At 59.7% G+C, this 230,686-nt stretch carries 187 protein-coding genes, 2 tRNA genes, 6 pseudogenes and 1 riboswitch (2 of these 196 cut by a window edge); of the genes and pseudogenes, 83 read left to right on the forward strand and 112 right to left on the reverse strand.

What is annotated here, in order from left to right; all coding sequences use genetic code 11:
* A protein-coding gene (locus ICA16_RS17695) for an NEL-type E3 ubiquitin ligase domain-containing protein (RefSeq protein WP_228734197.1) crosses the window boundary here: on the forward strand, window positions 1–14 show its end. 4,483 nt of this gene lie to the left of the window's left edge; only the last 14 of its 4,497 coding nucleotides appear in the window; its start codon lies off the left edge, out of view; its stop codon occupies window positions 12–14.
* A 44-nt stretch (window positions 15–58) separates the two neighbouring features.
* On the opposite strand, the gene dnaB is transcribed toward ICA16_RS17695, so the two are convergent.
* The 7 genes from dnaB to rnr form a co-directional block, all read right to left on the reverse strand.
* Window positions 59–1,456, reverse strand: a complete 1,398-nt coding sequence (gene dnaB / locus ICA16_RS17700; protein WP_042557399.1) for a replicative DNA helicase — start codon at window positions 1,454–1,456, stop codon at window positions 59–61.
* 121 nt (window positions 1,457–1,577) lie between these two features.
* Entirely contained in the window at window positions 1,578–2,024 is a 447-nt protein-coding gene (gene rplI, locus ICA16_RS17705; protein ID WP_042557398.1) for a 50S ribosomal protein L9, read from the reverse strand.
* Window positions 2,025–2,042: 18 nt separating this feature from the next.
* Window positions 2,043–2,936 carry a hypothetical protein gene (locus ICA16_RS17710; protein ID WP_150594047.1) on the reverse strand — a complete coding sequence of 298 codons (894 nt, stop codon included), beginning with the start codon at window positions 2,934–2,936 and terminating at the stop codon, window positions 2,043–2,045.
* Between the two features lie 36 nt (window positions 2,937–2,972).
* Complete coding sequence (gene rpsR, locus ICA16_RS17715; RefSeq protein WP_003171373.1) at window positions 2,973–3,203, reverse strand: 30S ribosomal protein S18; 231 nt, start codon at window positions 3,201–3,203, stop codon at window positions 2,973–2,975.
* Window positions 3,204–3,231: 28 nt separating this feature from the next.
* Complete coding sequence (rpsF, locus tag ICA16_RS17720; RefSeq protein ID WP_003236224.1) at window positions 3,232–3,654, reverse strand: 30S ribosomal protein S6; 423 nt, start codon at window positions 3,652–3,654, stop codon at window positions 3,232–3,234.
* A gap of 294 nt (window positions 3,655–3,948) precedes the next feature.
* Window positions 3,949–4,713: a 23S rRNA (guanosine(2251)-2'-O)-methyltransferase RlmB gene (rlmB, locus tag ICA16_RS17725; protein WP_150602625.1), complete on the reverse strand. Its 765-nt coding sequence runs from the start codon at window positions 4,711–4,713 to the stop codon at window positions 3,949–3,951.
* A complete protein-coding gene (rnr, locus tag ICA16_RS17730) occupies window positions 4,710–7,340 on the reverse strand; it encodes a ribonuclease R (protein WP_150617998.1) in 2,631 nt (876 codons plus the stop codon). Before rnr ends, rlmB begins: the two co-directional genes overlap by 4 nt.
* A gap of 225 nt (window positions 7,341–7,565) precedes the next feature.
* On the opposite strand from rnr, the gene ICA16_RS17735 reads away from it, so the two are divergent.
* The 4 genes from ICA16_RS17735 to ICA16_RS17750 all read left to right on the forward strand — a co-directional run bounded on the left by ICA16_RS17735 (window position 7,566) and on the right by ICA16_RS17750 (window position 10,813).
* Window positions 7,566–7,652 (forward strand) — tRNA-Leu (locus tag ICA16_RS17735).
* 181 nt (window positions 7,653–7,833) lie between these two features.
* Window positions 7,834–7,920, forward strand: a tRNA-Leu gene (locus tag ICA16_RS17740).
* A gap of 317 nt (window positions 7,921–8,237) precedes the next feature.
* Window positions 8,238–9,248 (forward strand): extracellular solute-binding protein, encoded by a 1,011-nt coding sequence (locus tag ICA16_RS17745; protein ID WP_150602627.1) that lies wholly within the window; start codon window positions 8,238–8,240, stop codon window positions 9,246–9,248.
* Entirely contained in the window at window positions 9,248–10,813 is a 1,566-nt protein-coding gene (locus ICA16_RS17750; protein ID WP_210701158.1) for an ABC transporter permease, read from the forward strand. The genes ICA16_RS17745 and ICA16_RS17750 overlap by 1 nt, the downstream gene beginning before the upstream one ends.
* Before the next feature lie 90 nt (window positions 10,814–10,903).
* On the opposite strand, the gene ICA16_RS17755 is transcribed toward ICA16_RS17750, so the two are convergent.
* The 12 genes from ICA16_RS17755 to ICA16_RS17810 form a co-directional block, all read right to left on the reverse strand.
* Window positions 10,904–12,838 carry a methyl-accepting chemotaxis protein gene (locus tag ICA16_RS17755; protein WP_150602629.1) on the reverse strand — a complete coding sequence of 645 codons (1,935 nt, stop codon included), beginning with the start codon at window positions 12,836–12,838 and terminating at the stop codon, window positions 10,904–10,906.
* Window positions 12,839–12,977: 139 nt separating this feature from the next.
* The gene (locus ICA16_RS17760; protein WP_042557391.1) at window positions 12,978–14,267 is read right to left on the reverse strand and encodes an adenylosuccinate synthase; all 1,290 of its coding nucleotides are present in this window, start codon (window positions 14,265–14,267) and stop codon (window positions 12,978–12,980) included.
* Between the two features lie 54 nt (window positions 14,268–14,321).
* A complete protein-coding gene (locus tag ICA16_RS17765; protein WP_150602631.1) occupies window positions 14,322–15,509 on the reverse strand; it encodes an ATP phosphoribosyltransferase regulatory subunit in 1,188 nt (395 codons plus the stop codon).
* Window positions 15,510–15,822: 313 nt separating this feature from the next.
* On the reverse strand, window positions 15,823–16,692 hold the full coding sequence (gene hflC, locus ICA16_RS17770; RefSeq protein ID WP_042557389.1) for a protease modulator HflC: 870 nt from the start codon (window positions 16,690–16,692) through the stop codon (window positions 15,823–15,825).
* Complete coding sequence (gene hflK / locus ICA16_RS17775) at window positions 16,692–17,864, reverse strand: FtsH protease activity modulator HflK (protein ID WP_150602632.1); 1,173 nt, start codon at window positions 17,862–17,864, stop codon at window positions 16,692–16,694. Before hflK ends, hflC begins: the two co-directional genes overlap by 1 nt.
* A gap of 96 nt (window positions 17,865–17,960) precedes the next feature.
* Complete coding sequence (gene hflX / locus ICA16_RS17780; protein WP_042557387.1) at window positions 17,961–19,262, reverse strand: ribosome rescue GTPase HflX; 1,302 nt, start codon at window positions 19,260–19,262, stop codon at window positions 17,961–17,963.
* Between the two features lie 12 nt (window positions 19,263–19,274).
* Entirely contained in the window at window positions 19,275–19,535 is a 261-nt protein-coding gene (gene hfq, locus ICA16_RS17785; RefSeq protein WP_007902656.1) for an RNA chaperone Hfq, read from the reverse strand.
* 94 nt (window positions 19,536–19,629) lie between these two features.
* Window positions 19,630–20,601 (reverse strand): tRNA (adenosine(37)-N6)-dimethylallyltransferase MiaA, encoded by a 972-nt coding sequence (gene miaA / locus ICA16_RS17790; RefSeq protein WP_150602633.1) that lies wholly within the window; start codon window positions 20,599–20,601, stop codon window positions 19,630–19,632.
* A complete protein-coding gene (gene mutL, locus ICA16_RS17795; protein ID WP_150602634.1) occupies window positions 20,601–22,511 on the reverse strand; it encodes a DNA mismatch repair endonuclease MutL in 1,911 nt (636 codons plus the stop codon). Before mutL ends, miaA begins: the two co-directional genes overlap by 1 nt.
* Window positions 22,508–23,938: an N-acetylmuramoyl-L-alanine amidase gene (locus ICA16_RS17800; RefSeq protein ID WP_150618002.1), complete on the reverse strand. Its 1,431-nt coding sequence runs from the start codon at window positions 23,936–23,938 to the stop codon at window positions 22,508–22,510. The genes mutL and ICA16_RS17800 overlap by 4 nt, the downstream gene beginning before the upstream one ends.
* Complete coding sequence (gene tsaE, locus ICA16_RS17805) at window positions 23,939–24,409, reverse strand: tRNA (adenosine(37)-N6)-threonylcarbamoyltransferase complex ATPase subunit type 1 TsaE (RefSeq protein ID WP_210701159.1); 471 nt, start codon at window positions 24,407–24,409, stop codon at window positions 23,939–23,941. It abuts the gene before it with no gap.
* Entirely contained in the window at window positions 24,397–25,896 is a 1,500-nt protein-coding gene (locus ICA16_RS17810) for an NAD(P)H-hydrate dehydratase (RefSeq protein WP_210701160.1), read from the reverse strand. Before ICA16_RS17810 ends, tsaE begins: the two co-directional genes overlap by 13 nt.
* A 63-nt stretch (window positions 25,897–25,959) precedes the next feature.
* On the opposite strand from ICA16_RS17810, the gene queG reads away from it, so the two are divergent.
* Window positions 25,960–27,033 (forward strand): tRNA epoxyqueuosine(34) reductase QueG, encoded by a 1,074-nt coding sequence (gene queG, locus ICA16_RS17815; protein WP_210554258.1) that lies wholly within the window; start codon window positions 25,960–25,962, stop codon window positions 27,031–27,033.
* Between the two features lie 16 nt (window positions 27,034–27,049).
* Here the strand turns inward: queG and ICA16_RS17820 are convergent, their stop codons facing one another.
* The 7 genes and pseudogenes from ICA16_RS17820 to orn all read right to left on the reverse strand — a co-directional run bounded on the left by ICA16_RS17820 (window position 27,050) and on the right by orn (window position 39,289).
* A complete protein-coding gene (locus ICA16_RS17820; protein WP_210701161.1) occupies window positions 27,050–31,834 on the reverse strand; it encodes an RHS repeat domain-containing protein in 4,785 nt (1,594 codons plus the stop codon).
* 80 nt (window positions 31,835–31,914) lie between these two features.
* Window positions 31,915–32,910: a hypothetical protein gene (locus ICA16_RS17825; protein ID WP_210701162.1), complete on the reverse strand. Its 996-nt coding sequence runs from the start codon at window positions 32,908–32,910 to the stop codon at window positions 31,915–31,917.
* Window positions 32,911–33,249: 339 nt separating this feature from the next.
* The gene (locus ICA16_RS17830; protein WP_210701163.1) at window positions 33,250–35,703 is read right to left on the reverse strand and encodes a leucine-rich repeat domain-containing protein; all 2,454 of its coding nucleotides are present in this window, start codon (window positions 35,701–35,703) and stop codon (window positions 33,250–33,252) included.
* A gap of 808 nt (window positions 35,704–36,511) precedes the next feature.
* A pseudogene (locus ICA16_RS28215) lies at window positions 36,512–36,659 on the reverse strand (trimeric intracellular cation channel family protein); the annotation flags it as partial.
* Window positions 36,660–36,840: 181 nt separating this feature from the next.
* Window positions 36,841–37,872, reverse strand: coding sequence for an alkaline phosphatase family protein (locus tag ICA16_RS17835; protein ID WP_210554262.1), 1,032 nt, complete (start codon window positions 37,870–37,872; stop codon window positions 36,841–36,843).
* 180 nt (window positions 37,873–38,052) lie between these two features.
* Window positions 38,053–38,664, reverse strand: coding sequence for a trimeric intracellular cation channel family protein (locus tag ICA16_RS17840; RefSeq protein WP_150602643.1), 612 nt, complete (start codon window positions 38,662–38,664; stop codon window positions 38,053–38,055).
* Between the two features lie 82 nt (window positions 38,665–38,746).
* On the reverse strand, window positions 38,747–39,289 hold the full coding sequence (gene orn, locus ICA16_RS17845) for an oligoribonuclease (RefSeq protein ID WP_150618010.1): 543 nt from the start codon (window positions 39,287–39,289) through the stop codon (window positions 38,747–38,749).
* Between the two features lie 107 nt (window positions 39,290–39,396).
* On the opposite strand from orn, the gene rsgA reads away from it, so the two are divergent.
* The 4 genes from rsgA to ICA16_RS17865 all read left to right on the forward strand — a co-directional run bounded on the left by rsgA (window position 39,397) and on the right by ICA16_RS17865 (window position 42,231).
* Entirely contained in the window at window positions 39,397–40,428 is a 1,032-nt protein-coding gene (rsgA, locus tag ICA16_RS17850) for a small ribosomal subunit biogenesis GTPase RsgA (RefSeq protein ID WP_150602645.1), read from the forward strand.
* Window positions 40,429–40,640: 212 nt separating this feature from the next.
* The gene (locus tag ICA16_RS17855) at window positions 40,641–40,784 is read left to right on the forward strand and encodes a hypothetical protein (protein ID WP_191626423.1); all 144 of its coding nucleotides are present in this window, start codon (window positions 40,641–40,643) and stop codon (window positions 40,782–40,784) included.
* Between the two features lie 2 nt (window positions 40,785–40,786).
* Window positions 40,787–41,746: a caspase family protein gene (locus ICA16_RS17860; protein ID WP_210701164.1), complete on the forward strand. Its 960-nt coding sequence runs from the start codon at window positions 40,787–40,789 to the stop codon at window positions 41,744–41,746.
* Window positions 41,746–42,231, forward strand: coding sequence for a toll/interleukin-1 receptor domain-containing protein (locus ICA16_RS17865; RefSeq protein ID WP_150618012.1), 486 nt, complete (start codon window positions 41,746–41,748; stop codon window positions 42,229–42,231). The genes ICA16_RS17860 and ICA16_RS17865 overlap by 1 nt, the downstream gene beginning before the upstream one ends.
* 258 nt (window positions 42,232–42,489) lie before the next feature.
* Here the strand turns inward: ICA16_RS17865 and motB are convergent, their stop codons facing one another.
* Window positions 42,490–43,566, reverse strand: coding sequence for a flagellar motor protein MotB (gene motB / locus ICA16_RS17870; RefSeq protein WP_210701165.1), 1,077 nt, complete (start codon window positions 43,564–43,566; stop codon window positions 42,490–42,492).
* Window positions 43,567–43,569: 3 nt separating this feature from the next.
* The gene (gene motA, locus ICA16_RS17875; protein WP_150594024.1) at window positions 43,570–44,421 is read right to left on the reverse strand and encodes a flagellar motor stator protein MotA; all 852 of its coding nucleotides are present in this window, start codon (window positions 44,419–44,421) and stop codon (window positions 43,570–43,572) included.
* Window positions 44,422–44,587: 166 nt separating this feature from the next.
* Here motA and ICA16_RS17880 point away from each other — a divergent pair, with 166 nt between their 5' ends.
* The 4 genes from ICA16_RS17880 to ICA16_RS17895 all read left to right on the forward strand — a co-directional run bounded on the left by ICA16_RS17880 (window position 44,588) and on the right by ICA16_RS17895 (window position 49,774).
* Window positions 44,588–46,126 (forward strand): HDOD domain-containing protein, encoded by a 1,539-nt coding sequence (locus tag ICA16_RS17880; protein WP_210701166.1) that lies wholly within the window; start codon window positions 44,588–44,590, stop codon window positions 46,124–46,126.
* Between the two features lie 42 nt (window positions 46,127–46,168).
* Entirely contained in the window at window positions 46,169–46,984 is an 816-nt protein-coding gene (gene rhdA, locus ICA16_RS17885; protein ID WP_150618015.1) for a thiosulfate sulfurtransferase, read from the forward strand.
* Window positions 46,985–47,002: 18 nt separating this feature from the next.
* Window positions 47,003–47,863, forward strand: a complete 861-nt coding sequence (gene asd, locus ICA16_RS17890) for an archaetidylserine decarboxylase (RefSeq protein ID WP_210701167.1) — start codon at window positions 47,003–47,005, stop codon at window positions 47,861–47,863.
* A 156-nt stretch (window positions 47,864–48,019) separates the two neighbouring features.
* Window positions 48,020–49,774 (forward strand): molecular chaperone, encoded by a 1,755-nt coding sequence (locus ICA16_RS17895; protein WP_210701168.1) that lies wholly within the window; start codon window positions 48,020–48,022, stop codon window positions 49,772–49,774.
* A 164-nt stretch (window positions 49,775–49,938) separates the two neighbouring features.
* On the opposite strand, the gene serB is transcribed toward ICA16_RS17895, so the two are convergent.
* Window positions 49,939–51,153: a phosphoserine phosphatase SerB gene (serB, locus tag ICA16_RS17900; protein WP_150617558.1), complete on the reverse strand. Its 1,215-nt coding sequence runs from the start codon at window positions 51,151–51,153 to the stop codon at window positions 49,939–49,941.
* 134 nt (window positions 51,154–51,287) lie between these two features.
* Here serB and ICA16_RS17905 point away from each other — a divergent pair, with 134 nt between their 5' ends.
* On the forward strand, window positions 51,288–52,799 hold the full coding sequence (locus ICA16_RS17905) for an AhpA/YtjB family protein (RefSeq protein WP_150602654.1): 1,512 nt from the start codon (window positions 51,288–51,290) through the stop codon (window positions 52,797–52,799).
* 258 nt (window positions 52,800–53,057) lie between these two features.
* Here ICA16_RS17905 and ICA16_RS17910 read toward each other — a convergent pair whose 3' ends face one another.
* The 9 genes from ICA16_RS17910 to ICA16_RS17950 form a co-directional block, all read right to left on the reverse strand.
* On the reverse strand, window positions 53,058–53,771 hold the full coding sequence (locus ICA16_RS17910) for a PqiC family protein (protein ID WP_150602655.1): 714 nt from the start codon (window positions 53,769–53,771) through the stop codon (window positions 53,058–53,060).
* A 176-nt stretch (window positions 53,772–53,947) separates the two neighbouring features.
* Window positions 53,948–56,212, reverse strand: a complete 2,265-nt coding sequence (gene parC / locus ICA16_RS17915; RefSeq protein WP_150602656.1) for a DNA topoisomerase IV subunit A — start codon at window positions 56,210–56,212, stop codon at window positions 53,948–53,950.
* A gap of 7 nt (window positions 56,213–56,219) precedes the next feature.
* Window positions 56,220–56,744 carry a retropepsin-like aspartic protease family protein gene (locus tag ICA16_RS17920; protein WP_042557359.1) on the reverse strand — a complete coding sequence of 175 codons (525 nt, stop codon included), beginning with the start codon at window positions 56,742–56,744 and terminating at the stop codon, window positions 56,220–56,222.
* Window positions 56,741–57,730: an esterase-like activity of phytase family protein gene (locus ICA16_RS17925; RefSeq protein ID WP_210701169.1), complete on the reverse strand. Its 990-nt coding sequence runs from the start codon at window positions 57,728–57,730 to the stop codon at window positions 56,741–56,743. Before ICA16_RS17925 ends, ICA16_RS17920 begins: the two co-directional genes overlap by 4 nt.
* A complete protein-coding gene (gene parE, locus ICA16_RS17930; protein ID WP_150602659.1) occupies window positions 57,730–59,634 on the reverse strand; it encodes a DNA topoisomerase IV subunit B in 1,905 nt (634 codons plus the stop codon). Before parE ends, ICA16_RS17925 begins: the two co-directional genes overlap by 1 nt.
* 41 nt (window positions 59,635–59,675) lie before the next feature.
* Window positions 59,676–60,284, reverse strand: a complete 609-nt coding sequence (locus ICA16_RS17935) for a YqiA/YcfP family alpha/beta fold hydrolase (RefSeq protein WP_150617555.1) — start codon at window positions 60,282–60,284, stop codon at window positions 59,676–59,678.
* A 225-nt stretch (window positions 60,285–60,509) separates the two neighbouring features.
* The gene (cpdA, locus tag ICA16_RS17940; protein ID WP_150617554.1) at window positions 60,510–61,325 is read right to left on the reverse strand and encodes a 3',5'-cyclic-AMP phosphodiesterase; all 816 of its coding nucleotides are present in this window, start codon (window positions 61,323–61,325) and stop codon (window positions 60,510–60,512) included.
* A 98-nt stretch (window positions 61,326–61,423) separates the two neighbouring features.
* Window positions 61,424–61,876 (reverse strand): DUF1249 domain-containing protein, encoded by a 453-nt coding sequence (locus tag ICA16_RS17945; RefSeq protein WP_003221062.1) that lies wholly within the window; start codon window positions 61,874–61,876, stop codon window positions 61,424–61,426.
* Window positions 61,867–62,484, reverse strand: a complete 618-nt coding sequence (locus tag ICA16_RS17950; protein WP_115145950.1) for an NUDIX domain-containing protein — start codon at window positions 62,482–62,484, stop codon at window positions 61,867–61,869. The genes ICA16_RS17945 and ICA16_RS17950 overlap by 10 nt, the downstream gene beginning before the upstream one ends.
* Window positions 62,485–62,712: 228 nt before the next feature.
* Between ICA16_RS17950 and ICA16_RS17955 the strand changes: the two genes are divergently transcribed.
* Window positions 62,713–63,459 (forward strand): RsiV family protein, encoded by a 747-nt coding sequence (locus tag ICA16_RS17955; RefSeq protein ID WP_150602662.1) that lies wholly within the window; start codon window positions 62,713–62,715, stop codon window positions 63,457–63,459.
* Here ICA16_RS17955 and cytX read toward each other — a convergent pair.
* Together cytX and thiC are read right to left on the reverse strand one after the other, a co-directional pair.
* The gene (cytX, locus tag ICA16_RS17960; protein WP_210701170.1) at window positions 63,428–64,720 is read right to left on the reverse strand and encodes a putative hydroxymethylpyrimidine transporter CytX; all 1,293 of its coding nucleotides are present in this window, start codon (window positions 64,718–64,720) and stop codon (window positions 63,428–63,430) included. The two genes, ICA16_RS17955 and cytX, sit on opposite strands and share 32 nt — an antisense overlap.
* A gap of 246 nt (window positions 64,721–64,966) precedes the next feature.
* Window positions 64,967–66,856 carry a phosphomethylpyrimidine synthase ThiC gene (gene thiC / locus ICA16_RS17965; protein WP_210554274.1) on the reverse strand — a complete coding sequence of 630 codons (1,890 nt, stop codon included), beginning with the start codon at window positions 66,854–66,856 and terminating at the stop codon, window positions 64,967–64,969.
* Between the two features lie 168 nt (window positions 66,857–67,024).
* Window positions 67,025–67,130, reverse strand: a riboswitch (TPP riboswitch).
* A gap of 196 nt (window positions 67,131–67,326) precedes the next feature.
* Between thiC and ICA16_RS17970 the strand changes: the two genes are divergently transcribed.
* Complete coding sequence (locus ICA16_RS17970; RefSeq protein ID WP_210701171.1) at window positions 67,327–68,760, forward strand: TolC family outer membrane protein; 1,434 nt, start codon at window positions 67,327–67,329, stop codon at window positions 68,758–68,760.
* 186 nt (window positions 68,761–68,946) lie between these two features.
* Here ICA16_RS17970 and waaA read toward each other — a convergent pair whose 3' ends face one another.
* The gene (waaA, locus tag ICA16_RS17975; RefSeq protein ID WP_210701172.1) at window positions 68,947–70,221 is read right to left on the reverse strand and encodes a lipid IV(A) 3-deoxy-D-manno-octulosonic acid transferase; all 1,275 of its coding nucleotides are present in this window, start codon (window positions 70,219–70,221) and stop codon (window positions 68,947–68,949) included.
* Between the two features lie 11 nt (window positions 70,222–70,232).
* A complete protein-coding gene (locus ICA16_RS17980; RefSeq protein WP_150617550.1) occupies window positions 70,233–71,135 on the reverse strand; it encodes a LysR family transcriptional regulator in 903 nt (300 codons plus the stop codon).
* 102 nt (window positions 71,136–71,237) lie between these two features.
* Between ICA16_RS17980 and ICA16_RS17985 the strand changes: the two genes are divergently transcribed.
* From ICA16_RS17985 to ICA16_RS18000, 4 genes are all read left to right on the forward strand, one after another.
* Window positions 71,238–71,570, forward strand: coding sequence for a DMT family transporter (locus ICA16_RS17985; protein WP_150602668.1), 333 nt, complete (start codon window positions 71,238–71,240; stop codon window positions 71,568–71,570).
* Window positions 71,571–71,694: 124 nt separating this feature from the next.
* On the forward strand, window positions 71,695–72,870 hold the full coding sequence (locus ICA16_RS17990) for an NAD(P)/FAD-dependent oxidoreductase (RefSeq protein WP_210554277.1): 1,176 nt from the start codon (window positions 71,695–71,697) through the stop codon (window positions 72,868–72,870).
* A complete protein-coding gene (locus tag ICA16_RS17995; protein WP_210701173.1) occupies window positions 72,867–73,679 on the forward strand; it encodes an aldo/keto reductase in 813 nt (270 codons plus the stop codon). The genes ICA16_RS17990 and ICA16_RS17995 overlap by 4 nt, the downstream gene beginning before the upstream one ends.
* 31 nt (window positions 73,680–73,710) lie before the next feature.
* Window positions 73,711–74,673: a metal ABC transporter ATPase gene (locus tag ICA16_RS18000; RefSeq protein WP_150602671.1), complete on the forward strand. Its 963-nt coding sequence runs from the start codon at window positions 73,711–73,713 to the stop codon at window positions 74,671–74,673.
* A 7-nt stretch (window positions 74,674–74,680) separates the two neighbouring features.
* On the opposite strand, the gene ICA16_RS18005 is transcribed toward ICA16_RS18000, so the two are convergent.
* The 7 genes from ICA16_RS18005 to msbA form a co-directional block, all read right to left on the reverse strand.
* The gene (locus ICA16_RS18005; protein WP_210701174.1) at window positions 74,681–75,481 is read right to left on the reverse strand and encodes a hypothetical protein; all 801 of its coding nucleotides are present in this window, start codon (window positions 75,479–75,481) and stop codon (window positions 74,681–74,683) included.
* A 52-nt stretch (window positions 75,482–75,533) separates the two neighbouring features.
* Window positions 75,534–76,220 (reverse strand): hypothetical protein, encoded by a 687-nt coding sequence (locus ICA16_RS18010; RefSeq protein ID WP_210701175.1) that lies wholly within the window; start codon window positions 76,218–76,220, stop codon window positions 75,534–75,536.
* Window positions 76,221–77,195, reverse strand: coding sequence for a glycosyltransferase family protein (locus ICA16_RS18015; RefSeq protein WP_150617545.1), 975 nt, complete (start codon window positions 77,193–77,195; stop codon window positions 76,221–76,223).
* Window positions 77,196–77,325: 130 nt separating this feature from the next.
* Window positions 77,326–78,747 (reverse strand): bifunctional D-glycero-beta-D-manno-heptose-7-phosphate kinase/D-glycero-beta-D-manno-heptose 1-phosphate adenylyltransferase HldE, encoded by a 1,422-nt coding sequence (hldE, locus tag ICA16_RS18020; RefSeq protein WP_210701176.1) that lies wholly within the window; start codon window positions 78,745–78,747, stop codon window positions 77,326–77,328.
* Between the two features lie 64 nt (window positions 78,748–78,811).
* Complete coding sequence (locus ICA16_RS18025) at window positions 78,812–80,212, reverse strand: PIG-L deacetylase family protein (RefSeq protein WP_210701177.1); 1,401 nt, start codon at window positions 80,210–80,212, stop codon at window positions 78,812–78,814.
* 4 nt (window positions 80,213–80,216) lie between these two features.
* Window positions 80,217–81,113, reverse strand: coding sequence for a GNAT family N-acetyltransferase (locus ICA16_RS18030; protein WP_210701178.1), 897 nt, complete (start codon window positions 81,111–81,113; stop codon window positions 80,217–80,219).
* Window positions 81,107–82,927 (reverse strand): lipid A export permease/ATP-binding protein MsbA, encoded by a 1,821-nt coding sequence (gene msbA, locus ICA16_RS18035; RefSeq protein ID WP_150602677.1) that lies wholly within the window; start codon window positions 82,925–82,927, stop codon window positions 81,107–81,109. The genes ICA16_RS18030 and msbA overlap by 7 nt, the downstream gene beginning before the upstream one ends.
* 124 nt (window positions 82,928–83,051) lie before the next feature.
* Between msbA and ICA16_RS18040 the strand changes: the two genes are divergently transcribed.
* A complete protein-coding gene (locus tag ICA16_RS18040) occupies window positions 83,052–83,705 on the forward strand; it encodes a lipopolysaccharide kinase InaA family protein (protein WP_150617541.1) in 654 nt (217 codons plus the stop codon).
* Window positions 83,706–83,708: 3 nt separating this feature from the next.
* Here ICA16_RS18040 and ICA16_RS18045 read toward each other — a convergent pair whose 3' ends face one another.
* From ICA16_RS18045 to ICA16_RS28305, 12 genes are all read right to left on the reverse strand, one after another.
* The gene (locus ICA16_RS18045; RefSeq protein ID WP_228734198.1) at window positions 83,709–85,079 is read right to left on the reverse strand and encodes a hypothetical protein; all 1,371 of its coding nucleotides are present in this window, start codon (window positions 85,077–85,079) and stop codon (window positions 83,709–83,711) included.
* A 143-nt stretch (window positions 85,080–85,222) separates the two neighbouring features.
* Entirely contained in the window at window positions 85,223–86,131 is a 909-nt protein-coding gene (locus ICA16_RS18050; protein ID WP_210701180.1) for a glycosyltransferase family 2 protein, read from the reverse strand.
* The gene (locus tag ICA16_RS18055) at window positions 86,124–87,878 is read right to left on the reverse strand and encodes a carbamoyltransferase family protein (protein ID WP_047299460.1); all 1,755 of its coding nucleotides are present in this window, start codon (window positions 87,876–87,878) and stop codon (window positions 86,124–86,126) included. Before ICA16_RS18055 ends, ICA16_RS18050 begins: the two co-directional genes overlap by 8 nt.
* A gap of 348 nt (window positions 87,879–88,226) precedes the next feature.
* Window positions 88,227–89,678 carry a lipopolysaccharide kinase InaA family protein gene (locus ICA16_RS18060; RefSeq protein ID WP_210701181.1) on the reverse strand — a complete coding sequence of 484 codons (1,452 nt, stop codon included), beginning with the start codon at window positions 89,676–89,678 and terminating at the stop codon, window positions 88,227–88,229.
* Window positions 89,678–90,430 (reverse strand): lipopolysaccharide kinase InaA family protein, encoded by a 753-nt coding sequence (locus ICA16_RS18065; protein WP_210701182.1) that lies wholly within the window; start codon window positions 90,428–90,430, stop codon window positions 89,678–89,680. The genes ICA16_RS18060 and ICA16_RS18065 overlap by 1 nt, the downstream gene beginning before the upstream one ends.
* Window positions 90,427–91,161: a lipopolysaccharide kinase InaA family protein gene (locus ICA16_RS18070; RefSeq protein WP_150617536.1), complete on the reverse strand. Its 735-nt coding sequence runs from the start codon at window positions 91,159–91,161 to the stop codon at window positions 90,427–90,429. The genes ICA16_RS18065 and ICA16_RS18070 overlap by 4 nt, the downstream gene beginning before the upstream one ends.
* Window positions 91,161–91,967 (reverse strand): lipopolysaccharide core heptose(I) kinase RfaP, encoded by an 807-nt coding sequence (gene rfaP / locus ICA16_RS18075; protein WP_210701183.1) that lies wholly within the window; start codon window positions 91,965–91,967, stop codon window positions 91,161–91,163. The genes ICA16_RS18070 and rfaP overlap by 1 nt, the downstream gene beginning before the upstream one ends.
* A complete protein-coding gene (locus tag ICA16_RS18080) occupies window positions 91,968–93,089 on the reverse strand; it encodes a glycosyltransferase family 4 protein (protein WP_210554288.1) in 1,122 nt (373 codons plus the stop codon).
* Complete coding sequence (waaC, locus tag ICA16_RS18085) at window positions 93,089–94,150, reverse strand: lipopolysaccharide heptosyltransferase I (protein ID WP_047299457.1); 1,062 nt, start codon at window positions 94,148–94,150, stop codon at window positions 93,089–93,091. The genes ICA16_RS18080 and waaC overlap by 1 nt, the downstream gene beginning before the upstream one ends.
* A 1-nt stretch (window position 94,151) precedes the next feature.
* The gene (waaF, locus tag ICA16_RS18090) at window positions 94,152–95,186 is read right to left on the reverse strand and encodes a lipopolysaccharide heptosyltransferase II (RefSeq protein WP_150602686.1); all 1,035 of its coding nucleotides are present in this window, start codon (window positions 95,184–95,186) and stop codon (window positions 94,152–94,154) included.
* Window positions 95,187–95,918: 732 nt separating this feature from the next.
* Entirely contained in the window at window positions 95,919–98,858 is a 2,940-nt protein-coding gene (gene glnE / locus ICA16_RS18095; RefSeq protein ID WP_210701184.1) for a bifunctional [glutamate--ammonia ligase]-adenylyl-L-tyrosine phosphorylase/[glutamate--ammonia-ligase] adenylyltransferase, read from the reverse strand.
* Entirely contained in the window at window positions 98,855–98,980 is a 126-nt protein-coding gene (locus ICA16_RS28305; RefSeq protein WP_263596704.1) for a hypothetical protein, read from the reverse strand. The genes glnE and ICA16_RS28305 overlap by 4 nt, the downstream gene beginning before the upstream one ends.
* Window positions 98,981–99,242: 262 nt before the next feature.
* On the opposite strand from ICA16_RS28305, the gene aceE reads away from it, so the two are divergent.
* The 5 genes from aceE (at window position 99,243) to msrA (ending at window position 109,335) form a co-directional block, all read left to right on the forward strand.
* Window positions 99,243–101,888 (forward strand): pyruvate dehydrogenase (acetyl-transferring), homodimeric type, encoded by a 2,646-nt coding sequence (gene aceE / locus ICA16_RS18100; RefSeq protein ID WP_150602689.1) that lies wholly within the window; start codon window positions 99,243–99,245, stop codon window positions 101,886–101,888.
* Between the two features lie 11 nt (window positions 101,889–101,899).
* Window positions 101,900–103,864 carry a dihydrolipoyllysine-residue acetyltransferase gene (aceF, locus tag ICA16_RS18105; RefSeq protein ID WP_210701185.1) on the forward strand — a complete coding sequence of 655 codons (1,965 nt, stop codon included), beginning with the start codon at window positions 101,900–101,902 and terminating at the stop codon, window positions 103,862–103,864.
* Window positions 103,865–104,139: 275 nt separating this feature from the next.
* Entirely contained in the window at window positions 104,140–105,534 is a 1,395-nt protein-coding gene (locus tag ICA16_RS18110) for an alkaline phosphatase D family protein (RefSeq protein ID WP_210701186.1), read from the forward strand.
* A gap of 255 nt (window positions 105,535–105,789) precedes the next feature.
* Window positions 105,790–108,486: a putative bifunctional diguanylate cyclase/phosphodiesterase gene (locus tag ICA16_RS18115; RefSeq protein WP_150617528.1), complete on the forward strand. Its 2,697-nt coding sequence runs from the start codon at window positions 105,790–105,792 to the stop codon at window positions 108,484–108,486.
* A gap of 183 nt (window positions 108,487–108,669) precedes the next feature.
* A complete protein-coding gene (gene msrA / locus ICA16_RS18120) occupies window positions 108,670–109,335 on the forward strand; it encodes a peptide-methionine (S)-S-oxide reductase MsrA (protein WP_150604885.1) in 666 nt (221 codons plus the stop codon).
* 127 nt (window positions 109,336–109,462) lie between these two features.
* On the opposite strand, the gene ICA16_RS18125 is transcribed toward msrA, so the two are convergent.
* From ICA16_RS18125 to putP, 5 genes are all read right to left on the reverse strand, one after another.
* Window positions 109,463–110,302, reverse strand: coding sequence for a 23S rRNA (adenine(2030)-N(6))-methyltransferase RlmJ (locus ICA16_RS18125; RefSeq protein ID WP_210701187.1), 840 nt, complete (start codon window positions 110,300–110,302; stop codon window positions 109,463–109,465).
* A gap of 203 nt (window positions 110,303–110,505) precedes the next feature.
* Entirely contained in the window at window positions 110,506–110,670 is a 165-nt protein-coding gene (locus ICA16_RS18130; RefSeq protein WP_210554456.1) for a hypothetical protein, read from the reverse strand.
* 13 nt (window positions 110,671–110,683) lie between these two features.
* A complete protein-coding gene (locus ICA16_RS18135; RefSeq protein WP_210701188.1) occupies window positions 110,684–111,391 on the reverse strand; it encodes a DUF4123 domain-containing protein in 708 nt (235 codons plus the stop codon).
* A complete protein-coding gene (locus ICA16_RS18140) occupies window positions 111,381–113,396 on the reverse strand; it encodes a type VI secretion system Vgr family protein (protein WP_210701189.1) in 2,016 nt (671 codons plus the stop codon). Before ICA16_RS18140 ends, ICA16_RS18135 begins: the two co-directional genes overlap by 11 nt.
* A gap of 355 nt (window positions 113,397–113,751) precedes the next feature.
* Window positions 113,752–115,236, reverse strand: a complete 1,485-nt coding sequence (gene putP, locus ICA16_RS18145; RefSeq protein WP_150617522.1) for a sodium/proline symporter PutP — start codon at window positions 115,234–115,236, stop codon at window positions 113,752–113,754.
* Window positions 115,237–115,693: 457 nt separating this feature from the next.
* Between putP and putA the strand changes: the two genes are divergently transcribed.
* Complete coding sequence (gene putA / locus ICA16_RS18150) at window positions 115,694–119,647, forward strand: trifunctional transcriptional regulator/proline dehydrogenase/L-glutamate gamma-semialdehyde dehydrogenase (RefSeq protein WP_210701190.1); 3,954 nt, start codon at window positions 115,694–115,696, stop codon at window positions 119,645–119,647.
* 300 nt (window positions 119,648–119,947) lie between these two features.
* Window positions 119,948–121,750 carry an acyl-CoA dehydrogenase gene (locus ICA16_RS18155; RefSeq protein ID WP_210554296.1) on the forward strand — a complete coding sequence of 601 codons (1,803 nt, stop codon included), beginning with the start codon at window positions 119,948–119,950 and terminating at the stop codon, window positions 121,748–121,750.
* Between the two features lie 142 nt (window positions 121,751–121,892).
* On the opposite strand, the gene ICA16_RS28480 is transcribed toward ICA16_RS18155, so the two are convergent.
* From ICA16_RS28480 to ICA16_RS18170, 4 genes and pseudogenes are all read right to left on the reverse strand, one after another.
* On the reverse strand, window positions 121,893–122,738 hold the full coding sequence (locus ICA16_RS28480) for a methyl-accepting chemotaxis protein (RefSeq protein ID WP_411959661.1): 846 nt from the start codon (window positions 122,736–122,738) through the stop codon (window positions 121,893–121,895).
* Window positions 122,739–122,756: 18 nt separating this feature from the next.
* A pseudogene (locus ICA16_RS28485) lies at window positions 122,757–123,830 on the reverse strand (HAMP domain-containing protein); the annotation flags it as partial.
* A gap of 99 nt (window positions 123,831–123,929) precedes the next feature.
* Window positions 123,930–124,232, reverse strand: coding sequence for a cell division protein ZapA (locus tag ICA16_RS18165; protein WP_150604878.1), 303 nt, complete (start codon window positions 124,230–124,232; stop codon window positions 123,930–123,932).
* Window positions 124,229–124,459, reverse strand: a complete 231-nt coding sequence (locus ICA16_RS18170) for a hypothetical protein (RefSeq protein ID WP_042557307.1) — start codon at window positions 124,457–124,459, stop codon at window positions 124,229–124,231. Before ICA16_RS18170 ends, ICA16_RS18165 begins: the two co-directional genes overlap by 4 nt.
* Before the next feature lie 342 nt (window positions 124,460–124,801).
* Here ICA16_RS18170 and ICA16_RS28490 point away from each other — a divergent pair.
* The 5 genes and pseudogenes from ICA16_RS28490 to selO form a co-directional block, all read left to right on the forward strand.
* Window positions 124,802–125,458 (forward strand): annotated as a pseudogene (locus tag ICA16_RS28490) (MCP four helix bundle domain-containing protein); the annotation flags it as partial.
* Window positions 125,459–125,761: 303 nt separating this feature from the next.
* A pseudogene (locus ICA16_RS28495) lies at window positions 125,762–126,361 on the forward strand (methyl-accepting chemotaxis protein); the annotation flags it as partial.
* A 198-nt stretch (window positions 126,362–126,559) separates the two neighbouring features.
* Complete coding sequence (locus ICA16_RS18180) at window positions 126,560–128,302, forward strand: potassium/proton antiporter (protein ID WP_150604876.1); 1,743 nt, start codon at window positions 126,560–126,562, stop codon at window positions 128,300–128,302.
* Window positions 128,303–128,336: 34 nt separating this feature from the next.
* Entirely contained in the window at window positions 128,337–131,714 is a 3,378-nt protein-coding gene (gene mscK / locus ICA16_RS18185) for a mechanosensitive channel MscK (protein WP_150617518.1), read from the forward strand.
* A gap of 48 nt (window positions 131,715–131,762) precedes the next feature.
* The gene (gene selO, locus ICA16_RS18190; protein ID WP_210701192.1) at window positions 131,763–133,226 is read left to right on the forward strand and encodes a protein adenylyltransferase SelO; all 1,464 of its coding nucleotides are present in this window, start codon (window positions 131,763–131,765) and stop codon (window positions 133,224–133,226) included.
* 6 nt (window positions 133,227–133,232) lie between these two features.
* On the opposite strand, the gene mazF is transcribed toward selO, so the two are convergent.
* Both mazF and mazE read right to left on the reverse strand, forming a co-directional pair.
* Entirely contained in the window at window positions 133,233–133,595 is a 363-nt protein-coding gene (gene mazF / locus ICA16_RS18195) for a type II toxin-antitoxin system toxin MazF (RefSeq protein WP_150617516.1), read from the reverse strand.
* The gene (mazE, locus tag ICA16_RS18200) at window positions 133,595–133,864 is read right to left on the reverse strand and encodes a type II toxin-antitoxin system antitoxin MazE (RefSeq protein WP_210701193.1); all 270 of its coding nucleotides are present in this window, start codon (window positions 133,862–133,864) and stop codon (window positions 133,595–133,597) included. The genes mazF and mazE overlap by 1 nt, the downstream gene beginning before the upstream one ends.
* Before the next feature lie 235 nt (window positions 133,865–134,099).
* On the opposite strand from mazE, the gene trxC reads away from it, so the two are divergent.
* Complete coding sequence (gene trxC / locus ICA16_RS18205; protein WP_210701194.1) at window positions 134,100–134,534, forward strand: thioredoxin TrxC; 435 nt, start codon at window positions 134,100–134,102, stop codon at window positions 134,532–134,534.
* Between the two features lie 129 nt (window positions 134,535–134,663).
* Here trxC and ICA16_RS18210 read toward each other — a convergent pair whose 3' ends face one another.
* The gene (locus tag ICA16_RS18210) at window positions 134,664–135,434 is read right to left on the reverse strand and encodes a ParA family protein (protein ID WP_150604870.1); all 771 of its coding nucleotides are present in this window, start codon (window positions 135,432–135,434) and stop codon (window positions 134,664–134,666) included.
* 356 nt (window positions 135,435–135,790) lie between these two features.
* Between ICA16_RS18210 and ICA16_RS18215 the strand changes: the two genes are divergently transcribed.
* From ICA16_RS18215 to ICA16_RS18325, 23 genes are all read left to right on the forward strand, one after another.
* Window positions 135,791–136,516, forward strand: a complete 726-nt coding sequence (locus tag ICA16_RS18215) for a beta-ketoacyl synthase chain length factor (RefSeq protein WP_150604869.1) — start codon at window positions 135,791–135,793, stop codon at window positions 136,514–136,516.
* The gene (locus ICA16_RS18220; protein WP_210701195.1) at window positions 136,492–137,301 is read left to right on the forward strand and encodes a lysophospholipid acyltransferase family protein; all 810 of its coding nucleotides are present in this window, start codon (window positions 136,492–136,494) and stop codon (window positions 137,299–137,301) included. Before ICA16_RS18215 ends, ICA16_RS18220 begins: the two co-directional genes overlap by 25 nt.
* On the forward strand, window positions 137,282–137,542 hold the full coding sequence (locus tag ICA16_RS18225) for a phosphopantetheine-binding protein (protein ID WP_047299425.1): 261 nt from the start codon (window positions 137,282–137,284) through the stop codon (window positions 137,540–137,542). The genes ICA16_RS18220 and ICA16_RS18225 overlap by 20 nt, the downstream gene beginning before the upstream one ends.
* Window positions 137,543–137,551: 9 nt before the next feature.
* Window positions 137,552–137,806 (forward strand): acyl carrier protein, encoded by a 255-nt coding sequence (locus ICA16_RS18230; RefSeq protein ID WP_150604867.1) that lies wholly within the window; start codon window positions 137,552–137,554, stop codon window positions 137,804–137,806.
* The gene (locus tag ICA16_RS18235; protein WP_210701196.1) at window positions 137,803–138,348 is read left to right on the forward strand and encodes a COG4648 family protein; all 546 of its coding nucleotides are present in this window, start codon (window positions 137,803–137,805) and stop codon (window positions 138,346–138,348) included. Before ICA16_RS18230 ends, ICA16_RS18235 begins: the two co-directional genes overlap by 4 nt.
* On the forward strand, window positions 138,345–140,024 hold the full coding sequence (locus tag ICA16_RS18240) for an acyl-CoA synthetase family protein (RefSeq protein WP_210701197.1): 1,680 nt from the start codon (window positions 138,345–138,347) through the stop codon (window positions 140,022–140,024). Before ICA16_RS18235 ends, ICA16_RS18240 begins: the two co-directional genes overlap by 4 nt.
* 77 nt (window positions 140,025–140,101) lie before the next feature.
* Window positions 140,102–140,836 carry a glycosyltransferase family 2 protein gene (locus tag ICA16_RS18245; protein ID WP_150617510.1) on the forward strand — a complete coding sequence of 245 codons (735 nt, stop codon included), beginning with the start codon at window positions 140,102–140,104 and terminating at the stop codon, window positions 140,834–140,836.
* Complete coding sequence (locus tag ICA16_RS18250; RefSeq protein ID WP_210701198.1) at window positions 140,833–141,780, forward strand: LpxL/LpxP family acyltransferase; 948 nt, start codon at window positions 140,833–140,835, stop codon at window positions 141,778–141,780. Before ICA16_RS18245 ends, ICA16_RS18250 begins: the two co-directional genes overlap by 4 nt.
* A complete protein-coding gene (locus ICA16_RS18255) occupies window positions 141,761–143,305 on the forward strand; it encodes an HAL/PAL/TAL family ammonia-lyase (RefSeq protein ID WP_150604862.1) in 1,545 nt (514 codons plus the stop codon). The genes ICA16_RS18250 and ICA16_RS18255 overlap by 20 nt, the downstream gene beginning before the upstream one ends.
* Complete coding sequence (locus ICA16_RS18260) at window positions 143,298–143,723, forward strand: acyl-CoA thioesterase (RefSeq protein ID WP_095187415.1); 426 nt, start codon at window positions 143,298–143,300, stop codon at window positions 143,721–143,723. The genes ICA16_RS18255 and ICA16_RS18260 overlap by 8 nt, the downstream gene beginning before the upstream one ends.
* The gene (locus ICA16_RS18265; RefSeq protein WP_150617507.1) at window positions 143,720–144,322 is read left to right on the forward strand and encodes an outer membrane lipoprotein carrier protein LolA; all 603 of its coding nucleotides are present in this window, start codon (window positions 143,720–143,722) and stop codon (window positions 144,320–144,322) included. Before ICA16_RS18260 ends, ICA16_RS18265 begins: the two co-directional genes overlap by 4 nt.
* Window positions 144,306–146,645, forward strand: coding sequence for an MMPL family transporter (locus ICA16_RS18270; RefSeq protein ID WP_210701199.1), 2,340 nt, complete (start codon window positions 144,306–144,308; stop codon window positions 146,643–146,645). The genes ICA16_RS18265 and ICA16_RS18270 overlap by 17 nt, the downstream gene beginning before the upstream one ends.
* Window positions 146,642–147,805, forward strand: a complete 1,164-nt coding sequence (locus tag ICA16_RS18275) for a cation:proton antiporter (RefSeq protein ID WP_210554308.1) — start codon at window positions 146,642–146,644, stop codon at window positions 147,803–147,805. The genes ICA16_RS18270 and ICA16_RS18275 overlap by 4 nt, the downstream gene beginning before the upstream one ends.
* Window positions 147,792–149,039, forward strand: coding sequence for an NAD(P)/FAD-dependent oxidoreductase (locus ICA16_RS18280; protein ID WP_150604857.1), 1,248 nt, complete (start codon window positions 147,792–147,794; stop codon window positions 149,037–149,039). Before ICA16_RS18275 ends, ICA16_RS18280 begins: the two co-directional genes overlap by 14 nt.
* Entirely contained in the window at window positions 149,036–149,761 is a 726-nt protein-coding gene (locus ICA16_RS18285) for a class I SAM-dependent methyltransferase (RefSeq protein WP_210701200.1), read from the forward strand. Before ICA16_RS18280 ends, ICA16_RS18285 begins: the two co-directional genes overlap by 4 nt.
* Complete coding sequence (locus tag ICA16_RS18290; protein ID WP_210554309.1) at window positions 149,761–150,351, forward strand: hypothetical protein; 591 nt, start codon at window positions 149,761–149,763, stop codon at window positions 150,349–150,351. Before ICA16_RS18285 ends, ICA16_RS18290 begins: the two co-directional genes overlap by 1 nt.
* Window positions 150,348–151,544 carry a beta-ketoacyl-[acyl-carrier-protein] synthase family protein gene (locus ICA16_RS18295; RefSeq protein ID WP_210701201.1) on the forward strand — a complete coding sequence of 399 codons (1,197 nt, stop codon included), beginning with the start codon at window positions 150,348–150,350 and terminating at the stop codon, window positions 151,542–151,544. The genes ICA16_RS18290 and ICA16_RS18295 overlap by 4 nt, the downstream gene beginning before the upstream one ends.
* Window positions 151,541–152,005 (forward strand): hotdog family protein, encoded by a 465-nt coding sequence (locus tag ICA16_RS18300; protein WP_210701202.1) that lies wholly within the window; start codon window positions 151,541–151,543, stop codon window positions 152,003–152,005. Before ICA16_RS18295 ends, ICA16_RS18300 begins: the two co-directional genes overlap by 4 nt.
* Complete coding sequence (gene fabG / locus ICA16_RS18305; RefSeq protein ID WP_150604852.1) at window positions 151,998–152,726, forward strand: 3-oxoacyl-ACP reductase FabG; 729 nt, start codon at window positions 151,998–152,000, stop codon at window positions 152,724–152,726. The genes ICA16_RS18300 and fabG overlap by 8 nt, the downstream gene beginning before the upstream one ends.
* Window positions 152,726–153,961 carry a beta-ketoacyl-ACP synthase gene (locus tag ICA16_RS18310; protein ID WP_210701203.1) on the forward strand — a complete coding sequence of 412 codons (1,236 nt, stop codon included), beginning with the start codon at window positions 152,726–152,728 and terminating at the stop codon, window positions 153,959–153,961. The genes fabG and ICA16_RS18310 overlap by 1 nt, the downstream gene beginning before the upstream one ends.
* 20 nt (window positions 153,962–153,981) lie before the next feature.
* Window positions 153,982–154,425 carry an excinuclease gene (locus tag ICA16_RS18315; protein WP_150604850.1) on the forward strand — a complete coding sequence of 148 codons (444 nt, stop codon included), beginning with the start codon at window positions 153,982–153,984 and terminating at the stop codon, window positions 154,423–154,425.
* Window positions 154,426–154,649: 224 nt separating this feature from the next.
* Window positions 154,650–156,239, forward strand: coding sequence for a hypothetical protein (locus ICA16_RS18320; protein WP_210701204.1), 1,590 nt, complete (start codon window positions 154,650–154,652; stop codon window positions 156,237–156,239).
* Window positions 156,240–156,539: 300 nt separating this feature from the next.
* Complete coding sequence (locus tag ICA16_RS18325; RefSeq protein WP_210701205.1) at window positions 156,540–156,977, forward strand: excinuclease; 438 nt, start codon at window positions 156,540–156,542, stop codon at window positions 156,975–156,977.
* A 93-nt stretch (window positions 156,978–157,070) separates the two neighbouring features.
* Here ICA16_RS18325 and ICA16_RS18330 read toward each other — a convergent pair whose 3' ends face one another.
* Window positions 157,071–157,973: a LysR family transcriptional regulator gene (locus ICA16_RS18330; RefSeq protein WP_150604847.1), complete on the reverse strand. Its 903-nt coding sequence runs from the start codon at window positions 157,971–157,973 to the stop codon at window positions 157,071–157,073.
* A gap of 118 nt (window positions 157,974–158,091) precedes the next feature.
* Between ICA16_RS18330 and ICA16_RS18335 the strand changes: the two genes are divergently transcribed.
* Window positions 158,092–159,366, forward strand: a complete 1,275-nt coding sequence (locus ICA16_RS18335; protein ID WP_210701206.1) for an MFS transporter — start codon at window positions 158,092–158,094, stop codon at window positions 159,364–159,366.
* Window positions 159,367–159,509: 143 nt separating this feature from the next.
* Here the strand turns inward: ICA16_RS18335 and hemE are convergent, their stop codons facing one another.
* Together hemE and ICA16_RS18345 are read right to left on the reverse strand one after the other, a co-directional pair.
* On the reverse strand, window positions 159,510–160,577 hold the full coding sequence (gene hemE / locus ICA16_RS18340) for a uroporphyrinogen decarboxylase (RefSeq protein ID WP_007909440.1): 1,068 nt from the start codon (window positions 160,575–160,577) through the stop codon (window positions 159,510–159,512).
* 151 nt (window positions 160,578–160,728) lie between these two features.
* Window positions 160,729–160,864, reverse strand: a pseudogene (locus tag ICA16_RS18345) (hypothetical protein); the annotation flags it as partial.
* Between the two features lie 229 nt (window positions 160,865–161,093).
* Between ICA16_RS18345 and ICA16_RS18350 the strand changes: the two are divergent.
* Complete coding sequence (locus tag ICA16_RS18350; protein ID WP_210701207.1) at window positions 161,094–161,990, forward strand: trypsin-like serine peptidase; 897 nt, start codon at window positions 161,094–161,096, stop codon at window positions 161,988–161,990.
* 182 nt (window positions 161,991–162,172) lie between these two features.
* Here ICA16_RS18350 and ICA16_RS18355 read toward each other — a convergent pair whose 3' ends face one another.
* The 10 genes from ICA16_RS18355 to ICA16_RS18400 all read right to left on the reverse strand — a co-directional run bounded on the left by ICA16_RS18355 (window position 162,173) and on the right by ICA16_RS18400 (window position 176,670).
* Entirely contained in the window at window positions 162,173–163,591 is a 1,419-nt protein-coding gene (locus ICA16_RS18355) for an FAD-dependent oxidoreductase (RefSeq protein ID WP_150617496.1), read from the reverse strand.
* A 33-nt stretch (window positions 163,592–163,624) separates the two neighbouring features.
* Complete coding sequence (gene gltB / locus ICA16_RS18360) at window positions 163,625–168,070, reverse strand: glutamate synthase large subunit (protein ID WP_210701208.1); 4,446 nt, start codon at window positions 168,068–168,070, stop codon at window positions 163,625–163,627.
* 349 nt (window positions 168,071–168,419) lie between these two features.
* Entirely contained in the window at window positions 168,420–170,018 is a 1,599-nt protein-coding gene (locus ICA16_RS18365; protein WP_210554316.1) for an AAA family ATPase, read from the reverse strand.
* A 10-nt stretch (window positions 170,019–170,028) separates the two neighbouring features.
* Window positions 170,029–171,129: a 3-dehydroquinate synthase gene (gene aroB, locus ICA16_RS18370; RefSeq protein WP_150604841.1), complete on the reverse strand. Its 1,101-nt coding sequence runs from the start codon at window positions 171,127–171,129 to the stop codon at window positions 170,029–170,031.
* Window positions 171,130–171,280: 151 nt separating this feature from the next.
* Entirely contained in the window at window positions 171,281–171,799 is a 519-nt protein-coding gene (gene aroK / locus ICA16_RS18375; protein WP_210554317.1) for a shikimate kinase AroK, read from the reverse strand.
* 4 nt (window positions 171,800–171,803) lie between these two features.
* Window positions 171,804–173,882 carry a type IV pilus secretin PilQ gene (locus ICA16_RS18380; protein ID WP_210701209.1) on the reverse strand — a complete coding sequence of 693 codons (2,079 nt, stop codon included), beginning with the start codon at window positions 173,880–173,882 and terminating at the stop codon, window positions 171,804–171,806.
* A gap of 13 nt (window positions 173,883–173,895) precedes the next feature.
* On the reverse strand, window positions 173,896–174,423 hold the full coding sequence (locus tag ICA16_RS18385; RefSeq protein WP_210701210.1) for a pilus assembly protein PilP: 528 nt from the start codon (window positions 174,421–174,423) through the stop codon (window positions 173,896–173,898).
* On the reverse strand, window positions 174,420–175,043 hold the full coding sequence (gene pilO, locus ICA16_RS18390) for a type 4a pilus biogenesis protein PilO (RefSeq protein ID WP_150604838.1): 624 nt from the start codon (window positions 175,041–175,043) through the stop codon (window positions 174,420–174,422). Before pilO ends, ICA16_RS18385 begins: the two co-directional genes overlap by 4 nt.
* A complete protein-coding gene (locus ICA16_RS18395) occupies window positions 175,040–175,606 on the reverse strand; it encodes a PilN domain-containing protein (RefSeq protein ID WP_210554320.1) in 567 nt (188 codons plus the stop codon). The genes pilO and ICA16_RS18395 overlap by 4 nt, the downstream gene beginning before the upstream one ends.
* Window positions 175,606–176,670 carry a pilus assembly protein PilM gene (locus ICA16_RS18400; protein ID WP_210554321.1) on the reverse strand — a complete coding sequence of 355 codons (1,065 nt, stop codon included), beginning with the start codon at window positions 176,668–176,670 and terminating at the stop codon, window positions 175,606–175,608. The genes ICA16_RS18395 and ICA16_RS18400 overlap by 1 nt, the downstream gene beginning before the upstream one ends.
* Before the next feature lie 219 nt (window positions 176,671–176,889).
* On the opposite strand from ICA16_RS18400, the gene ICA16_RS18405 reads away from it, so the two are divergent.
* The gene (locus ICA16_RS18405) at window positions 176,890–179,334 is read left to right on the forward strand and encodes a penicillin-binding protein 1A (RefSeq protein ID WP_414704749.1); all 2,445 of its coding nucleotides are present in this window, start codon (window positions 176,890–176,892) and stop codon (window positions 179,332–179,334) included.
* 267 nt (window positions 179,335–179,601) lie between these two features.
* Here ICA16_RS18405 and ICA16_RS18410 read toward each other — a convergent pair whose 3' ends face one another.
* The 3 genes from ICA16_RS18410 to rpmE all read right to left on the reverse strand — a co-directional run bounded on the left by ICA16_RS18410 (window position 179,602) and on the right by rpmE (window position 182,097).
* Window positions 179,602–180,870: a malic enzyme-like NAD(P)-binding protein gene (locus tag ICA16_RS18410; protein ID WP_150604834.1), complete on the reverse strand. Its 1,269-nt coding sequence runs from the start codon at window positions 180,868–180,870 to the stop codon at window positions 179,602–179,604.
* A gap of 184 nt (window positions 180,871–181,054) precedes the next feature.
* Window positions 181,055–181,804 (reverse strand): thermonuclease family protein, encoded by a 750-nt coding sequence (locus ICA16_RS18415; RefSeq protein WP_215731871.1) that lies wholly within the window; start codon window positions 181,802–181,804, stop codon window positions 181,055–181,057.
* A 65-nt stretch (window positions 181,805–181,869) separates the two neighbouring features.
* Entirely contained in the window at window positions 181,870–182,097 is a 228-nt protein-coding gene (rpmE, locus tag ICA16_RS18420; protein ID WP_016984589.1) for a 50S ribosomal protein L31, read from the reverse strand.
* A gap of 292 nt (window positions 182,098–182,389) precedes the next feature.
* Here rpmE and ICA16_RS18425 point away from each other — a divergent pair, with 292 nt between their 5' ends.
* The 10 genes from ICA16_RS18425 (at window position 182,390) to ICA16_RS18470 (ending at window position 195,319) form a co-directional block, all read left to right on the forward strand.
* The gene (locus ICA16_RS18425) at window positions 182,390–184,609 is read left to right on the forward strand and encodes a primosomal protein N' (RefSeq protein ID WP_210554324.1); all 2,220 of its coding nucleotides are present in this window, start codon (window positions 182,390–182,392) and stop codon (window positions 184,607–184,609) included.
* Window positions 184,610–184,822: 213 nt separating this feature from the next.
* The gene (gene argS / locus ICA16_RS18430) at window positions 184,823–186,559 is read left to right on the forward strand and encodes an arginine--tRNA ligase (RefSeq protein ID WP_210701213.1); all 1,737 of its coding nucleotides are present in this window, start codon (window positions 184,823–184,825) and stop codon (window positions 186,557–186,559) included.
* A gap of 1 nt (window position 186,560) precedes the next feature.
* Window positions 186,561–187,256 carry an SPOR domain-containing protein gene (locus ICA16_RS18435; protein ID WP_150593934.1) on the forward strand — a complete coding sequence of 232 codons (696 nt, stop codon included), beginning with the start codon at window positions 186,561–186,563 and terminating at the stop codon, window positions 187,254–187,256.
* 219 nt (window positions 187,257–187,475) lie between these two features.
* Window positions 187,476–188,012, forward strand: a complete 537-nt coding sequence (gene hslV / locus ICA16_RS18440; protein ID WP_003220875.1) for an ATP-dependent protease subunit HslV — start codon at window positions 187,476–187,478, stop codon at window positions 188,010–188,012.
* Between the two features lie 48 nt (window positions 188,013–188,060).
* Window positions 188,061–189,398 carry an ATP-dependent protease ATPase subunit HslU gene (gene hslU / locus ICA16_RS18445; RefSeq protein WP_150604830.1) on the forward strand — a complete coding sequence of 446 codons (1,338 nt, stop codon included), beginning with the start codon at window positions 188,061–188,063 and terminating at the stop codon, window positions 189,396–189,398.
* Between the two features lie 126 nt (window positions 189,399–189,524).
* A complete protein-coding gene (locus ICA16_RS18450) occupies window positions 189,525–189,902 on the forward strand; it encodes a gamma-butyrobetaine hydroxylase family protein (RefSeq protein ID WP_210554326.1) in 378 nt (125 codons plus the stop codon).
* Between the two features lie 258 nt (window positions 189,903–190,160).
* Window positions 190,161–191,840 (forward strand): class II poly(R)-hydroxyalkanoic acid synthase, encoded by a 1,680-nt coding sequence (gene phaC, locus ICA16_RS18455; protein ID WP_150604828.1) that lies wholly within the window; start codon window positions 190,161–190,163, stop codon window positions 191,838–191,840.
* Between the two features lie 140 nt (window positions 191,841–191,980).
* Complete coding sequence (gene phaZ, locus ICA16_RS18460) at window positions 191,981–192,835, forward strand: poly(3-hydroxyalkanoate) depolymerase (protein WP_150604827.1); 855 nt, start codon at window positions 191,981–191,983, stop codon at window positions 192,833–192,835.
* 150 nt (window positions 192,836–192,985) lie between these two features.
* The gene (gene phaC, locus ICA16_RS18465; protein ID WP_210701214.1) at window positions 192,986–194,668 is read left to right on the forward strand and encodes a class II poly(R)-hydroxyalkanoic acid synthase; all 1,683 of its coding nucleotides are present in this window, start codon (window positions 192,986–192,988) and stop codon (window positions 194,666–194,668) included.
* Window positions 194,669–194,698: 30 nt separating this feature from the next.
* Window positions 194,699–195,319, forward strand: a complete 621-nt coding sequence (locus ICA16_RS18470; RefSeq protein WP_150604825.1) for a TetR/AcrR family transcriptional regulator — start codon at window positions 194,699–194,701, stop codon at window positions 195,317–195,319.
* Between the two features lie 145 nt (window positions 195,320–195,464).
* Here the strand turns inward: ICA16_RS18470 and ICA16_RS18475 are convergent, their stop codons facing one another.
* The 3 genes from ICA16_RS18475 to ICA16_RS18485 form a co-directional block, all read right to left on the reverse strand.
* On the reverse strand, window positions 195,465–196,382 hold the full coding sequence (locus tag ICA16_RS18475; RefSeq protein ID WP_210701215.1) for a phasin family protein: 918 nt from the start codon (window positions 196,380–196,382) through the stop codon (window positions 195,465–195,467).
* Window positions 196,383–196,392: 10 nt separating this feature from the next.
* The gene (locus ICA16_RS18480) at window positions 196,393–196,815 is read right to left on the reverse strand and encodes a phasin family protein (RefSeq protein WP_042557249.1); all 423 of its coding nucleotides are present in this window, start codon (window positions 196,813–196,815) and stop codon (window positions 196,393–196,395) included.
* Between the two features lie 204 nt (window positions 196,816–197,019).
* On the reverse strand, window positions 197,020–197,295 hold the full coding sequence (locus tag ICA16_RS18485) for a polyhydroxyalkanoic acid system family protein (RefSeq protein ID WP_150617481.1): 276 nt from the start codon (window positions 197,293–197,295) through the stop codon (window positions 197,020–197,022).
* A gap of 166 nt (window positions 197,296–197,461) precedes the next feature.
* On the opposite strand from ICA16_RS18485, the gene ubiE reads away from it, so the two are divergent.
* The 11 genes and pseudogenes from ubiE to ICA16_RS28505 all read left to right on the forward strand — a co-directional run bounded on the left by ubiE (window position 197,462) and on the right by ICA16_RS28505 (window position 205,684).
* On the forward strand, window positions 197,462–198,232 hold the full coding sequence (gene ubiE, locus ICA16_RS18490) for a bifunctional demethylmenaquinone methyltransferase/2-methoxy-6-polyprenyl-1,4-benzoquinol methylase UbiE (protein WP_008080626.1): 771 nt from the start codon (window positions 197,462–197,464) through the stop codon (window positions 198,230–198,232).
* On the forward strand, window positions 198,232–198,855 hold the full coding sequence (locus tag ICA16_RS18495) for a ubiquinone biosynthesis accessory factor UbiJ (RefSeq protein WP_150604822.1): 624 nt from the start codon (window positions 198,232–198,234) through the stop codon (window positions 198,853–198,855). The genes ubiE and ICA16_RS18495 overlap by 1 nt, the downstream gene beginning before the upstream one ends.
* Complete coding sequence (gene ubiB, locus ICA16_RS18500) at window positions 198,852–200,456, forward strand: ubiquinone biosynthesis regulatory protein kinase UbiB (protein WP_210701216.1); 1,605 nt, start codon at window positions 198,852–198,854, stop codon at window positions 200,454–200,456. The genes ICA16_RS18495 and ubiB overlap by 4 nt, the downstream gene beginning before the upstream one ends.
* Window positions 200,457–200,576: 120 nt before the next feature.
* A complete protein-coding gene (gene hisI / locus ICA16_RS18505; RefSeq protein ID WP_007909357.1) occupies window positions 200,577–200,978 on the forward strand; it encodes a phosphoribosyl-AMP cyclohydrolase in 402 nt (133 codons plus the stop codon).
* A complete protein-coding gene (locus tag ICA16_RS18510) occupies window positions 200,971–201,303 on the forward strand; it encodes a phosphoribosyl-ATP diphosphatase (RefSeq protein WP_003220849.1) in 333 nt (110 codons plus the stop codon). The genes hisI and ICA16_RS18510 overlap by 8 nt, the downstream gene beginning before the upstream one ends.
* 25 nt (window positions 201,304–201,328) lie before the next feature.
* Window positions 201,329–201,610: a twin-arginine translocase TatA/TatE family subunit gene (locus ICA16_RS18515; protein ID WP_042557245.1), complete on the forward strand. Its 282-nt coding sequence runs from the start codon at window positions 201,329–201,331 to the stop codon at window positions 201,608–201,610.
* A gap of 10 nt (window positions 201,611–201,620) precedes the next feature.
* Window positions 201,621–202,073 carry a Sec-independent protein translocase protein TatB gene (tatB, locus tag ICA16_RS18520; RefSeq protein WP_150617480.1) on the forward strand — a complete coding sequence of 151 codons (453 nt, stop codon included), beginning with the start codon at window positions 201,621–201,623 and terminating at the stop codon, window positions 202,071–202,073.
* Window positions 202,070–202,861, forward strand: a complete 792-nt coding sequence (gene tatC / locus ICA16_RS18525) for a twin-arginine translocase subunit TatC (protein ID WP_150604819.1) — start codon at window positions 202,070–202,072, stop codon at window positions 202,859–202,861. Before tatB ends, tatC begins: the two co-directional genes overlap by 4 nt.
* The gene (locus ICA16_RS18530; protein WP_150617479.1) at window positions 202,858–203,565 is read left to right on the forward strand and encodes a 16S rRNA (uracil(1498)-N(3))-methyltransferase; all 708 of its coding nucleotides are present in this window, start codon (window positions 202,858–202,860) and stop codon (window positions 203,563–203,565) included. The genes tatC and ICA16_RS18530 overlap by 4 nt, the downstream gene beginning before the upstream one ends.
* A 319-nt stretch (window positions 203,566–203,884) precedes the next feature.
* A pseudogene (locus ICA16_RS28500) lies at window positions 203,885–204,829 on the forward strand (methyl-accepting chemotaxis protein); the annotation flags it as partial.
* Window positions 204,830–204,970: 141 nt separating this feature from the next.
* On the forward strand, window positions 204,971–205,684 hold the full coding sequence (locus ICA16_RS28505; protein ID WP_371850961.1) for a methyl-accepting chemotaxis protein: 714 nt from the start codon (window positions 204,971–204,973) through the stop codon (window positions 205,682–205,684).
* Between the two features lie 154 nt (window positions 205,685–205,838).
* Here the strand turns inward: ICA16_RS28505 and ICA16_RS18540 are convergent, their stop codons facing one another.
* The 18 genes from ICA16_RS18540 to hutC all read right to left on the reverse strand — a co-directional run bounded on the left by ICA16_RS18540 (window position 205,839) and on the right by hutC (window position 228,444).
* Window positions 205,839–206,573: an amino acid ABC transporter ATP-binding protein gene (locus tag ICA16_RS18540; protein ID WP_034148587.1), complete on the reverse strand. Its 735-nt coding sequence runs from the start codon at window positions 206,571–206,573 to the stop codon at window positions 205,839–205,841.
* Window positions 206,566–207,525, reverse strand: coding sequence for an amino acid ABC transporter permease (locus tag ICA16_RS18545; protein ID WP_150603991.1), 960 nt, complete (start codon window positions 207,523–207,525; stop codon window positions 206,566–206,568). The genes ICA16_RS18540 and ICA16_RS18545 overlap by 8 nt, the downstream gene beginning before the upstream one ends.
* Window positions 207,526–207,686: 161 nt before the next feature.
* On the reverse strand, window positions 207,687–208,484 hold the full coding sequence (locus ICA16_RS18550) for a transporter substrate-binding domain-containing protein (RefSeq protein WP_150603992.1): 798 nt from the start codon (window positions 208,482–208,484) through the stop codon (window positions 207,687–207,689).
* Between the two features lie 188 nt (window positions 208,485–208,672).
* Window positions 208,673–211,243 (reverse strand): glucans biosynthesis glucosyltransferase MdoH, encoded by a 2,571-nt coding sequence (gene mdoH, locus ICA16_RS18555; protein ID WP_210701217.1) that lies wholly within the window; start codon window positions 211,241–211,243, stop codon window positions 208,673–208,675.
* Window positions 211,236–213,020, reverse strand: a complete 1,785-nt coding sequence (locus tag ICA16_RS18560; protein WP_191624040.1) for a glucan biosynthesis protein G — start codon at window positions 213,018–213,020, stop codon at window positions 211,236–211,238. The genes mdoH and ICA16_RS18560 overlap by 8 nt, the downstream gene beginning before the upstream one ends.
* Before the next feature lie 460 nt (window positions 213,021–213,480).
* Window positions 213,481–213,918: a D-aminoacyl-tRNA deacylase gene (gene dtd, locus ICA16_RS18565; RefSeq protein WP_150617476.1), complete on the reverse strand. Its 438-nt coding sequence runs from the start codon at window positions 213,916–213,918 to the stop codon at window positions 213,481–213,483.
* Window positions 213,915–214,886: a prolyl aminopeptidase gene (gene pip / locus ICA16_RS18570; RefSeq protein WP_150603995.1), complete on the reverse strand. Its 972-nt coding sequence runs from the start codon at window positions 214,884–214,886 to the stop codon at window positions 213,915–213,917. The genes dtd and pip overlap by 4 nt, the downstream gene beginning before the upstream one ends.
* 270 nt (window positions 214,887–215,156) lie before the next feature.
* On the reverse strand, window positions 215,157–215,957 hold the full coding sequence (gene hutG / locus ICA16_RS18575) for an N-formylglutamate deformylase (RefSeq protein ID WP_210701218.1): 801 nt from the start codon (window positions 215,955–215,957) through the stop codon (window positions 215,157–215,159).
* A 10-nt stretch (window positions 215,958–215,967) separates the two neighbouring features.
* Complete coding sequence (hutI, locus tag ICA16_RS18580; protein ID WP_210701219.1) at window positions 215,968–217,173, reverse strand: imidazolonepropionase; 1,206 nt, start codon at window positions 217,171–217,173, stop codon at window positions 215,968–215,970.
* Between the two features lie 101 nt (window positions 217,174–217,274).
* On the reverse strand, window positions 217,275–218,807 hold the full coding sequence (gene hutH, locus ICA16_RS18585) for a histidine ammonia-lyase (protein WP_150617473.1): 1,533 nt from the start codon (window positions 218,805–218,807) through the stop codon (window positions 217,275–217,277).
* Between the two features lie 116 nt (window positions 218,808–218,923).
* On the reverse strand, window positions 218,924–220,447 hold the full coding sequence (gene hutH, locus ICA16_RS18590; RefSeq protein WP_210701220.1) for a histidine ammonia-lyase: 1,524 nt from the start codon (window positions 220,445–220,447) through the stop codon (window positions 218,924–218,926).
* Between the two features lie 185 nt (window positions 220,448–220,632).
* Window positions 220,633–221,463, reverse strand: a complete 831-nt coding sequence (locus ICA16_RS18595) for a quaternary amine ABC transporter ATP-binding protein (protein WP_150604000.1) — start codon at window positions 221,461–221,463, stop codon at window positions 220,633–220,635.
* Window positions 221,460–222,311: an ABC transporter permease gene (locus ICA16_RS18600; protein WP_042557230.1), complete on the reverse strand. Its 852-nt coding sequence runs from the start codon at window positions 222,309–222,311 to the stop codon at window positions 221,460–221,462. The genes ICA16_RS18595 and ICA16_RS18600 overlap by 4 nt, the downstream gene beginning before the upstream one ends.
* 83 nt (window positions 222,312–222,394) lie before the next feature.
* On the reverse strand, window positions 222,395–223,363 hold the full coding sequence (locus tag ICA16_RS18605; protein WP_150604001.1) for an ABC transporter substrate-binding protein: 969 nt from the start codon (window positions 223,361–223,363) through the stop codon (window positions 222,395–222,397).
* 70 nt (window positions 223,364–223,433) lie between these two features.
* Window positions 223,434–224,906, reverse strand: a complete 1,473-nt coding sequence (locus tag ICA16_RS18610) for a purine-cytosine permease family protein (protein ID WP_150604002.1) — start codon at window positions 224,904–224,906, stop codon at window positions 223,434–223,436.
* A 121-nt stretch (window positions 224,907–225,027) separates the two neighbouring features.
* A complete protein-coding gene (hutU, locus tag ICA16_RS18615) occupies window positions 225,028–226,716 on the reverse strand; it encodes a urocanate hydratase (RefSeq protein ID WP_150604003.1) in 1,689 nt (562 codons plus the stop codon).
* 448 nt (window positions 226,717–227,164) lie between these two features.
* Entirely contained in the window at window positions 227,165–227,737 is a 573-nt protein-coding gene (locus tag ICA16_RS18620; protein WP_210701221.1) for a HutD/Ves family protein, read from the reverse strand.
* The gene (gene hutC, locus ICA16_RS18625) at window positions 227,734–228,444 is read right to left on the reverse strand and encodes a histidine utilization repressor (RefSeq protein ID WP_181818442.1); all 711 of its coding nucleotides are present in this window, start codon (window positions 228,442–228,444) and stop codon (window positions 227,734–227,736) included. Before hutC ends, ICA16_RS18620 begins: the two co-directional genes overlap by 4 nt.
* Before the next feature lie 145 nt (window positions 228,445–228,589).
* On the opposite strand from hutC, the gene ICA16_RS18630 reads away from it, so the two are divergent.
* Entirely contained in the window at window positions 228,590–229,954 is a 1,365-nt protein-coding gene (locus ICA16_RS18630; protein ID WP_210701222.1) for a formimidoylglutamate deiminase, read from the forward strand.
* Window positions 229,955–230,044: 90 nt separating this feature from the next.
* Here ICA16_RS18630 and ICA16_RS18635 read toward each other — a convergent pair whose 3' ends face one another.
* Entirely contained in the window at window positions 230,045–230,614 is a 570-nt protein-coding gene (locus ICA16_RS18635) for a lipocalin family protein (RefSeq protein ID WP_210701223.1), read from the reverse strand.
* Between the two features lie 30 nt (window positions 230,615–230,644).
* Window positions 230,645–230,686 carry the 3' portion of an outer membrane protein assembly factor BamE gene (locus ICA16_RS18640; protein WP_150604007.1) on the reverse strand. 213 nt of this gene lie beyond the right edge of the window, so the window shows 42 of its 255 coding nt (coding positions 214–255); its start codon lies off the right edge, out of view; its stop codon occupies window positions 230,645–230,647.

The raw sequence follows: 230,686 nt of genomic DNA on the forward strand, positions 1-230,686 counted from the left end.
GCGCTGCTGGATAACAGGCTGAAATAGCAGAGCTGGCCGAAGGGTTTTCGGCCAGCCTTTATTCGTCGTCGTCGAAGTTGTAGCTGCCCGGCGCGAGGTTCTCGAAACGGGTGTACTTGCCGATGAACGCCAAGCGGATAAAACCGATCGGGCCGTTCCGCTGCTTGCCGATGATGATTTCGGCGATGCCTTTGTGCTCGGTTTCCGGGTGATACACCTCGTCCCGGTACACGAACATGATGACGTCAGCATCCTGCTCGATCGCTCCGGATTCCCGGAGGTCGGAGTTGATCGGGCGTTTGTTCGGCCGTTGCTCCAGGGAGCGGTTGAGCTGGGACAACGCCACCACCGGGCAATTGAATTCCTTGGCCAGGGCTTTCAAGGAACGCGAGATTTCGGAAATCTCGTTGGTCCGGTTGTCGCCACCGGAACCTGGAATCTGCATCAGTTGCAGGTAGTCGATCATGATCAGGCCGATGTCACCGTGTTCACGCGCCAAGCGCCGCGTGCGCGCTCGCATTTCTGACGGGCTGATGCCGGCCGTGTCATCGATGAACAGCTTGCGATCGTTGAGCAGGTTGACCGCCGAGGTCAGGCGCGGCCAGTCATCATCCTCCAACTGACCGGAACGCACCTTGGTCTGATCGATCCGGCCGAGGGACGAGAGCATACGCATGATCAGCGATTCGCCTGGCATCTCGAGGGAGTACACCAGAACGGCCTTGTCGCTGCGCAGCACGGCGTTCTCCACCAGGTTCATCGCGAAGGTGGTTTTACCCATCGACGGACGGCCAGCAACGATGATCAAGTCAGCCGGCTGCAGGCCGCTGGTCTTCTCATCGAGGTCGGTGTAACCGGTCGACAGACCGGTAATGGCGTTGTCGGTGTTGAACAGCGTGTCGATACGATCGATGGCCTTGGTCAGCAACTCGTTCACACCCACCGGGCCACCGGTTTTAGGCCGGGCCTCGGCAATGGCGAAGATCTGGCGCTCGGCTTCGTCGAGGATTTCCTCGGCGGTGCGGCCTTCCGGATTGAACGCACTGTCGGCGATCTCGGTGCTGATACCGATCAGTTGGCGCAATGTCGCGCGCTGACGAACGATCTGCGCATAGGCCTTGATGTTGGCGACGGATGGCGTGTTTTTCGCCAGTTCGCCGAGGTAACCGAGGCCGCCAACCTGTGACGTCTGACCTTCCTTGTCCAGTTGTTCGGCAAGGGTCACGACGTCAATCGGGGAGTTCTGATCGGCCAGTTTGGCGATCGCACGGAATATCAGGCGGTGGTCATGTCGATAGAAATCGCCGTCGGAGACTTGATCGAGCACGCGTTCCCAGGCGTTGTTGTCCAGCATCAGACCACCGAGAACAGCCTGTTCGGCTTCGATGGAATGCGGCGGCACCTTCAGGGCAGCGGTTTGCAGATCGTATTGCTCGGGAGCGGAGATATCGTTCATGGCCACTTGAGTTGTTTAGTGAAAACAGGGATTGCAGAAAGACAAAGGGCACGACCTGTAAACAGGATCGTGCCCGATGTTAACCGTCTGACGGACAAGCCGCCAGCCGATCAGGTGTTGCTTAAGCTGCTACCACTACAACGCGTACGGTGGCTTCAACTTCGGCGTGCAGGTGCACGGCTACGTCGAATTCGCCTACGTTGCGGATGGTGCCGTTCGGCAGACGAACTTCGCTCTTCTGCACTTCAACGCCGGAGGCGGTCAGTGCATCAGCGATGTCGTGAGTACCGATCGAACCGAACAGCTTGCCTTCGTCGCCAGCGGTGGCAGTGATAGTCACTTCCAGCTCGGCCAGTTGGGCAGCACGGCTTTCAGCCGATGCTTTACGGTCTGCGGCAGCTTTTTCCAGCTCGGCACGACGCTCTTCGAACGCAGCAATGTTTGCTGGGGTCGCGGCGGTAGCCTTGCCGTAAGGCAGCAGGTAGTTACGACCGTAACCGGCCTTAACGTTTACTTTGTCACCCAGGTTGCCCAGGTTGGTGACTTTTTCCAGAAGGATCAGTTGCATGTGAAAATCCTCTAACTTTTAACCTTCACCGTTCGCGCTGTCGGTGTCTTTCGACACGTGACGACCGCGAAAATCAATCAGGCTGTCGACAATGGCCAAGACCACCAGCAACGGATAGATCAGCTGCATGAACAGCAACAGCGTGACGTACAACCCCACCAGCCAGAAACCGGCCAGTCGCTTCTGCCCGACCAGCCCATGAATCAAGGCAAGTCCGGCGAACACCAACGGTACACTGCACAACGGCGTCAACATGGCCATCTGTGCACCGAGATTCGGGCCCAGAAGCATCAACGCCAGCAGTAACATCGCCGGCCCCAGCGGGATCCGGATGGCGCGAAACTCGCGACCAAAACCACCCGGGTTGTACAACAACGCCTGCCAATGACGCCCGACAATCAGGCTCAGCACGCTGACGATCTGCAACAAGGCCGCAATCAGTCCGGTCAGGACTGGCGCAATCAGGGACGCGAAACGCGCTTGCTCATCAACCGACAATTGCTTGTAGGTCTCACCGAGAAGCGCTGGCATGACCTTTATGAGGGCCTGCGCGAGCATCTCGATCTGGGCAGCAAACGCCGCCCCGAGCACCACTGAAAACACCACTCCAACGGCTACGCTGACCAGCAGCGTGCGAACCCAGGACTCACTTGCGCGCAAAACCAACGCAAGCCCCGAAGATCCCAAAAGCACCAGAAGTGCCCGTGGGTCATCGGCATACAACCACCAGATCAACGCTGGCAGCAGCCCCAGTGAAAGAACGCCAAGAGCGTCTTTCAATCCGCGCCGCAGAAGCACAAGGCTCCCGGCGGCAGCACCCAACCAATACAACAACGGCAATGTTGCACATCCGGCCACTACGAGAGTGGCCTGCATACGGCCTCGCATAATGAACTCAGCTAAGGCACGCATGCATTCAATCCTTTGCTACTTGTCGACTGCCCGGTCTCAGCGGCCGTGGCTGTCGGTGTAGGCCAGCAGGGCCAGGAAGCGGGCGCGCTTGATAGCGGTGGCCAGCTGACGCTGATAACGAGCTTTGGTACCGGTGATGCGGCTTGGAACGATTTTGCCGGTCTCGGATACGTAGGCTTTCAGAGTGTTGAGATCTTTGTAATCGATCTCTTTCACTTCTTCAGCTGTGAAGCGGCAGAATTTACGACGACGGAAGAAACGTGCCATTTGATAGGCTCCTTAAAAGGTCCGTGGATTACTCGTCAGCGTTATCGCTGTTGTCGCTGTCATCACTATCAGCGCTATCAGCGCCTTCGTGCTCAGGACGGTCGCGACGCTCACGGCGCTCACTGCGGTTTTCTTCAGCCTTGAGCATCTCGGATTGGCCGGTAACGGCTTCTTCGCGACGGATGACCAGGTTACGGATCACTGCATCGTTGTAGCGGAAGTTGTCTTCCAGCTCGGCCAGGGCCTTGCCAGTGCACTCAACGTTCAGCATCACGTAGTGAGCCTTGTGAACATTGTTGATTGCGTAGGCCAGTTGACGACGGCCCCAATCTTCCAGACGGTGGATTTTGCCGCCGTCTTCTTCGATCAGCTTGGTGTAACGCTCTACCATGCCGCCGACTTGCTCGCTTTGATCCGGGTGGACCAAAAAGATGATTTCGTAATGACGCATGAATGCTCCTTACGGGTTGTAGCCTGCCGCTCAAAAACGGTCAGACAAGGAGTGAATGACACTTATGGACTTGCTGGCGCGGGGCACATGCGTGCCTGCCGTCACAGCAAGGGGCGCAATTGTAGAGAAGGGACTGAAGAGGTGCAAGGCAATTGGTGATTATTTGTACAATCACCGACAGACATCTGTAGGAGCTGCCGAAGGCTGCGATCTTTTGACTTTGTTTTTTTCAAAACAAGATCAAAAGATCGCAGCCTCGTTTCACTCAACAGCTCCTACAGGTCCTGAACAGGCTTATTTCTTGGCAGCAGCCTTGGCTTTTGCACCGCGCTGACGCTGCGCCTCGAACAGGCACACGCCGGTGGCCACCGAAACGTTGAGACTGCTGACGCTACCGGCCATCGGCAGGTTCACCAGATAGTCGCAATGCTCACGGGTCAGGCGACGCATGCCCTTGCCTTCGGCACCCATGATCAGGATGGTCGGGCCAGTCAGATCCTGGTCATAGATACTGACCTCGGCCTCGCCCGCCGTGCCGACAACCCACAGACCGCGCTGCTGGAGCTTTTCCAGAGTGCGCGCCAGGTTGGTCACTGCAACCAGCGGAATCACTTCCGCCGCGCCGCAGGCCACTTTACGCACGACAGGCGTCAGGGTGGCTGACTTGTCTTTTGGCACGATGACTGCCAGCGCACCGGCAGCATCTGCCGAACGCAGGCAGGCGCCGAGGTTGTGCGGATCGGTCACGCCGTCGAGCACCAGCAACAGTGGCGCACCGTCGGTGCGATCGAGCAATTCGTCGAGCATTGCCTCGCCCCAGACCTGGCTCGGACTGACGTCCGCCACCACACCCTGGTGCACGCCTTCAACCCAGGCGTCCATCTCACGACGCTCGGCCTGACCCACCTGGACACGATTCTCGTTGGCCAGTTCGATCAAGGTCTGCACGCGCGGATCGTTGCGGCTTTCAGCCAGCCAGATCTGCTTGACGCGCTTGGGGTGGTGACGCAGCAACGCTTCTACCGCGTGAACGCCGTAGATTTTTTCCAACTGACTCATGACTTCGCCTTCGGTTTACGTGCCCCGCCACTTTTGGCTGGAGCCGAACCCGCTTTCGGCGGGCCTTTACGGTGCTTGCTCGGTTTGGCTGGCTTGCCGCCGGTCGCATTCTCAGGCGCCGACCGTCCGGTCTTTCCCCCGGACGCCGCTTTACCACCGTTTTTCGCATCGGCGAGCAAAGCCTGCTTCATTTCACGGCTTTTGCGCAGCTCGGCGTTTTTCGCCACGGCGTCGCTCGGGCGATAGGCTTCACTGGCCTTTTCCTTGGCAGGACGGCGGCCAGCGGTTTTCGCTGGAGCCGGTTCTGCCGCAGACTTGGCAGCGGGCGCAGCAGTTTCGGCGCCACGCTTCTTGCGACCAATCGGTGCGCTGATGGTTTTTTCGGCCATCTCGAAGTCGATCTTGCGCTCGTCGAGATCGACACGCATGACGCGCACCTCAACGGTGTCACCAAGACGGAAGCTGCGACCGGTACGCTCGCCCGCCAGGCGGTGATGCACAGGGTCGAAGTGGTAGTAGTCGCCCGGCAGTGCGGTGACATGGACCAGACCTTCGACATAGATATCGGTCAGCTCGACGAACAAACCAAAACCGGTCACGGCAGTGATCACGCCTGGGAACGATTCGCCCACGCGATCCTTCATGAACTCGCACTTGAGCCAGTTCACTACGTCACGAGTGGCTTCGTCGGCACGGCGCTCGCTCATCGAGCATTGCTCGCCGAGTTGCTCCAGCGCTGCTTCGTCGTACGGATAAATGCGCGCCTTCGGAATAGTCATCGCACCGGCACGGCGAACGTGCGGGGTGTCCTGTTTCGAATGGATCACACTGCGGATCGCGCGGTGCGTGAGCAAGTCCGGGTAACGACGGATCGGCGAAGTGAAGTGGGTATAGGCTTCGTAATTCAGACCGAAGTGGCCTTGGTTATCAGCGCTGTACACCGCCTGACTCAGCGAGCGCAGCATCACAGTCTGGATCAGATGGAAATCCGGACGGTCCTTGATGCTGGCCAGCAGTGCCTGGTAATCCTTCGGCGACGGGCCGTCCTTGCCTTTGTGCAGGGACAGACCAAGCTCACCGAGGAATGCGCGCAGTTTCTCCAGACGCTCCGGCGGCGGACCGTTGTGAACGCGATACAACGCGGGTATTTCGTGCTTCTTCAGGAATTCAGCGGTGGCCACGTTGGCCGCCAGCATGCATTCCTCGATCAGCTTGTGCGCGTCGTTACGAACGGTTGGACGGATCTCGGCAATCTTGCGCTCGGTCCCGAAGATGATGCGGGTTTCCTGCGTTTCGAAATCGATCGCGCCGCGTACGTGACGAGCGGCCAGCAAAACCTTGTACAACGCATAAAGCTGCTTGAGGTGCGGCAGAACGTCGTTGTACTCACCGCGAAGCTGACGCGCCTCGGTAAGTTTCGGCGTTTCCAGCATCGCGCTGACCTTGTTGTAGGTCAGACGAGCGTGGGAATGGATCACCGCTTCATAGAAGCAGTAGTCAGTCATTTCACCGGACTTGGAGATGGTCATCTCGCAAACCATGGCCAGACGATCGACATGCGGGTTCAGCGAGCACAGGCCATTGGACAGTTGCTCAGGCAGCATCGGCACTACACGCTCGGGGAAGTACACCGAGTTGCCACGAACCTGAGATTCATTGTCCAGCGCCGAACCGATCTTCACGTAGCTGGAGACGTCGGCAATGGCCACGTACAACTTCCAGCCGCCGGAGAACAGGCGCAACTTGCCAGGCTTGGCTTCGCAGTAGACCGCGTCATCGAAGTCGCGAGCATCTTCACCGTCAATGGTCACGAACGGCAGATGGCGCAGGTCGATGCGCTTCTCTTTGTCTTTCTCTTCGACTTCAGGCTTGAGCTTGGCGGCTTCTTTCAAGACCGCTTCAGGCCAGACATGCGGGATATCGTAAGCGCGCAAGGCGACATCGATTTCCATGCCCGGTGCCATGTAGTTGCCCACGACTTCAACCACATCGCCTTGCGGCTGGAAGCGTGGCGTCGGCCAGTGAGTGATCTTCACTTCGACAAACTGACCGATTTGAGCGTTGGCGTTACGGCCCGGCGTGACCAGCACTTCCTGCTGGATCTTCGGATTGTCCGCGACGACGAAACCAATACCGCCCTCTTCGAAGTAGCGGCCGACGATGGTTTCGTGAGCACGCGAGACCACTTCGACGATCATGCCTTCGCGGCGACCGCGACGGTCGAGGCCGGAAACACGGGCCAGCGCACGGTCACCGTCGAACACCAGGCGCATTTGCGCCGGGCTCATGAACAGGTCGTCGCTGCCGTCGTCCGGCACCAAAAAGCCGAAACCGTCCCGGTGCCCGCTGATGCGGCCCAGGATCAGGTCGAGTTTATCCACCGGCGCATAAGTGCCACGACGGGTGTAAATCAGTTGAGCGTCGCGCTCCATTGCGCGCAGACGGCGGCGCAGGGCTTCGATCTGGTCTTCAGTGGTCAGACCAAACTCTTCGACCAGTTGCTCGCGGGCAGCTGGCGAACCTCGATCAGCGAGGTGCTGAAGGATCAGTTCGCGGCTTGGAATAGGGTTATCATATTTTTCCGCTTCACGAGCGGCCTCGGGATCGAGGGACTGCCAATCGGCCATTAGAGAGTTTTCACCTTGTCTATATGCGGGTTAGTTTGGCATAGGCGCCATCAAACGGGAAATTTCAGACTATAAAGGCCCATCTAGAGCACTGTATCGCCGTTTTAAACTGGTTTTGAACACCGCTGGTAAAAAAAATCAAAAAAATCGGCAGCAGGGGTTTACAGTTAAAAAGGCGCTCCGTATAGTGCGCGCCATCGACGACGCACAAGCGCTGCCGATACTGCCCAGATGGTGAAATTGGTAGACACGCCAGCTTCAGGTGCTGGTGACCGCAAGGTCGTGGAAGTTCGAGTCTTCTTCTGGGCACCAATTTCGAGTTTGAGACTAGATCAGTTTCAAGACTCACACAAAAACCCGCGAAAGCGGGTTTTTTGCATTCTAAGGAAAGGATTTGTTAAAACCGATTTATTAAAATTAAATCAGGGGTTTACAGATCAAAAAGCGCTCCGTATAGTGCGCCACATCAACAGCGGCAACGCTTGCGATGATTGCCCAGATGGTGAAATTGGTAGACACGCCAGCTTCAGGTGCTGGTGACCGCAAGGTCGTGGAAGTTCGAGTCTTCTTCTGGGCACCAATTCAAATTCAAGGTTACGACCCTGAATTTCTCAAAAACCCGCGAAAGCGGGTTTTTGCGTTTCTGCTCTCCTGAAACTCCAAGCGACCCACTCGAAATTCGATTGCCCCCCCCTGTAGGAGCTGCCGAAGGCTGCGATCTTTTGATCTTGTTTTTTGAAAGCAAAAGTCAAAAGATCGCAGCCTTCGGCAGCTCCTACAAGGACGAGCAGCAACTGCAGTACCAGACCCCGACCAACCCCGCAAGGCGCACTTGAGAAACAATATCGTTTATCATTGTTGCAAGATTTTGCAATGCGACAGTGAGGAACCCTGAGAATGACGTTTCGAAATACCCTGCGCCGAGGCTTGACCTTCACCCTTCTCGGCCTGGCACTCGCCACTCCCCTCACCCAGGCTGCCGATGCGGTTTCCCTGACTCTCTACAACGGCCAGCACAAGGAAGTCGGCGATGCGATCGCCAAAGCCTTCGAAGCCAAGACCGGCATACACGTTAATGTCCGCAAGGGCAGCAGCAATCAGCTTGCCAGCCAGATCGTCGAAGAAGGCGACCGCTCGCCCGCCGACGTGATCTACACCGAAGAATCCCCGCCACTGAACAAACTTGGCGAGCAAGGCCTGCTGGCCAAGGCCGATGACGCCACCCTGGCTGTGCTGCCGGAAAAATACGTCGCGAGTAACGGCACCTGGATCGGCGTGACCGCCCGGGTCCGCGTGGTTGCCTACAACCCGAAACTGATCGATGAGAAAGACCTGCCGAAATCGGTGATGGAGTTCTCCGATCCGCAATGGCAAGGCAAAGTCGGCTTCGTGCCAACCAGCGGCGCGTTCCAGGAACAGGCCGTGGCCATTATCAAGATGCACGGTCGTGACGCCGCCGAAGAATGGCTGACCGGTCTGCGCGCATTCGGCAAGACTTACAGCAACAACATGGTCGCGCTCAAAGCGGTGGAAAACGGCGAAGTCGCCACCGTGCTGGTGAACAACTACTACTGGTTCGCCCTGCAGCGCGAGAAAGGCAAACTGGATTCGAAACTGCACTACTTCACCGGCGGCGACGTCGGCGGCTTGATCACCGTCTCCAGTGCCGCTGTGCTGAAATCCAGCAAACATCCAAAAGAAGCCCAGCAATTCCTCGCCTATATGGCCAGCGAAGAAGGTCAGCGGGTGATCACTCAGACCACCGCCGAATATCCGCTGCACAAAGGTATGGCATCGGATCGCGGCCTCAAGCCGTTCAGCGAGCTGGAAGCGCCGAATGTCACCCCGGCCGACCTGGGTAATGCTGAAGAAGCACTGGAACTGGAACGTGAAGTTGGCTTGAACTGATGACCGCATCGTTAGCCACCCCCGCCGCGCGCGGGGGGTACGTGCCACGACGCAAGCGGCCGTCGATCTGGCTGGTGCTGCCAGTGTTGTTGCTGGTGGTGATGAGCCTGCTGCCGCTGGCGTATGTCGGGCTGAAAACGTGGCAGGCCGGCTGGGCCGAAGCGCTGCACTTGTTGTGGCGCCCTTACGTTTTCGGCCTGCTGCGCAACACCTTGGCATTGATGGTCGGCGTGACCGTCACCTGCGGCGTGATCGGTCTGTCGCTGGCCTGGCTGCTGGAACGCAGCAATTTGCCGGGACGACGTCTATGGGGCGTGATTTTATGCCTGCCGTTCGCGGTACCGGCATTTGTCAGCAGCTTCACCTGGGTGTCGTTGAGCGCACAGTTCGAAGGCCTTGGCGGTGCGATTCTGGTGATGAGCCTGTCGAAATACCCGCTGATTTTCTTGCCTGTCGCAGCGACCCTGCGCAATCTCGATCCATCCCTTGAAGAATCCGCCCGCACCCTGGGCCAGAACCGTTGGGGGGTGTTTTTTCGCGTCACCCTCCCCCTGCTCTGGCCATCGCTGCTGGCCGGCTCGTTGCTGATCGCCTTGCACATGCTGGTGGAGTTTGGCGCGCTGTCGATCATTGGTCTGCAAACCTTCACCACGGCGATCTATCAGCAGTTCGAACTGGAGTTCAGCAACGCTAATGCGGCGATGCTTTCTGCGGTATTGCTAGCGCTGTGCCTGGTGCTGTTATGGCTGGAACTGCGCGTGCGCGGCAAGGGCCGACACGTACGCACCGGCCAGGGCGCGGCACGTCAGGCCGAACAAGTCAGGCTCGGATCCTGGGCCGCTGTCGGTCAGGTGTATTGCCTGACGCTGGCGATTATCGGCAGCGGGATTCCGCTGGGCATGTTGGCGTATTGGCTGGCCGTCGGGTCATCGGCGGCATTCCCGGTCGCGGCAATTACCGAGGCGCTGCTGTCGTCGCTGGCGTTGTCACTGGGTGGCGCAGCGCTGTGCCTGCTGCTGGCGGTGCCGGTCGGCCTGCTGGTGGTGCGTTACAAAGGTCAACTGGCGATCTGGGCCGAGCGCCTGCCGTATCTGTTGCATGCACTGCCAGGTCTGGTGATCGCTCTGACGCTGGTGTATTTCGCCCTGCATTACGTGCCGGCGCTGTACCAGACATCTGGTTTGCTGCTGATCGCTTATGCGCTGCTGTTTTTGCCGTTGGCTCAGGCGCCGATTCGCACCGCCCTGAACAAGGCTGCGCCGCAACTCGAAGAAGCCGCGCGCACTTTGGGCGCATCGTCGTTCACGGCGTTTTGTCGGGTGACGCTGCCGATCATTTTCCCGGCATTGGGCGCGGCGTTTGCGTTGGTGTTTCTGGATGCGATGAAGGAATTGACGGCGACTTTGCTGTTGAGTCCGACCGGACTCAACACCTTGGCGACCGAAGTATGGGCGCACACTGCGAATGTCGAGTTTGCAGCGGCGGCGCCTTATGCGGCGTTGTTGATATTGGTTTCGGGATTGCCCGTCTATCTGCTTACGACGCGGATGTATTTGAGCCGCTGACAAAGCAAAAAGATCGCAGCCTTCGGCAGCTCCTACAGGGGATTTTGCGTTTCCCTGCAGGAGCTGCCGAAGGCTGCGATCTTTTGGTCTTCAGGCCCGAAACTGCCCCAGGCTCGCCTTAAGCTGCGCAGCCAAGCCATCCAGGACCTTGCCACTGGCCGTGGTTTCCACCACAGCCTGAGCCGCTTTTTCAGCCTGCACATGAATCGTCTCGACGCGCCCACGTACCGCTTGCGCACCCGCAGCCTGATGCGCCGCCGCCTGCGTTGCCAAACCAATCGCCGCGTGCACCTGCTCGACCGAAGCTTGCACCGACTGCTGCAACCGCGCACTGTCGCGCAGCACCAGCAAACCTTCACTGGCCTGACGCCCGGCCTGGCCAATCGCCTCGACCGCCTCCCGCGCGCCCTGCTGCAATGCGACGATGTGTGCCTGAATGTCGCCGGTAGAGCTTTGTGTCTTGCTCGCCAGCGCCCGGACTTCGTCTGCCACAACAGCGAACCCCCGCCCGGTTTCGCCAGCCCGCGCTGCTTCGATCGCAGCGTTCAATGCCAGCAGGTTGGTCTGCTCGGCGATCCCGTGGATGACCGTCAGTACTACTTCAATCTGTTCACTCTGCTGCGCGAGCCGCTCGATGACTTTCGCCCCGGTGTCGACCTGCCCCGCCAGCGCCTCGATCAGACTGCCGACCTTGGCCGACGTACGAGTGTTCTCATCGGTGGCCTGACGAATATCAACCACCTGCTTCAACGCTGCCTGCATCGCGTGGCTTTCCGATTGGGCCTCGTCCGCCATTTGCGAAAGCGCCCGCAGACTTTCCGCGACTTCGTCACGCTGCATCCCGGCAGCCGCATCGGCACCGGCATTGCGCAGCGTCATCGCGCCGATTTCCACACCTGTGCGCTGGGCCACATCGCCCGCCTCACGCACGATCGGCTGCAACTTGTCGACAAAGCGGTTCACCGCTGCTGCCATGTCGCCGATCTCGTCCTTACTGTTGATCTGCACACGCTTGGTCAGGTCGCCCTCGCCCGCCGCCAGGTCGTCCATCGCTGCATTGAGCATTTTCAAGCGATTGACCACGCGATGGCCGAGCACCACGGCCAGCAGCAACAGCACGCCGCAGCCGACTAGCGCGAGGCCCATACCGATGCGCCAACGCAAGGTCGCGGCAGCGTCCTGCACAGTGCTCGCCGTGTTGGATTTCATCTCGGCGGCGGTGGACTGTGCCGATTGCAGGCGCGCGCGCATCGCTGTGGCGCTATCGGCTGCGGCGCCTTTGAGGCTGTCGCCGACCAGTTGATCGCTGCTCGCGATCAATGCCGAGAAGCGTTTGTCGAGCGCGGCCAGATCGGTCTCTACCGAGGCCGTGGAGACGCCCATCAGCACCTTGCCGATTTCAACGCCGTTAGGGCTGATCGACGCTTCGAGGTAATAAACCGACGGATCGTTCTTTGCCGCATCCAGCACTTTATCCAGCGCACGTTCGCCCTGGCCCTTCTCCAGCAAGGCCTTGTTGATCGGATTTTCGCGATTGAGGTAACGGGTCAAATGTTGGCCAGTAGCGTCGTCGTAGACCACGAACAGCACATTGGGATTGCGCTGGGCGCGCCGGGCGAATTCGGACAGGGTTGGCACGTCGCTGTCCCACATGGCGCGGGGTGCGACGGAAGCCAGCAACTGGGCCATGTCATTGGCCGAATCCTTCAGATCCTTTTCCAGCGTCGCACGCAGTTGCGCCTGCTCGTCCTTCAGGCGTGAAGACAAGCCGGCGGTCAGACGCTGACGGGTACTGGCGGACAAGGCGTCGAGACTCGACGTAACTTCACGCCCGGCCTGCTCCAGTTCCCCGGAGAGTTTCTGGCTGTCGGCACCGAGGCGCACCGCCAGATCCGCTTCCAGTGCCGTGACCGTGCTCCGCGTCAGGGCAACGGCCACCAACACCTGCACCAAAAGGGCGATACCAAGGGTAACGAACACGGGCCGCAACAGACGGCTTTGTAACAGTGAGAGAACGGCTGACACTATGAATCCCTCTACTTCTGACGCCATTAATTTGATGGCACTCTTGTAGGAAGATTCACAGCAAAGGTCATGCCGTCCTACAGGCATAAACGACAAAGGCCCCGATTAAGGGGCCTTTGTTTTTTACATCAACGACTTATCAAGCAAACGGATGACGCAGAACGATGGTTTCGTTGCGGTCCGGGCCCGTCGAAATAATGTCGATCGGCGCGCCGATCAACTCTTCAACGCGCTTGATGTAGGCACGAGCGTTAGCTGGCAGCTCTTCCAGGGTTTTGGCACCCACGGTCGATTCGGTCCAGCCCGGCACTTCTTCGTACACAGGCTGAAGGCCAACGTAGCTGTCAGCGTCTGTCGGGGCAACGTCTTTGCCTTCGGCATCTTTGTAGCCGATGCAGATGTTGATCGTTTGCAGGCCGTCGAGTACGTCCAGCTTGGTCAGGCAGATGCCCGAAATGCTGTTCACATCGATAGCGCGACGCAGGATAACGGCGTCGAACCAGCCGCAACGACGGGCACGGCCGGTGGTAGCGCCGAACTCGTGACCTTGTTTGGCCAGGTGCGCACCCACTTCGTCAAACAGCTCAGTCGGGAACGGGCCCGAACCTACGCGAGTGGTGTAAGCCTTGGTGATGCCCAGGATGTAGTCCAGGAACATCGGGCCAACGCCCGAACCGGTCGCCACGCCACCCGCGGTGGTGTTGGAGCTGGTCACGTACGGATAGGTACCGTGGTCGATATCGAGCAACGAACCCTGAGCACCTTCGAACATGATGTCTTTGCCGGCGCGACGCAGGTCGTGCAGCTCGGCCGTCACGTCCAGCATCAGCGGCTTGAGCAGTTCTGCGTATTCCTTGCACTCGGCGAGGGTTTTTTCGAACTCGATGGCCGGCTCTTTGTAGTAACCAACCAGCATGAAGTTGTGGTAATCCACCAGTTCACGCAGCTTGTCTTCAAAGCGCGGCATGTTGAGCAGGTCGCCAACACGCAGGCCACGACGGGCAACCTTGTCTTCATAAGCCGGGCCAATGCCGCGACCGGTAGTACCGATCTTCAGCTCGCCACGGGCCTTTTCACGAGCCTGGTCCAGCGCTACGTGGAAGGACAGGATCAGCGGGCAGGACGGGCTGATACGCAGGCGCTCGCGCACCGGTACGCCTTTCTCTTCCAGCTTGGTGATCTCGCGCAGCAGGGCGTCAGGAGCAACCACTACGCCGTTGCCGATCAGGCACTGCACGCCTTCGCGCAGCACGCCCGACGGAATCAGGTGCAAGACAGTTTTTTCGCCGTCGATCACCAAGGTGTGACCAGCGTTGTGGCCACCCTGGTAGCGCACTACGGCGGCAGCATGTTCGGTCAGCAGATCAACGATCTTGCCTTTGCCCTCATCACCCCATTGGGTGCCCAGGACTACGACATTCTTACCCATAACACTTGTCCTCATTCGCGCAAACTTGGTGCCGGCGATGGCCGGCAGGAAAACTCAAGAAGCCAGTGGCGATACTTGCCAAAGCCCGTTCTGCTGAATCAATTGCCGGTCGCAGTCCGCATCACGGGCGGCGGCCAAAGGTTGTCCAGGCAATGCCTGAACGACACGCTGACCCTCACTGCGCAACTGACAAACCTGCTGCCAGAGTGCTGCATCCGTACTGTCAGGCATCCAGATACCGCCAGACGGTAGCTCGATCTCAGCACGCCCCAGGGTCACCAGGGTTTTCAAATCGGTGGAAAAGCCAGTCGCCGGACGGGCGCGACCGAAGTCGGCACCGATGTCGTCGTAACGGCCGCCCTGAGCGATGGACTGGCCAACGCCCGGTACGAACACCGCGAACACCACACCGGTGTGGTAGTGATAACCGCGCAACTCGCCCAGATCAAAGTACAGCGGCAGCTCCGGGAAGCGTGCCGACAGGCGCTCGGCTATCGCCAGCAAATCTTCCAGTGCATCCAGCACCGGCGCCGGCGCATTGGCCAGACGTTCGCGGGCAGCGCTCAACACTTCACGGCCGCCGCACAAGTCAACCAGCGCACGGAGCATGCCGGACAGATCGGCCGGCAAGCCTTCGGTCAAGGTAATGACCTCGTCGATGGCCTTGCGTTGCAACGCATCGAACAACTGCTGTTCGACTTCGCCGGACAGGCCGGCGGCGCGCGCCAGACCACGGTAGATCCCCACGTGACCGAGATCCATGTGCACGTCCGGCACATCGGCCAGTTGCAGCATGGCCAGCATCAGGCTGATCACTTCAACGTCGCTGCTCGGACTGGCATCGCCGTACAACTCGGCGCCCAACTGGATCGGACTGCGCGACGACGACAATGCACGCGGTTGGGCGTGCAATACGCTGCCGGCGTAGCACAGACGGCTCGGGCCCTCGCGACGCAGGGTGTGCGCATCGATGCGCGCCACTTGCGGCGTGATGTCGGCACGGAAACCCATCTGCCGCCCCGACTGCGGGTCGATGACCTTGAAGGTACGCAGATCGAGGTCCGAACCTGCGCCGGTCAGCAGGGATTCCAGGTACTCGATATGGGGAGTCACGACAAACTCGTAACCCCAGCTCTGGAACAGATCCAACACCTGACGACGCGCGACTTCAATGCGCGCAGCTTCTGGTGGCAGTACTTCTTCGATGCCATCTGGCAGCAGCCAGCGGTCTACCGTTGCCATTACGCCATTCCCCTTTGATCCGGGCGGCCAGCACTAGGGCGAGCCTTGAGTGAAGCAGAAAATGACCGGTCCGTTCAAAACGCACGCGCATGAACGACGCAGCGAAAGGCCTTTAACCGGCTTCGCCCATCACTTTCCTCGAAAAACTGTCGAGCCATTCAACCCGATGTTCTGCAGTAACAACAGCAATCAAACGTGCAGACGCAAAAAAGCCGGGAATTTCCCGGCTGCCGCATCATACACACGTTTTCCCAAAGGATCACCCCGCCCGAGGTTTTAGCCGCCGGGCGGAATGATTCAGGTCAACGCCGTATCAAGGCTTGGACTTTTCCAGGTAACGGAAGAAGTCGCTGCTTGGGTCGAGGACCAAGACGTCGGATTTGTTCGCGAAGCTTTCACGGTAGGCGCGCAGGCTACGGTAGAAACCGTAGAACTCCTGATCCTGACCGTAGGCCTTGGAGTAGATCGCAGCGGCCTGGGCATCACCATCACCGCGAACCTCTTCAGATTCACGATAGGCTTCAGCCAGCAGCACGCGGCGTTGACGATCGGCGTCGGCACGGATGCCTTCAGCCAGTTCGTTACCCTTGGCGCGGTGCTCGCGAGCTTCACGCTCACGCTCGGTGCTCATACGTTCGAACACACTGCGGTTCACTTCTTTGGGCAGGTCGATGGCCTTGACCCGGACATCGACGACTTCGATACCCAACTCTTTTTCCGCCATCTTGTTCAGCGACGCGGTGATGTCAGCCATCAGCGCATCACGCTCGCCCGACACGACTTCGTGCAGGGTGCGCTTACCGAACTGGTCACGCAGACCGGATTCCAGTCGACGGGAAAGACGCTCGTCGGCGATCTGCTTGAGGCCGGAAGTTGCGGTGTAGAAGCGCTCGGCATCTTTCACGCGCCACTTGGCGTAGGCATCGACCATCACGGCTTTCTTTTCCAGGGTCAGGAAGCGCTGCGTCGGTGCATCCAGCGTCAGCAGGCGAGCGTCGAACTTGCGCACCTGGTTGACGTAAGGCACTTTCACATGCAGACCCGGCTGGACATCGGCCTGAACCACACGACCGAATTGCAGCAACACCGCACGCTCGGTCTGAGCCACGATGTAGAAGCAGTTCCAGCCAACCAGTACGACAACGACGCCAACGATCAGGGCGATCAGCGATTTATTGCTCATCAGCGGGTCTCCCTTGTGCGCGACTGCGGCACGTCAGTGACATGCGGCGTGACGTCCGTGTTGCTGCTGGCGGCGGCCGAACCGGTTACCGGTGCGCTGCCCGAACTGTTCTGGATCATTTTGTCCAACGGCAGGTAAAGCAGATTGCTCTGGCCGTCCTTGTTGCCGGTCACGAGTACCTTGCTGGTGTTGCTGAAGACTTCCTGCATGGTGTCCAGGTACAGACGCTGGCGGGTGACTTCAGGCGCCTTGCGATACTCGGCGACCAGTTTGGTGAAGCGATCCGCCTCACCCTTGGCGCGCGAGACCGTTTCGTCGCGGTAACCGTTGGCATCCTCGAGGATACGCTGGGCCTGACCACGAGCTTCCGGCACCACGCCGTTGGCGTAGGTTTCTGCCTGGTTGCGCGAACGCTGCTCGTCTTCACGGGCACGGATCACGTCATCAAAGGCTTCCTGTACTTCACGCGGTGCAGCGGCGCTCTGTACGTTGACCTGAGTAACGGTGATACCGGTGCGATAGGTATCGAGGAAACGCTGGAGACGCTCCTTGATTTCGCTGGCCATCAACTCACGACCTTCGGTCAGCACCTGATCCATCGCGGTGGAACCCACCACGTGACGCAGCGCACTTTCGGTCGCGTGCTGCAGGCTGATTTCCGGCTGGTCGACGTTCAGCACGAAGTCCTGCAGGTTGCTGATCTTGTACTGCACGGTCAGCGGCACTTCGACGATGTTCTCGTCTTCGGTCAGCATCTGGCCCTGCTTGGTGTAGGCACGCTCACGCGTGACGTTCTCCATGTACTTTTTATCGATCGGCGGGAAGTAGATGTTCAGACCCGGGCCGACGGTTTCGTAGTATTTGCCGAAGCGCAGCACTACGGCTTGCTCCTGCTCGTCCACTACATAAACCGCGCTGTACAGCCAGACAGCCGCCAGCACAACGAGGGCGATACCGATCAGACCGCCGAAGCCGCCACCGCTCTTGCCCGAACCACCGCCGTCATCACCACCGCGTTTCTTGCCACCACCGAACAAACCGTTCAGGCTTTCCTGCAGCTTTCGGAAGGCCTCGTCGAGATCTGGTGGCCCCTTGCGGTCGCCGTTATTGCGGCGCTTGCCACCCCAAGGATCCTGATTATTCGAGTTGCCACCCGGCTCATTCCAAGCCATAGCGCTCTCCATCTGATAAAGCAAAGACGCACCCACGGCGCGCCGACCAATGCTACAGAATGCCTGACGTTGCGGCACAACCGCTTTGTCAGGCTTTTATTGCAAAGTGTGTTGCTCGATGAATTCCATCGGCTGCAATCCTTCGCGGCTTACCAGTCGATTCAACTCGACCCGGGGCAAACGAACGGCCAGCAGGCTGATGCCTTCTTCGTCGTGCTCTTCTTTTTGCACCGCACCGAGTTCGAAAAACTGCGCACGCAGTCGAGCGAATTGTTGCGGCAAGCGCAATGTACCCACAAACAAATCACCGCCCAGCAACTCGGAAATGGCTTGTTCAAGTAATTCCAGACCACTGCCATCACGCGCCGACAACCATACCCGTTGCGGCTTGCCATCGGCATCGCGCTGGATTTGTGGCTCAACACCTTCAAGCAAATCGAGTTTGTTATAGACCTCGAGGATCGGCAAGTCCTGGGCGCCAATCTCGCCCAGCACCACCATCACCTGCTCGATCTGCAACATGCGATCCGGTTCGGCTGCGTCGATAACGTGCAACAGCAGGTCGGAGTTGCTCGACTCTTCGAGCGTAGACCGAAAAGCCTCGACCAGCTTGTGTGGCAAGTGACGAATGAAACCAACCGTGTCGGCCAGAACAATCGGCCCCAGGTCGTCCAGTTCCAGACGGCGCAAGGTCGGGTCCAGCGTGGCGAACAATTGATCAGCCGCGTACACGTCGGATTTGGTCACGTTATTGAAGAGCGTGGATTTACCGGCGTTGGTATAGCCCACCAGAGACACGGTAGGAATATCCGCACGCGAACGGCCGCGCCGCGACTGCTCACGCTGGCTGCGCACTTTTTCCAGCCGGCCCTTGATCTGACGCAGGCGAACCCGCAACAGACGACGGTCGGTTTCAAGCTGGGTTTCACCCGGACCGCGCATGCCGATACCGCCACCCTGACGCTCAAGGTGAGTCCAGCCACGAACCAGCCGCGTGCTCATGTGGTCAAGCTGGGCCAGTTCAACCTGGAGCTTGCCTTCATGGGTTCGGGCGCGCTGGGCGAAAATATCGAGAATCAGACCGGTACGGTCGATCACGCGACACTCGAAAACACGTTCGAGGTTACGTTCCTGACTGGGCGTGAGGATGTGATTGAAAATCACCAGATCGGCCTTTTCGGCATGGACCAGATCGCGCAGTTCCTCGACCTTGCCGCTGCCAATCAGGAATTTGGCAGTTGGCCGATGACGCGGCACGTTAAAAAACGCAACGGTCTCGGCGCCTGCCGAATTAGCCAGTTCCTGAAACTCCTGCGGATCTTCGCGCGCCTCAGGGTCCTGTCCATCCAAGTGAACGAGGATTACTCGCTCACCACCACCGTGGCGCTCAAAGAACAAAGGAGACTCCTATCAGGCGTTACCTGGCTCAGCGTCACCTGCTTCGGATTCGGTTGCGCTAGGCAGACGAATTGGACGAACCGGCACGACTGTCGAGATAGCGTGTTTGTAAACCATTTGGCTCACGGTGTTTTTCAGCAGGATCACGAACTGGTCGAACGACTCGATCGTGCCTTGCAGTTTGATACCGTTGACCAGGTAGATGGAAACCCCAACTTTCTCTTTACGTAAAGTATTCAGGTAAGGGTCTTGTAGCGAATGCCCTTTTGACATGTGCCGCACTCCTTTAAGGATTCAATAATAAAAATAGGTAATTCAGATGGCTTTGGCCGTCACACCCCCAAGGATAGACGGCAATTGCAAGGACTCAGCTCAATATGGAGATGGTCCCAAGGTATTTCAAGGCGCGCGGCAGATTGTCGCAATCAAGGCTGTCGAGCCAGTGCAGATCTTCCCAACTGCGCAGCCAGGTGAACTGGCGCTTGGCCAACTGGCGCGTGGCGATGATGCCGCGCTCCTGCATTTCAGCCAATGTCAGCTTGCCATCCAGGTAGTCCCAGACTTGGCGGTAGCCTACCGCACGTATAGACGGCAACCCCGAATGCAGGTCACTTCTTTTACGCAGGGCTACGACCTCGTCGATGAATCCCTGTTCCAACATATTTGTGAATCTTTGTTTAATGCGCTCGTGCAGTACCTGACGATTCGCCGGGGCAATGGCCAAGTTCGCGACAGTATAGGGCAATTGTTGCAGTCCCGAAGCGGCTGCTTCAGTACTTTGCGCAGATTGTTGCTCACGTAGCGCAGTCATGCTCTGACCACTGACCCGATAGACTTCCAGCGCGCGACTCAAGCGCTGTGGATCGTTCGGATGAATCCGCGCGGCGGACACCGGGTCGATCACCGCCAATTGATCGTGCAGGGCTTGCCAGCCAAGGCGTGCAGCCTCTTCTTCGATCTGCGCGCGTACCTCGGGATCGGCCGCTGGCATATCCGCCAGACCTTCGACCAAAGCCTTGTAATAGAGCATTGTGCCGCCGACCAGCAGCGGAATTTTTCCGCGCGCGGTGATTTCAGCCATGGCTTGCAAGGCATCGCGACGAAAATCCGCAGCCGAATAGGCTTCAACCGGATCGAGAATGTCGATCAGACGGTGAGGATATTCAGCCAGAAGCTCTTTTGAGGGCTTGGCGGTGCCGATGTCCATGCCGCGATAGACCAGCGCCGAGTCGACACTGATCAGCTCGCACGGCAACACTTTGGTCAACTCGATGGCCAGGTCGGTCTTGCCCGCAGCGGTCGGGCCCATCAGGAAAATCGCTGGAGGAAGCTGGCTCATCAACGACCGCGCAAAAACAGTTTGTCCAGATCGTCCAGGCCCAATTGGGTCCAGGTCGGTCGGCCATGGTTGCATTGACCACTGCGCTCGGTGTTTTCCATGTCACGCAGCAGGCCGTTCATTTCCGGCAGGGCCAGGCGCCGGTTGGCGCGGATCGCGCCGTGGCAGGCCATGGTGCCGAGCAGTTCGTTCAGGTGTGCCTGAATCCGGTCGCTGGTGCCGTATTCCATCAAATCCGACAGCACGTCGCCGACCAAACGGTTGGCTTCGGCTTGCTTGAGCAGCGCTGGAATCTGGCGGATCGCCAATGTTTCCGGGCCCAGACGCTGCAATTCAAAGCCCAGTCGCTGGAACCACGCGGCATGCTCTTCGGCGCAATCGGCCTCACGCTGACTGACCGCCAGCGATTCCGGCACCAGCAACGGTTGGCCGCTGAGGCCTTCGCTGGCCATGGCGATCTTCAAGCGCTCGTACATGATCCGCTCGTGGGCAGCATGCATGTCCACCAGCACCAGGCCTTGGGCGTTCTCGGACAAGATGTAGATGCCTTTCAACTGCGCCAATGCGTAGCCGAGCGGCGGAATGTCTTCCTGACCAGCCGGCAATGCATTGGCATTGGCTTCTGGCAACGGCGCGAAAAACTCGCGGTATGCCGCCTGAGCCTCAGCGGCCGGCGGCACGGCGGATTGCGGGCGTGGCGTGTATTGATACTGGTAAGCGCCGCCAGCGCTGGCGCCCGACGACGTGTTGAACGCCGGTTGTGCTTGCGGTTGCTCCAGCAGCGCATTGGCCGCCAGACGCATTTCGCCCTGCGGCCCGAATTCGCCGGCATCAAGCCCTGTCGGGCGGACGACGGCAGTGGTGACCGAACCGGCAAGCTGATCTTCCGGGCGCACATCGCCCAACGCACGGTGCAGCGTGCCGTAAAGGAAGTCATGCACCATGCGCCCGTCGCGGAAGCGCACTTCGTGTTTGGTCGGGTGAACGTTAACGTCCACCGCCGCCGGATCAACCTCGAAAAACAGCGCAAACGTTGGGTGACGACCGTTGAACAGCACGTCGCGATAAGCCTGGCGCACCGCATGGGCCACCAGTTTGTCGCGCACCGCACGGCCATTCACGAAGAAGTACTGCAAGTCCGCTTGGCTGCGGTTGAAAGTAGGCAACCCGACCCAGCCCCACAGGTGCAAGCCATTGCGTTCGATCTCGATCGGCAGCGCCTGCTCAAGAAAACCCGAGCCGCAGATCGCCGCCACACGCCGGGCGCGGGCCGCATCGTCGTGGGCTTCGTGCAGGCTGAGGATGGTCTTGCCGTTGTGGCGCAGATGGAAAGCCACGTCGAAACGCGCCAGTGCCAGACGTTTGATCACTTCTTGGAGGTGATCGAATTCGGTTTTTTCAGTCTTGAGGAATTTGCGTCGTGCCGGCGTATTGAAGAACAAGTCACGCACTTCCACCGAAGTGCCCACCGGATGCGCGGCCGGCTGAACACGCGGCGCCATGTCGCGACCTTCGGTTTCAACCTGCCAGGCCTGATCGGCATCGCGGGTACGCGAAGTCAGGGTCAGGCGCGCCACGGAACTGATCGATGCCAAGGCTTCACCGCGAAAGCCCAGGCTCATCACCTGCTCAAGATCTTCCAGATTACGAATCTTGCTGGTGGCGTGGCGGGCCAGCGCCAGCGGCAGGTCGTCGGCGGAGATGCCGCTGCCGTCGTCGCGAACCCGCAACAGCTTTACGCCGCCCTGCTCGACATCGACGTCGATGCGTTTCGCTCCGGAGTCGAGGCTGTTTTCCAGCAGTTCCTTGATCACCGACGCCGGGCGCTCGACCACTTCACCGGCGGCGATCTGGTTCGCCAGCCGTGGGCTGAGCAGTTCGATGCGGGCCATATTCAAGACCTGATTCATTCCTTGGACGCCAGTTCGGTGCCCGGAATGGTCAGGTGCTGACCGGCCTTCAGGTCATCGCTTTTCAGATTGTTGGCGCTGCGCAACGTCGCAGGCGAGACCTGATAACGCACGGCGATCATCGCCAGGGTTTCCCCGGGGTTCACCCGGTGATCACGCGGGCCTTGAGCAATCTTGCCGGAATCTCGCAGCCAGGCGATGTAAGTCCCCGGTGGCGGATTCTGCTGGAAGAACTGCCGTACGCCGCTGCTGATCGAACGCGCCAGCGCTTGCTGGTGGCTCGACGCCGAGAGTTTGTTTGCTTCGTTGGCGTTGGAGATAAACCCGGTTTCAACCAGGATCGACGGAATGTCCGGCGACTTCAGCACCATGAACCCGGCTTGCTCAACACGCTGTTTGTGCAGCGGCGTAACCCGGCCGATGTTGGTCAGGACTTTCTGGCCGACGTTGAGGCTTGAGGTCAACGAGGCAGTCATCGACAGGTCGAGTAATACGCCTGCGAGCATACGATCCTTGTCGTCGAGGCTGACGTTGCCAGCACCGCCGATCAGGTCGGAACGGTTTTCACTGTCGGCCAGCCAACGAGCGGTCTCGGAGGTCGCGCCGCGATCAGACAGGGCGAATACCGAAGCACCGAAGGCCGCCGCTGACGGTGCAGCATCGGCGTGGATCGAGACGAACAGGTCGGCGCCCTTCTTGCGGGCAATTTCGGTACGGCCGCGCAACGGGATGAAGTAGTCGCCAGTTCGGGTCAGTTCGGCGCGGAAGCCTTTCATGCCATTGACCTGACGCTGCAATTCACGGGCGATCTGCAGCACCACGTCTTTCTCACGCTGCCCGCGCGAGCCGGACGCACCCGGGTCTTCGCCACCGTGGCCGGCGTCAATCACCACAATAATGTCGCGCTTGCCGGCCGGGGCTGGCGGCAGCTTGATTGTCGGTTCGGTCGGGGTGACCGGCACGGCCGGTACCGTCGCAACCCGCGGCGCTGGCGCAGGTGGCGGAGCGGCATCGGCCGGGTTGTCGAACAGATCGACCACCAGACGGTTGCCGTATTGCGCGTTCGGCGCCAGCGAGAAGCTTTTCGGCGTGACCGCCTTTTTCAGGTCGATGACCACCCGCAGGTCGGTCGGGGTGCGCTGGGCCGAGCGCATCGCGGTGATCGGCGTATTCGCGGTCTGCACATTCAATGGCGCACCGAGGGTGGCGCCATTGATGTCGATCACCAGTCGATCCGGGGAAGTCAGGGTGAAAACGCTGTGCTGCACCGGGCCGCTCAGGTCGAAGACCAGTCGCGTGTTGTCCGGCGCCCGCCACAGGCGCACGCTGTTGACCTTTGAATCGGCCACAGCGTTGACGGTTACTGCCATCAACAACAGTCCAACGGCAGCCACCAACGCGCGAAAGCGCATACCTAACCCCATCATTTAATTGGTTTCCAATGCCAAAGCGGCACACCAGGCCTCGCCACGCGGGCCCTGGGATAAAATTTTCAGCGAACGACCGCTGTCTTGCGGGCTAATGGTAATGGTCAGGTCAGGCTTTGGCAAAAAGCCTGCACCTTTATCGGGCCACTCGATCAGGCACAGGGCATCGTCTTCGAAGTAGTCGCGGATGCCGAGAAACTCCAGTTCTTCCGGATCGACCAGGCGATACAGGTCGAAGTGGAACGCGCGGATGTCACCGATCTCGTAGGGCTCGACCAACGTGAAGGTCGGACTTTTTACCGAGCCGACATGCCCCAGACCCCGAATGATGCCCCGCGACAGGGTGGTTTTGCCCATGCCGAGATTGCCTTCGAGAAAAATCAGGCCATGGCCCTGGGTAACGCGGGCGATGCGTGCGCCAAAGTCGCTCATGGCCTGTTCATCGGCCAGGTACAGGGTTACTTCAGACACGGTGCATGCTCCTCCAACAACTGACGAATGGCTGGAATCAAATCACTGGCCGCCAGCCCACGGCCGAATTTCCCTTGTTGCATTCCGGCATTGGCATGCAGCCAGACCGCCAGGCACGCGGCATCGAAACCGTCCATGCCTTGCGCCAGCAGTGCGCCGGTCAAACCGGCCAGCACATCGCCGAGCCCGGCGGTGGCCATGGCCGGATGGCCCTGATGACACAACGCCAGACGCCCGTCGGGATGGGCGATCAGGCTACCGGCGCCTTTGAGCACAACCACCGCTGTATATTTTTTGCTCAACGCCAGCGCTGCCGCCAGACGATCGGCCTGTACTTCAGCTGTGCTGATCCCCAGCAGACGCGCCGCTTCACCCGGATGCGGCGTGATCACACAATCCTTGGGCAGACTGACACAACCGCTGGCCAGCAGGTTCAATGCATCGGCGTCCCAAACTTGCGGTAGTGCTGCGTTGGCGGCGGCGGACAACAACGCCCGCCCCCAACCTGCTTGCCCGAGACCCGGTCCGACCACCAGCACGGAAACCTTTTCCAGCAAGCCCATCAGTTGATTGGCCGAAGAAACGCCGAGCGCCATGACTTCCGGAATCCGCGTCAGCGCTGCTGGCACATGCTCCGGGCGCGTCGCCAGCGAAACCATGCCCGCACCGCTGCGCAAGGCGCTTTCGCTGCTGAGCAAGATCGCCCCGCCAAAACCTTGATCGCCGCCGATCAACAGCACGTGTCCGAAACGGCCCTTGTGCGCCGTCGGTGCACGGGGCGTCAGACGCGGCAGATTAGCCGCGTTGAGGCGTCGGGCACGAACGCAAATGTCACGACAGGTTTCGGCTGCGGCTTGCAAATCGTTAAACACCAGATGACCGGTGTAGTCCGCCGCGTCGCCGGTGAACAGGCCGATTTTCAAACCAATGAAGGTGACCGTGAGATCGGCACGAACCGCTACGCCGAGCACATGCCCGGTATCGGCGGACAATCCGGAAGGAATATCCACCGCCGTGACTGGCAAGCCGCTGGCGTTGATTGTCTTGATTGCATCGAGATAAGGCTCGCGCACTTCGCCGGTGAGGCCAGTACCGAGCAAGGCATCGACGATGACGCCGCGCAGTTCGCTTTGCACTGTCCAGCCCTGCACGCTGACGCCTTCAGCCAACGCCTGGGCATGAGCAAGCGCAGCATCACCCTGCAAACGCTGCGGATCACCGACCGCCAACACCCGCACTGACCACCCGGCCCGCTGCGCCAGCACAGCGATCAAATAACCATCGCCCGCATTGTTGCCGTGCCCAGCAAGCACAGTCATTTCATCGGCTGATGGCCACTGCCGCACCAGTGCCCGCCAGGTCGCATGGGCGGCGCGTTGCATCAATTCAAAGCCCGGCGTGCCGGCGGCAATCAGCCGTGCGTCGATCTCACGCACCTGCGCAGCGCCATACAGCGCGTCGGGTAATTCATCTTTCGTGTGCGGCATGCGTCTTCGGGCTCCGATGTCTGGCAGAATTATACGCACCTCAGCTCCGGTTTCTCTCGCCTCATGTCCGCCATCACCACAGACCTGCCCGCCCTCGCCCAATCGATCAAGGATTGGGGCCGCGAGCTGGGCTTTCAGCAAGTCGGCATCAGCGGCCTCGATCTGGCCGAGCATGAGCAGCACCTTGAGCGCTGGCTCGAAGCCGGCTACCACGGCGAAATGGATTACATGGGCGCCCACGGCAGCAAACGTTCGCATCCGGAGGAGCTGGTGCCCGGCACTTTACGCGTGGTTTCCCTGCGCATGGACTACTTGCCGGGCGACACCGAAATGGCTAAACGACTGGCCGAACCGGAAAAAGCTTACGTGTCGCGTTATGCCTTGGGCCGCGATTACCACAAATTGATCCGTAAACGTGTTCAACAATTGGCCGACAAGATTCAAGGCGAGATCGGCCCGTTCGGTTTTCGTGCCTTCGTCGACAGCGCGCCGGTACTGGAAAAAGCCATCGCCGAACAGGCTGGGCTGGGCTGGATCGGCAAAAACACGCTGGTGTTGAATCGCAAGGCGGGCAGCTATTTCTTCTTGAGCGAACTGTTTGTTGATCTGCCGCTGCCAGTGGATGAGCCGCACAGCAGCGAACATTGCGGCCGTTGCACCGCGTGCCTCGACATTTGTCCGACCAACGCCTTCGTCGGCCCGTATGTGCTGGACGCCCGGCGTTGCATTTCGTATCTGACCATCGAGCTGAAAACCGCTATCCCTGAAGATTTGCGCCCGCTGATCGGCAACCGCGTGTTCGGCTGCGATGACTGCCAAATCGTCTGCCCGTGGAACCGTTTCGCCAAGCCCTCAGGAGAAGGTGATTTCAAGCCGAGGCATAACCTCGACAATGCCGAACTGGCCGAGCTGTTTTTGTGGGATGAAGAGAAGTTCTTGAGCAGCACCGAAGGCTCGCCATTGCGGCGTGCCGGGTATGAGCGCTGGTTGAGGAATCTGGCAGTGGGGCTGGGGAATGCGCCTTCAACGATTCCGGTGCTGGAAGCGTTGAAGGCGCGACGGGATTATCCGTCGGAGTTGGTTAGAGAGCATGTGGAATGGGCGCTGGAACGGCACTCCAGGCCTTCAAATCCATAAAGGGCCAGCAAAGTACTCAGGCCGTAGGAATGCGCATTGTATCCATATCGTAAGCAGATTCTATCAGTGCATTCGTCTGCCCCGGGGACAAATGCTCGCCCGCGTGCAAGACTTTGCAAACTCTCTGATTACTGTCCTCTAGAAGGTAAATACGCTCCCCACGTCCGGCCGTCTTCGCCATATAAACATGCGATACACTTCTTCCATTGCCGAGTGGTCTCATTTCCCCGTACAGCATCCCATTTAGGTTGGCCGCTTGGCGGGGGGAGTTATTGCCTTCAATGAGCCTGTAGAAATCATAAGCCTTTCTGCTATTACATGGATTTTGGAAAGTGTGTCGCGTGGGCCTGATTAATTGCCAAGGTTCATCCGACTCTTCCACCACGGGCGCCTTGGCTTTTTTGGCCGCTGCCTTGGCCCCTTTTCCTTTGACGAAACCTCGGGCCATCTCTTGGCCTGCTTTTTGGCCTCCTCTGCCACTCAACCCCGGCTTAAAGGCCCCAGCAAGTCTCCTGCCAGCATTAATGGCCGCTTTGGCACCAGCCGCCAGGCCTGTACCGAGCGAAGCCAATCCAAGACCAAAGCTGATCCACCCCAATATCTCGCCTGCTTGAGAACCCGGTGCCAATTCATTGAGCACCTCGCTGGCTATACCCGCCAGTCCAGACGCAACCGCCAACCCCATTGACGCCACTGCCCATGGCGTCGCCGCGCCCATCGTCAATACGCTGGCAACAACCCCGAGAATACTGAGCCCGATTCCCAGGACTGATTGCCAGGAGATATGCCCGGTTGGGTCGACACGATTGACAGGGTCGCCCAAGCAATAGCTATAGGTATTCAATCCGCCCGCGCCGAACGGACTCATGCTGTCGGGGGCGAGAAAACGCATCAGTGTCGGACTATAGGCCCTGTAACCATTCCCCAGCAGATACAGCCCGGTAACCGGATCGAGCTGCTCGCCGTTGAACCCCGCGAGGCTGAACAATCCGCCTTCGGCAGGACGGTGCCCATAAGGGCTGTAGGCGCAATCGGTGAGCTGTTCCTTGCCCAGCGTTGCCAGCACGCTTTGCTGCTGATCGGTGCCAAATAGCTGGGCGCCGGCGTTCAAACCTAGCTGCTGTTGCCCCACAAGCGCTCCACCGTGACGTACAACACTGTATGAATTTTCACCACTCACCTCATTGGCGACCCGGCCTGCGTAGTAGTAACGCTGCGCAGTTGCCTTTTCGGGTTGCGACAGTTCAACCAGATCGTCGAAACCGTCGTAATGGTAGCCACGAATGACTGATCCCCCAGCGCCGGACAATTGCTCTAGACGTCCGAATGCGTCATAGGCCAGCGTTCGCGCCTGGTCGTCCTTGATCATCCTGCCGTTGGCGTCGTACTCCAGCGTCACTGCCGACGGATAATCGACATGGGAATGCTTGACTGCGCTGAGCTGTACAGGATCAGGATTGTCATAACTGAAGGTGGTCAGATTCACGCCCAGCGGGAACTTCGTCTGCACAGTTAGGATGTTGTCCAGCGCGTCGAAAGTGAACGTCTGCTGGACAATTTCCTTGCCATACGGATCGCGGGGCTTTTGGGTGCCGGCACAGTCGTACTTGATCAGACGCCCGCGCACATCGTATGTGAATTGCTCATCAAGCAAAATTTGCGTGCCACGCCTGGAAACCTTCTGCGCCAGTTTGCCAGCAAGCGTATAAGTCGATTCCAGCGTCTGGTCAGGCTGACCCTGAATCTCGAATGTACGGCGGGTTTCACGACCGATATCGTCGTAGACAAACCGGGTGACCATTTGACGCTTGATTGACGTTTCTTCGGTTTTCGTCCAGTCCAGCTTCCCCGTCCGGGTGTTGTAGTGGAACTCGGTTTTCAGCGAGCCCTGCGAAGTGGAGAGCAGGCGGCCGTGCTCATCGTATTCGGATCTGCTTTCGGCTCCGAGCACATCGACATGGGTGATCGTTCGCCCCTGCAGGGAATAGGTACTGGACGTGGCTTTCGTGATAGCGCCGAAGGTCGTCGTTTCGGATTTGAGGCGTCCGGAAGGGTAATAGGTAAAGCTGCGTTCCTTGCCGTTTTCAGTACAGGTCAAGGAATTGCCACTGACGGGGTCGTAAGTCATGGTCGTGACTAATGCACCTGCCTTGCGCTCCGTCAGCAAACCGCCCAGATCGCGCAAATAAGTGAATTCGGTTTTTTTGCCATCAGCACTCTTGTGCCACTGTGGCTGAGTGAAGCCCGCTTCATAACCAGCCTCGGACTTTCGTCCGCCCACGGTACTTTGTATTAAACGACTCAAACCGTCATAAGTTTGCTGCCCCAACACTTTGTCATCAACCTTGATGCCGATCGGCAGACCTTCATCGCTATGCTCGGCATAGTCGGTCACGACCGCGCTGGCATCGGGCAGGACAGTGCGGATCATCCGGTCAAAAACGTCGTACTCATATCGAGTCGTATTGCCGACGGGATCTGTCTGGCTGGTTGTGCGCCCGAAGCCGTCATAGGTATAAACGGTTTTGCCGAGGCTCTTGCTCTTCAGGTTGAAGTGCTCGACGCTCAGCGGTTTACCAAAGTCGTTGACTTCAGTCACCGTCTTGCCCATTCCCTCGAGCCAGTTCGTTTGCTGGCGAAGGACCGGATCAGCCACGCTGTGTTCGATGCGCCCATCGGCATGCAGCGTCTTGCTGACCTGGCCCCAGCTATCGTATTCGTAGCAGGTAATGACCGGACAAGGCTTGCCATCGCGCCAATCGGTCAGCGTCGATTTGACTTTATGACCCGCCGAATCATGCATGGCTGAATATAGGGTGCGGGACTGGATAAGACCGTCCTTGTCGGGATGGTCGCAGTCCTTTTCCTGAACGGTGATTACCCGCTCCAGGCCGTCATAAGTCACTCTTTGCTCACCACCTGCCGCATCCGTGGTCACCATCGTGGCCGGCTGCTGTTTACTGGCGGCCAGATAGGCCCACTGGGTAGAGGCCGCGTAGGGGGTGCCGGGGGCAACCGTTTTGCATACGGCTCGGCCGATCGCATCGTATTCATGTTCGATGCGCGTGCCATCGACACCGACCTCTGCCAACAGTAAGCCCGTCTGCGTCGAGAGCACTTTTTCACTGGTCTGCTGCGAACCATCAAACCCGCGTGTGCTGGACTTCACCCGAAGACGATTGCCCTCAAGCTCATAGGAAAATTCCGTACAGATCTTTTTATAGTTTCGGGTGACGCTTTGCGCTTTCGTCGCCCCGTGCTTGAACGGATCCTTTGGCGTATCGAGGTAACTGCGTTCGGTTTTCGATAGCAGGACCTCTACCCCCTCCACGAACTCGAAATCACGTTCCTCGACCGGCAAGACGGAGGCCAGCTCCTCACCTTCCAGGGCGGGATGCAGCGCATAGTCGTAGTACGTGACAGTCGAGGCCTCACCCGCTGCTGCAGCGGTGACCGTCCTCTTTCTCTGGAACCTGGCGAAACCCAGCGGATCCTCTGGGCAGTTGTCCCCACCGCTTGCCGGATAAAACTCCGTGACAGTCGTCACCCCACTCGGCTCAACGCACTTAAGCAGGTTGCCTTCGCCGTCGAACTCGGTGACGGTGATTTCCTTGCGCGCTTGCTTGGTGCGTCGATCGAGATAGGTCACCGTCTGAACTTTCGGCATGCGGAACTGAGCCGGCTGCTCGTTGAACGGCTTGGCGACCGAACAATGATATTCAGTAGTGGTTTCGATCTGAGCATCGCCACACGTCGTAACTTCTTCGACCAGCAAATGAAATTTGTTGTAGGTGCGGTTGATGCGCGTATGTGCCTTACCGCTCACAACCAACTTCTCCTCAGAGGTGTAGACGTAGGTGCCAGATGCCCGGTAGAGAGGATCTCCGTCATCGCCCCTGGCCGGAACCAGACCATGCCCGAGAAAGTTACGGTCGGAGTAGGTGTACGTCTTGCACAGCCTGGGTTGGCCACGACCAGGGTAGATATCGTGAGCGATAACAAACGGTAGTGTCTGTTCCACCTCATTGATGAAGCGGTGACCTTGCCGCTTGTAACGAATGATTTCTATGCCATGCAATGGATTGACGACTTTGCGCAGATAACTGGCTCCATCAATGACTTCATAATCGAGGTCCCAACCTTTGCCGACCGGCAGTTCGATTGACGTCACCCGCCCATTTTTCAGGATCAATTTGTAATTGAAACTGGACGAGGTATCCGGATGCCGGGTCAATGTCACCTGACCCTCCTTGCGTGTAATGTTCAGCAGGCATCCCTTGGTGTCGCTGATCTCGGTCAGCATGGGAAACTCATTGAACGCCTTATGCTTGAGCGTGACGCTCACACCGTTCGCCGCGATTATTTTTTCCGCTACCGCGACCTGAGTGCCAGCCAGAACCTTGAGCAGTTCACGCCGACCATCCTTGTATCGAACTTCATAGCGCCCTGCTCCGGCCACCAACACCTTGGCCGTTTGCAGTTTCATTTCCTTGAACTTCAGCCCGGCAGGCGTTTCGACAGCCTTGTAACGCTCACCGTTGGACAGTGTCATGACTTTGCTGCGCAAGTCGTAATTTGTCGTGATCAGCGACCAGCCAACTCCGAAACCGGCATCCGTCTGATTAAGCGGATTGAAGCCCAGTGAAATTGCAAGGTCAGGGCCATTGAGATCCGCCGAGTGTAACGTGCCCAAGGAAAAGGCGCAGGTGTACATACCCGTACGCGGATCAACGCCTCCAGTAACGAACTCACCGAAGTTGAAAGCATTTGAGTGAACAGGGGAATTTGAATTATTAGTCATGAAACAACGCCTTGCATTCAATTTATTCAGATACGGCCTACAACAGCAGGCCAGCGAACTGTGTGCTGGCCTGGCCGGACTTAACGAGACCAGAACTGTTGCATCGGTCGCTTTGACTTAACCAGAATAAAAGTACGCTGCTCTTTGTCGCCTTCGAGACACAGCCGATGTTCCGTACCAAACTCATCAAATACCGAGAACTCGAATCCGTTTTTGTTTTCGCCGCCCTCTTGAGAATCAGCGGAAATATACTGAATGAGCGTCAATCGCCCTGCTACTTTGTTCACAGGCACCGTCATATAACCAAGGCGAGGGCTGCGAAACGTTGCGCTGCGCTTATACATCGGCGCCATATAGCCATAAAAACACCGCCGATTATCCTCAGTATCGGGAATATTTCCGGACACATACACTTGCACCGCAGTATCGGAATCGTAATACGCAAGCCTTACTTCGCTACTGTACCAATCCAGGAGGGAAATCTGCCTGCCCTCCGCGTGCAGGGCAATATGATAAGTCTGGATCCAGTCGTAACGATCACGCCGCTCCTGGTCTCCGTATTTGCTCACCGAGAAGTCACTCAGCGAATACTCTTTCGGTGGAATCGCCTCCAGCGTAACGCTGCTGTCAAAACCAAGTCCGTTGCTTCTCAATACCTCTTCGTTCATGACGATTTCGGCGGCAACCTCCATGATTCCGGTCTTGGTGGCGGAAACCCAGAACTCAAAAATCTGCACCGGATCCAAATTGCTGCTTATTCGGTTATCGGTAACCTTAGCAACCTCTGTGAGATGCGATACTCCACCCGACATTTCGTGGTTATACCGATTTTCCTGAACGGATACTTGCCAATCCCCGTCCAGAGCTCGAGCACCGTTATAGGCAATCAAGCGCAGTGTCTGCAACGCGGGATGACCATACAGTGAAGCGCCGTCGCCATTGTTATCGATCCCGTGTAGAAGTACCAACACCCGCACCTGCATGCGCCCATTGGCATAAAGCACTTTATGCTGGCCTGACCTTGTGGAGTCGAGTTTTACCTCGATACGGGAAATACCAATTTGCTCATCAAACATCTAACAATACCTTGCTGATTAATAGATTCCGCCCTCTAAGGACTCAGCAAACTATGGAGAATCGACTTGAATAAAAACAGCCGCGACATTCGACAAATTGTGAGGGAGTAATATTTTAACATCACCATCAACAACCCACACAAATGCTTATACATTCAAAAATCGTAGATCACATGAAGCGGACTTTAACAACACTCTTCCTGCCCCCATGATTCCAGCACTCAATGACCTTCTCCCCTCCTGACCTCAACTCAACAGAATCAAAAGGGGAGCCACCGGGCAGTTTATTCTTGTCAGGTTATCTCAGGAAAACAAAGGAGCCGTTACTTTCACCAATATTCAGTCGCTTCCTGACGCAGTCGAGATCCCGCTTTCTGAAGACTCACTATCGGAGTCAGACTCTAAAACTTCCCCCTCCGTCTGGATTTCCACCTTACGGTCCATACTGGAATTTTCAAGATACTGTTCAATCCGCTGTCTCGACGTATCACTTAGTGGGTTATGCACTAAACCAACGAATAGATCCTGTGTATCCGGAATATCAAACAACTCATACCCCACGTCGGAAATATTATTATTATGTAATGCCACAAGCTCTAGCTCCTTGAGCGCACCTATGCCTGAAGGGACACTGGAAAGATTTGCGTTGCTCAGCATCAACTCGCTCAAACCTGCCATGTAGCCTATATGCGGAGCGACTGTAAGAGGGTTGTTTGCCAGGTTCAACAAGGTGAGCGTTTCGATTCTGGACACCCCCTCAGCCGTGACTTCAGACAGTTTTAGAGCGCACCCGTCCAGTGTAAGTTCGCTTAACTGGCGCATTTGAAAAATTCCTGACGGGAACTCTTCCATTTTTATGCCAACTACCCCTAAAAATTGAATATTGGGAAAGCAATCAAGAAACGTGCCTATACGGACGTCCGGGTTTTTTACGGTCAATATCAACTCTGTTACATACTCAAATCTGGCGGACAATCTCGGTAATTCACCCGAAAAATCGACATAGTAAGAAAAATGATAGTCTCCCTCCCCCCATTGCGAAACCGACTTGCGCTGCCAGATATCTTGCAGCATTGCGCTGAACTGTTGGCGAGCCTGGCGTTGTTCGGCGAGTGTCAGCACATTCCCTTGGCCCGTCGAGGACGATTCAGCGGGCACCTCGGCACTCCAGACCGCCAAATCGCTGCGCAGTGTCGCGAACTCCTTTTCCAGCCGCGTCAACACACTGGAAAGCTGGCCGCCGCGGGACATGAATTTGGCCACCTCGTCCTCCGATAACGCCGGATAAAGTTCACGCAGGCGCTGTACATCTGAAGTAGAGGGGGCGGGGTCAATATCACCACCGCCGCGCAGCGATCCCCTATCGCGCGGCACCAGGCCTTGACCATGCGTATCGATCGGGGTCGGTGGCAACCCGAGCGCCTCGCTGATACGTTGTCGTGATGGTAGAGGCTGCGTCCGGATTCGTCGCTGCAGCAACTTGCCCTCATCGGCAGACAAACCGAAGGCTTGACGCTGCGCAGGCTGCAAGGTCAACAGGAGTGCCGAATACACATCGCGCGCCCGCTGCGATTTGAGTGCGGCGCCATTTTCGATGACATAACCGTCGTCAGTGCGCACCAGAATGCGAGTTTTCTCAACTTCGGATTTTCCGACAGCGGCCAACAATTTGCCTCCCCTATCGTAGTGGCGAATCTCTATCGCCATGTCTCGCGGCCATTGGGACAAGTCGGCAATCATCAGTAGCGCCACGCTGTCGCTGTCCAGACTGGAGGCTGCCGGCAGGTAAATGCCCTCACATGCCCTCGCGATCCTGATCTCTCGCCACAGCAGCAAGGCGTCATTCATCATGGGGTCGGACATGCTCTGGTTACCTTGCACCCGCAATCGCTCGGAGGCACTCGCGTTACGCCAGATTTCCATAGCCGCAGTCTTCGGCAGGTTCGGAAAAACCCGGCGTATCTGCAGGGTGGTTTCGTTACAGTCCAGTTCGAACGCTTCTTCTCGAGCTTTGAATAGCTGCTCTGGCGCGTGCCGAGCCCAACGGGCCATTAGTTTGCGTAAACGGCCAACCCGTGAGTCCAGCGGCGTTAAACCGGATTGCGCGCTTGCCGTTGGTGCCAGCAGTTTTTCGAGCAATGCAGCATCCAGCGTCCTGACAACACAGGGGAGTAAGTCACCCCTGAACAGAGGGGTGCTTGCAACATCAACGCCATTGGCTTTCAGCAGCAATAACTGCAACTGAGGATCGGCCTTGACGTATACCGAGGGGTCGTCGCTCTCCAGATGGGTGACCAACTGCCGGATCTGCTGATCAAGCTTGAAGCGCCTGACCGTGTCTTCCAGCAGCGCAGGCGGGCGACGGGATCGGGCGTAGAGGCGATGCAGCAAATCATCATCGATACCACTCACTGCGAGAATGCGGGCGACGGTGGCATCGGAGAACATCGCGACTGACTGACCTAACCGTCGGAATAGCTGCGCGACCTGCCATTGCGCGGGGCGCTCGACAGCCTGGCCCCACGCGCCGGTGACAGTCTCCATCCTTGGTTGCTCCACGCAACGCCAGAATCCGCTGACGGGATCACGCTGAAGCCACGGCCCCGAGGGCGTTCGTTCAATCGACAGTGTTGCGCGCAGGTGGCCACTGGCGGGATCGCGAACCACTTGCACAAAGTGCTCATGGTCTACGGCCACGTATTGGCGCCGCTTGAACAGCAATGTTCCATCGGCCTCGGTATTCGGTATCCACGACGGTACCGGCGTATAAAACTCCTCCAGAGATCGGGCCATCGATACCGCGGCGCCGCTTGGCGAGTCAGGTTTGTGGGGATAAGGACTGACTTTGATGGCGGCAGTGGCAACGATTGGAGAAACATGTATCGGGCTGCCTGTGTGGGTTAGCACAGAGCTCGTAACTAAAGGGTGAGCTATCGGAGGGAGAAAAGTTTCGACGCGTAATGGTGGGTCAGGCGGCTGGATCCGTTTGCGAGAAACGGAGGGAACGGGTGCCAGTGGGGTTTTTGGCGTTTTGCCAACCATGGGATTTCATCCTTGAAATGTGGTTGCGAAGACCCTGTATTTCTACAGGGTCTTCGCATGACAGACATTCAAATACTGCGTATCGCAAATACTTGATGAGCGAAATTCAGTTTAGTGGCATGCCTTTTGTAAAGCGGCATACATGTCTACCACATTCACCGCAAATTGAATGTTTCGGCGTTCAACCTCGTTCAAGATGGAAATAGCACTCTACCGAATCCGTGTTAATCGCCCCTGTGGATACAAACCAAGATAAAAGTTATAGATACGATTACCCGACTCCTCATTTCTCCGTCGGATGCTCCCCCAGCGGAACTGCTCCAACGCGTAGCCTTGTGGCGGCTGCGCCTCCACGGTCACGCTGCGGTCATGGACGCCTCTGAAACATGTTTATTTTGATAATCGATATTGAGACAACCGACTAAACAAATAACACAACCGTCAAAAGATCGGTAAAGCGGAAAACGCAAGAAACATCCATACACTTATGATCACCAAAGACCGACAAGTTAATTACCCGCGCGCAAACAGCAACTGCAAAACATTTCAACACTGTTCTTTACAAAAAACTCGGCATTTTCCAATGAAAACGAATGGCCAGCAGACGCAACAAAAATTCGCACACAGGTAATCAGAATGGCTCGCTCACCCGGCACATTCAAATACAGACACAGGATGTAGCAGCACGCGGCGGCAAAATCCACGCTGATTACGTGCGTTAGCACAGAGTTCAGAACTGTTGGCGTGTGGTTGCGAAGACTCCGTATTCCTACAGAGTCAACGCATGACAGACATACAAATTCTGCATATCGCAATACTTGACGAGCGAAAATTCAGTTTATCGGACTGCCTGCTTTAGTGCGGTACGCAAATTGAATGAGGCGGCACTCAACCTCGTTCAAGATAGAAATTGCGCGCTGCGAAATCGGTGCGAATCGCCAGTTTATGCTCCGTACCATGTTGATCAATGGCGCGAAACCGAAAGACTTTGTCACTTTTGAATTCAGGTGCAATCCTCGAATATTCGGAGAGAGCCTGCACAAACGTCAGTTCTCCATCTCGGTCATTTACCCTCACACTGTAAAGTTTCGAATCCCGCGTAATCGCATCACGGAAAAATGTAAAAGCAGTCGCGTCTCCGTTGTAGGGCAATGACAGTTGCACATGCGTAGCTGTTGGCCGAGCCAAAATACCGCTGAGATAATTCGTCGCGTATTCGTAAAGTTTATTAGCTGAAACAAACTTATAATTTTCTTCAGCCACTGCTCCATCGGCAATCCAGTCAACCAGTTTGATTTGCTGCCCGTTTGGATATAAACCAAGATAATAGTTAAAGATACGATTACGCGGCTCCTCATTTCCCCGGCGGGTCATATGCCAGCGGAACTGTTCCATCGCGTAGGCTTGTGGTGGTTGCGCCTCCAGCGTCACGCTGCTGTCATGAACACCGCCGAGCGCAGTTCCATTGGTGGTGATCGTCTGGCCTTGGAGGGAAAGGCGCGCGGCGATCTGGGTCGTCCCGGCACCCGACGACGACACCCAGAACGTGCGAACCTGGTGATGTAGAACGTCATCCTCCGCATCGTCATCGCCCCCACCCACGGTCGTGACCGCTGGTGCTTCCAGCGTGAATCGCCCTTGCTCGGCGCTTGCGGCCCAGCCAGCGCGCAGGGTTTTGCCGGTGGTGTAATGGATAAGCTCAATGCTATCCATGACTACGGCAGGCACATGTACTGGAGTTCCATTACTATCAACTCCGGTGACCAGAACCTGCACTTTTACCTGCATACGCCCATTGCCGAATAGAGTCTTGCTGCGGGTAGCGTCACTCGCATCAAACTTTACCTTGAAGCTGGAAATACCATCGAGAACTACCGACATGGCTTCCGCGGTCCGTGCTACGCCTAATTCTACATCCATGATGCAACTCCTTTGAATTCATGCTTGTTTCGATAATCGATACTGAGATAACCGATCAAAAAAATAACACGACCTTCAAAAGAGCGACAAACCTAAAAATGTAAGAAACATGCACACACTTATAATCGCCGACTATCGACTAGTTAGTCATCCGTTTACAAATAGCGACCACAGCAAATTTCAATGTTCGTCGTTATATACAAACTTGGGCATCTCCCAATGAAAACGGATCGCCAACAAGCGCAATAGAAAACCACCGAACAGTGTGATCAGTATTGCCTGCTCACTCGGCAAGTTCAGATACAGACACAGCATGTAGCACCACGCTGCGGCAAATGACACGCTGGCGTAAAGTTCGCGACGGAAGATCAGCGGAATATCATTGCAGAAGATATCGCGCAATATGCCACCGAACACTCCGGTAATTACACCGCTGACAGACGCCACCAGCATACCGTGGCCCATTTCCAGGGCGGTCATGCAGCCGATCAGGGTGAATGCCACCAGACCGACCGCATCGAGCACCAGAAACAGCGAGCGCAGGTGACGCATCCAGCGGGCGGTGAACACGGTGAACATCGCCGCCACTGATGTCAGCACCAGATACTCCGGGTGCTTGACCCACGTAAGCGGGTAATGCCCAAGCAGCACGTCGCGCACCGAACCGCCGCCCAATGCCGTGACGCAGGCGATCAGCACCACGCCGAACCAGTCCATGCCACGACGCCCGGCAGACAGGGCGCCAGTCATGGCTTCAGCGGTGATGGCGACGAGGTAGAGCATCAGCAACATGGTGGCGATCCTTGCAGGAAGGCGCGCAGTCTACTGACTTCGCCATGGCACCAAAAGAGGGCGATAGCGAAGTTCGCCAATCTCAGAACTTGATGAAATGCTTGCGGTAGTGCTGCAGCTCGGCAATCGATTCGCGGATATCGTCCAGCGCAAGGTGCGTGCTGCCCTTCTTGAAGCTGTCACGTACGTCCGGCGCCCAGCGCGCGGCCAGTTCCTTGAGGGTCGACACGTCGAGGTTGCGGTAGTGGAAGTAGCTTTCCAGCGCCTTCATGTGGTTATAAAGGAAGCGACGATCCTGGCAGATGCTGTTGCCACAGATCGGCGATTTGCCCTTCGGCACCCACTTTTCGAGGAAGGCGATGGTTTCGGCTTCGGCTTCGGCCATGCTGACGCGGCTGTCGCGTACGCGCTGGGTCAGGCCGGAGTTGCCGTGGGTGCGGGTGTTCCACTCATCCATGCGCGCGAGGACTTCGTCGCTGTGGTGAATGGCGATCACCGGCCCTTCGGCGAGAGTGTTGAGGTCGCTGTCAGTGACGATAGTGGCCATTTCGATGATGACGTCGTTATCCGGATCCAGACCGGTCATTTCCAGGTCGATCCAGATCAAATTCTGCGGGTTTTGCATATTTCGGCTCCTAGGCAATGCTGCGCAGTTTAGCCTAGGCCGGTGGCCGGGCGTGCTAAACTCGCGGCCGTTTTACCTAATCGCTGCATTCTTCAGACGGAACACCCATGGCCAAACGCCAACTCAATCGACGTCAAAACTGGCGCATCGAAAAAATTCAGGGCGAGCGCGCCGCACGCGCCGCCAAACGCGAGTCCTCGGCTGTCGAGGCCCTGGAGGGCGGCGACCTGGGCCCGGAACAGACCGGCCTGGTGATTGCACACTTCGGTGTGCAGGTCGAAGTCGAGGCCAAGGACGGCGAACTCGCCGGCCAGGTATTCCGCTGCCACTTGCGCGCCAACCTGCCGGCGCTGGTGACCGGCGATACCGTCGTCTGGCGTGCCGGTAACCAGGGCATCGGTGTGATCGTCGCGCAACTGCCGCGTACCACCGAGCTGTGCCGCCCGGACAGCCGTGGCCAGCTCAAACCGGTCGCCGCCAACGTTGACATGATCGTCATCGTTTTCGCCCCGCTGCCCGAGCCGCATGCCAACCTGATCGACCGCTACCTGGTCGCGGCTGAACACGCCGGTATCCGGCCGCTGTTGCTGCTGAACAAATTCGACCTGATCGACGAGCAGAACGCCCCGGCGCTGAACGCGCTGCTGGCGGTTTACCGCACGCTCGGCTATCCGGTGCTGGAAGTTTCCGCGCACCACGGCAACGGCATGGAACAACTGCAACAGCAGCTCGACGGGCGCATCAGCGTGTTCGTCGGCCAGTCCGGCGTTGGCAAGTCGTCGCTGGTCAACAGCTTGCTGCCCGAGGTTGAAACCCGCGTCGGGCCGTTGTCCGAGCTGTCTGGCCAGGGCACGCACACGACGACCACCGCGCGGCTGTTCCACTTCCCTGGCGGCGGTGAACTGATCGACTCCCCGGGTATCCGCGAATTCGGCCTCGGCCACGTCAGCCGCGCCGACGTCGAAGCCGGCTTCATCGAGTTCAACGACTTGCTCGGCACCTGCCGCTTCCGCGACTGCAAGCACGATCGCGAACCGGGTTGCGCACTGCTCAAGGCCCTGGAAGATGGCCGCGTGCAGCAGCAACGGATGAACAGCTATCGCTCGATCATCGCCAGTCTGCCTGAAAACGGCTATTAAACAGCTAACCCGGCAGCACCTGTCTCAGGTGCTGCCGGTTGTCGGATCGTCCCCTACAAATCCCCTGTTTTTTTAAACATCAGATTTTTCTGTAAGGCCTGCGCACGCCTGCTTGCAGGACATTTCTCTTTTGCCGCGCACATCTTGTAGGCATTTCCCAGATGCCTACATTCGGTTCCTCCTTCGCACGTTCGCGACCTCCGAGGAACCCCATGCAAACCTACCATCTGTTCATCAGCCACTCGTGGAACCACTCCCACGGCCATGACAATCTGGTGCGCAACGCCGCACATGCCGAGTGCGCGTGGAACACCAACAGCATTGTCAGCGCGATTCGCCTGCACACGGCGGTGTAACCATGCGCAAGGGACTGTTTATCGGGATCAACGACTACAAACACATCTCGCGCTTGAGCGGGTGCAGCAATGACGCCATGGCCATGGCATCCGTACTGAGGACCGACGCCAATGGCGACCCCAACTTCAAGAACGTGGTGCTGACGTCCGCCGAGGATCACTTGAGCAGGGAGAAACTCGAAGACCAGATTCGCGAACTGTTTTCCGGTGACTGCAACGTCGCGCTGCTGTACTTCGCCGGGCATGGCGGCTTCGACACTGACAATGATGAAGGCATGCTGCTGCCTCAGGATTTCCGTAACCCCAAGGACGGCATCCGCATCAGCGACATCCTCAACTGGGCAGCCAAAGCGACCAGGATCAAAAACAAGGTGATCATCCTCGACTGCTGCCAAAGCGGCGCGGCCGGCGAGGTGCGCGCGTTGCGCAGTGAAAGCAGCGTGGTCGGTGAAGGCATGACGATTCTGACCGCGTGCAAAAAGGAAGAGCCGGCCATGGAAGGCGCGCAACACGGTGTGTTCACCGGGCTGCTGTTGCAGGCGTTGCATGGCGGCGCAGCCAACATCCTCGGCAAGATCACCCCCGGCAGCCTCTATTCCTTCGTCGACAACGCGCTCGATGCCTGGGAGCAGCGTCCGGTGTTCAAAACCAACGTCTCGCAGTTCATTTCCCTGCGCGAAGTCTCGCCGCTGATCCCCAAGGAGATCCTGCGCAAACTGCCGGAATGGTTTGCCGAAGCCGAGTCGGTTTTCCCGCTCGATCCCAGCTACGAACCCACCGAAGTCACTTTCAATCCGGAACACGGCGAAGTCTTCGCCCAGCTGCAAAAGTGCAACCGCCACAGCCTGATAGAACCGATGGACGCCGAGCACATGTATTACGCGGCCATTCATTCCACCGGCTGCCGCCTCACCGCCCTCGGCGCCTACTACCGCGAACTCGCCCTCAAAGGACATTTCTGATGCCAGTCTTTATCAGCTACCGCCACATGGATCGCGCCCACGCGATGGCGATCAACAGCCGCCTGATCAGGGCCAACATCAAGACCTACCTTGACGTGCTGGACCCGGAATCGCAGACCACCGACGACATCACCGGGGTCATCACGCGCAACATCACCGAGTGCACGCACCTGCTGGCGGTGGTTTCGGAAAAAACCGCGTTGTCGTGGTGGGTGCCGTTTGAGATCGGCGAGGCGACGATCAGCAATCGGCGGATCTGTTCCTTCAGGACCGGGCCAGCGGAGTTGCCGTTGTATCTGGACAAATGGCCGAAGCTGAGCACGGAGAGTGATCTGGATTTCTTTATTGATGCGTATCGTGAGGAGGTGTCGAACAAGCGGTCGATGTCGTTGGAATCGATGAGTGAATCCGTCAAGGGCACCTACAAACGCAATGCCGACATGTTCCACGAACAACTGAAGAACCGGATTCGGCGCGGGTTCTGAAACATCGTCACCCTTGATGCCCCTCACCCTAACCCTCTCCCGGAGGGAGAGGGGACTGACCGAGGCGGATGTTCGAGTTACGCCGACGTGAAAGACCGAGTCGAACTCAGGTCTTGAACCGCATGAAGATCGGCTCCCTTTCCCCCTCGCCCCCTGGGGGGAGAGGGCTGGGGTGAGGGGGAAAGATCCAACGAACACAGCGAAGCACAAACCGACAGACACAAAAAAGCCGCGATCATCTCGCGGCTTTTTTGTGAATCACTGCTTCGGCGCGGGGGCCGGTGCAGTGGCCGGTGGCGCTGTCGGCACTGGCGCCGCACTGCCCGGCGCGGCCGGTTTGGGCGCGGCGTCGTCGAACAGGTTCAGCCGTTCGCGCAGCTCGTGGGCAGGCACCGGCTGCTGGTCCGCCGGCAAGGCGTTCGGGTCGACCGGGGTTGCCGGCGCGGCACCGTTCTGACCTTGTTCGGCCGGCTTCGCAGCGTCGGGGCCTTGCGCACCTTCGATGGCCGCCTGAGCCTTTTTGGTCAGCACCACGATATCGATGCGACGGTTGACCGGATTGAACGGTTTTTCCTTGTCGAACAGTGCCGACGAAGCGTAACCGACCACCCGCGCCACTTGCGCGTCGGGATAACTGCCCGCGATCAGCGCACGCCGTGCAGCGTTGGCGCGGTTGGCTGAAAGCTCCCAGTTGCCGTAATCGCCGGTGCCGATATACGGCTTGGCATCGGTGTGGCCGCTGATGCTGATCTTGTTCGGCACCGCTTTGATGGTGTCGGCCATGGCTAGCAGGATGTCTTCGAAGTACGGCTTCAGGCGCGCAGAACCCGAGTCGAACATCGGCCGGTTCTCGGCGTCCATGATCTGGATGCGCAAGCCGTTCGGCGTGATTTCGAAGAGAATCTGGTCCTTGAATTTCTGCAGTTGCGGGTTCTCGTCGACCTTGTTCTGCAGTTCTTGCAGCAACAGTTCCAGGCGTTCTTTCTCGACCATTTCGGCCATGCCTTCGACTTGCTCGGTGTCGACGGTGACCTTGTCCGGTTGCGGCTGGGACTTCACCTCGGGGTTAAGGGTGTTCTCCGGCGCCAGCGTCGGCGTACCGCCCAGATCGATGATGTATGGCGTGCCGCTTTCGGAGAAGCCGACCGGGTCTTTGAAGTAACCGGCGATAGCAATCTTCTGCTCCGGCGTTGCAGTGGACAGCAGCCACAGCACCAGGAAGAACGCCATCATCGCCGTGGCGAAGTCGGCGAAGGCGATTTTCCATGCCCCGCCGTGGTGCCCGCCGGCTATGCGCTTGACGCGCTTGATGATAATCGGCTGATTATTTTCCATGACTTAGCGACCGCGAACCGCTTGTTCGAGCTCGGCAAAGCTTGGACGGTGGGCCGGGTACAGAACCTTGCGACCGAACTCCACCGCCAGCGATGGCGGCATGCCGGAAGCGGAAGCCACCAGCGAAGCTTTAATGGCTTCATACACGTTCAGCTCTTCCTTGGCATCGTGGGCCAGGGAATGCGCCAACGGACCGAAGAAGCCGTAGGCGGCGAGAATACCGAAGAAGGTACCGACCAGTGCCGCACCAACGTGCAGGCCGATGGATTTCTGATCGCCTTCACCCAAGGAGGCCATGGTCACCACGATACCGAGTACCGCCGCAACGATACCGAAACCCGGCATGGCGTCGGCAATGCCGTTCACCGCGTGAGATGGGTGCTCGAGGTCTTCCTTGAGGCTGTACAGCTCCATGTCGAACAGGCCTTCCAGCTCGTGCGGAGCCATGTTGCCGGAGGACATGATGCGCAGGTAGTCGCAGATAAACGCGGTCATGCGTTCATCTTTAAGCACCGCCGGGTACTTGGCGAAGATCGGGCTCGCGGCGGCATCTTCGATGTCGCCCTCGATGGCCATCATGCCTTCGCGGCGGCTCTTGTTGAGGATCTCGTAGATCAGCCCCAGCACTTCCAGATAGAAAGTGTGGGTGAAGCGCGAACTGAACATGCTCAGGGATTTCTTGAGCACGTGCATCGTCATGTAGCTGGGGTTCGCCTGGAGAAAAGCGCCCAGTGCAGCACCGCCGATGATCAACACCTCGAAAGGCTGGATCAGGGCGGCAATTTTGCCGTGGGAGAGCACGTATCCGCCGAGCACGCTCGCGAATACGACGATGATGCCGATAATTTTAGCCATAGGTAGAAAGTACTTATTTAAGTCGGGTTCAAGGTCATATTCGGAAGTTAAAAAATCTCTTCTTCTACTTATCGGCAAAACTGCGCCAGACTATAGCCAGTTCAGGCGAAAAGCCAATTTAGCCCATGCCGGGCGCGTCTACAGTCAGTGAAGATCTTGTCCAGACATGGCTAATGAAACGAACGTCCCACACGCACAACCGACCACACTCGACGGCTGGGTAAAACTGCTCGACAGCGTTCTACTGCCCGTACCGCAGGAGGCGCACGACAAGGTCTGCCGCGCGATCCGCGACAATCGCAGCTCGCTTCGCGACATCGCCGACCTGATGCAAGACAGCCCGGCGCTGGCCTTGAGCATCATCCGTGAGGCCAATCGTCACACCCACGGCAACATGGCCACGCCGGCAGAAAATCTCGAAGTGGCGATCAATCGCCTCGGCCTCGCCCGCACCGAAGAATTGCTCGCGCGCCTGCCCGCCGTTCCGCAGATGCAGATCCCCAAGGCCCTGCGCCAACTGCAAATGATCAGCCAGCACGCCACGCAACAGGCCAACGGTTTTTTTGCCAGTCGCCTGGCGCGGCTGTGGCAGGACATTCATTGGGGCAGCCTGTTGTTCCTCTCGCCGCTGTGGCCGCTGGCGCTGACTTACCCGCAATTGCTTGAAGAGTGGGAGCTGCGGGTGATCCACAAGGGCGAATCGGCACGCACCGTCGAGAAGCAATTGTTTGGCGTGCGTCTGCTGGCAATCGCGCAAGCACTGGTGGCCGTCTGGCACCTGCCAATCTGGGTGCAACAGGGCTATAAACTGCTGCTCAGCGAGCACCGAGAACTGGTCAAAGTGTTGCGCATCGCCCGCGACAGCGAGCATCCGCTACGCCAGCAAAACCGTCTGGACGATGATCCGACTCTGCGCCGCTGGCTCAATCAGCCAGCCAATACCGTGTTGCTGGCCAACGGCCTGGCGCTGTCGGCGCAGCAGGCGTGGGACAGCCCGCACAGCGAGCGCTGGCAGTACCTGACCAGTCTTTATCTGCAGATTCCGATGGACGAGGTGCAACAACAGCTGCACCAGCAAGCCGCCAACAGTGCGCGTCAGCATGCGATGCCTGACCTGTGGCACCCGGCGGTGTCGTTGCTGTGGCCGTGGGGCACGCGTCGCTTGCCCGCTGGCATGCTGCCTGCGGCGGCGCCCAATGCCGAAGATTTGACCCAGTGGCGCCGGCAATGCGCCGAATTACTGGCAGAGCCGAGTCGCTTCACCAATGCCATGAGCCTGACCGTCGCCGCCCGCGACGCGCTAGTGGCCAGCGGCATGCGGCGGGTGATGATCCTGATGGCTGATCGCACGCAGTCGAACTTGCGCGTGCATCAAACCGTTGGCCTGCCGAAAGAAGCTGCGGCGCTGAATTTCGTCGTCAGCCAGAGCAAGGTCCTGCAACGACTGCTCGCGCAGCAGGCACAGGTGCGGATCAATCCAGAGAACAACGCGCAATTCTCCGCATTGTTGCCGGCGGGCCTGCGCACGTTGTTCCGTGGCGAGCATCTGTTCCTGCGCTCACTGGTCAATAACGGCCGGGTGATCATGATCGTCGTCGCCGATCAGGGCGGCGGGCCGTTCGCCGATATCACCGTACAAGCCTTTGGCAAAACCGCGCAGTGCATCGAAAAAGCCCTGCACAGCTTTAGCAGCCGTGGCCGATGAGGCTGCGCTACAATCCCCCCCTTTGTGCTCTGGAGACCTCACATGTCTGACTTCTCTGGCTTGCCGCTCGTTATCGAACCGAGCGACCTGCTCCCTCGCCTCGATGCCAGCGAACTCATCCTGGTGGACCTGACCAGTCCCGCCCGCTATGCCGAAGGTCATCTGCCCGGCGCACGCTTTGTCGATCCGAAACGCACCCAGCTCGGCCAACCGCCAGCACCGGGCCTGATGCCGGCGAAAGCCGATCTGGAAGCGTTGTTCGGTGAGCTGGGGCACCGCAAGGACGCGGTCTACGTGGTCTACGACGACGAGGGCGGCGGCTGGGCCGGGCGCTTCATCTGGCTGCTCGACGTGATCGGTCACGACAAATATCACTATATAGATGGCGGTCTGCCGGCGTGGCTGGCGGAAGGTTCGCCGATGTCGATCCAGGTGCCACCCGCCGTCGGTGGGCCGGTCGCGCTGACTCTGCATGAAGAGCCGACCGCCACTCGCGAATACCTGCAAAGCCGTCTCGGCGCTGCCGATCTGGCGATCTGGGATGCACGCGGGCCGCTGGAGTATTCCGGCGAGAAGGTTTTGGCTGCCAAGGCAGGCCATATTCCCGGCGCGGTCAATTTCGAATGGACTGCCGGCATGGACAAGGCGCGTCAGTTGCGCATTCGCACTGACATGCCGCAGATCCTCGAAGACCTGGGGATCACCAAGGACAAAGAAATCATTACCCACTGCCAGACCCATCACCGGTCGGGCTTCACCTATCTGGTGGCCAAGTCCCTCGGTTATCCGCGGGTCAAAGGCTACGCCGGTTCCTGGGGCGAATGGGGCAACCACCCTGACACGCCAGTCGAGATTTAAGGTTTTTAAGGACAACTAATGAAAGAGCGTCTGTTTATCCTCAGCCAGTACCTGCTGCCTCATCACCTGCTGTCGCGCCTGGCCGGCTGCGTCGCCGAGTGCCGCGTGCCGTGGTTCAAGAATGCCTTCACCACCTGGTTCGCCAAGCGCTATCAAGTCGATATGTCGCAAGCGCTGGTTGAAGACGTAACCGCTTACGAGCACTTCAACGCCTTCTTCACCCGTGCTCTGAAAGACGGCGCGCGGCCGTTGGACGAAACCCCGGGCGCGATCCTCAGCCCGGCCGACGGTGCGATCAGCCAACTCGGCCCGATCGAACACGGTCGCGTGTTCCAGGCCAAGGGCCACAGTTTCAGCGTGCTGGAGCTGCTCGGCGGTGACGCGGCCAATGCGGCGCCGTTCATGGGCGGCGAGTTCGCGACTGTTTACCTGTCGCCGAAGGACTACCACCGCGTGCACATGCCGCTGGCCGGCACCCTGCGCGAAATGGTTTATATCCCCGGCCGAATCTTCTCGGTCAACCAGACCACCGCCGAAAACGTCCCGGAATTGTTCGCCCGCAACGAGCGTGTGGCGTGCATTTTCGACACCGAGCGCGGGCCGATGGCTGTCGTGCTGGTCGGCGCAATGATCGTTGCTTCGATCGAAACCGTCTGGGCCGGTCTGGTCACGCCGCCCAAGCGTGAGCTGAAAACCTTCCGCTACGACGAAGCCGCCCGTGCACCGATTCATCTGGAAAAAGGCGCGGAACTGGGTCGCTTCAAGCTGGGTTCTACCGCGATCGTGCTGTTCGGCCCTGATCAAGTGAAGTGGACTGAAGAACTGGTTGCCGGTTCGCCAGTGCAGATGGGCCAGGGTCTGGCACTGCCGAAAGCCTGATCCGACGAAACACGCCGATCCCCTGTAGGAGCTGCCGAAGGCTGCGATCTTTTGATCTTGGTTCTAAATACAAGATCAAAAGATCGCAGCCTTCGGCAGCTCCTACAGTGTTCGCCGTAGCGACAGACCCCAATTTTTGCTGCTATGGTTTTTGGCATGAGCCAAACCATCTCTCCTCCGCAACTACGCGCCACCACCCCGACGCAAACGCGCCTGTCGTTTTGCGAAGCCACCCCGCGCGATCTCAAGCGCTGGATCGCCGGCCTGCCCAAGGCCAACATCGGCGAAACTGCCCGTCAGTTGTACCAGGGCCTCGGCGAACTCAACCTATTGCTGACCCCCAGCGACAATCGCCTGCAACTGCTGGAGCTGCTGCGTCCCGAGGTGTATTTCGTCTGCCAGCATCTGGAGCGGCACTTTCTGCATCAGGCGATCATGCTCGACGAGCGTTCACGCAAGATCAGCAACTTGTGTCAGGCGCTGCAAAGTCATCTGGCCATCGGCTACAAGCAGATCGTGCTGCGCATCGCGCCGAAATACAGCAAGGATCGTGCGGCATTGGTCAGCCAGGCCCTGCAACGGGCGACCCATGCACTCAAAGGCCAACTGGTGCGCGCGACGCAGCTGTACAGCTCGCCGCCAGAGCATCTGTGGTTCGAGCTGCATCAGCTGTATCGCACCGCGTGTGCATTGCAGCTGCAACAACGTCGTGTACACGATGATCTCGCCAGCCTGACGCCCGAACTGAGTGTCGAACAAACCTACCTCGCCACACTGTTATTGGGCAGTGCCCGTTGCAATCAACTGCGCCAGAACCAGATCGCCCGGCTCGCGGAAGTCCTGGAGCCGTGGAGCGCGCTGCTCAAGCTCTATCCCGGCAGCCCGGACGATGGCTTGTTTGCGGTCAGCGCTGAAATCGACGCCGGCCCGCGCTATCGCAGTATGTTCCGCAACGAGCAAAAGGCCGGACTGCTCGGCTTTGATCCTCAGCTATTGGTGAATGCCGTCGAAGCGCACCTGCTGCGCCAGCACACCTCGACGCCGCTGGCCGTACCGGCGGGGCTCAGTTTCGACACTCTGCAACATTTACACGCGACCTGGGGCCAGGCGGCCGAGCGCAGTTTCCAGCGCACAGTGGGTCAGGGCAACCTGACCGTGTGCGTCGGCATGAGCGCCCTGCACTTCTTCCTGGGCGGCGAGCGTACGTTCAGCGATCTGCTGAAACATCCCGGCGCCCGTGCGGCAAACTTCAACAGCGTGGTGGCCAAGGGTGAAAAGGACAGTTGGAGCCAGGCGTTCGACGCCGCGCCGCAGAGCAAGGCTGACGAGTTTTTACCCTACGAGGAAATCCAGTACGACCGTCTGGTCGAGGACGAAAACAGCACCGACAGCACGCCGCACTACCCGACTTATGCGTTGCCGGTAATCAATCACAGCCCCGGTGGGTATTGCCTGGGCTGGCCGCAAGAGGTGCCCACCGAGCTGCAGGCCGGAGAAATGCTCGGGATTCAGGACAGTGTGAGTCTTGGCTGGAGCATTGCGGTGATTCGCTGGATTCGTCAGGTGCGTGGCAGCGGTACGCAGATGGGCATCGAATTGGTGGCGCCGCATGCCGAGCCGTGCGGCCTGCAACTGGTGCGCTCGCGGGACGATCACAGCCATTACTTACGCGGATTGCTGTTGCCGCAGATCAGCGCGATCGATCTGCCAGCAACGTTACTGGCACCACGCTTGCCGTTTCAGGAAGGCAGCAAAGTGCTGATCAACACCCAGGGCGAAGAACACCGCGCCGGTCTGGATCGACGGGTGGCGAGTACGCACAGCTTCAATCAGTTTGCTTATCGATCGCTGGAGGCCGCGCAGAATGGCGGGAGCGAGGAGGATTTTGATTCTCTTTGGAAGTCGCTTTAAAAACAAAAGATCGCAGCCTTCGGCAGCTCCTACAGGGAAATACAAATTCCTGTGCAGGAGCTGCCGCAGGCTGCGATCTTTTGATCTTTAGTTCACAGCAAATACAGAGGCAATACCCATCCCCTGTAGGAGCTGCCGCAGGCTGCGATCTTTTGATCGTTAAATCACAGCTGCCCGTCGCGATCGCGGAAACCCAGCAGATACAGCACGCCATCCAGACCCAAGGTCGAGATCGCCTGTTTCGCCGACTGTTTGACCAGCGGTTTGGCGCGGAACGCCACACCCAACCCGGCAATCGCCAGCATCGGCAGGTCATTCGCGCCGTCGCCGACCGCGATGGTTTGCTCCAGACGCAAACCTTCCTTGTGCGCCAACTCTTTCAGCAGATCAGCCTTGCGCTGCGCATCGACAATCGGCTCGATTGCCACGCCGGTGCACTTGCCGTCGACCACTTCCAGTTCGTTGGCGAACACGTAATCGATGCCGAGCTTGGCCTGCAACTGCTTGGCGAAGTAGGTGAAGCCGCCAGACAGGATGGCGGTCTTGTAGCCCAGACGCTTGAGTTCGGCGAACAGGGTTTCGGCGCCTTCGGTCAGGCGCAGCGAAGCACCGATCGAATCCAGCACGCTGACGTCGAGGCCTTTTAGCAACGCCAGACGCTCTTTGAAACTCTCACGGAAATCCAGTTCGCCGGCCATGGCGCGCTCGGTGATCTGCGAAACCTGCTCGCCAACACCGGCGGCCTTGGCCAGTTCGTCGATGACTTCGGCTTCAATCAGCGTCGAGTCCATGTCGAACACCGCCAGGCGACGGTTACGGCGGAACAGCGAATCTTCCTGGAAGGCGATGTCGACGTTCAGTTCCTGCGCGACACTGAGGAATTCAGCACGCAACGCCTGCGGATCGGCCGCTTCGCCACGCACGGAAAACTCGATGCAGCCCTTGCCCTTGTCGGCCGGGGTGTCCAGCGGCATGCGACCCGACAGACGGTCAATGTGATCGATGTTCAGGCCGTATTTGGCAGTGATCGAACTGACAGCCTGCAATTGGCCGGCCGTCACTTTGCGGGTCAACAGGGTGACGATGTGGCGTTTCTTGCCCTGATTGCCCACCCATTGCTGGTAATCCTCTTCCGACACCGGAGTGAAGCGCACCTGCTGGTCGAGCTCGTAGCCCTTGAACAGGATGTCCTTGAGCACGGATTTGCCTTGCTCGGAGTCGGGAATTTCAACCAGGATGCCGAACGACAGGGTGTCGTGGATCACCGCCTGACCGATGTCGAGAATGTTCACGCCACCTTGGGCCAGAACACCCGTAATGGCCGCCGTCAGACCAGGACGGTCGACTCCCGTGATGTTAATCAGGACGATTTCGCGCAACGCGCACCCCCGCAACTGGAAAAAAACCGCATTCTACGCACTTTCAGTGACCATCGGGCACAGCGAGCGCTTTGCCGGTCTAGGGCCTGTCGCTATACTGCGCGTCAACTTCACGGACAAAAGAGCCGAGCTCAGTGAACCGGCCTACGCCAGTTAAAACCGATAACTTCTTCCTGCTGATCTTCCGTGCACTGCGCCACCGCCGTGTACCGATTGCATTGCGCATTGCCAGCCATAACGTGATCCTGGTCGCTCTGGCCCTGGTGATCTATGCCGGCGTGATGGGTTTGCAATTCAAGCAGGCCATGCACGAGCAGGCCGATGCGCTGGGCGAAAGCCTGACCACGCAGACCGCCACCTCCGCCACGGAGCTGTTGGTGTCCAACGACATCCTCAGCCTCAACGTGCTGCTCAATAACCTGACCAAGAACAAACTGGTGGCCCACGCGGCTATCTATAGCGTGGATAACCGCATCCTCGCCGAATCCGGTCAGCGCCCCAAGCACAGCCTGTTGGGCGAAGCCGAGGGCATGTACGAGAGCAAGATCACTTTTCAGGACGTGACGGCCGGGCAACTGCGCATCAGCCTGGACATGGATCAGTTCCAGCAGCCAATGACCATCAGCTTGCAGAGCATGGGCATTCTCAGTGCAATTCTGTTGGCGCTGTCGCTGGCCTTGAGCCTGCGCATGGGCCGCTATCTGTCCACACCGTTGCTGCAATTACGCGTCTGGCTGCGCCGGATCGACGAGCACACGCCGGGCATAGAGCGTCAGGATGAAATTGGCGATCTGGCCCGTCAGCTGCACGCCAACTACGCGCCGGAACCTGCGCCCGAGCCTGAGCCGGAACCTGAATTCGAGGACGAGGACGACGAGCCGGAGTTCGAAGTACGCAATCTGCGCGACCCGAGCTTTGACGAAACCCGCCCGTTGGCCGCGCACAAGCCTGCTCCGCGCCATGTGGTCAGCACCGTCGAAGACGATGATGACGACGACGCGTTCGCCGACCTGCGCGACGAGTCTTTGACTGCTGTCGCGCCACCGGCCGTGCGCAAAGCGACGCCGAACGTACCGCAACACACCGCCGTGCTGGCGGTGCAATTGGGCTCGCAAGAGCAACTGCGCCGTTTGCCTCGGGCACGTCTGGAAGAATTGCAGGCGCGCTACCGCGACTGCCTGGATCAAGCCGCTTCGTTGTACCAGGGCGAAATCGAAACCCTGAACGACGGCAGCACGCTGATGCTGTTCCACACCGAAGACAGCGGCGACGACTACCTGACCAACGCGATCTGCTGCGGCGAGTTGCTGCGCGCACTGGGTCATCAATTGCAGATAGAAGTCGCCGACAGCGGCATCACCCTGCAATTGCAGCTGGGCCTGACCCTTGGCGATGAGTTGTTCGGTTTGAGCCAGATCGATCTGCTGCTGACTGATTCGGCGCAGGATGCCCTGGCCCTGTCGCAACACAGCCGCAACCTGCTGCTGGTCGAGCGCAAGATCAGTGATGACGCGCTGATCCGTCAGCGTGCGCGGATCCGCCCGATTGCCAGCCCTGAGGGCGCTTGCTGCGTAGAGCGGTTGATGGAGCCTTATCCATCGATGCTGGAACGGCAACTGGCGCGGATGCATGAGCGTCGGGCTTAAGCCCTAGCCCTGATGCACAGAAGCCCGCAGACGAGTGATTGTCTGCGGGCTTTTTTGTGGTCACCTGAAAGGATCTTCGAACGCGGAATCGGATCGTGTAGGAGCTGCGGCACGCTGCGATCTTTTGATCTTGATCCTGAAGACCAGATCAAAAGATCGCAGCCTTCGGCAGCTCCTACAGGGCTCGCGTGTGTTATTCGTTCGTCCAGACACAACAAAGCCCGCACATGGCGGGCTCTGTCTTGACTCGATCCAGCCTTAGAAGCGAAACACTTCCATGTCTGTACGAATCGGCGATGCCATCGGGATCTTCGGCTGCTTCTCGGCTTCCTCGGCCCGCGCTGCGGGTTTCTGCGCCGCTTTACGCGGTGCTTCTGCCACAGGAGGCTGATTGGCCAATGGCTTGAGCGCTACCGACAGTTGCTCGGCCAGACGCTGCAACAGAATGCCTTGCGCCTTCACCTGCGACGCCGTGCTTCCCAGATGCAACTCTTGCAGATGAACAATGCGGTTATCGCGCACCTTGCCGCGACGGTCGATCAAGCGCCATTGCGCATCGAGAATCGCCGGTTGCTTCGCACCGGAGTCCAGACGCGTGATGGTCAGCAACACCTGCACATCCGGGGTGAACCCGCCAGTGGCCGGTGCCAGAACGACACGCTGGCTGTCCAGATGACCGGAAACCTGACGCATCAGCAACTGATCAATATCCGACGAAAGGCTACCAGCCCAACGACCATCGGTCGCCGCTTGCAGGCTGCCATCCGGCTGACGTTGCAACAGGGTCTCACGTTGCAGGTAATCGGCTACGACTACCGGGCCCAGTAAAACCGCCATGCCCGCGCTTTGCGCGGGCTGAACCGGACTTCCGCTGTCCAGTTGATACAGCGACACCGGCTGGTGAACGCTGCAACCCGCCAGGCCAAGAACGCCAGCGAGTAACAAAATAAGTGGAAGGCGCAGCGCAGTCATCATCCCGTCCAGGTGGCCGCCACAAAGCTGACCACAGTGAAAATACTCAATAAATATGAAGAACGCTCGGCCACGCCGGCGCTTGAAAGGCCATATCATCCGTGAATATGCGTTCCGACTCCAGCGCCAAAGCGTCGATCTACGCGTTAAATCGTAGATCGAGCTCTCTAGGACGCCTAATTGAGGTTTTCGACGAGCAGCGCATCGACCCGCTGGAAGCCACGCGGAAGCTTGTTACCACGACGTCCGCGCTCACCTTTGTAGTGTTCGAGGTCGTCGGCCTTCAGCGACAACGTGCGTTTTCCGGCCTGCAACACCAGGGTGGAGCCTTCCGGAATGACCGCGATGTCCGTGACATATTCTTCGCGACTGGCGACACGCTCACCGGGAATACCGATGATCTTGTTGCCTTTGCCCTTACCTAATTGTGGCAGATCGCTGATTTTGAAGATCAGCAGGCGACCTTCGGTCGTGACCGAGGCCAGCCAGTTGTGCTCACGATCAGCCACCGGCCGTGGCGCGATGACTTTAGCGTTGTTCGGCAGGCTCAACAGCGCCTTGCCGGCCTTGTTCTTGGCTTGCAGGTCTTCACCTTTAACCACGAAGCCATACCCGGCGTCGGAAGCGATCACGTACAACGCATCGTCTTCGGGCATCAGCACGCATTCAAACGTCGCACCCGGTGGCGGTGTCAGACGACCGGTCAACGGTTCGCCCTGGCCACGCGCCGACGGCAACGTGTGCGCAGCGACCGAATAGCTGCGGCCGGTGGAGTCAATCACCACGGCAGACTGGTTGGAGCGCCCCGCCGCCGAGGTCTTGAAGCCGTCGCCAGCCTTGTAAGACAGGCCGGTGGCGTCGATGTCGTGACCCTTGGCAGAACGGATCCAGCCTTTTTCCGAGAGCACGACGGTGACTTTCTCGTTCGGCAGCAGATCGTGCTCGGTCAGCGCTTTGGCTTCGGCGCGCTCGACGATTGGCGAGCGGCGGTCGTCGCCATAGGTCTCTGCATCCTTGATCAGCTCGGTGCGCACCAGTTTCTTCAACTTGGCTTCGCTGCCCAGCAGGGCTTGCAGCTTGGCTTGCTCCTTGAGCAGTTCGTCCTGCTCGTCGCGCAGCTTCATCTCTTCCAGTCGCGCCAATTGACGCAGACGGGTGTCGAGAATGTAGTCAGCCTGAATTTCGCTGAGGGCGAAACGCTCGATCAGCTTGAGCTTCGGGTGTTCCTCGGTACGGATGATGTGAATCACTTCATCCAGGTTGAGGTAGGCAATCAACAAACCGTCCAACAGGTGCAGGCGACGCTCGACCTTGTCGAGGCGGAATTGCAGGCGGCGACGTACGGTCTGCACGCGGAACTCCAGCCATTCGACCAGCAATGCGCGCAGGTTTTTCAGCTGCGGCTTGCCATCCAGACCGATGATGTTGACGTTGACCCGGTAGGTCGACTCCAGCTCGGTGCTGGCGAACAGATGCTGCATCAATGCTTCGTGATCGACGCGGCTGTTGACCGGAATGATCACGATGCGGCACGGGTTTTCGTGGTCGGACTCGTCACGCAGGTCAGCAATCTGCGGCGCTTTCGACGGTTTGGCCTGCATCAGCGCGGCGATCTGCTCCAGCACTTTGGCCCCGGAGACCTGATGCGGCAGCGCGGTGACGATGATGTCGCCGTCCTCGACGTGGTACACGGCGCGCATGCGCACCGAGCCCTTGCCGGTTTCGTACATTTTCAGCAGGTCGGCGCGCGGTGTGATGATTTCCGCTTCGGTCGGATAATCCGGGCCCTGAATGTGTTCACAGAGCTGTTCAACCGTGGCTTTCGGCTCATCAAGCAGGCGCACGCACGCGGTCGCGACTTCGCGCAGGTTATGCGGCGGTACGTCGGTGGCCATGCCCACGGCGATACCGGTGGTGCCGTTGAGCAAAATGTTGGGCAGGCGCGCCGGCAACACCAGCGGCTCCTGCAGGGTGCCGTCGAAGTTCGGGCCCCAGTCCGCGGTGCCTTGGCCCAGTTCGCTGAGCAGCACTTCGGAATAGCGCGACAAACGCGCTTCGGTATAACGCATGGCAGCGAAGGACTTGGGATCATCCGGCGCACCCCAGTTGCCCTGGCCGTCGACCAGCGTGTAGCGATAGCTGAACGGCTGGGCCATCAACACCATCGCTTCGTAGCACGCCGAGTCGCCGTGCGGGTGGAACTTGCCGAGCACGTCGCCGACGGTACGCGCCGATTTCTTGTGCTTGGAATCGGCGTCCAGGCCCAACTCGCTCATCGCGTAGATGATCCGCCGCTGTACCGGTTTCAGGCCGTCGCCGATATGCGGCAGGGCACGGTCCATGATCACGTACATGGAGTAGTTGAGGTAGGCACTTTCGGTGAAGTCAGCCAGCGAGCGGCGTTCAACACCGTCCAGGCTAAGATCAAGGGGATTGCTCATGCAGGCCTCATCGGTTCGTTGTCTGGCGCAGCAGCATGGTGCCACCGCGCTGAGTAAATTCAAGTTTGTTCAGGGCGCTCATGCCGAGCAGCACCTGATCACCATGCAACCCCGGCGCCACCAGCGCGCGGACATCCCGCAGCACGATGTCGCCCAGTTGCAGGCGAGCGATTTTTGTACGATAGCCCTGGCTCAGGCCATTGGCCGTGCTCAGGGTCACACCGAAACCTTCTTCCAGCTTCAAACGCTTGGCCAGATCCGCCGGGATCGCTACATCGGTCGCGCCGGTGTCGAGCATGAACTCAACCGGTTCGCCGTTGATCTGACCGCTGGCGACAAAGTGCCCTTGGGCATTGCTCGCCAGTTTCACTTCGATAAATCCTGCGCCCTGCTCCGAACTCACGACGACGTTCGGATTCTGCTGGCGTTGTTCCCACTGACCAAAAAACCGCGTCGCCAGAAACAGTGCCGCACACCAGGCCAGAATCATCAGTACCCGGCCGGCGCGCTTGCCCGGCGGTTGCTGGCTCATGGCTTGGCGCTCCAGCCACCTTCCGGCGCGGCGAAGCGCCAGACAATCGGGCGGTTCTCGCCATCGGCACGCGGGCCGAAATTATTGTCGACGCCAATCCACGCGCCTTCAGCATCAACGATCAACGCTTCTTCCAGCCCATAGTTCTGTGAATAGCGGCGGTTTTTCTGCAAAAGTTCGGCGGCATACGACCAGCAGCGCTCGACCTTGGCCGTCAGCGAATCGCGACGGCAAATCTGGAAGGCATTGCGCTCGAGGGTGAACAGCTTGCCGTTGAACAATGACAGGTCGGAAAAATCCCGGTCGACCGCTTTGGCTTTGGGAAACTGCGCCGGCTGCATTTCCTTGCCGCCTTCGCTCACCAACACACAGCGTCCGTCGCAGTCCCACACCGTCTGCTGGCGCTTGATCAACAGCAAGCCACGGCTTTGGCGCTCGGCAGCCAACCACATCTGATCGCCCGCCGGATTGATCGCCAGACCTTCGAATATCGCGTTGAATTTCTGCAACATGCCCTTGGCTCGCGCTTCGCGAACCAGCATCGGCGAGATCTTCAGCCAGTTTGCCGGGCCGCTGACAGGCAACTGCAACACCGCTGCATGCCCCTCGCTGACGAGGTAGCGATTGCCGGCGCTGTCGCAGCTGATGCCTTCGAAATCCAGATCGCCGCCGCGCACGAACGACGCTGCCCAGTTGCGCGAACGCAAACCCCACGGCAACCCGGTCTCGGGCAATTGTGGCACGTCGATGTGCACGGTTTCGGCCTGCCAGGCGGTTTGCCGCGTATCGAGGCGATAGATCTGATCATCGTCGCGGTCGGACACCGTCCACAACTCGTTGCCACACTGCGCCAGCCCCGACAGGTTGCCGCCGCGCATGCCGTCTACCGGATGTTCGGACAGCACGCGCAACTCCGGCACCGGCTCGGCAAACGCCGAAACAGAGCTCAGGAGTAACGCACACGCCAGGGCAAAGCCAACCCGCATCAACCAAGAACCTCGGCCAGGTTGCCTTTGGATTCCAGCCACGACTTGCGATCGCCGGCGCGTTTTTTCGCCAGCAACATGTCCATCATTTCCGAGGTTGCGTCGAAGTCTTCCAGGGTCAACTGCACCAGACGCCGAGTGTTCGGGTCCATGGTGGTTTCACGCAGTTGCGGCGGGTTCATTTCACCCAGACCTTTGAATCGGGTGACCTGTGGCTTGCCGCGTTTCTTCTCGGCGACCAGACGGTCGAGAATGCCGTCGCGCTCAGCCTCGTCGAGGGCGTAGTAGATCTCTTTGCCCAGGTCGATGCGGTACAGCGGTGGCATCGCGACGTAGACGTGACCGGCATCCACCAGCGGGCGGAAATGCTGGACGAACAACGCGCAGAGCAAGGTTGCGATGTGCAGACCGTCGGAGTCGGCGTCGGCGAGGATGCAGATTTTGCCGTAGCGCAGTTGGGCGATGTCGGCCGAGCCTGGATCGACACCGATGGCCACGGCGATGTTGTGCACTTCCTGACTGGCGAGCACTTCGCTGCCGTCGACTTCCCAGGTGTTGAGGATCTTGCCGCGCAACGGCAGGATCGCCTGGAATTCCTTGTCCCGCGCTTGCTTGGCGGAACCGCCGGCGGAATCACCTTCGACCAAAAACAGTTCGGAACGCATCGGATCCTGCCCGGCGCAGTCGGCCAGTTTGCCCGGCAGTGCCGGCCCCTGGGTGACGCGTTTGCGCTCGACTTTCTTGCTCGCTTTCAGACGACGGCCGGCGTTGTTGATCGCCAGTTCGGCCAGCGCCAGACCGGTTTCCGGGTTGGCGTTGAGCCACAGGCTGAACGCGTCCTTGACCACACCGGAAACAAACGCCGCCGCTTCACGGGACGACAGACGCTCTTTGGTCTGGCCGGAGAATTGCGGCTCTTGCATCTTCATCGACAGAACGAAGGCAATGCGCTCCCAGACGTCTTCCGGCGCCAGCTTCACGCCGCGCGGCAGCAGACTGCGGAATTCGCAGAATTCGCGCATCGCATCGAGCAGGCCCTGACGCAGACCATTGACGTGGGTACCACCCTGCGCCGTCGGGATCAGGTTGACATAGCTTTCCTGCACCGCGTCGCCACCTTCCGGCAGCCACAGCAATGCCCAATCGACCGCTTCTTTATTACCGGCGAAAGCGCCGCAGAACGGTTCGTCCGGCAGGCGTTCGAACTCGCTGACAGCGTCGACCAGATAGGAGCGCAGGCCGTCTTCGTAATGCCACTCGATTTTCTCGCCGGTGCCTTTGTCTTCAAAGCTGACCAGCAGGCCCGGGCACAACACAGCCTTGGCCTTGAGCACGTGCTTGAGGCGGCTGATGGAGAATTTCGGTGAGTCGAAATACTTCGGATCCGGCGCGAAATACACGCTGGTGCCGGTGTTGCGCTTGCCAACGGTGCCGACGACTTCAAGTTCGGTGGCCTTGTAGCCATCGGCGAACGTCATCTGGTACTCGTTGCCATCACGCTTCACGCGCACCCGGACTTCGGTCGACAAGGCGTTGACCACGGAAATACCCACCCCGTGCAGACCGCCGGAGAACTGGTAGTTCTTGTTGGAAAACTTGCCGCCCGCGTGGAGTTTGGTGAGGATCAGCTCAACGCCCGACACACCTTCTTCAGGGTGGATGTCGACCGGCATGCCGCGGCCATCGTCGCTGACTTCCAGCGAGTGGTCGGCGTGCAGGATGACCTGCACCGATTTGGCGTGGCCGGCCAAGGCTTCGTCGACGCTGTTGTCGATGACTTCCTGGGCGAGGTGGTTCGGCCGACTGGTGTCGGTGTACATACCGGGGCGTTTACGCACCGGGTCGAGGCCCGAGAGGACTTCGATGGCGTCGGCGTTATAAGAGCTAGCGCTGGGAGTGGCCATAGGGTCTCGTCGTCAGTCATTCATGAAATAGGGGCAAGACTTCACAGTGCGGTGAAATCGATTGCCTGATACAAATCGGCGCCAATGCCGGCAAAACTCAGCAACGCCGGCAATTGCCCGGCGAAACCCTGGAAACTGTGGTCGCCGCCGGCCTGAATGCGCAAGGCACAGGCGCGGTAATACTGCTGGGCGAGGCGATAATCCAATGTTTCATCGCCGGTCTGCAACCAGACCTGAAAACGCTGCGCATCCTGGGGCGCCGGCACTTCCAGTTCGGCCAGGGCCGCAACGTGGTCGTGGGTCAATTCCCAGGTTTCATCGGTGTACAGGTTTTTCTGCGTGCCCAGATAGCCGTCGAACATCCGGTGCGGGCTGACCGCCGGGTTGACCAGCAGGGCTTTCAGGCCATGGCGCTCGGCCAGGTGAGTCGCATAGTAGCCGCCGAGGGAGCTTCCCACCAGCAACGGCTGGCCTAGCTCGGCAATCGCCTGTTCCAACTGACCGATGGCTTCACGCGGATGGTGATGCAGGGCGGGAACACGCAATTGCTCACTCAAACCCAGCTGCTCCATCACCGCGACCAGCTGACAGGCCTTTGTCGAGGCCGGGGCGCTGTTGAAACCGTGGATATAGAGGATCGAACCGGACATTTGAGCTCCCTGGGTGTCGGCGAAAGATAGCGGAGTTTACAGGGAGTCACAGCAGGATGGGCCATACAAATGATGCCCATGCTGAGCATGTTGCCTCTTGTAGGAGCTGCCGCAGGCTGCGATCTTTTGATTGTAAAAAAACAGGATCAAAAGATCGCAGCCTTCGGCAGCTCCTACAGGGTAGCGTTAGCCGGGGGTTGGCATTAGCCGTTGGGAAAAGGAATTTCAGTACCCGTTGGAACCGTAGTCGACGGTGAAGTCGAAGCCAGTCACGCGTTCCACGCCAGTTTCCAGCCCCCCATCCGGCAACAACCGCAACCAGCGATATCCCGGCGCCTGCTCGCCGACCTTGAAGTCTTCACTCCCCGGCTCGAACTGAATACAGGTCGAAGGCGACGCCATCAAACGCACGCCATTACGCTCGCGATCAATTTCCTGATGCACGTGCCCCCACAGCACCGCCCGCGCCTGCGGAAAACGATCCAGCACTTCGAAAAACGCTTCCGGATTGCGCAAACCAATCGGCTCCATCCACGCACAACCGATCGACACCGGATGATGGTGAAAACACACCAGATGATGACGCTCCGGCGCTTCGCTCAACGAGCGGGCCAGCAGTTGCAACTGATCGTCCTGCAAATACCCCGGCACCGAACCCGGTACCGCCGAATCCAGCATCGTCACACGCCAGTTGCCGAGATCGACCACCGATTCCAGCAACGCGCTTTGCACTGCGGCCTCAGCCATGATCATGGGTTCGTCGTGGTTGCCGGGAATCCAGCGCGCCGGCGCATCGATCTGCGCGGTCATTTCACGAAATAGCTGATACGACTCCAGCGTGCCGTCCTGGGAAATATCCCCGGTGGCCAGCATCAGATCGATCCGTGGCTGCTGCTTAAGCACCAACTCGATGACTTTTTGCAGGCTGTCGCGGGTGTTCATGCCCAGCAGTGTGCCACCCGCTTCGGCGAACAGATGGCTGTCGGACAACTGCACCAGCAACGCCGGATCGGCGGTGGTCAACGTGGATACGCTCGGCAAGGCGTTCTCCCAAGGCAAAAGCACGGAATCGTTAAGTGCCGCAATTATGCTGGGGGATTACTGAAAGAGGAAACCGAGGAACCGGACGCAGTTCACAACTAGCGTACGACTTCGTACTCGTGCCCCAACGCCAGGCAATGACTCAGCCATTCCCCCAGGAACAGATTCAGCTGAGCTTTTTCATCCGGCTGATGCATCGCGGCGTTCGGGTAAGGATAGATGCCGCGAAAGCGTCGTGCATGTTCGGCGCTGATCACTTCGGCCATGCGCGCGTCGTGATAGACCTGCACTTCCAGTTGCGGCACCGGCAGCCATGGCAGGCTGTGCTCCTGACGCACTTGCAACGTGGTGGTATACGGGCAGGTTTGCAGCACTTCGAGGGCCAGTACGCCGAGCATCTGCTCGCCCTGAGTCACGGCGATGCGCCGCGCTTCGGGTTCGTTGCGCATGTCCGGCACCAGTCGCATCAGGCGCGCGTAGTTGGCCTCGCAGGCGGCTTGCAGCCCCGCGAGGTCGACTCGATAACGATCGCGCAACTTGTTTACAACCATAGCCCCCTCACTTCGGCGCGGTTAAGCGCCAGCCACTGCAAAGCGATGATGCTCGCCGCGTTGGCAATGCGTCCGTCACGGACGGCCTGCAAGGCATCTTCAAAGGCCCAGACCGTGACGCGGATATCTTCTGCCTCTTCCTCCAGCCCATGCAGGCCGCCAACGCCATCGGTGCTGCAACGCCCCAGATACAGATGCACGAACTCGTTGCTGCCGCCCGGCGACGGGAAATATTTGGTCATCGGCCACAGGGCCTTGATGTCCAGCCCAGCTTCCTCCTGCGCCTCGCGGTGAGCAACTTCTTCCGGCTGTTCATCCTTGTCGATCAGACCAGCGACCAGTTCGACCAGCCACGGATTGTCAGCCTTGCCCATCGCGCCGACGCGAAACTGCTCGATCAGCACCACTTCGTCGCGCTGCGGATCGTACGGCAGCACGCACACGGCATCGTGACGCACGAACACTTCACGGTTGATCTCGCGGCTCATGCCCCCGGCGAACAGCTCATGGCGCAGGTGCACACGATCGAGCTTGTAGAAGCCCTGATAGCAGCTCTCGCGGCGCACGATGTCGACGGCGGTCGGAATGGCGTTGGCAAAGTCAGTCATGAGCATCCTCGTTTACTGCGAATCCATTACGAGGTTCCTTATCGTTACCGGCAACCTCGACTTCGCGCCATCCTAACGCGCCCGTACCGTTTGATGCAGCCCCTTTACCGTCATCGGGATGGACGGTGGCGGCGAAACCCACTCTAATTAGCTTAGTGGCGAACTGACTGCTTCGTTGAGAGTCGAAGCGGTAACTTTTTGCCTTCCCCTGCTTTCGAAAGGACGCCCATGTCGCTTTTCAAAATTGCCTCCGTGGCCGCCATTGCCCTGACCCTGGGCGCGTGCGCGAGCCTGTTCCAGCCCAACTATCGCACGCCGCTGGAAACCACCCGTGATGCGTCGGAACAGCTGAAACCGGGCTGTTCCAACCCGGATTGCCCACTGGTGAACATCGACACCCTGCGCTTCCCGGCAGAGCCCGCGCTGGACCCGATCATCGAAAAACGCCTGCTGCAAATGACCCGCACCGAGCCGGGCGCACCTGTCGCGCCGACGCTGGCGGCCTACCGCGAGCAGTTTCTGGCCAACGCCGGCCCGCGCAACAGCAGCTATCTGCAAGCGAAAGTACGTGAGCAGCATGACGGCTTGGTGATCATCGAATTGTCGAGCTACCTCGACACCGGTGGCGCCCATGGCACACCGGGTCGCGGTTTCATCAACTATTCGCGCCAGCAGCACAAAGTGCTGAATCTGTCCGACATGCTGATGCCGGGGCAGGAAGAGGCGTTCTGGAAGGCTGCGCAAGTGGCGCACAACAGCTGGCTGATCAGCACTAAGCTCGATCAGGAAGCCGAATTCGTCAAGAGCTGGCCATTCGTGAAAACCCCGCACGTCGCGCTGACCTACGGCGGGGTGATCCTCAAGTACGAAACGAGCACCATCGCGCCTTACGCGCTGGGCCACGTCGAACTGAAGATCCCTTATCCACGTCTGAACGGCATTCTCAAGCCTGAGCTGTTTCCCGGCCGTAACTGAAGGCTCGACCGAGCACCCATTGCAGCAGCCCTGCCAGCATCAGCGCCGGCAGGGTCGCGCCGATGTCCGGATACAGATTCGCCAGCAAGTGATAGGTGCTGACACCACCCAGCCACGCCAACAACGCCGGCCAGCGCAACGCGGCTGAAGCGACCAGCCCCCGGCGCTTGCGCAGGATGAAGTGATCCACCAGCACCACGCCGAACAACGGCGCAAACACCGAGCCGATCAGCAGCAGGAAATTCTGGTATTGCGCCAATGGCGCCAGCAGTGCAATCAGCGTGCAGATGACGCCGATGGCCAAAGCCAGATGCTCGACTTTCAGGCGCAACAGAATCCCGCTGGACACCGCTGCCGAATGAATGTCGGCGAAGGCGTTTTCAGACTCGTCGAGCAGAATCAGCAGCAACGGAATACCCAACCCGGCACCGGCCAGTGCCAGCAGCAACGCATTGACTTCACCGCTCGGCGCGAACGCCAGGGTATATGCCACGCCGAGGCTCATCAGCCAGAAATTACCAATGAAGAAACCGACGGCGGTGCCGCCGAAAACGTTCTTCGCACGCTTGCCGAAACGCGAGTAGTCGGCGATCAGCGGCAGCCACGACAGCGGCATGGCAATAGCGATGTCGAAGCCCACGGCGAATGGCATCGAACCGTCACCGGCACGCGCCCAAAGTGCGGCCAGATCAGCCTTGGCGAACAGGTTCCAGGTCAGCCAGAGGCACGCGGCCAACAGCAGCCAGATACCCCATTTGCGCAGGATCTGCCGGACAAACGTCAGCGGCCCGCTGACGGCAAGCAGGGTCGCCAGAGCGCCGAAGAACAGCGTCCACAACACCGGATTGGACCACAGCGAACCTTCGCTGAATGCGCGGGTGCCGAGCAGGCTGGCGGCGTCTCGCATGACGATGATTTCGAACGAGCCCCAACCGATCAGTTGCAACAGATTGAGCAGCGCCGGCAGGCTCGCACCTTTGCTGCCGAGGCTGAGTTTGAGTGCAGCCATCGACGACAGGCCGGTGTCGCTGCCGATCACCCCGACGGCCGCCAGCAGCAAAACGCCGACCAGCGTGCCGAGGAAAATGGCCAGCAGCGAACCGGACAAGCCCAGACCCGGCGCGAGCAATGCGCCGGTCTGCAGCACCATCAGGCCGATGCCGAGGGAGAACCACAGGGAAAACAGATCGCGACCGCCGAATACACGCTTGTCGGCGGGCACGGCGAGATCGGGGGAGTAGGTACCGGGTTGAATGCTCAAGGGTGTTATCTCAGAGGGACATTTGTTGTTGTGTTGACCGCTATCGCCAGCAGGCTGGCTCCCACAGGGAACTTGTGAATAGTTTTCTGCAGGAGCTGCCGAAGGCTGCGATCTGTTGATCTTGCAAAACAAAGTCAAAAGATCGCAGCCTTCGGCAGCTCCTACAGGAGAGTACGTTCATAGTCCCCTGTGGGAGCCAGCCTGCTGGCGATGGGGCCTTTGCAGACCCCACCTGTTCAGGTCAGATCAAACTTTCTTGTACAGCTGACTGCCTTCCTTCTTGAACCGCTCGGCCTGTTCCGCCAGGCCTTGGGCGACTTCGGCGTCGACCGCTTCGATCCGCTGGTTGGCCGCGTATTCGCGGACTTCCTGAGTGATCTTCATCGAGCAGAATTTCGGTCCGCACATCGAGCAGAAATGCGCGACCTTGGCCGAGTCCTTCGGAAGGGTTTCATCGTGGTACGAACGCGCGGTGTCCGGATCGAGACCGAGGTTGAACTGGTCTTCCCAACGGAATTCGAATCGCGCCTTGCTCAAGGCGTTGTCGCGGATCTGTGCGCCCGGGTGCCCCTTGGCCAAGTCCGCTGCGTGCGCGGCGATCTTGTAGGTGATGATCCCGGTCTTCACGTCATCCTTGTTCGGCAGGCCCAAGTGCTCCTTCGGCGTCACGTAGCAAAGCATGGCGCAACCGAACCAGCCGATCATCGCCGCACCGATACCCGAGGTGATGTGGTCGTAGCCCGGCGCGATGTCAGTGGTCAACGGGCCGAGGGTGTAGAACGGCGCCTCGTCGCAGCATTCCAGCTGCTTGTCCATGTTCTCTTTGATCAACTGCATCGGCACGTGGCCCGGGCCTTCGATCATGCACTGCACGTCGTGCTTCCAGGCGATCTTGGTCAGCTCGCCGAGGGTTTCCAGCTCGCCGAATTGCGCTTCGTCGTTGGCGTCGGCAATCGAGCCCGGACGCAGGCCGTCGCCCAGCGAGAAGCTGACGTCGTAGGCCTTCATGATTTCGCAGATTTCGTCGAAATGGGTGTAGAGGAAGTTCTCTTTGTGGTGCGCCAGGCACCACTTGGCCATGATCGAACCGCCACGGGAAACGATGCCGGTCACGCGCTTGGCGGTCAGCGGCACATAGCGCAGCAACACGCCGGCGTGGATGGTGAAGTAGTCGACGCCCTGCTCGGCTTGCTCAATCAGCGTGTCGCGGAACAGCTCCCAGGTCAGGTCTTCAGCGGCGCCACCGACTTTTTCCAACGCCTGGTAGATCGGCACGGTGCCGATCGGCACTGGCGAGTTGCGGATGATCCACTCGCGGGTTTCGTGAATGTGCTTGCCGGTGGACAGGTCCATGACCGTGTCTGAACCCCAGCGAATGCCCCAGGTAAGTTTCGCCACTTCTTCTTCGATCGAAGAACCCAAAGCGCTGTTGCCGATGTTGCCGTTGATCTTCACCAGGAAGTTACGGCCGATGATCATCGGTTCCAGTTCGGTGTGGTTGATGTTGGCCGGAATGATCGCGCGACCACGGGCAATTTCTTCACGGACAAATTCAGGAGTGATGATTTTCGGCACGCTGGCGCCGAAGCTGTGCCCGGCGTGTTGCTGATCCAGCAGCCCGGCGGCGCGAGCCACTTCAAGCTTCATGTTTTCGCGGATGGCGACGTATTCCATCTCGGCGGTAATGATGCCTTTGCGCGCATAGTGCATCTGGCTGACGTTGGCCCCGGCCTTGGCGCGGCGCGGGTTGTTCACGTGGGCAAAGCGCAGTTTGGTCAGCTCGGCGTCGGCTAGGCGTTCCTGGCCAAAATTGGAACTCAGACCCGACAGACGCTCGGTATCGCCACGGGATTCGATCCACGCCGAACGCACATCGCCCAGGCCTTTGCGCACATCGATGATGACGTTGGGATCGGTGTACGGGCCCGAGGTGTCGTACACGACGACCGGCGCGTTGATCTCGCCGCCGAAGTCGGTCGGTGTCACGTCGAGGCTGATTTCGCGCATCGGCACGAGGATGTCCGGGCGGGAACCCTGAACGTAGACTTTTTGCGAGCGGGTAAAGGGTTGAACCGACTGTTGATCGACTTGGGCCGAATCACTCAGGTTCGTCGTATTTTTTAGTTTTATCGTCATCACGGGCTCTCCAGACAGCATCCAGGCAGTGGATTTTTGTCGGAGCGAACCTGTAACGAATGGACGCGACCAATCAGCGATGACTTTGCTGTTGGTGCTGTGCTCAGTGCTCGAGGGCTGTTCGATTGTCGAACAACATCCCGGACGAAGCACAAGAGGACTCGCCGGGTGACGAGAAATCTTGTTCCCTACGCAGGCGCTAACCTGATCAGGTTCAACGGGATCCGAAATTATTCGATCTCAGCCTCATAGCAAGGCACCCCGACAAGAACCCGGCCAGTCTAGACACAACCGGCAAAGAACGCCAACACCGCGGCAAACCCCATGATGAATGGCGCAATTAACGGATTGTTGCCGAGCGCAGGCGCAACTACACTCGCTCTGCCCCGCCGAGCCTTGACGCTACAGGGGCCGCGCCTTACCTTTGGCGCCCGGATTACTTCCATAATATTCATGCTAGGGATCGCCTCATGCTGCGCAAACTTTCACTGGCTCTTGCCGTGTCTTGTGCGTCCAACGCAATGGCCTGGGCAGCAGAAGCGCCCTTGTCGACCAAAACCGATCTGGTCAGCGTCTATCAGGAAGCGGTCGACAACAACGCCGACCTGGCCGCCGCCCGCGCCCAGTACGGTGCACAGAAAGAGGTGGTACCGCAGGCTCGCGCCGGATTGCTGCCGAATCTGTCCGGTGGCGCCGAAGTGGCGGATGTACGCACGTCTATCGATCAGCCTTCAGCCATCGCCAACCGCAGCGCTCACTCGTATCAGGCGACTCTGGCTCAGCCACTGTTCCGCGCCGATCGATGGTTCCAGTACCAGGCTGCCAAAGACGTCAACGAACAAGCCGCGCTGCAACTGTCGGCCACCGAGCAGAACCTGATTCTGCAATCGGCCGAGAGCTACTTCAACGTGTTGCGCAGCCAGGACAACCTGGCCTCGACCAAGGCTGAAGAAGCCGCGTACAAGCGCCAGCTCGATCAGTCCAACGAACGCTTCGACGTCGGCCTGTCGGACAAGACCGACGTGCTGCAATCGCAAGCCAGCTACGACACCGCGCGGGCCAACCGGATCGTCGCGCAGCGTCAGGTCGATGATGCATTTGAAGCGCTGATCACCCTGACCAACCGTCAGTACAACTCGATTCAAGGCATTGTCCATACGCTGCCGATCCTGCCGCCAGCGCCGAATGACGCCAAGTCGTGGGTCGACACCGCCGCCAGACAGAACCTCAATCTGCTCGCCAGCAACTACGCCGTCAGCTCCGCCGAGCAGACCCTGAAACAGCGCAAGGCCGGCCACTTGCCGACCCTCGACGCCGTGGCCAAATACGAAAAAGGTGACAACGACGCCCTCGGTTTCGCCAACCCGAACTCATTCGGCGCGCCGTACGGTGGCAATGTTGAACAAAGCACGCTGGGTTTGCAGTTGAACATCCCGATCTATAGCGGCGGGCTGACCAGCTCCCAGGTTCGCGAGTCCTACTCGCGGCTTGACCAAACCGAGCAGCAGCGCGAAGCCCTGCGCCGGCAAGTCGTCGAAAACACTCGCAACCTGCATCGCGCGGTAAACACCGACGTCGAGCAGGTGCAGGCGCGCCGCCAGTCGATCATCTCCAACCAGAGCGCGGTGGAAGCCACGGAAATCGGTTATCAGGTGGGCACGCGCAACATCGTCGACGTGCTTGATGCCCAGCGCCAGCTGTATAGCTCGGTGCGCAATTACAACAACACGCGTTACGACTACATCCTCGACAACCTGCGCTTGAAACAGGCCGCGGGGACGTTGAACCCGGGAGATCTGGAGGATCTGCGCCGTTACCTGAAGGCCGATTACAACCCCGACAAGGACTTCCTGCCGCCGGATCTGGCCAAGGCTGCCGAGGCGCAGCTCAGGGCTCGGCCGTAAACAACGTGAATAAATTCCCTGTGGCGAGGGGATTTATCCCCGATGGGCTGCGAAGCGGCCCCAAAACCATTCACCGCGGTGATTCCGTCAGACTTGGCTAGCCGTATTTACGACTGCTGCGCAGCCGATCGGGGATAAATCCCCTCGCCACAAATTCATGTCACCTGAAAATACTTTGGCGCCAGGCTACTTGATGAGTCTGCCCAGGCCATCGAGCAATCGCTGCAACGCGCCCTGATTGCGGCGCATCACCGCCAGCCCGGCGTCGGCCATGCGCTGCGCATCGCGCGGCAACTCGAACAGGCGCTGCACTTGCACCGCCAGCCCTTCGGCATCATCCACTTCAACCAACGCCCCGGCCTCGCGCAACTGCGCGGCGATGTCGAGAAAGTTGAACAGGTGCGGGCCGCTGATCACCGGTTTTGCCAGTGCGGCGGGCTCCAGTAAATTGTGCCCGCCATTCGGCACCAGGCTGCCACCGACAAAGGCGCTGTCGGCCAAGGCGTAGAGAAACAGCAGCTCACCCATGGTATCGCCGAGCAGTACCGAAGTTTGCGCATCGACATTAGCCTCGGTCGAACGACGCAGCGTGGCAAAACCTTCGCGCTGACACAGTTCAAACACCGAGTTGAAGCGCTCCGGGTGACGCGGCACCAGAATCAGCAACGCATCCGGATGATTGGCCAACAAACGCCGGTGGGCGTTCAACACCACTTCATCCTCGCCGTCATGGGTGCTGGCGGCGATCCACACCGGTCGCTCCAGCGCCTGCCACTGGCCACGCAATTGGGCGGCGCGTTGCAGCAGTTGCGGGTCGATGGTCAGGTCGAATTTGATCGAACCAGTGACCTCGACCGTCTCCGGACGCGCACCCAGATCGCGGAAGCGCTGAGCCTCGGCCTCGGTCTGCACGGCAAAAAAACTCATCTCGGCGAGCATCGGCGCGGTCAGTTTGCTGAAGCGGCCATACCCCTTGGCCGACCGTTCGGACAAGCGCCCGTTGGCCAGCGCCACCGGGATGCCGCGTTTGGCGCACTGATGAATATGGTTGGGCCACAGTTCGGTTTCCATGATCACCGCCAGTTTCGGCTGGACGCGATCGAGAAAACGCGCCGCTGCGCACGGCAAGTCATAGGGCAGATAGCAGTGCTGGATGCGCGGCTCGTTGGCGAACAGTGCCTGAATTCGCTCCGAACCGGTCGGCGTCATGCAAGTCACGGTAATCGGCAGCTGCGGATAACGTTGCAGCAAGGCGCGGATCATCGGCGCCGCGGCGATGCTTTCGCCCACCGACACCGCGTGCACCCAGATGCCACCGGGTTGCAGCGCCGGCATTGCGTAAGAGAAACGTTCGCCAATGCGCTTGGCATACGCCGGCGCCTTGCGCGCCCGCAGCCACAGCCGAATCGCCACCAATGGCAGCCCCAGGTAAAACAGCGCGGTGTACAGAGTTCTATTCATGGCGGCGGAGTTTATCGACTTTTTCCGTCGATCGCGCGCAAGTGCACGGCAAAACGCTCGGCCAGCCAACGCGCCGCAGGGCCGAGCGGCTCGTCGCGCCGCCAGACCAGCTCCACCACCAGCGCTGGCGGCGTCCATTCGCTGGCGAGCTCGACCATCAAACCCTGATACGCCGAGTACTGCACCACGTGCCGGGGCAGCCACGCCCAGCCAAGATCGCGCACCAACCATTCGGCCATGACGTAGAAACTGTCGGCCCGCCACACCTGTGGACTGGCCGGCTCGCTGCCGGGGTAGACGCTGGTTTGCGTCGACATCAACAGTTGCCGGTGTTGCGCCAGTTGCTGGCAGGTGACGTAGGGCTGCGTCGCCAACGGATGATTGATCCCGCAGACCGTGACCATTTCCACGCTGCCCAGCACTCGTCGTTCCAGCGCCTCGGGGATTTCATCGTGATAGAACAGCAAGCCGAGATCGGCGCGGCGCTCGACGAGTTTGCGTGCGACTTCGCCTTGAGCAGCGCTGGTGAGTTGTACTTCCAGGCTGGGAAATTGTTCGGCCAGCGCGCCGAAACTTTCCACCAGCGCCTGATAAGGCATCGCCTCATCCTGCGCCACGCGCAGTTGCGCTTCCTGGCCGCGCATCATCGCCATGGCCCGGCCATTGAGGCGCTCACACTGGCGCAAGACTTCCCGCGCCTCTTCGAGCAGCGCCTCCCCCGCTTCGGTGAGCCTGGGCTGACGACCGCTGCTACGCTCAAACAGGCTCACGCCCAGATCGTCCTCGAGCATGGCGATGGCACTGCTGATCGCCGACTGCGCCTTGCGCTGCTGCCGGGCCACGGCGGAAAACGAACGCTGTTCGGCGACCGCGATAAACACGCGTAACTGATCTAGATTCCACTGCGTGCTCATCGCACATCCCATCTCTCAAACAGATAGGTAATGACTTTACCGCATCTGAACAACCTCTAAAATGCCGACCTCAGAAAGTAACGCTGCACACGAGGATTACACATGAACGCCTACGCCTACCTTGCCATCGCCATCTGCGCCGAAGTCATGGCCACCGTTTCGATGAAAGCGGTCAAAGGCTTCAGCACGCCGCTGCCACTGCTGGTGGTGATCGTCGGTTACGCAATCGCGTTCTGGATGCTGATCCTGGTGGTGCGCACGGTGCCGGTGGGCGTTGCCTACGCGGTGTGGGCCGGGATGGGCATTGTGATGGTCAGTGTCGCGGCGCTGTTTATCTACGGGCAGAAGCTGGATGTGCCGGCGATGTTGGGGATGGGGTTGATTGTTCTTGGCGTTGTGGTGATTCAACTGTTCTCGAAAACTGCGGGGCACTAAAGAAAAAGATCGCAGCCTTCGGCAGCTCCTACAGGTGTACGCATGACCCTGTAGGAGCTGCCGAAGGCTGCGATCTTTTTTCGCCTGTATACTGCGCCCTCGTCTTGAACACTGAGGTCGCTGCATGCCATCCGTTATTTCCACCGACGTTCTGATTGTCGGCGCTGGTGTCGCCGGCCTCTGGCTGAATGCGCGCCTGCGTCGTCAGGGTTTTTCGACCGTGCTGGTGGAAAGTGCCAGCCTCGGCGGCGGGCAAAGTGTGAAATCCCAAGGCATCATTCACGGCGGCGCCAAGTATGCGCTGCACGGCGCGTTGACCGGCGCGTCGGAAGCCATCGCCGACATGCCGCGACGCTGGCGTGAAGCGCTGGCCGGCAACGGCGAGCTGGATCTGAGCGGCGTGCGCCTGCTCTCCGAAGCCCATTACCTGTGGTCGCCGGGCACCCTCGCCGGCAACCTCACCAGTTTCTTCGCCAGTAAAGCCGTGCGCGGCCGCGTCGATCAGGTCAAGGGCGAGCAACTGCCGCCAGCCCTGCAAGACAAGCGCTTCAAGGGCAAGGTCTATCGCCTCGCCGAACTGGTGGTCGATGTGCCGAGCCTGATCCAGCGTCTGGCCGATCTGGCCGGTGACGGTCTGCTCGCCGGGCAGACCATCGAGCCCATGCTGGAAGCAGGCGTGCTGGTGGGGCTCAAGGTCGACGATCGCGAGATCCGCGCCCAGCGCATCGTCCTCAGTGCCGGCGCCGGTACCGCCCAACTGCTCGAGAATCTGGGCCTGACTCATCCGGCCATGCAGCGCCGGCCATTGCACATGATCCTCGCCAAAGGCCCCGGCCTGAAACCGCTGTACGCCCACTGCCTGGGCGGCGGCACCAAACCGCGCATTACCGTCACCACGCATCCGGCGGCTGATGGTCAGTGGGTCTGGTACATGGGTGGCGACATTGCCGAAAGCGAAGGCGTGAACCGCGAACCCGCCGAACAGATCGCTACCGCGCAAAAAGAAATCGCCCAGTTGTTGCCGTGGATCGATCTCAGCACGGCGCAATGGGCGACGTTGCGCGTCGACCGTGCCGAGCCGCTGCAAACCGGCCTGACGCGCCCGGACAACGCGTTCCTCGCCGAAGAGGGTCGTTTGCTGGTCGGCTGGCCGACCAAACTGGCGCTGGCGCCGGACTTTGCTGACCGAGTGATTACCTCCTTGCAGCGCGACGGTATCCAGCCGCAAGCCGGCGAACCGTTGCCGTCGCTGCCAAAACCACCGATGGGCGTTCCGGCCTGGGAGCAACTGTTGCCATGAGCATTGCCACCCTGCATGACTTTCACCGCCCGCTGGGCAGTACCGGCCTGATGGTCTCGCCGCTGGGCCTGGGCACGGTCAAACTTGGCCGCGATCAAGGGGTGAAATACCCCAACGGCTTTCAGATTCCCGATGACGACGAAGCACGGATGTTACTCAGGCAAGCACGCGAGCTAGGTATCAACCTGATCGACACGGCCCCGGCCTACGGTCGCAGCGAAGAGCGCCTCGGCCCACTGTTGCGCGGCCAGCGTCAGGACTGGGTGATCGTCAGCAAAGTCGGCGAAGAGTTTACCGACGGCCTCTCGCGACACGATTTCAGCGCGGCGCACACGCGCTTGTCGGTCGAACGCAGCCTGCAACGTCTGGAAACGGACTTTATCGATCTGGTGCTGGTGCACTCCGATGGCAACGACCTGGCCATTCTTGAGCACGAAGACGTTTATGCCACACTCGCCGCGCTCAAGGCCGAGGGCAAGATTCGCGGCTTCGGCTTTTCCGGCAAGACCGTCGAAGGTGGCCTCAAAGCATTGGAGCAAGGCGACTGCGCGATGGTCACCTACAATCTGAACGAACAAAACGAGAAGGCTGTCATTGACTATGCTGCTGCGCACGGCAAAGCCATTCTGGTGAAGAAGGCCCTGGCCAGCGGTCACGTTTGCCTGAGCCCGGGCGTGGATCCGGTACGCGCCAGCTTCGAGTTGCTTTTCGCGCAACCTGGCGTGGCCAGTGCTATCGTCGGGACGATCAATCCGCTGCACCTCGCCCACAACGTTGCGACCGTTGCCCAAGTCCTTCGTGGTCACTGACGCCGCCCCGCGGCCTTAAGCAGGAGCCGATATGCCGCGCACGCTCATCAGAAAGAACCCGAGCAACTTCAAGACTCTGCCGCTGTTCGTCGAAGCAACGCCCGAAGGCCTGACGTATCAGAGCGTCGGCATGCCGCTGAATTTCACGCAGACCTTGCAGCGACGCAAACCGGTCAGTGTGACGGACACCGAACGCTTCTCGCTGGAACTGGCGAATCTGGGCGTCTCGGTACGCCTGACCCTGCATTGGCAGAATCGCGACTACTGGGTGCTGGTGCGCCAGCGTCGGCAGGATCGCGGCGATGTGGTGCTGAAGTTGATTTCCGGTTACGTACCGGCTCACGAACTGAATATTCCGCTGCACACAGCCATTCAAGAGATCGCCGAAGAGTGTTTGCTTGAAACCCCCGAAGGCTGGCTCGGCGGGCGTTTCAACGACACTTGGCTGCCGGCGCCCTACTCCTCCGCCCTGCATTATCGCGAGGCTTTGCCGTTTCGGTTGACGCCACTGTCCGGTTCAGCGCGGCCCATTCGTAGCGCCAATCTGCAATTGCTGGAGCGGCCGCGCGCTTATGTGCATTTGCCGACAGCGTCGCTGCAATTGATCTACGACTTGCGCCTGGACGTGCCCAAGGAAGCCAAATCCCTGAGCCTGTTCCACGTCGATGAGCGTCTGGAAGGCGATCAACTGGTGGCGCGGCTCGACCGCAAGCGACCCGATCTGTACTTGATGCCACTCAAGGACGGCGCGCCAGTGGCCGAGCTGTACACCCTCAAGCGCGACAAACTGCTACCGGCCAGCACGCGCGGACTTTATCTGGCCGAGAGCTTTGCGAATCAAGAAGGCTGGGTGGTGCGCGAAGAGCGGATTCGCTGGAAAGACTGGCTCGTGCAACAGGGCCTGCAACCGGCAAAGCCCCCTCGTGCGGGCCTCAAGCAGCTAAGTCTCAAGGCGTTGCGCCTCGTTGGCCTGGGCAAGAAGCGCGCGAACTGACTGCCGGTTAGCGCCGACGATCCAGCCACGTACGCAACGTGGCAAAGAAGTGGAAGTAACGATTCTCGCGTTTGCCCATGCCGCGCTTGGGCGAGAACGACTCCTCAGCAAACGCGCCGGTAATACGCACCCGCGAAGCCTGGGTCTTCAGCGTGCAAACCTTGGCGTCGGCCTGCTGCAATACGTATTTGAGCAAGCGTTCGGAATGCAGCTTCCTCCCCGTCGCCTTGCAGAACTCGAAGATGCGCTCGACTCGTTTGCCATACGCGACGTAAGTATCGCGACCGCAAATGGCAAAGCGGTCGTTCAACCCTCCCCACCACTGCCAATCGGGAATGTAGGCATTGTGCTGCCGCGCCTCTGGATGATTGAACACATAGGCCGGTAGCGGGTTGTGGAAGAAATTGTCCGGACGCACGAACACCACGAAATCGGGATTGAAGGATTCAATCATGCTGGTGACGGTGTGCAGCGAGTTGAGCTGATAGATCAGGTTGCGCAACGATGCAAAATCATCCGCCCAGGTATCGCCCTGTGTCTTGACCTGCTCGAAATCCCAACGCTCCAGCACGCCTTCGGTTGAGGTCAGCGTCCCGGTCATCGACTCGAATGGCTGGTAGTTGTCCGCCGCCAGCTCGCCTTTCTCGCCTGAGCGCGCGTTCTGCACTTCATCGATTTTGTACAGGTGATAAAAGCACTTCACGTCGCTGCCCGCAGGTAACTGCGCCAGTACGTTCTGTTCGATGGAAGGAAAACAAATCGGCGAGTTTCTCGGGATACCAAAAAAAGCCACGGCAATTTTCAACACTCAACAGCACCTTTTCGAAAGTTGTACGGGCCGGCCGACACCGCGGACTCGCTTATTTGCGGCGAAACAACTTTTGCCACCAGCGGCGGGGTTGCAGCGGCACGACGATGACGTCCGATTTCTGCAGCCAGTCGCGCTCGTAATCCCAGGCATGCCCACCCCACAGTTTTCCAGCTTCGTTGGAAAAACCCAGGGTCATGAGCTGATAGGTGTACCCGGCATGACCGCGCAACCAGTCGAACAGCACCAGCGTGTTGAAACCGGTGGAGGGGCCAACGTAGCGCTTGCCACCCGGCCGGTCGACCGGATAGTTCCAGAGCGGTGGCAGCGGAATGCGATCCCAGTACATGGCCACACGAGGCAGCGGACACATCGGTGCGGCACAGCCGACCAGCATGGTGAAAAAGCGCTCACCCGCCTGATCACACAGCCGCTGCACGTCCGGCCCAAAGGGCAGGCCAAAAAAATACGCGTCCTGCGCGTTATAGCCATGCACGACGACGTTCACGCTGCGCCAGTCGAGCAGTGGCGCCTTGATGCAGGTATTGAAGCTGACCACGACGTCATCGACGCCAATGTTCAACGCCTGAAAATCCGCCGCCGTAATGGCCGGATTGTTGGCAATCAATACGACCCGAGCCGCACGGCTCAGGCACGCCTGCAATGGCTCGGGCAGCGCCCCCAGAACAGACTGGTCACCGCCAGGCAGCGCATCCAGCGCCATGTGTTCGTCCTTCATTCAGGTCGGCACCTTCATCCCGTGGCGTAACTTGACCCAGAACTGCGTGAACGCCGAAGGCGGCTGCCATGGGCGCATCTCGCGCTGGATTTCCGTGGCCAGGGCCTGACCAACACGGGCGAAGGAATAGCGACTTTGCGCAAATTCCTGCCCCTTCATGGCGATACGTTGCGCCAGCTCCGGGTCGTCCTGCAGCAGTTTGATCTTTGCAACGGCCTCGTCTTCGCTGCGATAAAACACAGTGTTGTGCATGTCTTCGAAGCCGAGCAACTGATCTTCTTCGCCTTGGCTCCAGGCCAGCAGCACGCAGCCACAGGCCATGGCTTCAAAATTCTTGATCATGAACTCGTTCATGCCGATGTCGGCACTGACGAAGATCTTGATGCGGTTGAGCGTTTCGAGGTATTCCGAACCCGACTTCGTGCGGGTCACCAGCATGCCGGTACGTTGCGCGAGCGACTCCAGCATTGCCTTGCGCTCGGCGTACTCGGTACTTTTCAGGCTACCAAGAAAACCGATGGGGATATCCCGCTCGGCGCCGGTGTTGCGCAGCATCTGCTCGTCGTAACCCTTGGAAACGAAGACGGTGTCGATGCCTTCAGCGAGCATTTTGCGGGCAACCACGGCGCCAGACACCAGCGCGCGGCAGCTCGGCAGACGACTGTAGAGACGCGAATACACGCCACGGTATTTACTGGCGGGCATGTAGTTCTGGTAGGCGTCGTGTTCGAGGAACACCAGCCCGGGAATGCACTTGAGCACCCGCAGTTGCGTGGCCAGGCGCTTGACCCGGGAGAAGATCACCACGCGGTCGAACGTCTGATAGTCGACCGAGGCCAGAAACCGTCCGAGGTTTAGCTGTTGCTGCTTGCTCAGACGGTAGATGACACATTCATCACAGTTCTGCTGCACGATGTCGTAGAGCCGGTCGAGAATGACCCGCTGCTCGTCCATCACCAGTAGCATGACTTTCATAGATTAATTGACCACGCGACGTAGGCAGGCAAGCGCATCGGATTCAAACCTGCCGACATCAACGGAAACGGCTAGATCCCCAAGGCAAAATCCGTTCACACGCAGTACACAACGGTAAAAATTCATCTGATCAGCGACTGCGGATTTTTTCGACAATTGCGGTCGTCGAGCTGTTTTCCACAAGCCCCAGCACTTTCACGGTGCCGCCATAAGACGTCACGATGTCCGCACCAACCACTTGGTCGATCCCGTAATCGCCGCCCTTGACCAACACATCCGGCTTGACCTCACGCAGCAGGTTTTCCGGGGTGCCTTCAGGGAAACTGATGACCCAGTCCACCGCGCCAAGCCCCGCCAGAACCGCCATGCGCCGGTCAACACTGTTGATCGGACGACCCGGCCCCTTCAAGCGACTGACCGAAGCATCGTCATTGACCGCAACAATCAGACGATCGCCTTGCGCCCGCGCCTGTTCCAGATAGGTCACGTGGCCGGCGTGCAGAATGTCGAAGCAGCCATTGGTGAACACAATCTTTTCGTTATGCGCGCGAGCATCGGCCACCGCGAGAATCAATTGTTCCAGACCCAGTACACCGCGCTCGGAGCCTTCTTCACGCTGAATGGCGCGACGCAGTTCCGGAGCACTGATGGCCGCCGTACCGAGTTTGCCGACCACAATGCCGGCGGCCAGATTGGCCAGCGCCACGGCGTGGGGCAGCTCTTCACCGGCGGCGATGGCAGCAGCCAGCGTCGAGATCACCGTGTCACCGGCACCGGTAACGTCAAACACTTCTCGCGCACGGGCCGGCAGGTGCAGCGCCGGATGATCAGGACGCAGGAGGGTCATGCCGTGCTCGCCACGGGTCACCAGCAGCGCACCGAGTTCGAGGTCGTGCATCAGCGTGGCGCCCTTGCTCACCAGCTCATGCTCATCGGCGCAACCACCGACGATGGCTTCGAATTCGCTGAGGTTGGGGGTGATCAGGCTGGCGCCACGGTAGATCGAGAAATCCTTGCCCTTCGGGTCGGCCAGCACCGGGATATTCCTGGCCCGGGCAGCCTGAATCAGCGCCTGATGGTTTTTCAGTGCGCCTTTGCCGTAGTCGGACAACACCAGCACCTTGATGCCTTCGAGCAGATCATCGACCTGCGAGGCCAGGGCCAGGGCATCGGTGGCAAACGGTTCTTCAAAGTCGATACGCAGCAATTGCTGGTGCCGGCTCATGACCCGCAGCTTGACGATGGTTGGCTGGTGCGCAATGCGCTGGAACAAGGCACGTACGCCCGCGCCCTTGAGACTGTTGCTCAGGCTGTCGGCAGCTTCGTCGTCACCGGTCACACCGACCAGAGACGCCGGCGCACCCAGCGCGGCAATGTTCAAGGCAACGTTCGCGGCACCGCCCGGACGATCTTCGATTTGCTCGACTTTAACGACCGGCACCGGGGCCTCAGGGGAAATCCGTGAGGTTCCGCCATGCCAGTAACGGTCGAGCATGACATCGCCGACTACCAAGACCGGGGCTTGATCGAAACGCGGCATGGACAACTTCATGGAGCAACCCACATACAAAATGAACAGGGGCGCGATATTAACACAGGGAAAAGCGCCGTCCGCCTCAATCTGAAAGGTCGCGCACCCAGAACAATTCGTGGCGCCGGACAGCTTTGCGGAAAAATTCGTTACTGCCCGTGACAGGCCAGCGGCGCCCGGCCAGAGCCTGCTGGATCCAGCGGCGCAATTGGCGCTTGAACGCTTGCCCGCCCTGCAGGTCATGCTCCATCGCCAGTGCCATGGCCTTGTCCAGTTGCGTATCCGCCGACAGCAGCGGACTCCACAAGCGGTCAGCCGGCAACGGCTCGATCGCAGGCGGCAAGGCGATACCAGCACCGGCAGGCCCCATCGGCCAGCGGTCGTTGTCATGCAGGTGATTGGCGTACATCAGCAAGGTCGTCGGCTTCCAGTTGCTCAGGGCAATGGCTTCAAGCAGGGCTTGAGTGCTGGCGACGTGATCGCTATGGGGATCGAGTTCAGGATGCGGCGTGACCAGCACCTCGGGACGGTAGTGCTCCAGCAGTTTCGCCAGATCGCCGACCAGATTCTGCCAGGTCGGTTGCCCATCGACGTCGGCGGGCAACGCCAGCGGATTGTGCCGACGCACACTGCGCACGTCGCTTTCCTGCGACTCTCGGGAACCGAACGCTTTGCCCGGTTCTGCAGCCATCGCAGGCAATTGCAGGCAGTAGTAACCCAGTTGCACGCAACGCTCGACGGGCACCCCGCCCCACTGCGGAATTGCCAGACTGTCCCAACTGCGCAAACGCCCCTTCAACCGGGCAGCCGCAGCTTGATCCAGACCCAGACGCTGGAAATCTTCAGCCTCAATCTCGCCTTGGGTCAGAGTGACGATGCTGACGTCCTCGCAGCGGCTATACAGGCCAAACGCTGCCAACTCGGCATCGTCGGCATGGGGCGCGATGACCATCACGCGCTGGCGGCTGTAGTCAGGGCTGGCCATGACCCACAAAGTACCGACGGCGCCTGCCGCGCAATACCGGCCGCGCAGGTTCAGTGAGCCCTGCTGTAATGCCTCGGCTTGACCGGACAGGTTCAGAAAACGCCGCCCGCTGACCCCGCGCTCGAAATCCTGGCGATCATCGCCGACCTGAACGTAAGGATCGAGCCAGCGCCCTAGCCAGCCAGCCTTCAATTCAAGTTCGAGAATAAGCGTTTCGCCTGCAGCCAACGGTTCGCTCAGACGCACAACACCACCGCTCAGGCTCACCGCCTGCCGCGCCGTGTCGGTAGGAAACGCGTATTGATAATCGTCAGAGGGCCGGTAGAACAAATGATCGGCAAACCACGCCTCGTGGGCGATCCAGGCCAGCACCAGCAACAGCGGCACCAGCCACCACGCGATGAGTAACCCGATCACAAGCAGCGCGACCAGAAAGGCCACGAGGAACATGCGCTTGTTACGTCGATGGGCCTTGAGAAGCTGTTGCTTGCGAGCGCTCATGGATTCAGACCTTGTAGACCGGCACCGTGTGGCACCAGCGATCCTTGTACTCACGGTCGGCACGACCGAATGAATAACGCAGAGGCTTGCCCAGCGCCCGCGCGTCTGCCCAGGCCTGCTGGGTGTTGACGAAGCTCAGGACGCTGCCAGGGCTGAACTCGCGGCTCTGCGGGTCGACGCCACCATTGACGTATTCAAGCGACACCCATTGCGGCGCCTCGACGCGGTACAGCACCTGAATGGCCACCGGCGCCGATTCGAGCATGGCCACCGAGCCGGTCATGAATTCGCGCAACAGCGTGAAGACTTCGACCAGCCCGGCCTTGCCCGGTACTTCAAAGCCCCAGCGACGCTGAAACAGATCGCCGTAAGCGGCGGCCTGCTCTTGCGGGGTAAAGTCGGACATCGCTACCAGCGAGCCACCCGCCTCTTCCAGCAAGCGCTGCTCGCGACGCTGGTTGTAGCGAAATTTCTTCGAATACTCCTCCGGCAACCGGGCCAGGGCCAAGCCCTCCGGCTGCGCTTTCAAGGTGCTGATCTGCTCGGCATTCAGTTGGGAGACATAGGCCATGCGCTGACGGACCGGCACGACGATATCGGGCGCGATCGGCAGGATGATTTCCGCATTGCCCATGTCCAGCAAGCCGCGCTTGCCCTCGCGCTTGAGCACTTCCTTGGACAAGGCGACGTGGCGCCCCCAGCAGGGAATGGCGGCAAGCACCTCACCGCCAACGATCCAGCCCAGGTAACGCAGTTCGATACCGACGAAGGTCGACAGCCGCTCTACCACTTCGGGATGTGTCGCGAAACTACCACCGAAACGCTGCCAGGCACCCGCGTACGCATCCCGGTCGATTTCACTCCAGCCGCGTTCACGAAAGCTGCGAAACATTGTCAGCATACGTTGGTCACGTGGGCCGGCTGAGGTTCGTCACCTTCTTCAAACTCTTTGGCATGCAGACGTGAGTAATAGCCGTTCTGCTCCAGCAGTTGCGCGTGACTGCCGCGCTCAACGATGCGGCCTTCATCCATGACCAGAATCAGGTCGGCCTTCTCGATGGTGCTCAAGCGGTGAGCAATCACCAGCGTCGTGCGGTTCTGCACCACATGATCCAGTGCTGCCTGAATGTGTCGTTCCGACTCTGTATCGAGAGCCGATGTGGCCTCGTCGAGAATCAGCAACGGTGCATCCTTGAGCAGGGCCCGGGCGATAGCGATGCGTTGGCGCTGGCCGCCGGACAGCAATACGCCGTTTTCGCCGACCATGGTCTCGTAACCCTGCGGCATCTTGACGATGAACTCGTCGGCATAAGCCTCGGTAGCCGCGCGTTTGACCTCTTCGAAAGGTGCGCCAGCCAGATCGCCATAAGCGATGTTGTTGGTCACCGTATCGTTGAACAGCGTGACCGCCTGGGTCACCAGAGCAATCTGGCGACGCAGGCTGCGCAAGGTGAAGTCCTGCACCTCTACGCCATCGAGCAGAATCTGACCCTGCTCATGCTGGTAGAAGCGCGGAATCAACCCGGCCAGCGTCGACTTGCCGCTACCCGAACGCCCGACCAAAGCCACCATCTGCCCAGGCTCGACGACAAAGCTGATGTCGTTGAGCACCTTTTTGTCGGTGTCCGGGTACTGGAAGCTGAGATTGCGCACTTCCAGACGACCTTCAAGACGATCGCGCTCGACCGTGCCCTGATCCACTTCCGCCGGCTCATCCAGTTGCTCGAAAATACTCTCGGCACCGGCCACGCCTTTCTGGATGGTAGAGCTGACTTCAGAGAGCTGACGGATAGGCTTGGGCAACAGACCGGCCATGGTGATGTAAGCCACCAGATCGCCCGGCGACGCGTCACCGCGAAGATAAAGCACGAGGAACATGACCACGGCCATGGCGCTGTACGTCACCAGTTGCAGCATCGGCGTGTAGACCGCGCCGGTCTTGGTCATCGTCAGCTGCTTGTCGGTGTTGCTTTGGCTGGCGTCGCGAAAGCGGTCTTTTTCATAGACTTCACCGCCGAAACTGCGCACCACGCGATAACCATGAATGGTCTCGGAGGCGACGTGCGTGACGTTGCCCATGGACACCTGGATCTTTTTGCTTTGCTTGCGGAATTTCTTGCTGGTGCTGTTCACCATAATGCCGATCACCGGCAGGATAGCGACCATCACCAGGGTGAGTTTCCAGTTCATCCACAACAGGGTGCAGAACAGGAAAATCACCGTCATGCCTTCACGGATGACCACTTTGATCGCGTCAGTCGCCGCCCCCGTGACCATCGTCACGTTGAAGGTGATCCGGGAAATCAGATGACCGGAGTTGTTCTTGTCGAAGAAGCGGTTGGGCAAATCCAGCAACTTGTTGAACAGCACGACCCGCAAGTCATGCACCAGGCCCAGAGAAACCCGCGCCAGAAAGAAGTTGCCGAGATACGAACCCACACCCTGCAACACGGCGATGAACACAATCATCAGCGGCACGGTTTCGAGCAACTGCAACTTGCCCAGATAAGGATTGCCCGGAAACAGACTGGCTTCAGGATTGGCCAGGCCGTCGACAAAGTACTTGAGGATGTAAGCGAGCATCGGCTGGGTCGATGCGAAAAGCAGAAACCCGACGATGCTGAGAAGGAAGAGACCGGCATAAGGCCGCACGTAAGCCAAAAGGCGGAAATAGATCGCCAGCGTTGACTGGGCTTTCGGTTCAGGACTGCTCATGGTGATCCGCACAATTCAGTGAGGCGCGGATGATATCACACGCGTTTTTCCCCCGATAAACATGACTTCACGCCAGCCTTTGAGCAAGTCGGTTAAGATACGCCGCTAATGATGGGAGCCAGATATGCAATCGATTGATCACAGCACTTACGAGGCACTGCGCGAAGGTGCACACGTACTGGAAGCCGACGGCTCCGGCGACAAGGTGCTCAGATTGGCCGATGGACGCATGCTCAAACTGTTCCGTCGCAAACGGCTGCTCAGTTCTGCGCTGTTCTACCCCTACGCGCAACGTTTTGCCGACAACACCCGGGCGCTTGAACAACGCGGCATCCTCTGCCCCAAAGTCATCGCGGTGTACCGCATCCCGAGCATCGAGCGTGACTGTGTGTATTACAGTCCGCTGGCGGGCAATACCGTACGCCAATTGCAAGGCACCAGCGAAGAGACTGAGTCTCTGAGATTCCAGCTGGGCGCATACTTTGCTCAATTGCACGAGAAAGGCGTGTACTTTCGATCGCTGCACTTCGGCAACGTGGTGCTGACCCCGGACGGCCATCTGGGCCTGATCGACATCGCCGACCTGCGCTGCCAGAAGCGCTCGCTCAGCGACAGCAAACGCCTGCGCAATTTCGCTCACCTGCTGCGCTACAAGGAAGATCGGCAATGGTTGCTGGGCCAGGACGCCGGCGACACCTTTATCGAAGGTTACCGACAGGCCCTGCCGAGCAACCGGCAAGCGCCGCTGATCTCGCGCCTGCGCCCACTGCTTGCTTGAACCCTAGCGACCAATCACCACAACGGTCGCGCCTTTGCGATTGGCGAAATGCTCAAGGATGCGCAGCTTGTGTGCTGCCAGCCACTCGTTCAGCCATGGCTCGTCACCTTTCGCCTCGATCACGAAATAACGGTAGTCGCCAGCATGCGCTGGCGATATTGCCTCTTCCTGCGTCAGGACTGGCAACACGTAGCCGCGCCCCGCGTAATAGCTGATCCGCCCATCGGTGAAGTAAGTCGGCGCGTCCGATTCAACATGGGAGGACATCCAGCGGCCGGCCTCGACATAGTGGGTTTTTCCGGCCCCGGTGGAGATGACGTTCGATAGCATCACCAGCAGCGCCAGTACCACCAACCCCTTGCCCAATCGCGGAAATTGGCGAACAAACGCTGCCAGCCCCATCGCCAGCACAGGCACAAACATCAGGTTCAGAAAACTCATGTAGCGCGCATTCATGAACTGTTGCTTGATAAAAAACAGTACCAGTACCACCAGGTAGAGCATCGCTACCCAGGCGAAGGGACGATAGTCGCGCCAGTAGATACCCAGCACGCCCCAGTTGCGCCGCAGAATGAACGGGACGGCGAACGGCCCCATCAACTTGACGAAAGTAATCGTCATGGTCGCAAGGATGCCGAAGAAAATGATCCGACCCGCCTCATCCTGGGAATACTTGGTGATGAGTGAATTAGCGAACTGATCGCAGAGCATCTGGAACGAGGCGAACACACTGCGAGGCTCAATCATGTCCAGATAAAGAACCACGCGCGCCGACAAGAGCACGCCTGTCACCGAGACGACCAGCAACCCGATAACCGGCAACAATGAAAACTGAATGAACGACAGGCGTCGGCTCGACGACCACAGGTTGGGCAATTGCCACAGCGCCAACGCCGGTATCAACAACAACGCCTCCAGCCGAAACAAGGCGGCCGCGACAATTGCCATATGAATAAATGCCGCACGCAACCAGCCTCCACGAGCCTGCCAGCGCAACGCGAGCCACAGCGCCAGCGTGCAAAAAAACCAGAAGCCGCACTCACGGATGATGTCATTTCGAAAGGCATTGACCGCAGGCATTGCCAGCATGACAAGACAGGCCCACCGGGTGATGTCGGGTGAACGCTGACGGACGCAGTCCACCATCAACGCGCTGATGCCAGCAAAGAAGAGGCCACACCAGAGGTAGGCGCTCAGCTCCAATGGCAACCGCAGGATGGAATGGGTAGCGGCAAGCAGAAGGGAAAACCACGGCCAGTCGAAAGTGGCCCAGGCGACATCGGGGCCCTGCTCGGTGACTTGTTGTGCGATATCGATGTAAAGCGCGGCATCACGCCCTACTGTCGCAGTACCCATGACCGCTATCAGCGACAACAGCAAACTGCCAAAAAATGTCAGCCATACCGGGTATTCGTCGATGATCCTGGCGACCTGAGTACCCACTTTCCCGCTCCTGCCTTTCACCCAGCCACCTCACCAACACTCATCACAAGGTACGCGCAGTCACGGCGGACCATTTATCGAAACAGCAGACGCAAAGCCTTGCGAGTGTAGGACCAGCGCGAAAACGTGCGCCAGTCTGCACGCAGCGCCTGAAAATAGAAGCCCTTGGCCAGGCTGTACTCGCCATGTGAGTAACAATCGCGAAACAGCGACAAGCAGCGCTGTGCCAGAAAGGCCTGACGCAGGTCGTGCATCTCCTTTGGCATGCGTCGACTTGAAAATACCTCGCTGACGACTTGCTCCGTACCGGCAGCAAGACTTTGGCGCAAATCATGGCGCATGCTGTCGGCATGTTTGTAGATAAGTGCCAGGGGTTTGTCGAGGACGGTGCAAGGATAGCGCGCCAGCACTTGGGCAAACACTGGCAGATCCTCAACGTTGCGCAAATGTTCCGGGTAATTGCCCGGAACGAATACATCGCGATGCATTGCGCACGCGCCGTTGGATATCGATACGGTCTTGTCCAGCAGGTAACCCTGCAAACGCTGCCGCGGTGTCAACGGCAAGGGCTTGGCGGTCTGTAAGCTGCGCCTGCCGTCGGCAAATACCGACCAATGCGCGCCAATGACCATCCGGGTTTGCGGGTTGCTGGCAATATGTTGCGCAAGCGCAGCCAGTGCGCCGGGTGCCATTTCGTCGTCGGAATCGAGAAAAACCAGATACTTCCCGGTCGTTTCTTCAAGCCCCCGATTGCGCACCGTAGACAACCCGCCATTGCTTTTGCGCAGCGCGCGAAAACGCCCGCCATGCTTGAGCAATAGCGATTCCACTACCTCAGGCGTCTCGTCCGTCGACCCATCGTCGATGACCAGTAAATCCACCGTCGTTTCATCCAACTGCGCCAACACCGACTCCACTGCGCGGGGCAGGGTTCGCGCGTAGTTGTAAACGGGGATCACGACGCTGATCAGTGTTTCAGTCAATTGCGTATCCTTTTACACCCTCTTTGACGACCAGAATATCTTCCATGATCAGGTACTCCAGATCGGAGCCGAAAAACATGTTCAGCGCATCAGTCGGCGAGCAGATCATCGGCTCGCCACGACGGTTGAGCGAAGTGTTCAGCGACACGCCGTTGCCAGTCAGGTTTTCCAGCGCTTTCATCATGTCATAGTAGCGCGGATTGTATTCGCGCTTGAGCACCTGGGCGCGAGACGTGCCATCTTCGTGGACAACTTCCGGCACACGGGTCTTCCACTCTTCAGACACTTCGAAGGTGAACGTCATGAACGGCGCCGGGTGATCGATCTTGATCATCTGTGGGGCGACGGTGTCGAGCATCGACGGGCAGAAAGGCCTCCAGCGCTCGCGGAACTTGATCTGGTGGTTGATCCGGTCGGCCACGCCGGCCACGCTTGGGCAGCCAATGATCGAACGACCGCCCAGTGCGCGCGGACCGAACTCCATGCGCCCCTGGAACCAGGCCACCGGATTGCCCTCGACCATGATTTTGGCGATCTGCTCCGGCATGTTGTCGAGCTTGCGCCAGACAGGCTTGCTCTCATGCCGGGCACACGCGGCGATCACGTCTTCGTTGCTGTACGACGGGCCGAGGTAGACGTGCTCCATCTTCTCGACCGGTACGCCACGGGCGTGGGACACATAGGCTGCTGCGCCAACCGCGGTGCCGGCATCGCCGGACGCCGGTTGCACGAACAGTTCCTTGATGTCATCGCGGGCGATGATTTTCTGGTTCAGCTTGACGTTCAACGCACAGCCGCCGGCGAAAGCCAGTTTGCCGGTTTCCTTGAGCACGTCGCCCAGGTAGTGGTCGATCATCTGCAACGCCAGTTTTTCGAACAGCGCTTGCATGCTCGCGGCGTAGTGGATGTACGGTTCGTCAGCGATGTCGCCTTCGCGTTTCGGGCCCAGCCACTCGATCAGCTTCGGCGAGAAGTAGAAGCCCTTGCCCTTCTCTTTGTAGCGACGCAGGCCGATGACGTTGGCGTAGTCGGTGTTGATCACCAACTCGCCATTTTCGAACGAGGCCAGACGCGAGAAATCGTATTTGCTGGCGTCACCATAGGGCGCCATCCCCATGACCTTGAACTCACCGTCGAGCATCTCGAAACCGAGGAACTCGGTGATTGCGCCGTACAGGCCGCCGAGGGAGTCCGGGTCAAAGAATTCCTTGATCTTGTGGATCTTGCCGTTTTCGCCGTAACCGAAGAAGGTCGTCGCGTATTCACCCTTGCCGTCGATACCGAGGATCGCGGTTTTCTCTTTGAAACCGGAGCAGTGGTAAGCGCTGGAGGCGTGGGCCAAATGGTGCTCGACCGGTTCGATCTTGATCTTTTTCGGATCAAAACCGAGCTGCTCAAGGCACCAGACGATCTTGTTGCGATAGCGCTTGTAGCGACGGTTACCCATCAGGATCGCATCAAGCGCGCGGTCCGGGGCGTACCAGTAGCGCTTGGCATAGTGCCAGCGGGCCTTGCCGAACAGGCTGATCGGTGCGAAAGGGATTGCGACTACGTCGACGTCGGACGGCTTGATGCCGGCCTGTTCAAGACAGAACTTCGCCGACTCGTAGGGCATGCGGTTCTTTGCATGCTTATCGCGTACGAAGCGCTCTTCTTCAGCCGCCGCCACCAGCTTGCCGTCGATGTACAAGGCTGCTGAAGGATCGTGGCTAAGGGCGCCGGACAGGCCAAGAATCGTCAATGCCACAGGGGTCTAGCCTCTTTAGTCTGCGTGCAGGCGCGATGCGCCTTGAAAATTGATGCGCCCTCGCAAATGGCGAGTGGCAGCTAAAGGGCGGGATTATAGCGTAAACGTGACGGGAATTACCCTGTGCGAATTGCCCCGGGGTGAATGGTTTGCATATTCCTTGTCCGCTGACTCAATAACCGCCCATGCGTCGAAATATCCGACGCGGTCGTGCTGCGTTGTACGATTTTTCGTCCCGGGCTACCGACGGCAACCTCTGAAATTAGCACCGAGGCCGTTGCGGGCACAGTTCATGGTTTCTGAAGAAACTGTAAGACATTTCAGAAGCCCCTGTCGCTCTTGCCCGACTCAGACAACACTCGAGATATCTTTAGGCAAACGCTGATCGATTATCTGATACAGCGCGCTGCTCTCGGGCCAGTTACGCATGAATCGCGCCCGGTCCCGCGCATAGGCCGGGGCAAAACTTCCCGGCGAGCCGTGCTGACACATCGAGTCAAGATCGATCAGCGCCCAGCGGTCGTTGTGCCAGAACAGGTTGTGACCCTTGAAATCGCCATGACTGATGCGCTCGGCAATCAATCGAGCGAATAACCGATCCAGTGCCTGCAACTCCGACTCCGGTGCTTCGCCACTTTCAACGTATGGCGCAAAGCGCTCGATGATGTCCGGTCCCGGCAGGAACTCGGTCACCAGATAGGCGCGGCTGCGCAACCACAGGAAGCGCTTTTCCAGCACCGCCAGCGGCTTGGGCGTGGCAATCCCGAGAAACATCAGGCGATTGCCTTCACGCCACGAGTGCCAGGCACGACTCGGACGCCAGAACCGCTTGAGCCAATGCGCGAAGCCCTTGATGTTGTAGCGCTTGATCACCAATTGGCGCGCCCCCACTTCGACCTTGCCGACGCTTGCCGCGCCGCCGGTCTTGTAGAGATGGCCGCGATCAAGCAGGGCATCCGCCTGCTCAAGCACCGGAACCATGGCCGCTTCTTCCTCGCGCCGGATCGCTTGCAGACCAAACGCCCCACGGCGGACGCTGAACAGCGTGCATTCGCGCCCGACCTTGATCAGGTAATCCTTCAGGCGCCAGCGGCGCACCTTGTCGATCTGCTTCTGTAACGCTTCCAGCGGCAAAGCGTGCTCGCTGTTGCTCAACAGGTAATACACCAGCAGCTCTTCGGTGAACGGCTCCAACGCCTTGGGCAACTGGGCGAAAAACACGCCGAGATTTTCCAGGACTTTTTGCCGCGACAACGGCTGACCCGCGGTTTCCACGCAAATGCCGGCACCGTCGATCAGGTACAACTTACCGCCGTGACGCAGCAGATTGTCCAGGTGCAGGTCTTCCTGCCACAGCCCTTTGCCGTGCAACTGGCCAATGGCGGCAAGCGCCTCGGCCAGCACCGCGGTTTGTTCCTCCGCCAGCGGCGGCAGCGCCTCGACTTGCGCCCAGGCATCGCCAAGGCTTTGCGCGCCTTCGAGGAAGTCGAACAGCAGCCAGCCACCCTCACCGTTTTTCAGGCCGTCGGCCAGCAGCAGCGGGGTCGTCAGGCCTTGTGCAGCCAGCAAGCGCACGCCTTCCAGCTCACGCTGAAAATGTCGAGCAGCCTTGCTGCCGACCAGCAATTTGGCCAATACCGGACGACCACGCCAAACGCCGGCACCGACGTAACGCTGCCCCGGCAACACGCGCAGCAGGCTCAGCAACTGCAAATCCGCGGCACCGGCCGCATCGGCCAGTGTGACGGTCAGCGGCAGTTGCGGGGTACGCCCGACAGCGGCCAGCTCAGACAACTGCATCAGCGAGTCTCCTTGTGACTACGGCGCGCGGTCAGCCGGGCGAGCCAGCTGTCGAGCAGCGAACTGTCGATCGGCTGATCGAGATAAGCCGCCAGCAACTCGCGCAGTTGCGCCTCGCTCCACTGTGGTGCGCGGCGCTGCAGCGGCTCCAGATCCTTGATTCGGTCACGCATGCCGAACAACAGCGGCCGGGTTTTCTCCAGATCGATCAATTGCGCCTGATACCCGTCGCCGCTGGCCTGAAGAAAAATATGTTTGGGGTAGAAACAGCCATGCACCTGACGCACCCCGTGCAGCTGCCGCGCCAGCAACCCGCAGGCCTTGAGGATGGCCGACTGTTGCGCGGTGCTGAGCTGCGACCAGCGCGCAAGCAGCGAATCCAGGTCGCTCCAGCCATCCAGCGCTCGCGTCAACAGAATCGCGCGGACTTCGCCAGCGACCTTGCGCTCACCGAAAAATGCCGCTTGCAGCGCCGGAATACCGAGCTTGCGGTAGCGGCTGATATTACGAAATTCGCGAGCAAAGCTTGGCTCACCGAACGGCGCATGCAAGGTGCGGGTCAGGTAGTTGCTCTGGCGCTTGAGGTAGAAACCCTGACCTTCGAGATCCAGACGGAACACGCTGCTCCAGCCGCCACGCGCGGTATTGGGCTCGTCCACCGCTTCAAGTTGTTTGGCCCACAGGGCGTCAAATGTGCCCAGGCCGTGGCGTTCAAGCAAAGCACGGTCTTCATCGGCGAGAAAATCAGTCATTCACGTCCCTCGAAAAATCTCACCACGTGCCGAATCCGTTTCTTGTCGGCAGCGTTCAGCCGATCGCACTGGCGGTATTGCATATAAAAGCGCAGGCGTTGGGTATTGGACAGGTGATATTTGGCGAGCTTGTCGAGACAGGCCAGATCTTTGGTGATCCGATACTTGAGCCAGAAGCCGCGCCAGAACTCGCCATTGGGGCAATCAATAAGAAATATGCGCGACTGGTCGTCGATCAACAGATTGCGCCATTTCAAATCGTTATGGGTAAAACGGTGATCATGCATCGTGCGCGTATAACCGGCCAACTGTTGGCTGACGGCGTCGACCCAGGCGCGATCCTTGAGCTTGGGATCCTTGCGCTCGGCGAGTGCGGCGAGGTCTTCGGTATTGGGCAGCTCGCGGGTGATCATCGCGCCACGGTCGTAAGCCGCGCCGCGTCGCTCCAGCCCCCACGCCACCACTTCAGCGGTGGGAATACCCCACTTGGCAAACCGCTTGAGGTTCTGCCACTCCATCTTGACGCGCGGTTTGCCGAGGTAACGGCGCAGGCCTTTGCCCGCGCCGACGTAGCGCTTGACGTAATAGTTGATGCCGTTGCGCTGCACGCGAACCACTTCGGACAGCGGATCGCGCGTCAGCCGCTCGCCTTGCAGGGCAAACACGGCTTCCAGACTGCCGAAATCTTCGGCCAGATCGCTGTACGGCGGTTCAAGAGTCCAACCCGCCATCAGAGCGCATCCCCGTAACGCTGTTTACGCGCGTAGAGCTTGTTGGCTTTGCCTTCCAGCCAGTTCAGCAGCGGCGCTTCTTCAACCAGAATCTGCCGCAGCGGCTGCTGGAAATAGCCCTTGAGGAATCGCAACTTGTCGCGACGGGTCAGGCCAATATCCAGCGCGGAAAAGTACAGCGCCGCCAGATCCTTGTTGCGCCAGCGTTGCGTGATTCTCGGGCGGGTCTGGGCGCGGTGCAGGTCGATCACCGACAGCTTGAAATCATCCGCCGTCACCGGTTTGTCGGTGTGCAGCAGGAAGTGGCAGATGTAGCAGTCGCGGTGATTGACGCCCGCGCGGTGCATCATGCCAGTCATGCGCGCCACTTCGGCGATCAGCGCGCGTTTGAGCTTTGGCTGCGGCGGCTGCTTGACCCAGTCGATGCTGAAGTCTTCGAGGCTGATGGTCGGCGCCAGTTCTTCGGTAACGATGAACGAATGCTGGTCGGCCGGGTTGCTGCCCTTTTCGCCATACGCCACGGCAGTCATGGTCGGCACGCCGACTTCCTGCAAGCGCTGGATGGCTTTCCATTCCTGACCCGCGCCGAGTACCGGCAGCTTGGCGGTCAGCAGGTTCTTGAAGATCTCACCCCAGCCGATGCCGCGATGGATCTTCACAAAAAATCCATGGCCGTCGACTTCGGTACGCAGCGTCCGGCGCGCTTCGAGCTCGCGATACACCTCGCCCTGCAAGCCCTCGACTTCGGCGAACGGATCGCGTCCAGCCCAGAGGCTTTTGAACGGTTCAGCCAGCATCAACTTCATTTAAGCGTGCTCCGCCAGAATCACATCCGCCGCGTGTTGCGGCATGCTGTAAAGGTCGGCCGTTTCGGCGAACGCCAGACCATTGCGGCTCCAGGCCGCGCGTGCAGCGTCGTCGTTCAACATATCGGTCAGGTATCGCGTCAGTTGCGCCTGATCGAACGGTTCGTCCAGCACTCGCCCGGCATCCGCCTCGGCAATGTAGTGGGCATAACCGCACACCGCGCTGACCAGCACAGGCAGACCTGCGACCAGCGCTTCGAGCAGCACTGTACCGGTATTTTCGTTGTACGCCGGGTGGATCAACAGATCGGCGCCGAGCAGGAACCGCGGGATATCGCTGCGGCCCTTGAGGAACGTCACGTTGTCGCCCAGGCCCAAAGTGGCGCTCTGCATCTGGAACAATTTGGGGTCATCCTGGCCAATTACAAACAGCCGGGTGCGTTTCTTCAGTTCCGCGGGCAATGCGGCCAGGGCTTTGAGGCTGCGATCGACGCCTTTGGTCTTGAACCCGGAGCCGATTTGCACCAGTAGCAGGTCGTCGTCCTTGAGCTTGAATTCGGCACGGAAACCGGCGCGAATCGCATCGGCATCCGCGGGACGGCGACGATCCTGGGCAATGCCCGGCGGCAGCAAATGGAAGCGCTCGAGTGGCGTGTCGTAGTGTTTGATGAACAGCGGCTGCTGCACTTCGGAAATCATCAGCACTTCAGTTTTCGCCTCTTTGGCAAACACCGCGCGCTCGTACTCGGCGAAGTGGCGATAGCGGCCCCAGCGACGGTACAGCGAATTGCGCAGGTTCTGCGCCTTGTCTTCGAAGCAACCGTCGGCGGCGTAATACACGTCCAGGCCTGGCATTTTGTTGAAGCCGATCAGGCGATCCACCGGGCGCTTGGCCAAGTCCGCTTCCATCCATGCCGTGAGTTTTTCGTTGCGACGGTGATTGAAAAACGCCTTGACCGGCGCCACCAGCACTTCGAAACCGGGCGGCACGTCGCCCTCCCAGATCAGCGTGTAGACGCGGATCTGGTGGCCGCGTTTCTGGCATTCGAGGGCGATGCGCATGAAATCGCGCTGCAAGCCACCGAACGGGAAATATTTGTACAGGACGAATGCCAATTGCATCAGCGCAGCTCCTCAGCCATTAACAACGTGCTCAGTCGGCTGGCGACACGCTCGGGGTTCAGACGCGTGAAGCACAGAGGCTGTTCACGCTTCAGGTCAAACTGACGGGCATCCTGCTCGGTCGGTTGATAAGTGCATTTTTTCTGCAGGCACGGCGCGCACGGAAAGTCGCTGGCCATGTGAATCTGCAACTTGCCGTAGGCGCCGGTCAGGCCCGGGTTGGTCGGGCCGAACAGCGAGATGGTCGGCACGTCCAGCGCCGCCGCCAAGTGGCCGAGACCGGTGTCCACCGCCACACAGGCTTGTGCGCCGGCAAGGACTTTGCCGACACCGGCCAGATTCAGCTTCGGCAGGACTTCGGCGTGTTTGAAACCGGCGGCGATGCGTTCGGCACGAGCCTTTTCCAGTGGGTTGCCCCATGGCAGTTTCACGCCGACGCCGAGATAACCGACACGCTCGGTCAGCTCGCGCCAGTAAGCTTCCGGCCAATGTTTGGTGTCCCACGTCGTACCGTGGAGGAACACCACGAAGGCGTTCTTGCGCGGCAGCTCGACCAGACGCTCGACGTTGAGACCATAATCGCCCAAGCCTTTGGGCAGGTCATATCCGAGGGCGATGGCGAACAACTGACGCACACGCTCGACGGCATGTTGACCACGGGCCACGGCCAGTTTGCGATCATAGAATCGCGCAGCCATCGGTTCCCGGGCCGAGCCTTTATCGAGACCGGCCACCGGAGCTTTGACGTAACGGGTCAGCCAGGCGCTTTTCAGCAAGCCCTGTGCGTCGATCACCAAATCGTATTTGTTCGCGCGCACGCTCTGCTTGAAGCGTTTCCACTCGCCGCTGGTGATGGTTTTCCAAAGACTTTTGCGCCAGCGACGGATCGCCACCGGAATCACTTTGTCAACGGCCGGGTGCCAGGTCGGAATCTCGGCGAAGCCTTCTTCCACCACCCAGTCGAACTTGATTCCGGGGATGGCCCGGGCCGCGTCGGTCAGCGCCGGCAACGCGTGAATCACGTCACCCAGCGAAGAAGTCTTGATCAGCAATACCCGCAACTTAATGAACCTCGACCACTGAGCCCTGCAACTTCTGCAAGGCATCGTTGACCGCGTCCGGCATCAGCTGGCGCAGGCAGTTGTAATGGCCGAAACGGCAGGTTCGGTCGAAGCACGGGCTGCAATCGAGGCCCAAACGGACGATTTCGACGTGCTCGGCCAGCGGCGGGGTAAAGCCCGGGGAGGTCGAACCATAAACGGCCACCAACGGGCGGTTCAGCGCGGCGGCGACGTGCATCAGGCCGGAGTCGTTGGAGACTACCGAGTCGGCGCAGGACAGCAGGTCGATGGCTTCGGCCAACGAGGTGCCACCGCTGAGATTCACCGCCTCTTCACGCAGGCCAGGAATCAGCCGCGCGCGGATGTCTTCGCCGACCGCGTGATCGTTTTTCGAGCCGAACAGCCACACCTGCCAGCCTTCGCGAATTCGCGCTTCGGCGACTTTGGCGTAATGCTCGGATGGCCAACGTTTTGATTCGCCGAACTCGGCGCCTGGACACAGGGCCAACACCGGGCGGTCGAGGCTCAAGCCAAACTTGGCCAGCGCCGCTTCGCGGGTGACCGGGTCAATTTGCAGACTTGGCCGTGGATACGGTTTCGGCAGTTCGGCGTTCGGTTCATAGGCCAAGGCCATGAAACGCTCGATCATCAGCGGATAACGCTCTTTATCGAGGGTGCGCACGTCATTGAGCAGGCCATAGCGGAACTCGCCGCGCCAGCCGGTGCGTTTCGGGATGCCGGCAAAGAACGGCACCAGCGCCGACTTCAATGAGTTGGGCAGCAGGATCGCCTGATCGTACTGGCCGCGCAGGGACTTGCCGATCCGCCGACGGGTCGCCAATTCAAGCGCGCCATGGCCGAGCGGAAAGCTCAAGGCCTTGCGCACTTCGGGCATGCGCTCAAGGATCGGCCGGCTCCACTCGGGGGCCAGCACGTCGATTTCGCATTGCGGGTGGCGCTGCTTGAGACACTGAAACAGTGTCTGCGCCATCACCATGTCACCGACCCAACTGGGCCCAACGATCAGAATATTCATGTGGTTTCCAAAAACGAACCGGGGAGGCATTACGCCTCCCCGCCTCGAGAATTCTACAAACACTGTAGATCTACTGTGGGAGCGAGCCTGCTCGCGACGGGGTCGTCACATTCAACATTATTGTCGTCTGATACTCCGCTATCGCTGGCAAGCCAGCTCCCACAGGGTTTCGCATTCATTCACATATCTGCGATTCACCGCAGATCTACTGTGGGAGCAAGCCTGCTCGCGATGGGGCCATAACATTCAACAACGATGTTGTCTGACACTCCGCTATCGCGAGCAGGCTCGCTCCTACAGGGTTTCGCATTCATTCACACATCTGCGACTCACCGCAGATCTACTGTGGGAGCGAGCCTGCTCGCGATGGGCCATAACATTCAACATCGATGTTGTCTGACACTCCGCTATCGCGAGCAGGCTCGCTCCTACAGGGTTTCGCATTCATTCACACATCTGCCACTCACCGCAGATCAATTGTAGGAGTGAGCCTGCTCGCGATGGGGTCGTCACATTCAACATTATTGTCGTCTGATACTCCGCTATCGCTGGCAAGCCAGCTCCCACAGGGTTTCGCATTCATTCACACATCTGCGACTCACCGCAGATCTACTGTAGGAGTGAGCCTGCTCGCGATGGGCCATAACATTCAACATCGATGTTGTCTGACACTCCGCTATCGCGAGCAGGCTCGCGCCTACAGGGTTTTGCATTCATTCACACATTTGCGACTCAGCTTAGCCCCATCTCTTTCCATATCCGCAATACCTGCCGACGCTCTTCGGCAAACTGGTCGCCGGCAATCACCCCGGCGTCCTTCTGCAAGGCCTGCCGGTGGGCGGCGGAGCGGTAGGCTTTATAGGCCTCACGCAACAGACTGGCATCTTCGGCAGGCATCAGCCCTTCGTGTTCCAGCTCTTCCAGGATGCGGATGTTATCGGTCCAGCGCAGCAGTGGCGGGTGGCTTTGCGACCACGCCAGAGCCGCGTATTGCACCATAAATTCAATATCGACGATACCTCCGGCGTCCTGCTTGAGGTCGAACGGCGCCGTGGCCTCGAAGGCGTTTGCCGCTGTGCCGGCTGCGGTGCTCTTGCTGCCGAGGTTGTCGCGCATCTTCGCGCGCATCTCGCTGACTTCCTGTTGCAGCTTGGCCAGGTCCCGGGTTTTACCCAGTACCTTGGCGCGGACCTTCTCGAAGGCCTGCCCGACATCCTGACTGCCAACCAGCACCCGCGCCCGCACCAGCGCCTGATGCTCCCACGTCCAGGCTTCGTTTTCCTGATAGCGGGCAAAAGCGCCGAGCGAACTGACCAGCAACCCCGATGCACCGGACGGCCGCAAGCGCATATCCACTTCATAAAGCTGACCGGAGTTGGTCTGCGCCGTCAGCAAGTGGATGATCCGCTGCCCCAGCCGCGTGAAGAATTGCGCGCCATCAATCGGTTTCGGGCCATCGGTTTCGGCCTGCGGATCGCCGTCGTGAATGAACACCAGATCGAGGTCCGAACCATGCCCCAGTTCCAGGCCGCCGACTTTGCCGTAACCGACAATGATGAACCCGGGATCGCACAACGTACCGTCGGTACGCAACGGCGTGCCGTACTTGGCCACGGTCTGGCGCCAGGCCAGCGCCAGCACTTGCGCAAGAATCGCCTCGGCCAGCCAGGTCAGATAGTCGCTGACCTTCATCAGCGGCAAACTGCCGGCGATTTCCGATGCGGCGACGCGCAAGCGGTGCGCCAGTTTGAAATGGCGCAGGGCTTCCATCTGTTGTTCGAGGTCGTCTTCGGGAATCCGCGTCAGGCGCTCGCGCAATTCAGCAGCGAGTTCCGGCGCCAATGGCGGTTTGAACAAGCGCCCTTCGTTGAGCAATTCATCGAGCAACAGCGGGAAGCGGGTGATCTGCTCGGCAATCCACGGGCTCGCTGCACACAACGTCAACAAACGACGCAGCGCACCAGGGTTTTCCGTCAGCAACACCAGGTACGCCGAGCGCCGCGCCACCGCTTCAACCAGTGGCAGCACACGCTCAAGCACCAGATCGGGGTTGTCATGCTCAACCGCTTGGGCGATCAGGCGCGGGATGAATAAATCCAGACGTTCGCGTCCCAGACGCTGCATCGCCCGCAGTTGCGGACTGCCGCGCAGCCCGGCCAAGGCCTTCAGCGCTTTCGGCGCATCGCTGAAGCCGCCCTCCTCCAACTGACGGCAGGCAGCCTCTTCGTCCTGCGCCTCTTCCCACAGCGGCAGCCATTCACCGCCAACCACCACTTCGCTTTCGGTGCCCTCTTCCTCATCAGGATCAGCGATCACCTGTGCAAAGTGCCAGGCCACCCGGCCGCGCCAGAACATCAGTTTTTCATGGAAGGCCTCCCAGTCGGCAAACCCGAGCATGAACGCGATACGCGCCTGATCCTGAGCGCCGTCCGGCAGCATCTGAGTCTGGCGGTCGGCAATCGCCTGGATCGCGTGCTCGGTGTAACGCAGAAACTCATACCCCTCGCGCAACTCGCTGATCACTGCGGGTGGCAGATAACCCTGACCTTCCAGCGTGCTCAACACCTTTAATAGAGGACGCTGTTGCAGACTCAGATCGCGCCCGCCGTGGATCAGCTGAAAAGCCTGTGCGATGAACTCGACCTCGCGGATCCCGCCCGATCCGAGCTTGATGTTGTCGGCCATACCTTTGCGCCGGACTTCCTGCTGAATCAGCTGCTTCATGGTGCGCAGCGCTTCGATTGCCGAGAAGTCCAGATAACGCCGGTAAACGAACGGCCGCAGCATGTCGAGCAACTGTGCGCCGGCCACTTGATCGCCGGCCACCACGCGCGCCTTGATCATCGCGTAGCGTTCCCAGTCGCGACCCTGATCCTGGTAATACTGCTCCAGCGCATTGAAGCTCAGCACCAGCGCGCCCGATGAACCGTACGGACGCAGACGCATGTCGACACGGAACACGAAGCCATCGACGGTCATCGGGTCCAGCGCCTTGATCAGGCGCTGGCCGAGGCGGATGAAGAATTCCTGATTATCCAGTGCGCGCTTCACGCCAACGGTTTCGCCGCCCTCGGGATAGGCGAAGATCAGGTCGATGTCCGAGGACAGGTTCAACTCAACCGCGCCGAGCTTGCCCATGCCAAGAATGACCATCTGCTGCGGCAAACCGCTGCGACGCCCGGTTGGCGTGCCGAACTGCTGACAATGGCGGCTGTACAACCATTGATAAGCTTGATCGATGGAGGCGTCGGCCATGTCCGACAGATCACGGCAGGTCTGCACCAGATCTGCCTGGCGGGTCAGATCACGCCAGATGATCCGCACCTGATGGCGTGCGCGCTGACGGCGCAGGACGCGGCCGAGTTCATCTTCAGTCTGGGCGGCATCCACTGCAGCGGCTATTTGCGCGCACAACTCACCGTGCGCAAACGGCCGGTCGAGCTCACCGGACTGCACCAGCGTCAGTAACATCAAAGGGTCACGAACGCTCTGTTCAATGACGAACTCGCTGGCGCCGGTGACGCGGGCAAATTGCGCCCAGCGTTCGGATGTCCAGTTCGAGAAGCCATGATCGTCTTCAAGCGCGGCGACGGCCGTACGGAACGACTGCTCGGATCGAGTGACCAACGGCAGGAGAATGGCGGGCAGTTCGGCAAGCACGGGCAGGGTCATGGTCTATCCTTGATCGGCGTGTAAATGGCCGCTTGTAGTGAACGGTGAAAACCCGCTACCTGAAGGACTGTCGAACAAAAGTTAGAAATAGCTGAAATTTCTTTTTCTTTGGCAGCCAGCATCAAACTTTCACCTTTTTCGGATGGCAATCGACCAACCTTAACGATTATTCTCACAACGTAGTCGGAGGCCACAAGCCTTTCATCTGTAGTTTTACTACTCGTCTATACATTCGAAAGGCTGAAATGCCGGAAGATTTGTAGTAAAACTACACGCCGCCGGAACAACCTGTCGGCAATCCAAGAATTTTAAATCGTCTGCCCACAAGGCCAGTCGCAAACTCAGGCAACCGATTCTGGAAGCCTTTCCGCCCTGGAGCAAGCCATGCAAGACCTCGATCCCGTCGAAACCCAGGAATGGCTGGACGCCCTGGAATCGGTTCTCGACAAAGAAGGCGAAGACCGTGCTCACTATCTGATGACCCGTATGGGCGAACTCGCGACCCGCAGCGGCTCGCAGCTCCCTTACGCCATCACCACGCCTTACCGCAACACCATCCCCGTCACCCACGAAGCACGCATGCCTGGCGACCTGTTCATGGAACGCCGCATTCGCTCGTTGGTACGCTGGAACGCGATGGCCATGGTAATGCGTACGAACCTGAAAGATTCTGACCTGGGTGGTCACATCTCCAGCTTCGCTTCCAGTGCGACCCTGTATGACATCGGCTTCAACTACTTCTTCCAGGCCCCGACCGACGAACACGGCGGCGACCTGATCTACTTCCAGGGCCACACCTCGCCAGGCGTTTACGCCCGTGCATTCATGGAAGGCCGCATCACCGAAGACCAGATGAACAACTTCCGCCAGGAAGTGGACGGTCAGGGCCTGTCGTCCTACCCGCACCCTTGGCTGATGCCTGACTTCTGGCAGTTCCCGACCGTATCGATGGGTCTGGGTCCGATCCAGGCGATCTACCAGGCACGTTTCATGAAGTACCTGGAAGCTCGTGGCTTCATCCCGGAAGGCAAGCAAAAAGTCTGGTGCTTCCTGGGCGACGGCGAGTGCGACGAACCAGAATCCCTGGGCGCCATCTCCCTGGCTGGCCGCGAGAAGCTCGACAACCTGATCTTCGTCATCAACTGCAACCTGCAGCGCCTCGACGGCCCGGTTCGCGGTAACGGCAAGATCATCCAGGAACTCGAAGGCGTGTTCCGCGGTGCTCAGTGGAACGTGACCAAAGTCATCTGGGGCCGTTTCTGGGACCCACTGCTGGCCAAGGACGTCGACGGTATCCTGCAACGTCGCATGGACGAAGTCATCGACGGCGAGTACCAGAACTACAAAGCCAAAGACGGCGCGTTCGTACGTGAACACTTCTTCAACACGCCTGAACTCAAGGCAATGGTTGCAGACCTGTCCGACGACGAGATCTGGAAACTCAACCGTGGCGGCCACGACCCGTACAAGGTCTACGCGGCGTACCACGAAGCGGTCAACCACAAAGAACAACCAACCGTCATCCTGGCCAAGACCATCAAAGGTTATGGCACCGGTGCCGGCGAAGCGAAAAACACTGCGCACAACACCAAGAAAGTCGATGTCGACAGCCTGAAGTTGTTCCGCGATCGCTTCGACATCCCGGTCAAGGACGAAGAGCTGGAGAACCTGCCGTTCTTCAAGCCAGAGGCAAACAGCGCCGAAGCCCGCTACCTGAGCGAGCGCCGCACTGCACTGGGCGGTTTCGTGCCACAGCGCCGCGCCAAGTCTTTCGACATTCCTACACCGCCACTCGATACCCTCAAGGCTATCCTCGACGGCTCGGGCGACCGTGAAATCTCCACCACCATGGCTTTCGTGCGGATCCTCGCGCAACTGGTCAAGGACAAGGAAATCGGCTCGCGTATCGTGCCGATCATCCCGGACGAAGCCCGTACCTTCGGTATGGAAGGCATGTTCCGTCAGTTGGGCATCTACTCGTCCGTCGGCCAGCTCTACGAGCCAGTCGATAAAGACCAGGTGATGTTCTACAAGGAAGACAAAAAGGGCCAGATCCTCGAAGAAGGCATCAACGAAGCGGGCGCCATGAGCTCCTTCATCGCTGCCGGTACTTCGTACTCCAGCCACAACCAGCCAATGCTGCCGTTCTACATCTTCTACTCGATGTTCGGCTTCCAGCGTATTGGCGACCTGGCTTGGGCAGCAGGCGACAGCCGTACCCGTGGCTTCCTGATCGGCGGCACCGCTGGCCGGACTACCCTGAACGGCGAAGGCCTGCAACACGAAGACGGCCACAGCCACATCCTGGCCGCGACCATCCCGAACTGCCGCACCTTTGATCCAACCTACGGCTACGAGCTGGCGGTGATCATTCAGGACGGCATGAAGAAGATGACCGAAGAGCAGCAGGACGTTTTCTACTACATCACCGTGATGAACGAGTCCTACCAGCAACCCGCCATGCCGGCCGGTGCAGAGGAAGGCATCATCAAGGGCATGTACCTGCTCGAAGAAGACACCCGCGAAGCAGCACACCACGTACAGCTGATGGGCTCCGGCACCATCCTGCGCGAAGTGCGTGAAGCGGCGAAGATTCTGCGTGAAGAGTTCAACGTCGGCGCCGACGTGTGGAGCGTCACCAGCTTCAACGAACTGCGTCGCGACGGCCTGGCCGTAGAGCGCAGCAACCGTCTCAAGCCTGGCCAGAAGCCTCAGAAGAGCTACGTTGAAGAGTGCCTGAGCGGCCGTAAAGGTCCGGTCATTGCCTCTACCGACTACATGAAGCTGTTCGCCGAGCAGATCCGTCAGTGGGTACCGTCCAAGGAATTCAAGGTCCTGGGCACCGACGGTTTCGGCCGCAGCGACAGCCGCAAGAAACTGCGTCATTTCTTCGAAGTCGACCGTCATTTCGTGGTGTTGGCAGCCCTGGAAGCACTGGCTGACCGTGGTGATATCGAACCCAAGGTTGTGGCTGAAGCCATCACCAGGTTCGGCATCGACCCGGAAAAACGCAACCCACTGGACTGCTGAGGAGACATTTTGTGAGCGAACTCATTCGCGTACCTGACATCGGCAGCGGTGAAGGTGAAGTAATTGAACTGTTTGTGAAGGTCGGCGACCGTATCGAAGCCGACCAGAGCATCCTGACCCTGGAATCGGACAAGGCCAGCATGGAAGTGCCGGCCCCGAAAGCCGGCGTCATCAAAAGCCTGAAAGTGAAGCTGGGCGACCGTCTGAAAGAAGGCGACGAACTGCTGGAGCTGGAAGTCGAGGGCGCCGCTGAAGCGGCCCCGGCGGCTGCCGCTGCGCCTGCTGCAAAAGCTGAAGCCAAACCGGCTGCCGCTCCTGCTGCCGCCGCCCCAGCCGCTGCCCCTGCTGCCGCTTCGGTTCAGCAAGTGCACGTGCCGGACATCGGTTCGTCGGGCAAGGCGCAGATCATCGAGATCCAGGTCAAGGTCGGCGACACCGTCGAAGCTGATCAATCGCTGATCACCCTTGAATCCGACAAGGCGAGCATGGAAATCCCGTCGCCTGCCGCTGGCGTGGTCAAGGCCATCAGCGTCAAGCTCAACGACGAAGTTGGCACCGGCGACCTGATTCTGGATCTGGAAGTGGCGGGTGCTGCGGCCCCTGCTGCTGCCGCTCCGGCTCAGGCTGCTGCGCCGGCCGCTGCTGCTGCGCCTGCTCCGGCAGCCGCGCCAGCTGCACCGGTGGCCGACAGCGTTCAGGACATCCACGTGCCGGACATCGGTTCGGCCGGCAAGGCCAAGATCATCGAAGTGTTGGTCAAGGCTGGCGACAGCGTTGAAGCTGACCAATCGCTGATCACTCTGGAATCCGACAAGGCGAGCATGGAAATCCCATCGCCTGCCGCTGGCGTGGTCGAAAGCGTTTCCATCAAGCTGGATGACGAAGTCGGCACTGGCGACCTGATTCTGAAGCTGAAAGTCAAAGGCGCGGCGCCTGCTGCTGCTCCGGCTCCAGCTGCCGCTGCAAGTGCTCCGGCACCTGCCGCTGCTGCCCCGGCTGCCGCTGCACCTGCACCTGCTGCAGCCGCACCAGCCGCCGCCCCGGCCAAGCCGGGCGCGAAAGTTCACGCCGGCCCTGCCGTGCGTCAACTGGCCCGCGAGTTCGGCGTTGAGCTGAACGCAGTCGGCGCCAGCGGTCCGCACGGTCGCATTCTGAAAGAAGACGTGCAGGTTTACGTCAAAGCGATGATGCAGAAGGCCAAGGAAGCACCGGCCGCAGCTGCCGGCGCTACCGGTGGTGCGGGCATCCCGCCGATTCCGGTCGTCGACTTCAGCCGTTTCGGCGAAATCGAAGAAGTGCCGATGACTCGCCTGATGCAGATCGGCGCGTCGAGCCTGCACCGCAGCTGGCTGAACATCCCGCACGTGACTCAGTTCGATTCGGCTGATATCACTGAGCTGGAAGCGTTCCGCGTCGCACAGAAAGCCGTTGCAGAGAAGGCCGGCGTCAAGCTGACCATTCTGCCGCTGCTGCTCAAGTCCTGCGCGCACATGCTCAAGGAGCTGCCGGACTTCAACAGTTCGCTGGCACCAAGCGGCAAGGCGATCATCCGCAAGAAATACATCAACATCGGCTTCGCCGTCGACACCCCGGATGGCCTGCTGGTACCGGTCATCAAGAACGTCGACCAGAAGAGTCTGTTGCAACTGGCAGCCGAAGCCGCTGCGCTGGCCGCCAAAGCCCGCGACAAGAAGCTTACCGCTGACGACATGCAAGGCGCCTGCTTCACCATTTCCAGCCTCGGCCACATTGGCGGCACCGGCTTCACGCCGATCGTCAACGCGCCGGAAGTGGCGATCCTCGGTGTTTCCAAGGCAACCATCCAGCCAGTCTGGGACGGCAAAGCCTTCCAGCCGAAACTGATGCTGCCGCTGTCGCTGTCCTACGATCACCGTGTGATCAACGGCGCCGCTGCCGCACGCTTCACCCAGCGTTTGGGCAGCCTGCTGGCGGACATCCGCACCATCCTGCTGTAATCCAGACGGCCCTCCGGCGACGGAGGGCCGCTTGTGCTCCACGTTTTCGAGCGCCACACGCTCGTACCTCAACCCCGCCAATTGGCGGGGCTTTTTTTGCCTGAAATAAACCAGGTCTCGTATTTTTCCTACAAGTTGCGCTGACATCGGCCACGACTCCAGTCAACTTTGCATCGACTTATCCATTCGACATGCAACTAACCTTGGCGCAGCAAGTTTATTAACCAAACTTGACGCCAAAACTTATCAAGTAATTCATTCGAATGGATTCGAAAATGCTAAAACCAACTATAGGCCCAATTATCGGCCATGTAACAACTCATCATGCACGCATATTTATCCGCGGCGACCGACAGGACAACAACACCGTGTTTGCCGGGATACGTTATCGCATCGCCGACACACAACAATGGTCTAACGGTATTTTTGCCAAACTGAGCGATCTGCGAGATATGTCGGAAGTTTTCGCACTCAACCACTTGAGCAGCGATACGGAATACGAATTTCAAGCAGGCTGGTTCAGCCCGATGAATCCGGTTCATACCCAGGACTCGGTGGCAGAACTGCCGCTGCAATGGCCTCGGGAGATCTACCGTTTGCGCACCCGCTCAACAGCAATGCGCGCAAGGGCCTACATTGTCGGCTCTTGCCGGTACTTGCGCATGACCGCCGGCATTGCTTCACTGCCCCAGTTGGGCGACCGGATCTTTGCGTCCATCAATCAATTGATCGAGGGCGCACAACCCCCTATCAGTGCCACGCTGATGACCGGCGATCAAATTTATGTCGACGACATGAACCTGATCGCACCGGATCGCGAATACAAGGACATACTCAGTAAATACCGCGCGGCGTTCTCGCAACCCAATATAAAGCGATTGATGTCCAGCACTTCGACTTACATGATTCTCGACGACCATGAAATAGAAGATAACTGGCCGGCCAATGCCAGCAAGTCCGACGGCGCGTTATATCGCAATGCCATGGCCGCCTATGAGTTGTATCAAGCCAGTCACAGCCCGGTACATCCGCTGACAACTAACGGCCAGATTGATCGTTCGGTACTTCAGCACTATTGGTATCAGTTCAGTGACGGTGACATTGAATGGTTCGTGACCGACAGCCGCACTCGACGTAACTTGTCAGTCGATGATCGACGCATTCTCGATGAGGCTCAGGAGCACGCGTTGCTGGAGTGGCTGATCAGCAGTCCGGCGCGGGTGAAGTTCGTAGTGACCAGCGTGATGTTCTACCCGGATCGCAAACAATTCGGCGACGATGCGTGGAAAGCCTTCCCGGAACAGCGCCTGCGCCTTCTGGAAACCATCCGCATCCAAGGGATCAAAAACGTGGTGTTCGTCTCGGGCGACGTGCACGGTTCGCTGACCGCGCGCCTGACCCACAGCGACGATCCGGACTTTGAAGTCCACACCATCGTTTCCTCGCCCCTGTGCAACAGCATGCTGCTGCCGTACGCCAAGGCTTCCACTTTTATACTCGACCAACCGCTGGTGCGTACGGCGACGGGCGACTATCAGCATGAGTTGACCAGCACGGTGGTCAGTAAAGACAACTTTGCCCATGTGGTGGTCGAAGCCGATCAGATTCTGGTCAATTACCATGACCGGGATGGCAAGAGGCTCCAGTCGATCGCGATAAAACTGCGTTAGGGCGTTAAAAGATCGCAGCCTTCGGCAGCTCCTACAAAGGGCAAATTCGCCTGTAGGATCTTTCGGAGGCTGCGATCTGTAGCTCTTTTCTGACAGACACTGGAGAAATGCCCCGCGCGGCCGACACATTCTTATAGCACTTGGCCTTCATCACTCTTGTCAGTCAGTGCCGCAATGATGCAACCTTGCCGCAGGCAACAGTAAAGAGGGCGAGAGCCCAGAGCGTTCAGCATATTTCCAAGCGAGTTTCCCTCCATGAAGAGCCAACCCGATGCCGCCAGCCGTATGGTGGCCGAGGTAGTGACGCAATTGCCGGTGCCCTCGCGGCTCGGCATGCTGCGTTTCGAGCGCTTGAATGAAGCCAGCTGGGCAATGCTGTTCCTTGATCCCAATTGCGAACGTCAATTCGGTCAACCGGCCGTTGAGTTGTGTGCTCTGGTCGGCTCACCATACGCCAGCCTGATGGAGCCGGAAGCACGCTATCAGTTGCACGACACGATCCAATTGCAACTCAGTGCCAGCCCGCATTATCTGGTGCGTTACACGCTGCACACCCCTGCCGGCGCGCTGTCCATTCTGGAACTCGGCGAAGCCTATAAGCAGCACAATCGTCACTTGCTGCGCGGCTATCTGCTGGCGGTCGATACCGTATTCGACGAAGCGCCGCTGCTGCCTTGCGTCGATCTCGAAACCCAGAACTCGCGCTTGCAGATCGCCCTCGAACTCAATCAGCGTGCCCAGCAGGAACAACTGCAGCATCTGGATCGAGTACGCGCCCAGCAGGATCTGATTCTGCTACTCGCCCGCCAGCGCTACAGCACGCACAACTCGCTGCAAGAAGCCGCCGAACTGATCACCCGCTGCGCCTGCGATATCTATGAAATCGACTGTGCCAGCCTGTGGAACCTCGAAGGCCAGCAACTGCTGCCGATCTCGGCTTACCACCGCGCGACCCAGGACTACATTCTCCCGGACGCGATCGACATCAGCGGCTTCCCTGATTACATGGACGCCCTGCACAGCAGCCGCGCCATCGACGCACACAATGCCATGCGTGACCCGCGCACCCGCGAGATGGCCGAAGCGCTTCGCCCGCGCGACGTCAACGCCATGCTCGACGCCAGCATCCGCGTCGACGGCCACGTGGTCGGTGTGCTGTGCCTGGAGCAGACCGGCGTCACCCGCGCCTGGCAGTCCGATGAAATCGCCTTTGCCGGCGAACTGGCCGACCAGTTCGCCCAAGTGATCAACAACCACAACCGGCGCACCGCCACCAGCGCCCTGCACCTGTTCCAGCGTGCGGTCGAGCAAAGCGCCAATGCCTTTTTGCTGGTCAATTGCGACGGCGTGGTCGAGTACGTCAACCCGAGCTTCACCGCGATCACCCAGTACACCACCGAGGAAGTCCACGGCCAGCGCCTGTCGGAACTGCCGGCCCTGGAAAACCTCAGCGAGCTGCTGTTCGACGCGCCCTCGGCGCTGGCCAAGAGCAACAGCTGGCAGGGCGAATTCAAGAGCCGCCGGAAAAACCTCGAACCGTACTGGGGGCAGTTGTCGATCTCCAAGGTTTACGGCGACAACCGAGAGCTGACCCATTACATCGGCATCTACGAAGACATCACCCAGACCAAACTGGCGCAGCAGCGCATCGAACGTCTGGCGTACACCGACAACCTGACCAACCTCGGTAACCGCCCGGCGTTCATCCGCAACCTCGACGAACGCTTCGCCCGCGATACCGATACTCCGATCAGCCTGCTGCTGGTGGACATCGACAACTTCAAGCGCATCAACGACAGCCTTGGCCACCAGACCGGCGACAAACTGCTGATCAGTCTGGCGCGGCGTTTGCGCAACAGCCTGAGCTCGAGCGGCAGCCTCGCCCGGTTCGCCAGTAACGAATTCGCGGTGCTGCTCGACGACACCGACCTTGAGGTCGGCCAGCAGATCGCCAGCCAGTTGCTGATGACCCTCGACAAACCGATGTTCGTCGACAACCAGTTGATCAGCGTCACCGGTTCCGTGGGCCTTGCCTGCGCGCCCCTGCACGGCCGCGACCCACAAACCCTGATGCGTAACGCCGGTTTGGCCCTGCACAAGGCCAAGGCCAACGGTAAACATCAGGTACAAGTCTTCACCGAAGCGCTAAACGCCGAGGCCAGCTACAAGCTGTTCGTCGAGAACAATTTGCGGCGCGCCCTGACCCAGAACGAGCTGGACGTGTTTTACCAGCCCAAGCTCTGCCTGCGCAGTGGTCGCCTGCTGGGGATGGAAGCGCTGTTGCGCTGGAATCATCCGGAGCGCGGCATGATTCGTCCGGATCAGTTCATCAGCGTCGCCGAAGAAACCGGCCTGATCATTCCGATCGGCAAATGGATCGCCCGTCAGGCCTGCCGCATGAGCAAAGCGCTGACCGCTGCCGGTCTGGGTAATCTGCAAGTGGCGATCAATCTGTCGCCCAAGCAGTTCTCCGATCCGGACCTGGTCGCGTCCATCGCCAACATCCTCAAGGAAGAAGCGCTGCCGGCCAATCTGCTGGAGCTGGAGCTGACCGAAGGCCTGCTGCTGGAAGCCACCGAAGACACGCACTTGCAACTTGATCAACTCAAGCGCTTGGGCCTGACCCTGGCCATGGATGACTTCGGCACCGGCTACTCGTCGCTCAGCTACCTGAAAAAATTCCCGATCGACGTCATCAAGATCGATCGCAGCTTCATCCACGAAATCCCCGACAATCAGGACGACATGGAAATCACCTCAGCGGTGATCGCCATGGCCCACAACCTGAAACTCAAAGTCGTGGCCGAAGGCATCGAAACCGCCGAGCAACTGGCGTTCCTGCGTCGCCATCGTTGCGATGTGGGCCAAGGCTATCTGTTCGACCGGCCGATCCCCGGCGCCGATCTGATCCAGGCCCTCAAACGCTACCCGCGCGGCCCGCTCTGCCTCTGATCTCGCCGCCCCCTCATGTAGGAGCTGCCGCAGGCTGCGATCTTTTGATCCTGTTTTTTAAAGACAAGATGAAAAGATCGCAGCCTTCGGCAGCTCCTACATTGAATAGTGCGAAATCGGGCATCATTGGGCACACTGGCGGTCTACTTTTTTTACATCCCATCCTGACTGAGAGGAACGATCATGGTTCTGCGCTCGGAAATTCTGGTGAACAAAAACGTGCTCCCGACTAAAGAACAAGCTCTGCCCGGCCGCGAAACCGCGATGACCCTGCCTGAAAAGCACTTCGTCTTTGACGAAACCCCGCTGCTCGGCCCGTTTTTCCAGGACGTCGATTTCGCAATCTTCGGTCTGGGCTGTTTCTGGGGTGCCGAACGTCGCTTCTGGCAGCGCGAAGGCGTGGTCAGCACGGTGGTTGGTTATGCCGGTGGCTTCACGCCAAACCCGACTTACGAAGAAGTCTGCTCAGGCCTGACCGGCCACGCCGAAGTGGTGCTGGTGGTGTATGACAAGGCGCAAGTCAGCTACGAAGAATTGCTGGCGATGTTCTGGGAGCTGCACAACCCGACTCAGGGCATGCGTCAGGGCAACGACATCGGCACCCAGTACCGCTCGGTGATCTACGCGACCTCGCCAGAGCAACTGGATGCTGCGCTGGAGAGTAAGGCGACCTATCAGGCTGAACTGTCGAAAGCGGGCCTGGGTGAAATCAGCACCGAGATCGAACAGGCACCGACCGTGTACTTTGCCGAAACTTATCACCAGCAATACCTGGCGAAAAACCCGGAAGGCTACTGCGGGATTGGCGGCACCGGCGTGTGCATGCCACCGAGTCTGGCCGGTAACTAAGCCTTAAAGCAAAAGATCGCAGCCTTCGGCAGCTCCTACAGGGGTCGAGATCGTCCACAAATGTGTGAGCGTTCACCGAGCCCTGTAGGAGCTGCCGCAGGCTGCGATCTTTTGATCTTGCCGTTGATCAGCTCTCGGCAATCAACCAATCCATCTGCCACCCACCCTGGGTCTGGCCCAATTTCTTCGACAACCACGGCAGCAGCTCTCGCAACTCTTCCTCCAGCCCCCACGGCGGATTGGCAATCGCCATTCCCGAGCCGTTCAGGCTGTTCGGCGTATCCAATGGATGCACCAACAACTCCACGCGCAACAATTTCGGCGCGCCAGTGCCGGCCAGGTCCTGATAGAAACGGCGCAACGCACGCTGATCCTTCACCGGGTACCAGATCGCCGTCACGGTTTGACGCATCCGGCCAATGGCCTCTTTCATCGACGCCGCACAACGCTGCATTTCATCGAGCTGCTCGAACGGCGGATCGATCAACATCACCGCGCGCTTCTCCTGCACCGGCAACATCGCCCGCGCAACATGCCAGCCCTCGCCCAGATGAACTTTCACCCGACGATCGCCGGCCATGTTGTCTTTGAGCAGCACGCCGTCTTCAGGGTGCTTCTCGTTGAGCATCACCCGATCCTGCGGCCGGGTCAGACGCCGCGCCAGCTCCGGCGAACCCGGGTAATAGCGCAACTGGACATCCGGGTTCATCTCGTGCAGGACTTTCATGTAGTCGGCGGTCAGCGCCGGCAGGTCCGGCTGATCCCACAAACGCGCGATGCCTTCCAGGTACTCGCCGGTACGGTTGGCCTGATCGCCCTGCAAGTCATACAGACCGATGCCGGCGTGGCTGTCGAGATAGGCAAACGGCTGCTCCTTGCGCGACATCAGGGCGATGAGACGGGTCAAGGTCAGGTGTTTGAACACATCGGCGTGATTGCCGGCATGGAAGGCGTGACGATAATTCATGATTGCTCCTGCGAAGGCCGCGAAGTTTACCTTTTACCGGGCAGCAAGTCAGGGGTTGGTAGCCGAGCGGGCCTAAACGTCAAAAGATCGCAGCCTTCGGCAGCTCCTACAGGGGTTCCGCGATCGTCCACGCATTTGTGAACGACACTGAACCCCGTAGGAGCTGCCGAAGGCTGCGATCTTTTGATCTGGCTCCTGAAAATTCAGGAAGGCATCGCGCTCAATCGTTTGCCGATCACATCCAGCACATCACACCCATCGCGCAGCGGTATCACGCAGAGCTGGGCGAAGTCGCTGAGGATGACGGAGTCGCATTCGACCGAGCCGCGCATGCACATGTTTTCCAGGACCTGGATCACGGCGCGCATGCGCCCGGAAATTTCACCCCGACTCTGCCAGCAAAAACTTCAGTAACGCCGATTGCGACGATTCTTCCGACGCTGCAACCCGAAAAAACTGCCGGACCTTGCAGCGCAGAACAGCCTCGGGAAATGCCTCGTACAACGCCGGATGTTCCTCGCTCAGCCACTGCACAGCATTGCTGACCTGAACCTCATCACCGCTCGCAGCCAATACCGAGTCAGGCACCTTCCACCAAGGAAACACCTGCCCCGAAACCTGCGCCCTGCCCCCGATATCAACAGCCTGACCATTGATGAGTCCGCGCGAGATCACCGGCAACAGCTGCGCCGAATCCACATCAGCAGACCGCAGGATCGGCAACAAGAACCGTCCATCCCAGAAGCGGAAAAACACGGCTTTCCCGTCCGGCATCAACACTTGCGTCAGGCTGCGAAAATGCTCGACCACCACCTCAAGACTCGCCGAAGACACCGCCAACCATCCCCAGTCGCGGGACTCGGTAGTCGCCACCCAATCCAGAAACTCACTTTCCGCCGAGACAATTCCCACGAAGGGCATCACCGCATCCCACTCGGCGTAGATCGTGTCCGCCCAAACTGGGCCAGGCGCCAACTGCATTGGCGGCTTGGCAGCGCTGGCATTGCTGAAGATGGCGAACAACTGCTCCGACGGTTTCAGCGGCTCACGCGCCAGCCATGCACGCGGCTCAAGACATTCAGGCTGCACAAACACCTTCCTTGCAACGCTCACACTCTTCGCAGAATGGCGCGTCACCTTTGAAACTCATGATCTGCGCGGCCGTCAGCATCGCTGCCGGGGCCGCCACCAAATTCTCCGGCAACCCCGGCACACTCGGCGCCGCGCTCATCGCCGCCATCGGCGCGCCACCCACCACAATCGGCACGCTGCTGAAAATTCCGCCGGGGCCGATGTTGATCCACTGCCCGCCCGCCTGAATCGTCGCGCTCGCGCCACCATCGATGACCACTTGCTGACCGGCGCTGACGTGGAATTGCGCACTGGCGCTGGTCGCCTGACTGCTCACGCTGATATGCCGATCGCCAACAACCGTCAGATGATCGTCCTGCCTGACTTCGGTCTGGCGTTGGCCGTGTGTGATGCGTTGTTCGTCAGCCTTCAATTCATGTTTGGCGGTGCCGGTGACGACGATGCTGCGCTGGTTGTCGACCTGCACTTGTTGATCATTCAACACATGCTGAGTCCAGTTGCGCTGGGCGCGCAGATAGATTTCCTCGGCGCCTTTTTTGTCTTCTATGCGCAGCTCGTTGTACCCGCCACCACCGGGGCTGCTCTGGCTGCGGAAGATGCTGCGGGTCTTGTCCGCGGGCAAGTCCAGTGGCAGCGGGGTCGCCGCGTTTGGCAGGCAACCCATCACCAGCGGCTTGTCAGCATCGGCATCGATGAAACCGACCAGCACTTCCATGCCCACGCGCGGGATCAACACGCTGCCATAGCGATCATGAGCCCAGCCAGTGGCAACTCGCAGCCAGCAACTGGCGTGATCGTTGAGTTCGCCGTCGCGATCCCAGGCCAGTTGCACCTTGACCCGACCGTACTCGTCGCAATGGATTTCGCTGTCCTGTGGCCCGGTGACAACGGCCGGTTGATAGCCGAGCATCCTTGGCTTTTCCGGCCCCAGGGCTGGACGAAAGAACACCTCCCACGGTGTCGCGAGAAAGGTATTACGGTAACCGCGGAATTCTTCCCCATCGCTGGTCACCGATTCCTCCAGCACTTGCGGCTGCCGGCCACGGTGTTCGATGGCGGTGAGCAGCCACAGATCATTCCATTCCTGGCGCGGGTGCTCCGCCAGTTGCAGGAAATGTCCACAAACCAGCGCAGATTCATCGCTGATGCCTTCGGCCTGTCGGTAATCAGCGACATGTCGCTCAAGTGCGCGCTGGGCGAGGTGCTTGCCGGTTTCACGGTCGTTGAATTGGCCGGGAAAGTGGTAATCCTCCAGCACCGGACGTTGTTCACCGTCGATGCGGCTTTCCAGTTGCAAACGCGGCTTGGCGAAGTTGTAGTCGCGCCGGGCGACTACGCTGGTACGGGTTTCCACGCGAACATTAAAGCGCTGAATCGCCGGCGCCCCGCCAGCCATGCCGCTGCCCGGCAAATAAAGGGTCGGCTCGGCCAGGCGCGGGAACACCGTTTGATCGTCGCCGAACACCAACAGATGGCCTTCGGGACTGTGCTGGAAATGGAAGTGAATGCCGACTTCGGCGCACAGGCGCTGGATAAACGCGAGATCACTTTCCCCGTACTGCACGCAATATTCGCGCACCGGGTATTCGCTGCCGAGACGAAACTCGAAGGCATCGCGCAGGATCGCGTGGTCCTTGAGGATCTGCTCTACGATTTGCGGCACGCTCCGATGCTGGAAAATCCGCTGATTGATGCGCTGACCGAGGTACGTCAGACGCGGGACAAGGCTTAGGTGATAACGAGTAAGACGTTTCCCGGAGTCGCCCTGCCCGACCTGATAGATCTGACCGTGAACGCCGGAACCGTCCGCATCAAAACTCAGAAACGCCTGACAGTGCAGCAGGCTTTCGAGGTCCAGGTCCGGCCGCTCGCTGACCAGTTCCAGCTCGAAACGAAAGGGTTGGCTGATGGCTTCCGTGCCCGTGAACTCAAGGACTTTGAGGTCGTGCGGGGCGCCTTCGAGGGTCAACGTGAAACGCGGTTGATTGGCAGGCGCGAACATCCGATGTCTCTCTGCAGAATGAAGGGCGGGCGATTCTGCATGAGAGGCAAGGGGGGCTGGGTGGGTGACGGAAAAATCAGATTTGCCCTACTTTGACTGTCTAAATGCCCTACTTAAATTGCCGCATCCAACTACAGACAGATCCCTCGAACCCACCACCGACCCCCTGTAGGAGTGAGCCTGCTCGCGATAGCGGTCTGACATTCAGCATTGATGTCGACTGACACACCGCTATCGCGAGCAGGCTCACTCCTACAGGGGAGCACGGTGAATCGGAGAAAACACAGGCACAAAAAAACGGCCCGCCTCCTTATGGGAGACGGGCCGTTTTCTGGTGAGCCTCAGCTCGGAACAATCACTTGTTCAGGTTGTAATCTTTTTCTGCCGCTTCGAAACGCTGCACCATGCCAGCCGTCGGCTTACCGAGCTTGCTGACGATGACGATGACCAGGCTGGCGAGGATGAAGCCCGGGATGATTTCGTACAGACCCATCACGTCAAGCTGCTTCCAGGCGACCACGGTGATCGCGCCGACCAGAATACCGGCCAGTGCGCCGTCACGGGTCATGCCTTTCCAGATTACCGAGATCAACACAACCGGACCGAATGCAGCACCGAAACCGGCCCAAGCGTAGCTGACCAGACCCAGCACCTGGTTTTTCGGGTTAGCTGCCAATGCGATGGCGACCAGTGCAACCAGCAACACCATGGCGCGACCGACCCATACCAGCTCTTTCTGCGAAGCGGTCTTGCGAATGAACGCTTTGTAGAAGTCTTCGGTCAGGGCGCTCGAGCACACCAGCAACTGGCAGCTCAGGGTGCTCATGACGGCAGCCAGAATGGCCGACAGCAGCACACCGGCAACCCATGGGTTGAACAGCAGTTTGGCCAGTTCGATGAACACGCGCTCGTTGTTCTCGGTAACAGGACCCGCTACTTCCGGGTGCGCCGAGAAGTAAGCGATACCGAAGAAGCCCACGGCTACGGTGCCGCCCAGGCACAGGATCATCCAGGCCATGGAGATGCGACGCGCCTTGGCAATCGATTTGACCGAATCAGCGGCCATGAAACGCGCAAGGATGTGCGGCTGGCCAAAGTAGCCCAGACCCCAGCCCAGCAACGAGATGATGCCGATGAAGGAGGTGCCTTTGAGCATGTCGAAGTTGCTTGGATCTTGTGCTTCGATCGCCAGGAACGTGGTATCGACGCCGCCGGTGGCCAGCAGCACGATGATCGGCGTCAGGATCAGAGCGAAGATCATCAGCGTGGCTTGTACGGTGTCAGTCCAGCTCACCGCGAGGAAACCACCGACGAAGGTGTAGGCAATCGTTGCCGCAGCACCGGCCCACAGCGCAGTCTCGTAGGTCATGCCGAAAGTGCTTTCGAACAGACGGGCGCCAGCGACGATGCCGGATGCGCAGTAAATGGTGAAGAACACCAGAATCACAACAGCCGAGATAATCCGCAGCAGGCCGCTTTTGTCTTCGAAACGGCTGGAGAAGTAGTCCGGCAGGGTCAGTGCGTCGCCGTTGTGCTCGGTCTGCACGCGCAGACGGCCGGCAACAAACAGCCAGTTCAGGTAGGCACCGATGATCAGGCCGATGGCGATCCAGCTTTCGGAAAGACCGGACATATAGATAGCGCCCGGCAGGCCCATCAACAACCAGCCACTCATGTCGGAGGCACCGGCAGACAGTGCGGTCACGACGCTGCCCAGGCTACGGCCGCCCAGAATGTAGTCAGAAAGGTTGTTGGTGGAGCGATAGGCCATGAGACCGATCAGCACCATTGCTGCGATGTAGATCACGAATGTGATCAGGGTTGGATTACTTACGCTCATTGAGTTACGCCCTGGCTTTGTTTTTATGTAGCGGCGGTGGTGAACCGCTCGCAAACGACGACGTTTGGCAGACGATCCGGGATCCCGCGCATTTAGGACTGATGTTTCCCCAGGAAAGCCATCAGCCGGGTGCATCGGGTATTCCGGTTGCACCTTGGGCGCGAATGCTATGCAACAAATCAAATAAGGTGCAACCAGTTTCGCCAGAATAAGTTGCACCTAGTCGGATTTATCGACGACGACCCCGTTTTTGCTCCCTTTTGTAACAGTTATGGCCTTTTGCTAGAAGCAAAAGCACCAAACAGGAGCAGCACTTTCGTACCAGAAATTATTTCCTGACGAGCTGCCTATAATTCCGACAAAAAAAGGGTTGCACCCGGTTGCACCTCTTTCGGTGCACGGCTAATCTTGCCGCCAGCTGATGCCACGCAACTGTGGCAACCATGAGGATAAAAATATGGCTACCACCACCCTTGGGGTCAAACTCGATGACCCGACCCGCGAGCGCCTGAAGGCCGCCGCAACCTCGATTGATCGTACGCCGCACTGGCTGATCAAGCAGGCAATTTTCAATTACCTGGAAAAACTCGAGGGTGGTGCAACCCTGACCGAGCTGAACGGCTTGACCGCCAAGGACGCCGACGACTCGGGTGAAGTCCACAACGATCACGCCCACCAGTGCTTCCTTGAATTCGCAGAAAGCATTCTGCCGCAATCGGTGCTGCGCGCCTCCATCACCGCCGCCTACCGTCGCCCTGAGCCGGAAGTGGTACCGATGCTGATCGAGCAGGCTCGCCTGCCGGTAACCATGGCCGAAGCCACCAACAAACTCGCTGCGTCCATCGCAGAAAAACTGCGCAACCAGAAAAGTGCCGGCGGTCGTGCAGGCATTGTTCAAGGTCTGTTGCAGGAATTTTCCCTGTCGTCCCAGGAAGGCGTGGCGCTGATGTGCCTGGCCGAAGCGCTGTTGCGTATCCCGGACAAGGGCACTCGCGATGCGCTGATCCGCGACAAGATCAGCACCGGCAACTGGCACCCGCACTTGGGCAACAGCCCGTCGCTGTTCGTCAACGCCGCCACCTGGGGTCTGCTGCTGACCGGCAAACTGGTGTCGACGCACAACGAAGCCGGCCTGACTTCGTCCTTGAGCCGCATCATCGGCAAGAGCGGCGAGCCGATGATCCGCAAGGGCGTCGACATGGCCATGCGCCTGATGGGCGAGCAGTTCGTGACCGGCGAAACCATCGCCGAAGCACTGGCCAACGCGAGCAAGTTCGAAGCCAAGGGCTTCCGCTATTCCTACGACATGCTCGGTGAAGCAGCGCTGACCGAACACGACGCGCAAAAGTACCTGGCGTCGTACGAACAAGCGATCCACTCGATCGGCAAAGCCTCTCACGGTCGTGGGATTTATGAAGGCCCGGGCATCTCGATCAAGCTGTCGGCACTGCACCCGCGTTACAGCCGTGCGCAGTACGAGCGCGTGATGGAAGAGCTGTACCCGCGCCTGTTGTCGCTGACCTTGCTGGCCAAGCAGTACGACATCGGCCTGAACATCGACGCTGAAGAAGCTGACCGTCTCGAGCTGTCGCTGGATCTGCTCGAACGCCTGTGCTTCGAACCGCAACTGACTGGCTGGAACGGCATCGGTTTCGTCATCCAGGCTTACCAGAAGCGCTGCCCGTATGTGATCGACTACGTGATTGACCTGGCTCGCCGTAGCCGTCATCGCCTGATGATCCGTCTGGTGAAAGGCGCGTACTGGGACAGCGAAATCAAGCGCGCCCAGGTCGAAGGCCTGGAAGGCTACCCGGTCTACACCCGCAAGGTGTACACCGACGTTTCCTACATCGCTTGCGCACGCAAACTGCTGTCGGTGCCGGAAGTCATCTACCCGCAGTTCGCCACGCACAACGCCCACACCCTGTCGGCCATTTACCATATTGCCGGTCAGAACTATTACCCCGGCCAGTACGAATTCCAGTGCCTGCACGGCATGGGCGAACCGCTCTACGAGCAGGTTGTAGGCAAAGTTTCCGAAGGCAAGCTGAACCGTCCGTGCCGCGTGTACGCACCGGTCGGCACTCATGAAACCCTGCTGGCGTACCTCGTACGTCGTCTGTTGGAAAATGGCGCGAACACCTCGTTCGTCAACCGCATCGCCGACCAGTCGATTTCGATTCAGGAGCTGGTGGCCGATCCGGTTGCCCAGATCGAGCAGATGGCGACCGTGGAAGGTGGCTTCGGCCTGCCGCACCCGCGTATCCCGCTGCCGCGTGACCTTTATGGGTCCGAGCGCGCCAACTCCAGCGGCATCGACATGGCCAACGAACACCGTTTGGCGTCGTTGTCCTGCGCGTTGCTCGCCACCGCACACAACGACTGGAAAGCAGCGCCGATGCTCGGTTGCGTTTCCAGCACCGAAAGTCCTGCGCCAGTGCTGAACCCTGCGGATCACCGTGATGTGGTCGGCCACGTGCAGGAAGCTACGGTTGAAGACGTCGACAACGCTATTCAATGCGCCCTGAACGCTGCGCCGATCTGGCAGGCCACCCCGCCCGCTGAACGTGCCGCGATTCTGGAGCGTGCCGCTGATTTGATGGAAGGCGAGATCCAGCCGCTGATGGGCCTGCTGGCTCGCGAAGCCGGCAAGACGTTCGCCAACGCCATTGCCGAAGTCCGCGAAGCCGTCGACTTCCTGCGTTATTACGCGGTGCAGGCACGCAACGATTTCAGCAATGACGCCCACCGCCCACTGGGCCCAGTGGTGTGTATCAGCCCGTGGAACTTCCCGTTGGCGATCTTCAGCGGTCAAGTTGCCGCCGCTCTGGCTGCCGGTAACCCGGTACTGGCCAAACCGGCCGAACAAACCCCGCTGGTTGCGGCTCAGGCTGTGCGCCTGATGCTCGAAGCCGGGATTCCGGAAGGCGTGCTGCAACTGCTGCCGGGTCGCGGTGAAACCGTCGGTGCCGGTCTGGTCGGTGATGATCGCGTCAAAGGCGTGATGTTCACAGGCTCCACCGAAGTGGCGCGTCTGCTGCAACGCAACATCGCTGGTCGCCTCGACAACCAGGGTCGTCCGATTCCGCTGATCGCCGAAACCGGTGGCCAGAACGCGATGATCGTCGACTCGTCTGCTCTGACCGAACAAGTCGTGATCGACGTAGTGTCCTCGGCGTTCGACAGCGCTGGTCAGCGTTGCTCGGCCCTGCGCGTACTGTGCTTGCAGGAAGATTCGGCAGACCGCGTCATCGAAATGCTTAAAGGTGCCATGGCGGAATCCCGTCTCGGCAACCCTGAGCGTCTGTCCGTGGACATTGGCCCGGTGATCGACGCCGAAGCCAAGGCCGGCATCGACAAGCACATCCAGGGCATGCGCGATAAAGGTCGCAACGTGTACCAGGTGGCTATCGCTGACACCGAAGAAGTCAAACGCGGCACCTTCGTCATGCCGACCCTGATCGAGCTGGAAAGCTTCGACGAGCTGCAACGCGAGATCTTCGGGCCGGTGCTGCACGTGGTTCGCTACAAGCGCAAAGAGATCGACCAGTTGATCGGCCAGATCAACGCTTCCGGTTATGGCCTGACCCTCGGCGTGCACACCCGTATCGACGAGACCATCGCCAAGGTGATCGACAACGTCAACGCCGGTAACGTCTACGTCAACCGCAACATTGTCGGTGCCGTGGTCGGCGTGCAGCCGTTCGGCGGTGAAGGCTTGTCGGGTACTGGCCCGAAAGCCGGTGGCCCGCTGTACCTGTATCGCTTGCTGTCGACGCGTCCTACCGATGCTATCGAACAGTCCTTCGCTCGCGGTGATGCTGCCGTAGCCCCGGACGTTCGCCTGCGTGACGCCATGAGCAAGCCGTTGACCGCCCTGAAAGCCTGGGCTGACAGCAACAAGTTCGCTGATCTGAGCACCCTGTGCGTGCAGTACGCCGCGCAATCGCAAAGCGGCATTACCCGCGTGCTGGCCGGCCCGACCGGTGAGAAGAACAGCTACGCGATCCTGCCGCGTGAACACGTGTTGTGCCTGGCGGACGTTGAAGGCGATCTGCTGACCCAACTGGCGGCGGTACTGGCAGTAGGCGGTTCGGCGGTATGGCCAGAGTCCGACATCAGCAAGGCATTGTTCGCACGCCTGCCGAAGGAAATTCAGGCGCGGATCAAACTGGTAGCCGACTGGAACAAGGACGACGTGGTGTTTGATGCCGTTCTGCATCACGGCCATTCGGACCAGTTGCGCGGCGTTTGCCAGCAGATTGCCAAGCGTGCCGGCGCGATCGTTGGGGTTCAGGGCTTGTCCCAGGGCGAGACCAACATTGCGCTGGAGCGTCTGGTGATTGAGCGGGCGTTGAGCGTTAACACCGCTGCGGCGGGTGGTAATGCGAGTTTGATGACCATCGGTTAAACCGCTGCAAATCCAGGCGACCGCAATGGTCGCCTGGAATGAGATCCCCTGTAGGAGTGAGCCTGCTCGCGATAGCGGTCTGTCAGACACATTTACTCTGGCTGATAAACCGCTATCGCGAGCAGGCTCACTCCTGCAGAAAATCAAAAGATCGCAGCCTTCGGCAGCTCCTACACCGTCCCATGTAGGAGCTGCCGAAGGCTGCGATCTTTTGCTTCTGTATCACGCCCATCAATCATCCTGTTCAGCCTTTATCAGCAAGCCTAGACTCGGTCCAACCCCAATTTCAGGTAGGCCGCCATGTCCGAGACGCTGCTCAGTTCCCGCAATCTGGCTTTCGAGCTGTATGAAGTCCTTGATGCCGAGGGCCTGACCCGGCGTGAGCGCTTTGCCGAGCACAACCGCGAGACCTTCGATGCCGCCATCGGCACGGCCCGCAACATTGCCGAGAAATACTTCGCGCCGCACAACCGCAAGGGCGACGAGAACGAGCCGCGCTACGAGAACGGTCAGGCGATTCTGATTCCCGAGGTGAAACCGGCGGTGGATGCCTTCCTCGAAGCCGGATTCCTCAACGCTGCGAGAAGTTTCGACGCCGGCGGCATGCAACTTCCTACACTGCTGTCGCAAGCCTGCTTCGCGCATTTCCAGTCGGCCAATGCTGCTTCGACTTCGTACCCGTTCCTGACCATGGGCGCGGCCAACCTGATCGAAAGCTTCGGCACAGACGAACAGAAACAGCGCTTCCTGCAACCGATGATCGATGGCCGTTTCTTCGGCACCATGGCCCTGACCGAGCCGCACGCGGGCTCCTCGCTGTCGGATATTCGCACCCGCGCCGAGCCTGCGGCCGACGGCACCTATCGCCTCAAGGGCAACAAGATCTTTATTTCCGGCGGTGATCATCCGCTCTCGGAAAACATCGTGCACATGGTGCTGGCCAAGCTGCCTGACGCGCCGCCTGGGGTGAAAGGCATTTCGCTGTTCATCGTGCCGAAGTTTCTGGTCAACGATGACGGCACCCTCGGCCAACGCAATGACGTACTGCTGGCCGGGCTATTCCACAAGATGGGCTGGCGTGGCACGACGTCTACCGCGCTGAATTTCGGCGATAACGGTGAATGTGTCGGCTATCTGGTCGGTGAAGCGCATCGCGGTTTGAGCTACATGTTCCAAATGATGAACGAGGCGCGGATCGGCGTTGGCATGGGCGCGGTGATGCTCGGTTACGCCGGTTACCTGTATTCGCTGGAATACGCTCGCGAACGTCCGCAAGGCCGGGTGCCGGACAGCAAGGACCCGAGCACCGCGCCCGTGGCGATCATTCAGCACGCCGACGTCAGACGCATGCTGCTGACACAAAAGTCCTACGTCGAAGGTGCCTTTGACCTCGGGCTCTACGCCGCCCGTTTGTTCGATGACACCACCACGCTTGAGACCGAAGCGGAGCGCAAGCACGCCCATGAGCTGCTGGATTTGCTGACACCCATCGTCAAATCCTGGCCCTCGGAGTTCTGCCTCAAGGCCAACGAACTGGCGATCCAGATTCTCGGCGGCCACGGTTACACCCGCGAATACCCGGTTGAGCAGTATTACCGCGACAACCGTTTGAACCCGATCCACGAAGGCACCCACGGCATTCAGTCGCTGGACTTGCTCGGGCGCAAACTGGCGCAGAACGGTGGGGCAGGCTTGAAACAACTGGTGCGACTGATCGCCGACACCGCCGAACGCGCTGTTGCGTACGAATCGTTAACCGCACTGCGTGAGCCTTTGGAAAAACTGGTCGCGCGCCTGCAAGTGGTGACCATCGGTTTGCTGACCGATCTTGCCCAGGGCAAGGTCAACAGCAGCCTGGCGAATTCGGCGCTGTATCTGAAAGTGTTTGGCCACACGGTGATTGGCTGGCGCTGGCTGGAGCAGGCGATTCGCGCCGAAGAAGGGTTGGCCAAAGGCAATGCGGCAGATGCCGACTTTTATAAGGGCAAGTTGCAGGCGGCGCGGTATTTCCTGACGTGGGAAGTGCCGGGTTGCCACCATGAGCTGGCGTTGCTGGAGGCGCGGGATGATACGTGCCTGGGGATGCAGGATGCTTGGTTCTGATCTGGATTATGTGTGCGGCTGATACCGTCTTCGCGGGCAAGCACGCTCCCACAGGGTTCTGTGGTGTTCACGCACCATGTGAACACGCCGCAATACCTGTGGGAGCGGGCTTGCCCGCGAAGGGGCCGGAACTGACAGGACATCAGCTCAACCTGAACCCACCCATCTGCCGCGCCAGATCATCCGCCAAGCGCTGCAACATCTGACAATCCTCGCGACACGCCCGAACCTCCCCCGCCGTCGCCCGGGCCAGATCGGAAATACCCTGTACGTTACGGTTGATCTCTTCAGTCACCGCTGACTGTTCTTCGGTCGCGGTCGCCACCTGATGGTTCATGTCGCTGATGCGCTCGACCTGCCCGGTAATCGCCGTCAGCGATGCCCCGGTACGCTGGCTCGACTCGACCCCAGTGCCCGTCGCCGCTTGCCCGGTGCGCATCGATGACACGGCATTTTCCGCGCCCTGCTTGAGGCTGCCGATCATCTGCTGGATCTCGTCCGTGGACGCCTGAGTCCGGCGCGCCAAGGTGCGAACTTCGTCTGCCACCACCGCAAACCCGCGACCCATATCACCCGCCCGGGCAGCCTCGATAGCCGCGTTAAGGGCGAGCAAATTGGTCTGTTCAGAGACGCCGCGAATCACCGCCAGCACCGAGTCGATCGACGCCACTTGCTGCGCCAGTTCGCCCACCGCACCGGCCGCCAGGCCGATTTCATCGGACATGCTTTCAATGTGCCGAATCGAGCCGCCCACCACTTCCCGCGCTTGCATGGCTTCATCCCGCGCGTTTTGCGAAGCGAGTGCGGCGTTGCCGGCGTTTTGCGCGATTTCCTGCACGGTCAGGCCCATTTCGTGGACAGCCGTGGCGACCATGTCGGTCATTTCCTGCTGGCGACCGGAACGCTCGGCAGTGTTTTCCACCACTTTCGCCACTTGCCCCACCGCCGTGCGCAGGCGCTCGCTGGTGGTCAGCACTTCGCCAATCATTTCGCGCTGACTGTCGAGGAAGCGATTGAAGCCGCGCGCCAGGTCACCCAACTCGTCGGCACGGCTGGAATCTAACCGATGGGTCAAATCTCCCCCACCGCTACCGATTGCCACCAACGCGGCTGTTACCTGACGGATCGGCCGCACCAGCCCTTGCGCCAGCCACACCACCAGCAGCAGGCACACCAGCGCCACTGCCAGACCGATTGCACCGCTCATCCACATCGCCTTGCGGGCTTCGGCGTAGATCTGCGATTGCGGCACTTCGGCCACCAAGGTCCAGCCGAGATCGCGTAACGGCAGGCTGAAAGCGAGAAAATCCTCGCCGTCGCGCTGAAATGAGCGATTGGTCGCCACTTTCTGGCCCATGACCGCTTGCGCCGCTTCGGCGCCGATCTGCTCGCTCAAGGTGCGTTTACCGCTGAACTGCGCTTCAGGATGGACCTGGATCAAACCGTCGGAACGCACGAGATAGACCTTGCCGCGCTCACCAAAGCTGAAATTGTGGATCAGCTCCGACAGCTCTTTCATACTCAGTCCAAGTCCTGCCACACCGACGACTTTGCCGGCCTGTTCGACCTTCAAATCGATGAACAGCGCCAGCTCTCCCGTCGCCACGTCGTTGTCGATATTGAGGGTGCGCGGCTGATCGCTGTCGAGGAAGGAATAGAACCAGGCGTCGGCCGGTTTGGCACGGCTGAGGGTGCGATCCAGGCCTTTTTCGCTGATGTAGTGATTGGATTCAGTGCCGATGATCAAAGCAGTGAATGCTTTGTGTTCGGCGCGGATGCCTTCCAGATACTGCGCGAAGCCTGCCGTTTTGCTGCTGTCTTCACCGGCGGCCAACCAGTCACGCACCATCGAATTGCTGGCGATGTCTTTCGCGGCGGTCAGCGGCTGAATGAGGATGCGTTCGATATCGTTGCGCGTCGCTTCAATGCTCGACGGCAGCGCTTGTTCGACCAGATAGCTCTGGGCGAGGCGGTTGACCACCAGGGTATAAATGCCAACCACGATCAGGATGCTGACCAGCAGGGCGGTGCCCATGCTGAGAATCAGCTGCCATTGAATACTGCGTCGCCACAAATGCATGGAGCACCCCCAAAGAATAAGTGGCCGAAACAATGCAACAGCCGTGCCGATTGTATACAACTCAATCGACAATCTATTCTTTGGTTGTGCGCAACCCCATCAACCCTGATTGATGGTCTTGGCGATGGTGTCGACCGTGGCGCTGACTTGCTCTTGGTAACGGTCGAGTTCTTGCTGGTGCTGCTTCTTCATTTCGATCTGCTGCGAGCACAGATTCATCGCTGCCAGTACCAGCAAGCGGTCGCCGATCAACGTCGGGTATTTCCTTTTGGTGTCGTCCAGCGCGGCCTTGAGCATGAGCGCCGCGTCCAGCAGGGTCTGTTCTTCCCCGGCCGGTGCCTTGATCGAATAGTCCTCCCCCATAATGGAGACGACTTTTACCCCTGCTGAGTTGTGGTTCATGCGCTGACAGGACCTGCGTTGACGCGATCAACCAGAGCCTGAATGCGTGCGGCGGTGGCGCCGTGTTTTTCTTCCTGTTCCATCAGGTTCAGTTGCAGGCTTTCGTTTTCATCCTTGGCCTGGGCCAGTTCCGTGGACAGGGTCTGGTTGGTTTGCGAAAGGGTCTGGTTCTGTTGCACCAGGTCGCTGACGAGCTGTTCCAACTGGCTGAGGGATGCTTCCAACATTTTGATCTTCCAAGCGTTTTTCAAAGGGCGCGTACGATAAAGAAAAGTCGTCGTGGACGCTAGGTTTAAACCGGCGCAAAGCCTTGATTTTCCTGACGGCCGACCGTTCTCGCGAGTTTAAAAGACTGTGATCTGCCGATCTGGTTCCTGCACTTCGTCGCTCAATGCGGGGTGCGACAAATACGCACACGAACTAAAGAGTTCATTTGCCTGACCGATAAGTCATGCAATAGCAGTCTCAGCCCGCATGGATGCGGCCCTTCTCGGTACCCGCCCATGTCCCTCCGCAATATGAATATCGCCCCCCGGGCGTTCACCGGTTTTGCCCTGATCGGCGGCCTGATGCTGATTCTCGGCGTGTTCGCCCTGAACCAGATGAGCAAAATCCGCGCGGCAGGCGAAGACATCGCCACCGCGAGCGTGCCATCGATCAAGGCCCTCGACGAATTCACTCAACTGACCCTGCGTCTGCGCGTGCTGTCGTATCGCTTGCTGATCAACCGTGAGCCGGACGTCCAGCAAAAGACATTTGAGCTCTTCGAGATGCGCAACAAGCAGATCGCCGACGCTCAGCGTGCTTACGAACCACTGATCGATGGCCCGCAGGAACGTGCGGCGTACGACCAGTACGTGCAATTGCTCGCGCAGTACCGCCAGATGGAAGACAGGATGAAAACCCTGTCGCGTAACAATCAGGTCGATGAACTGCGGCAGATGCTCAACAGCGATTTGCTGAGCAATTCGGAAGCCGTGAATACGGCGTTGGCGCGCTTGCTGGAGATCAACACCCAGCAAATCGCCGAAACGGATAAAGGTGCGTCTGACCAGTACTCCATGTCATTCAACCTGGTGGTCACTCTGCTGATCATTGCCAGCGGCCTGACTCTGCTGTTCGCCTGGTTGCTGACCAACAGCATCACCAAGCCAATCTCCAAAGCACTGGAAGCTGCTGAAACCATCGCCGAAGGCAATCTGACTCAGCCGATCCACGTCGACGGTGAAGACGAAGCCGGGCGCTTGCTGGCGGCAATGGCCAAGATGCAATCGAAGCTGCGCGACACCTTGCAGCGGATTTCCGGCTCGGCCACGCAGCTGGCCTCGGCCGCCGAGGAACTGAACAGCGTCACCGACGAAAGCGCCCGCGGCCTGACGCAGCAGAACAACGAAATAGAACAAGCGGCTACAGCGGTCAACGAGATGACCAGCGCGGTGGAAGAAGTCGCACGTAACGCGGTAAGTACCTCGGAAGCCTCGAAGAACGCCACCACGTCTGCCGGTGACGGTCGTGACCTGGTGCAGGAAACGGTCAGCGCCATCGAACGCATGAGCGCCGACGTGCAGAGCACGGCGAGCCTGATCGGCGATCTGGCCAATGAATCCCGTGACATCGGCAAGGTGCTGGACGTGATTCGTGGTCTGGCTGATCAGACCAACCTGCTGGCGCTGAACGCCGCAATTGAAGCCGCGCGTGCTGGTGAGGCCGGTCGTGGTTTTGCGGTGGTGGCGGACGAAGTGCGTGCCTTGGCCCATCGCACGCAGCAGTCGACCAGCGAAATCGAGCGCATGATCGGCAGCATTCAGAGCGGCACCGAACACGCCGTGGATTCGATGCGCAACAGCACCGAGCGTGCTGAATCGACGCTGAACATCGCCCGTGGTGCCGGGATGTCGCTGGACACCATCAACACCGCCATCGTCGAGATCAACGAGCGCAATCTGGTGATCGCCAGCGCTGCTGAAGAGCAGGCGCAGGTGGCGCGGGAAGTCGACCGTAATCTGGTGAACATCCGCGATCTGTCGGTGCAATCGGCGACCGGGGCGAATCAGACCAGCGCGGCGAGTAACGAGCTGTCCCGGCTGGCGCTGGATCTGAACAATATGGTTGGGCGGTTCAGTCTTTAATCGCCAAGAGCAAAGATCGCAGCCTTCGGCAGCTCCTACATGGGATTGATGTACACCCTGTAAGAGCTGCCGCAGGCTGCGATCTTTTGATCTACCAAAAACCTTTTTGACATCACCACATTTCAACAGGTTAGAATCGCTGGCACGCAGACTGCATGGTCAGTTTGTGCCCGTCTTTACGCTTCTGGAGTACTGCCTTTGAATGCGACGACCATCAACAGCCTGTTCTTGATCGGCGCGTTGCTGGTAGGCGCAAGCATTCTTGTCAGCTCACTGTCCTCCCGGCTCGGCATTCCCATTCTGGTCATTATTCTCGCGGTCGGCATGGCCGCCGGGGTCGATGGCGGCGGGATCATTTTCGACAATTACCCCACGGCCTATCTGGTCGGCAACCTCGCGCTGGCAGTGATCCTGCTCGACGGCGGTTTGCGTACGCGGGTATCAAGTTTCCGCGTGGCGTTGTGGCCGGCGCTGTCGCTGGCGACGGTCGGCGTGTTGATCACCACCGGGCTGACCGGCATGGCAGCGGCGTGGCTGTTCGACCTGAACCTGATCCAGGGCCTGCTGATCGGCGCGATTGTCGGCTCCACCGACGCCGCGGCGGTGTTCTCGCTCCTCGGCGGCAAGGGCCTGAACGAACGGGTGAGCGCCAGCCTGGAAATCGAATCCGGCAGCAACGACCCGATGGCGGTGTTCCTCACCGTGACCCTGATCGACATGCTCGCCAGCGGCCAGACCGGTTTGCACTGGAGCCTGCTGACCCACCTGATCCGCGAGTTCGGCATCGGTGGCGTGGTCGGGCTGGGCGGTGGCTGGTTGATGTTGCAAATGGTCAACCGCATCAACCTCGCCGCCGGCCTGTATCCGATTCTGGTGATCGCTGGCGGTCTGGTGGTGTTCGCGCTGACCAACGCCCTGCACGGCAGCGGCTTTCTCGCGGTGTACCTGTGTGGACTGGTGATCGGCAACCGCCCGGTGCGCAGCCGTCACGGCATCCTGCACATGCTTGATGGCATGGCGTGGCTGGCGCAGATCGGCATGTTCCTGGTGCTGGGGCTGCTGGTCACACCGCATGATTTGCTGCCCATCGCCCTGCCCGCCCTCGGCCTGGCGCTGTGGATGATTCTGTTTGCGCGGCCGTTGTCGGTGATGGTCGGCCTGCTGCCGTTCAAGGCATTCCATGGCCGCGAGAAAGTCTTTATTTCCTGGGTTGGCCTACGCGGCGCGGTACCGATCATTCTTGCGGTGTTCCCGCTGATGGCCGGGCTGCCGAATGCGCAGCTGTACTTCAACCTCGCCTTCTTTATCGTATTGGTGTCGCTGTTGGTGCAGGGCACGAGCCTGCCGTGGGTGGCCAAACTGCTGAAGGTCACCGTACCGCCGGAGCCGGCACCGATTTCCCGATCCGCACTGGAAGTGCACATCACCAGCGAGTGGGAGCTGTTCGTTTATAAGCTCGGCGCGGAGAAATGGTGCATCGGTTCGCCCCTGCGCGAGCTGAAAATGCCCGAAGGCACGCGCATCGCCGCGCTGTTTCGTGGCCAGCAACTGCTCCATCCGTCGGGTAGTACGGTGCTGGAAGTCGATGATTTGCTGTGTGTTATCGGCCATGAACACAACTTGCCAGCGCTCGGAAAACTGTTCAGCCAGGCACCGCAACGTGGCCTCGACCTGCGTTTCTTCGGCGACTTTGTACTCGAAGGAGACGCCCAGCTTAAAGCGGTTGCAGCGCTTTATGGCTTGCCGGCCGAAGGCATCGATCCGGACATGACCCTGGGCACCTTCATTGCCCACAAGGTCGGGGGGGCGCCGATCGTGGGTGACCAGGTGGAGTGGAACAACACCCATTGGACGGTGGCGGTCATGGACGGGAACAAGATTGCCAAAGTGGGCGTCAGATTCCCCGAAGGAAGTCGCCCGGGCCCCGGACTCTTCCTCTAAACTGCGTCCACTATCACTTGCTTGACCGGTCTCTATGCCTACCCTGCGCTCCTTTTTCGTTGCGGCCCTTCTGGGCCTGAGTCTTACTGTCGGCCCGCTGTACGCCGCCGAACCACCGTCGAGTCAATCCGTGCAGGCCAGCCTCGACAAGCTCGCCGACAGTAAACTGCCGGATGCCGATAAAAAGACCCTGCAAACTGTCCTGCAGAGCACGCTCAATCATCTGAACAATCAGCGTGATTACGAACAGAAGCTGATCGACCTCAAGCAGCAACTGGCCTCCGCGCCCCGGCAGACCATCGAGAGCACACGCGAACTGACGCGTCTCAAGGCCACTGCGGTGGTGCCGGTGACGCAGCGTTTCCCCAAGGAGTCGATCCAGCAGCTGGAGCAAATCCTGACGGATCGCTCGACCCAGCAAAGTGATCTGCAAAAAGCGCTGGCCGAGGCCAACAGCCTGATCATCACCGCGCAGACTCGCCCCGAGCGGGCTCAGGCAGAAATCTCCGCCAGCCAGACGCGCATTCAGCAGATCAACAACATCCTCAAGTCCGGCAAGGACGCGGGCAAGACCGTCAGCGCCGAGCAGCGCGACCAGTTGAATGCCGAGCTGGCGGCGCTTAACGCGCTGATTCCGTTGCGCCGTCAGGAATTGGCCGGCAATAACCAGTTGCAGGATCTGGGCAACGCTCAACATGACCTGCTTTCGGAAAAAACCGACCGCCTCGACCGCGAGATCCAGGAGCTGCAGACCCTGATCAACCAGAAACGTCTGGCGCAGTCTCAGGAAACCGTCACTCAGCAATCTATCGAGGCTCAGAAGGCCGGCAGCAGCAGCCTGCTCGCCACTGAAAGCGCCGCCAACCTCAAACTCTCGGACTACCTGCTCAAGAGTACCGACCGCCTCAACGAGGTCACTCAGCAGAACCTGCAAACCAAACAGCAACTCGACACCCTGACCCAGAGCGACTCCGCCCTCGACGAGCAGATCGCCGTGCTCAAGGGCAGCCTGTTGCTGTCGAAGATTCTCTACAAACAGAAACAGGCTCTGCCACGCCTCAAGGTCGACCGTGATCTGGCGGATCAGATCGCCGACATCCGCCTGTATCAGTTTGATGTCAGCCAGCAGCGTGAGCTGCTGAGCAATCCGGCGGCCTATGTCGAGAACCTGCTGACGACCCAGCCGCCGGAACAGATCACGCCGCAGCTGCGCAAAAGCCTGCTGGAGCTGGCCAACACGCGCGCCGACCTGCTGGAGCGGCTGAACCGCGAATTGAGCGCGATGCTCAACGAATCGATCACCCTGCAACTCAACCAGAAGCAACTGTTGAGTACAGCGCAAAGCCTGCGCGCGACCCTCGACGAGCAGATGTTCTGGATTCCCAGCAACAAGCCGCTGGACCTGGAGTGGATGCGCGGCGTGCCGGATCGCCTCAAGCGTCAGGTCGATACGTTGCCGTGGGCTTCCAGCCTGAGCGAGTTGACCGATGGTCTGATCCAGCGCCCGTTGCTGTTCCTGCCGCTGGCGCTGCTGATCGGCGCGTTGCTGTGGCGGCGCAAGAGTCTGTATGGGCGCCTGAACAAGGTTCACCAGGACATCGGCCACTTCAAACGCGACAGCCAGTGGCACACGCCGCAGGCGATCCTGATCAATATTCTGCTGGCGATGCCCGTGGCGCTCGGTCTGGGCCTGTGCGGTCTGGCCTTGCAGATCGACGCCCGCGGGCAGAACGCCAACATGGGCGCGGCGCTACTGCAAATGGGTCAGGCATGGCTGGTGTTCTACACCGCCTACCGGATTCTGGCGCCGGGCGGCGTGGCCGAATTGCACTTCCGCTGGGAAAAACCCCAGGTCGAATTCCTGCAAGGCTGGGTGCGTCGACTCGGCCTGGTGGTCATGGCACTGGTGGCGGTGGTCGCGGTCGCCGAATTGCAGCCGGCGGCGCTGGCCGACGACGTCCTCGGCATGCCGGTAGTGCTGACCTGCTACGCGTTGATGGCATGGCTGCTCAGCCGCCTGCTGATCAGCAGCCCTACTCACCAAAACGCCTCGCTGTTCCGCAAGGCGCTGGGCGTGATGTTTACTCTGCTGCCAATCGCGTTGTTCGTAGCCGTTTGCTTTGGTTACTACTACACCGCGCTGAAACTCAGCGATCGCTTGATCAACACGCTCTATCTGCTGATGTTCTGGCTGGTGATCGAAGCCACCTTCGTTCGCGGCCTCAGCGTTGCCGCGCGGCGTCTGGCCTACCAGCGCGCCTTGGCCAAACGCCAGGCAGCGAAGGAGGCCGGCGACGGCGAAGCGGTCATCGAAGAGCCGACGCTGGACATCGAAAAGGTCAACGAACAGTCCCTGCGCCTGATCCGTCTGGCCCTGCTCGGCGGTTTCATCGCGGCGCTGTACTGGGTCTGGTCGGACCTGATCTCGGTGTTCTCGTACCTCGACAACATCACCCTTTACGAATACACCAGTGGCACCGGCGCCAACATGAGCATGGTGCCGATCAGCATCGGCGACATGCTCGGCGCGCTGATCATCATCGGCATCACCTTTGCCCTGGCGCGCAACTTGCCCGGCCTGCTCGAAGTGTTCGTGCTGTCGAAACTCAATCTGGCGCAGGGCAGCGCTTACGCGACCACGACGCTGCTGTCCTACGTGATCGCCGGCATCGGCTTCGTCACGACCCTGTCGACCCTCGGCGTGAGTTGGGACAAGTTGCAATGGCTGGTGGCGGCGCTGTCGGTCGGCCTCGGTTTCGGTATGCAGGAGATTTTCGCCAACTTCATCTCCGGCATCATGATCCTGTTCGAACGCCCGGTGCGCATCGGTGACACCATCACCATCGGCAACCTGTCGGGCACGGTGAGTAAGATCCGCATCCGCGCCACGACCATTACCGACTTCGACCGCAAGGACATCATTGTCCCGAACAAGACGTTCATCACCGGGCAACTGATCAACTGGTCGCTGACCGACACCGTCACCCGAGTCACGCTCAAACTGGGCGTCGATTACGGTTCCGATCTGGATCTGGTCAAGGAGCTGCTGCTCAAGGCAGCCCGGGAAAACCCGCGCGTGCTCAAGGAACCGGAGCCGCTTGTGTACTTCCTCAACTTCGGCGAAAGCACCCTCGACCACGAACTGCGCATGCACGTACGCGATCTGGGTGACCGCAACCCGGTGCTTGATGAGGTCAACCGCTTCATCAACCGCGAGTTCAAGAAGCAGCACATCAACATCTCGTTCCGCCAGATGGAGGTTTACCTGAAGAACCTGCATGGCCAGGAATACAAGTTGGTGCCCATCGAAGCGGAAACCAAAACCATCGTACCGGTTGGCGCCGAGCAAAAACCGCTGCAGGATTCGCCACAAGAGCCTTTGCAAGAGCCGCCACCGACCAAACTCGACTAACCCGGTTAATCCCAGCAGAATGCTCGGACATTCTGCTGGAGCCGGCCCTTGAAAGCCCTCGACGAACTGACCTTCGACAATCGTTTCGCCCGCCTCGGCGATGCGTTCTCCGCCCATGTGCTGCCCGAGCCGATCGACAACCCGCGTCTGGTCGTCGCAAGTCCCGCAGCGCTCGCCCTGCTGGATCTGGAGCCGGCCACCGCCGAAACCCAAGAGTTTGCCGAACTGTTCGGCGGCCACAAGCTGTGGGCCGATGCCGAGCCGCGAGCGATGGTTTACTCCGGGCATCAGTTCGGTGGCTACACACCGCAACTGGGTGATGGTCGCGGCTTATTGCTCGGCGAGGTCTACAACGCGGCCGGCGAGCACTGGGACTTGCACCTCAAGGGCGCCGGGCAGACGCCGTTTTCGCGCATGGGCGATGGTCGCGCCGTACTGCGTTCGTCGATCCGTGAATTCCTCGCCTCCGAAGCGCTGCACGCGCTGAACATTCCTTCCTCGCGCGCCGCCTGCGTGATCGGCTCCAACACCCCGGTCTGGCGCGAAAAGCAGGAACGCGCCGCGATGGTGCTGCGTCTGGCGCCGAGCCATATCCGCTTTGGCCACTTCGAATACTTCTACTACACCAAGCGTCCCGAGCAGCAGAAGTTGCTCGGCGAGCATGTGCTGGCGATGCATTTTCCGCAATGCCTGGAGCAACCCGAACCGTATCTGGCGATGTTCCGCGAGATCGTCGAGCGCAACGCCGAGCTGATCGCCAAATGGCAGGCCTACGGGTTCTGCCACGGCGTGATGAACACCGACAACATGTCGATCCTGGGCATCACCTTCGACTTCGGCCCGTTCGCGTTTCTTGATGACTTCGACGCCAACTTCATCTGCAACCACTCGGACGATCAGGGCCGCTACTCCTTCAGCAATCAAGTGCCCATCGGCCAGTGGAACCTCAGCGCCCTGGCTCAGGCGTTGACGCCGTTCATCAGCGTTGAAGCCCTGCGCGAAACGCTCGGCTTGTATTTGCCATTATTCCAGGCGCACTACCTCGACCTGATGCGCCGTCGTTTCGGTTTCACCACGGCTGAAGACGACGATCAATTGCTGCTGGAAAACCTGCTGCAACTGATGCAGAACAGCGGCGTCGACTACACGCTATTCTTCCGCCGGCTCGGTGATCAATCCGCAGAACTGGCCGTTGCTCAATTGCGTGACGACTTCGTCGACATCAAAGGCTTCGACGCCTGGGGCGAACGCTATGTGGCGCGGGTTGCCCGTGATGGCGCGCTCGATCAAGAGCAACGCCGCACGCGCATGCACGCGGTCAATCCGCTGTACATCCTGCGTAATTATCTGGCGCAAAAAGCGATTGATGCGGCTGAACAAGGGGACTATTCAGAGGTTCGCCGGTTGTACGCGGTGTTGAGCAAGCCGTTCGAGGAACAACCGGGGATGGACAGCTATGCCGAGCGCCCACCCGAGTGGGGCAAGCATCTGGAGATCAGTTGTTCGTCGTAAGGCGTCTCAAGCCAGAGGATCGATAGCGCTGACAACTCGAGCGACAATATCCGCCATTGTCACGTCATCCAATCGTTCGATAAATCTGGCTGTCCCCTCTCTTACGCGCTGTTCAATATCAAAGCTACGAACCTGATTACACACCGCTACGCCATTGGTTTCGTGTCCCGTGATGTTCACGGCCAATCCTGAATTTCTGCTGAAATTGCCGCCGCTGGTGACGGGTACGGTCATGCTGACGCCCAATGCATTGATCTCCCGAGGCGTAATCACTACAAAACGGTGCCGGTTCATCATTTCTCGCCCAGCTACGGGATTCGGATCAATCCAGTAAACGTCTCCCCGCTGTGGGGGTTGCCGACGCACCATCAGCCCAACTCCCTGCCAACGGGATCACCATCGCGAGCCTCAGCAGTCTGGACGTTCAGCTTCTTTAGCTCCTCGGCACCTTCAAGTAGCTCGGACAAGCTATATCGCCTACGCGCAGGAGGTACCGCTGGGCGAGCGATCAACTCACCGTCCACCACATTCAGTTCGAGTTGCGCCCCTACTTCCAGATGCAAAAGCTTCAGCAGCGTCGGCGGAATCGTGATGACGGCAGCGCCACCCTGACGGCGAATTTTGGATGTTACGGACATTATGTCGCTCCGATTCGATACATGCAGGTCATCGACCTCGAGATAAGTGCAACAAAAGTAGCACGCAGATACAGACAAAGCGATCTCCTCACGACAAGCGTTAAAAAGCTGAATTGGCCTTCAGGCTAGCCAGTGACGAGAAGTTGGGGCTCGAAAAAATGTGAGCAGGTGAGACATTGATAAACTGGCGTACCGCCTCCATAAGTCTCACAGACTGTCTAATCAAGAGACCATCATGACCGACCCACTGCTCATCCCCTGCCCCGCCTGCAACGGCCTCAACCGCATTCCCGCCGAGCGCCTCGCTGACCAGCCGAAGTGCGGTCGCTGCAAATCTGCGGTGCTGCTGGACAAACCCTTCGAACTCAAGCAAGGCGATTACGCCAGCCAGATCAAGGGTGATCTGCCGTTGTTGGTGGACGTATGGGCGGACTGGTGTGGGCCGTGCAAGTCGTTTGCACCGGTATTCGAGCAGGCGGCTGCGCAGTTGGCGGGCAAATGCCGGTTGGCCAAGCTTGATAGCGAGGCGAATCAGCAGCTGTCGGCGCAGTTGGGGATTCGCTCGATTCCGAGCCTGATTCTGTTCAAGAACGGCCGGGAAGTGGCCCGGCAAAGTGGGGCGTTTCCGTTGCCACAGTTGATGGCATGGCTGCGTAGTCAGGGTATCTGATACACCTCATCAACCCTGTGGGAGCTGGCTTGCCAGCGATGACACTGGATCAGGCACTTCAGATGCTGAATGTGCCGGCCTCATCGCGGGCAAGCCCGCTCCCACAGGTTTTGTGGGAGCTTCGAGAGATCACGCGTCTTCGAGCAGGTTGTGCAACTCGACAAACTGCTGGGTCAGCTTGTGCCGCGGATCGAGGTGGATCAGCGGGATGCTGGCCTGATGCGACTCGCGCATGCGCACTGAACTGGTCAGATACACCGGCAATACCGGCAAACCTTCGGCAATCAGTTCATCGAGAATTTGCTGCGGCAGGCTGGCCCGCGCCTGGAACTGATTGACCACGATGCCTTCGACTTCCAGGCCTTCGTTGTGGTCTTCCTTCAATTCTGCGATTTCCGCCATCAACCCGTACAAGGCCTGACGCGAGAAGCTGTCGCAATCGAAGGGAATCAGCACGCGATCAGCCGCAATCAGCGCTGATACCGCATAAAAATTCAGCGCCGGCGGTGTATCGAGATAAATCCGGTCGTAGTCTTCGGACAACTCATCGAGCAATTTACGCAGCTTGTTGATCTTGTGCTTCGCCTCAAGCTTCGGCTGAAGATCCGCCAGCTCGGCGGTAGCGGTGATGATGTGCAGGTTGTCGAACGGGGTTTCGTAGATATCCGCCTGATTCTTTTTCGAGAACGGCCCTGAAGACAGCGTCTGCTTGAAGAAATCGGCAATGCCCATCGGGATGTCGTTGCCGGTGAGCCCCGTCAGATACTGAGTGGAGTTGGCCTGAGCATCGAGATCGACCAACAGTGTGCGATAACCCTCACTGGCGCTGACCGCTGCCAGATTGCAGGCAATGCTGGATTTGCCCACGCCACCTTTCTGATTGAACACCACGCGCCGCATGACAAAACCTCCGTGTATCAAAGAATGACCGAGTGTAGATGCGCGCCGCCTCGCTTCGCTACCTTCACGGACATGGACTACAAGGTCAGGTGCAAATTTCAGCGTGCAGGACGAGTAAAAACCCTCATCAATCGCCGAGATGGCCGACAGACAAGCCTCTGACAATCTGGATAATGGCCAAGTGACAGCTTTATCGCGAACCATTCGGTACATTTCACTGCACAAAATGTAACCAGCATTTGCTACACACCCGTGTCACCGGGATAATGCGCGCCACCCGGCGCCAAGCGCCACGTCAAGCCTGCTGCGGCTTTGGCGACTCACGCCTCAACAAAAAGCCCGCAGGGGCGGGATGAATGCCCGTGATCAACTTCAACATCGCCCAATGGCGCGCGTGGGCCCCGGGGCTCGATAGCGTGGACGCATGGCAAGCCTGGAGCCGACAACCGGTCGTGCTTCAGAGCAGTGACGCCGCGCCCGATGTGTCGTTCTTGCCGGCCATGCAACGCCGCCGCCTCAGCCGACTGGCCAGAATGGCTTTCAGTGTTGGCTGGCCACTGGCCGACGGACGGGAAAACCTTCCCTTGGTGTTCGTCTCGCGACACGGCGAGACCCCGCGCACTTACGAGATCCTCAGTGACCTTGCCAAAGACGAACCGCTGTCGCCGACGCAATTCAGCCTGTCGGTACACAACGCGATCATCGGCCTGTGGTCGATCATGCGCGGCGAAACCAGCGAAATGACCGCCCTCGCCGCCGCTGGCGACGGCCTCGAACACGGCATGCTCGAAGCAGCAGCCCTGCTCAATGAAGGCGCTCCGGCAGTGTTGCTGGTGATTACCGAAGAACAGCCGCCCGCAGCCTATTCAGCGTGGATCGACGATGTGCCGTTTCCTTACGCGCTGGGTCTGTTGCTCACCCCCGGTACCGACTGGCGGCTGACCCTGAACAGCACCACAGAAGCACTGTCCAAAGCGCACTGGCCCCACGCGCTCAATTTGCTGCGCACCCTGCTCGGCCAGCAAACCCTTTGCCAACATGCCTGGAAAAATCGTGTATGGACCTGGCAACGCAACCCGTGACCCAAAAGAACCGCGACGCCTACTACTGGCGTCTGCTAGCCACAGCGGCGAGTTTCGCGCTGTTCGGGCTGGGCGGGCTGTGCCTGCGCTTGCTGGTTTTCCCGGTGCTCGGCTGTCTGCCCGGTGATGCGCTGAAGCACCGGCAGCGTGCGCGGCAGACCGTCAGTCGGTTGTTCTGGTTTTTTGTCCGATTCATGGCTCGCACCGGCGTATTGACCTACGACATTCAGGGCGCTGAACGCCTCGGTCGTCCCGGACAGATGATCATCGCCAATCATCCCTCGCTGATCGATGTGGTGTTCCTGATCGGTCTGGTACGCCAGGCCAACTGCGTGGTGAAGAAAAGCCTGTGGGAAAACCCCTTCACCCGTGGCCCGCTGCGCAGCACTGAATACATCAGTAACGACGGCAGCATGGACATGCTTGATGCCGCCGCCGAGTCCCTGCAAAACGGCCAGACCCTGATCATTTTTCCTGAAGGCACGCGTACTCAACCGGGCCAGGCACCGGCCTTTCATCGGGGGGCTGCGGCGATTGCCCTGCGGGGTGCGAAAATCCTTACGCCGGTGGTCATCAAGGTCAACCCGACCACTTTGACCAAAGCCGAGCCCTGGTATCGGATACCCAGCCACCGCGTGCACTTCAGTTTTCGCATCGGGGCCGATATAGATCCACAGACATTCGCCGCACAAGGCCCGGCACCGCAGGCCTCGCGCAAGCTCAACGACTATTTGCATTCATACTTCATCAAGGAGCTCGCCGAAGATGAGCGATCTACACCGTGAGATTAAATTGCTGATCATCGACGCCCTCGGCCTCGAAGACATCAGCGTCGACGACATCGGCGACGATCAAACACTGTTCGGCGAAGGCCTGGGCCTGGATTCTGTCGACGCGCTGGAACTGGGTCTGGCGATCCAGAAAAAGTACGGCATCAAGATCGACGCCGACGCCAAAGATACCCGTAACCATTTCTCCAACGTGGCGAGCCTTGCGGCCTTCGTCATGGCAAAACAGGCAGCTTGAGACCGGACCATGCAAACTCGTGACGACATTTTCAACACCCTGCGTGACGCCCTGGTCGAGCTGTTCGAACTGGATCCCTCCCGTGTAAGCCTGGACTCCAACCTGTATCAGGATCTGGAGATCGACAGCATTGACGCAGTCGATCTGATCGACCACATCAAGCGCCAGACCGGCAAGAAGATCGCCGCCGAAGAATTCAAAACGGTGCGCACTGTCGGTGACGTGGTCGAGGCGGTCTACCGTCTGGTTCAACCGACCGCATGAGTCGATTGATCGGCCTCGGCCTGCTGCTGGCCGGTCTGCTGTATCCCTTTGCGGTGTATTTCGGCATGGAGCACTTTGCTCCGTGGCAGTTCGGCCTGCTGCTGGGCAGCCTGTGGCTGGCGCGAGCACTGACCGGCGAACGCAAACCCGGCAGTCTGTGGATGGCCTGCGTGGCGATGATGTTTTGCCTGTTGCTGGCGCTGTTCGACAGCCCACGGTTGCTGCGCTGGTATCCGGTGCTGATCAGCGGCTTCATGCTGGTGCTGTTCAGCCTGAGCCTGAAATACGGCCCGCCGATGGTCGAACGCCTGGCGCGGCTGCGTGAACCGCAGTTGCCGGCCAACGCAATTGCCTACACGCGCAAGGTCACGGTGGCCTGGAGCATTTTTTTCTTCTGCAACGGTTTGTGCGCCGCGCTCCTGACCCTGTGGGCGCCGCTGAGTTGGTGGATGTTGTACACCGGCCTGATCTCCTACGGATTGATCGGCCTGATGTTTGCCATTGAATGGCTGATACGACAACGGGTAAGAGGCCGTACATGAATTGGATAAAACTTGAGCAACTGTTGCTCAAGGCGTTGCCGGCGCGGGCAATCAGCCACGCCCCGGCATTGGATCACGCGCAGTTGTGCGAACAGGCATTGAGCGTCGCTGCCGGCCTGCAAGCCCGAGGCGTGCAGCGTTTGGCGGTACATCTGGAAGATGCCGCCGACCTGGCCATCGCCCTGCTCGGTGCCTGGCGCGCTGGCGTCAGCGTATTGCTGCCCTCGGACTTGCAAGCGCAAACCCGCCAGCGCTGGTCTGGCGAAGTGGATCTGTGGCTGACCGATCAAACCGGCGACAGTGGTTTAGCCGAGTTCCATCAGCCACCACTGACCGGCGCCGAGCTGGATCTGGATCAGTGCCGCTTGAGCCTGTGCACTTCCGGCTCCAGCGGTGAACCGAAGCGTATCGACAAGACTCTGCGCCAACTGGCCAATGAAGTCGAAGCACTCGAGCAGCTGTGGGGCGCGGATCTCGCTGAGGCGTGCGTCATCGGCAGCGTCGCTACCCAACACATTTACGGTTTGCTGTTTCGCGTGTTGTGGCCGCTGTGCGCCGGGCGAACCTTCGTGCGCAAGCAACTGGCATTCCCCGAAGACCTGCAACGCGCCAGCCGCGAGTATCCAGCCTTCGCCTGGGTTGCCAGCCCGGCGCTGCTCAAGCGCATGGGTGACAACCTCGACTGGCCGGCCCTGAGCGCCGTGCGCCGGGTGTTTTCTTCGGGCGGCGCACTGCCGGCCGAAGCCGCGCAGAGCCTGCATCAACGCTTGCAACAGTGGCCGACTGAAATCCTCGGCAGTTCGGAAACTGGCGGCATCGCCTGGCGCCAGGGTGAGCAACTGTGGCAGCCGTTCGCCGGTGTCGAACTGAGTCAGGACAACGACGGTGCACTGCTGATCGCCTCACCGTACCTGCCTGCCGGGCACGTTGAACACACCGCCGATGCAGCACGCATTGCCGCCGATGGCCGTTTCGAACTGCTGGGTCGACTGGACCGAATAGTCAAACTCGAAGAAAAACGCATTTCCTTGCCGATGCTTGAGCAAGCCTTGGTCGCCCACGACTGGGTTGCCGAAGCGCGATTGGGCGTTGTTCAGGAAAATCGTGCGTCCCTCGGCGCCTTGCTGGTGCTCAGCGAGTCCGGCCTGTTTGCTCTGCGCGAACACGGTCGACGTAGCCTGACCGAAGCCCTGCGCCAGCACTTGAAAGAGCACTGCGAAGCCTTGGCCCTGCCGCGTCGCTGGCGATTGCTGCGGCAAATGCCGCTCAACAGCCAGGGCAAACTGCCGCAGGCGGATATCGAGGCGCTGCTGCTCGGCCCTCGGCCGAAAGCCCCCGAGGTGCTGGAGCAAACCGAAACGGATGGCGAATGGAGCCTGCAACTGAGCGTACCGCCAGATCTGGCGTACTTCAGCGGCCACTTCCCCAAAGCCCCCGTGTTACCCGGCGTGGTGCAAGTGGAATGGGCACTGAACCTCGGTCGGCAACTGCTGAACCTGCGCGGCCCGTTTGCTGGCATGGAAGTGCTGAAATTCCAGCAACTGGTGCGCCCCGGCGATGAAATCCAGCTGCACCTGCGGTTTGATCCTGAGCGCAGCAAATTGTATTTCGCCTACCGTAATGACACGGCGACCTGCTCCAGTGGCCGGATTCTTTTGGGTGTAGAGCATGATTGACCTTGGTGAGTGCTGCGCACTCAATCGCGAGCAGGCTCACTTCTACAGGGATCGCAGTTTCCCAGTGGAGAATCGGTATGCATAACCCCTGCGCCGTGATCCCGGTCTACAACCACGAAACCGCGATCACCACCGTGGTCGATGCCCTGCTCGCCCAAGGTCTGCCGTGCCTGCTGGTGGACGACGCCAGCACGCAGTCCTGCGCGCGGGTGTTGGACGGGCTGGCCGAGCGCGACAACGTGCATCTGGTGCGGCTCACCATCAATCAGGGCAAGGGCGGCGCGGTGATGACCGGCCTGCGCGAAGCCTCGCGCCTGGGCTTCAGCCATGCGTTGCAGGTAGATGCCGACGGCCAGCACGATCTGCACGATGTTGCCCGCTTCGTTGAGGAATCCCGCGCACATCCGCAAGCATTGATCTGCGGTTATCCGCTGTTCGACGAAAGCGTGCCCAAGGGCCGTTTGTACGCGCGCTACCTGACTCACGTGATGGTCTGGGTCAACACACTGTCATTGCAGATTCGCGATTCGATGTGCGGCTTTCGCGTCTATCCACTGGCACCGACGTTGGCGGTGATCGACTCGGCCAAGGTCGGCAAACGCATGGATTTCGACTCGGACATTCTGGTGCGTCTGGCGTGGCGCAATCAACCGATGCGCTGGCTGCAAACCAGCGTGCATTACCCGCTGGATGGCGTCTCGCACTTCCGGCTGTTCCATGACAACGCGCTGATTTCGAGCATGCACACGCGGCTGTTCTTCGGCATGTTGCTGCGCTTTCCGCTCATCCTCTGGCGACGGTGGCGGACATGACCGTCGAGACCGATAAAAAGCACTGGGCCGACCGCGAGGAGCGCGGCAGTTTCCTGCTGATGAAATTCACCGCGCTCGCCGCCAAGGTACTTGGTCGCCGCCTGCTGAGCCCGTTGTTGTACGGCATCGTCCTGTACTTTTTCCTGTTCGGCCGCACGGCACGCAACAGCGCTTGGCAGTATCAGCAACGCCTGGCCGACTGGAGCCAACGCGAAGACTTGCGCCCAAGTCATTGGCGAGTATTCGGTCAGTTCATGGCGTTCGCCGATTCGCTACTCGACAAGCTCGACGTGTGGAACGGCAAGCTGCGCATCGAGCAAATCGAAATCATCGACCCGGCGCTGCTGCGCACTCAACTGCGCGGCAGTCGCGGGCAACTGCTGGTCGGCGCACACCTGGGCAATCTCGAAGTGTGCCGGGCGCTGGCGGAAATCGGCGAAAAGGTCACCATGAATGTGCTGGTGCACACCAAGCACGCCGAGCAATTCAACCGCTTGCTGGGTGAAGCCGGGGCGACCAATCTGCGCCTGATTCAGGTCAGCGAACTCGACCCGGTGATCATGCTGCAACTGCACGAACGCCTGGAGCGCGGCGAGTGGCTGGCGATTGCCGGCGACCGTGTGCCGCTGCACGGCGGGCGCAGCGTGACCGTGGATTTCCTCGGCCATCCGGCGCCATTCCCGCAAGGCCCTTGGTTGCTGGCCGGCCTACTCAAGTGCCCGGTCAATCTGCTGATGTGCCTCAAGCAACCCGACGGCCATTATCGCCTGACCCTCGAACCGTTCGCCGACGCCGTAGTGTGGAAGCGCAGCGAGCGCGAACAGGTCATTCATCAGTGGGCAACCCGCTACGCGCAGCGCCTGAGTCACTATTGCCTTGAAGCCCCGCAGCAATGGTTCAACTTTTACCCTTTCTGGAAGACCGATGACGACGCCAACTCATGAGCCGGTAACCTTCGGCGAACGCCCTTTGCGCATCGAAGACGTGCTGGCCCTGGCCAACCGTCAGGCGCCCGTGCAGTTGCAGAGCGACGCCGATTACCGCGAACGCATCGCCAAGGGCGCACGGTTTCTCGATTCGCTGCTGGACAAGGAAGGCGTGATCTACGGCGTGACCACCGGTTACGGTGATTCCTGCGTGGTCGCGGTGCCGCTGCATCACGTCGAGGCGCTGCCGCGTCATCTCTACACTTTCCACGGTTGCGGGTTGGGCAAACTGCTCGACGCCCAGGCCACTCGCGCAGTGCTCGCGGCGCGTTTACAGTCGCTGTGCCACGGTGTGTCCGGGGTGCGGATTGAACTGCTCGAGCGGCTGCACGCTTTTCTCGAACACGACATCCTGCCGCTGATTCCCGAAGAAGGCTCGGTTGGCGCCAGCGGCGATCTGACGCCGCTGTCCTACGTTGCCGCAACCCTGTCTGGTGAGCGTGAAGTGATGTTCCGTGGCGAGCGCCGTCAAGCGGCCGACGTCCATCGTGAACTCGGCTGGACGCCGTTGGTGCTGCGCCCCAAAGAAGCGCTGGCACTGATGAACGGCACCGCCGTGATGACCGGCCTCGCCTGCCTCGCCTACGCCCGCGCCGATTACCTGTTGCAACTGGCCACGCGGATCACCGCGCTGAACGTCGTGGCGCTGCAAGGCAATCCGGAGCATTTCGACGAACGCCTGTTCGCCGCCAAACCGCATCCGGGGCAGATGCAAGTGGCCGCATGGCTGCGCAAGGATCTGGCAATCGACGCGCCGACTGCGCCGCTGCACCGTTTGCAGGATCGCTACTCGCTGCGCTGCGCCCCGCATGTCCTCGGCGTGTTGGCCGACAGCCTGAACTGGCTGCGTTCGTTCATCGAGATCGAACTCAACAGCGCCAACGACAACCCGATCATCGACGCCGAAGCCGAGCGTGTGTTGCACGGTGGGCACTTCTACGGCGGGCACATCGCGTTCGCCATGGACAGCCTGAAGAACCTCGTGGCCAACGTCGCCGACCTGCTCGACCGTCAACTCGCGCTGCTGGTCGATGAACGTTACAACCACGGATTACCGAGCAATCTGTCCGGCGCCACGGCGGATCGCGCGATGCTCAACCACGGCTTCAAGGCTGTGCAGATCGGCACCAGCGCCTGGACCGCCGAAGCCTTGAAAAACACCATGCCAGCCAGCGTCTTCTCGCGCTCCACCGAGTGCCACAACCAGGACAAGGTGAGCATGGGCACCATCGCCGCCCGTGATGCGATCCGCGTGCTGGAGCTGACCGAACAGGTCGCCGCCGCCACACTCCTCGCCGCGAACCAGGGCGTGTGGCTGCGCGCTCAGGTCGAAGACGCCCGAGCGCTGCCGCCTGCGCTGGCCGCCATGCACGAAGAACTCGCCAAGGACTTCCCGCCGGTCATCGAAGACCGCGCACTGGAAGGCGAACTGCGCCTGTGCCTGCAACGCATCGCCGCGCAACACTGGAGGCTGCATGCGTAGCGCCGGAGTACTGCATGCCGATACGGAAATCCTCGTCCCGTTCTTCGACGTCGACACCATGCACGTGGTCTGGCACGGCCATTACGTCAAATACCTGGAAGTAGCGCGCTGTGCGTTGCTCGACAAGATCGGCCACAACTACACGCACATGGTCGAGTCCGGTTACGCCTGGCCGATCATCGACCTGCAACTGCGCTACGTGCGTGGCGCGGTGTTCGGCCAGAAGTTGAACGTGCGCGCCAGCCTGGTCGAGTGGGAAAACCGTCTGAAGATCAACTATCTGATCACCGACCTGCAAAGCGGCGAACGCCTGACTCGCGCAAGCTCCGTGCAAGTGGCGGTCGAAGTGAGCAGCCGCGAGATGCAACTGGCGTCACCAAAAGTCTTCACTGATGCCGTGGAAAGGATGCTGCGATGAACCTGTTTTTTAGAAGCCTTGGGGCGCTGGCGCTGCTGGCCGTGTCGTCACTGGCCAACGCTTTCGACCTGCAACAACTCAGCCAGCAACTGGCCAAGCCGGACGTGATCCACGGCCAGTTCATCCAGGAAAAACACCTGCGCGCGCTGCCCCAGCCGCTGATCAGCAAGGGCAGTTTCGTCCTCGCAAAAAACCATGGCCTGCTCTGGCTGCTGAAAACTCCGCTGCAACAGGATTACCGCATCAGCGCCAAAGGCATTGCCCGGCGTGACGGCAACGGCTGGCAGTTGCTCCCGAACAAGAGCGCCGGGGCCGAGCAGAACCGCTTGTTCCTCGCCGTATTGCAAGGTGACAGCAGTGGCTTGCAACGGGATTTCGAGCTGGCGCTCAGTGGCGACGCGCAGCAGTGGAAACTCACCCTGACCCCACGTTCGCTGCTGCTCAAGCAAGTGTTCAACCAGATCAACATCGACGGCGGCGAACTGGTGCAAACCATCGAACTGCTGGAAACCCAGGGCGACAGCACCGTGCTGCGCATGCAGGACAGCAGCGCCGGCCAACCGTTGAGCGATGCGGAGCAACATGATTTTGCCGAGTGAACGCAAGCTGCCCTGGCTGTTCCTGATTCTGCTGCTGGCGGTTGTCGCGCTGGCCGGCTGGCAGTGGCGCGACGGTGCGCCGTTGTCCGCCAACCTGATGGAACTGGTGCCGGGCACCGATCCGGACGCCCTCGAACTGCGCGCCGAACAACGCATGCAGGAACCGCTCAACCGCGAAATGCTGGTGCTGGTCGGCCACGCTGATCGCCAGCAAGCAGTGGCCATGGCGCAGACGCTGGGCGAACAATGGCAAGCCAGCGGCCTGTTCGAAAAAGTGCAGTGGAACCTGCAAGCGGACTTGCCGGCCCTGCGCACGCAATTGCTGCAAGGGCGACTGGCGATGCTCTCGGCGGACGACCGGCAATTGCTGAGCGAACATCCCGACGCCTTCATTCAGCAACGGGTACAGGCACTGTTCGACCCGTTCAGCGGTTTCAGTCTGGTGCCGAGCCAGGATGACTGGCTGGGCCTGACCACGCGCATCCAGAACAGCCAGCCACAACACGGCGCGGTGCAACTGGACATCGGCAGCGGTGCATTGGTCGCCGATGCCGACGGCAAGAGCTGGGTGCTGTTGCGCGCACGCACCACCGGCAATGCCTTCGACATGAACCTGCCGCTGCAAGTGGCCGAACTGCTCCAGCGCGGTCGTGATCAGGCAGCGAAATCCGACGTGCAGCTTCTGGCCGCCAGCGGTCTGCTGTACGCCGCCAGTGGTCAGCAACAGGCCACTCGCGAGATGACCTGGGTGGGCGGCGGCGCCACAGTCGGGATTCTGCTGTTATTGCTGCTGGCGTTCCGCCGTTGGCGCGTGTTGCTGGCGTTTGTGCCGGTGCTGGTCGGTATGTTGTTCGGTGCCGTGGCGTGTGTGGCGCTGTTCGGCCATATGCACGTGATGACCTTGGTGCTCGGTTCCAGCCTGATCGGCGTGGCGGTGGATTACCCGCTGCACTATCTGTCGAAGAGCTGGAGCCTGAAACCTTGGCGCAGTTGGCCCGCCTTGCGCCTGACCCTGCCCGGGCTGACACTGAGTCTGATCACCAGTGCCATCGGTTATCTGGCGCTGGCGTGGACGCCCTTCCCGGCGCTGACGCAAATCGCCGTGTTCTCCGCTGCCGGGTTGCTCGGCGCCTATCTGTCGGCAGTGTGTCTGCTGCCAGCGCTGTTGAAGAATGTCGAACTGCGCCCGGCGCAGTGGCCACTGCATCTGGCCCAACGGCTGGTGAACCTGCGGGAAAAATTGCTCGAATACGTGCGCACGCCGGTGTTGCTGGCGCTGTTGATCGCCTTCTGTGTGGGCGGTCTCGTGCAACTGCAAAGCAAAAACGACATCCGCCAATGGGTCGGCGCGCCGCAGCAACTGACCGACGAAGCGCAGACCATCGCGCGCATTACCGGGTATCAGCCGACCAGCCAGTTCTTCCTGGTGCGCGCAGCCAATCAGCAAGAACTGCTGGAACGCCAAGCGGCACTGAGCGAACGTTTGCAGCAACTGGTCAACCTCGACAAGCTGCAAGGGTATCTGGCGCTTGATCAACTGGTCAGCCCACCGAGTCAGCAACAGCAAGTGCGCGAAGCGCTGAACAAACTTCCACAGTTCTGGCAGCCACTGCTCGATCTCGGCGTGCCGGTGACGGCCCTGCAAACCGAGTTGCAGCAGTTGCAAACATTACCTCTTGAGGACATCGACGCCGCGCTGGCCGGTCCGCTCGGCGAGCCCTACCGCACACTGTGGCTCGGCCCGACCGAAGAGGGCGTGGCGGCGATAACCAGTCTGCAAGGCCTGAACAATCCTTCGCTGCTGCGGGTGCAGGCGCTGGATCTGCCGGGGGTAGTGCTGGTGGATCGCCTCGGTGAATTGAACAGTGTTTTCGCCGCCACGCAGATCAGCGCGGCGGAACTGAAACTCGCTTCCTGCGTGTTGATCGTGCTGGTGTTGATCCTGCCGTTTGGTCTCGGCGGCGCCGTGCGCATCGTCACGCTGCCGTTGCTGGCAGCGCTGTGCAGCCTGGCCAGCCTCGGTTGGCTCGGACAGCCGCTGACACTGTTCAGCCTGTTCGGCCTGCTGCTGGTGACAGCGATCAGCGTCGATTACGCGATTCTCATGCGTGAGCAAGTCGGCGGTGCGGCAGTCAGCCTGCTGGGCACGTTGCTGGCGGCCGTGACGACGTGGCTGTCATTCGGTTTGCTGGCAGTGTCGAGCACGCCAGCAGTGAGCAATTTCGGTTTATCGGTCAGCCTCGGTCTGGCCTTCAGCTTCATGCTTGCACCGTGGGCCGGGCGTCATCCTCACACCGCAACAGTCGCGGAGCCGGCAGCATGATGATCGTCGGATTCTGGCTGCTGGCCATGGCCTTGTTCTTTGTCGCGACCCGCGTCGGTCGCCATTTCGGCCTGATCCCGATTGTCAGCCAGCTGCTGTTGGCGAGTTTCGGCTTGCCGCTGCTGATGTATTTCTGGATCGAACCGGGCTGGCAGCTCAGCGGCGCCGAACTGATTGCGCCGACGTGGCTGAAAGACCTCTACAGCCTGAGTTTTGCACTGTTGCTCGGGCACATCCTCAGCGATGTGATCGACCTGCGTCTGGACCGCCAGAGCGTGAAAATTGCCGTACCGAGTTTCGCCGTACCCTTCGCCTGTGGTCTCGCGACCGCCTATTGGCTGCTGCCGGCGCAACCGTGGCTCAACTCATTGGCCATCGGTCTGGTGTTCGCCATCACCGCCATTCCGGTGCTGTATCTGTATCTGCGCCACATCGATTACCCGCCTGACGCCACGCGGCGGCTGGTGCAAACCGCGATCCTGATCGACCTGACCTGCTGGACTCTGTTCGGCCTCGCCCAGGGCAGTTTGCACCTGAGCAGTCTGTTGCTGCCGCTGGGGTTGGCGTGCGTTCCCTTGCTGCTGCGCCTGTTCGGTGTGCAGCGGCCGCTGACTTACAGCCTTGGATTCTTTGCGTTATTGGTCCTGGCCGAGCATTACAAACTCAATGCGCTGATTTTCGGCATCGGTTACCTGGTGTGCATGGCCACGCTGAAAATACCGCTGGTGCTGCCGTTGCCGGCGCGCTGGATGAGCCGTTTGCAGACGTGGATCGCGATCCCGTTGATCCTCACGTTCGGCATTGTGCAGATCGACGTCCACAGCGCCCTCGCCAGCCTTGGGGCGCTGCAATGGGCAGCGCTGCTGCTGGTGCCGATTGCCAGTAAACTGCTCGGCAACTGGCTTGGCCTCGGCTGGGCCGGTGCCTCGTTCGAGGGCGCCAGTCGCTGGCGTGAAAGCGTGCTGCTGAACATTCGCGGCCTGAGCGAAATCGTCTTTCTCAACCTGTTATTGCAACAACAACTCATCACGCCGGCGCTGTACTTCGCGCTGATGCTGATGGGCCTGATCGCGACGTTGCTGCCAGCCCTGATCGGCCTGCATCGCGCCCCCCTGAATTTGAACCACCCTTTGCCCCGGAGCTCACGTGCCAATCGTTGAAATGGAATCCCGTCAGGTCGTGATCATCGGCGCAGGCCCCTCAGGCGCCATCGCCGCCGCCCTGCTCAAGCGCAAGGGCCACGACGTGCTGGTGATCGAGCGTCAGCACTTCCCAAGGTTTTCCATCGGCGAAAGCCTGCTCAGCCATTGCCTGGATTTCGTCGAAGAAGCCGGCATGCTCGACGCCGTCAACGCCGCCGGATTCCAGCGCAAGACCGGCGCTGCGTTTGCCTGGGGCGAGCGCTACAGCGCGTTTGATTTTGGCGACACCTTCACCAACGGCAAGCCGACCACGTTCCAGGTGCAGCGTGCCGACTTCGACAAACTGCTGGCCGATCAAGCCGCGCTGCAAGGCGCCGAGATTCGCTATGGCGATGCCATCGTCAGCGTCGATTTCGACCGGGCAAAACCGCAGCTGGATGTGCGCCGCGAAGACGGCAGCGAATACCGCGTCGAAGCGGATTTCGTGCTCGATGCCAGCGGTTACGGTCGCGTGCTTTCACGCTTGCTGGATCTGGAGGCGCCGTCGAATTTCCCGGTGCGTCAGGCAGTGTTCACTCACGTCGAAGATCACATCGACAACCCGGCGTTCGACCGCGAAAAAATCCTCGTCACCACGCACCCGCAGCATCGCGATATCTGGTTCTGGACCATCCCGTTCAGCAACGGTCGCTGCTCGGTGGGCGTGGTCGCCGCTGCCGAACACTTCGAAGGTCGCGATACCGATCTTGACGCCTGTCTGCGCGGTTTCATCGCTGAAACGCCAAGCCTCGCCGGCGTGCTCAACAACGCCGTGTGGGATACCCCGGCGCGCACCCTTGGCGGCTACGCAGCCAACGTCAAAACCCTGCACGGTCCGGGCTTTGCGTTACTCGGCAACGCGGCGGAATTTCTCGATCCGGTGTTCTCCTCCGGCGTAACCATCGCCATGCGTTCGGCGAGCATGGCCGCGGCTGTGCTGCATCGTCAGTTGCAGGGCGAAACGGTCGATTGGCAAAGCGAGTTTGCCCAGCCGCTGAAACGCGGCGTCGACACCTTCCGCTGCTATGTCGAGGGCTGGTATGCCGGGACCTTCCAGGACGTGATTTTCTATGAAGACAGTCAGGCCGACATTCGCCGGATGATCTGCTCGATCCTCGCCGGTTATGCCTGGGATGAACGCAACCCGTTCGTCAGCGAAGCTCGGCGCCGGTTGAAGATGATTTCCGAACTTTGTGCAAAGGACGCCCCATGAATTACCTGAGCGACAGCTACGTCGAGGAAACCCGCTTCGGTTTCTGGTTCCTGCGCAGCCACACCTGGCAGCATCACGTGTTGCGCGTGGCAATCAACGATCTGCGTGGGCTGTTCAGCGAAGCACTGCCGGCAAACCCGGTGCTGCTCGATGCCGGTTGCGGTCAGGGCAAGTCGTTCGGCCATTTGCGCCAGACCTTTGCACCACAGCGTTTGATCGGTATCGATGCCGATCCGCACAGCCTTGAATTGAGCGCCGCAGAAGCGGCGCGTCAGGGACTGGATGTCGAGCTGATCGGCAGCGATTGCGCAACGCTCAACGTGCCGGACGCCAGTGTCGATCTGCTGTTCTGCCACCAGACCTTTCATCATCTGGTCGAGCAGGAAAAGGCCTTGGCCGAGTTTTATCGGGTGCTCAAGCCTGGCGGTTATCTGCTGTTTGCCGAATCGACCGAGGCTTACATCGATACCTGGGTGATTCGCTGGCTGTTCCGCCATCCAATGCACGTGCAGAAAAGCGCCGCGCAGTATCTGGGGATGATTCGCGAGCAGGGTTTCGAGTTTTCCGAGCGCAATGTTTCGTACCCGTATTTGTGGTGGAGCCGGTCGAAGGATTTCGGTTTGCTGGAGCGCTTTGGATTGCGCAAGCCCAAACCGTTCGGGCAGCGGGAAGAGACGCTGGTGAACGTGGTTGCGCGCAAACCACTTGCGGGTGCCTTGTGATGCGACACACAACTTGTAGGAGTGAGCCTGCTCGCGATAGCGGTGGATCAGCCAACATGTTTTTTGAATGTGCAACCGCGATCGCGAGCAGGCTCACTCCTACAAGGTTTGTGGTGTGGCTGGTATGGGGGATATTTGCGCTGCTCAGTGGTTGCGCCACTCAGGCACCGCTGCCGGCTGGCAACCCGACGCTGCCGCTGCCATTGCAACTGCACATCGAACGCCAGCAAGCCGAACAACGCCAGGACTGGCTGCTGGTGATCCAGCGTGAAGGTCCCGGCATTCGCTGGTCGATGATGGACCCTCTGGGCATTCCTCAGGCACGTCAGCAACTGATCGACGGGCGCTGGCAGGCCGATGGCTTGCTGCCGCCAAACCCGGAAGCCCGGGAGTTGTTCGCCGCCCTGCTGTTCGCCCTGACCCCGTCCGGCGAATTGCTGCGCAACTACCCCGCCGCGCAGCAACAGGGCGAGCAACGCTCCCTGCCAGCGCGCTGGGACATCCGCTATTCACAACCGTTGAGCTTCGAATTGAAACTGCCTCAAGGCCCGCACTACCGCGTTTCCCCACTCGGTGAACCGACGCCATGACTGCCTACTTGAATGCCCTCGGCGTGATTTGCGCGCTGGGTCGAGACAAGCAACAAGTCGCGCACAACCTGTTCGCTGGCGACTGCTCCGGCATGCGTCGCGAATCCGGCTGGGTGCCGGAGCGTGAGTTGCCAGTGGCCGCCGTGCACGGTGAGCTGGCAGCGATTCCGCCGGAGTTGGCCGACCAGCGCAGCCGCAACAATCAGCTTTTGCTGGAAGCTGCGTTGCAGATCCGCGACGACATCGACCGGGCTATTGAGACTTACGGCCGCGAGCGCATCGGCGTGGTGCTAGGCACCAGTACCTCGGGCATCGACGAAGCCAGTCGGGGTCTGGCGCATTTCCTTCAAGAACAACAATTCCCGGTCGAGTACGACTATCGGCAACAGGAGCTCGGCGCCCCGGCGAATTTTCTTGCCGACTGGCTGCAACTGAGCGGCCCGGCCTACGTGATTTCCACCGCGTGCACCTCCAGCGCACGTGCGCTGATGAGCGCGCAGCGCCTGCTCGATCTGGGCCTCTGCGATGCGGTGCTGTGCGGTGGCGTCGACAGCCTGTGCAAGCTGACCCTCAACGGTTTTTCGTCGCTGGAAGCGGTGTCCGATGAGCGCTGCAATCCGTTCTCGGCCAACCGCAACGGCATCAACATCGGCGAAGCCGCGGTGCTGTTCGTGATGAGCAAGCAACGCGGGGATGGTCCGGCCATCGCCCTGCTCGGCGCTGGCGCCAGTTCCGACGCGCACCATATCTCGGCGCCGGAACCGAGCGGGCGCGGTGCGCTGCAAGCGATGCAAAAAGCCCTGAGTCGCGCGCAATTGCAGCCCGGGCAAATCAACTATCTGAACCTGCACGGCACCGCGACCCAACACAACGACGCCATGGAAAGCCTGGCGGTCGCCACGCTGTTCCCCGACGGCGTTGCATGCTCGTCGACCAAACCGATGACCGGTCACACGCTCGGTGCTGCCGGCGCGCTGGAAGCGGCGTTCTGCTGGCTGAGCCTGAGCGCTGACAACCCAGGCCACGCGCTACCGCCGCACGTCTGGGATGGCCACCCCGATCCCGACTTGCCAGCGCTCAAATGGGTGACCGCAAGTGAACCCCTGACGTCCATTGCACCCCGCTACCTGATGAGCAACTCGTTTGCCTTCGGGGGCAACAACGTCAGCCTGATTATCGGAGACGCCCCATGACTGACTGGCCGCTCGCCGAACTGCTGCCTCACGCAGGCGACATGATCCTGATCGACAAGATCACGCGCTTCGACGATGAACAGATTTACACCTGCCTCACGGTCAAGCCTGACGGCCTGTTCAACCTGCCCGACGGCAGCCTGCCGGCATGGGTCGGCGTCGAGCTGATGGCACAAAGCGTCGCCGCGTTCGCCGGTTGTCATGCCCGGCGCAAAGGCAATCCGGTGGAACTGGGTTTCCTGCTCGGCACACGCAAGTTCGAGTGCAACGTCCAAGCGTTTCCGGCTGGTAGCGAGTTGACCGTCCATGGCATCCGCTCGCTGGAAGATGACAACGGCATGGGCGTGTTCGAATGCCACATCACTGCGCCCGGCATCCAGGCCAGCGCTCGACTGAACGTGTTCCGCCCGCCGCAACCGTCCCAATATCTACAACAGACACAGGAGTCGAACGATGACTGAATCCGTACTGGTCACCGGCTCCAGCCGTGGTATCGGCCGCGCCATTGCCTTGCGTCTGGCGCAGGCCGGGCACGACATCGTCCTGCATTGCCGCAGCGGCGTCGCCGAAGCCCAGGCAGTGCAAGCTGAGATTGAAGCGCTAGGCCGCAACGCACGCATCCTGCAATTTGACGTCGCCGACCGTGAAACCTGCAAAACCATTCTCGAAGCCGACGTCGAAACCCACGGTGCCTATTACGGCGTGGTGCTCAACGCCGGGCTGACCCGCGACGGCGCCTTCCCAGCCCTGAGCGACGACGATTGGGACGTGGTGCTGCGTACCAACCTCGACGGTTTCTACAACGTCCTGCACCCGGTGATGATGCCGATGATCCGCCGCCGCGCCGCCGGTCGCATTGTCTGCATCACCTCCGTCTCCGGGCTGATCGGCAACCGCGGCCAGGTCAACTACAGCGCCTCCAAGGCTGGCGTGATTGGTGCTGCGAAAGCATTGGCGATTGAACTGGGCAAGCGCAAAATCACCGTTAACTGCGTCGCGCCGGGCCTGATCGACACAGCGATGCTCGATGAAAACGTGCCGGTGGAAGAATTGATGAAAATGATCCCCGCGCAACGCATGGGCACCCCAGAAGAGGTGGCCAGTGCGGTGAATTTCCTGATGTCGGCGGAAGCCTCGTACATCACCCGCCAGGTCCTGGCGGTCAACGGAGGCTTGTGCTGATGAAGCGCGTCGTCGTCACCGGCATGGCCGGCATCACCTCGCTGGGTAGCGACTGGCAAACCATCGCCGGCAACTTCGCAGCCAATCGCAGCGGCATCCGCCGAATGGACGAGTGGGATCGCTTCAGCGAACTCAATACGCGTCTCGCCGGCCCAATCGATGATTTCGTCGTCCCGGCGCACTGGACCCGCAAACAGTTGCGCAGTATGGGCCGGGTTTCGCGTCTGGCGGTCGGCGCGGCGGAAAAAGCCCTGGCCGACGCCGGCCTGCTCGGCGATCCGTCGATCAAGGATGGGCGCATGGGCGTGGCCTGCGGGTCGTCCACCGGCAGCACCGACGAGATCAAGGCGTTCGGCAACATGCTGCTCAACTCGGTAGCCGAGGGTCTGAACGCCAATTCCTACGTGCGGATGATGCCGCACACCACAGCGGCGAATATCAGCATCTTCTTCGGCCTCACCGGGCGTTTGATTCCGACGTCCAGCGCCTGCACCAGCGGCAGCCAGGGCATCGGCTACGCGTATGAAGCAATCAAGTTCGGGCGCCTGCCGTTGATGCTCGCTGGCGGCGCCGAAGAACTCTGCCCGACCGAAGCGATGGTGTTCGACGCGCTCTACGCCACCAGCCTGAAAAACGACGCGCCACAGACCAGCCCACGCCCGTACGACAAGGGCCGCGATGGTCTGGTGATCGGTGAAGGTGGTGGCATGCTGGTGCTCGAAGAGCTGGAACACGCCCTCGCCCGCGGTGCACATATCCACGCCGAGCTCGTTGGTTTCGGCAGCAACGCCGACGGCCAGCACACCACCCGCCCCGAACAAACCACCATGCGCCGCGCGATGGAACTGGCGCTCGAAGACGCCGGGATCACGCCGGATGCAATCGGTTACGTCAATGGCCACGGTACCGCTACAGAACAGGGCGACATTGCCGAAACACTGGCGACCAGCAGCCTGTTCGGTGAACGCATGCCGATCAGCTCGCAGAAGAGTTTCCTCGGCCATACGCTCGGGGCCTGCGGCGCGCTGGAGTCGTGGTTCAGCATCGAAATGCTCAACCGCGACCTGTACGTGCACACGTTCAACCTCGATGAAGTCGATCCGCACTGCGGCAAGCTCGACTACCTGCGCGGCGAATTCCGCCAGATGAGCAACGAATACGTGATGAACAACAATTTCGCTTTTGGTGGCGTCAACACCTCGTTGATTTTCCGCCGCTGGCCGCAACCGAATTAATCCAGGTCAAGGAGACCTCCATGCACTTCAAGAAACTCGCTGCGTTCACCTTTATGCTCTGCGCTCTGCCGGCCGTCAGCCAGGCCCGTGACACGGCGGTTTACCTGCCGTTCGACAAAGCCGTCGCCGAAGCGACCCGCTCAGGCAAAATCGATGGCAGCGTGAAGTTTTACCTGGCCGGCAACACCCCGGCCGGCAAAGTCACCGTCGTCAGCCCTGGCGCCGTGACCAACAAGAAAACCAACGCCTTCAACAAGTCCGACGAAGTCGCCTGCGAGTGGGTCGCACAATCGGCCATCATCAGCCTGCACCAGGCCGCGAAAAGCGCCGGCGCCAACGCCGTGACCAACATCGTCAGCTTCTACAAGAGCAACGAGCGCAAGGACCCGCAGACCTACGAATGCCACGCCGGCGCGATCATGGCGGGCGTTGCGTTGAAGGGTGATCTGGCGAAGGTGCAGTAAGACGGCTTTGCATTGTGGTGAGGGGATTTATCCCCGATGGACTGCGCAGCAGTGCCCTTCTCAGGGTCAATCAGAAAAGCTGCGTCGCATTCTCGTCGGGGCAATAACCAGCGATACATAGTTACCGCCCAGCAACCATTGATATGAGGAAAACTCAAAGCTCCCTGAGCGTTCCATTCGCTCAGGTATACCCAATAACTCGAGCTGATCAATGGAGCAATAACATGGGCAAGAAGCCGCTGAAAAAAGTGATAACTTCCGACAGGCCGGAAACTGACCAACCCACTCGCTACAGCCCTACCGACGATGGCACGCTGACTCTACGCAGTTTGCTCGACACCAGTAATATCGAACTGCGACAGATGACTGCGCAGCCTCCATCCTCGCTTGACTCCCAACTATCCACCATTCAGGTCTTCGAACTCCCTGCTGACACAACCATCAGCCAAACCACTGTCGAGCGTCCACTCAGCGATTATTATCTGCCGCCAAGTCTGGCAGAACGTTTACCCGATCCGGATCCGGTAAGTGCGATTCGAACAACTGACAGAGGGCGCCAATATGTCGATCTCGTCGACGGCTGGACGGTACGCGTGGATACGGATGCACAAGGCAATTTAAGGGCGCGTCTGCCGTCGGTGCTGACCCTCGGGGCGCGACTGGAACGCGTGGAAGACTCTCTCGCATGGCGCCGGCTCCCGACCGACGACGCTGAGGCCGGGAATTCAGAACTGATTGTTTCGCGCCGCGAACTACCCGATAAAGAGCCTGATGATGCCGTCCCAGCCAAACGCATGCGCGGGATCGATGAAGAAAGCACAACTGAGAATCCTGCGCCACCGGTTCCGGATACATCCATTGCCATGCCTTGGAAAAGCTGGAAACTCAGTCCTGAACGTTTCTCCCTGAACCATATAACCGTTGACGGTCTACGCTACGAAATCCTGCCCCATGGTGAATTTCCGCCTCCGCCGATTGTTTATGTCAAAAACCCTGCACATTTGAGTTACGACTTTGACTCACTGAATAAAATCCTGTCGGACCACATCCAGCAACAACCTCGAGGCGCCATTCAGATTCCGTCGACGCAGCGCTGGGAGATCGATCCGACACTTCCTTTTAACGGCCCGCTTACCGACTATGTCGCCACTTACTTCCGGCACCTGACAACTTCCTCCGTGCGTAAGGTTGCCAGGAAACAGTTTGACCTCGCCAACGGCGGGGATATCGCGACCGGCGCCGGGCTGACAACTCTGCGACAAACATTCAATGACTGGAAAACCACACGGCCGGCGCCACGACCGGAGATGATGGATCCACTTCTCATGCTTCCGATAACGCATCTGGAGCCCGGATCAAAGGGTAAACGCGTATTGAAATTGGACTTCCTCGACAAACAGGCGCCGTTAGAGAGACTGGAGTTTGATGCGGAAGATCTCCCGCAATATTGGCGTTTTTTTTCATCAACTCAGACAGCCGTTGATCTCAAGCACGCCATGTACATGCTGTTGACGCGCAATGGATACACCGTCTTCAAACCAACCGGAACCAACATTTATCCAGCACTGGTGTTCCAACGCAAAGGACATGAGTTTGTGTTCTGCATGAACCTGCATCGATCCCTAGGCACACGTCATCAAATCCACCACAACATCAAAGCGTTTACCGAACAATCAATTGGCCCAGAGGCCCTGCACGCGATTGAAACCGCCCGCTCAGCAAACAACCTGGTCTGGTTGAAAGGCGTGACCAATATCGCCCCGAATCGCCCGGACTCGGTAATTATCGTGCGCGTGGATGCGCCTGAGATCTGAAGGCGCAAGACAGGAAGTCGGGCGTGAAACCCATTGGACAGCGCGACAAACGCTCTGGCTTGTCCAAGGCGTTTGTTTCGTTTGCGAGGAACAATTTCACGTCTATAGGCAATGCCTCTGAGATGTATAGTCCTGAACGCTCATCGAGTTTGACAAGCATTGCGGCGAGGGTCATTCAGCTCCCTTCGCATTTTCAGCATCTACACTCGTCCCGGCAGGCTGACACATCGCGCCTGCCAGAACGGCGAGCCCCAATCGATCAAACACTCGCTGCTCTCTTCCACCGTCAAGGAGATGACCATGCAAGTGAAAGCCCTGATCGCCGCCGTCCTTTTCAGCCTGCTGCCCAGTGCCAGCCACGCGACCAATCTGATGTACATGCCATTCGAGACGGTGTTGTCGGACGCACTTCGCGCCGGGCGGCTGGATGGCAGTGTGAAGTTTTATCTGGTTGGCAATGGACCGCTGGGGACTCAACAGTTGCTAAGGCGGGGCGTGGTCAGTGATCTGAGCACCAACGGGTTCAACAAGAGTGATCAGTTCTCATGCGAGTGGGTGTTGCAGTCAAACCTGATCAAGTTGCAGGCCGAGGCCAAGCGGGTCGGGGCAAATGCGGTGACCAATATCGTCAGTTATTACGACCAGCATGTGCGCAAGGATTTGAATACTTACGAGTGTCGAGCGGGGATTTTTGTGACGCGGGTGGCGTTGAAGGGGGATCTGGTGCGGTTGCCTTGAAAGGCAAGATCAAAAGATCGCAGCCTTCGGCAGCTCCTACATTTGGAATGCCTTTTCCCTGTAGGAGCTGCCGGAGGCTGCGATCTTTTGACTTCAGGTTTTCAGAGGCTCGACCTTACTTGTGAGCAGTTCGACAAACGCCTTGGCCATCGGTGATTTCTGATCCTTGCGCTGCACCAGCCACACGGCCGATACCGCTGCTGGATCGAGCAGCGGCCGGTAGACCACGCCGTCGATGCGCATCCGCTGGTAGGACGCCGGCAACACCGACACGCCCAACCCCGCCGCCACCAGACCGATGATGGTCATGGCTTCGCCAGCCTCTTGGGCGAAGTGCGGGCTGAAGCCGGCGTCGCGCGCCAGGCTGAGCAGTTGTGCGTAGAGACCACTGCCATAACTGCGCGGGAAGAACACGAAAGGCTCCAGCGCCAGCGCCGAGAGAAACAACCCGTCCTCGCTGCCCTGCGCCAGCGGATGCTTGGAACTGAGCACGGCCACCAGCGGTTCACGCATCAACTCGACCACGCTCAACGAATCCGGCAAACCCAGCGGGCGCATGATGCCGACTTCAATTGATTCGTCGACCAGCGCTTCGGCCACTTGGGTGCTGCTCATCTCACGCAAATGCAGATGCACCGCCGGAAAACGCTGACGAAATGAAAAGATCGCCTGCGGAATGGTCGAGTTGAACGGCGCCGACGAGGTGAAGCCGATCTTCAGTTCCCCGAGTTCACCAAGTTGCGCACGGCGGGCGACATCCGCTGCTTTGTCGACTTGCGCCAGCACCAGCCGCGCCTCTTCCAGAAACAATCTACCGGCCTCACTCAGCTCGACCCGACGATTGGTCCGTTCAAACAGACGTGCACCGACCTCTTGCTCCAGCGCCTGAATCTGCTGGCTCAGCGGTGGCTGGGAGATGCCCAGCACCTGTGCGGCGCGGCCGAAATGCAGTTCTTCGGCGACGGCGATGAAGTAGCGCAGGTGACGCAATTCCATGAAAACCCCATTAGGTCGTTAAAGCTATCAAACAGGTCGAACAATATATTGGATAGAAACATTAGCCAGCTATATGATTTTTTCATTGCCTGCCTGGCCGTGTTCTCCGAGGTCTGAAGTGAAAACTGCTATCGCGCCCCTTGCCCATGAAGTCCCGCCCGCAGCGTCGGACGATGTCGTCGCCGAACTGCAAGAGATCTACATCGAAAAAGGCACACCGATGTTCATGCGCACGGTGCTGGCGCTGTTCAGCGGCGGGTTCGCGACCTTCGCCCTGCTGTATTGCGTGCAGCCGATGATGCCGTTGCTGTCTCATGAATACGGGATCAACGCGGCGCAGAGCAGCCTGATTCTATCGGTGGCCACCGGCATGCTCGCCATTGGCTTGCTGATCACCGGGCCGATTTCCGACCGGGTCGGGCGTAAACCGGTCATGGTTGCCGCGCTGTTCGCGGCAGCGCTGTGCACCATGGCCAGTGCGATGATGCCGAGCTGGCAGGGCGTGCTGATCATGCGCGCGCTGATCGGCTTGTCGTTGAGCGGCCTGGCGGCGGTGGCGATGACCTATCTGAGTGAAGAAATTCATCCGCAGCACATCGGTCTGGCCATGGGGTTGTACATCGGCGGCAACGCGATTGGCGGGATGAGCGGACGCCTGATTACCGGCGTGTTGATCGACTTCGTCAGTTGGCACACGGCGATGCTGGTGATTGGCGGTCTGGCGATGATTGCAGCAGCAGTGTTCTGGAAGATCCTGCCGGAGTCGCGCAACTTCCGCTCACGCTCACTTCATCCGCGCAGCTTGCTCGACGGTTTCACCATGCACTTTCGCGATGCCGGTCTGCCGCTGTTGTTTCTTGAAGCGTTCGTACTGATGGGCGCGTTTGTCACGCTGTTCAACTACATCGGCTATCGCTTGCTGGCCGCACCGTACAACCTCGATCAAGTGTTCGTTGGCTTGCTGTCAGTGGTGTACCTGTCGGGTATTTACAGCTCGGCGAAGATCGGCTCGCTGGCGGACAAACTGGGGCGGCGCAAAGTGTTGTGGGCAACTATTGCGCTGATGTTCGTCGGCCTCGCGCTGACGATGTTCACCTCGTTGCTGCTGGTGATCGTCGGCATGTTGATTTTCACCTTCGGCTTCTTCGCCGCACATTCGGTGGCGAGCAGCTGGATCGGCCGTCGGGCGGTCAAGGCCAAGGGGCAAGCGTCGTCGCTGTACCTGTTCAGCTATTACGCCGGGTCAAGCATTGCCGGCACAGCGGGCGGGGTGTTTTGGCATTTGGGTGGGTGGAACGGGATTGGGCTGTTTATTGGCGCGCTGTTGCTGCTGGCGCTGTTAATAGCGTTGAAGCTGGCGAAGTTGCCGCCATTGGGTGGTGTGAAAGCTTAAAAGCAAAAGATCGTCCGATCGCGGCCCGACCCTTCGGCAGCTCCTACAGGAAAACGAAATCCAATGTAGGAGCTGCCGCAGGCTGCGATCTTTTGATTTAAAAAACGCCCGGCATTTGCCGGGCGTTTTTTATTGCGTATCGATCACTCGTGATACTGCGCCGACAACTCATGCACCGCGCGCAGGAAGGCGCCGGCGTGTTCCGGGTCGACTTCCGGGGTGATGCCGTGGCCGAGGTTGAACACGTGGCCGCTGCCCTTGCCGTAGCTGGCCAGAATGCGTCCGACTTCGGTGCGGATGGCTTCCGGTTTTGCATAAAGCACGGTCGGGTCCATGTTGCCTTGCAGCGCAACCTTGTCGCCGACACGGGCGCGGGCGTTGCCGATATCGCAGGTCCAGTCCAGGCCCAGTGCATCGGCACCAGCCTCGGCGATGCTTTCCAGCCACAGGCCGCCGTTCTTGGTGAACAGGATCACCGGCACCTTGCGACCGTCGTTTTCGCGGATCAAACCGCTGACGATTTTCTTCATGTAGGCCAGCGAGAATTCCTGATACGCCGCTGCCGACAGATTGCCGCCCCACGTGTCGAAGATCTGCACCGCTTGCGCGCCGGCCATGATCTGGCCGTTGAGGTACGAGGTCACCGACTGCGCCAGCTTATCCAGCAGCAGGTGCATGGCTTGCGGATTGTCGTAGAGCATGGCTTTGGTCTTGCGGAAGTCTTTCGACGAGCCGCCTTCAACCATGTACGTCGCCAGGGTCCACGGGCTGCCAGAGAAGCCGATCAACGGCACACGGCCATTCAGTTCGCGACGGATGGTGCTGACCGCGTCCATCACGTAGCCGAGGTCTTTGTGCGGATCAGGGATCGGCAGGGCTTCAATGTCAGCCAGGGTACTGACGACTTTCTTGAAGCGCGGACCTTCACCGGTCTCGAAGTACAGGCCCTGACCCATGGCATCGGGGATGGTGAGGATGTCGGAAAACAGGATCGCCGCGTCCAGTTGTGGATAGCGGTCGAGCGGTTGCATGGTGACTTCGCAAGCGAACTCCGGATTCATGCACAGGCTCATGAAGTCACCGGCGTGGGCACGGCTGGCGCGGTATTCCGGCAAGTAGCGGCCGGCCTGACGCATCATCCACACAGGGGTAACGTCTACAGGTTGCTTGAGCAGGGCGCGCAGGAAACGGTCGTTCTTCAGGGCAGTCATGTCGGCATCCGGAAAAAAAGTGCGGGCATTTTCTCAGAGCGCGAGGGAAAAGGCACGGATGCAGGTCAGCCTTTTGTCTATCGGGTCAATTTATTGCGTTGGAATACAGATTTTGCAGCCCCCCGAAACGACAGGGTATTGCGTTGTCTGTTTAGACGCCCAGGTAATCCAGAATCCCCTTCAGCCGCATTGCGGCCTTCGAAGATCGCCGTCACCACCAGATCGGAACCGCGCAACATGTCGCCACCCAGCAAGATTTTCATATGGCTGCTCTGTTGCTTGTACTGATGGAATCTGGAGGGGTGCAAGACAACCCCACTCCCACAGCTTTTTATGTCACGGCATCGAACACGATAAAAATGACGTTTAGGGCCTGCGGTACGAAAAACCTTCATTCTAGTTCTTATTTAAAACTCGTTATACCTGTCAACTTTTACAGTTGTTACCAATATAAAACGACACTAGGATGAAATTTAAGTCCTCTCTGAGAAAGAAATCTATAAAAGGAATTAGAAGATGAAAAAATTATACTCAGGTTTTTCGCTAATTTTAATGTACATGTCCGTTGCATCTGCTGCAGACGCCAGCGATTCAAAATTTGATCATGCCAAGCCCGATACCACACATACATGGACTGAGGAGGAAATGAAAACCGCTACACCAATGCCCTTGCCTATTTACGAACCGCAAGCCCAACCTGTAGAACAGCAACGTGAAAAAAACGCAGACTTAGTACAAAAGAGCTCTCCCGCTGTTGATTTGCAACCACCTTACAATCCAGATATCAGGGAACAAGGAGAGGCTAAAAATCTTTACAGCCCAAACCGCGACAGACACCCTTTCACACAGCTTGGCATACTGTATTTTGATGGCCCCTCAGGACGCTCCAAATGCAGCGGTCAATTTGTAAACCAGAACGTCGTACTTACTGCCGCTCACTGCGTTAGAGATAAAACAACGGGAGAATGGTATAAAAACCTACGCTTTGAACAAAGCTTCCCAAGCACAGGTAAACTTTACTATTTCCTGCCCAGTTGTTCATCAACCTCCTCTTCCTATGTTGGTAGTCCAGGAGGTCAACTGGACTACGCTTTCTTAAGAGTTAGCAATTCGATTACGGGGTGGATGGGATTAAGAATTAACGCTTCCCAAATACCTGTAACGGTGGTTGGTTACCAAGGGCTATCGCTCAAAGCTTTCAATGGTTTTATGATGCCAAACGGCAGCATGCACCAAATAACTCCAAACTTTCTCTTCGGAGGTTCCAGTGGTGGAGCATGGGTTGACATGAACACGAACCAGGTCGTGGGTTCCACCCATGGCGGATCAGCTAACCATCTCAGTTCTCCAGTGTTTGGTATGGAGCTTTGGAACCTTTTTCAGACCGTTAGCCAGAGTAATCCGTGCAAGTAACAAATCAGGCAAAAACTCTTTTGACATGGCGTGAATGAATCGCCGCACAACTCGAAAGTCGCGCAGCGATCACCAGCACACAACCGCTCCGTTAGCGCTCGTATTTTTACAACACCACAAAACATTGTGGGAGCTGGCAAGCCAGCTCCCACAGGAGTTGCGGTGCAGTTTCGGACTGGGGTTTAGACGCCCAGGTAATCCAGAATCCCTTCAGCCGCATTACGGCCTTCGAAGATTGCCGTCACGACCAGGTCGGAGCCGCGCACCATGTCGCCACCCGCAAAGATTTTCGGGTTGCTGGTCTGGTGCTTGTACTGACCTTGCTCAGGCGCAACTACGCGGCCCTGGCTGTCGGTCTGGATCTCGAACTGCTCGAACCACGGCGCCGGGCTCGGACGGAAACCGAAGGCGATGACCACGGCGTCAGCCGGGATGATCTCTTCGGAGCCCGGGATCGGCTCGGGGCTGCGACGGCCACGGGCATCCGGTTCGCCGAGACGGGTCTCGACCACTTTCACGCCTTCGACCCGGTCTTCGCCGACGATGGCGATCGGCTGGCGGTTGTAGAGGAATTTCACGCCTTCTTCCTTGGCGTTCTTCACCTCTTTGCGCGAGCCGGGCATGTTCGCTTCGTCACGACGATAAGCGCAGGTTACCGACTTGGCACCCTGGCGGATCGAGGTGCGGTTGCAGTCCATCGCCGTGTCACCACCACCGAGCACCACAACCTTCTTGCCTTTCATGTCGACGAAATCTTCCGGCGACTTTTCAAAGCCCAGGTTGCGATTGACGTTGGCGATCAGGAAGTCCAGCGCGTCATAAACGCCCGGCAGGTCCTCACCGGCAAAACCGCCCTTCATGTAGGTGTAGGTGCCCATGCCCATGAACACGGCATCGTATTCGGCGAGCAGTTGCTCCATGGTCACGTCTGTGCCGACTTCGGTGTTGAGACGGAACTCGATGCCCATGCCGGTGAAAACTTCGCGACGATTGCTCAGCACGCTCTTTTCCAGCTTGAACTCGGGGATACCGAAGGTCAGCAGACCACCGATTTCCGGGTTCTTGTCGAACACCACCGGGGTCACGCCGCCACGCACCAGCACGTCGGCACAGCCCAGACCTGCCGGGCCAGCACCGATGATCGCGACACGTTTGCCGGTCGGTTTGACCTTGGACATGTCCGGGCGCCAGCCCATGGCGAACGCGGTGTCGGTGATGTACTTCTCGACCGAACCGATGGTCACTGCACCGAAGCCGTCGTTGAGGGTGCAGGCACCCTCGCACAGACGATCCTGCGGGCACACCCTGCCGCAGACTTCCGGCAAGGTGTTGGTCTGGTGCGACAGCTCGGCGGCCTGAAGGATGTTGCCCTCGGCCACCAGCTTGAGCCAGTTGGGAATGAAGTTGTGCACCGGGCACTTCCATTCGCAATACGGGTTGCCGCAACCCAGGCAGCGGTGGGCCTGATCGGCCGACTGCTGGGGTTTGAACGGTTCGTAGATCTCGACGAACTCTTTCTTGCGTTGACGCAACAGTTTCTTCTTCGGATCTTTGCGCCCGACATCGATGAACTGGAAGTCGTTATTCAGACGTTCAGCCATTGTTAAAACCTCATCAAACTCTTCAGGCGCATATCACTGCGGGTTGGCACGAGTGCTGGAAAGCAACGATTTCAGGTTGGCAGCCTTAGGCTTGACCAGCCAGAAACGGCGCAAGTAGTCATCGAGGTTTTCGGCGAGTTCACGACCCCACTCGCTGTCGGTTTCCGCGACGTACTCGTTCAGCACGTTTTGCAGGTGGCTGCGATAGGATTCCATCGCCTCACCACTGATCCGCTGGATTTCCACCAGTTCGTGGTTGACCCGGTCAACGAAGCTGTTGTCCTGGTCAAGCACATAGGCGAAACCACCAGTCATGCCAGAGCCGAAGTTGTAACCGGTCTTGCCCAACACGCAGACAAAACCACCGGTCATGTACTCGCAGCAGTGATCGCCAGTGCCTTCCACAACCGTGTGGGCACCGGAGTTACGCACGGCGAAACGCTCACCTGCGGTGCCAGCGGCGAACAGCTTGCCGCCAGTGGCGCCGTACAGGCAGGTGTTGCCGATGATGGCGCTGTTCTGAGTCTTATAAACGCTGCCCTTGGGCGGCACGATAGTCAGCTTGCCACCGGTCATGCCTTTGCCCACGTAGTCGTTGGCGTCGCCTTCCAGGTACATGTTCAGACCGCCGGCGTTCCACACGCCGAAGCTCTGACCGGCCGTCCCTTTGAAGCGGAAGGTGATCGGCGCTTTGGCCATGCCTTGGTTGCCGTGCTTGCGGGCGATTTCGCCGGAGATCCGCGCGCCGATCGAACGGTCGCAGTTGCAGATGTCCAGGTCGAACTCGGCACCGCTGAGGTCGTTGATGGCCGACGTCGCCAGATCAACCATTTTCTCGGCCAGCAGGCCTTGGTCGAATGGCGGGTTGCGCTCAACCTGGCAGAACTGCGGCTTGTCCGCCGGAATGTGATCGCTGCCCAGCAGCGGAGTCAGATCCAGGTGATGTTGCTTGGCGGTCTGGCCTTCGAGGATATCCAGCAGATCGGTGCGGCCGATCAGCTCTTCGAGGGAACGCACGCCGAGCTTGGCCAGCCACTCACGGGTTTCTTCGGCGACGTAGGTGAAGAAATTCACCACCATGTCGACGGTGCCGATGTAGTGATCCTTGCGCAGCTTCTCGTTCTGAGTGGCAACGCCGGTGGCGCAGTTGTTCAGGTGGCAGATGCGCAGGTATTTGCAGCCCAGGGCGATCATTGGCGCGGTGCCGAAGCCGAAGCTTTCGGCGCCGAGGATCGCTGCCTTGATCACGTCGAGGCCGGTCTTCAGGCCACCGTCGGTCTGCACCCGGACTTTGCCGCGCAGGTCGTTGCCGCGCAGAGTCTGATGGGTTTCGGCCAGGCCGAGTTCCCATGGAGCGCCCGCGTACTTGATCGAGGTCAGCGGCGAAGCGCCGGTACCACCGTCGTAGCCGGAAATGGTGATCAAGTCCGCGTAGGCCTTGGCCACACCGGCGGCGATGGTGCCGACGCCTGCTTCAGCCACCAGTTTCACCGAGACCAGCGCCTTCGGATTGACCTGTTTCAGGTCGAAAATCAGCTGCGACAAGTCTTCGATGGAATAAATGTCGTGGTGCGGCGGTGGCGAAATCAGGGTCACGCCCGGCACTGCATAACGCAGCTTGGCGATCAGCCCGTTGACCTTGCCACCTGGCAGTTGACCACCCTCGCCCGGCTTGGCGCCTTGGGCAACCTTGATCTGCAGCACTTCGGCATTGACCAGGTATTCCGGCGTCACGCCGAAACGGCCAGTTGCGACCTGCTTGATTTTCGAGCTCTTGATGGTGCCGTAGCGCGCCGGATCTTCGCCGCCTTCGCCGGAGTTGGAACGCGCACCGAGGCGGTTCATGGCTTCGGCCAGGGCTTCGTGAGCTTCCGGCGACAGGGCGCCCAGCGAAATACCGGCGGAGTCGAAGCGCTTGAGCACCGATTCCAGCGGCTCGATTTCACTGATGTCCAACGGCGTGTCGAGGGTCTTGACCTTGAGCAGGTCACGAATCATCGACACCGGACGGTTGTCCACCAGCGCGGTGTATTCCTTGAACTTGCTGTAGTCGCCCTGCTGCACAGCGGCTTGCAGGGTGTTGACCACGTCCGGGTTGTACGCGTGATATTCGCCACCGTGGACGAACTTCAGCAGCCCGCCCTGCTGGATCGGCTTGCGCGGGCTCCAGGCTTCGGCAGCGAGGGCTTTCTGCTCGGCTTCGATGTCGACGAAACGCGCACCCTTGATGCGGCTCGGCACACCACGGAAGCTCAGGTCGCAAACCTCTTCAGACAAACCGATGGCCTCGAACAACTGCGCACCACGGTACGAAGCGATGGTCGAGATGCCCATCTTCGACAGAATCTTGAGCAGGCCTTTGGTGATGCCTTTGCGGTAGTTCTTGAACACCTCATAGAGGTCGCCCAGGACTTCACCGGTACGGATCAGGTCGCCCAGCACTTCGTACGCCAGGAACGGATAGACCGCCGAGGCACCGAAACCGATCAGCACGGCGAAGTGATGCGGATCACGCGCGGTAGCGGTTTCAACGAGGATGTTGGAGTCGCAACGCAGGCCTTTTTCGGTCAGGCGATGGTGCACCGCACCGGTCGCCAGCGAAGCGTGGATTGGCAGTTTGCCCGGCGCGATATGACGGTCGCTCAGAACGATCTGGGTACGACCGGCGCGCACGGCTTCTTCAGCCTGATCGGCGACGTTGCGGATCGCCGCTTCGAGGCCGACGCTTTCGTCGTAATTGAGGTCGATGATCTGCCGCTCGAAACCCGGGCGATCGAGGTTCATCAGTGAGCGCCACTTGGCCGGGGAAATGACCGGCGAGCTGAGGATCACGCGCGAGGCGTGTTCCGGCGACTCCTGGAAAATATTGCGCTCGGCACCGAGGCAGATTTCCAGCGACATCACGATCGCTTCACGCAGCGGGTCGATCGGCGGGTTGGTGACCTGCGCGAACTGCTGGCGGAAATAGTCGTACGGCGTGCGCACGCGCTGGGACAGCACGGCCATCGGCGTGTCGTCGCCCATCGAGCCAACGGCTTCGTAGCCTTGCTCGCCGAGCGGACGCAGTACCTGATCGCGCTCTTCGAACGTGACCTGATACATCTTCATGTATTGCTTGAGCTGATCGACGTCGTAGAAAGCCGAACCGTGGTCGTTGTCTTCCATGGTCGCCTGAATGCGCAGGGCATTCTTGCGCAGCCATTGCTTGTACGGATGACGGGATTTGAGACGGTTGTCGATCGCATCGGTGTCGAGGATCTGCCCGGTTTCGGTATCCACGGCAAGGATCTGGCCCGGGCCGACACGGCCCTTGGCGATCACGTCTTCTGGCTGGTAGTTCCAGACGCCGATTTCCGACGCAACGGTGATGAAACCGTTGGTGGTGGTAACCCAGCGCGCCGGGCGCAGACCGTTACGGTCGAGCAGGCACACCGCGTAACGACCATCGGTCATTACCACGCCGGCCGGGCCGTCCCACGGCTCCATGTGCATCGAGTTGTACTCGTAGAACGCACGCAGATCCGGGTCCATGGTTTCGACGTTCTGCCACGCAGGCGGAATGATCATCCGCACGCCACGAAACAGGTCGATGCCGCCGGTGACCATCAGCTCAAGCATGTTGTCCATGCTCGAGGAGTCGGAACCCACGCGGTTGACCAGCGGGCCGAGTTCTTCCAGATCCATCAGATCATTGGTGAACTTGGTCCGACGGGCCTGAGCCCAGTTACGGTTACCGGTGATGGTGTTGATCTCGCCGTTGTGGGCGAGGAAGCGGAATGGCTGAGCCAGCGGCCATTTCGGCAGGGTGTTGGTGGAGAAGCGCTGGTGGAACACGCAGATCGCGGTCTGCAGGCGCTCGTCACTCAGGTCCGGATAAAACGCGGCCAGATCGGCCGGCATCATCAGGCCTTTATAGATGATGGTCTTGTGCGAAAAGCTGCAGATGTAGTGATCGCTGTCGACAGCGTTGGTCACCGACGAACGGCGACGGGCGCTGAACAGTTTGACCGCCATGTCCTGATCGCTCAGGCCTTCGCCGCCGATGTACACCTGCTCGATTTGCGGCAGGCGCTCAAGGGCCAGGCGGCCGAGGACGCTGGTGTCGATTGGCACTTTGCGCCAGCCGATCAGTTGCAGGCCTTCGGCGAGGATCTCGCGGTTCATGTTCTCGCGAGCGGCTTCGGCCTTGGCCGAATCCTGATTGAAGAAGACCATGCCCACGGCATATTGCTTGGGCAACTCGACGCTGAAGGTTTCCTGAGCGATAGCGCGCAGAAAGGCGTCAGGCTTTTGAATCAGCAGACCGCAACCGTCACCGGTCTTGCCGTCGGCATTAATCCCACCGCGGTGGGTCATGCAGGTCAGGGCCTCGATGGCCGTTTGCAAAAGGGTATGACTGGGCTCGCCCTGCATATGGGCTATCAGGCCGAAACCGCAGTTATCCTTGAATTCATCTGGTTGGTACAGACCTGCTTTCATAGACACTTTCTCACCAGGCTGCCTCTTTTCGAGGCAAATTTCTTTTCAATTCAACCACTTGCGATCCGCGCCGAACGTACGCCGGCTTGGCGGGGGCAAAAGGGTGGTCATTGTACACAGCGACACAGAGGCTCACAAATTTGACGACGAACTGTCGCAAATTCATGTCGCATTTGTGAAAGGTTTAAAGCGATCTGCTGTGCTAGTCAAAACTTTTTTAATTTTGACTGCAACGACTCAAAGACTACTGTGACGCAGACACCACAAGGCACGCGACCTGGAAGGAAGCGCGCACATGTAGAAATTTTGAGGTGCTTGGAGAGGCGGCCTGGGTAAGGCCGCCGAATCTTCAGCGAGTTGTTGCCAGTTCCTGTTGGACGCTGGCGACAGTGCGAGGCCAAGGTTTACCAGCCTGAACCTTCGCTGGCAAGGCCTTGATGGCAGAAACAGCCGCATCACGATTGGCAAAGTTGCCGTAGGTGATCACGTAGAGCGGCTTGCCATTGAGGACTTTCTTGAAATAACGGTACTCGCCGCCCTGCTCCTTGACGAAGCTTTGCGCAGCCGTCTCGGAGCTGGTGCCGAGGATCTGCACCACGTAGTTGCTCGTTGGCTGCCCGGCGTACCAGCTGCCACCGGCGGCTTTGGCCACGGTAACCGGCTTCTCGGCTGGTTTGGCGGCGGCAACTGGCTTGGCTGGCGCTGGAGCAGGTTTGGCCGCTGGCGCTGCCGGAGCAGGCTTGGCGGTAGCGATCTGGGTCGGTGCCGGCGTCGGCGTCGGCTTGACTGCTGGGACCGGAGCCGGTGTTGGAGCAGGACCGGCCGGAACGCCCGCAGGAGGCGCGGAGGTGGTCACGGTTGGCGGCGTGTCGCTGGAGCCTTCCAGTGGTACACCGTCGTCGCCTTCGGTGATACCGCCAGCAGCTTCGGCCAGCGGGCCGCGCATGACCGGTTGCGAGTTGCCAACCAGCGGCAATGGCATCGGCTGGGTATTACCGGCGAACTCGACGTTCGGCGCGCCGCCATTGGCTGCGCCCTGACCCAATGGCAGTTGTGCCTGTTCGTTGGCGGGTGCGCCGGTGGTTGGCGCCTTGTTGCGACCCGGCATCAGCCAGGCGGCGGCGACCGCAACCACAACGACGGCGGAAATCGCCAATACGTGTTTCTTCGGCATGTTGAACCCCATACTTGGACGCTTGACCGCAGAGCGGCTGGCAATCATGACTTCGATCAGTGCATCGCGAGCGACCTGGTTGATGTTGCCAGGCCAACCCTCGGAGCTTTCGTGAATATCAGAGATCTGATCCGCGGTGAAAAGTTCGACACCCCGGCCCGCACCTTCGAGCCGTTGGTCGAGATATTCGCGGGTCTCTTCTTCGGTGTAAGGCTGCAATTCGATGACGTGGAAACGCTCTTCTTCGAGGTGCAAAGCCTCAAGCTGAGCGATCAGCGACGACTCACCGAACAGGAACACATGCGGGCGACCTTCCGGCGCGCCGGCACCCAGCGCCATCAGCGCTTCGAGGGCGGATTCGTCGAGCTGCTCGGCGTCGTCCACCAGCAAATAGACTTCCTGGCCGGTGAGTGCCAACTGCACCACCTGATCCAGAATCGCGCCGACTTCAGCCTGCGCCACGTTCAGCGCCTGCGCCACCTGACGCAGTACGCCAGCGGCATCGCCGGCACCACGCGCGGAAACCACAACGCTCTGTACCGATTGCTTGTTGGTGCTGGCGACCAGCGCCTGACGCAGCAACGTCTTGCCGCTGCCCTGCGGGCCAGTGACCACCAGCAGCAACTGGCTGTAACGCGCCAGGTGATGCAGTTGGCCGAGCACCGGTTTGCGCTGGGCCGGAAAGAATTTGAAGCCCGGAACGCGCGGCGCGAAGGGGTCGTGGCTTAACTGGAAATGGCCGAGGAACGCCTCGTCGGCATGCAAACTAGTCATCGGAATCTTATTAACCTTTAAGCTGAGCCAGGGCGCGGTAATCCGCTCCCAGCGTGGCCTGTAGAACCTCTTTCGGATAATCGTCGGTCACTACCGCTTCGCCCATCCGGCGCAGCAGCACCAGGCGCAGACGACCGTCGATCACTTTTTTGTCGATTGCCATGTGTTCAAGAAAATCGGCTTCGCTCATTTCAGAAGGCGGAATCACTGGCAGGCCGGCCCGCTGAAACAGACGAATGCCGCGATCGCGCTCCTGCTCGCTGATCCAGCCCAGACGCGCAGACATCTCCAGCGCCATCACGGTGCCAGCCGCCACCGCCTCACCATGCAACCAGACACCATAGCCCATGTGGGTCTCGATGGCGTGGCCGAAGGTGTGGCCGAGGTTGAGCGTGGCGCGTACGCCGGTTTCCTTTTCATCGGCGCCGACCACCGCAGCCTTGGCTGCGCAGGAGCGCTCGATGGCGTAAGTCAGGGCTGTTTGATCCAGCGCGCGCAAGGCGTCGACGTTGTCTTCGAGCCAGCCGAGGAACGGCTCGTCGCAGATCAGACCGTACTTGATGACCTCAGCCAGACCCGCCGACAGCTCGCGTGGTGGAAGGGTTTTCAGGGACGTCGTATCGATCAGCACCACGTTCGGCTGGTAGAACGCGCCGACCATGTTCTTGCCCAGCGGATGGTTGATCCCGGTTTTGCCGCCCACCGACGAATCGACCTGGGACAGCAACGTGGTGGGGATCTGGATGAAGTCGACGCCGCGTTGATAGCAGGCAGCAGCGAAACCGGCCATGTCGCCGATCACACCGCCGCCGAGGGCGATCACGGTGGTACGGCGGTCATGACGGGCGGTCAGCAAACCGTCGAAGATCAGTTGCAGGGTTTCCCAGTTCTTGAAGGCTTCGCCGTCCGGCAACACCACGGAAATAACCGAGAACTGCGCCAGGCTGCGCGTCAGACGTTCGAGATAGAGCGGCGCAACGGTCTCATTGGAGATGATTGCCACCTGACGCCCGTGGATATGCGGAGCCAGCAACTCGGGCTGATCCAACAAACCTTCGCCAATATGAATCGGGTAGCTGCGCTCGCCTAGATCGACCTTGAGTGTCTGCATGTGTCCCCACAGTGAAGATGGAAGCAGGCGTCCTGCCCTGAATTATTGGTTACTGCGGCCTGTAGCGGGTATGACGCCGCCGGCACGCCATCCGCCACAACCTTGGCGGGCTGTGACAGGACGCCGAGGATAGCGCATTTCGGGCGATGCTTTAACGGGGAGGAAGCTGCGCCAGACGGTCGAGAATGTCGAGCACTACCATGCGCGGCGGCCGTTCGTCGGTTTCCACCACCAGATCGGCAATTTCCCGATAGAGCGGATCACGGATGGCGAGCAGGTCACGCAGGGTTTTCGCCGGATCGGCGGTGCGCAGCAACGGTCGATTGCGATCGCGGGACGTGCGGCCGACCTGCTGTTCGACGGAGGCGTGCAGATACACCACGCGCCCGCCGTCATGCAGGGCCTTGCGGTTGGCGTCGCGCATGACCGCGCCCCCACCGGTCGCCAACACCACGCCGTCGAACTCGCACAGCTCGGCGATCATCGCCTGCTCGCGGTCACGAAAGCCCGGCTCGCCTTCCTTGTCGAAGATCCACGGGATATTGGCGCCCGTGCGCAGTTCAATTTCCTTGTCGGAATCTTTGAACGGCAGGCGCAGCTCTTTGGCCAGTAATCGGCCGATGGTGCTTTTGCCAGCACCCATCGGACCTACAAGAATCAAATTTCGCACAGAATCAACGACTCACAGCAATCGCCTGGTTATTCATGATACGCGGAGTGAGAAATACCAGCAGCTCGGATTTTTTCTCCGAAACCACATCACGCCGGAAAAGGCGGCCAAGATACGGCACATCGCCAAGAAATGGCACCTTATCTACGACCTTGCTTTGAGTATTTGAGAAAACACCCCCAATCACGATGGTTTCGCCGTCATTGACCAGCACTTTGGCGTTGACCTCGTTCTTTTTGATCGGCGGCACATCCTGCACTTTGTTCAGGTAGTCCGGCTCGTCCTTGGTGACCTTGACCTCCATGATGATGCGGTTGTCCGGAGTGATCTGCGGGGTCACTTCCAGCGACAGCGAAGCCTCCTTGAACGACACCGACGTGGCGCCGCTGGAGCTGGCTTCCTGGTAAGGAATCTCGGTGCCTTTGAGGATCTTCGCGGTCTCTTTGTCGGAGGTGACCACTTTGGGCTGCGAAACGATTTCGCCGTTACCGGTCTTCTCCATGGCCGTCAGTTCCAGATCGAGCAGAACGTTGTCGGTAATGAATGCGATGCCGATCCCGGAAGTGTTGCCGACGGTCCCCATGTCGACGAACGGCGAGTTGGTACTGGTGCTGCCCGGCGTGCCGATGGTGGTTGATGAACCGTTGACCCCGGAAGCATTCCAGTTGCCCTTGTTCTGGATCGAACCGCCCCAGCGCACCCCCAGACTCTTGTCGTAATCGACGTTGGCCTCGACGATGCGCGCCTCGATCATCACCTGACGCACGGGAATATCCAGTTGCGCCACGATCCGCCGCAGCTCGTCGAGACGATCCTGAGTCTGGTAGGCAATGATGTTGTTGGTCCGATCGTCGACAGTGATTGATCCACGCTCGTCGATCTTGGCCTCGGCGCTTGTTACCGACTGGAACAGCTTGGCGATGTCGGCAGCCTTGGCGTAGTTCACCTGCAACAGCTCACGACGCAGCGGCGCCAGTTCGGCGATCTGCTTCTGCGACTCCAGCTCCTGACGTTCGCGCGCGGCGATTTCATCGGCCGGGGCCACCAGCAGCACATTACCGATCTTGCGTTTATCCAGGCCCTTGGTTTTCAGCACCAGATCCAGCGCCTGATCCCACGGCACGTTTTGCAAACGCAGGGTGATGCCGCCCTGCACCGTGTCGCTCGCCACCAGATTGAGGTTGGTGAAGTCGGCGATCAGTTGCAGCACCGAGCGCACGTCAATGTCCTGGAAGTTCAGCGAGAGCTTTTCACCGACATAGGCCTGACGATCGGCGTTGCGTTTTTGCAGGTCGTCGACGGTCATCGGGCGAATGCTGACGGTCAGCTTGTTGTCGGTCTGGAACGTGGAGTAGTCAAAGGTGCCGCTGGGCTCGACGGTAATGACCGTGCGATCACCGGTTACGCCGGCGTTGACGAATTGCACCGGCGTGGCGAAATCCTTGACGTCGAGACGCACCCGCAGCTTTTCCGGCAATTGCGTACGGGCAAAGCTGAGGATGATCTTGCCGTCATGCTCCTGGATATCAGGGGCGATGGTCGGGTCGGACAGGTCGATGACGACATTGCCCTCGCCCGCAGTACCACGCTGAAAATCCACACCGCGAATGGCGCGGGATTTCGGTACGAACGCCTTGGCGGGTGCCGCCGCAGCAGTCGCCGCACGCGGTGCAACCACTGCCGGTCGCGGCGCCTTGACCGGCGCGCCCTGACCGACCACCACGAACAGATTGTTGCCCTCGACCCGAGTGTCGTAAGGCGCCAATTGCGTGAGGCTGACAATCAGCCGGGTGCGGTCCTTGGCTTCAACCACCGTGGCCGTGCGTGCATTGCCACTGCCCAGATCGAGATTTTTGCTCGCCAACTGACTCGCCACACCGGGCAAGTCCAGGGCAATTCGCGCCGGTGACTCGGTGGTGTAACCCTTGGGCTGCGGCGGCGGGCCGTCGAACGACAGCTTCAGTTCGACGCGATCACCCGGCAACGCCGCCACATTCAGCGCCTTCAAGTTGGCCGCCTGTACCATCGGTGACAACAGCGCTATCCATAGCGAAAAACCGAGGGTGGAGAAAATCCTGTTCATTGTTCGACTTCCACTATGAATGCTCTTTCAAAGGAATGGTGCGCGGACGTTCCAGCCAGGCGCCTTCGCCGTCGGGCACGATTTCAACCACATCGACCTGGGTGGCGCTGATGGCGACAATGCGGCCATCGTTGCGCCCCAGGTAATCGCCGACCTTCAGGCGATGCACGCCGCCGGCGCCACGCAACAGCGCGAAGGAACCGGAAGCATTGGCAATCGTGCCGACCATCTCGAACTGCTCGATGTTGAAACCTTCGAGGTATTGCTTAACCCGGGCGGGGTCGGGTTTGACGTTGCGTGAACCACGCTGCTGCCCGGCCAGATCGACGCGCACCTGCCGCGAGAACGGACTGCGCAGGTTGGCAGCGCTGTAAGTGAATGTTGGGTAAGACCGGAATGTCGGGGTTGGTTCAATTTTGCCTGGCGGACGCAAGCGCACTTCATTCATGTAGGCGTCGAGGTCGTTGAAGTCATTGCTGCCACCACAGCCGCTCAATGCCAGCAGGGCCATCAAGCCGGCGGAATAACGAACGAGGGTCATTTCTGCAGCCCCTTGTCGTTATAGCGGTAGGTCTTGGCGAGGATACTCATGCGCAACTTCGACCCACCCTCTTTGCTGGCCGGGGCCAATTCGAAATCATGCAGGGTAACGATGCGCGGCAATCCGGCCACGCCGCTGACGAACGTCGCGAGGTCGTGGTAGGCGCCGGTGACGGTAATCTGGATCGGTAGCTCGATGTAAAACTGCTGGGTAACCTCCGGCAGCAGTTTGATTTCTTCGAACTCAAGACCACTGCCCAAACCCGTACGCGTGATGTCCTCGAGCAAGCCCGGCACTTCGGTGTCGCTGGGCAACTGGCGCAGCAGCACGCCGAAGGAGTTTTCCATCTCCTTCATCTGCTGGGTGTACAGCTCCAGATTGGCTGAAATGTGTGCCTTGCTGGCAAACTGTTGCTTGAGCGTGGCCTCTTCTTCACGCTTGAGCTCCAGCTGGTTTTGCATGTCGCTGATGAAAAAGTTATAGCCAAATGCCAATACCAGCACCATCAACAGCGCCCCGGCGATGGCTTTGACCGCGCCCGGCCACGACCCGATGTTGCTGGTGTCCAGATCGTTGAAATCGATATTGCGCAGACTCTCCAGCCATTCGGACGGCTTCATTGCGCGTCCTCCACAATCTTCGGCTGGGTCTGACGAACGGTCAGTTGAAAGACGTTGGTCTGCTCCACCTGATCGGCACTGGTCGCTTTGACTTCAGTGAGGCTTGCCGCGTCGAACCAGTCGGACGCGTCCAGATTGCGCATCAGTTCGGAGACGCGGTTGTTCGACTCCGCCGCACCGCTGATCGACAAGGTTTTACCGACCATCTTCACGTCAGTGAAATACACGCCGTCGGGCAAGGTGCGCGCCAGTTGATCGAAGATTCGGCCGCTGACCTGCCGGTTGCCTTGCAAGTCCTGGATAATGCGCATGCGCTCGACCAGTTGCTGGCGATGAGCCTTGAGTTCACTGATCTGCTTGATCCGTTCGTCGACCACGGCAATCTGCTTGCCGATGTAGTCGTTGCGCGCCACTTGCCGGGCGATGGCCGCGTTGATGATCTGATCGGCAATGAACACCGCACCGATCGAACCGACCACCACGCCGGTCAGCGCCAGCAGGAAGCGTTTGCGCCGCTCTTCGCGGCGCTCCTCGCGCCAAGGTAAAAGGTTGATCCGCGCCATCAGTCGAAACTCCTGAGCGCGAGCCCGCAGGCGATCATCAAGGCCGGCGCGTCACTGGCCAGGGCCCCGGCGTTGACCTTGCTGCTCAGGGCCATATTGGAAAACGGATTAGCCACTTGGGTCGGTGTATCCAGGCGCTGTTCGATCAGCCGATCCAGCCCCGGCACCGACGCCGTGCCGCCGGCGAGCAGAATATGATCGACGGCGTTGTACTGACCGGAAGCGAAGAAAAACTGCAAAGAACGCGATACCTGCTGTACCAGCGCCTCGCGAAACGGCTGCAACACTTCGCTGACGTAGTCGTCGGGCAGACCACCCTGTTTTTTCGCCAGCCCCGCCTGCTCGACGGTCAGACCATAACGACGCTGGATCTCCTCGGTCAGTTGCCGGCCGCCGAACAACTGCTCGCGGGTGTAGATGATTTTTCCGTTGTGCAGGACGCTGAGGGTGGTCATGGTGGCGCCGATGTCGACCACCGCCACGGTCAAACGCTCTTGAGAAGCCGCCAGCTGCGTCGCGAGCAAGCCGAACGAGCGCTCCAGCGCATACGCTTCGACATCCACCACCCGCGCGGTCAGCCCGGCCAGCGCCAGTGCCGCTTCACGGACTTCGACGTTTTCCTTGCGACAGGCCGCCAGCAATACGTTGACCCGCTCGGGGTTACGCGGCGACACGCCCTGAACCTCGAAGTCGATGGCGACTTCGTCCAGCGGATAGGGAATGTATTGGTCGGCTTCAATCTTGAGCTGGTTTTCCAGTTCATCGTCGGAAAGCCCCGCGTCCATCTCGATGATCTTGGTGATCACCGCGGAACCGGCCACCGCCACCGCCACGCTTCTCAGCCCGGTGCGCGCCTTGGCCAGAACCCGGGTCAGGGCCTGACCCACGCCTTCGAGCTCGGCGATATTTTTTTCGACCACGGCGTTCGGCGGCAGCGGCTCCACCGCATAAGCCTCGACCCGGTAGCGATCACCCTGACGACTCAGTTCCAGCAGCTTCACCGACGTGGAGCTGATGTCGATCCCCAGTAACGCATTGGTCTTTTTATTGAAGAGTCCCAGCACTACCAATTCCCTATGACTTTCCGTGAGTTACGGACTCTGTAATACACATTGCGTTCCTTCACCCCGTCTTGACAGAAGCGCAAATGACGCCCCCAGCAGAAAAGTGCTTATAATGCCCAGCGATTTTTTCCGCTTTTTACTGCCTGCGCGGACAGTTCTGTGTGTAGCCGGAACCCCGTCGCCAAATTCATTTTTTGCCCTGGATGTCCAAAAGCCTTGATTCGTTTGCTGAAATTTTTCGGTTGGTCCATCGTCGCCGTTTTCTGCGGACTGCTTTTAGCTCTCAGCGGCGCGTATCTTTACCTTAGTCCGGGTTTGCCGTCCGTGGAGGCTCTGAGAAGCATTCAGTTGCAGATTCCCCTGCGGGTCTACAGCAGCGACGACAAGTTGATCGCAGAGTTTGGCGAAATGCGCCGTACTCCGATCCGTTTCGCCGACATTCCCCCCAATTTCATTAATGCGTTACTAAGTGCTGAAGACGACAATTTCGCCAACCACTACGGCGTCGATCCGAGCAGCCTGATGCGTGCCGCGACCCAACTGGTCAAGAGCGGTCACATTCAATCGGGCGGCAGCACCATCACCATGCAGGTGGCGAAGAACTTCTTCCTCTCCAGCGAACGCAGCTTCTCGCGCAAAACCACTGAAATTCTTCTGGCCTTGCAGATCGAACGGCAGCTGACCAAGGACGAGATCCTTGAGCTGTACGTGAACAAGATCTATCTGGGCAACCGCGCCTACGGCATCGAGGCAGCGGCGCAGGTGTATTACGGCAAGTCGATCCGCGACGTCAGCCTGGCGCAGATGGCGATGATCGCCGGCCTGCCGAAAGCCCCTTCGCGCTTCAATCCACTGGCCAACCCGGCGCGCAGTAAAGAGCGTCGCGACTGGATCCTGGGGCGCATGTACAAACTCGGCAAGATCACCGAGCCGGAGTACACCGCCGCGATCAACGAGCCGCTGAACGCCAGCTATCACGTGCCAACCCCGGAAGTGAACGCACCGTACATTGCCGAAATGGCCCGTGCCGAAATGGTCGGCCGCTATGGCAGCGACGCCTACACCGAGGGTTTCCGGGTCACCACCACGGTGCCGAGCAACCTGCAGGAAATGGCCAACACCGCGCTGCATGAAGGCTTGATGACCTACGATCAGCGGCACGGCTACCGTGGCCCCGAATCGCGCCTGCCGGGCAAGACCCGCGAGGCCTGGGCAACCGAGCTGACCAAACAACGCACCATCAGCAGCCTTGAGCCGGCCATCGTCACTCAGGTCGACAAAAATGGCCTGCAAGTGCTGACCCGCACCGGCGAAGAACATGTCGCGTGGGACACCATGAAGTGGGCGCGACCGTTCCTTAATACCAACAGCATGGGCGCCAACCCGCGCCAGCCGTCGGATGTCGCGCAGATCGGTGATCTGATCCGCGTGCAGCGCCAGAAAGACAATTCGCTGAAATTCAGCCAGATTCCCCAGGCGCAAGGCGCGCTAGTGTCGCTGGATCCGCAGAACGGCGCGATCCGCTCGCTGGTCGGCGGCTTTGCTTTCGAGCAGAGCAATTACAACCGCGCCATGCAGGCCAAGCGTCAGCCGGGCTCGAGCTTCAAGCCGTTCGTCTACAGCGCTGCGCTGGACAACGGTTATACCGCCGCGACGCTGGTCAACGACGCCCCCATCGTGTTCGTCGACGAGTACCTGGACAAGGTCTGGCGCCCGAAGAACGACACCAACACCTTCCTCGGCCCGATCCGCTTGCGTGAAGCGCTGTACAAGTCGCGCAACCTCGTTTCGATCCGCCTGCTGCAAGCAATGGGCGTAAGCAAGACCATCGACTACATCACCCGCTTCGGCTTCAACAAGCAGGACTTGCCACCGAACCTGTCGCTGGCGCTGGGTACCGCAACGCTGACGCCGATGGAGATCGCCACCGGTTGGGCCACGTTCGCCAACGGTGGCTACAAGGTCGCGCCGTTCATCATCGACAAGATCGAAAGCCGCAATGGCGACACGCTGTTCGTCGCCAATCCGCCGACCGTTCCGCAGGGTGCCTCGGCCACTGACGGCCTCGCGGCGCCGGCCACTGAATCGTTCACGGTCAACGCCGCGCCGGTTCCGGGTGAAACCCCGGCTAGCGCCGCCGCGCCGCAAACTCCGGCAGTTGCTGAGCGCATCGTCGACGGGCGCACCATTTACATCCTCAACAGCATGCTGCAAGACGTCATCAAGCGCGGCACGGGGCGTCGTGCGCTAGCCTTGGGCCGCAGCGACATCGCCGGCAAAACCGGTACCACCAACGAATCGAAAGATGCGTGGTTCTCCGGTTACAACGCCGATTACGTGACCACGGTCTGGACCGGTTTCGATCAGCCGGAAAGCCTCGGTCGCCGCGAGTTCGGCGGCACTGTGTCACTGCCGATCTGGATGAACTATATGGCGGCCGCCCTCAAGGACAAGCCGCCACACGTGCAGCCTGAGCCGGAAGGTATGCTGAGCCTGCGGGTGGATCCAGCCAGTGGTCGCGCGGCGACGCCGAGCACGCCGGGAGCCTACTTCGAGCTGTTCAAGGCTGAGGACACGCCACCATCGGTGAATGAGCTGGGGAATGGCTCAGTGCCGGGCAGTCCGCTGCCGGCGGATGAGCAGGCGCCGATTGATTTGTTCTGATTCAGCGACCTGATGAAAAGCCCCGCCTTTGTGAGAAGTGCGGGGCTTTTTTGTGCCTGCCATATTTGTAGTGGAGGTATCGCCTCATCGCGAGCAGGCTCACTCCTACAAGGGCCGAGGTGAGGCATATATGGAGCGAAGAACACAAAACCTTGTAGGAGTGAGCCTGCTCGCGATGGCGTCCTCACAAACCCCACAAAAACCTCCGCCACAAAAAAGCCCCGACTCATAACGAGCCGGGGCTTTTGCTTGAAGCGCTACAACGACTTAGCCGTTGAACACGTCATCCACGCTTTTCAGCGGGTAGTTCTTCGGATACGGCAGGGTTGCCACACCAGTCTCGATTGCGGCTTTGGCCACAGCGTCGGAGATCAGGGTGATCAGGCGCTTGTCCATTGGCTTCGGAATGATGTACTCACGGCCGAATTCCAGCGGAGCACCACCGTAGGCATCGCACACGTCCTGAGGCACTGGCAGTTTGGCCAGTTCGCGCAGGGCGTTGGCGGCAGCCACTTTCATTTCTTCGTTGATGCGCTTGGCGCGAACGTCCAGGGCACCGCGGAAGATGAACGGGAAGCCCAGAACGTTGTTGACCTGGTTCGGGTAGTCCGAACGGCCGGTCGCCATGATCACGTCGCTACGGGTGGCGTGAGCCAGTTCCGGGGAGATTTCCGGATCCGGGTTCGAGCACGCGAACACGATCGGGTTTGCCGCCATCGACAGCAGGCCTTCAGCGCTCAGCAGGTTCGGACCGGACAGGCCGACGAATACGTCAGCGCCTTGCAGAGCATCAGCCAAGGTGCGTTTTTCAGTAGCGTGGGCGAACACGGCTTTGTACTGGTTCAGGTCGTCACGGCCGGAGTGGATCACGCCGGTACGGTCAACCATGAAGATGTTTTCGATGCTTGCGCCCATGCTCACCAGCAACTTCATGCAGGAGATGGCGGCAGCGCCTGCGCCCAGGCAAACGATCTTCGCTTCCGGCAGGGTTTTGCCAGCGATTTCCAGGGCGTTGATCATGCCCGCAGCGGTCACGATTGCGGTGCCGTGCTGGTCATCGTGGAATACCGGAATGTCGCACTGCTCGATCAGAGCACGTTCGATCTCAAAGCACTCAGGGGCCTTGATGTCTTCCAGGTTGATGCCACCGAAGGTGATGGAGATACGCTTGACGGTGTCGATGAAGGCTTGCGGGCTTTCGGAGTCGACTTCGATGTCGAAAACGTCGATGCCGGCAAAGCGCTTGAACAGCACGCCTTTACCTTCCATGACTGGCTTGGAAGCCAATGGGCCGAGGTTACCCAGGCCGAGAATCGCGGTGCCATCGGAAATGACTGCAACCAGGTTGCCCTTGCCGGTGTACTTGTAGGCCAGTTCAGGATCGCGAGCGATCTCGCGCACTGGTTCAGCTACGCCGGGGCTGTAGGCCAGCGACAGGTCGCGGGCGGTAGCAGTGGCCTTGGTGAGCTCGACACTCAGCTTCCCTGGACGAGGATGAGCATGGTATTCGAGAGCGGCAGTTTTCAGATCAGACATTTTGGCATTCCGCTTTTTTACTGTTGGACAGACTGGTCAGCGAGGATACGCGCCTCGCAAAGTCCCCACAAGACTGAGCGGTCACCCCTGTCAAGCGGCCTGCCCTACGACTTTGGGCCAAGAGCCACGGCGCACAAGGGCTTGACTGTTCACAATCGACAGAAAAAATGTCTACAATTTTTCTTCAGCGTGCGCTCTGCAGCATGGAAGGATCGGTCAGTGGCAGCAGCCAACGCGGTTGACCCGGTTTCAATCCGCCGCGTCGAGAACGATCGACCACCCAGCCACGCGCCTCGATTTGCTTGCCCTTCAGTGCTTGCAAGCGGGCATTGTCGAATTGTCCGACCAGATTGGGTGCAACGCGCAATACAAGCGAGTCCTGCAAATCGATCCAGATTCCACCGCGATTGCGTTGCACTTTGCTCACACGACCACTGACCACGGCGAAACCCGAGCGCTGGATCTGCTCCGCTTTCAGTACAGGTGATCGCCGCCAGAGCCCTCGACCCGCCTGTCGCGCGTCGCGTTCAGCCGTTTGCTGACAGGCAACAAGATCGACATTCGGCGCCACCGCGACCTGAAAACCCAGGCCATCGGCGAGCATTTGTGCTTCGAGATTAGCGCCGCTGGCGCTGTAGATATGAGCCAGCGTGCGGCCGTAATGGTCTTTGGACTCTTTGCCGGGAAGCACACCGACACGCCCGCCGCTGTCGGCCACCAGCGTTTCCAGGCGTTTACGTGCAGCAACAGCGAATGGCTCGTCGCTGCGACCCTGCTTGCCGAGCTCAGGCGTATTGAGGCCGATCATCCGCACGCTGCGGCCGTCGCTCAGGCGCAAGGTGTCGCCATCGACCACGCGCTGCACGGCGATTTGCGTCAGTCCGACCGGTGCCGGGCAGTATGCAAGGGCGGTGGAAAGCCAAATCGCAGGCATAAAAAAGGCGCCCGCAAGGGACGCCTTTTTCAGCAGCGAGGAAAAGCCCACCGGGCTCTTCAACCTTACTCTGCAGCAGCAGGTTTCTTGCCGAAAGCACCGAAACGGTCTGCGAAGCGCTGAACGCGGCCGCCAGTGTCCAGAGTCTTTTGCTTACCGGTGTAGAACGGGTGGCATTCGTTGCAAACGTCGATTGGCAGAGCTTTGCCGAAAGTCGAACGGGTTTCAAACTTGTTGCCACAGCTGCAGGTAACAGCGATGACTGGGTAATTCGGGTGGATATCAGCTTTCATGGTGTCTTCCTCAGCTAGCGTGCCGCCATCCAACACTATTGTTGAATACCGCACGTAATTAGGCCGCGGATTCTACCAGACCTTTGCAATCACGCAAGCTGTCACTGAGACCGACCGTCTGCTAGGCTCCCGACCCAATACGCGATCCCCTTGTAGGAGTGAGCCTGCTCGCGATAGCGGTCGGCCACCCGACATTTATGTCGTCTGACACACCGCTATCGCGAGCAGGCCCACTCCTACAGGGTTATGTGCCTGTTCCCTTTTTACCGCCTGTTGATCGAGATCCCCCCGCGTGCCCGACGCCATTTTGCGCCTCGCCCTGCCTTCGCCTTTGCGCCGCCTGTTCGACTATCGAGCGCCGGCCGGCGTGCTGCGCGAGCAGTTGCAACCAGGTATGCGCCTGCGGGTACCTTTCGGCCGACGCGAGATGATCGGGATTCTGGTGGAGGTGACTGACACCAGCGAAGTGCCGGTGGAGAAACTCAAACCGGCGCTGGCCCTGCTCGATGCCACTCCGCCGCTGCCACCGGCGCTGTTCAAGCTGTGCCTGTGGACATCCCAGTATTATCAGCACAGCCTCGGCGACACCTTGAGCTGGGCGCTGCCGGTGCTACTGCGTCAGGGTGAACTGGCCGAAGCCCGGCAGGAGCGTTTCTGGTCGGTCATGCCGGGCGCCAGCGTCGATGATCCGCGCATCGCCCGTGCACCGCGGCAGCGTGAAGCTTTGACCACACTGGCCCAACACCCTCACGGTGTCGCCCATCAATTGCTGAGCAAATTGATGCTGAGCAAGGACAGTCTCGATCTGCTGCTGGCGAAAAATCTGGTACAGGTGGAAATCCGCCGCCATGCACCCGGCGCACGCCATGAACATTGGCTGGCGCAACCGGAGTTGCCGCTCAACACCGAGCAGCGCGCCGCGTATGAGGCGATTCGCGCAGGCTTCGACAGTTATCACGCGTTCCTGCTGGCTGGCGTCACCGGCAGCGGCAAAACCGAAGTCTATTTGCAACTGATCCGCGAAACCCTCGAGGCCGGCAAACAGGCGCTGGTGCTGATCCCGGAGATCAACCTCGGTCCGCAGACGCTGGCGCGCTTCGAACAACGTTTCAACGCACGGATCGCCCTGATCCACTCGGCCGTCAACGATCGCGAGCGCCTCGAGGCCTGGCTCGCCGCCCGCGACGGCGAGGCCGACATTATTATCGGCACCCGCTCGGCACTGTTCACCCCGATGAAGAATCCGGGGTTGATCATCATCGACGAAGAACACGACGGCTCCTATAAACAGCAGGAAGGCTTGCGCTACCACGCCCGTGATCTGGCGCTGGTGCGCGCACGACAGGAAAACATCCCGATCGTCCTCGGCTCCGCCACGCCTTCGCTGGAAAGCCTGCACAACGCCTACACCGGCCGTTATGGCCTGCTACGCCTGAACGAGCGGGCCGGCGGTGCCAAGCAACCGCGCTTCCTGCGTCTGGATGTGAAAAGCCGCCCACTCGACAGCGGGATTTCCGGGCCGATGCAGCAAGCCATTGGCCAGACCCTGGCAAATGGGCAACAGGTGCTGGTATTTCTCAACCGTCGCGGTTTTGCACCAACGCTGCTTTGTCACGATTGCGGCTGGATGTCTGAATGTTCGCGCTGCGATGCGCGGATGACCGTGCACCAGCGCCACGGCGAACTGCGCTGCCACCACTGCGGCTACGTCGAGCGCACGCCGCGCCAGTGCCCGAAGTGCAACAAGGTCGATCTGCGCCCGGTCGGCGCCGGTACCGAGCGCGCAGAGGAACGCCTGGCGATTCTGTTCCCGGATTACCCGGTGCTGCGGGTCGACCGCGACAGCACTTCGCGCAAGGACGCGATGAATCAGCTGTTCGCGACGATCCAGAAGGGCCAGCCATGCATTCTGGTCGGCACGCAGATGTTGGCCAAGGGGCACCATTTTCCGCGGGTGACGCTGGTGTCGATTCTCGATGCCGACGGTGGCTTGTTCTCCGGCGACTTCCGCGCCAGCGAGCGCATGGCGCAGTTGATCGTGCAGGTCGCCGGACGCGCCGGCCGGGCGGAAGAGCCGGGCAAGGTGATCATTCAGACCCACCTCGCCGACCATCCTTTATTGGTGCAACTGACCGAACAGGGTTATTTCGCCTTTGCCGAACAAGCCTTGAGCGAGCGCCGCGCCGCCGGTCTGCCGCCATTCGCGCATTTGGCGCTGTTGCGTGCCGAAGCGCATAAACCGGGGCAGGCCGAGGGTTTTCTCGATGAGGCGTGCAGCGAGGCCGAGCGTTTACTGGTCGAGCAGGGGCTGAACGGGATTGAACTGCTTGGGCCGGTGCCGGCGCCGATGGAGCGGCGCGCTGGGCGTTATCGCGCGCAGTTGCTGTTGCAGGCGACGGCGCGGGCACCGCTGCACCGGCTGCTGGCCAGTTGGTTGCTGGTCCTGGAGCAGATGCCGAGCGGGCGGGCGGTGCGATGGTCGCTGGACGTTGATCCCGTCGACTTGTATTGAAGATCAAGAGATCGCAGCCTGCGCCAGCTCCTACAGTGAAATGCGATTCCCTGTGTAGGAGCTGCCGCAGGCTGCGATCTTTTGATCTTAATGTCACCACATATCCATAAGCTGCCTGCTAAGGTTGGCAAGCCCGTCTTCGCAACGGATAATGCCCAGTTTTTCCACCCGCGCATCGATGCGCCGCCGCGCTTGCGGTCGAAAGAGAAGACCATGAAAGACACCATTCGCCAGCTGATCCAACAAGCCCTCACCCAACTCGTCAACGAAGGTGTGTTGCCTGAAGGCCTGTCGCCGGCGATTCAGGTGGAGAACGCTCGTGACAAGACTCACGGCGACTTCGCCAGCAACATCGCGATGATGCTGGCCAAGCCTGCAGGCATGAAGCCGCGCGATCTGGCGGAAAAAATCATCGCTGCGCTGCCCGCCGACGAAAACGTCACCAAGGCCGAAATCGCCGGCCCGGGCTTCATCAACTTCTTCCAGAACACTCAGGCGCTGGCTTCGCGACTCGACGCTGCCTTGGCCGACGCCCATGTCGGGGTGCGCAAGGCAGGTCCTGCGCAGCGCACCGTGGTCGACCTGTCTGCGCCGAACCTGGCCAAAGAGATGCACGTCGGCCACTTGCGCTCGACCATCATTGGCGATGGTGTGGCACGCGTGCTCGAGTTTCTCGGCGACGAAGTGATCCGTCAGAACCACGTCGGCGACTGGGGCACCCAGTTCGGCATGCTGATGGCCTATCTGCAAGAGAACCCGATCACCAGCGACGAGTTGTCGGACCTGGAAAACTTCTACCGCGCCGCCAAGCAGCGTTTCGACGAGTCCGCCGAATTCGCCGACCGCGCCCGTGGTCTGGTGGTCAAGTTGCAGGCCGGCGACGCCGAGTGTCTGGCGCTGTGGACCAAGTTCAAGGACATCTCGCTGTCGCACTGCCAGAAGATCTACGAGCTGCTCAACGTCAAACTGACCATGGCCGACGTGATGGGCGAAAGCGCCTACAACGACGACCTGATCAATGTGGTCAACGACCTGAAAGCGGCCGGCATGCTGGTCGAGAGCAACGGCGCCCAGTGCGTGTTCCTCGATGAGTTCAAGAATGCCGACGGCGACCCGCTGCCGGTGATCATCGTCAAGGCTGACGGCGGTTATCTCTACGCCACCACAGACCTGGCGGCCGTGCGCTATCGCAGCGGCAAACTGAAAGCCGACCGTGCGTTGTACTTCGTCGATCAACGTCAGGCCCTGCACTTCCAGCAAGTGTTTGCCGTGGCGCGCAAGGCCGGTTTCGTGACCCATCCGATGGAAATGGAGCACATGGGCTTCGGCACCATGAACGGCGCCGATGGCCGTCCGTTCAAAACCCGTGACGGCGGCACCGTGAAGCTGATCGATCTGCTGACCGAGGCTCAGGATCGCGCCTACAACCTGGTGAAAGAGAAGAACCCGGAGCTTGCCGAAGACGAGCTGCGCAACATCGCCAAGGTCGTCGGCATCGGTGCGGTGAAATACGCCGATCTGTCGAAACACCGCACCAGCGACTACAGCTTCAACTTCGACTTGATGCTGAACTTTGAAGGCAACACCGCGCCGTATCTGCTCTACGCCTACACCCGTGTGGCCGGTGTATTCCGCAAACTGGGCAAGGACTTCAGCGAAGTCGACGGCCAGATCGTCCTCGAAGCGGCACACGAACATGAGCTCGCAGCGAAGCTGGCGCAGTTCGGCGAAGTGTTGAACAACGTGTCCGATAAAGGCACGCCGCACATTCTTTGCACCTACCTGTACGACGTCGCCGGCCTGTTCTCGAGCTTCTACGAGAACTGCCCGATCCTCGCCGCCGAAACCCCGGCTCAGATGCAGAGCCGTCTGCGTCTGGCCGCGTTGACCGGTCGCACCCTCAAGCAAGGCCTGGAGCTGTTGGGTCTGGAAACTCTGGAGCGTATGTAAGTTGGCTGCCAAGAAAAAACCTGCACCCAAACGTGGCGCCAGCCGTTATCAGGCGCCTGCGAAGCAGCCGATTCCGGGCTGGCTGTGGATGGCCATCGGCCTGACGGTCGGTGCGTTCATCGTGTTCCTGATGAAGCTGGAGCCTGGCAAGGGCAGCGACACGGTCAAGCGCGAGAAGGTCGAGCAACAGCAAAAAGCGAAAATCGCCGAGGCCAACAAGACCCCGCCGAGCCCGACACAACCGGTGAAGCCGAAGTACGACTTCTACACTTTGCTGCCGGAATCGGAAGTGATCGTGCCGGCGGATGCCGTACCGGAGAAAACCCTGCCGACGCCGCAAGTGCCGACCACACCGGTGACCCCGGCGGAAGCAGCAAAAATCGACACTGCGCGGGCTCAGGCAGCACTGGCGGGCATTACCCCGCCGCCGGCACCTCCGGTGAAAGCAGCGCCGGTGACCAAATTCTTCCTCCAGGCCGGTTCGTTCCGCAAAGAGGCAGATGCGGACAAGGTTCGTGCGCAGATCATTTTGCTCGGCCAGGCGGTTGCGGTTGAGTCGGGCACGGTGAAGGATGAAACCTGGTATCGCGTACTGGTCGGCCCGTTCAGCAACCGTGAACAGCTGACCACGGCGCAGAAACAACTGGCCGGCAGCGGTTTTAGCAACCTGTTGTTACAACAACGCCAGAGCCGCTGATTTCCTCCCACACGGGCGCCACAAATCCCCTGTAGGAGCTGCCGAAGGCTGCGATCTTTTGATTTTGTTTCAGATCAAGATCAAAAGATCGCAGCCTTCGGCAGCTCCTGCAGGGGGTCGCCGTTCGTCCCTCCACGCCCTCCCCGGTTGAAATCCTCTCCACCACCCCCATATGAATGGGCATAGGCATTTTCGCCCCGCTGCGTGGAGACTCTTCCCTTGACCACCATCGTTTCAGTCCGCCGCCACGGCAAAGTCGTCATGGGCGGCGACGGCCAGGTTTCTCTCGGCAACACCGTGATGAAAGGCAACGCGAAGAAAGTTCGTCGCCTGTACCACGGCCAGGTCATCGCCGGTTTTGCCGGTGCCACCGCCGACGCCTTCACTTTGTTTGAACGCTTTGAAGGCCAGCTCGAGAAACATCAGGGCCACCTGATCCGCGCCGCTGTCGAACTCGCCAAAGAATGGCGCACCGACCGCTCCCTCAGCCGCCTCGAAGCCATGCTCGCGGTCGCCAACAAAGACGCCTCCTTGATCATCACCGGCAACGGTGACGTGGTCGAACCGGAAAACGGCCTGATCGCCATGGGCTCCGGTGGCGGTTACGCCCAGGCTGCGGCCAGCGCGCTGCTGAAAAAGACCGATCTGTCGGCTCGCGAAATCGTCGAAACCGCACTCGGTATCGCCGCCGACATCTGTGTATTCACCAACCACACTCAGACCATTGAGGAGCAGGATCTCGCTGAAGAAGCCTGACTCGGCCCCGTGCCACGGCTTTTTTCTGCTTGAGGACCGCCAAAAATTATGTCCATGACTCCCCGCGAAATCGTCCACGAACTCAACCGCCATATCATCGGCCAGGACGATGCCAAGCGCGCCGTCGCGATTGCCCTGCGCAACCGCTGGCGCCGCATGCAGCTGCCTGAAGAGCTGCGCGTTGAAGTGACCCCGAAGAACATTCTGATGATCGGCCCGACCGGTGTCGGTAAAACCGAGATCGCCCGTCGTCTGGCGAAACTCGCCAACGCGCCGTTCATCAAGGTCGAAGCGACCAAGTTCACCGAGGTCGGCTACGTCGGCCGTGACGTCGAGTCGATCATCCGTGATCTGGCCGATGCAGCGATCAAGATGCTGCGCGAACAGGAAATGTCCCGCGTTCGCCACCGCGCCGAGGATGCCGCCGAAGACCGTATCCTCGACGCGCTGCTGCCGCCGGCGCGCATGGGTTTCAGCAACGAAGACGCGCCAAGCTCGGATTCCAACACCCGCCAGCTGTTCCGCAAGCGCCTGCGCGAAGGTCAGCTGGACGACAAGGAAATCGAGATCGAAGTCGCCGAAGTGGCCGGCATCGAGATCGCCACGCCGCCAGGCATGGAAGAGATGACCAACCAGTTGCAAAGCCTGTTTGCCAACATGGGCAAGGGCAAGAAGAAGTCGCGCAAGCTCAAGGTCAAAGAAGCGCTGAAACTGGTGCGCGACGAAGAAGCCGGGCGTCTGGTCAACGAAGAAGAGTTGAAGGCCAAGGCGCTGGAAGCTGTCGAACAGCACGGCATCGTGTTTATCGACGAGATCGACAAAGTGGCCAAGCGCGGTAACTCCGGCGGCGTCGACGTGTCCCGTGAAGGCGTGCAGCGCGACCTGCTGCCACTGATTGAAGGCTGCACCGTCAACACCAAACTGGGCATGGTCAAGACTGACCACATCCTGTTCATCGCGTCCGGCGCATTCCACCTGAGCAAGCCGAGCGATCTGGTGCCGGAGCTGCAAGGCCGTCTGCCGATCCGCGTCGAACTCAAAGCCCTGAGCCCGGAAGACTTCGAACGCATCCTCAGCGAACCGCATGCCTCGCTCACCGAGCAATATTGCGCGCTGCTGAAAACCGAAGGCCTGAACATCGAGTTCCAGCCCGAAGGCATCAAGCGCATCGCCGAGATCGCTTGGCAGGTCAACGAGAAAACCGAGAACATCGGTGCCCGTCGTCTGCACACGCTGCTCGAGCGTCTGCTGGAAGAGGTGTCGTTCAGTGCCGGCGATCTGGCCAGCACTCACGATGACAAGGTGATCCTGATCGACGCTGAATACGTCAACAGCCACCTCGGCGAATTGGCACAGAACGAAGACCTGTCCCGTTATATCCTGTAGGTCACTTCTCCCTGTAGGAGCTGCCGCAGGCTGCGATTTTTGATCGTGTTTTTTGAAGAGCAAAGTCAAAAGATCGCAGCCTTCGGCAGCTCCTACTGGGTGTTTCACTCAGTCGGATGACCTGCAATGACTACTATCCCCACCGACATCAAGCTGCACAAAGCCTCGAAAACCCTGACGCTCACCTACGCGTCCGGCGAGGAGTTCACCCTGCCCGCGGAATTTCTGCGCGTGCACTCTCCCTCCGCCGAGGTCCAGGGCCACGGCAAACCCATCCTGCAATTCGGCAAGCTCAATGTCGGTCTGACCAAGCTGGAACCGGCCGGTCACTACGCACTGAAACTGACCTTCGATGACGGCCACGACAGCGGCTTGTTCACTTGGGAATATCTCTATGAGCTGGGGCGACGTCATGACGCACTCTGGGCCGATTATCTGGCCGAGCTCAAAGCCGCTGGTAAAACCCGTGATCCGGACGAGTCGATCGTCAAGCTGATGCTCTAGTCCGAGGGTCGTGCTCTTTAGAGGGCATTTTCTAACTTCATCTGTTTGAATGCTCCGCTGCGGCGTCGAGGATCGGCCCGCTTGCGAAAAAAATTAAACTCGGGTAACCAATGGAGCTGGCAAGTTCCCTGCAGTGCTCTACGACTGTAAAGCAGCTATGCAGAATTAACGGTCACCCGAGCAGTAGTACCTGGCAATCGCTGTGGAACTGCACAGCAGAAAACCGGGTACTCGTCTCAGGACAATGGAGCGTCGTAGATGAGTAACAAGAATAACGATGACCTGAAGTACCAAGCCTCGGAAAACACCCTGGGGCTTAATCCCGTCGTTGGGCTGCGCGGAAAGGATCTGCTGGCCTCTGCTCGTATGGTGCTGAAACAGGCCATCAAACAACCGATCCATAGCGTCAGGCACGTCACCCATTTCGGCCTCGAACTGAAGAACGTGCTGTTTGGTAAATCCGAACTGCAACCGGCAGGCGATGACCGTCGTTTCGCTGATCCTGCGTGGAGCCAGAACCCGCTCTACAAACGTTATCTGCAAACCTATCTGGCGTGGCGCAAGGAACTCCATGCCTGGATCGACGACAGCAGCCTGTCGCCCAAAGATATCGCGCGCGGCCACTTCGTCATTAACCTGATGACCGAGGCCATGGCCCCGACCAACACCGCGGCCAACCCTGCAGCGGTCAAGCGCTTCTTCGAAACCGGTGGCAAAAGCCTGCTCGACGGCCTCTCCCATCTGGCCAAGGATCTGGTGCACAACGGTGGCATGCCGAGCCAGGTCAACATGGGCGCGTTCGAGGTCGGCAAGAGCCTGGGCGTGACTGAAGGCGCGGTAGTGTTTCGCAACGATGTGCTGGAGCTGATCCAGTACCGGCCGATCACCGAGCAAGTCCACGAGCGGCCACTGTTGGTGGTGCCGCCACAGATCAACAAGTTCTACGTATTCGACCTGAGCCCGGACAAGAGCCTGGCGCGTTTCTGCCTGCGCAACAACGTACAAACGTTCATCGTCAGCTGGCGTAATCCGACCAAGGCGCAGCGCGAGTGGGGCCTGTCGACGTATATCGATGCGCTGAAAGAAGCGGTCGACGTGGTCACCGCGATCACCGGCAGCAAAGACATCAACATGCTCGGCGCCTGCTCCGGCGGCATCACCTGCACCGCCCTGCTCGGCCACTATGCGGCGCTCGGCCAGAACAAGGTCAACGCTCTGACCCTGCTGGTCAGCGTGCTCGACACTACGCTGGACAGCGACGTCGCCCTGTTCGTCGACGAGCAGACCCTGGAGACCGCCAAGCGCCATTCGTATCAGGCCGGTGTGCTTGAGGGCAAAGACATGGCCAAGGTCTTCGCGTGGATGCGCCCCAACGACCTGATCTGGAACTACTGGGTCAATAATTACCTGCTCGGCAACGAGCCGCCGGTGTTCGACATCCTGTTCTGGAACAACGACACCACACGGTTGCCGGCAGCGTTCCACGGCGACCTGATCGAGATGTTCAAAAACAACCCACTGATTCGCCCCAATGCACTGGAAGTGTGCGGCACACCGATCGACCTCAAGCAGGTCACTGCCGACATCTTTTCGCTGGCCGGCACCAACGACCACATCACCCCGTGGAAGTCTTGCTACAAGTCGGCGCAATTGTTCGGTGGCAAAGTGGAGTTCGTGTTGTCGAGCAGCGGCCATATCCAAAGCATTCTGAACCCGCCGGGCAACCCGAAGTCCCGATACATGACCGGCGAAGAAATGGCCGCCAATGCCGAAGACTGGCAAGAGAACTCGACCAAGCACACCGATTCCTGGTGGTTGCACTGGCAGGCGTGGCAGGCCGAACGGGCGGGCAACCTGAAAAAGGCCCCGACCAAACTGGGCAACAAGGCTTACCCGGCGGGCGAAGCGTCGCCGGGCACTTACGTACACGAGCGGTAACTGACACCACCCGTCCTTGTAGGAGCTGCCGCAGGCTGCGATCTTTTGATTCTGTTTTTTACAATCAAGATCAAAAGATCGCAGCCTGCGGCAGCTCCTACACGGGGGGATGGTGAATTTAAATCCACAGGGCCTGACGCATGCCGCAACCGTTCATATTCCGTACCGTCGAGCTGGATGGCCAGACCCTCCGCACGGCGGTACGCCCCGGCAAGCCTCACTTGACGCCCTTGCTGATTTTCAACGGCATCGGCGCCAACCTGGAGCTGGTGTTTCCATTTGTCGCGGCGCTGGACCCGGATCTGGAAGTGATCGCCTTCGACGTGCCCGGTGTCGGCGGTTCCTCGACGCCCAATCGGCCCTATCGTTTTCCTGGCCTGGCCAAACTGACGTCGCGGATGCTCGATTATCTGGACTACGGTCAGGTCAACGTGATCGGCGTGTCGTGGGGCGGCGCGCTCGCGCAGCAATTCGCCTACGACTACCCCGAGCGCTGCAAGAAACTGGTGCTGGCGGCGACCGCTGCCGGTGCCGTGATGGTGCCGGGCAAGCCGAAAGTGCTGTGGATGATGGCAAGTCCCAGGCGCTACATCCAGCCGTCCCATGTGATCCGCATCGCGCCGCTGATCTACGGCGGCTCGTTTCGCCGCGACCCGACGCTGGCTGCCAGCCATGCCGCGAAAGTGCGTTCGGCAGGCAAGCTCGGTTACTATTGGCAACTGTTCGCCGGCCTTGGCTGGACCAGCATTCACTGGCTGCACAAGATCCATCAACCGACGCTGGTGCTGGCCGGCGACGACGATCCGCTGATCCCGTTGATCAATATGCGCATGCTCGCCTGGCGAATTCCCAACGCCCAGTTGCACATCATCGACGACGGCCATTTGTTCCTGATTACCCGCGCCGAAGCTGTGGCACCGATCATCATGAAATTCCTCCAGGAGGAACGTCAGCGAGCGGTGATGCACCCGCACCCGACACCGCTGGGCGGTTAATCGCTGCGGCAGGCTTTATGCAGGGCTTTATGCAGGGCTTTATGCAGAGTGCGCGGCAGGACGCCGCGCAGGCAGCAACCCATAACAGCGTCTATGGTGTTCTGGTTCGGTGAGTTTGTTTTTGGCCTGAAGACGAAGGAGTGTTGAGTCATGCGCGACAAACCAGCGAAGGGCGTAGTGCCCAGCCCAGCCGTTTTCATCAACGCACAAAGTGCGATCACCGGCCTGCGTGGTCGGGATATGATCTCGACGCTGCGCAGTGTCGCCGCGCACGGCCTGCGCAACCCCCTCCACAGCGCAAAACACGCTCTGAAACTGGGTGGCCAGCTTGGTCGCGTTTTGCTTGGCGAGACCCTGCATCCGACCAATCCGCAGGACGGCCGTTTTGCCGATCCGGCGTGGAGCCTCAATCCATTTTATCGGCGCAGTCTGCAGGCGTATCTGGCCTGGCAGAAGCAGGTCAAGAGCTGGATCGACGACAGCAACATGAACCCGGACGACCGCGCCCGCGCGCACTTCGCCTTCACCCTGCTCAACGACGCCGTGGCGCCGTCCAACACCCTGCTCAACCCGCTGGCGATCAAGGAGCTGTTCAACTCCGGCGGCAACAGTCTGGTGCGTGGCCTCAGTCATTTGTTTGATGATTTGCTGCACAACGATGGCCTGCCACGGCAGGTGACCCGTCAGGCTTTCGAGGTCGGTAAGACGGTTGCCACCACGCCAGGCTCGGTGGTGTTTCGCAACGAGATGCTCGAGCTTATCCAGTACAAGCCGATGAGCGAAAAACAGTACGCCAAGCCGCTGCTGGTGGTGCCGCCGCAAATCAACAAGTACTACATTTTCGACCTCAGCCCGCACAACAGCTTCGTGCAGTACGCCCTGAAGAACGGCCTGCAGACTTTCATGATCAGCTGGCGCAACCCGGATGTGCGCCACCGCGAGTGGGGCTTGTCGACGTATGTGGAGGCCGTGGAAGAAGCGATGAACGTGTGCCGGGCGATCACCGGCGCCCGCGAGGTCAACCTGATGGGCGCCTGTGCCGGCGGCCTGACCATCGCCGCACTGCAAGGTCACTTGCAAGCCAAGCGCCAGTTGCGCCGCATCTCCAGCGCCACCTACCTGGTCAGCCTGCTCGACAGCCAGATCGAAACCCCGGCCACGCTGTTTGCCGATGAGCAGACCCTCGAAGCCGCCAAGCGTCGCTCCTATCAAAAAGGCGTGCTGGATGGTCGCGACATGGCCAGGATCTTCGCCTGGATGCGCCCCAACGATTTGATCTGGAGCTACTTCGTCAATAACTACCTGCTGGGCAAAGAGCCGCCGGCCTTCGACATTCTTTACTGGAACAACGACAACACTCGCCTGCCGGCCGCCTTTCACGGCGACTTGCTGGATTTCTTCAAGCACAACCCGCTGACCCATCCGGGCGGGCTGGAAGTGTGCGGCACGCCGATTGACCTGCAGAAAGTCACGGTCGACAGCTTCAGCGTCGCCGGCATGAACGACCACATCACGCCGTGGGATGCGGTGTATCGCTCGACCCTGTTACTGGGTGGGGAACGGCGTTTCGTGCTGTCCAACAGCGGCCATGTGCAGAGTATTCTCAACCCGCCAAGCAACCCGAAAGCCGCGTATGTCGAGAACGGCAAGATGAGCAGCGACCCGCGCGCCTGGTACTACGACGGCAAACACGTCGACGGCAGCTGGTGGCCGCAGTGGCTGGAATGGATTCAGCAGCGCTCGGGCGCCCAGCACGAAACCCAGATGCCCCTCGGCAACCCGAACTATCCACCGATGGAGGCAGCACCCGGTACTTACGTGCGTGTGCGCTGACGCTTAACCGACCTTTTCTAAGAAGACTGGATGAAAACCCGCGACCGGATTCTCGAATGTGCTCTGCAATTGTTCAACGAAAAGGGCGAGCCGAACGTTTCCACCATGGAAGTTGCCAACGAAATGGGGATCAGCCCCGGCAACCTCTACTACCACTTTCACGGCAAGGAACCGCTGATACTCGGGCTGTTCGATCGCTTCCAGAATGAACTGGCACCGCTGCTGGATCCACCGCCGGACGTAGAGTTGGCGCCGGAGGATTACTGGCTGTTTTTGCATTTGATCGTCGAGCGGCTGGCGCAATACCGGTTCCTGTTTCAGGACCTGTCGAACCTGGCGGGGCGATTGCCGAAACTCGCGAAGGGCATTCGTCATTTGCTCAATGCGTTGAAGCGCACGCTGGCGTCGTTATTGGCGCGATTGAAGGCTTCGGGGCAGTTGGTCAGTGATACCCAGGCGTTGGGGCAACTGGTGGAGCAGATCACCATGACGTTGCTGTTTTCGCTGGACTATCAGCGGATTCTTGATCGAGAGGGTGAGGTCAGGTTGGTGGTTTATCAGATCATGATGCTGGTGGCGCCGCACTTGCTGCCGCCGGTGAAGGTGGCGACGGAGCGGATGGCTTTGCAATACCTCGAAGACCACGAGTAGCCCGGAATCAAAAGATCGCAGCCTTCGGCAGCTCCTACCGGGGAATGTGTACCTCTGTAGGAGCTGCCGAAGGCTGCGATCTTTTGATCTTCAAACAAAAACGCCCGACCTTCACAGGCTGGGCGTTTTGTTTTGCCCTGAAAAATCAGGACTGACTGGTTGGCGTCGACGGGGTCGATGCAGCAGTCGGAGTTGCAACCGGGGTCGGTGCAGCGGCGGAGTTCGACGCGCTGGCCGGGGTTGCCGGGGTTGCAGGCTTGGCTGCTGGAGCGGCCGGTTTTGGCGCAGCGGCTTTCGGCGCGGCCGGTTTTTTCACTGCCGGCTTCTTCGCTGCAGCCGGTTTGGCCGCTGGCTTGGTAGCAGGTTTGGCGGCAGCGGTTTTCGCGGCTGGCTTGGCTGCTGCTTTTGCTGCAGGTTTGGCAACGGCTTTGGCAGCGGTCTTGGCGGCAGCAACCGGTTTGGTGGCTGCTTTTGCAGCAGGTTTGGCGGCAGCCGTTTTCGCTACGGATTTAACCGCAGCCTTGGCTTTCGCCGCAGGTTTGGCAGCCGCTTTGACCAATGGCTTGGCCGCGGTTTTGGCTGCTGGCTTGGCCGCTGCAGTTTTAGCTGCCGGTTTTGCCGCAGCGGTTTTCGCCGCTACAGGACGCGCCTTCTCGCCGGTGAGTTTTTCGATCTGCTTGGTCAAGGTTTCAACCTTGCTGTGCAGGGCCTTGACCTCATTGCGGCTCGGTACGCCCAGGCGCGAAATCGCGCTGTTCAGGCGCTTGTCGAAAGCCCCTTCCAGCTCATCCCACTTGCCCAGTGCGCGATCTTTCACGCCGCTGATGCGCGACTTGGCAGAAGAAGCAGAATCCTTGGCGGCATCGACTTTTTTGCCGACTGCAGACTTGGTGAGCTTCTCGGCTTTCTCGCCGTCTTTGACCAATGTATCGAAGAGCTTGCTGCCGTCAGTGTCGATCTTCGAGTACACGCCTAAACCAGCCAGCCAGATTTTGCGGGAGTAGTCTTCGACCTTCCCAATCCACGAGCTGCCTTCTTTATCGGTGTTCTTTTTACCAGCCATCCCGTTCTCCTTAAGATTTACGCGCGACGCGTTCGAGCAATGCCGTCAGCTCATCGAGCTTAGCAGAGAGTGTCTCAACGTCATGTTTAGACGGAATGCCGATACGATTCAAGGCGCTTGCCACGCGGGTGTCGAATGCCTTCTCGACCTTGTCGAGCTGAACTTCGACGCGACCTTTGAAAGAACTGACTTCATCGCGGGCTTCGTCGATTTCGGCATTGGCCGCTTCGAGTTTTTCGGTGACTACCTTTTTGCCTTTCTTTTCAACAGTTTGACCAGCCTTGATCAACTCTTGAAAGTACTCGCCGCCCTCTTGGCCAACCTTGGCGTAGGCGCCCAGGCCTGCCAGCCAGATCTTGCGGGCATAGGATTTGACGTCGCTCAGAGCAGAAGTCGAGACGTCGATTTTTTTCTTCAAAATTACTTTGGCCATGGTGCACCTCACGCGCAGAAGGTTTGAGGAACTGCCCGCGAAAGTGTCGGGCTCAGGCACAAAGTAAGTAGAAAAATTAGAAACGGCACCCTAACAACTGACATGAATCGGTGGTGCCCGAATGAAAAGATCGCAGCCTTCGGCAGCTCCTACGGGGGTCACAATTCAATGTAGGAGTTGCCGAAGGCTGCGATCTTTTGACTTTCAGACCAGCGCTTTATCCAAAGCCTTCTCGATCTCGGCTTTGATCATGCCGCTCATGGCCGACATCATCAGGCCCAGTTCCACGTCGACGCGGATCGAGTCATCGCCAACATGCACCGCGCCTTTCACACCCGAACGCTTGAGATTCAATACGTCGCCCGACCATTGCGGCTCCAGGCCGTATTGTTCATTTAGCTTTTTGGCCAGATTATCGGCCTTCTCGCGGGCGGCTTCCTTGCCCAGGCTGTGGGCACGCTCAACACTGATTTTGGCCATTGGGTGACTCCTTCTTTTTGAATACAGCTATGAATGCTTGTCGGTAAATCTTGACCGCGTCTGCGGCAAATCGTCCCGAAGGTTGCCCATCTTACCTTTAGCCATTCCAAGACAAAGCATGGCTTGGGGATTAGAATGTCGCGCATTCTCTTTTGGTGACAGCGATATGACTGATCAGCGCAAAGGCAGCGATGCCGAACCCACCACTCACTTCGGCTTCAAAAACGTTCCGGAAAGCCAGAAAGCGGAAAAAGTCGCTGAGGTGTTCCACTCCGTAGCCGCCAAGTACGACCTGATGAATGACCTTCTGTCGGGCGGCATGCACCGTTTGTGGAAGCGTTTCGCGATCGAACTCTCGGGCGTGCGCAGCGGAAATCGCGTGCTCGACATCGCCGGCGGCACCGGTGACCTGACCAAAAAGTTTTCGCACCTCGTTGGCCCGACCGGCCAAGTGGTATTGGCCGACATCAACGAATCCATGCTCAAGGTCGGCCGTGACCGCCTGCTGGATCTGGGTGTGGCGGGCAACGTCGAATTCGTCCAGGCCGACGCAGAAAAACTGCCGTTTCCTGACAATCATTTCGACTGCGTAACCATCGCCTTCGGTCTGCGCAACGTCACGCACAAGGAAGACGCCCTGCGCTCGATGCTGCGTGTGCTCAAGCCCGGCGGTCGTCTGCTGGTGCTGGAGTTCTCCAAGCCGACCAACGCGCTGATGTCCAAAGCCTACGATGCTTACTCGTTCGCCTTCATGCCGCTGATGGGCAAGCTGATCACCAACGACTCGGAAAGCTATCGTTACCTGGCCGAATCGATCCGCATGCACCCGAATCAAGAAACCCTGAAGTCGATGATGGTCGACGCCGGGTTCGACCGCGTGACCTATCACAACATGACCGCCGGCATCGTCGCCCTGCACCGCGGCATCAAGCCCTGATGCTGCTCACCGGGCTGCTCGCCAGCGTTGAACTCGGCCTGAACCGGGTGCTGCGTCTCGACAGCACGGCGCTGCCGCGGCTGGCGCATTTGACCGGCAAGGTGATTGCCGTCGATTGCCGCAACCCGGCATTGCAGTTGTTCATTTTGCCCAGCGACGAAGGCCTGATGCTGGCCTCGCACTGGGAAACCGGCGTCGATTGCACCCTGCGCGCCCCGGCGTCCAGCCTGCTGAAACTGGCCCTGAGCAAAGACAAGACCGCGGTGCTGCACGCCCCGGAAGTCGAGCTTGATGGCGACAGCGGCGTGCTGCTGGAGCTGGCCGGCGTGTTGCAGGACCTTGAGCTGGACTGGGAGTACGAACTCTCGCGCTGGCTCGGCCCGGTCGCCACGCAACTGGTTGGCGGTCATCTGCGCAGCCGCGCGCGCTGGTACCAACAAGGATTTGCCAGCCTCAACCAGAACCTCGCCGAGTACCTCGCCGAAGAATCGCGCACCCTCGTCGGGCAGCGCGAAGCCGAAGCGCGGTTCAGCGAACTGGACCGGATCAAACTTGATCTGGAACGTCTCGAGGCGCGCTTCGAGCGCCTTTCCCGATCCCTCGACCCAAGCGATAACGCATGAAGCTGCTCGCCGTCCGCCGTCTGCTGCGCATCCAGTCCGTCGTGATCCGCTACCGCCTCGATGACCTGCTGTTCGATCTGCCGCTGCCCTGGTTTCTCCTGGCGCTGCGTTATGTGCTGCCGTGGCGCTGGTTCCCGCGCAAGACGCTGGAGCTGAGCCGAGGCGCGCGATTGCGTCTGGCGTTGCAGGATCTGGGGCCGATTTTCATCAAGTTCGGACAGATTCTCTCGACCCGCCGCGACCTGTTGCCCGAAGACATCGCCGATGAGCTGATGCTGCTGCAGGATCGCGTGCCGCCGTTCGACTCGCAGCTGTCGATCAAGCTGATCGAAGAACAGCTTGGCAAGAAGATCAGCGAAGTGTTCAGCCGTTTCGACGTCGAGCCGCTGGCCTCGGCCTCGGTGGCGCAGGTACATGCCGCGCAGCTGAAAACCGGCGAAGAAGTGGTGGTCAAGGTGATCCGCCCGGGCTTGAAGCCAATCATCGCGCAGGATCTGGCGTGGCTGTTCATCCTCGCTCGCGCGGCTGAAAAACTCTCGGCCGACGCGCGTCTGTTGCACCCGGTGGACGTGGTGCAGGACTACGAAAAAACCATCTACGACGAACTCGACCTGCTGCGCGAGGCCGCCAACGCCAGCCAGTTGAAGCGCAACTTCGAAGGTTCGCCGCTGCTCTACGTGCCGCAAGTCTATTGGGACTGGTGCCGGCCGAAAGTGCTGGTGATGGAGCGCATCTACGGGATTCAGGTGACGGATCTGGCAACCCTCGCCGATCAGCGCACCGACATGAAAATGCTCGCCGAGCGCGGCGTCGAGATCTTCTTCACCCAGGTGTTCCGCGACAGTTTCTTCCACGCCGACATGCACCCGGGCAACATTTTCGTCAGCACGGTTAACCCGTGGAGCCCGCAGTACATCGCGATCGACTGCGGCATCGTCGGCAGCCTGACCCCGGAAGACCAGGATTATCTGGCACGCAACCTGTTCGCCTTCTTCAAGCGCGACTACCGCCGCGTGGCGCAGTTGCACATTGATTCGGGCTGGGTGCCGGCAGAAACCAAGCTCAACGAATTCGAAGCGGCGATCCGTACCGTGTGCGAACCGATCTTCGAAAAACCGTTAAAAGATATTTCATTCGGCCAGGTGCTGATGCGCCTGTTCCAGACGGCGCGGCGCTTCAACATGGAAGTGCAGCCGCAGTTGGTTTTGCTGCAGAAGACCTTGCTGAACATCGAAGGTCTCGGCCGTCAGCTCTATCCCGATCTGGATCTGTGGAACACCGCGCAGCCGTTCCTTGAGCGCTGGATGCGCGAGCGCGTCAGCCCGAAAGCCTTGCTCGGCAACGTGCAGAGCCAGTTCGAACAACTGCCGCACCTGGCCAACATGGCGCGCGATCTGCTCGAGCGCATGTCGCAGCCACACGCCTACGACCCACCGCCGCCGTGGCACAAACGCAAGGACGACTGGTTCCTGCGCCTGCTCGGTTGCGCCCATCTGGCGGGCGGGGTAATTCTCGCCATCGGTGGTCCGCTGCACGAACTGGGGCATTGGCCTGCGGGAATCATGGTGGCCGTCGGTTTGTATCTGGTCGTTCGCCGATAGCACGAATCAGCTGCAAGTTATAAGCTGCGAGCTGCAAGCCTGACGATACTGAAACACCGCAATCTGCTTTTACTTGCAGCTTGAAGCTCAAAGCTTGTAGCTGCGTTTCGGGAATTGAAGATGAAAAACTGGCTGGACGAGATCAAATGGGACGCTGATGGCCTGGTGCCGGCGATTGCCCAGGATCACAAGACCGGACGCGTGCTGATGATGGCCTGGATGAACCGCGAAGCGCTCGAGCTGACCGCCGCGGAAAACCGTGCAATCTACTGGTCACGTTCCCGTGGCAAGCTATGGCGCAAGGGCGAAGAGTCCGGCCACGTACAGACCCTGCATGAAATGCGTCTGGACTGTGACGCCGACGTGATCATCCTGATGGTCGAACAGATCGGCGACATCGCTTGCCATACCGGCCGTCAAAGCTGCTTTTACCGTGTCTTTGAAAACGGCGACTGGAAAACGGTCGACCCGGTGCTGAAAGACCCGCACGCAATCTATTCCGCAGGACACAAACATGAGTGACACTCTGACGCGCCTCGCTCAGGTACTGGAAGAGCGCAAAGGCGCAGCGGCCGACAGCTCGTATGTGGCCAGCCTGTATCACAAGGGCCTGAACAAGATTCTGGAGAAAGTCGGCGAAGAGTCGGTCGAAACCATTATTGCCGCCAAGGACGCCGCTATCAGTGGCGACTGCAGCGATGTGATCTACGAGACCGCCGACCTGTGGTTCCACAGCATGGTCATGCTCGCCCAACTGGGGCAGCATCCGCAGGCCGTGCTCGATGAGCTGGATCGCCGCTTCGGTCTGTCCGGACACGTCGAGAAAGCCTCGCGTCCGTCCGCCTGAACAATTTTTAGAGAGGAACAGCAACATGGGCATTTTTGACTGGAAACACTGGATCGTCATTCTGGTTGTCGTGGTGCTGGTGTTCGGCACCAAGAAACTGAAAAACCTCGGCACCGACGTTGGTGAGTCGATCAAGGGCTTTCGCAAAGCCATGAACGACGACGAGAAGCCAAACGTCGATCCGACCGTGACGCCTGCGCAACCGGTACCACCGGTACAGCCGCAAGCCACTGCTCAGGCCAACCCGCCGCACACCATCGACGTGCAGGCGCAGAAAGTCGAAGAGCCGATCCGCAAAGACGTGTGAGCACTGACTAATGTTTGGTATCAGCTTCTCTGAACTGCTGCTCGTCGGCCTCGTCGCCCTGCTGGTGCTGGGCCCCGAGCGTCTGCCGGGTGCTGCGCGCACCGCCGGCCTGTGGGTCGGCCGGCTGAAGCGCAGCTTCAACGCGATCAAACAGGAAGTTGAACGTGAAATCGGTGCCGACGAGATTCGTCGGCAACTGCACAACGAACATATTCTGTCGCTGGAGCAGGAGGCGCGGAAGATTTTCAATCCGGTTCAGCAAGAGCCGACGCCGGTTGAACACGTGGGCCAGCAGACGATTCATGCGCCTGCCGCAGTTGTTCCGGCGACACCTGCACCCGTTGTAGCGCCGACAACGCCTGCACCCTCTGCCGCAGAACATTCGGTTGAACACATTGCTCCAAGCGCCGCGCCAACCGCGCCGGCCCCTCACGACACTACTTTGCCGCCGCGAGCCCCATGAGCGATCTCCCCGAAAACGACCAGCACATGCCGCTGGTATCGCACCTCACCGAGTTGCGCACCCGCCTGCTGCGTTGCGTGGCGGCGATCTTTATCATCTTCGCCGGGCTGTTCGCGTTCACCCAGCAGATCTACACCTTCGTCTCGACGCCGCTGCGCCAGTACTTGCCGGTCGGCGCGACGATGATCGCCACCGACGTGTCGTCGCCGTTCCTGACACCACTGAAGCTGACGATGATGGTCTCGCTGTTCCTGGCGATCCCGGTGATCCTGCATCAGATCTGGGGCTTTATTGCGCCGGGCCTGTACAAGCATGAAAAGCGCATCGCGGTGCCGCTTCTGGTGTCCAGCATCATGCTGTTCTACACCGGCATGGCGTTCGCCTATTACTTCGTGTTCCCGCTGATCTTCAAGTTCTTCGCTGCAGCCACCCCGGCTGGCGTGGAAATGATGACCGACATCGCCAGCTATCTCGATTTCGTCATGACGCTGTTCTTTGCGTTCGGCGTGGCGTTCGAAATCCCCGTGGCCGTGGTGCTGCTGGTGTGGATCGGTGTAGTCGACGTTGCCTACCTGAGGAAGATCCGCCCGTATGTGATCATCGGCTGCTTCGTGGTCGGCATGATCCTTACGCCGCCGGACATCTTCTCGCAGACCCTGCTGGCCGTGCCGATGTGGATGCTGTTTGAGATCGGCATCCTGTTCGGTGGCTTGATCAGCAAACGCGAACGCCCGGACGAAACCCCGGCCGACGATCACAACGACCAGCCGCCAGCGACCCAGGCATGAACCTGCTGCTACTCGAAGAGGCCGACTTCATTGCGGCCGACCGTGTGGTGCTGCGCGATCGTCGTCTGACGCATATGCAGGAGGTCCATCGTTCGGAAGTCGGTGACAGCCTGCGCGTCGGGCGGATCAATGGGCTGATGGGTTCGGCTGAGCTGTTGCGGCTGGAGGCGGGTGAAGCGGAACTGCGCGTCAGCCTCGATCAGCCGCCACCGGCCAAGTTGCCACTGACATTGGTGCTGGCCCTGCCGCGCCCGAAGATGTTGCGACGAGTGTTCCAGACCGTGGCGACCATGGGCGTGTCGAAGGTGATTCTGGTCAACAGCTATCGTGTCGAGAAGAGCTTCTGGCAGACGCCGTTTCTTGAGCCGCAGGCGATCCGTGAGCAACTGATCCTCGGCCTCGAGCAGGCTCGCGACACGGTGCTGCCAGAGATCGTCATCGAAAAGCGCTTCAAGCCTTTTGTCGAAGATCGACTGCCGGCGATCAGCGAAGGCACCCTTGGTCTGGTTGGCCATCCCGGCAACTATCCGCCGTGCCCTCGCGCCTTGAGCGAACCGGTGACCCTGGCCATTGGCCCCGAGGGTGGCTGGATTCCCTACGAAATCGATTTACTGGCCAAATCCGGCCTGCAACCAGTGCAACTCGGCGACCGTATCCTGCGCGTCGAAACCGCCGTGACCGCCCTTCTCGCCCGCCTCTTCTAAGCGCAACACCGATCCCCTGTAGGAGCTGCCGCAGGCTGCGATCTTTTGATGTTGTTTTTAGAAGCAAGATCAAAAGATCGCAGCCTTCGGCAGCTCCTACATTGATACCGTGCAGGGCCGGCGGATAAATGGTGTTACAGAATGCCATCACCCAGCCGATACAGCTCCCATAAGTCCAATTAGTGGTCGAGGGAGTCGTCGCATGTACCGTTGGTTAGCCGAGAGTCTTGGAAACGTCAGCGTCAAACGCAAACTGGGCATCGGTTTCGGCCTGGTGCTGTTGCTGACGTTGTTGATCACCTTCACCGGCTGGACCGGCATGAATGGCATCATCAGCCGTGGCGACAAGCTCGGCTTCATCTCCAGCCTCAATGAGCTGACCAAGGACTTGCGCATTGCGCGGTTCGAATATGACTCCCGCCGTGGCGAACAGGGCCCGGGCGCGGTCAACGAGTTGCTGAATAAACTCGACAGTGGCCTGCAAACCGCCCGCAGCCTGATCGAGCAACCGTCAGACGCCGCCATGGTCGATCAGCAACTGGCCGCCGTCGCCGAGTACAAACGCGCCTTCGCCGACATGACTCAAGCCACCGTGCAGCGCGAAGATGCCCGCAGCAAGCTTGGCGCCAGCGCCGACAACGCTGTAGCCAAAGTCTCCGAAGTCGAAAAATCCATGCTGCAAGGTGACAGCGTCGCGCAATACGACAGCGTGATCGAGCTGAGCAAACTGCTGCAACAGGCGCGCTACCAAGTGCGCGGCTACACCTACAGCGGCAAGGCCGAAGCCGAACAGCCAGCGCTGGCCGCCATCGACAACGCCCTGAAAAACCTCGAAAGCCTGCCGTCGAAACTGCCGGAGCAACACATCGCCAACCTGCAACAGGCCACCGACTCAATCAAAGCCTATCGCGCGGCTGTCGCGCAGTTCCGCGACTCGCAGGTCACCAATGCCAAGTCGCTCGCGCGCATGTCCGCTCAGGGCGACATCCTGATCGATCTCAGCAAAAAGCTGACGGCTTCGCAAACTATCGTGCGCGACACCGATGCCGCCCACGCCAAGAACATGCTGTTGATCGCCACCCTGCTGGCCTTGGCTTTCGGCTTGCTCGCTGCCTGGGCGATCACCCGACAGATCATCATTCCCCTGAACCAGACCCTGAAAGTTGCCGAACGCGTAGCTGCCGGCGACCTGACCCACAACCTGGTCTCCCTGCGCCGCGACGAACTTGGTCAGTTGCAACGCTCGATGCAGAGCATGACCCAAGGCCTGCGAGAGCTGATCGGCGGGATCAGCGAGGGCGTGACCCAGATCGCCAGCGCCGCTGAAGAACTGTCCGCGGTGACCGAGCAGACCAGCGCCGGCGTCAACAATCAGAAGATCGAGACCGACCAGGTCGCCACCGCCATGAACGAAATGGCCGCCACCGTGCAGGAAGTCGCGCGTAACGCTGAAGAAGCCTCTGAGGCTGCTGTGGCTGCCGACCAGCAGGCCCGTGAGGGCGACAAGGTTGTCGGCGAAGCCATCGCGCAGATTGAGCGTCTGGCCGTTGAAGTCGGCCACTCGACCGAAGCCATGGGCGAGCTCAAGCGCGAAAGCGACAAGATCGGCAGCGTGCTCGATGTGATCAAATCCGTGGCTCAGCAAACCAACCTGCTGGCACTCAACGCGGCCATCGAAGCGGCGCGTGCTGGTGAAGCCGGACGTGGTTTCGCAGTGGTCGCCGATGAAGTGCGCAGCCTCGCGCAGCGCACACAGAAGTCCACCGAAGAGATCGAAGAGCTGATCGTCGGCCTGCAAAACGGCACCCAGCAGGTGGCGACGATCATGGACAACAGCCGCACCCTCACCGACAGCAGCGTCGAGCTGACCCGTCGTGCTGGCGGCTCGCTGGAAAGCATCACGCGCACCGTGTCGGCGATTCAGGCGATGAACCAGCAGATTGCTGCGGCGGCCGAACAGCAGAGTGCTGTGGCCGAAGAGATCAACCGTAGCGTGCTGAATGTACGCGATGTGTCGGATCAGACATCGGCGGCAAGTGAAGAGACAGCGGCGTCCAGCGTTGAGCTGGCGCGGTTGGGGACGCATCTGCAGATGCTGGTCGGTCGATTCAAGGTTTGAGGTGATTCAGTTGCCTCGGTTCGCTGAGGACCGAGGTGATGCTATCGCTGGCAAGCCAGCTCCCACAGGTTTGTAGTCGATCACAAAGCTTGTGTTCAGCCGATTCACTGTGGGAGCTGGCTTGCCAGCGATGGCGTCCGAGAGGACGCCGAAGTTACAAGACCTGACGCAGAAAAGCCTGAGCCCGCGGATCCTTCGGCGCATCAAAGAACTCCGCCGGTGACGCATCCTCCAGCAATTTCCCGTGATCGAAGAACAGCACCCGATCCGCCACTTCCCGGGCAAAACCCATTTCGTGGGTGACGCAGACCATGGTCATGCCTTCCACGGCCAGGTTCTTCATCACATCCAGCACTTCGCCGACCATTTCCGGGTCGAGGGCCGATGTCGGCTCATCGAACAACATCACCTTCGGCTCCATCGCCAGCGCCCGGGCAATCGCCACGCGCTGCTGCTGACCACCGGACAGGCGTGACGGAAACTCGTTGGCCTTCTGCGCGATACCGACCTTTTCCAGCAACGCCATAGCCTTGGCTTCGCGCTCTTTCTTGCCGCGCTTGCGCACGACTTTCTGTGCCAGACAGAGGTTTTCCAGCACGGTCATGTGCGGGAACAGGTTGAAATGCTGGAACACCATGCCGACTTCGCGGCGGTAGGCGTTGACGTCGGTTTTCGGGTCGGCCAGTTGCAGACCGTCGATGCTCACCGAGCCGGAATCGAACTCTTCCAGGCCATTGAGACAACGCAGGAAGGTCGACTTGCCGGAACCGGACGGGCCGATCACCACCAGCACTTCGCCCTTGGCAACATTGGTGCTGACGTTATCCACCGCGCGCACCACTTGCCCACGGGTGTCGAAGACTTTTACCAGATCGCGGACTTCAATCACTTTGCGCGAGCCTCCGCTCAAGCCGGCTGGCGATTTTCGACAGCGGCAGGTTGATCAACAAATACAGGCCGGCGACGCAGAACAGAATCTCGAACGGCGAAAACGACGTGGTGATGACTTCACGGCCGCTTTTCAGCAGCTCGGTGATGGCGATCACCGACACCAGTGAGGTGTCCTTGACCAGACTGATGAATTGCCCGGCCAGCGGCGGCAGCACGCGTTTGAACGCTTGCGGCAGCACGACGTGGCGCATCGACTGGCCTGAGCTCAGACCGAGCGAACGCGCTGCTTCATTCTGGCCCCGGGCAATCGACTGCACGCCGGAACGGATGATCTCGGCCACGTAGGCCCCGGTAAACAGCGACAACGCGGCGATCCCGGCGAACTCCCGGGACAGGTTCATCACCGTGCCGATGAAGAAGTAGAAAATGAAAATCTGCACCAGCAGCGGCGTACCGCGCACCAGTTCGACGTAGATGCTCGACAGGTCGCGCAGCGTCGGGTTGCTCGACAAGCGGCACAACCCGGTGACCAGACCGATCACCAACCCGAGGATGCCGGACACCACCGACAGCCAAAGCGTGGTCCACAGCCCCCATAACAGCGGCCCTGCCGCCCAATGCCGAGTAACACCCACGACGTCGCCTTCAGCCACATCGTCGCCCTGAGCGAATTGCAGGCTGTTCTCGTCGACGGTCAGGTGCTGCTCATCACCGGCTTCGTTGCGCAGAGTGACGTCGGCGCTGCTGCCTTTGCGCACCAGTTCAGTGACGGTGGAAATGTCCGCGGCGCGCTGGGTTTCTTCGGCCTGATAGGCGAAGTACTGCGGCACACGGTTCCAGCGCCATTCGTAGGACATCAGCGACGTGGCGTAATACAACGCACCCGCCAGACCGATCAGCACCAGCACGGTGAGGACGTGCCAGGGCCATTGGGCTTTTTTATGTTTCATTGGATTTGCAGGTTCCGAATTCTGTGTCGCTCGAGAGTCCGCCATCGCGGGCAAGCCCGCTCCCACAGTGAGCCAGGGTGAGCACAAATTATGTGTTCAACGCGAACCCTGTGGGAGCGGGCTTGCCCGCGATTGGAGCGACGCGGTCTATCTGACCGGGCTTATTCCATGTCCTTGAGCCACTCGGTGCTCTTGAACCACTTGTCATGGATGCGATCGTAGGTGCCGTCTTCGTGGATCTGGTGCAGGAAGTTGTTGATGAAGTTGAGGCTGTCGTAGTCACCCTTCTTCAGACCGAAGGCCAACGGCTCGTAGGTGAACGGCTTGTCGAGGAACACCAGTTTGCCGGCACCCACTTTGGTCACTGCCACGACGTTGTACGGCGCGTCGTAGATGAAGGCGTCGGCTTTGCCGTTGACCACGTCGAGTACGGCTTCCTGTTCGTTGTCGTAGCCGTGGTACTTGGCTTTGGAGATCAGCTTCTTGGCAACCATCTCACCGGTGGTGCCGAGCTTGGAGGTGATGCGGTAGTCGGCGGTATTCAGGTCTTTATAGGACTTGATAGTGCCTTCCAGCTCCTTGCGGATCAGCAGGGTCTGGCCAACGACGATGAACGGGTCACTGAAGTTCAGGCGCAGGTTGCGTTCCTGAGTCAGGGTCATGCCGCTGCCGATCATGTCGAACTTGTCGGTCATCAGCGCCGGGATGATGCCGTCGTAGCCGGTGGAGACCAGTTCCAGTTTGACGCCCATGGCCTTGGTCATGGCTTTGAGGATATCGACTTCGAAGCCGATGATTTCACCGCGTTTGTTGGTCATCTCGAACGGCATGTAGGTCGGATCCATGCCGACTTTCAAGGTGCCGCGTTTGACCGCGTCATCGATTGCGCCCGCGTGTGCCGCATTGACTGCAACCAGTGCCGTGACGCCGACCAGCAGCATCGACAGATACTTCTTCATCTTCAAGTCCCCAAAACCATTGCGTTTGCGGCGCGAAAACCAACAGTGACGGGCAAAAAAGCCCGGGCGCGCCAATTCGGGGACGGATGCTAACGCACTCGTTCTTTTGCACAAGGGTTTATGGGTGATTTGTTTGACAATCAAGGGCAGCCATAAAAAAACCCCGCTACATCAGCGGGGTCTCTTCATCAGGCCGGTTGAGCCTGCATGCTCAGCGGTCGCAACGGCAGCAACGGCGCATGCGGATCGGCTTTCACCGACGCCCGCCATGCGTCCAGCCACTCGGCGTGACCTTCGGCCCAGACCTGCTCGTGCAGGCGGGCCAGAGCAACCGGGTCGCTCAGCAGTTGCAGGCGATCATGGTTGTTCAGCCCGGCAGGACCGACCTTGATCGCGTGACGCACACGTTCCTGACGCAGCCACTCAATCGGCTCGGCCTGACCGTGACGGGAGGTCGCCAGCGAACACGCCAAAGCGTTCTGCTGCGGATCGACCACGGCGCGGACGAAGCCGTCGTTCAGTGCGTGCCAACGGTTTTCGTGGGTGTACTGATCGGTGGCCAGCAACGCCTGTGGCGGATTGTATTCCTCAGGGATGAGGAACAGGCTCTCGTCACGGGACTTGAGGCCCAGACCGACACGGCTGGAAATCACCGACACCGGGATCGACAGCATCAGCGACCCGACGATCGGCACCAGCCACCACAGGAAGCTCGGGTTCAGCCAGATCACCAGCAGTGCCCAGAAGAAGCCCAACAGGGTCTGCGGGCCGTGGCGTTTGACCGCCTCGCTCCATGGCGTGGAGTCGTCGTCACGCTGCGGCGAGTTCCAGGTCGCGGCCCAACCGAGGAACGCGGCCAGAACGAAACGGGTGTGGAAAATCATCCGCACCGGCGCCAGCAGCATGGAGAACAACATCTCCAGCAGCATCGACAGGGTCACCTTGAACTTGCCACCGAACTCTTTCGCGCCCTTGGCCCAGATCAGGATGATGCTCAACAGTTTCGGCAAGAACAGCAGCACGATGGTTGTCGAGAACAGCGCGATCGCCTTCTCCGGATGCCATTGTGGCCACAGTGGATAGAGCTGACGCGGTTCAAGGAAATACTGCGGCTCCATCAAGGTGTTCACCGCCAGCAGCGCAGTCGACAACACCAGGAAGAAGAACCACAACGGCGCCGACAGGTACGACATCACGCCCGTCAGGAATACCGCACGGTGTACCGGGTGCATGCCTTTGACCAGGAACAGACGGAAGTTCATCAGGTTGCCGTGGCACCAGCGACGGTCACGCTTGAGTTCGTCGAGCAGGTTGGGCGGCAACTCTTCGTAACTGCCCGGCAGATCGTAGGCAATCCACACACCCCAACCGGCACGACGCATCAGCGCGGCTTCAACGAAGTCGTGAGACAGGATCGCACCGGAGAACGCGCCTTTACCCGGCAACGGCGCCAGGGCGCAGTGGTCGATAAACGGCTTCATGCGGATGATCGCGTTGTGACCCCAGTAGTGGGATTCACCCAACTGCCAGAAGTGCAGACCGGCAGTAAACAGCGGGCCGTACACGCGGGTCGCGAACTGCTGCATGCGCGCATACAGAGTGTCCATGCCCGACGCACGCGGCGCGGTCTGGATGATCCCGGCGTCCGGCGTGGCTTCCATCAAGCGCACCAGACTGGTCAGACACTCGCCGCTCATGACCGAGTCAGCGTCGAGGACGACCATGTACTTGTAGTCACCGCCCCAACGACGACAGAAGTCGTCGAGGTTGCCGCTCTTGCGTTTCACACGGCGACGACGGCGACGGTAGAAGATCTTGCCGAAGCCTTTGGCTTCGCGGCAGACGTCCAGCCAGGCCTGTTGTTCGGCCACGCAGATGTCGGAGTCGTTACTGTCGCTGAGCACGAAGAAGTCGAATCGATCCAGATCACCGGTAGCGGCGACCGATTCGAAGGTTGCACGCAAACCGGCGAATACACGCGGCACGTCTTCGTTGCAGATCGGCATTACCAGTGCGGTACGCGCTTCTTTGGCAATCGGCTCGTTGCCGGCACTTTTACCGGAGATGCGGTATTTATCGTGACCGGTGAGCAACTCAAGGAAGCCCATCAGCGCGGTCCAGAAACCGGCCGACACCCAGCAGAACAGAATCCCGAACAGAATCAGGATGCTGGTTTGCAGCGCATACGGCAGCACTTGCGTGGCGGTTTGCAGCAGTGGCTGATGCAGGACTTCGTCCAGATCAACGAACGACCAGCCCTGGTACGGCATGATGCCTTTCATGTACCAGCCGGCGACGATGGTCTGACCGAGCATCAGCACCAGCAAGATGTAGCGACGGATCGAACCGACCGTGCGCCAGCGCGCCGCCGGCAGGACGTTCTCGTCCTTGGGCGGTTGTGGCGGGTTGGTGCGGCCAGTCATGCGGCGCCAGCCGCGCACCAGAATATTGGTGCGCCACGGCTCCGGCACGACTTTGGTCCGACGGATCGGCGGCGTTGCCTTGAGGCTGACCCGACCGCTGGCATCGAGCACCAGCATTTCCGCTTCTTCAAGCTCTTCAGCGGTGCTCAGTGTCAGGCGCTTGCCCACCGAAGCCTGGGCGGCTTCGGCAGGGGCGTCGAACGTCGAGGACGACAGGCGTTCATGCAGCTCGCTGAACGACTGGCAGCCCGCGAGTTCGGCGCGCTGCTGGTCGGTCATCGGCAGATGCGCCAGATACTCGGACAGAGTCTCTGGCTGTACTTGAGAGTTACTCATCGGCAGGCAACTGATAGCTCCAGGTCTCGGTCAGGACTTCTTCAGTCGGTGCCGATTCCGGTGTGGCTGTGGCCGCGTCCGCAGCGACTGGCTGCTTGGCGTCTTTGTTGGCCTTGTCCTTGGCATCTGCGGCTGGCTTGGCTTCAGCCTGTTTGGCCTCGGCTGCCTTGGCTTCCTTGTCGAGTTTCTCTTGTTGCTTGGCGGCAACCTTGTCGGCCTTGGCAACGGAGGAGTTGGACGCCGGCACCGAAGACTTGGCCAGATCCGCCGTAACGATTGGCTGCACCAGAGCGGCACGCATCTCGGTCGCCTTGCTCGCGTCCTTGATCTTCATGCGCAGGGTCAAACGCCAGCCCTTGGTTTCAGGGTTGTAACGCACGCTGTTCTCGACCAGCTCGGCATTGTCGCCAACGCTGACCTGGCTGCGAACGTCTGCATCCGGGGCCAGAGCCGCCAGCGATGGACCTTCGAAGTCGACCAGATAAGCAACGCTGCCATCCGGCTGACGGATCAGGTTCGATTGCTTGACGTCACCGGTGGAGCGCAGAGTCTGCGCAACCCAGGCGCTGTCCGGCGCGTGAATCGCCGCTTCGTCCATGGTCCAGTGCATGCGATAGGCGAAGTCGAGTGGCTGACCTGGCTCCGGCAATTTTTCCGGGCTCCAGAACGCAACGATGTTGTCGTTGGTTTCGTCGGCGGTTGGAATCTCGACCAGATCGACGGTGCCTTTGCCCCAGTCGCCCTTCGGCTCGATCCAGGCGCTTGGGCGCTTGTCGTAGCGGTCGTCGAGGTCTTCGTAGTGGCTGAAATCACGGCCACGTTGCAGCAGACCGAAACCACGCAGGTTCTCGACGCTGAAGTTGCTCACGGCGAGGTGTTTCGGGTTGTTCAGCGGACGCCAGATCCACTCGCCATTGCCGGCATGGATCGACAGACCGCTGGAGTCGTGCAGTTCACGACGGTAGTTGAGGACTTTCGACGGCTGGTTGGCGCCGAACAGGAACATGCTGGTCAGCGGTGCGATGCCCAGTTTGCCAACCTTGTCACGCAGGAACATCTGCGCCTTGACGTCGACAACGGTGTCGCTGCCCGGGCGCAGAATCAGACGGTAGGCACCGGTAGCACGCGGCGAATCAAGCAGGGCGAAAATCACCAGATGCTTGTCGCCCGGCTTCGGTTGTTGAATCCAGAACTCGCGAAAACGCGGGAATTCTTCACCCGACGGCAGCGCGGTATCGATTGCCAGGCCGCGGGCCGACAGACCGTAGGTATGACCCTTGCCGACGACGCGGAAGTAGCTCGCGCCGAGCATGGTCATGATTTCGTCTTGCTTGTCGGCCTTGTTGATCGGGTACAGCACACGGAAACCGGCATAACCCAGTTGCTCGGTGGCTTTGGGATCAAACTTCAGGTCGCCAAAATCGAAGCGAGTCGGATCGTATTTGATCTCATCGACGCTGTTCGCGGTGATTTCGTTGATTTTCACCGGTGTATCGAAGTGCATACCCTGGTGATAGAAGGAGAGCTTGAACGGCGTCTTCTTATCAGCCCACTCAGCCTTTTCGGTGAGGAAGCGGATTTTCTGATAGTCCGCGAACTTCATATCGCGGAATTCGTTCGGCAGGTTGCTGCGCGGGGCTTCGAACTTCTGCCCGGCCAGCTCTTTGGCCTTGGCCGACACATCGTCAAGATTGAACGCCCAAAGCTGACCGGCGCTGAGCAGGCACAGGAGCGCCGAACCCGCTACCAGGGCACTTCGCATGCGTTTGGCAGACATTTTTGCTGCATTACAGGGACTAACAATCACGAGCAACCCTCGCCGAAAACAGATCAATAAACCAACGGCCAGCAAGCCGTCTGTGTGGCCATTTTTGTCAGCTTATTTCGGTTCCAGGGAGCCAGATACTGCGTTGCTGCTCCTCGCCATAGCGGGCTATGACTCGTCGCAGCGCCTTGCTTCTGACTCCCTGGCCCTCGAAATAATGCTGACAAAAATGGCCGTACAGACCGCTCATACCAGGTTGGCGAGCATTGTTCCGACTCCGCTGGGGCAAAATGATTCCCCAATCGGATCCAGACAAGTCTCTACCTAAGTGAAAATGGACCAACGAACGCTGATCACCGTAGCGCGCGATTATCTAGTAGCCCGCATGACAACGCATCAGGGGTAACAAAGTATTTATCGCGAAAACGCCCTAAAAACGTCGAAATCTCCTAAAAAGGCGTTTCAAGTGTTGTCAGGTTTGTAACAAAAAGGTAACAGGGCCGTCGTTGACCAAATGCACCTGCATATCCGCGCCGAATCTACCTGATGCCACAGTGCCATGCATCTCTTTCGCTTTGCCTAATAGATAGTCGAATAATTCCTCGCCCAACGCCGGAGGGGCCGCGGTCGAGAAGCTCGGGCGCAACCCGCTTTTGGTATCGGCAGCCAGGGTGAACTGAGAGACCAGCAGCAACCCACCGCCAACATCGGCGAGAGACAAATTCATCTTGCCCTCGTCGTCGCTGAATACCCGATAGTTAAGCAGCTTATGCAGAAGTTTGTCGGCGCTGGCGCGCGTGTCGTCGGGTTCTACCGCTACCAGCACCAGCAAACCTTGATCGACCGCGCCAACCACCTCGCCCGCCACTTCCACTCGCGCACCGCGTACCCGCTGTAAAAGCCCCTTCATGCTTCTTCGGGCGGCAGATCGAGCAGACGACGCGCCATGTTGCCCGCCGCGCGCACCAGTGCATCAGTAATGCCCGGTTCGGATGCGGCGTGGCCGGCGTCGCGGATCACCTGCAATTCGCTGTTCGGCCAGGCCTGGTGCAATTCCCAGGCGTTGTCGAGCGGGCAGATCACGTCGTAGCGACCGTGGATGATCACGCCCGGCAGGTGAGCGATCTTGCCCATGTCACGAATCAACTGGTTCGGTTCAAGGAAGGCATTGTTGGTGAAATAGTGGCATTCGATCCGCGCAATCGACAGCGCACGCTGCGGCTCGGAAAAGCGATCGACCACCAGCGGGTTCGGCCGCAGCGTCGCGGTGCGCCCTTCCCAGGTCGACCAGGCCTTGGCTGCATGCATCTGGGCGATCTGGTCGTTACCGGTCAGGCGTTTGTGGAAAGCGCCGAGCAGGTCATCGCGCTCGTCCAGCGGGATCGGCGCGATGTAGTCCTGCCAGTAATCGGGGAACAGGCGGCTGGCGCCGGCCTGATAGAACCACTCGATTTCCTGCGGACGGCAAAGAAAGATCCCACGCAGGATCAGACCGTGAACACGCTCCGGATGGGTTTGCGCGTAGGCCAGCGCCAGGGTCGAACCCCACGAACCGCCGAACAGCACCCATTTGTCGATGCCCAAGTGCTTGCGGATGCGCTCAAGGTCGGCGACCAGATCCCAGGTGGTGTTGTTTTCGAGGCTGGCGTGCGGCGTGGAGCGCCCGCAACCACGCTGATCGAAGGTGACAATGCGGTAAAGGTTCGGATCGAAATAGCGACGGCTCTGCGCGTCGCAACCGGCACCTGGCCCACCATGGATGAACACGACCGGCAAGCCTTCCGGTGAGCCGCTTTCGTCGACGTACAGCGTATGGGTGTCATCGACAGCCAGATCGTGCCGGGCGTGAGGTTTGATCTGCGGAAACAAAGTCTGCATTGCGCGCTCCGTAAGGGGTCGAGGTCATCCCTGGGGGGACGTCTATTATTCTGCCGTTGGGCATCATAAACCCGATTTACGTCAATGAGCATGCTCGCGCGCAATCACAATTTTTCAGCGATGTCCCCTGTGGCGAGGGGATTTATCCCCGTCCGGCGGCGAAGCCGTCGTAAAACCGATATACGCGGTATGTCTGAGAAACTGTGGTGGCCGGTTTTAGGGCCGCTGCGCGACCCAACGGGGATAAATCCCCTCGCCACAGGGCTACCGTCATGCGTAGCGGGATTCTCCCCAGGCGAGGAAGCCCTGCAGCAATTCCTTGAGCACCACCTGCGTCGGCTCGGCCAGATCGGTGCGGTAGCGGAACGGTTCGAATTCTTCCATATAGGTGCACTGCCCCAACTCCAGTTGCACCGCGTGAATATTTTCGGCCGGGTTGCCGTAATGCCGGGTGATGTGGCCGCCCTTGAAGCGTCCGTTCAGCACGTGGCTGTAATCGCTGTGTCGCGCGCAGATCGCCTCCAGTTGCGTGGCCAACTGCGGATCGCAACTGGCGCCGTTGAAGGTGCCGAGGTTGAAGTCGGGCAACTTGCCGTCGAACAGATGCGGAATGATCGACCGGATCGAGTGCGCATCAAACAGCAGCGCATAGCCGAACTCAGCCTTCAGCCGCGCCAGTTCTTGCTGCAAGGTGCGGTGATACGGCGTCCAGATTTGTTCCAGATACGTCGCGCGCTCTTCTTTCGACGGCTCCAGCCCTTCCTTGAACAACGGGATGCCATCGAACAACGTTGCCGGATACAGGCCGGTGGTCGCCCCGGCGTACAACGGCTTGTCGTCGGACGGCCGGTTCAGGTCGATGACGAAACGCGAGTATTCGGCAGCCAAAGTGCTGGCGCCCAGCTCCTCGGCAAAGTCGTACAGCTGCGGAATATGCCAGTCAGTGTCCGGCAGGCTTTTCGCATCTACGATCAGGCCGGCCTCGACCATCGGGGTCAGACGTAAACCGGCATGCGGCATGCTGATCAGCAGCGGCACGCGACCTTGTTTGAAATTCAAAACCTTATCCACAACCGCTCTCCTACAGACTTGATTCAACGCCGTGACGCACGACGCGTTTGTCCAGATCGCCACCGAGCCAGTAAGCCAGATCCGCCGGGCGATCAATCTGCCAAGCGACGAAATCCGCGACCTTGCCAATTTCCAGCGAGCCATGTGTGTCGGCCATGCCCAGCGCTTGCGCGGCATGAATAGTCGCGCCGGCCAAAGCCTCTTCCGGGGTCATGCGGAAACAGGTGCAGGCCATATTCAGCATCAAACGCAGCGATAACGCAGGCGAGGTGCCCGGATTGAGGTCGCTGGCGATGGCGATTTTCACCTTGTGTTTGCGCAAGGCGTCCATCGGCGGCAACTGGGTTTCGCGCAGGAAGTAGAACGCACCCGGCAACAGCACCGCGACGGTGTCGGACGCGGCCATGGCGATGGCATCGGCTTCGTCCATGAACTCCAGGTGATCGGCGGACAACGCTTTATAACGTGCGGCGAGGCTGGAGCCGTGCAGCGACGACAGTTGTTCGGCGTGCAACTTCACCGGCAGGCCGAGTTTTTGCGCGGCGATGAACACGCGCTCGACCTGCTCCGGCGAGAACGCCAGGTATTCGCAGAACGCATCCACGGCATCGACCAGGCCTTCGGCGGCTAGCGCAGGAAGCATTTCGGCGCAGATGTGTTCGATGTAAGCGTCGGCGCGATCCTTGTATTCGGGCGGCAACGCGTGAGCGGCGAGGCAGGTACTGCGCACGCTGATCGGCAGCTCTTTGGCCAGACGACGGATGACCCGCAGGATCTTCCGTTCGTTGGCCAGATCGAGCCCGTAGCCAGACTTCATCTCTACCGTGGTCACGCCGTCGCGCATGAGGCTTTTCAGGCGTTTGGCGGCGCTGGCGAACAGCTCGTCTTCCGACGCCTCCCGCGTGGCGCGCACGGTGCTGGCGATGCCGCCACCGGCCGCTGCGATTTCCGCGTAGCTGACGCCTTGCAGACGTTTCTCGAACTCGCCGCTGCGATTGCCGCCGAACACCGTGTGGGTGTGGCAGTCGATCAGGCCGGGGGTGACCCACGCGCCTTGCAGATCATTGACCGCTGGGTATTCGCCGGACGGCAATAGATTGCGCGGGCCGATCCACTCGATGAGCGCACCGGACGTCACGATGGCGGCATCCTCGATGATCGAGTAGACGCCTTGTGCCATGGTTGCGACGTGGCAGTGTTGCCAGAGGGTTTTCATCCCTTAGTCTCCACAGTATTCAAAATCGAATCGCCAGCAGGCTGGCTCCCACAGGGAAACGCATTCCAACTGTGAGAGCCAGCCTGCTGGCGATGAGTCCATCACAGGCTCGGCAGAACCTTCGCCGCAACCAGCTCGTTCAAACACCGCGAAGCCAACAACTCACTCGCAGCATTGATGTCCGGCGCAAAGAACCGGTCCTTCTCATAAAACGGCACTTCCTTGCGCAGAATGGCCCGAGCCTGTTCCAGTTTCGCCGAGGTCTTCAGGCCATTACGCAGATCCAGCCCCTGCACCGCCGCCAACCATTCCACCGCGAGAATCCCGCGAGTGTTCTCGGCCATTTCCCACAGACGCTTGCCGGCCGCAGGTGCCATTGAAACGTGGTCTTCCTGGTTGGCCGAAGTCGGCAGGCTGTCCACCGAATGCGGGTGGGACAACGCCTTGTTCTCACTGGCCAGTGCGGCAGCGGTCACCTGAGCGATCATGAAACCGGAGTTCACGCCGCCATTGGCCACGAGAAACGGCGGCAGTTGCGACATGTGCTTGTCCATCATCAGCGAGATGCGGCGTTCGCTCAGCGAGCCGATTTCAGCGATGGCCAGGGCCATGTTGTCAGCGGCCATGGCCACGGGTTCGGCGTGGAAGTTACCGCCGGAAATCACATCGCCTTCAGCGGCGAACACCAGCGGATTATCGGAGACGGCGTTGGCTTCAACCGCCAGCACTTCCGCCGCTTGACGGAACTGGGTCAGACAGGCACCCATGACTTGCGGCTGGCAGCGCAGGGAGTAGGGATCCTGGACCTTGTCGCAGTTCTGGTGCGAGTCGGAAACTTCGCTGCGCTCACCCAGCAAATCGCGGTAAGCAGCGGCCGCATCGATCTGGCCTTTCTGCCCGCGAGCCGCGTGGATGCGCGCATCGAACGGCGAGCGCGAACCGAGCACGGCTTCAACCGTCAGAGCGCCCAGTGCGATGGCGCCAGCAAACAAATCTTCGCCTTCAAACAAACCACGCAACGCAAAAGCAGTAGAAACCTGAGTGCCGTTGAGCAGCGCCAGACCTTCCTTAGCCGCCAGCGTCAGCGGCGTCAGGCCGGCGACTTTCAGCGCTTCGGTGGCTTCCATCCACTCGCCCTTGTAACGCGCCTTGCCTTCGCCCAGCAGCACCAGCGACATGTGCGCCAATGGAGCCAGATCGCCGGAAGCACCGACCGAACCTTTCAACGGAATGTGCGGATAAACCTCGGCATTGATCAGCGCAATGAGCGCATCGATCACAACGCGACGGATCCCGGAAAAACCACGGCTGAGGCTGTTGACCTTGAGCACCATCACCAACCGCACCAGCGCATCGCTGATCGGCGCGCCGACGCCGGCAGCGTGGGACAACACCAGCGAGCGCTGGAGGTTTTCCAGGTCTTCGCTGGCGATGCGGGTCGAGGCCAGCAGGCCGAAACCGGTGTTGATGCCGTAGGCAGTGCGGTTTTCGGCGAGGATCTGCTCGACGCAGGCGACGCTGGCTTCGATCTGCTGCGATGCGCTGTCGTCGAGGGTCAGCTTGACCGGGTTCTGATACACGTCACGCAGTTGGGCCAGGCTCAGTTGGCCGGGAATCAGGTTCAGCGCAGTCATTTTGTGCTCCTTTTGAGAGTTTATTGTTAACTCGCCAGACGCTCCGGAGATGTCCGTTGTCCGTCGCGTCTGCCCTTTTGGGGAGCCGCGCCTTGGCACGCTGGCGTAGATAGATTTCAGTGCAGATTCGGTAGTACGTTGTGCAGCAAATTCGAGTCTTTCAGAACGCTTGCAGCGGCAGCGATATCCGGCGCCAGCCAGCGATCCTGATCATAAGCCGGGACCTTTTCGCGCAGCAGTCGCCACGCAACATCGGTGCCCGCGCCGAAACGTTGTTCCTTGAGGAATTCAAACGCCTGCGCCGCCAGCAGATATTCGATGGCGAGGATTTGCGTGCAGTTTTCCAGGGCGCGATGCAGCTTGAGTGCAGCGTTGGTGCCCATGCTCAAGTGGTCTTCCTGCAAACCCGAAGTGATGTAGTTGTCGAGCACAGCCGGTTGTGCCAATTGGCGGTTTTCCGCACACAGTGACGCGGCGACGTATTGCACGATCATCATCCCGGAGTTCACCCCCGGATTGGCCACCAGAAATGCCGGCAGACCGCTGACGTGCGGATTCACCAGGCGATCGAGACGACGCTCGGCAATCGAGCCGATTTCCGCCATGGCAATTGCCAGCAAATCTGCCGCCATTGCTACTGATTGACCGTGTGGATTGGCTTGCGACATGACGCGGAATTCGTCCGGTGTGCCCAGCAGCAGCGGGTTGTCGGTGCAGCCGTTGAGCTCGCTTTCGATCTGTTTGATCGCGTGCTCCAGTTGATCGCGCGCGGCGCCGTGCACCTGCGGAATCGAACGGATGCTCAGCGCATCCTGAGTGCGAATGCCTTTGCTCGATGCGATCACTTCACTGCCGTCGAGCAATGCACGCAGATTGACGCCAACCTGCTGCATCCCCGGATGCGGTTTCAACGCAATGATCTCGGCATCGAACGCGGCGATCTGCCCTCGCTGCGCTTCGAAACTCATGGCGCCGATGACGTCGGCCCATTGCAGCAGACGGGTGGCGTCGGCGATGGCCAGGCAGCTGAGGCCGGTCATGCACGGCGTGCCGTTGACCAGACACAAACCGTCCTTCGCGCCGAGTTGCACCGGTTGCAGGCCCTCTTCGGCCAGCGCTTGTTGAGCAGAGGTGATTTGCCCGCGATAGCTGACATTACCAACGCCCAGCAGTGCAATGCCGATGTGCGCCATGTGGGTCAGATAACCCACCGAGCCTTGCGACGGCACCTGCGGGGTGATACCGCGATTGAGCAACGCCAGCAGCCCTTCGACCACCCGGCGATGGATGCCGGATTTGCCGTGGCTGTAGTTGTGAATCGCGGCGCAGATGATCGCGCGGGTTTGTTCGTCGGCCAAAACCGGGCCGACGCCGCAGGCATGGCTGAGCAGGGTGTTGCGTGACAACTCGCTGAGCTGTTCGTCTTTCAGCGAGACGTTGGACAACCCGCCCAGGCCGGTGTTGACGCCATAAGCACGCTCGCCGCTGGCGACGATGCGCTGGACGATGCCTTGCGCGTTTTCGATGCGCGCCCACGTGTCGCTCGACAGCTCGAGTGGCGCGCCGTGACGGGCAACGGCGACTACGTCTTGCCAGCGCAGATGGGCGCCGGTGATCACGATTTTTTCAGCCTGGGACATCTGAAGCCTCATACCAATTTTGTTGACTATAGAAACCCTGTGGCGAGGGGATTTATCCCCGATGGGTGGCGAAGCCGCCCCAAAATCGTCCGAAGAGGTCTGTCTGACAGACCGCATTGGTTGAATTTACGACTGCTACGCAGCCGATCGGGGATAAATCCCCTCGCCACAGGGGCAGTCCAGATTCAGACAACCGCAGCCCGCCGCTGCACGAACCGGTCGACATACTCATCCGCTGGCGAATGCAGGATCTCGCGTGGCGTACCGACCTGAATCAGCTTGCCGTCCTTGAGAATCGCAATGCGATTGCCGATACGCACCGCCTCGTCGAGGTCGTGGGTGATGAAGACGATGGTCTTGTGCAGGGTCTTTTGCAGCTCCAGCAACTGGTCCTGCATCTCGGCGCGGATCAGCGGATCCAGCGCACTGAACGCTTCGTCCATCAGGATGATGTCAGTGTCCGCCGCCAAGGCGCGGGCCAGGCCCACACGCTGACGCATGCCGCCGGAGAGCTGGTGCGGGTATTTGTTTTCGTAGCCCTTGAGGCCCACGGTGTTGATCCAGTGCAACGCCCGCTCGGCGCACAGTTGCTTGCTCTCGCCGCGCACTTTGAGGCCGTAGGCGACGTTGTCGAGCACGGTCTTGTGCGGCAGCAGGCCGAAGCTCTGGAAGACCATGCTGATCTTGTGCCGGCGAAATTCGCGCAGGGCTTGCATGTCGTATTGCAGGATGTCCACGCCGTCCACCAGGATCGCGCCGCTGGTCGGGTCGATCAGGCGATTGAAGTGGCGCACCAGCGTCGACTTGCCGGAACCGGACAGGCCCATGATCACGAAAATCTCGCCGGTGCCGATGCTCAGCGACAGGTCGTTGACCCCGACCACGCAGCCGGTTTCGCTCAGCACCTGATCCTTGGTCTTGCCCTGGCCAACCATGGCCAAGGCGTCCTTGGCGCGGTTGCCGAAAATCTTGAAGACGTTTTTGACTTCAATCTTGCTCACGGTTGCGTTGCTCATTTGCTCACCTCATGCCGTGGCCGACCGTACGCCTGAGTAATGCGGTCGATGACCACTGCGAGAATCACGATCGCCAGACCGGCCTCAAGCCCGCGTCCGACGTTGAGGGTCTGAATCCCCACCAGCACGTCTTCACCCAGGCCACGGGCACCGATCATCGAGGCGATCACCACCATCGACAGGGCCATCATGGTGGTCTGGTTGATCCCGGCCATGATGCTTGGCAGTGCCAGCGGCAGCTGCACGCCGAACAGTTGTTGCCAGCGGTTGGCGCCGAACGCGTTGATCGCTTCCATGACTTCGCCGTCGACCTGGCGAATGCCCAGATCGGTCAGGCGAATCAGCGGCGGTGCGGCGTAGATCACGGTGGCGAAAATCGCCGGGACCTTGCCCAGACCGAACAGCATCAGCACCGGAATCAGGTACACGAAACTCGGCATGGTCTGCATGATGTCGAGCAGCGGCATCAGTACCGAACGCAGGCGATTGCTGCGCGCCGAGAGAATCCCCAGCGGAATGCCGATCAGCACCGATATGATCGTCGCCACCATCATCAGCGCCAGCGTCTGCATGAGTTTGTCCCACAGGCCGACAGCGCCTACGAGAAACAACAGACCGACGATCACCGCCGTGGTCACGACTTTGCGCGTTGCATGCCAGGCGACGACACCGACGATCGCCAGCATCAGCCACCACGGTGCAGCACGCAGCAGGCCTTCGAGATTGACGATGGCCCACAGCAGGGTGTCCGAGATCTGGCGGAACACATCACCGTAGTTGGTGACTAGCGAATCGACCCAACCGTTGACCCAGTCGGCGATGGAAAAGGTAAAGCTTTCGGGAAACATAAGCGGCTCTCAATCAGAAATCTCAATCAAGCGATGACGGCATATCTCCCGGCCAGCCTCACGGTTGACCGGGAGGTAGCGACCTACAGCGCCGCGTCGATTTTCTTGGCGGCGTCTTCACTGACCCACGCGTGCCAGACCTCAGGATGTTCCTTGAGGAAGATTTTCGCCAGTTTTGGCGACTCGATACGTTCCTTCGCCATGCGTCCCAGATTCTGGTTCAGCAAATCGATCGGCAGGTTGACCTTTTCCAGCACCGCCACCAGTTCCGGGGCTTGTTCGTGGAAGGTCTTGGACAGGCCGACCTTGATCGTCACGGTCTTGTCGACGCCCGGTTTTTCTTCCAGTTTGACCAGATCGACCTGGCCCATCAGCGGGGTTGGCGACCAGTAGTAGAAGAGAATCGGCTCGCCACGTTTGTAGCTCGACAGCACCGCCGCATCCAGCGCCGGGCCGGTGCCTGGGCGGAAGTTGGTGTAGCTGTTTTCCAGGCCGTAGCTTTTCAGCATTTCACTGTTGTCCAGCTCGCAGGTCCAGCCGGCCGGGCAGTTGTAGAAACGGCCCTTGGCAGGTTCTTCAGCGTCTTTGAACACGGCGGAATACTTGGCCAGATCGGCAATGTTTTTCAGGTCTGGCGCTTTCGGTTCAAGCTTGCGCTTGGCGTCGCCTTCGATCACATAACGCGGCACGTACCAGCCTTCGATAGCGCCCACGACAGGTGCGCCGACACCGACGACCTTGCCGGCCTTCTCGGCCTTGTTCCAGACTTCGCTGCGGCCAACCCACTCTTCGGCGAACACTTGGATGTCGTTGCTGCTCAGGGCGTTTTCCATGGTGATGGAGTTGCCCGGCAAGCTGTCGGTCTTGCAGTCGTAGCCTTTTTCCAGCACCACTTGCATGACGTCGGTCAGCAGCATGCCGCTTTCCCAGTTCAGGCCGGCGAACTTCACCGGTTTGCCTGACTCGCACCAACCGGCGGCCTGGGTGGCACCGGCACTGGCGAGCAGGCCCATGGAAAGCAGAGTGGTCAGCAGGGTCTTGTTCGATTTCATTGTCGTGACGCTCCTAATCATGAATTGGGCTTACGGCAGTCAAGAGGCATCCAGCCCTGTCCACGTCCAATCAGGCCTGCGCCGCAACGCGGCTGGCCCCGCTTTTTTCAGGTTGTGCATCGCTGTCCTGCTCGGTCGGCAGAATCAGCTGATCAGGTACGGCGCTGTGCCATTTTTTCGCACAGACGTAATACACGGCGGCGGGCACCACCAGACCGATGATCCAGGAGATATCCACATCACCCAGCGCCGCCACCAAGGGACCTGTGTAGAACTTTGTGGAGATAAACGGCAACTGCACCAGTACACCGAACACGTAGACGCTGATACCGAGGATGTTCCAACGGCCATAGCGACCATTCGGATCGGCCAGCGCCGGCACGTCATAGCGCTCACGGGTGATGCAGTAGTAGTCGACCAGGTTGATCGCGCTCCAAGGCGTGAAGAAGGCGAGCAGGAACAGGATGAAAGACTTGAACGCGCCGAGGAACGAATGCTGTCCGAGCAATGCGATCAGGGTTGCCGCACCGACGATGAACAGCACGAATACCAGACGCTGCAAACGCGACACCTTCAGGTGGCCACGGAAACCGCTGATGATGGTCGCGATGCACATGAAGCTGCCGTAGGAGTTCAGCGTGGAGATGGTGACTTTGCCGAAGGCGATGCTGAAGTACAGCAGCGCAGCGGTGGCACCGGTACCGCCCAGTCCTACGATGTAAGCCACTTCATGGCCGGCGAATTGACCGTTGGCCGAAGCCGCAGCGAACACGCCGAGGATCATCGCCACTTGAGCGCCAATCACCGAGCCGGCGCCCGCGGCGAAGAAGGTTTTCACCGAGGAAGTGCTGCTCGGCAGGTAGCGCGAATAGTCAGCCACGTACGGGCCAAAAGCGATCTGCCAGGAAGCGGCGAGCGACACCGCCAGCAGGAAACTGCTCCAGCTGAAGTGGCGGATTTGCAGGAGTGCGCCGACGTCGGTCTGATTGATCAGACGCCAGAACAGGAAAACAAAAGCGATCACGCCGATGACGCTGGCGACACGGCCAATCCAGTGGATCACTCGATAACCGAGCACCGTGACCAAGACGATGACACTGGCAAAAATCAGGATGCCGACGCTGTCGCTGACACCAAACAACTGGCCCAGCGCCTGACCGGAAAGCACGGTTCCGGTGGCGGTAAAACCCAGGTACATCAAACACACCAGCACGATCGGGATGGCCGCGCCATACACACCAAACTGCACGCGGCTGGAAATCATCTGCGGCAGGCCCAGTTTCGGTCCTTGCGCAGCATGCAGCGCCATGACGCCACCGCCCAGTAGTTGACCGATCAGCAGACCGATCAACGACCAGAACACATCACCGCCCAGCACCACGGCCAGGGCCCCGGTGACAATCGCGGTGATTTGCAGGTTGGCACCCATCCACAGGGTGAATTGGCTGAACAGACGACCGTGTCTTTCCGCTTCCGGGATGTAGTCGATCGAACGTCTTTCGATCAACGGTTTGTTGCCTGCACGATCGGTGTTAACAGCCATGATTCAACCTCTGTGGATTGTTAGATTCCTTGTAGGAGCTGCCGCAGGCTGCGATCTTTTGATCTTGAAAAACCAACCTCAAAAGATCGCAGCCTGCGGCAGCTCCTACAGGGTTTTGCGTTTATTGACCGGTAATCATCGGCAGGTTCAGGCCCTGTTCCTTCGCGCAGTCGATAGCGATCTGGTAACCGGCATCGGCGTGACGCATGACACCGGTAGCCGGGTCGTTATGCAGCACGCGGGCGATTCGCTCGGCCGCTTCGTCGGTACCGTCGCAGACGATCACCATGCCCGAGTGCTGCGAGAAACCCATGCCGACGCCGCCGCCGTGGTGCAGGGAAACCCAGGTCGCGCCGCTCGCGGTGTTGAGCAGAGCATTCAGCAATGGCCAGTCGGACACAGCGTCGGAACCATCCTGCATCGATTCGGTTTCGCGGTTCGGGCTGGCGACCGAGCCGGAATCGAGGTGGTCGCGACCGATCACGATAGGGGCGGACAATTCACCGCTACGGACCATTTCGTTGAAGGCCAGACCGAGCTTGGCGCGCAGGCCCAGGCCAACCCAGCAGATACGGGCCGGCAGACCCTGGAAGCTGATGCGCTCGCGGGCCATGTCCAGCCAGTTGTGCAGGTGGGCGTCGTCCGGGATCAGCTCTTTGACCTTGGCGTCGGTTTTGTAGATGTCTTGCGGATCACCCGACAGCGCCGCCCAACGGAACGGGCCGATGCCACGGCAGAACAGCGGACGGATGTAAGCCGGTACGAAACCCGGGAAGTCGAATGCGTTCTCAACGCCCTCTTCCTGAGCCATCTGACGGATGTTGTTGCCGTAGTCGAAGGTCGGAATGCCTTGCTTCTGGAACGCCAGCATCGCTTTGACGTGCACAGCCATCGACTGCTTGGCGGCTTTGATCACAGCGGCAGGTTCGGTCTTGGCGCGGGCGCGATATTCGTCCCAGGTCCAGCCGGCCGGCAGGTAACCGTTGAGTGGATCGTGGGCGCTGGTCTGGTCGGTGACCATGTCCGGGCGCACGCCGCGCTTGACCAGTTCCGGCAGAATTTCCGCCGCGTTGCCCAGCAGGGCGATGGAGATCGCTTTGCCTTCTTTGGTGTATTTGGCGATGCGCGCCAGCGCGTCGTCGAGGTCAGTGGCTTGCTCGTCGACGTAGCGACTTTTCAGGCGGAAATCGATACTGACCTGCTGGCATTCAATGTTCAGCGAGCACGCGCCGGCCAAAGTTGCCGCGAGCGGCTGAGCGCCGCCCATGCCGCCCAGACCTGCGGTCAGGACCCACTTGCCGGTGAGATTGTCGTTGTAGTGCTGACGACCTGCCTCTACGAAGGTTTCGTAGGTGCCTTGAACGATGCCTTGGCTACCGATGTAGATCCAGCTGCCGGCAGTCATCTGGCCGTACATGGCCAGGCCTTTGGCGTCGAGTTCGTTGAAGTGCTCCCAGCTCGCCCAGTGCGGCACCAGGTTGGAGTTGGCGATCAGTACGCGCGGGGCGTTACTGTGAGTCTTGAACACGCCGACCGGCTTGCCGGATTGCACCAGCAGGGTCTCGTCGTCATTCAGGTTGGTCAGGCTTTCAACGATCTTGTCGTAGCACTCCCAGTTACGGGCGGCGCGACCGATACCGCCATATACCACCAGTTCCTTCGGGTTCTCGGCGACTTCCGGGTCGAGGTTGTTCATCAGCATGCGCAGCGGCGCTTCGGTCAGCCAGCTCTTGGCGGTCAGCTTGTTACCGCGGGCGGCACGGATTTCGACGTCACGATGCTTTGTAGGTTTCTGGGTATTGTCAGTCACGAAAAAGACTCCTCAGCGATCAATTCAAACCAACCCTGGCAGTGGGCAAGCAGCCTGTGCGCATCAATGCGCGACAAGCGAATCAGTGGACGCTGCGGAGAATCTCTAACGACTCATACGCATACGTCTTTACTTGTACATACAAGCATATGCAATCAAGCGGCCAACTTGGCAGTGGGGTGTTCAAGAAAAATCGCGGACACGGCTGGAGATCGCCTGAATCAAGGGTTCTGGCGATGATGAAATTTTTCGAGGGATGGTTTGGGGAGGTAGAGAGATGTTACGCAAGTGGGGTTTTGCGCCACGCTGGGGCGTTCGGTAACAAGTTGGTGCGTGGTTGGGAACACCCCAAAAGCAAAAGATCGCAGCCTTCGGCAGCTCCTACAGTGGGATTGATGTACACCCTGTTGGAGCTGCCGAAGGCTGCGATCTTTTGACGTTATTTGAATCAGCGCGCAGCCAGTTCGATCACGCAGCACGAGGCATTCAAGGCGACTTCAACCAGCCCGCTGTTACCGTCCAATTGCAGGCAATCATGACGGCCAAGTTGTGCAGTCTTCTCACCGACCACAACTTCAAGCAACTCACTGACACTGAACACCAACACCGTGCCGGCCGAGCTGAAAAACCGTTGCTCACCCTCCAGCCACTGCAACCGCGCGCTGTAACGCTGCGGCGCATAAATCAGGTTGAAATCGCGAATCGCCCCACCGAGCAAGGTGCAGGACACTTTACTCTCGCCGCTGAATGCAAACGGGTCGAGCGGTAACAGTGGCCGAGTGTCGTCGCCGTCGACGCACAGGGTCATGCCGTCACCCTGCAACACCGTAATCACCCGCTGGTAGCCGGCAAAGCTCGAGAAACCGCCGGACTCGGCGATGTCGGCAATCGACAGGCGCCAGCCGAAACCGTCGAGGCCAGCGCCAGCGTCACGGGTGATTTCTTCAGTGCTGCCGCCGCCGTTTTTCCACGGCATGCGCGGATAGCCTTCGGCGCGTAAAACCTTAACTTCGCATTTCATTTATGAAACCGTCCTTCCAGACGATGACGGGAACCGGGGTGAATCAGGCGCGCAGCGGTCACCGGCTGACGCCCCGACCACGTGCGGCGGCGGATCAGCAGGCATGGCTCGCCTTTTTCGATCTGCAGCAACTTGCACTCGGACGCCTCCGCGAGAATCGCTTCGACCACATGCTCGCCCTCAGTCAGCGGCGCGACCTGGTTCAGATAGGCGTAAGGCGTTTGCAGGGTGAAATCCTGCTTGAGGTATTCCGGGGCGACCAGCGCGTTGACGAAACGGTCTTCGATTTGCACCGGAATGTCGTTTTCGTAATGCACGATCAGCGAGTGAAAAACCTTTTGCCCTTCGCGCATATCCAGCGCCAGCGCGCGCTCGGAACCGGCGGCCTCTTCTTCGAGGGTGATGACCTGGCAGGTATGGCGATGACCGCGGGAGGCGATCTCGTCGGCAATGTTGTGCACTTCAAACAGCGCGGACTGGCTCTTCGGCTCGGCGACGAAGGTGCCGACACCTTGCATGCGCACCAGCAGGCCATCGGCGGTCATCTCGCGCAGCGCGCGATTGATGGTCATGCGGCTGAAACCGAGCTGATTGACCAGTTCGCTTTCGGACGGCACGCGGTAGTGCGGCGGCCAGTTTCCGCTGTCGATCTGCTGGGTGATCATCTGTTTGACGCGGGCGTACAAGGGCGCCGGACTGTCGCCCATGTTCGCGGCCAACGGGGAAACTGGAGGCGGAGTCGGCACGGTGGATCCTTGTTCGTCGGTAGAGGTTGCTAGCTTGCCGGAGTTTACCGGGCAGGCAAACGTCTGTATATGTATATACAAATAACACACGATGGGGTGCCGAACCATGTCCGCCTTCTTTGCCGAACGCGCGCTGCTGCCTAACGGATGGGCCAATAATGTACGTCTTGAGGTCAGCGCCGATGGCCTGCTGACCCAAATCCAGGCCGATTCCACCGCAGATGGCGCCGAACGGCTGAGCGGTCCGTTGCTGCCAGGAATGCCCAATCTGCACTCCCACGCCTTCCAGCGGGCAATGGCCGGATTGGCCGAAGTGGCAGGCAATCCCAATGACAGTTTCTGGACCTGGCGCGACCTGATGTATCGCCTCGTCGGAAAAATCAGCCCGGATCAACTCGGCGTGATCGCCCGTCAGCTGTACATCGAAATGCTCAAGGCCGGTTACACCTCGGTCGCTGAATTTCACTATGTTCACCATGACAGCAATGGTCAGCCTTATGCCGATCCGGCTGAACTGGCGTTGCGCATCAGTCAGGCTGCCAGCGAAAGCGGCATCGGTTTGACCCTGCTGCCGGTGCTCTACAGCCACGCCGGTTTCGGCGGCCAGACGCCAAACGACGGCCAGCGCCGGTTTATCAACAACACCGAAAACTACCTGAATCTGCAATCGCGTTTGCAGCCCTTGTTGGCGCAGCAAAAGGCGCAATCCCTGGGTCTGTGTTTCCACTCGTTGCGCGCGGTGACCCCGCAGCAGATCAGCGAAGTACTGGCGGCCAGTGACAAGCATTGCCCGGTGCACATCCACATCGCCGAACAGCAGAAGGAAGTCGACGACTGCCTGAGCTGGAGCGGCCGTCGCCCGCTGCAATGGCTGTACGAAAACACAGAAGTCGATCAGCGCTGGTGCCTGGTCCACGCCACTCACGCCAACCCGGAAGAAGTCACGCTGATGGCCAAGAGTCGCGCCATCGCCGGTCTGTGCCTGACCACCGAAGCCAACCTCGGCGACGGGATTTTCCCGGCGGTGGATTTCCTCGCTCAGGGCGGGCGCATGGGTATCGGCTCTGACAGCCATGTGTCGCTTAGCGTGGTAGAGGAATTGCGTTGGCTGGAATACGGCCAGCGTTTGCGTGATCAGCGGCGAAACCGTTTGTATGGCGCGGATCAGCCGATGGTCGGGCGCACGTTATACGACGCGGCGCTGGATGGCGGCGCTCAGGCGTTGGGGCAGCCGATTGGTGCGCTGGAAGTCGGCAAACGTGCGGACTGGATTGTGCTCGATGGCAACGACCCGTATCTGGCGACGGCGAGCGGGGACGGGATTTTGAATCGCTGGTTGTTTGCTGGCGGCGATCGTCAGGTGCGCGATGTGCTGGTCAATGGCCAGTGGGTGGTGCGTGATGGACGCCATGCGGCAGAAGAACAAAGCGCTCGCGCGTTTACCCAAGTCCTGCGCGAACTATTAGGTTAAGAAAAGCAAAAGATCGCAGCCTTCGGCAGCTCCTACAGGGAACACATCATTCCCCTGTAGGAGCTGCCGAAGGCTGCGATCTTTTCGCTATTAATTCGAGGTCTTGGCCATCTGCCGGTCCGACGCTCGCCAGATCAACCGCGTGGTGTCGTAACCCTGCTGGCGAGCCTTGCTCAACAATTCTTCGCGCACCACACCGTTGACGGTCGGCGTGCGCGACAGCAGCCACAGGTACTTGCGACTCGGGTCGCCGACGATGGCGGTCTTGTAGTCGTCGCTGACGTACAGCACCCAGTATTCGCCCTTCGCCACACCCGGAATCAGTCGCGAGAACCAGTTATCGAATTCGACCCACAACTTGTCGGTCTTGCCCGGCACCTGTGGATAAGCCGTGCCCTTGGCTTCTTCCCACTGCCAGTCCGGGGTCAGGCAGCGATTGAGCACCGCAACGTTACCGTCAGGCTTGAGGATGTAACGGGCTTCGGATTGCGCACAGTGGCGCTGGAAATACATCGGCAAACGCGCCAGCTCGTACCAGGTCCCCTGATAACGTTTGAGGTTGACGCTGTCGACGGTTTTCGGCGCCAACGGATCCACGCCGGAAGTGGCGCAGCCGGCCAGTACCAGGCCGGCAAAAAGGACAAACAATAACCGCTTCATTTTTCTTCTCCGTGGGCGCGAAGCCCCGGTTTACTTCAGGCCTTGGCCGGAAAACATCAGCACTTTGTCACC

This window comes from Pseudomonas anatoliensis (assembly GCF_017976235.1).
Classification (GTDB): Bacteria; Pseudomonadota; Gammaproteobacteria; order Pseudomonadales; family Pseudomonadaceae; genus Aquipseudomonas; species Aquipseudomonas anatoliensis.

Bases quoted from the DNA above. Each gene is read 5' to 3' on its own strand.
- tatB (WP_150617480.1), top strand. From the start codon at position 201,621: ATGTTTGGTATCAGCTTCTCTGAACTGCTGCTCGTCGGCCTCGTCGCC.
- ICA16_RS17760 (WP_042557391.1), bottom strand. From the start codon at position 14,267: ATGGGTAAGAATGTCGTAGTCCTGGGCACCCAATGGGGTGATGAGGGC.
- ICA16_RS18240 (WP_210701197.1), top strand. From the start codon at position 138,345: ATGAATTGGATAAAACTTGAGCAACTGTTGCTCAAGGCGTTGCCGGCG.
- pip (WP_150603995.1), bottom strand. From the start codon at position 214,886: ATGCAGACTTTGTTTCCGCAGATCAAACCTCACGCCCGGCACGATCTG.
- ICA16_RS18115 (WP_150617528.1), top strand. From the start codon at position 105,790: ATGAAGAGCCAACCCGATGCCGCCAGCCGTATGGTGGCCGAGGTAGTG.
- ICA16_RS18325 (WP_210701205.1), top strand. From the start codon at position 156,540: ATGCAAGTGAAAGCCCTGATCGCCGCCGTCCTTTTCAGCCTGCTGCCC.
- ICA16_RS18495 (WP_150604822.1), top strand. From the start codon at position 198,232: ATGCTGCTCACCGGGCTGCTCGCCAGCGTTGAACTCGGCCTGAACCGG.
- ICA16_RS18485 (WP_150617481.1), bottom strand. From the start codon at position 197,295: ATGGCCAAAATCAGTGTTGAGCGTGCCCACAGCCTGGGCAAGGAAGCC.
- ICA16_RS18605 (WP_150604001.1), bottom strand. From the start codon at position 223,363: ATGAAATCGAACAAGACCCTGCTGACCACTCTGCTTTCCATGGGCCTG.
- aceE (WP_150602689.1), top strand. From the start codon at position 99,243: ATGCAAGACCTCGATCCCGTCGAAACCCAGGAATGGCTGGACGCCCTG.
- ICA16_RS18065 (WP_210701182.1), bottom strand. From the start codon at position 90,430: ATGACTGATTTTCTCGCCGATGAAGACCGTGCTTTGCTTGAACGCCAC.
- ICA16_RS18295 (WP_210701201.1), top strand. From the start codon at position 150,348: ATGACTGCCTACTTGAATGCCCTCGGCGTGATTTGCGCGCTGGGTCGA.
- thiC (WP_210554274.1), bottom strand. From the start codon at position 66,856: ATGACGATAAAACTAAAAAATACGACGAACCTGAGTGATTCGGCCCAA.
- ICA16_RS17945 (WP_003221062.1), bottom strand. From the start codon at position 61,876: ATGGTTGTAAACAAGTTGCGCGATCGTTATCGAGTCGACCTCGCGGGG.
- rplI (WP_042557398.1), bottom strand. From the start codon at position 2,024: ATGCAACTGATCCTTCTGGAAAAAGTCACCAACCTGGGCAACCTGGGT.
- ICA16_RS17950 (WP_115145950.1), bottom strand. From the start codon at position 62,484: ATGACTGACTTTGCCAACGCCATTCCGACCGCCGTCGACATCGTGCGC.
- ICA16_RS18000 (WP_150602671.1), top strand. From the start codon at position 73,711: ATGCCGCGCACGCTCATCAGAAAGAACCCGAGCAACTTCAAGACTCTG.
- mazE (WP_210701193.1), bottom strand. From the start codon at position 133,864: ATGTCCGTAACATCCAAAATTCGCCGTCAGGGTGGCGCTGCCGTCATC.
- putA (WP_210701190.1), top strand. From the start codon at position 115,694: ATGGCTACCACCACCCTTGGGGTCAAACTCGATGACCCGACCCGCGAG.
- ICA16_RS28480 (WP_411959661.1), bottom strand. From the start codon at position 122,738: ATGATTGGCGAAGTGCTGACCACCAGCGAGCGCCTGCGCACGGCGGTG.
- rpmE (WP_016984589.1), bottom strand. From the start codon at position 182,097: ATGAAAGCTGATATCCACCCGAATTACCCAGTCATCGCTGTTACCTGC.
- ICA16_RS18395 (WP_210554320.1), bottom strand. From the start codon at position 175,606: ATGGCGCGGATCAACCTTTTACCTTGGCGCGAGGAGCGCCGCGAAGAG.
- ICA16_RS17990 (WP_210554277.1), top strand. From the start codon at position 71,695: ATGCCATCCGTTATTTCCACCGACGTTCTGATTGTCGGCGCTGGTGTC.
- ICA16_RS18255 (WP_150604862.1), top strand. From the start codon at position 141,761: ATGACGACGCCAACTCATGAGCCGGTAACCTTCGGCGAACGCCCTTTG.
- ICA16_RS18125 (WP_210701187.1), bottom strand. From the start codon at position 110,302: ATGAATTATCGTCACGCCTTCCATGCCGGCAATCACGCCGATGTGTTC.
- ICA16_RS17995 (WP_210701173.1), top strand. From the start codon at position 72,867: ATGAGCATTGCCACCCTGCATGACTTTCACCGCCCGCTGGGCAGTACC.
- ICA16_RS18385 (WP_210701210.1), bottom strand. From the start codon at position 174,423: ATGACCCTCGTTCGTTATTCCGCCGGCTTGATGGCCCTGCTGGCATTG.
- ICA16_RS18260 (WP_095187415.1), top strand. From the start codon at position 143,298: ATGCGTAGCGCCGGAGTACTGCATGCCGATACGGAAATCCTCGTCCCG.
- parE (WP_150602659.1), bottom strand. From the start codon at position 59,634: ATGGCCACTCCCAGCGCTAGCTCTTATAACGCCGACGCCATCGAAGTC.
- ICA16_RS17745 (WP_150602627.1), top strand. From the start codon at position 8,238: ATGACGTTTCGAAATACCCTGCGCCGAGGCTTGACCTTCACCCTTCTC.
- ICA16_RS18165 (WP_150604878.1), bottom strand. From the start codon at position 124,232: ATGAACCACAACTCAGCAGGGGTAAAAGTCGTCTCCATTATGGGGGAG.
- tatC (WP_150604819.1), top strand. From the start codon at position 202,070: ATGAGCGATCTCCCCGAAAACGACCAGCACATGCCGCTGGTATCGCAC.
- ICA16_RS18480 (WP_042557249.1), bottom strand. From the start codon at position 196,815: ATGGCCAAAGTAATTTTGAAGAAAAAAATCGACGTCTCGACTTCTGCT.
- ICA16_RS18060 (WP_210701181.1), bottom strand. From the start codon at position 89,678: ATGCAGTTGTCTGAGCTGGCCGCTGTCGGGCGTACCCCGCAACTGCCG.
- ICA16_RS18475 (WP_210701215.1), bottom strand. From the start codon at position 196,382: ATGGCTGGTAAAAAGAACACCGATAAAGAAGGCAGCTCGTGGATTGGG.
- ICA16_RS18235 (WP_210701196.1), top strand. From the start codon at position 137,803: ATGAGTCGATTGATCGGCCTCGGCCTGCTGCTGGCCGGTCTGCTGTAT.
- phaC (WP_150604828.1), top strand. From the start codon at position 190,161: ATGAGTAACAAGAATAACGATGACCTGAAGTACCAAGCCTCGGAAAAC.
- mazF (WP_150617516.1), bottom strand. From the start codon at position 133,595: ATGGTGCGTCGGCAACCCCCACAGCGGGGAGACGTTTACTGGATTGAT.
- ICA16_RS28305 (WP_263596704.1), bottom strand. From the start codon at position 98,980: ATGCTGGCTGCCAAAGAAAAAGAAATTTCAGCTATTTCTAACTTTTGT.
- ICA16_RS17970 (WP_210701171.1), top strand. From the start codon at position 67,327: ATGCTGCGCAAACTTTCACTGGCTCTTGCCGTGTCTTGTGCGTCCAAC.
- ICA16_RS17925 (WP_210701169.1), bottom strand. From the start codon at position 57,730: ATGCGGGTTGGCTTTGCCCTGGCGTGTGCGTTACTCCTGAGCTCTGTT.
- motB (WP_210701165.1), bottom strand. From the start codon at position 43,566: ATGGAAAATAATCAGCCGATTATCATCAAGCGCGTCAAGCGCATAGCC.
- ICA16_RS17835 (WP_210554262.1), bottom strand. From the start codon at position 37,872: ATGGATGTAGAATTAGGCGTAGCACGGACCGCGGAAGCCATGTCGGTA.
- argS (WP_210701213.1), top strand. From the start codon at position 184,823: ATGAAAGACACCATTCGCCAGCTGATCCAACAAGCCCTCACCCAACTC.
- ICA16_RS17820 (WP_210701161.1), bottom strand. From the start codon at position 31,834: ATGACTAATAATTCAAATTCCCCTGTTCACTCAAATGCTTTCAACTTC.
- rnr (WP_150617998.1), bottom strand. From the start codon at position 7,340: ATGGCCGATTGGCAGTCCCTCGATCCCGAGGCCGCTCGTGAAGCGGAA.
- motA (WP_150594024.1), bottom strand. From the start codon at position 44,421: ATGGCTAAAATTATCGGCATCATCGTCGTATTCGCGAGCGTGCTCGGC.
- ICA16_RS17840 (WP_150602643.1), bottom strand. From the start codon at position 38,664: ATGTTGCTGATGCTCTACCTCGTCGCCATCACCGCTGAAGCCATGACT.
- ICA16_RS17765 (WP_150602631.1), bottom strand. From the start codon at position 15,509: ATGGCAACGGTAGACCGCTGGCTGCTGCCAGATGGCATCGAAGAAGTA.
- ICA16_RS18110 (WP_210701186.1), top strand. From the start codon at position 104,140: ATGCTAAAACCAACTATAGGCCCAATTATCGGCCATGTAACAACTCAT.
- ICA16_RS18220 (WP_210701195.1), top strand. From the start codon at position 136,492: ATGGACCTGGCAACGCAACCCGTGACCCAAAAGAACCGCGACGCCTAC.
- ICA16_RS28505 (WP_371850961.1), top strand. From the start codon at position 204,971: ATGAACGAAATGGCCGCCACCGTGCAGGAAGTCGCGCGTAACGCTGAA.
- rfaP (WP_210701183.1), bottom strand. From the start codon at position 91,967: ATGAAGTTGATGCTGGCTGAACCGTTCAAAAGCCTCTGGGCTGGACGC.
- ICA16_RS17710 (WP_150594047.1), bottom strand. From the start codon at position 2,936: ATGCGTGCCTTAGCTGAGTTCATTATGCGAGGCCGTATGCAGGCCACT.
- hemE (WP_007909440.1), bottom strand. From the start codon at position 160,577: ATGACTGCCCTGAAGAACGACCGTTTCCTGCGCGCCCTGCTCAAGCAA.
- ICA16_RS18285 (WP_210701200.1), top strand. From the start codon at position 149,036: ATGAATTACCTGAGCGACAGCTACGTCGAGGAAACCCGCTTCGGTTTC.
- ICA16_RS18560 (WP_191624040.1), bottom strand. From the start codon at position 213,020: ATGTCTGCCAAACGCATGCGAAGTGCCCTGGTAGCGGGTTCGGCGCTC.
- ICA16_RS18510 (WP_003220849.1), top strand. From the start codon at position 200,971: ATGAGTGACACTCTGACGCGCCTCGCTCAGGTACTGGAAGAGCGCAAA.
- hisI (WP_007909357.1), top strand. From the start codon at position 200,577: ATGAAAAACTGGCTGGACGAGATCAAATGGGACGCTGATGGCCTGGTG.
- ICA16_RS18030 (WP_210701178.1), bottom strand. From the start codon at position 81,113: ATGCTGACAATGTTTCGCAGCTTTCGTGAACGCGGCTGGAGTGAAATC.
- ICA16_RS18010 (WP_210701175.1), bottom strand. From the start codon at position 76,220: ATGAAGGACGAACACATGGCGCTGGATGCGCTGCCTGGCGGTGACCAG.
- ICA16_RS18355 (WP_150617496.1), bottom strand. From the start codon at position 163,591: ATGGCTGAACGTCTGAATAACGACTTCCAGTTCATCGATGTCGGGCGC.
- ICA16_RS18070 (WP_150617536.1), bottom strand. From the start codon at position 91,161: ATGGCGGGTTGGACTCTTGAACCGCCGTACAGCGATCTGGCCGAAGAT.
- ICA16_RS17810 (WP_210701160.1), bottom strand. From the start codon at position 25,896: ATGCCGCACACGAAAGATGAATTACCCGACGCGCTGTATGGCGCTGCG.
- ICA16_RS18545 (WP_150603991.1), bottom strand. From the start codon at position 207,525: ATGAAACATAAAAAAGCCCAATGGCCCTGGCACGTCCTCACCGTGCTG.
- ICA16_RS18320 (WP_210701204.1), top strand. From the start codon at position 154,650: ATGGGCAAGAAGCCGCTGAAAAAAGTGATAACTTCCGACAGGCCGGAA.
- gltB (WP_210701208.1), bottom strand. From the start codon at position 168,070: ATGAAAGCAGGTCTGTACCAACCAGATGAATTCAAGGATAACTGCGGT.
- rsgA (WP_150602645.1), top strand. From the start codon at position 39,397: ATGGCCAAACGCCAACTCAATCGACGTCAAAACTGGCGCATCGAAAAA.
- ICA16_RS18290 (WP_210554309.1), top strand. From the start codon at position 149,761: ATGCGACACACAACTTGTAGGAGTGAGCCTGCTCGCGATAGCGGTGGA.
- hldE (WP_210701176.1), bottom strand. From the start codon at position 78,747: ATGAAGTTGTCCATGCCGCGTTTCGATCAAGCCCCGGTCTTGGTAGTC.
- queG (WP_210554258.1), top strand. From the start codon at position 25,960: ATGTCCGCCATCACCACAGACCTGCCCGCCCTCGCCCAATCGATCAAG.
- ICA16_RS18040 (WP_150617541.1), top strand. From the start codon at position 83,052: ATGCAATCGATTGATCACAGCACTTACGAGGCACTGCGCGAAGGTGCA.
- ICA16_RS18170 (WP_042557307.1), bottom strand. From the start codon at position 124,459: ATGTTGGAAGCATCCCTCAGCCAGTTGGAACAGCTCGTCAGCGACCTG.
- ICA16_RS18595 (WP_150604000.1), bottom strand. From the start codon at position 221,463: ATGAGCAACGCAACCGTGAGCAAGATTGAAGTCAAAAACGTCTTCAAG.
- ICA16_RS18210 (WP_150604870.1), bottom strand. From the start codon at position 135,434: ATGCGGCGCGTGGTGTTCAATCAGAAAGGTGGCGTGGGCAAATCCAGC.
- phaC (WP_210701214.1), top strand. From the start codon at position 192,986: ATGCGCGACAAACCAGCGAAGGGCGTAGTGCCCAGCCCAGCCGTTTTC.
- rhdA (WP_150618015.1), top strand. From the start codon at position 46,169: ATGTCTGACTTCTCTGGCTTGCCGCTCGTTATCGAACCGAGCGACCTG.
- rpsR (WP_003171373.1), bottom strand. From the start codon at position 3,203: ATGGCACGTTTCTTCCGTCGTCGTAAATTCTGCCGCTTCACAGCTGAA.
- rpsF (WP_003236224.1), bottom strand. From the start codon at position 3,654: ATGCGTCATTACGAAATCATCTTTTTGGTCCACCCGGATCAAAGCGAG.
- hutC (WP_181818442.1), bottom strand. From the start codon at position 228,444: ATGGGCGACAGTCCGGCGCCCTTGTACGCCCGCGTCAAACAGATGATC.
- ICA16_RS18080 (WP_210554288.1), bottom strand. From the start codon at position 93,089: ATGCAATTGGCATTCGTCCTGTACAAATATTTCCCGTTCGGTGGCTTG.
- hflC (WP_042557389.1), bottom strand. From the start codon at position 16,692: ATGAGCAATAAATCGCTGATCGCCCTGATCGTTGGCGTCGTTGTCGTA.
- hutH (WP_210701220.1), bottom strand. From the start codon at position 220,447: ATGTCCCAGGCTGAAAAAATCGTGATCACCGGCGCCCATCTGCGCTGG.
- ICA16_RS18630 (WP_210701222.1), top strand. From the start codon at position 228,590: ATGTCCGCCTTCTTTGCCGAACGCGCGCTGCTGCCTAACGGATGGGCC.
- ICA16_RS18350 (WP_210701207.1), top strand. From the start codon at position 161,094: ATGAAAAAATTATACTCAGGTTTTTCGCTAATTTTAATGTACATGTCC.
- parC (WP_150602656.1), bottom strand. From the start codon at position 56,212: ATGAGCAATCCCCTTGATCTTAGCCTGGACGGTGTTGAACGCCGCTCG.
- hslU (WP_150604830.1), top strand. From the start codon at position 188,061: ATGTCCATGACTCCCCGCGAAATCGTCCACGAACTCAACCGCCATATC.
- ICA16_RS18130 (WP_210554456.1), bottom strand. From the start codon at position 110,670: ATGCGCGCCGTGATCCAGGTCCTGGAAAACATGTGCATGCGCGGCTCG.
- ICA16_RS18380 (WP_210701209.1), bottom strand. From the start codon at position 173,882: ATGAACAGGATTTTCTCCACCCTCGGTTTTTCGCTATGGATAGCGCTG.
- ICA16_RS18230 (WP_150604867.1), top strand. From the start codon at position 137,552: ATGCAAACTCGTGACGACATTTTCAACACCCTGCGTGACGCCCTGGTC.
- dtd (WP_150617476.1), bottom strand. From the start codon at position 213,918: ATGAAGGGGCTTTTACAGCGGGTACGCGGTGCGCGAGTGGAAGTGGCG.
- ICA16_RS18215 (WP_150604869.1), top strand. From the start codon at position 135,791: ATGCCCGTGATCAACTTCAACATCGCCCAATGGCGCGCGTGGGCCCCG.
- ICA16_RS18515 (WP_042557245.1), top strand. From the start codon at position 201,329: ATGGGCATTTTTGACTGGAAACACTGGATCGTCATTCTGGTTGTCGTG.
- ICA16_RS18245 (WP_150617510.1), top strand. From the start codon at position 140,102: ATGCATAACCCCTGCGCCGTGATCCCGGTCTACAACCACGAAACCGCG.
- hfq (WP_007902656.1), bottom strand. From the start codon at position 19,535: ATGTCAAAAGGGCATTCGCTACAAGACCCTTACCTGAATACTTTACGT.
- ICA16_RS18250 (WP_210701198.1), top strand. From the start codon at position 140,833: ATGACCGTCGAGACCGATAAAAAGCACTGGGCCGACCGCGAGGAGCGC.
- ICA16_RS18315 (WP_150604850.1), top strand. From the start codon at position 153,982: ATGCACTTCAAGAAACTCGCTGCGTTCACCTTTATGCTCTGCGCTCTG.
- ICA16_RS17895 (WP_210701168.1), top strand. From the start codon at position 48,020: ATGAGCCAAACCATCTCTCCTCCGCAACTACGCGCCACCACCCCGACG.
- ICA16_RS18410 (WP_150604834.1), bottom strand. From the start codon at position 180,870: ATGTCTGATCTGAAAACTGCCGCTCTCGAATACCATGCTCATCCTCGT.
- msrA (WP_150604885.1), top strand. From the start codon at position 108,670: ATGGTTCTGCGCTCGGAAATTCTGGTGAACAAAAACGTGCTCCCGACT.
- ICA16_RS18415 (WP_215731871.1), bottom strand. From the start codon at position 181,804: ATGCCTGCGATTTGGCTTTCCACCGCCCTTGCATACTGCCCGGCACCG.
- rlmB (WP_150602625.1), bottom strand. From the start codon at position 4,713: ATGAGTCAGTTGGAAAAAATCTACGGCGTTCACGCGGTAGAAGCGTTG.
- ICA16_RS18310 (WP_210701203.1), top strand. From the start codon at position 152,726: ATGAAGCGCGTCGTCGTCACCGGCATGGCCGGCATCACCTCGCTGGGT.
- ICA16_RS18300 (WP_210701202.1), top strand. From the start codon at position 151,541: ATGACTGACTGGCCGCTCGCCGAACTGCTGCCTCACGCAGGCGACATG.
- mutL (WP_150602634.1), bottom strand. From the start codon at position 22,511: ATGAATCAGGTCTTGAATATGGCCCGCATCGAACTGCTCAGCCCACGG.
- ICA16_RS17910 (WP_150602655.1), bottom strand. From the start codon at position 53,771: ATGACTGCGCTGCGCCTTCCACTTATTTTGTTACTCGCTGGCGTTCTT.
- ICA16_RS18140 (WP_210701189.1), bottom strand. From the start codon at position 113,396: ATGTTCGCGCCTGCCAATCAACCGCGTTTCACGTTGACCCTCGAAGGC.
- ICA16_RS17800 (WP_150618002.1), bottom strand. From the start codon at position 23,938: ATGATGGGGTTAGGTATGCGCTTTCGCGCGTTGGTGGCTGCCGTTGGA.
- orn (WP_150618010.1), bottom strand. From the start codon at position 39,289: ATGCAAAACCCGCAGAATTTGATCTGGATCGACCTGGAAATGACCGGT.
- ICA16_RS18610 (WP_150604002.1), bottom strand. From the start codon at position 224,906: ATGGCTGTTAACACCGATCGTGCAGGCAACAAACCGTTGATCGAAAGA.
- ICA16_RS17985 (WP_150602668.1), top strand. From the start codon at position 71,238: ATGAACGCCTACGCCTACCTTGCCATCGCCATCTGCGCCGAAGTCATG.
- trxC (WP_210701194.1), top strand. From the start codon at position 134,100: ATGACCGACCCACTGCTCATCCCCTGCCCCGCCTGCAACGGCCTCAAC.
- ICA16_RS18225 (WP_047299425.1), top strand. From the start codon at position 137,282: ATGAGCGATCTACACCGTGAGATTAAATTGCTGATCATCGACGCCCTC.
- phaZ (WP_150604827.1), top strand. From the start codon at position 191,981: ATGCCGCAACCGTTCATATTCCGTACCGTCGAGCTGGATGGCCAGACC.
- ICA16_RS18620 (WP_210701221.1), bottom strand. From the start codon at position 227,737: ATGAAATGCGAAGTTAAGGTTTTACGCGCCGAAGGCTATCCGCGCATG.
- ICA16_RS18470 (WP_150604825.1), top strand. From the start codon at position 194,699: ATGAAAACCCGCGACCGGATTCTCGAATGTGCTCTGCAATTGTTCAAC.
- ICA16_RS18450 (WP_210554326.1), top strand. From the start codon at position 189,525: ATGACTACTATCCCCACCGACATCAAGCTGCACAAAGCCTCGAAAACC.
- ICA16_RS18275 (WP_210554308.1), top strand. From the start codon at position 146,642: ATGATGATCGTCGGATTCTGGCTGCTGGCCATGGCCTTGTTCTTTGTC.
- ICA16_RS18270 (WP_210701199.1), top strand. From the start codon at position 144,306: ATGATTTTGCCGAGTGAACGCAAGCTGCCCTGGCTGTTCCTGATTCTG.
- miaA (WP_150602633.1), bottom strand. From the start codon at position 20,601: ATGAGCCAGCTTCCTCCAGCGATTTTCCTGATGGGCCCGACCGCTGCG.
- waaF (WP_150602686.1), bottom strand. From the start codon at position 95,186: ATGAATATTCTGATCGTTGGGCCCAGTTGGGTCGGTGACATGGTGATG.
- ICA16_RS17920 (WP_042557359.1), bottom strand. From the start codon at position 56,744: ATGAGCCAGCAACCGCCGGGCAAGCGCGCCGGCCGGGTACTGATGATT.
- ICA16_RS18155 (WP_210554296.1), top strand. From the start codon at position 119,948: ATGTCCGAGACGCTGCTCAGTTCCCGCAATCTGGCTTTCGAGCTGTAT.
- ICA16_RS18600 (WP_042557230.1), bottom strand. From the start codon at position 222,311: ATGTTTCCCGAAAGCTTTACCTTTTCCATCGCCGACTGGGTCAACGGT.
- ICA16_RS17880 (WP_210701166.1), top strand. From the start codon at position 44,588: ATGGCTAATGAAACGAACGTCCCACACGCACAACCGACCACACTCGAC.
- ICA16_RS18550 (WP_150603992.1), bottom strand. From the start codon at position 208,484: ATGAAGAAGTATCTGTCGATGCTGCTGGTCGGCGTCACGGCACTGGTT.
- waaA (WP_210701172.1), bottom strand. From the start codon at position 70,221: ATGAATAGAACTCTGTACACCGCGCTGTTTTACCTGGGGCTGCCATTG.
- ICA16_RS17860 (WP_210701164.1), top strand. From the start codon at position 40,787: ATGCGCAAGGGACTGTTTATCGGGATCAACGACTACAAACACATCTCG.
- ICA16_RS17750 (WP_210701158.1), top strand. From the start codon at position 9,248: ATGACCGCATCGTTAGCCACCCCCGCCGCGCGCGGGGGGTACGTGCCA.
- hutI (WP_210701219.1), bottom strand. From the start codon at position 217,173: ATGAAAACCCTCTGGCAACACTGCCACGTCGCAACCATGGCACAAGGC.
- ICA16_RS17935 (WP_150617555.1), bottom strand. From the start codon at position 60,284: ATGTCCGGTTCGATCCTCTATATCCACGGTTTCAACAGCGCCCCGGCC.
- glnE (WP_210701184.1), bottom strand. From the start codon at position 98,858: ATGACCCTGCCCGTGCTTGCCGAACTGCCCGCCATTCTCCTGCCGTTG.
- hutH (WP_150617473.1), bottom strand. From the start codon at position 218,807: ATGACTGCGCTGAACCTGATTCCCGGCCAACTGAGCCTGGCCCAACTG.
- asd (WP_210701167.1), top strand. From the start codon at position 47,003: ATGAAAGAGCGTCTGTTTATCCTCAGCCAGTACCTGCTGCCTCATCAC.
- ICA16_RS17830 (WP_210701163.1), bottom strand. From the start codon at position 35,703: ATGGCCCGATCTCTGGAGGAGTTTTATACGCCGGTACCGTCGTGGATA.
- putP (WP_150617522.1), bottom strand. From the start codon at position 115,236: ATGAGCGTAAGTAATCCAACCCTGATCACATTCGTGATCTACATCGCA.
- ICA16_RS17825 (WP_210701162.1), bottom strand. From the start codon at position 32,910: ATGTTTGATGAGCAAATTGGTATTTCCCGTATCGAGGTAAAACTCGAC.
- ICA16_RS17955 (WP_150602662.1), top strand. From the start codon at position 62,713: ATGTCGCTTTTCAAAATTGCCTCCGTGGCCGCCATTGCCCTGACCCTG.
- ICA16_RS18635 (WP_210701223.1), bottom strand. From the start codon at position 230,614: ATGAAGCGGTTATTGTTTGTCCTTTTTGCCGGCCTGGTACTGGCCGGC.
- ICA16_RS18265 (WP_150617507.1), top strand. From the start codon at position 143,720: ATGAACCTGTTTTTTAGAAGCCTTGGGGCGCTGGCGCTGCTGGCCGTG.
- hflK (WP_150602632.1), bottom strand. From the start codon at position 17,864: ATGGCTTGGAATGAGCCGGGTGGCAACTCGAATAATCAGGATCCTTGG.
- ubiE (WP_008080626.1), top strand. From the start codon at position 197,462: ATGACTGATCAGCGCAAAGGCAGCGATGCCGAACCCACCACTCACTTC.
- msbA (WP_150602677.1), bottom strand. From the start codon at position 82,927: ATGAGCAGTCCTGAACCGAAAGCCCAGTCAACGCTGGCGATCTATTTC.
- ICA16_RS17980 (WP_150617550.1), bottom strand. From the start codon at position 71,135: ATGAGCACGCAGTGGAATCTAGATCAGTTACGCGTGTTTATCGCGGTC.
- mscK (WP_150617518.1), top strand. From the start codon at position 128,337: ATGCCTACCCTGCGCTCCTTTTTCGTTGCGGCCCTTCTGGGCCTGAGT.
- ICA16_RS18015 (WP_150617545.1), bottom strand. From the start codon at position 77,195: ATGAAAGTCATGCTACTGGTGATGGACGAGCAGCGGGTCATTCTCGAC.
- ICA16_RS17855 (WP_191626423.1), top strand. From the start codon at position 40,641: ATGCAAACCTACCATCTGTTCATCAGCCACTCGTGGAACCACTCCCAC.
- dnaB (WP_042557399.1), bottom strand. From the start codon at position 1,456: ATGAACGATATCTCCGCTCCCGAGCAATACGATCTGCAAACCGCTGCC.
- aroB (WP_150604841.1), bottom strand. From the start codon at position 171,129: ATGCAGACACTCAAGGTCGATCTAGGCGAGCGCAGCTACCCGATTCAT.
- fabG (WP_150604852.1), top strand. From the start codon at position 151,998: ATGACTGAATCCGTACTGGTCACCGGCTCCAGCCGTGGTATCGGCCGC.
- ICA16_RS18365 (WP_210554316.1), bottom strand. From the start codon at position 170,018: ATGACTAGTTTGCATGCCGACGAGGCGTTCCTCGGCCATTTCCAGTTA.
- ICA16_RS18530 (WP_150617479.1), top strand. From the start codon at position 202,858: ATGAACCTGCTGCTACTCGAAGAGGCCGACTTCATTGCGGCCGACCGT.
- pilO (WP_150604838.1), bottom strand. From the start codon at position 175,043: ATGAAGCCGTCCGAATGGCTGGAGAGTCTGCGCAATATCGATTTCAAC.
- ICA16_RS17865 (WP_150618012.1), top strand. From the start codon at position 41,746: ATGCCAGTCTTTATCAGCTACCGCCACATGGATCGCGCCCACGCGATG.
- mdoH (WP_210701217.1), bottom strand. From the start codon at position 211,243: ATGAGTAACTCTCAAGTACAGCCAGAGACTCTGTCCGAGTATCTGGCG.
- ubiB (WP_210701216.1), top strand. From the start codon at position 198,852: ATGAAGCTGCTCGCCGTCCGCCGTCTGCTGCGCATCCAGTCCGTCGTG.
- ICA16_RS18025 (WP_210701177.1), bottom strand. From the start codon at position 80,212: ATGAGCGCTCGCAAGCAACAGCTTCTCAAGGCCCATCGACGTAACAAG.
- ICA16_RS18330 (WP_150604847.1), bottom strand. From the start codon at position 157,973: ATGGAATTGCGTCACCTGCGCTACTTCATCGCCGTCGCCGAAGAACTG.